The organism is Bacillus sp. LSHTCR4 (genome assembly GCF_057197025.1).
On the sequence record NZ_JBXUNO010000003.1, the window covers coordinates 1 to 230,686 of the forward strand.

A 230,686-nucleotide genomic window follows, 5' to 3' on the forward strand; every position below is an offset into this window, starting at 1 on the left:
GTTTCACGTTGTTTGTTTCGTTCAGTTTTCAAAGAACTACTTGGTCGCTCATTTGCGACTTCCTTATGTTAACATCTCCGTTTTTCGATGTCAACTAAGTTTCAAAATTTCTTTTTTGTCGTTTTCTGCGTTTCCGCATCAGCGACGGTTATTAATATATCATGCAGAAAAATGAAATGCAACACCTTTTATAAACTTTTTTTAAATTAACTACATTTCTTTTTTAATATCATATACTTAAACGAAATATCTCTTTCATTTCTAAGAGATTCCTACATATATTCTATATAAAGTCACTCTATCCAAAAACGTTTCTTTCTATAATAAACGTTTTATTTATATACGATACCATACAAGGAGGAATATATATGGACTATACCGATTTATTAATCAAACTAGGTCTCTCGGCTATTTTAGGGTTCGCCATCGGTTTAGAGCGCGAATTAAAACGGAAACCACTTGGTTTAAAAACATGTTTAGTTATTTCTATCATTAGTTGCCTCCTGACGATTGTTTCTATTAAAGCAGCTTACAATTTACCACATACTGATCATATGAATATGGATCCACTTCGACTTGCCGCTCAAATTGTATCAGGGATTGGTTTTTTAGGCGCCGGTGTTATTTTACGTAGAGGAAACGATAGTATTGCCGGATTAACAACTGCTGCTATGATTTGGGGTGCATCTGGTATTGGTATTGCTGTTGGAGCTGGATTCTATATCGAAGCGATTTTCGGAATGTGTTTCCTTATGATTAGCGTTGAACTTATACCGTTAACAATGAAATTTGTAGGACCTAGATCCTTTCGTCAACGTGATATCGCAGTAAAACTTGTTGTGCGAAATATGGACAATATCCCGGTTGTAATTGAAGAAATAAAAGAAATGGATATAAAAGTGAAGAATATGAAGCTTAAAACATTGGAGAATGGCTCGCACTATTTACATCTTAAATTATGTATCGATCAAAAAAGACATACTGCTGATGTTTACTATGCTCTCCAGCATCTTGAAAGTGTTCAACAAACTGAAGTGGAAAGTATGTAACGTAAAACAAACTCTCTTTTAAATTAGAGAGTTTTTCTTTTTTCTATAATGGTAACAATGAATGTAGTCCTGCAAAGTAAGGAGGAATAGGCAATTGAAATCCCGTCCGAATTTAGTAGATACATTTCGTGATTCCATTATTTTTCGTTTAATTTGTTTTATTGTTGTACTTACTGCTTTTTCTGGCTTTCTTATACATAGACTAGAACCATCGCACTTTACCACATGGTTTGATGGAATTTGGTGGTCAATCGTTACAATTTTTACTGTTGGCTATGGTGACTTTGCCCCTCATACACTAATAGGGAAACTTATCGGTATGGGTATTATTTTACTAGGAACCGGATTTTGTTCTTATTATATGGTGCTGCTTGCTACTGAAATGATTAATAAACAATATATGAAGATTAAAGGCGAAGAAGCTGCGACTTCTAACGGCCATATGATTATTGTCGGCTGGAATGAACGAGCAAAACATGTTGTAAAACAAATGCACGTATTACAACCAAACCTTGATATCGTTTTAATTGATGAAACACTTTCTTTACTGCCAAAACCATTTCATCATTTAGAATTTATAAAGGGGTGCCCCCATCACGATCAAACGTTATTAAAAGCTAATATTACAACGGCACACACCATTTTAATAACAGCTGATAAAGAAAAAAACGAAAGCTTAGCGGATACACAGTCCATTTTAAATATTTTAACTGCAAAAGGGCTCAACCCAAACATTCACTGCATCGCTGAACTTCTTACTTCTGAACAAATACAAAATGCAACGAGAGCTGGCGTGTCAGAAATTATAGAAGGAAATAAATTAACGAGCTATGTATTTACCGCTTCTCTTTTATTCCCTTCTATTTCAGGTGTACTATTTTCACTTTATGATGAAATCTCTGATAATAAATTACAACTGATGGAGCTTCCCATGTCCTGCACCGGACAAACTTTTGCAAATTGTAGCTATACTCTTTTAAAGCAAAACATTCTCTTACTAGGTATAAAGCGCGACGAACAATATATGATTAATCCAGTCCATTCCTTTGTTCTCATTGAAAGCGACATACTCATTGTTATTCACCATTAATAAAATGACGCTCTAGTTCTTGCATGAGCACTTTCCCAATATTGATATATTTTCTTTTCACATCTCCATCTGGATCTTTCGGCTCAGCAAATTGATCCATTCCACTCGTTCCAGCTGTTAAAGTATTAACATGATCATCTAGTTCGTCTTGATATACGTGCGAAAGAATATACGGCGTTCCAAGACGAACTATTACGCCTGGTACATCTAGTTCTCCATCAATGGCTGTAAATGGCACTCGTAAAAATTGATAGCCGTCTTCTTCATCGATTTTATAATCAAAGCATCCTTTATCATAATCCCAATTGCCACCAATACTATATCCGAGTGGCTTCATTATTTCTTCTAACTTATATAACGCATATGTACGTCCTTCTAAATCTGATTGAATTGGAATCAAGCCCATCCCTCCTAGACTTTTTCTTTAGCATACCCACTCTAGTTTGAATATACTGATGGAATTTTCGATGAAATAATAAAAAGCGGCCGGATTCCGGCCGCTTTTTATTATTTTAAACGCTCTTCTAATTCTGCTTTTAATTCTTCAAATCCTGGTTTACCAAGTAAAGCAAACATGTTTTTCTTGTATGCTTCTACTCCTGGTTGGTCAAATGGATTTACGCCTAATAAGTAGCCGCTCATCGCACATGCTTTTTCGAAGAAGTATACAAGGTAACCGAATGTGTACTCATTTAATTCAGGAATATTTACGATTAAATTTGGTACTCCGCCATCGCTATGTGCAAGTAATGTACCTTCGTATGCTTTCGTGTTTACGAAGTCTACAGTTTCACCAGCAAGGTAGTTTAATCCATCTAAATCGTTTTCTTCTGATTCGATTGTTAGTTCATGTGTAGATTTACCTACTTTTAGAACTGTTTCAAATAAATCACGACGACCTTCTTGAACGTATTGACCTAATGAGTGTAAGTCAGTTGAGAAGTTTGCTGAAGATGGGAAAATACCTTTTTGATCTTTTCCTTCACTTTCACCAAATAACTGTTTCCACCACTCAGCGAAGTATTGAAGTGCTGGCTCATAGTTAACAAGCATTTCAATTGTTTTTCCTTTATTGTATAAAGCGTTACGAACTACTGCATATTGGTAAGCTGGGTTTTCTTCTAGTTCTGATGTACCGAAGTCCTCACGACCAGCAGCTGCACCTTTCATCATCTCTTCAATATTTAAGCCACTCACTGCGATTGGTAATAAACCAACTGGCGTTAATACAGAGAAACGTCCTCCAACATCATCTGGAATAACGAATGTTTCGTAACCTTCATTATCAGCTAATGTTTTTAATGCACCACGCGCTTTATCTGTCGTTGCATAAATACGTTTGCGAGCTTCTTCTTTTCCATACTTTTCTTCTAATAACTTACGGAAAATACGGAATGCTAGTGCCGGCTCTGTTGTCGTACCTGATTTGGAAATAACGTTAATAGAGAAGTCTTTACCTTCTAATACATCCATTAAATCTTTCATGTAAGTGGAGCTAATGTTTTGTCCAACAAATAGCACTTGTGGAGTTTTACGTTGTTCTTTAGAAAGTGTGTTGTAGAAAGAATGGTTTAACATTTCAATTGCTGCACGTGCTCCTAGGTAAGAACCACCGATACCTACAACAAGTAAAATGTCAGAGTCATTTTTAATTTTTTCTGCGCATTTTTGAATGCGAGCAAATTCTTCTTTGTCATATTGAAGCGGAAGGTCTACCCACCCAAGGAAATCGTTCCCAGCTCCAGTTTTTTCGTGGATTGCGTGATGTGTTACTTTCACCGCATCACGTAAATAAGTGATTTCATGTTCACCGATGAAGGATAACGCTTTAGAATAGTCGAACGTTACATGTGTACTCATCTTTTTCCCTCCAATTATGGATATGTATTTCTGTATTCACTTTAGCGAAACTGAAGTTGTAAATCAAGCGATTCACCCCTTGTAAACGTAACCAATATATATTTTTTAGAAAAAGTTCATTTTTTGCATAAAAATTCGCATTTTTCGGTATAGATGTATATACATCCTGTTTCAAACATTTTTTATGTATAAAAACAACATAACTACCCCATTCTATAAAAGAGTTAATTAACTCATCGCTTGCTCATGCTTCACAATTAAGGGGGGCTTTTTTATGAGTACTTTGCAACGTATCGCATTAGTCTTTACTGTAATTGGCGCTGTGAACTGGGGATTAATCGGATTCTTCCAGTTTGACTTAGTGGCAGCCATTTTCGGTGGACAAAATTCAGCTCTTGCACGTATTATTTACGGCATCGTCGGTATTTCTGGGCTTATCAACCTTGGTTTACTCTTTAAACCATCCGAAAATCTTGGCACTCACCCAGAAACAAACGAAATTCGCTAGTCAGTATGTCCTTACTTCACCTCCGACATACGAATATGATTGCATGCAATCATATTTGCAAATATATATCATAAGAGAAAGTAAAAGAGGAACGCTCATATGCGTTCCTCTTTTACTTTGTTAACTCGGACTCTTCAATCCATTCTGTTAGCTTTTCTCGCAGCGTATTAAATCCGTTCTCAGATGGATTCGGTATAAGAATCCGTCCTTGTTTTCTTTTCGCCGCTTTTAACGATAAACTCATTTTTCTGTGTTCTTCATCAATTGAAAGTACTTTTACTTCTACTGTATCGCCGACTTTTAAAAAGTCATGAATATCCTTTACATATCCATTTGTAATTTCAGATATATGCACAAGTCCTTGTGTTTCTGCATCTAACGCTACAAATGCACCGTAATCTTGAATCCCAGTCACTTTCCCTGTTACAACCACTCCTGTTGTATATTGTTCTGACATATGAAACACTCCCATACGTTTACCATTTTCTCTACAATTGTAGATAGCAAAGCAGATGATTTATTGTTAAATATCCGATTAGTTAGTACGTACCGTAAGTAAAGCTACTCAGGATACGCACACCTTATATTAGTAAATTATACCACTATGACAGAACTCATTCAAAATTCATGAAAAAATTTCCTTAAGTAAGTATAATTCTCCAATATTAGGATAGAATACTAACACATGGCTTTCTAGTATTCCCCCCCTTTTATGGACAAAACGTATTGTGTTTTGTCCTTTTTTTATTCTCCACGAACCGTTCCATTCTCTTCATTGCTTCCATAAGTTGTTCAAGCGATGTTGCATATGAACAGCGAATAAATCCTTCACCACTTTCCCCAAATACACTTCCAGGTACAACAGCCACTTTTTCTTCTAATAATAGCTGTTCTGCAAATTCCGCCGAAGAGAGTCCAGTTGAAGAGATTGAAGGAAAGACATAAAATGCTCCGCCCGGTACATGACACGTTAATCCGATTTCATTGAAAGATGTCGTCATAAAATTACGGCGTTTCTTATAACTATCTCTCATCCGAATTACTTCATCATTCCCCGCACGTAACGCTTCAAGCGCTGCGAACTGAGACATCGTCGGTGCACACATCATGGAATATTGGTGAATTTTGAGCATCAATTCTGAAAAATGAACAGGAGCTGCAATCATACCAAGACGCCATCCTGTCATCGCAAAGCCTTTTGAAAATCCTGAAATTAAAATCGTATGCTCGCGCATATTTTTAATACTTGCGAAACTTGTATATGCTTCGTCGTATACAAGTTCTGCATAAATTTCATCAGATAATACGATTAAATTGTACTTCTCAACAATCACCGCTATTTCTTCAAGCTCGGACTTATTCAACATCGCACCTGTTGGGTTATTTGGTGAACAAAGTAAAATTGCCTTTGTTTTCGCTGTAATAGCTGCTTCAATTTGTTCTGGCTGCACTTTAAACTCATTTTCTAAAGTAGTCGCCACAGGAACTGGAACCCCTCCAGCTAAAGTTACGAGCGGTGCATAAGAAACAAAGCTTGGTTCAATGATAAGTACCTCATCATCAGGATTTATAATGGCGCGCATGGCTACATCTAACGCCTGACTCGCTCCAACTGTAACAATGATTTCATCGTTTGGATCATAAGATACTACAAATTGTTTTTTTAGATACTTTGCTATTTCTTGACGGAGCTCCAATAATCCTGCATTTGCTGTATATGACGTATATCCTTGTTCTAAAGAACGGATACATGCTTGCCTTACATTCCACGGCGTAACGAAGTCTGGTTCTCCTACTCCAAGAGAAATAACACCTTTCATATTTGCTGCTAAATCGAAAAACTTTCGAATACCTGATGGTTGTAACGATTCTGCCGCTCTAGATAGTTCAAATTGCTTCATGGTGTCACCACAATTCGCTTATCATCATCATTTTTTTCATAAATAATTCCCTCATGTTTATACTTCTTCAAAATGAAATGCGTTGTCGTAGAAACGACAGATTCAATTGTTGCTAATTTCTCGGAAACAAACATCGCTACTTCTCCCATTGTCTTCCCTTCTAATGTAATAGAAAGATCATATGTCCCTGACATTAAATACACAGATTTCACTTCTGAATAACGATAAATTTGCTCAGCAACTGCATCGAACCCAACACCGTGCTTTGGCGTAACTTTCACATCAATCATTGCTGTTAAACCTGTATGTTCTTTCACCTTCGTCCAATCAATATGTGTTACATAATCCACGATAATCTTTTCCGCTTCTAATTTTTCAACCATTCTCTTTACTTCTTCTACTTCTATATTTAACAGCTTCGCTAATGTATCTACAGATAATCGACTACTTTTTTCAAGACAAGCTAATAATTCTAATTCTTTTTCTGTCACCATATAAATCATCCTTCCTTTTCGTTTGTGTCTAAATTATACAAATACACTTTCCAGTTTGAAAAGAAGATTTTTTTAGTGAATTATGTCAAAATAAAGTGAAACTTTAATCAGTGGAATGCTTCACCCCGCTGATTATTAGTTAAACCAATCGGGCTTTTACAAGCAGTTGATCTCCCACCTCACTTCTTTGTCTCAACCGTCTTTTTAGGTGGGAGTCTTACTGCTCATTAAAGCGGGGTAAAGTGAAACTTTAATCAGCGGAAAAATGGGTGATAAAGCGAAAGGGGATGGAACCGTGAAACCAAAAGTGTATATTGCTGAACCAGTTCCAACATTTGTAGAAAACTATTTATCAGAACACTGTGATTATGAAAAATGGGAGCAAAATGAGAAGGTACCTCGTGATGTTCTACTAGAGAAAATACAAGATAAAAATGGTTTATTAAATTTTGGATCTGCTATTGATGACGAATTATTGGAGGCGGCTCCTAACTTAAAAGTAGTAAGCAACATTTCTGTCGGTTACGATAATTTTGATTTACAAGCGATGGAAAAGCACAATGTCATCGGAACAAATACACCATACGTACTAGATGATACAGTAGCTGATCTTGTTTTCGCTCTTATGTTATCTGTTGGTCGTCGTGTTTGTGAACTCGATTCCTACGTAAAAAATGGTGAATGGAATTCCGAAATTGGAAAAGAGCACTTTGGCCTAGATGTACACCATAGTACAATCGGCATTATCGGCATGGGCCGAATTGGAGAAGCCGTTGCAAAACGAGCGAAATTCGGATTTGATATGAATGTCCTTTATTATAACCGTCGCCGAAAAGAAGAAGCTGAACAAAAATTCGATGCTACCTATTGTGATTTACAAACGCTACTCAAACAGTCTGACTTTATCGTTCTTCTTACTCCATTAACAGATGAAACGTATCATCTTATCGGAGAAAAGGAATTTTCATTAATGAAAGAAACAGCTATCTTCATTAATGCTTCTCGCGGGAAAACAGTAAATGAAGAAGCATTAATCCATGCCTTAACAGAGAAGAAAATCTTTGCAGCAGGCATCGATACGTTTACACAAGAGCCAATTCAAAAAGATAATCCGCTCTTATCCTTACAAAATGTTGTGACTTTACCACACATCGGATCTGCAACATTAAAAACTAGGCAGCAAATGGCTATGACCGCCGCTGAAAATTTAGTTGCAGGGTTACAAGGAAAAACACCGCCTAATATTGTTCGCGGGTAATACTGAATATACGAAAGGCAAGATGACATCGTCATCTTGCCTTTTTTTGTTAACATATTTTTTTCTTCCTTGGAAATGATATGAACAAAAATCAATGGAGTGACAAAAAATGAATCACGAATATACTTGTCCTTATTTCACTTTTTCCACTCGCGGCACTACGATTCATTACGAATTGTATGAACATGATAATAAAACAAAACGTCCTACTTTCGTGCTCGTTCACGGTTTTTTATCTTCCTCATTCAGTTACCGCCGTCTTATTCCTTTATTATCGAAAGAAGGAACAGTCATTGCTCTTGATTTACCACCGTTCGGAAAGAGTGATAAGTCTCATCTATTTAAGTATTCTTATCATAATTTAGCAACGATTATAATCGATTTAATTGAACACTTATCCCTCTCAAACATTGTGTTAGTTGGACATTCTATGGGTGGACAAATTTCTCTTTATGTAAACCGTATACGTCCTGAATTAATTTCAAAGACAATTTTACTATGTAGCTCTAGCTATTTAGCACGCGCAACTTTACCTTTACTGTACTCTTCTTATTTACCTTTCTTTCATTTATACGTAAAGAACTGGATTATACGGCGCGGCATCGTTCATAACTTAATGAATGTCGTTCATGATCACTCATTAATTGACGATGAAATGAAGGAAGGTTACTCTGCTCCTTTTTATGACAACCGTATATTCCCCGCTTTAACTCGTATGATACGAGATCGTGAAGGTGACTTATCTTCAACTGAATTACAAAAAATCGAAACACCTACGCTACTCATTTGGGGTGAAAAAGATCGGGTCGTCCCTGTACATGTAGGTCATCGTCTGCACAAAGATTTACCGAATTCGAAATTTATTTCTTACGAAAACACAGGACATTTACTACCAGAAGAAAAACCGGAACATGTTTATGAAGAAATTATGGCGTTTTCTGCGCAGTAATATAAAAAGGCTGTCGGAAATTCCGACAGCCTACAATGAACAACTTCCGCCTTCTTTTATTACAAGTAATTCCACAGCTAACTTCTCACATTTTTCAAGCGCAGGTACTTCCTCAAAAGACATAAAGTATATATGTTGAATCTTCTTTGCGATGTATTTTGAATCATCAAACACACTTGCGACGTTCACAACATCGCTCGCTTCTGTTTCATAAAACTCCGGTCCCATTTGAAACGGATCCCAATTCTTCACAACCTCTATCATCTTTTCATATGTACCCATTCGCTTCCCGCCTTTTCACTTTTTAATGCTTTTCTTTATCCTATCACATCAGCTATTCTATAAGAAGAGAGAGAACTTTCATAACTTAACGGTTTTACAGAAGAAGGGGGCAAACTTATGCAACTATTTCATAAAACAGTCAATCGACGTGGAACCCATAGTATAAAATGGGATACATATAAAAACGAAGAACTTATCCATGCTTGGATTGCCGATATGGATTTTGAAGTACCACAACCAATTCAAGCTGCTTTAAAGAAACGTATCGAGCATCCTATTTTCGGCTATACACTTCCTCCCGAAAATATTGGCGATATTATTTGTAACTGGACAAAAAAACAGTACAACTGGGATATTCAAAAAGAGTGGATTGTCTTTAGCGCCGGAATCGTTCCAGCTCTTAGTACGAGCATACAGGCCTTCACAAAGGAAAACGAATCCGTTCTCGTACAACCACCTATTTATTCCCCATTTTTCGAAATGGTCACAACAAACAACAGACAATTATGCGTAAGTCCATTACAGAAACAAAATGATACATATGCGATAGACTTTGAGCATTTAGAAAAGCAATTTCAACAAGGCATCAAACTCATGCTTCTTTGCAGTCCTCACAATCCGATAGGGCGTGTTTGGACGAAAGAGGAACTAATAAAGCTTGGATCTTTATGTACCAAATATAATGTAATCGTTGTCGCAGATGAAATTCATTCTGATATTATTTACGCAGATCATACACATACACCGTTCGCTTCTTTATCCGAAGAATTAGCAGCACGCACGATTACTTGTATGGCTCCAAGTAAAACATTTAATATCGCTGGATTACAAGCATCGATTATTATCATTCCAAATGAAAAACTCCGTCAAGCCTTTACATCTATCCAATATAGGCAAGGCTTCCACGGATTAAATATATTTGCCTATACAGCGATGCAAAGTGCCTATACAGAATGTAACAATTGGCTAAATGAAATTCGATTATATATAGAAGATAACGCTAAGTTCGCTTGTGAATATATGAAAAATTATATACCTACTCTTTCCGTAACGAAGCCAGAAGGTAGCTTTTTATTATGGATTGATTGCTCTCGCCTAAACCTTTCTCAAGACGAGCGCACTAAATTACTTGAGGAAAAAGGAAAAATTATCGTTGAGCCTGGTGAGAAATACGGATTAGGCGGAGAAGAACATATTCGAATTAACATCGGCTGTCCAAGATCTGTTTTAGAAGAAATTTTAAATAGACTGCGCCATACGTTTTCATAATAGCAAAGGAGTCTGTCCCTAATCATTCTTGGACAGACTCCTTTGTCATATTTTGTCGGTAAGTCGATATATTCCAATAATCGCCGATATATTTTCAATTACGTTCCACCAAAAAAGCTACCGCGCACGGTAGCTTTTACTTTTTCTTCATATCCGACGCTTTTTTTACAATAACACCACAAGCAATTCGATCACCTGATTTACCTGTCGGTTGTGTCATGCCATCATCAGCGTTTTCCGTAATAATAATAGACGCTCCATCTTTTCTATGAATCGTCGTTTTTCCTTCTTCAAGCGTTATATGCGGCGCATCGATTTCTGCTTTAATTTTCCCAGAACCGTCTGCAATTACGTTCGGTAAATCACCGTTTTCTGCACCCTTCGGATTGAGTAGTCCATGCTTTTTATCATCTGGATTAAAATGATTTCCAGCTGATTCAAAACGCGGTGCTTTACACTCACCAATTTCGTGTACATGTATGCCGTGCGGGCCAGGTGCGAATCCTTCCCCTTTAATCGTAATTTTCACTCCGCTTGTTTGCTGCACTACTTTTGCAGTCCCCACTTCATCACCTGAAGCATTATGTAATTTCACGTCAATTTCTTTCGGCTTTCCTTGGTCACAACCTGCCATCAGAAATAGTAAACAACAACTGAAAAAAAGCCGTTTTTTCATTTTATTCCCTCCAAAATACATTCTGCCCTTAGATTGTCCGAGCATAGAGGGAAACATACAAAAATGAGTTACTGTTTCTTTTCAGCTAACAGCTTTTCTTCAACTTTCTGTAATCGCTCTGCTTCTCGTTTTGATACACGAACGAACATACGCCACGTAGCAATCGCACCGATGATAAATAGAACACAAACAATCCCTGGAATAATATATTCTGTTTTATCTTCCGGAAAATATAAAGGCATCATATAGAACACTCCTTATTATAGGATTTATAAAACATCAGAATTTTCTGTTATATCATTTTAAATTATAGTAGAACCGATTCATATTCTCAAGGGGCGTTCTGAAAACGAATGATTTCTTTGACTCCTTCTCCTACTTTCCTTACTATAAACTTGAGGTGAAAAATATGAGAGAAACATTTGAAATTGGCGAAATCGTTACTGGTATTTATAAAACAGGAAAATACATTGGCGAGGTTACAAATAGCCGCCCTGGCAGTTACGTCGTAAAAGTATTAGCTGTTTTAAAACATCCGGTGCAAGGTGACTTACATAACGTAAAACAAGCTGACGTACCATTTTTCCACGAAAGACGTGCTTTAGCTTTTCGTGAACAGACGAACATTCCAGAGCAAATGGTGAAGAAATATGAAGGAGAAATTCCAGATTATACAGATTCACTCAAATTAGCATTAGAAACTCAAATGAATTCATTTTCTGAAGATGATTCACCTTTTGCGGTTCGTAGTCTAGAAACATTAGAGCAATTAAAAAAAGACTACAAACTTTAAAAAAACAAAACGACCAAATTACATGCTGTGCAATTTGGTCGTTACTGTGTACTCACTTTCTTTAACACTTTTGAAAAATCAACGAGTTCCCCTAATGTTGGAGGTGCTGGTTTCACTAAATACTCTTTATCTTTTTCTACTAATTTAAAAATATTATACGTCGTCATCGCATCATCTAATGCACAATGATGCTTACCCGTCCCTACTTTTCCATACGCTTCAATCGCTTTCCATAATCCTGTTTGATTTCTCTCACCAAAAAACTTCTTATACTCAAGTGATAAATCACGACACTGCCCTAGGAACGGAAAATCTACTCCCGCTTTTTCACAATTATGCTTCAACACTTTCATATCCATATTTCCCCACGTAACAATGGTCGGTTTACATCTCTTTTCATATTCTGCAAGTTTTTCAACGAGTTCTAGAAACGAAATTCCTTTATCTACGACTTCTTGTTTAATCCCTAAAAATTTCTTACATCGATCCGTTAAAGAAGGAAAAGTCTTCGGCCTAACATGAGCTGAATACGTATCTTCTACCTTACAGCCAACAACCGAAACGAGTCCTACCTCAATAATCTCTGGGAAAAATCCTTTTGGTTTTTTTCTGTGCTGGGGCATCGTAAACTCAAAATCCAAAAATAAAAATCGTTGTTCATCCATACGATCCCTTCCTTATCATCTTTGTCATTCCTTTCTATTTGACACTCCTACACGAACAAGCTCGAATGCTAATTCCATTTTAAATATTCAGATTGGATGTATCTTATATATATGTCAAATGCCCGCAAATATTTTTAAAAATAAGAAAAAATGACCAATGCAGAAAATATGACAAAATACCCCCTCTCATTTACATCCTCCATTTTTCTACTTTATAATGACTTTATGTGTGTTTCTTCGAGAACATTTTTGACACACTAAGAAAAGTGAATGAAAGGAGATGAGAGTTTTGCACGAAACAACGCAAGAGCTCGCAAACTGGCAGTATTATTTTGCTATCGCAGTCTTTTTAATTACATATGCCATTATTATTTCTGAAAAAATTAATCGCGCTGTCATCGCACTTCTTGGCGCAGCACTCATGGTAATTATGGGGGTCGTTGATTTACACAACGCCTTTACGAAACATATTGAATGGGGGACGATTACACTACTCATCGGTATGATGATTTTGGTGAACATTACGAGTAAATCGGGTGTCTTCCAATACGTTGCCATTAAAGCAGCAAAAGGAGCGCAAGGAAATCCAATTAAAATTTTAATTTCCCTTTCCTTACTTACTGCGCTTGGTTCCGCATTTTTAGATAACGTTACAACTGTACTTCTTGTTGTTCCAGTTACTTTATCTATTACGCGCATACTGCAAGTAAATCCTGTTCCTTATTTACTTTCTGAAATTATTTTTTCAAACATTGGAGGAACAGCAACATTAATTGGTGATCCACCTAACATTATGATCGGTTCTGCAAATAAGCATTTAGATTTCAATGCGTTCTTATTCAACTTAGCACCTATCGTAATCATTATTATTGGTGTGACAGCAACAATACTTTACTTCATGTACCGCAAACAATTAATCGCTGATCCTGTACAAGTTAAAAAATTAATGAGTTTAGATGAAAAACAATACATTAAAGATTCATTATTAATGAAGAAGTCTTTAACAGTACTTGGACTTACAATTGTAGGTTTCATGACTCATTCGATCTTCCATGTTGATGCAGCTATCATCGCTTTAACTGGTGCTACTGTTCTTATGCTAATCGGTGTGAAAGAACATGAAATTGAAGAGGTATTCGCAAGTGTAGAATGGGTAACAATCTTCTTCTTCGCAGGACTATTCGTACTCGTTGGAGGACTTATCGATATCGGTCTTATCAAAATGCTAGCTCAAAAAGTAATTGGCATAACAGGCGGAGATATTTCTTACGCATCTATCCTTATTTTATGGGTATCTGGTATCGCCTCTGCAACAATCGATAACATTCCATTCGTTGCAACAATGATTCCACTTATTAACGATATGGCTGTTGGGCTAGGTTTATCACCTTCTGACGCACAAATCGACGTATTATGGTGGGCATTAGCATTAGGTGCTTGTCTAGGCGGAAACGGAACATTAATCGGAGCTTCAGCTAACGTAATTGTGGCAGGTATCGCAAGCCGCGAAGGACATAAGTTTAGCTACATGGACTTCTTAAAAGTCGGTTTCCCAATTATGATCGTTTCATTAATCATTTCTCATATTTATATTTATGTACGCTACCTTATGTAGTACAAAAAGCGCCCTACTTTCAGGGCGCTTTTTCTATCTCAAATATTACATATACTACTCGTTATACCTCACCGGCTCATTTCGAATGATAAACAAGTGAATCGGCAAGAATACCGAAAATGTAATTACATGAATAATCGTAAATAATATAGAATTCGTTCCATATCTGTCTAAAATAGCGTAGATGAGATAAATGGACAACACAATCGATACAGCTGTTGCTATTAAATATAGAATTGGTACGAAATTAAAAATGAAACATGCGACATATATACCGAATACTTTCCATCCCGCTTCTTCTTTCAAAAAATCTGGTAATTTATCTTTCGCTAAATCTCCCCATATCTTACTATTTAAAAAAGGAATAAAAGCGAGAACACCATCCGTTGCACCATCATTTTTCGCCATCGTATACAGTGCAAAAGCCGTTAACAAATACGCAATAATTGCCCAAATTATGATAACAAGAATAAACGCAAAACTAAGAGCAAAGAAACCTGCTAGTAACCCCTGATCTTCCATCTTATCCTCTCCTCTCTACTCTCAACATATTTCGTTACATTGCAAGTTATGTTTTAAAATTCAACCAAACTCTCTGTATAATAATAAGAGCAAGATAATTAGAGAGGAGAACGGATCTATGCACCCATTTGTAAAAGCATTACAAGAGCATTTCATAGCTCATAAAAATCCAGAAAAAGCAGAACCGATGGCACGTTACATGAAAAATCACTTCCCGTTTCTCGGTATTCAAACTCCCGAGAGAAGACAATTATTGAAAGATGTCATTCAAATACATACTCTCCCAGATCCAAAAGACTTTCAAATTATCGTACGTGAGCTTTGGGATTTACCAGAACGAGAATTTCAGGCAGCCGCACTCGATATAATGCAAAAATATAAAAAGCATATAAACGAAACGCATATCCCCTTCTTAGAAGAACTCATTGTCACAAAATCTTGGTGGGACACTGTCGATAGCATTGTCCCTACATTTTTAGGTACTATCTTTTTACAACATCCAGAATTGATTTCTGCCTATATTCCAAAATGGATTGCATCAGATAACATATGGTTACAACGCGCCGCTATTTTATTCCAGCTAAAATATAAACAAAAGATGGATGAAGAACTTCTTTTTTGGGTTATTGGACAACTACATTCTTCGAAAGAATTTTTCATTCAAAAAGCGATTGGATGGATCCTTCGTGAATATGCAAAAACAAACCCAGATGTAGTATGGGAATACGTGCAGAATAACGAGCTTGCCCCGCTCAGCAGGCGTGAAGCAATTAAGCACATTAAACAAAATTACGGAATAAATAACGAAAAAATAGGCGAGACTCTATCATAGATAGACGCGTTCCTCTATTGAGATTTAAAAAAGAACGTGTTAGAATATGTTCATTATTATTAATATAAGTAGCGATGACGGACTTATAAGTACTTGCACAAAAAGCGATTCAGGGATAGTGAAAGCCTGGAGCTGCAAGGAAACGGCAGTCTCGAGCAATACGTGATAAAGTGGATGCACCTTTTGTGTATCAACTAGGGTGGAACCGCGGGCAAACGCTCGTCCCTAGGCAATTAAGCCTTGGGATGAGCGTTTTTTTATGTTTTTCAAAACATATACTGCTCGTTTCACAAGTTACCTGAGCACGTCATCGCCAATACGTTAACTTTCAAAAGGAGGATTTTCTTATGTATTCAATGGAACAAGTAGTAAACTTAGCGAAACATCGCGGTTTCGTTTTCCCTGGTTCTGAAATTTACGGTGGTCTTGCAAACACTTGGGATTACGGCCCACTTGGAATCGAATTAAAAAATAACGTTAAAAAAGCTTGGTGGAAAAAATTCATTCAAGAATCTCCATACAACGTTGGTTTAGACGCAGCTATTTTAATGAACCCAAAAACTTGGATCGCTTCTGGTCACGTTGGTAACTTCAACGATCCAATGATCGACTGTAAAAAATGTAAAGCGCGTCACCGTGCTGACAAATTAATTGAAGATGCATTAGATGCAAAAGGCATCGAAATGGTTGTTGACGGTCTTACTTTCGACCAAATGGCTGACTTAATGAAAGAACATGAAGTAAAATGTCCTGATTGCGGTAGTGAAGAATTCACTGAAATCCGTCAGTTCAACTTAATGTTCAAAACATTCCAAGGTGTTACAGAGTCTAGCACAAACGAAATCTTCCTTCGTCCGGAAACAGCACAAGGTATTTTCGTAAACTTCAAAAACGTACAACGCTCTATGCGTAAAAAACTTCCATTTGGTATTGGCCAAATCGGTAAGAGCTTCCGTAACGAAATCACGCCTGGTAACTTCACATTCCGTACACGTGAATTCGAACAAATGGAACTTGAATTCTTCTGTAAACCTGGTGAAGATTTAGAGTGGTTCGCATTCTGGCGTGAAACTTGTAAGAACTGGTTACTTTCACTTGGTATGACTGAAGAAAGCATGCGTCTTCGTGACCACGGTGAAGAGGAGTTATCTCACTACAGTAACGCAACAACTGATATTGAATTCAAATTCCCATTCGGTTGGGGCGAACTATGGGGCGTTGCATCTCGTACAGACTTCGATTTAAAACGTCACATGGAACACTCTAACGAAGACTTTAACTATATCGATCCACAAACGAATGAGCGTTACGTACCGTACTGCATCGAGCCATCTTTAGGTGCTGACCGCGTAACATTAGCGTTCTTATGTGATGCATATGAAGAAGAGCAATTAGAAAACGATTCTCGTACAGTTCTTCGCTTCCACCCTGCTTTAGCACCATACAAAGCAGCTATCTTACCATTATCTAAAAAGCTATCTGAAGGTGCTACTGAAGTATTCGCAGAACTAGCTAAAGACTTCATGGTAGACTTTGACGAAACTGGTTCTATCGGTAAACGTTACCGTCGTCAAGACGAAATCGGTACACCATTCTGTATCACTTATGACTTCGACTCAGTTGAAGACAAAGCTGTTACAGTACGTGACCGTGACACAATGGAACAAGTTCGTATGCCAATTAGCGAACTAAAAGGTTTCTTAGAGAAGAAAATCCAGTTCTAATTATAAGAAAAAGAGGCTGCTCTAATGAGCAGCCTCTTTTTTACTTTTCACGTTTTTCTTTAATTGCTACTGTACATCTTGAAATGCATAGTAAATCATCATTTTCATCAATGATACGCACATCCCACACCATCGTTGAATGTCCTCTATGTATCGGTGTCCCGATCGCTGTTACAATTCCATCTTTCTTTGAACGAATATGATTTGCATTAATTTCTAAACCGAAACAGATGCATTTCTCTTGATCAATTAAATTGTATGAACCAACGCTTGCTACTGTTTCTGCTAATGCAAGGGATGCACCACCATGTAAAAATCCAAATGGCTGATGCGTACGCTCATCTACAGGCATCGTAGCAACCACCTTATCTTCTGTCATCTCTAACAACTCAATTCCAAGTGAATCCATTAAAGTTTTTGCCATATCGTTTCCCCCTTCTCTTACTTTAATAAAATGTATAATTTTACCTATTTATTTTCAAACTACTTATAACACTTATATAAGGAGGTTTCACCTAAATGAAACAGAAATTTTGTATATTACTGCTTATGTTCTCCTTGCTGACTATTGTACCAAATTGTGCACTAGCAGCCAAAGCATCCAACCTGACAATCGATGTTCAGACTGTCACGCAAAAAGGTAAGAAACCTTATATAGAATATCAAATTAACAGACCTTCTTTTCATAACTTTTCCGATTCTAAATTTCAAAATAAGCTCAATTTCTATTACAAAAAATCTACTGACAAATTTAAAACCAAATTAGAAAAAGACGCAAAAAAATATTATAAAGAAACAGAAGGATCTAGTACACCATTTCATCCATATGTGGCGAATGTTGATTATAAAGTCTCTTTAAATAAACCACCTTTTCTTAGCCTATATTTGAATTACTATCAATATACAGGCGGCGCACACGGTCTGTATACATGGAAGGCTAACACATTCGATTTAAACAAAAAAAAGCTACTACACTTAGACGATTTATTTCAACAAGAAGATACATATAAAGAAGTAATTCGTGCTGAGATTGTAAGACAAATTAAACAAAATGAAAGTATTTATTTCCCTGATGCAACCGAAAAGGTCATGAGCACAAAAAAGTTCCACTTCTTTTTAGAACCGGACAATCTCGTCATTTATTTCCCATTATATGAAATTGCGCCTTATTCAAGCGGCATTCCACAATTTCGTATTCCGTATACGTTGCTAAGAGAGTATTTGAAGCCTGCTTATCAAAATATTTTAATTGACAGCAAGTAAATATTTTCGCTACGATAATGTTAACCTAAAAACAACAGGAGGTTAACATTATGAGAAGATTTCATGTTTTAGATTTAGCATTAGCTGCCATGTTCGTTGCTCTTATGGCTATTGGTGCAAATATTGTATCTTGGGCACCTTTCTTACAAGTAGCGGGCATTCCATTATCTATGCAACCATTTTTCGCAATTTTAGCAGGGCTTCTTCTTGGAAGTAGACTTGGCGCATTATCCATGACGGTTTACATGCTTGTTGGATTAGCAGGTGCGCCAATCTTCGCTAACTTCAAAGCTGGATTTGGAGCACTGTTAGATCCTACTGGTGGTTTTATTATCGCATTTATTATCGTTGCTTACGTATCAGGAAAACTAGTAGAACAAAAGGAAAAACCAACATTTAGCACATTTGCAATTGCTTCGTTCACAGGAATCATTTTAACGTATATTATCGGTACTACTTACATGTACGGGGCAGTCAATTTCTTCATGGGTGGTAATATGAGCTATAAAGCGGCTTGGATGATTATGATGTGGTTCGCGGTAAAAGATATTGTATTTACAATTATCGGCGCTATTATCGCACCTCGTATATACTATGCTGTACGTCGTTCCGCTTATCAGCATTCTCATTCGACAATTTCATAAGAAAAAGGAGTTGTTCCTACTGGAACAACTCCTTTTTTATATTAAGACTCTTGATTCGTATGTTCTTCTAAAATTTTCTTCATCATTACAACCATGTCATCACGTAATTCTGGGTGTTGCAGGGCCATTTCGATTGTTGTTTGAACGAATCCTAACTTTTCACCTACATCGTAGCGCTTTCCTTCGAAATCGTAAGCGAATACACGTTGAATTTCGTTTAAGCTTTGAATCGCATCTGTTAACTGAATTTCACCACCAGCACCAACATGTTGCTGTTCTAAGAACATGAAGATTTCAGGTGTTAAAACGTAACGTCCCATAATTGCTAAGTTTGAAGGTGCTGTACCTGCTGCTGGTTTCTCAACGAAATTGCGAACTTGGTAACGACGTCCTTCCTGCTCTAATGGATCAATAATTCCGTAACGATGTGTTTCGTCTTCTGGAACCGTTTGTACACCAATAACAGAAGAAAGCGTTTTATCATATTCTTCAATTAATTGACGTAAACATGGTTTTTCAGCTTGAACGATATCATCACCTAATAAAACAGCGAATGGCTCGTCACCGATGAATTTACGCGCACACCAAACAGCGTGACCTAATCCTTTTGGTTCTTTTTGACGAATATAGTGAATGTCTACCATTTTTGAAGAAGCCTGTACTTTTTCAAGTAACTCATACTTTTTCTTTTCTAATAAGTTTTGCTCTAACTCAAATGCATTATCAAAATGATCTTCAATAGAACGCTTCGTTTTACCAGTAACGATAATAATATCTTCGATTCCTGATTTTACTGCTTCTTCTACAATGTATTGGATAGTTGGTTTATCAACAATCGGTAACATTTCTTTTGGCATTGCTTTTGTAGCTGGTAAAAAACGTGTTCCTAATCCAGCTGCTGGGATTATCGCTTTTCTTACTCTTTTCATCACAAAATACCCTCTCTTCTGTCAGAATCAATAACGATTATTTCCTTACATAGAATAAAAGGGAAGTTTCACTCCCTTTTATTCCCTACTACTTAAAATTACTTTATATTATAAACGATTCATAATATCTTCTTTAATAGTAAGTAACTTTTGTTCACTATTTTGTAAAGAATTATCTTGCACACCGAAGTAGAACTTAATCTTCGGTTCAGTTCCAGATGGACGTAGGCAGAACCATGAACCATCTTCTAATTGATATTTTAACACATTTGATTTCGGTAAGTGAATCTCTTCTTTATGTCCATCTTGTAAAGATGTAATGATGCTCGCTTTATAGTCTTCAACTGCTACAACTGTTAAGCCCGCTACTTCTTTCGGAGGATTTTCACGGAATGTTGCCATCATTTCTTGAATTTGTTCCGCTCCATCTTTTCCTTTTAGCGTTAACGATACAAGATCTTCACGGAAGAAACCGTACTTCTCAAATACTTCTAATAGACCATCGTATAACGTTTTACCTTGTGATTTGTAGTATGTAGCTACTTCACATGCAAATAGAACAGATTGTACTGCATCTTTATCACGGCAGAATGGACGGATTAAATAACCATAGCTTTCCTCATAACCGAATTGGAATTCGTATTGTCCGCTTTCCTCATACTGTTTAATTTTCTCACCGATAAATTTAAATCCAGTTAACGTATCCACTGTATCTAAACCGTATGCTTTTGCGATTGTACGGCCGATTTCAGACGTTACGATTGTTTTTAATACAACACCGTTCTCTGGAAGCGTTCCGTTTTCTTTCTTTTGAGATAATAAGTAATCAAGCATTAACGCACCTGTTTGGTTACCAGTTAACACTTGGAACTCACCATCGTGATTACGAACTGCTACACCAAGGCGGTCTGCGTCAGGATCTGTTGCGATTAACACATCTGCGCCTATCTTCTCACCGTCACGAATTGCATATTCAAATGCTGCGTGCTCTTCTGGGTTCGGTGATTTTACTGTAGAGAAGTTCGGATCTGGTAACTCTTGCTCTTTTACAACTGTTACATCTGTAAATCCAACTTCTTCTAAACCACGGCGTACAGAAATATTTGATGTTCCGTGTAGTGGTGTGAAGACGATTTTTAAGTCTTTCCCAACCTTTTGTACCATTTCTTTATTAATAATGACATTATTCAATTCTGCAGCATATGCATCATCTACTTCTTGTCCAATAATATGTAATAAACCGTCAGCTTTTAATTGCTCCACATCAGCAACCTCAACTGTTAATTCATCTTCTACTGCGTTTACGTAGCTAATTAATTCATCAGCTTCTTTCGGAGGCAACTGCCCACCATCTTCACCGTATACTTTATAACCATTATATTCAGGCGGATTATGGCTTGCCGTAAGAACGATTCCACTCACTGTATGTAAATGACGAACTGCGAAAGAAAGCACTGGCGTTGGGCGTAAGCTTTCAAACACATATGTTGTAATGCCGTGTGCACCTAGTGTAGCAGCAACTTCCATTGCGAATTCAGGTGATTTATGACGAGAATCATACGCTACAACAACACCACGCTTCTTCGCTTCTTCACCTAACTTTTCAATAAACTTTGCTAATCCTTGTGTCGCTTTACGAACTGTATATACATTCAAACGATTCGTACCAGCACCAAGTTCACCACGCATACCACCTGTACCGAATTCTAGATTTTTATAAAAACTGTCCTCGATTTTCTTCTCATCTTGCTTCATATTTTCTAACTGTTCTTTTAGTTCTGCGTCCAAATCTGCATATGAAAGCCAGCGACTAAATTCTTGTTTCCAGTTCATCCTTCTATCTCCTCTCGCTTGTCATACCTTTATTATATGAAAAAAACAACCTGTATCTCAATATTTTTTACAATCTAACAGGATTTTACTAGTAATATTTGTATACACTATGGTTAAATACTCCACTAAAGGGAATGAGGATTATGCAGGAATGGGGCTTGTCAGAAGAGCTCAAAATACAAACAAAGCAAATGATTGAAATTGCTGAAAAAGAATTATCAATTATGAGGCAAGCAATTGATAAAGAAGATGAATGTATTTTGTGCAAGATGGAAGATATTCATCATATGTTAGCAAATGTACAAACACTGGCAGCTACATACTATATTCAAGCGTATTTATCACCTTATACGGAAAGCTCACAGTTCATTACAACAGCTGTCCAACATTTAAGCGCCAGAAAACACGGTGCTCTTATTGTTGTGGAACGAAACGAGACACTTGAATCTTGTATTCAAACTGGAACAACATTAAATGCTCATTTAACCGCACCACTGCTCGAATCGATTTTTTATCCGGGTAACCCTCTCCATGACGGAGCCGTTCTCGTTAAAAATAATCATATTGTTTCAGCTGCTAATATTCTTCCATTAACAAGAAGCACAGAAGTTGACCCTGAACTAGGAACACGTCACAGAGCTGCAATTGGCTTATCAGAAAAAAGCGATGCACTTATTTTAGTTGTCTCTGAAGAAACGGGTCGCACTTCATTTGCTTTAAACGGTACTTTATATACGATTTCTTTATAAAGTGAAACTATTGTTTACGGGCAGTTCATGTGGGATAAGACGACCATAGTCATACCAATAAAAAAGGCTGTTCCAAAATATAGGAACAGCCTTCTCTTATGATCTTATTCTTCTCCGAAACGTTCAACAAGTGTTGCAAGTGTACGTACCATTGCACCTGTTGCTCCAGCTGGTCCTAAATCATGCGCTCCTGATGATTCAGAGGTTCCAGCGATGTCTAAGTGTACCCAAGGTGTATCTTCAGCAAATTCACCTAAGAATGTACCAGCCATAACCGCATGTCCTTCGCGTCCTGGTGAGTTATTTAAATCAGCAAACTTACTGTTTCTCACGCGCTCTTTATCACGATCAAAAATCGGTAATTGCCAAATTGATTCATCTGTTTCCATAGATGCCTCTAGCACTTGCTCAAACAACTCTTCATTGTTTGTCATTGCACCCGTCGTATGATTTCCAAGTGCAACAATTACACCACCTGTTAATGTCGCAACATCAATCAGATAGTTTGCACCTAATTTTTTCGCATACGTAATACCGTCAGCTAATGCTAAGCGACCTTCTGCATCTGTATTTAATACTTCGATTGTTTTTCCGCTCATAGATGTGATTACATCGTCTGGCTTAAATGCTGTACCACTTACAACGTTATCTGTTGATGGAATAACAGCGATCACATTTTGCTCTGGGCGAAGTTCACCGATAATTTCCATCGCACCTAATACAGCAGCTGCACCGCCCATATCACCTTTCATACCGACCATGCCTTCACGTGGTTTTAAAGAATAACCGCCTGTATCGTATGTGATTCCTTTTCCAACGAATCCAATTACATCTGTCCACTCTTCTTTTCCTTTATAAATAAGAGCGATCATTTTTGGTGGCTCTACACTACCTTGGTTTACTGCAAGTAACGCACCCATACCAAGCTCTTCCATCTCTTCTTTCTCAAGAACTTTATAATCCATATCATACTTCTCAGCTAACTCAACAGCATACTCAGCAAGCTTTGTCGCTGTTAATACGTTTGGGGGCATATTTACAAGTGTACGAGCTGAATTTGTTGCACGTCCATGTACGTAGCCAACTGTTAATGCGGCTTCAATTTCTTGTGTATCTTCCGCTGTAATAGCCGTGAACTTCTCTAACTCTACACGATCCTTTTTATCTGATTTATACGTTTGTAACTCATATGTACCAAGGCCTTGTACCTCTGCTGCAATATGAGCGACATCAATCGCGTCTAATTTCTCCGTTACGAAAGAATCAAGTAAGATTGCTGCATCTTGTACTTTTGCTACTTGCAGTGTTTTAAATGCCTTACCAAGAGCCGCACGTAATGTTTCTGTCGTATAAGATTCTTTCTTACCTAAACCAACAAAATAATAACGTTTCACATCTGTTTTTCCTAAACTATGTACTTTTGAAATAGCTTTCTTCTTCGTAGAAAGTTCTTTCTCTTCTAATAAAACTTGTAATTGTCCTTCAAACGCTTTGTCCAGCTCTTGTACAAAACTACTCGTTTTCTCTTCTTCAAATAAGGCAACAATCACCGCTTCATGGCTTGCTAATTCTTTTTGTACGTAAAACATGTTCAGACCCCCTAAATTTCTCTACTCTACCTTTATTATAACTTTATTTTCGATAAAATGCGACAATTCTAACTTCTGTTATTTCATACATAATCGCCTTCCTACTTTATAAAATAAAAAAAGTCTAGCGTAATTACCACTAGACTATCTTTGTTTTAAATATTGACCACGAAACACTTGCATCGTTTCATCTTGATTTAACATCGTTAATTCTTCTTCTGAAAACTTACCGTTTCCTAGCTTAACTACATACACATTTACTTTTTTCTTACCCCATTGGCTATAAACATCTTTCACCGTATCATAGTACAAATCAAGACGGTTTCCTTTTATTGCACCGCCCTTATCAGCTACTACACCATACCCATAACCTGGTACGAATAAAATTGTTCCAATTGGGAATACACGTAAGTCTGCTGCGATTGTGGAATATAAATCCCTTTTCGCCTTAACACCTGAATATGTAATACCATACTCCGGATGTCCCGGCCTCTTACCAGTTGACTCAATTCCCGACGTATAACCTGTTGCCGTCATTTCAATTGAACGATATTTAGACCAGTCGTTTGCCTGTTCTAAAGCATTTATCACTTCTTTACTCGGAGCAACATTTCTCTTAACTTCTGTTGCATGTACTTCTTTTGCACTCGTTCCCTCATACTTCTTTACAATCTCTAATAAAGAAACGCCTGTGAAAGCATTCCATGTTACGCATAATGCGGATACAAGTAAACAAGTCATCATAATGCGAATACAATATCGTTTTAACATTTTTATATTCCACACTCCTTCATCGTTAATCATTCCCTATACGATGAAGGAATATGCAAAAAAATAATCTCCAATTGCATTGGAGATTAAAACATTTGATATCCGCTTTTCCGAAGTTTCTTAATTACGATTCCTGCTAAAGCAGCACCAACCAATCCAGTAGATAAAATAAACACATCTGCTTGTCCTAAATGCGATACACTTGTCCCAAATGAAGAAAATGTTTCTTTTGGCTTTGAAAAATAATCCCACACACTTGCCTTATTAATAATAAGCATACAAACAATCGGATACACAATAACCATTACCCATGTCGCTCGCAATATCATGTTGAGTAAAAATCCAATTCCAAAAAACAAAATAAAAAATAACATCATTGAAATAAGTAGTACCGGTATACTCACTCTTTCTCCCTCTCCTTCGTATGCGCCGTAAATACGTGATAGGCTGTATAACCAAATTGCTCTCCTGGATTTAATGTTTTGTCCATTTCAAGATATAATTCTGATTGTCTTTCTAACAAATATGTAATAAGCACAGACGTATTTGGATCGTCCGCAATCGTATCTGGATGTAGAAATGCTACTTCAGACAATTCCTTCTCCTGTACAATAATATTTTCCCCTTCAGGTTCCAAAAGGAAAATAATCATATTATCACTAATCTCATTTCGAATTACGCCCGATCGAACACCAATGATTCCCTTCACATGAGCGACAATACCTGTTTCTTCTAACACTTCGCGTTTCACAGCTTCATCAACGGTCTCACCTTCATTTACAAAACCAGCCGGTAAAGACCATTTCCCCTTTAATCCACTATATTTTTTCTTAACGAATAGCCACCTGCCATCTTTTGTAGCTACTAGGCCACTGACAGCTAACCATACTTTTCCTCGCTTCTCCATGATGCAATACCCTCCTCTATTAGAACGGACAGAATATTCTTTCTTTTTTATATATTATACTATATTTTTTAAATGAAAAAAGCAGAAACAGCTCTTAGCCGTTTCTGCTTTTTCTACTATATATTAAAAGAACTTTAATTTACCTTTTTTAAGAACTAATAAAGGTCCACCTAATAAGAATAGGTAACGGTTATCAATAACTTTCTTCATGAAGGAAGCTTTCCAACCTGTTAACTTTTTGCCCATAACAACGCCCATTGCATCGTCATGACCTAAAGAACATACAGATCCTTTATTATCGAATGCGAATTTCTTCATTTCGCCTTTACCACGAACTAACACAGTTAAGTTGTGTGCAATGTTGTAACCTTGTTGAATTGCGATTTGTGCTGTTGGTGGGTATGGACGGTTAATTTCTTCGTTAATGATTAACGCTGCGTCACCAACCATGAATACATCTTCGTATCCTGGAGCGTGCATGTACTCATCAACTTTTACACGTCCACGCATTGCTTCAAAGCCAGACTCTTCCACAATACCGTTACCACGAACACCTGCAGCCCAAACTACTGTTTCAGACTTAATTAATTCAGTATCATCGCCATTTGCAACGATAATACCTTCTTCAGTTGCTTCTTTAATTGCTGTACCGATGCGGAATTCTACGCCTTTTTTCTCAAGTTGTTTTACAGCGTATTCTACTAATGCAGGATCGAAACCTGGAAGTGCTGTTGGAGCAGCTTCTACACAGATGATACGTGCTTTTTCACGTGGTACATTGTACTCTTTGCAAAGTTCAGGAACACGGTTCGCAAGCTCACCCACGTACTCGATACCAGTAAATCCAGCACCACCAACAACGATTGTTACTAGCTCATCGCGTTGTTCAGTTGCATATTTAGCGAAACTAGCTTCCATATGCTCACGAATTTCACGAGTTGCATTAATGTTAGCGATTGAGAATGCGTGCTCTTTTAATCCTGTAATTCCGAATGTTTCTGATTCGAAACCAAGACCGATTACTAAGTAGTCATACTCTAGCTCGCCGTCTTTTAAGATAATGCGTTTTTCAGCAGCTTTAATTTCTACTACTGTGTCTTGTACAAAGTTCACTTTATTTGTATCAATAACGTCTTGAATATCTAGACAGATTTTTTCATCTTGTAATGTACCAGCTGCGCTCTCATGTAACCAAGTCGCTTGGTAGTGATAGCTGTTGTTGTTTACTAACGTAATTTCAGCTTCATTTACAGATAATGCTTTTTGCAGACGAACAGTCGTAATCATCCCGCCATAACCTGCACCTAAAACTACGATTTTTGGAGTCTTCACCAAATCACAACCCTTTTCTTTATATAATAGTAATAAAAAATAATACCAAGTACTAAAAACTCTATTTGTCAAGAATGTGGAATTTATCACATTCTATATCATAACAAAACGCAGTCAAAAAATCGTACGAATTTTGTCATAGAAATTTAACATAATACTTCCCTATATTAGTCGGTTTTATTCCAGAATTCAAGCGTCTGGGGAATTATCAATATTTTAAAATAACATAGCGTTTTCAAGGGTTTTTCAGCCTTTTTTTCATGTATTTTCCTTTCTGTATATTTTATACAATGTAAAAAACATCTATGCGGAAACTTACACACAATTCAGTCGTTTTCAGAAGTATTCTGAACTCAAATATGCTATCATTTATTTGAAAGTATTATCATTTGCAGGATTTTCGTGTACATATGAACAATATATGAAATCAATATCAAAATTCCATCTATAGGGGGAATGAAAGTGGCAGAAAATCAAAAAGTTTACGACATAACAATTATTGGTGGTGGTCCAACAGGACTATTCACAGCATTTTATGGCGGTATGAGACAAGCAAGTGTAAAAATTATTGAAAGCTTACCTCAGCTTGGAGGACAATTATCCGCACTCTACCCTGAAAAATACATTTATGATGTAGCTGGATTCCCGAAAGTGCGCGCACAAGAATTAGTGGATAACTTAAAAGAGCAAATGAAGAAATTTGATCCAACCGTTTGTTTAGAAGAAGCTGTTGATACGCTTGAGAAACAAGCTGACGGTATATTTAAACTTGTTACGAATAAGCAGACTCACTATTCTAAATCAGTTATTATTACTGCTGGCAATGGTGCTTTCCAACCACGCCGCTTAGAATTAGAAGGGACCGCAAAGTACGAAAAGAAAAACTTACATTATTTCGTTGATGATATGAATAAATTTGCTGGTAAGCGCGTCGTAGTATTTGGCGGCGGCGATTCAGCGGTAGATTGGACAATGATGTTAGAGCCGATCGCCGACAAAGTTACAATCGTTCATCGCCGTGATAAATTCCGCGCACATGAACATAGCGTAGAAAGCTTAATGAACTCTCGTGCAGAAGTAAGCACACCGTATGTTCCAGTTGAACTCATTGGTGATGACAAAATTGAACAAGTCGTTCTTCAGCATGTAAAAACGGAAGAAAAAATTGTCATCGATGTTGATGATGTAATCGTAAACTACGGCTTCGTTTCTTCCCTTGGCCCAATTAAAAACTGGGGCTTAGATATACAAAAAAACAGCATTCTCGTGAACTCGAAAATGGAAACAAATATTCCTGGCATTTACGCTGCTGGTGACATTTGTACATATGAAGGAAAAGTAAAACTCATTGCTTGCGGCTTCGGTGAAGCACCAACAGCAGTAAACAATGCGAAAGCTTACTTCGATCCAAACGCAAAACTTCAACCGATGCACAGCTCAAGTATGTTTTAATATAGAAATGAAAAGAACTCCTTTTATGTGAAGGAGTTCTTTTTTTATCGTGCTACCATCCCCTTCCAAAATATGTTACAATAAATAAGAACAAATGTTCCATTCAATAAGGGGGATATTTTAAATGAAAGAACCTATCATCGTAAAAAAAGAAGCTTTCCAAGCAATCGGCATTTCGATTACGACGACCAACGAAAAAGAGGCATCTATAGAAGGAAAAATTCCCGGGCTTTGGAACCGCTACTTCCAAGAACAAATGATGCATCACATCCCAAATCAACAAACGAAAGAAACATTCGCTTTCTACTCAAACTACGAATCAGACGAAACTGGTACATATCAATTCACAATCGGTATGCCCGTTTCTTCATTAGAAGACGTTCCTGAAAATATGACAACTTTAACAATACCTGCCGCTACGTATGCGGTATTTACAACGAGAAAGGGACCGGTTGCTGAAGTCGTTTGCGAGGCTTGGGACTATATTTGGAAATGGTCAAAAGAAAACAAGCGTGCTTTTACAACAGACTTTGAGCTTTATGACGAAAGAGCGTTAGATCCAAACAACGTTCAATTGGATATTTATATTGCATTAGCCTAAACGACAAAAAAGAAGATACCATTTGGTATCTTCTTTTTGTCGTTAAATAGCCACTGTGCAAATGCAACATAATTGTCTACAATGAGAAAGTGCAGTATAGAAATATTAGAAACTGTATAAAGTGAAACTATACTCAGTGGTGGGGGGGTATTCATCCCCCACCACTGAGTATTAGTTGAACCAATCGGACGTTTACGGGTAGTTAGTCTCCCACCTAACTTCTTTGCTCGAGCCAAATTTTGAGGTGGGAGTTTTACTGCCCGTTAACGCGGGATAAAGGGATTGTTAACAAGTTTTTTAGTTTAAATTTGTCACATAGAAAGGAAGCAATATGGAGGAACTACAACAAAATAAATCTGCTTTAGAAGGAAGCGGAAAGCCGTTATTAAAAAATACGAATTTCCTTTTTCTTTGGGCAGCTACTCTTTTTTCAAGTTTCGCTTTAGCCTTTTTTACTTTTTCACAAACGTGGTACATAGCAAAAACATTAAACCTTGAGGCATCACTCGGTGTTGTTTTCGTAGCTCTTAGTGTTCCAAGGCTTATTTTTATGATTATCGGCGGCGCTGTAGCTGATAAATTCCCGAAAAAGAACATTATGTTTTATTCTAATATTATTCGTGCTATTCTTGTCGCAACTATCCTTACATGGTTCATCGTAGGTGATGTAACACTATATACATTTGCTTTATTCGCTTTATTCTTTGGACTTGCTGATGCTTTTTTCTGGTCAGCTGATGGATCTATCTTGCCTGAACTTGTCGAAAAAAGCCGTTTAACACAAGCAAACTCACTTACACAAATGACAAACCAAGCATCGGTCATCTTAGGCCCTGTACTTGGCGGCATTCTTATCAAATTTACGAACTATGAAACGATTTTCTCGATTACAATTTTATTACTCATTGTCGCAGCCATACTCGTTCAAAAAATACAATTTACGATGCCAGAGCAGCAAAATACAGACAAAGGCATGTTCACTTCTATTAAAGAAGGAATTTTATATGTAAAGGAATCGCCATTCCTTTCAACTTTCCTTATTTGTAGCGCCTTTCTAAACTTATTTTTAATCGGTCCGATGCAAGTCGGTTTCCCGCTTTTCGTTAAAAATGTTCTGCACGGTGATTCGCTTCAGTTTAGTTACTTAGAAGCGTCTGTCGGCGGCGGAATGGCAATAGGCGCTGTCATTGTCGGTTTAAAAAATATTAATCGTAGACGCGGTCTATTTTGCATTATCATGATGCTACTGTCTGGTGTATTCTTCTTATCCATCAACTTTAGCACTTTACTATGGCAAGCATTATTAGCTGGCATGTTTTACGGTATTACAATCGCAATGGCTATCGTTCCACTGATGGCGATGATTCAATCGACAGTAAAAGAAGAAATGATGGGGCGCGTAATGAGTTTACTTATGCTATCATCAATGGGCTTTATCCCGCTTTCTTATGCATTCACATCAATCGCGCTTGCAATAGGAATTCCAATCGTAACCGTTATGAAAAGTGGTGCAATCGCCGTTATCGTCTTCGTACTATTTGTAGCGATTCGTGTTCCTGTTGTAAGAAAGTTTGATTAACTACTTGGAGTCATGCGTTATACGCATGGCTCCTTTTTAAACGGATCAAATAACGGTATTCCCTTACTTCTTCTCATAGCTGCTCCCCATTCCAATCCAACCTCTAAAAATAAATCCCGCACTGTACTATATAAAAGTGCCTTCACATTTTTACGGATTTCTCCGTATTTATACGCTCTCACAACACTTTTCACGCGCCAAATGAAATTTCCATACACTTCTTCATCAGCTAATATTTGCTCCAGTAACACACCTTGCTCTAGTAACCCACTCTTTTTATATGCAAGTTCCACCTTACTCCAAAATATATTTATCTTCTTCGGATTACTCGTCATCGGCAGAAGTGCATATATAAAAGGCTTCGGTATATCGTGACGGCAATACGTCTCATCAAGCTCGTACGTTCCTTTTCTATTCTCTTTTATTTGTGGAATGTTTTTAGAAAGAATGGTTTCCCCCTCATATTTTTGCTCATTTTTACTACAGCCAGATGCACAATCCTCACTTTCACATGCGGACATTTTCATACGGTCATCCATGCGGTCAATTGCAGATATAAGAAATACATATAAGTTCGCACTATATCCGCCGCGCCTATGTCTTTCTTTTGTCGCAACACGCTTTATAATTCCTAGTTCCTCTAACTTTGCAATGGAGCGGCGTACTGTACGAATACTCTTTCCAACATTTGTAGCAATTGTCTCCATTAACGGACAAGCAACTCCTACTGTTTTCTGTTTCTCATTCACTGCATACTTTCCTAAAAAATGAATAATGGTAGCATCCGTTTTATTTAATTGAAATCGATAATATTTCAAAACTTGTTTTTGATATGTATTAAACTCTTCTTTACTTCGAAATTCACTATATGGTTTCATTAAGTTATATAAGCTTCCCATTTTTATCACCTCATTTATAAGTAAGAGGCAGGAAGGGAATTTGGCGTACTATTTAATATTTTTTTAGTGGAGATGAAAATATGATTGTAATTAGCGCTTGTTTAGGTGGTATTGCTTGTCGGTATGATGGAAATGACAATCTCGTTTCAAAAATAGAGGAGCTACTGCAACAAGAAGATACAGTCCTCATTTGTCCTGAAGTATTAGGAGGATTGCCAACGCCTCGTCCTTCAGCTGAGATTATTGGCGGGAATGGCGATGACGTTTTAGATGGAAAAGCGAAAGTGATGACAAAAGACGGTGAAGATGTCACGGAATCTTTCGTGAGTGGTGCTTATAAAGCGCTAGAACAAATTAAAAATTTACACCCAGAATATATTATTTTGAAAGAACGTAGTCCATCTTGTGGTAGTTCTACCATTTACACTGGAGAATTTAACGGGAATAAACAAACTGGTTACGGGGTAACAACTGCTTTATTCAAAAGACATGGATTTACAGTCATTTCAGAAGAAGATTTTGAGAATATAAAAAGGAATTGACCCTGTTCGTCAATTCCTTTTTTCTTTCTTATTTTGCACCTAATTTTTCTTTCACTTTTGCAGGAAGCTCGTCTTTCTTTACTTCTTCCCAAGCCGATACACCTTTTTTATCTGAATGGTATACACGTAAGAATGCATCTTTACGAAGATTTTTTTGTGCATTAAATTCTAATTCTTTTTCTTTTCCGTCTTTATCAAACCCTTTTAATTTATACTCAAAATGTTTGTATGGCTCTCCGTTATCAGACTTACCATTATACTCTTTTCCGTCTACTGTAATTTGAACGTAATACTCATCTTTACCCATACGGTTAATATCACAACCTACTAACAGGCTTGCGAATACAACTAAAATACTAAACAGTGCAATATATCTTTTCATTTCCTTCACCTCATATGTTTTTTCTTATAGTCTTATCTTAAAGCCCAGAGCTTAAAGAAGAAATTCAAAAACATGACATGAACATTACACTTTTGTAAGATAATAATTATTTCTTTATTCTAGGATCTGTCATCCCGTCACCAATTGAAATGAGTACAGATTCTAAATTCGGATGAGTTGCTACTACTTCATTATAAAAAGCCTTAAGGGAAATGAATGAAGCATCTCCCTTAAGGCTTTTTATCCTCTATCTCTTTACTGCCAATTTTTTATGTACCTATTACCGCCAATAACGTCTTTCACGCCAGTTTCGCCACTTATCACGTAATTTCCTTATACCGTTTATTACACCTTCTATTATGCATTCTATTATAATATCTATCACAAGGTATCTTATAAATCTAAAAATGGGACCTATAACATACTTCAATATAAATTCAAAAATATTTTCCAGCATATATCCCCTCTTTCTACCCTTCCATTATAACTGGAAAAAAGAGAACTCTAAAAGAAGCTCAAATAAATAATAATGCACGATTTGAACAACTTAAAGCTACTTCAACAGCTATCTTTTGTACCAATTAGCAGTTTCGTTTTCAATATATGAAAAGGGATTTCTAAATGATGAAGTGAATATATATTTATTGTTTTCTAGCTTTTGAGTGAAAGTTTTTTACATAAGTTTCATTCTGTCCTAATTTAAAGGTTTCGAGAGGAGAAATAATATGAATCCCATTTTGTTAGATGTTCCGTTACAAATAGAAACAGACAGACTCATTCTTAGAGCACCACTTCAAGCTGGTGAAGGGAATGTAGTACAGGAAGCTATTCAAGATTCAATTCGTGAATTAAAGCAGTGGTTGTCTTTATTCCAATCAATTCCTACTGTTGAAGAAACTGAAATTCTTCTGAGAAATGCGCATATAGATTTTTTGAAAAGAGAAAGCTTCCGCTATCTTATCTATCAAAAGGAGACGAATGATTTTGTTGGGACGGCTAGCCTTCACCGAATTAATTGGAATGTTTCTAAATGTGAAATTGGATACTGGGTTAACAAGCAATTTAGTGGCAGTGGCTATATGACAGAAACAGTAAACGCGTTAACAAACCTTGGATTTCAGTTATTCAAATTTAGAAGGATTGAAATACGATGTGACTCTAATAACACGAAAAGTCGTGCGATTCCTGAAAAACTAGGCTTTGAACTTGAAGGGGTATTACGTAATGAAGATTTTTCAGCTGACGGCAAACAACTAACTGATACTTGTATCTATGCAAAGATAAAGTAAAACTTTAATGAGCTCTTACCAATTGGACTTTTACGCCAAAAGAAAAGACCTCCTTAACGATTTTGTTTCATCGCTAAAAAGGTCTTTCTCTATTTCTGCTAAAAACTTAGCACTCTTCTGGCTTACCAGCATTCGATGCTGTACGGAAAGATGATCCACATCCGCATGATGCGATTGCGTTTGGATTATCGATTGTGAATCCGCCGCCAAGCATAGATTGTTTATAATCAATTTTTACTCCTTTAACAATGGGCGCACTTTCTTTATCGATAACAAATTCGACACCGAAAAACTCAAGAACTGTGTCGTCTTCTTTTGGTTCTACTTCAAATCCTAAGCCGTAAGAAAGACCACTACATCCGCCGCCGTGTACAGCAAGGCGCACGTACTTCTCTCCATCTTCAGCATCTTTTAACATATCTTTAATTTGAAAAGCTGCTTGTTCTGTTACTTCAATCATGAAATACACCATCCTTTCTGTTCTTCTTCTATTATACATCTTTACGCTTCTATCTTGTACTCATACACTCCGCGGCAAATTACTTCTGCTGGTCCTTTCATTAACACGTTGCCTTCTTCTGTCCATGCAATCATTAAATCGCCACCAGCTAAATGAACTGTAATTTCCTTACCACGTTCCATCTTTCCATTTAAAATAGAGGCTACAACTGCAGCACACGCCCCTGTTCCGCAAGCTTGTGTTACACCAGATCCACGTTCCCAAACGCGGAAATTCATCTCTTCCTCATTCAAAATCTCGATAAATTCAACATTTACTCGTTCCGGGAACATTTCATGTGTCTCAAGAACTGGTCCAAGTGTTGTAAGAGGTGCTTGTTCTACATCGTCAACGAAAATAACTGCATGCGGGTTCCCCATTGAAACAGCTGTAAATGCATAACGATGATTATTGTATAAGAAGTTTTCACGAATAAATGGTGTTTCCCCTTCACCAAGCATCGGTATTTCCGCACGTGTTAAACGAGGTGCTCCCATATCGATTTTCGCTAATGTAACTTTCCCTTCTTCTACCGTTACTTCCGCTGTTACGATGCCAGCTAACGTTTCAATTGTGAAAACTGTATCTTCTACTAGTTTATGCTCATACGCATATTTCGCTACGCAGCGTAAACCGTTACCACAGCTCTTTCCTTCTGATCCATCATTATTAAACATGCGCATTTTCACCGGTGCTACATCAGATGGACAAATTAAAATCATTCCATCTGCTCCAATACCAGTATTAATATTTGAAACCTTTTCCGCCACAAGAGCTAAATCTTCTTCAGGAATTTGTTCTTCAAACATATTTACATATATATAACTATTGCCAAGACCATGCATTTTTGTAAAAGAAAATTGGCTCATTTATATTCACTCCAAAAATAATTTGTTATGTTAAGTATAAAATGCACGCTTTTAGAACACAATATGAATGTCCCCCGTTTCTCATATTTGACAACATTTGGCGATGAGCCATTCTTGCACAAATGGTGTAAGAAAAAAGCCCTTCTAAAAAGGGCCTTTTTTTATTTATATACAATATTATCCTCCCCAGCGAAAGAAGATTTTATCTAATAGAAAAAGAAAAAGGTGCTGCCGATTGCAACACCTTAAAACATTGGATTTTCATCCAAATACTCATATACATTATTAACAAGTTCTTCTACCGTAGCACCTTGTACAACTTCACCATTTACAAGTGCAAACGGTCCTTCAAAACAAATACCACAGTATCCTAAACAACCATACTCCATTACATCTAAATTCGGATCTTTTTCTAATTTCTCTAAAGCTGCTTGTGAACCACTCGCAAGGTTACCTACACAAAATTCAATTAATGGTTTAATCAAAATTCTCCCCCCTGTACTACAAAACAAATTACCTTCTGACTTCATCTATAAGAAGAAAACTAAGCTGTCTCTTGTTGTTTTCGTTATACATCCTAAACTATTTAGTTACTTCACTATTTCACTTCAAAGTAGATGGTTTTATTTTATATAACATGCTACTTGCGATGAAATGGTAACTAAATAAGAAAAACAGTTTACTCTACTTTTCTTCTTATTGTACAACAGAGTATTCATTCATGCATTGTTATTTGTTCACAAATTCGATATAATTTGATTGAGTAAAGTCAAAATATTTTATTAATATAAAATTTTATGATTAGGGGATATTTCAACAGAAAAGGGGTAATCCATCATGAAACACCTCGTAATATTAGGTGGCGGCTACGGTGGAATGAGAATTCTGCAGCGGCTACTTCCAAGCAACCAACTTCCAGATGATGTACAAGTGACATTAATCGACAAAGTACCATATCATTGCTTCAAAACTGAATATTATGCATTAGTTGCGGGTACTATTTCAGAAACGCATATTCGTATACCGTTTCCTGAACACCCACGCCTCAATATTCAATACGGCACAGTAACAAATATTGATCTCGAAGAAAAAGCTGTTCATCTCGATGGCGGCGAAGCGATCCAATATGATGATTTAATTATTGGACTTGGCTGTGAGGATAAATACCATAACGTTCCTGGGGCGAAGGAATATACACATAGCCTACAATCGATTGAACAAACACGTAAGACATATGAACAATTAAATAGTCTAGAACCAAATGCAACAGTAGCTGTCGTTGGTGCTGGATTAAGTGGCGTTGAAGTTGCAAGTGAACTTCGCGAAAGCCGTTCTGATTTAAAAATCTACTTATTTGATCGAAAAGATAGAATTCTATTCCCATATCCAGAGAAATTAAGTAGATATGTAGAAGAATGGTTCGTAAAACATAAAGTTACTATCATACGAAACTCTAACATTACAAAAGTAGAGCCAAATATTGTGTACAACCACGATGAACCACTTGAATGTGATGCAATCGTCTGGACAGCTGGTATTCAAGCAAATGAAGTTGTTCGAAACCTTCCAGTTGAACAAGATGGTAGCGGACGGGTTGTTTTAACAAAATATCACAATATTCCAAATAACGAGCACGTGTATGTTGTAGGAGATTGCGCAGCACTTCCACATGCACCATCTGCACAACTTGCTGAGGGACAAGGAGAACAAATTGTCCAAATATTATTAAAACGTTGGAATAATGAACCACTTCCTGACGAACTACCTGTAATTAAATTAAAAGGTGTTCTCGGCTCTCTTGGTAAGAAGCATGGCTTTGGTTTACTAGCAAACCAACCATTAATGGGACGTGTACCGAGGTTATTAAAGTCCGGTATCCTCTGGATGTACAAATATCATAACGGTTAATACTTTACAGGCTGTCTACTATGTAGGCAGCCTCTTTGCATCAGTTTTTTAAAATTATCAGACACATCTTTCTCAATATTTATAATGATTTATTTTTCATTTTTATATTAAAAACTATTGATGAACAGTGTATGCTATTTATAAGTTGTTTTATTTCCTTTAAGACCGAAGTCATTCGGTCTTATTTTTTTGTGTTGTAAATACTTTTACAGGAGGTATTCCATTTCACTTATGAACGTAACAAAACTAAACGATCGAATAGAAGTAAAGAAGAAGGAATTGATCTATCTCGTTGAAAAGTACGGATTCACTCATGATAAAGTGATTTCTTTCAGTCAAGAATTAGATCGTTTACTTAACTTATTAATAAAAATCAAGACGAAGAAAAAACGTTGTTCTTTATAACCGTTCTCCTCTCTTTTTTGATACGATATAACTAGAATCAGAAAGGAGCCATCTATGTTTATATTAAAAGACGTTACATATAAAGATATACTGCACATTCCTTATTTACAGATTCAAAAAGAAAAAATTACATGTATTATCGGTGAGAGTGGGAGCGGAAAAAGCACATTGCTCCGTATGTTAAATGATCTACAATCTCCAACATCTGGCACAATTGAATATAACGGAAAACTAATTTCTGATTATCCCCCTATTCAATTACGACGTGACGTAGTCATGCTTGGGCAAACGCCACCTATTTTCGATGGAACCATTAAAGACAATCTATTAATGGGACTTCGTCTTTCTGAAAAGCCATTTCCAAATGATGATATTTTGCAAAGCGCATTAAAGGTTGTTAGCTTAGAAAAAAATTTAGAAGATAACGCTGATTCCTTATCAGGCGGAGAAAAACAGCGCCTTGCTTTTGCACGTATCGTACTCATGGATCCACCTGTTTATTTATTAGATGAACCAACTTCGGCGCTAGATAGCGATACAGAACGACGCGTTATGAAACAATTTACTACGCTAGCAAGAGAAAAGAAAAAAACAGTTATCTTCATCACACACTCACAACAGCTTCCAGAAGAAATTGCAGACGATATTATTGAGATTAGTAAAGCAAACGGTGCAACTAGAAAGGACGTGCTCTCAGTTGAAGGGCGTGATTGAACTCCAAATTTGGCAACTTGCCGCTGCATATATTTTCATTCTTATTTTAATCGGGCTCGTGAAATTAAAAGGGATACCTCGCGAAAAGCAAATCGCGCTCGCAACATTCCGTATGACGATTCAGCTCGTACTCGTTGCATATGTCCTTACATACGTATTTGAAAATAGTAATCCATTTTATACAATTGCTCTCATTACTTCTATTACTACCTTTGCAATTTTTAATATTTATAAACGAGTTAATATCCCAATGTCTAAAGAATTAAAACGAGTAGCCGCCCTTTCCATGGTCGCCGGATCAATTGGGCCACTTCTACTATTTATCTTTGTTATTATCGGACATGATCCGTGGTATGCACCGCAATATATCGTTCCTATTACCGGAATGTTAGTTGGGAATGCCATGACGGGTGTTTCTCTCGGTGCAAATACGTTCTTAAACAATATGAAATCGCAAAGAGGCCAAATCGAAGGAGCACTTATGCTCGGTGCAACACCGAAAGAAGCCGCTGCTCCGCTCATACGCGATGCTTTTGACTCGGCTATTTTACCAACGATCAATTCTATGGTCGGAATGGGGATTATAAGCTTACCGGGCATGATGACCGGTCAAATCTTATCTGGTGTATCACCATTTACAGCCATTCAATATCAAATCGCAATTATACTCGGTATTTCAGGAAGTACCGCTTTTGCTGTTATTATCTTCTTGCAACTTGGATATAAAACGTTCTTTAATAAACGGTGTCAGTTGAAGGATATTGACTATGGCGGACGGTAATCTAGCTTTTTGCTCGGTAAATGATGCACCTTTCTCGGTGAGTGAAATTATATCGGCGATTTTTCGAATATATCTATCATAACTCAAAATATATCAACGATTTTTGAAATATATCGACGATTCGACAAGGAATATCGATTTACCGACAAAAAATGACATAATAAAAAGAGGAGGCCAATACGCCTCCTCTTTTTATTTACTTACGCCTTCTTCACGAATTGTGATTTTAACTTCATAGCTCCGAAACCGTCGATTTTGCAATCAATATCGTGATCGCCATCAACTAGACGGATACTCTTTACTTTCGTACCGATCTTCACAACTGAAGAAGTTCCTTTTACTTTTAAATCTTTAATGACAGTAACAGCATCGCCGTCTTGAAGAACGTTTCCGTTCGCATCTTTTACAACTTTTGCACCATCATTATTTTCAGCTTCTGCTTCTTGGCCCCACTCATGAGCACATTCTGGACATACGAAAAGAACGCCATCCTCATACGTATATTCTGAATTACATTTTGGACAATTTGGTAAAGTAGCCATAAATTCATTTCCTCCGTTCATTATTTATACGTAAAAATCAAAATTGATGTTTACATCTCGATAAATAAAATTTGTACAGCATTTCTTTATAGTGCCATAGTCTCACGTTATTGACAAGCCTACCTGGAATTCTCATTTTTTATTGTATTTTACAAAATTTCAATTCGTATAGTGTTTCCAAGTAAAAAAGAAGAACCTTCACAAGATTCTCCTTTTCAAAATGAATGAGTTCTAACTAGAATATCCAACCATTTTCCTCAATGTGAAATTGATACTCTTCTAGCTCATCTTCACTTAATTTCTTATTATTCTCATATACTTCTTGCCATTCAAAATAGTCTTCACTAAAATAAACAGCAAATTTAATTTTCACGTTTTTCTTCTCTGTATAATCATAACCAGTAAATTCTACTACATCATAATCTTGCTCTTTCTTCACAAACTTCCAAGTTGGATTATCCGTCATAATCTCTAAAGTAACACCTTCACTACTTGAACGAACGACATTTTTAATATTCGGCTCAGTTGGTAAAAGGGAAAATCCAAACATAGCTCCACCAAATACTATCATCACTATAACCTGTAAACCAATCATACCAGCAAAACTAGCGCTGCCTTTTGATTGTAAGTAATATGCTTTCTCATGATCAGGCGTACCTTCTCCCTTATGTAGAACACGAACAGCGTGCTTATAATATAAACGATTTCCTTGCCATCCAGTAAATATCATCGTTCCTAACTGAAGAACTACACTACATGTTAAATAAATCCCATCTGGAATATCTATAAAAGGAGTTACAACGATACTAGGTACCGCCAATAACGTAAGTATAATAAACAACTTATACATTTTACGATAAGCTAACCAAAACGTTGGGAAGAAAAAGGCCACCCAATTCCATGTATTCCCTTGCGCTGGATTTTCTACTTTGCCCCACTTAAAGTCATAATACGCCGTATTCTTTTGAACGACTGTATGTAACTGTTGCGGAGAAATTGTTTCTTGTAAAACAGTGTCCTTCACGTACATCATCCTTTTCTTATTTCTATATACATTTATTGTATATGGGCGAAATGAAGGAATCTAACAAAAAGTACACATATTTCATAAAATTAAACAGAAATCGAATATATTCCGACAATTATTCGTTTCTTATTTCATTTTACTTTTAAATATATTAGAATACTTATGAATGATACGTTTAATACACTAAGTTAAGCATTTTGTATATTTGATAATGAAAAATGTTTCACATGAAACTATTTATATTTTGTATTACCTTGCCTCTACACAATGCGCGTAAAGCCCTTTCTACCTACTACAAAATAGAAAAGACGCCATTTTCAAAAGGACGTCTTTTACAATTGAAAATTTACTAATAAATAAAAGGAATTATTTAATACATGAATCCCCCATGGGACGAGTAAATTGTTTGTTTTCTTATAGGTGTAAGCTAAACATATACCGCCACCCCAAATATATAATACACTACCTAAAGTAAGTGGATGTCCTAAAGTAAATATAAAAGCACTTATAACAATGCTACTGAGCGTAGAAAAACGCTGAGATAATTTCGTGAAAAACATCCCCCGGAATAGAAGTTCTTCCCAAACCGGTGCAAAAACTGTGAGCACCACTACGTATATAAGGATTTCACTTTTGGTAGGCGCGATTACTCTATTAGGTTCATCCACACTAACTCCCGTTGGTAAAACTAAATTTAATACTGCGAGATATATAAGCAGTACGATCATCGTCATTACTATCGTTACATAATGTTTGAAATTATTGAACTGTATTGATTTTACTAACTGTAAACAGTAATTTCTTGCTGGTGAATATATTAAAATGATAGTGAGAAATGTTAAAGGCGGAATAAGATGATTTACGTACCACGGATATAATGAAGAGTCATATAAAAGGTTCAAAAAACCAATTCCATACATTACCCCAAAAATAATTACGATCATACTGATTACTTCTAGCATACTCATTTGTACATTCTTTTCTTTATATGTAACTAATTCCGTTTCCATCCTATCCCCTCCAGTATAATTAAACCTTTTTAACCATTATATACCAAATTAAACATAAAAAAAGACAATACATCCAACTGTATTGTCCATTTTCTTCCCTACCATTTCTCTCTACACGTCTCAATTAAGTGCAGCAAATACCTCTTCGTCATATCCGCTCTTCTCCACCTTGAGAGCATTCGCTTTTCTTTTGGATTCTCCCGTATTCTTGCTACTTCTTTTAATAAAAGCTCCCATTCTTCCGATGAATGTTCGAACAAATATTGCAATCCTCTATCTTTTGAAACGATTGTTTTATGATCTAGTGTATATAAAATACGTCCCATCGTAACGACCGCTGATTGTACCCACTCTTCTATAAAAAATAAATATGGCTTCTTCGCCTTTTCACTCCAGTACTGTTCTACGTTATATTTCATCGTATTTACTACATCATTCCATTGTATTTGCAGCGGAAGATCTTCTGCTTCTTTCCCGATCACTGTAATACCTTGATTTTTCAATGTCCACCATGTGACTGCATTAATATCCCAATGCCCTATATTCGCCTTACCATCTGCACAATACACGTACTCATTCATTTCATCATTGTATTTTCCTAAATCAGCAAGCGGAATATACATACCATCCATTCTTTTACCTAACGTACTACCGCCAAGTTTCTTATGAAGTTCTACCAGTTTCTGTTTTTCAGCTTCATTCACAGAATCACTTATTACCGTAATAAAATCAACATCGCTCGTTTCTGCATGAAATGCACCGAGTGCGATGGAGCCGTAAATATATACCCCGACTATTTTTTCATCTAAAAAAATTTCTTTTAGCCCTACTATGTATTGCTCCATCAACTGCTCTACTTCTTTCGGTAACGCATGCTTTACTACATTCTCCACATCTATCCCTCCAATAAAAAAAGCCTTTGCAAATTCGCAAAGACTTCCTGCTTTATAAATATTTCTCGATTTCTTCGTAAACATCCTTCAAACGAGGATTTCCTTCTCCAACAATTTCTCCATTTACAAGAACGACCGGATAAAATAAATCTTCCTCCACTACACGCTCTGCGAATGCTTTTTTGTCTTCATCTTCTTGTTCTTCTTGAAAATCAATATACTCGAAATTAAATTTATTTTCTTGTCCTTCATATTTACGACCAATTGCTGCTTGTAACCACTCAAACGTTTCTGTTGAAGATGGCATTCCAACGCAGCTTGCACAAATTACTTTCGTCCCATACACTTGCACATTAACCATTTCTTCTCCCCCACTTCTTGTTCTAACAGTATATTCAGATGCCTTATTACATAAGCACATCATTTTACAAACTTATTCCATACCCTTATACTGAAAAAACACGATACAATATTTCGACAATAAAACAAGAAGAGAAAAAATAGATTTTCCCCTCTATCTTGATTATAATAAAACTGATGAAAGGAGTCGATAAAAATGGAAAACCCACATATGCAAGAACAAGTACTAGAAGTACTAGATAAATTACGTCCATTCTTACTTCGCGATGGCGGAGACGTTGAGTTAGTAGACATTGAAGAAGGTATCGTAAAATTACGCCTTATGGGTGCATGCGGAAGCTGCCCAAGTTCTACAATCACACTAAAAGCTGGTATCGAACGCGCGTTACTTGAAGAAGTACCAGGCGTTATTGAAGTAGAACAAGTATTTTAATCTAAAAGCGGCAGCGGCTCGCTCAAAATGTGAGGGGGATGGAGCTTCTGACATAGAGGCGCTTTTTGCCTCGGCGGAAGAAGCGAAGCCACCAATCATTTTAGCCGCTGGAGCTGGATATTAATTAAAAGCGGAAACAGCATCGCTTTCTAGAAAGAGACCCATTTGGGTCTCTTTTTTTATTCAAATCACATTTTTCCGTTAACATCATAAAACAAAATTGGAAATCCTTCTCAAAAAATGCGATAATTGATACTATATAGTGAATCGTTCACACATATAAAGTAAAAAACATAGGGGGACGACACATGCCAAAAATGGGGAACACTTTTTTAACAATGCAAGAACTAGAAAAGAAAAAAGAGTATTTATTAGACCTTTCATCCGTTATACCGACATGGAATGCGAGCTATCAATTTTTATTTAAAGAAATCCAGCAAGAATTATTGAGTAAAGTAAATGAAAAAATCGAAAAACATCAATTCATTTTAAATATATGTGCAGATCAACAGGTAGGGGCATAATGTATTACATACAATTGTGGTATATAAAAAAGAGACCTCACTCGGTCTCTTTTTTATATTTTTAAGATAACCAATCTAATTTTCTAATCCCAAGTTTATCAACTGGTAAACGGAGTGAGCCATAAAAATGCTTCATAAATTGCTCAGAGCGGTTCACATCGTGTAAAATGGCTTCTAAGCGATCTCTATATATGCTTTTTTGTTCTTCGTTTCCTGTTTGGTAATACCGCTCAACTGTTTCAAAATAGTGAAGCGGGAACAAGAGCCTTGCAAATAATAGGCGCCAACCAAATGAGGATAGCGAATAATTCCGTTCATAATCTGTAACAAATTGAACGATTGTTTGCTCCCAGTCTTTCTTTTTTTCTATCATCATATAGCGGATCCATTCTGCTATATCTCGAGTTGGGTGATCATACACCCAGTCAAAAGGAAGTTTGAGACGCTTCGTTTGATGCCATAATAAAGGTGTGAATCGTTCTTGGCAAATTGTTGCTGCATCAGTTAGTTGCGGTGTGTCATCCATTTCTGTATCAACAACATATTGAATGGCATTTTCTGCAACTCCTAAGTAATAAGGGAAGGATTCAATAAACAATTGATCGAATACGTCTGTAGGGTGGTTCATTACTTGGGATTGCCAAAACTTTTCTAACTGATCGAGCCTTTTTTCCCATAACGCTTTCCATTCACCAATGCGGCTTAATTGCTCAATTTCTTCTGGAAAGAATGCACCTCGTTTATGGAATATAGAAAGCTCACTTCCTAATGACATAGCATGTCGTTCTAACGCGCGCATACCTTTTAATAAGCAGTAATTTTGTTCTTCTATCTCACTTACATAGTAGCCGTGTATAGTCGGAACGAAAGTCGCTACAGTTATATCCCCTTGCTGGTTCATATAATCACTGAGCTTTTTCATCTCTACAAGTACTTCTTCCTCCATTTCTCCAATTGGAACAAGTACATAAATTTTGTTGCGAATCCAAAAGCTTTTATAGGGGCCAAGGGGGATTAATTCTTTAACATGCATGTGATAATGCTCATAAATATGATGAATCATCGCAGTCGCCACCTATGGTTTTTCTTTATATATATGAGCTTGTGCTCGCCTTTCATTCCTATGCACATGATAAAGCAACGAAACGTATACAAATACTAAAAAGAAAAAAAGGTGATAAACATGAAAGAATCAAATCAACTACAAGAAAGAGCATTACAACTATTACAAGAACGCGGTGTAACAATTGACGATATTGCCGAACTTGTTCATTTTCTTCAAAAAAAATATCATCCAAATTTAGAGATGTCAGAATGCCGTTATAACGTTGAGCGTGTATTATCAAAACGTGAAGTACAAAACGCACTGATTACAGGTATCGAACTCGATGTTCTCGCTGAAAAAGGAATGTTAAGTGAGCCGTTACAAGATATCGTAAAACGTGATGAAGGCTTATACGGAATTGATGAAGTGATCGCACTTTCTATCGTTAATGTGTACGGCTCTATCGGTTTCACAAACTTTGGATATATCGATAAATTAAAACCTGGTATTTTAGAATACTTAAATGATAAATCAACTGGAAAGGTGCATACATTCCTTGATGATATCGTTGGCGGAATCGCTGCCGCTGCTTCAAGCCGTTTAGCACACAGAGCTGAGCATTCGGAATAATAAAATATGAAAGACCGTCAGTTTCATACTGACGGTCTTTCATATTCCATGAGCATAAATTCTCTTCCGCGGCTCAAAAAAATAGGACCTTGCTGAAAACCTATGTTTTTATATAGCGTAATCGCTCTTGTATTAAATGTCGCTACGCTAAGTCGAAACGTTTTCGACTTACATTCTTTAACAGCAAAGTCTATCCCAGCTTGAAAAAACATTTTCCCCAGCCCCTTCCCTGTTAACGCTGGCTTCATGCCAAGTCCGATATCAATTACATCTTCTCCACCATATAAATGAGCATCTCTTCCCCCTGGCACTTGTGCATTTTCTCCAAAACAAAAATAGCCGATAAACTCCCCATTATCGTCGCAACAGCCGTAATACGTCCCATCTAATAATTCTTCTATTGCTTCCTCCTCACCTAAAAAACTATACAAATGATAAGGTTCTTCGTACGTCCACGTATTTATCTCATTTGCTTCTTCTACCATTAACTTATGTATATCCATCCTTCTCTCCCCTTATCAAATATTCTATATATACTCATTCATTTTTCGCGCCTCATTTCCCTTCAATTGAAATATGCACAATTGCATACGCACGCTCGTGGAACAAATGGTACAATTTATTTGAATCGCTGTTGCTACACTTCTTGATCAAAGAAAAGGCGTTAAAACGGATATTAGCGCCTTATCAAACTCAAGCAATTGGCACATTTTGTCATCTTGAAAGACACTCGAAAGAGTGTCTTTTTTTCTATACCTCACAAGGACTTACTCATTTCAAAGCATAAACACATAAAATACTATAACTCTTTACATGCACGAATCCTTTTCTAAAAGTTGTGAAATGGACTCAAAATAAAAAAGCACTCTTGACTAGAGTGCTTTTTACTTTCAAACAAGGAGGTTACATAATATGGATAGTACTCTCGTATTTAACTTCGGCATTGGTATTGTCATCATTTTATTTGTTTTCTTTGTTCTTTGTATGAGCGGGGTGTAGAAAGACGATTTGAGGCGTCTTTTTATACATATGTATTACTTGACTTTCGCAAAAGAAGTAACAATAATGGTTACAGAGAAACCATTCACATATCCACAAATAGGAGGAAGAACAATGAAACATGTAATCGTTTATGCACACCCGAATACAGAAAGCTTCAACCACGCGATTTTAGAAACGGTAAAAAGTGAATTAGAAGAAAAAGGTCATGAAGTACGCGTTCGCGATCTATACGAATTAAACTTCAACCCAGTATTAGGCGCTTCCGATTTCATCTCATTTTCTCAAGGAAACACACCAGAAGATATTAAAGAAGAGCAAGAGCATATCTCTTGGGCTGATAGCATTACATTCATTTACCCAGTTTGGTGGGCGGGACTTCCTGCTATTTTAAAAGGATACGTTGACCGTGTATTTAGCCACGGCTTTGCTTATGCTTACGGTGAAAATGGTATTGAAAAGTTATTAAGCGGTAAAAAAGGCTTATTATTATCTACAATGGGCAATACGAAAGAAGCATACACAGCAGGCGGTATGTTTGACGCAATGAAGAAAACAGCGGATGTTGGTATATTTGAATTTACAGGCATTGAAACAATTGAGCATACATTCTATACAAGTGTTCCTTCTGTGGATGATAATGTGCGTAAACAATATCTTGAAGAAGTTAAAGATGTTGTGAATCGTGCGTTTTAAATGCAGTTATATCAGCGATTTTTTTAAATATATCAGCGCAACTTAGATTATATCGGCGATTTTTTTAATATATCGACTTACCGACAAAAATCGACACTAGTTACAACTGATTATTAGCCCACATCAATCGGGCTGCTTGCAAATAGCAGGAATAAAAAAAAAGCTGCTCCAAAGTTTGGAACAGCTTTTTTTCATTACATCTTCTCAATCCACTCCGTCAAGTTATGCACAACTTGCGTTGGTTGTACTTCATATTCTGTTAACTTCTCCACAGTTGTTACTCCAGTGTGCACAAGAAGCGTATGCATGCCAGCATTTATTCCTGCTAAAATGTCTGTATCGTAGTTATCCCCAACCATTAAGGCTTCATTCTTTTCTATGCCAAGCACTTTTAAAGCTTGTTCCATAATGATTGATTCTGGTTTCCCGATAAAGATTGGATCCACACCTGTTGATACTGCTACAACTGATGTTAATGAACCGTTACCTGGTAGTAACCCGCGCTCAGTCGGAATGGCAATGTCTCCATTTGTAGAAATAAACGTTGCGCCGTTACGTACAGCAAGACAAGCTTTTGCTAATTTTTCATATGTGATGTCACGATCTAAACCAACAACAACGAAATCAGGATTTTCATCCACAAGTTCAAATCCTTTTTCCACAAGCGCATCATGTAAGCCTTCTTCACCAATCATATATACAGTTGCGTCTTGTTTACGTTCATAAATAAAGTTTGCTGTTGCCATACTCGTTGTGAATACTTGCTCTGCTTTCGCTGGAATATCGAAACGAACAAGTTTTTCTGCTACCTGCTCTGGTTTACGTGTTGAATTATTCGTAACGAATAAATATGGAATGCCGCGCTCCCCTAATGCTTTTACGAAGTCGCTCGCTTCTTCAATTTGTTCTTCTCCGCGATACATTGTACCGTCTAAGTCAATTAAGTAACCTTTATACATCGATTATGTCTCTCCTTCTATGCTAACGTTCTCACCTTATCATACCACTCTTATATTACCCGCTTTCCCAAAAGAAAAAAACGCTTTACCTTAAAGCGCCCCATAACGTTCATTTTTTCTCTTTTATTTGGTAAGAACAACTACAATCGCCTTCGCACATGTTTGCTAGCGTTTTCACATCTGCGTTCGCAAATAAACGATTATACATCTCTTTTTCATCTTCACATACTTGCGGGAATCTCTCAGCGATTTCCTTTAATGGACAGTTTTGTTTTTCAATTACGAAAGAGTTCTCTCCGTCTCTCTTAATTTGAACCATATAACCATTTTTCTCTTGCATAGCTGCTATTTCTTGCACTTTATATGCTAAATTCTTTTGATTACTCACTCTCTTTTGCAACTGTTCTTCCATTCGCTTCGTTCTCTCTTTTAAAACGTAACGCAGTATTTTTTCATCGCCCATTCGAGCTAAATCTTCTAGCATATCAATCGCAAATTGTTTATACTCTTTCGGGAATGTATCTTCTCCCTTTTCGCTTAATCCATACAAATAAGTTGGTCTTCCGACATGTTGCCTTACCATCTTGGAATAGATGAAACCATCTTTCTCAAGATTACTTAAATGTCTTCGAATTGCCATTTCTGTAATCTCTAAAATTTCAGCTAGTTCCGCTACTGTGTGCTCTCCCTTTACTTTCAACAACTGTACAATTTCATCTTTCGTCGTACGTGCTTCCCCCATGCTTCACCCTTCTCCCTCACATACAATATAAGACCCCCAAAAGGCATTCTCTGGGGATCTTATAAGCATAATTATTCTGGTACAAATGCAGATACAGGTCCTAATTCCTTCTCTAAATAACTGCGAATATTTGCTGGGTATTTTTCTACCACTGCAATATGTTTTTGAATCGTCTTATATAATTCATCATGATTCATTTGAATATAATCTTGAGTAAGCATTTTTCGAAGAAGGATAATTTCTTTCATTCCTTGTCCATCTTCTGCACTTATCACTCGCTCGTCCATTAAAATATCAATAATATCTTCATAGCTTCCTGGGTCGCGCATAATAAATCCATCAATCATCGCATTCCCTACATCTAATACAGAATCAATAATAAGATGGGCTATGCGCTCTAATGCGTAAAATTCAAACTCGGTTTCATATATCTTTTTCTCTTGAAATGTACTTGTTGCTCGTTCTAAACATACTAGCATTTGTTCTATTTTCTTTCTGTCTACAAAATACATGAATGTCACCTACCTGGAAATTAAAGCATTTACATTTTAATTGTAACGCTTTCTTCTGAAAAAATCGACAATTTTTCGAATTCACCTTTTCTCCGTTATTTGTTATAGTTATATTTGTATGATTTTTGAAATTGGAGGAATGGAATCTTGGAACGTGAACTCGCACTAGAAATTGTCCGTGTAACAGAAGCAGCAGCATTAGCATCCGCACAGTGGATGGGCCGCGGAAAGAAAAACGAAGCAGATGATGCAGCAACTACAGCAATGCGTGATATGTTCGATTCAGTAAACATGGCAGGTACAGTTGTAATTGGTGAAGGAGAACTTGATGAAGCACCGATGTTATATATTGGTGAAGAACTAGGAACAGGTAACGGTCCAGAAGTAGATATCGCCGTTGACCCATTAGAAGGTACAAACATCGTTGCAAAAGGTCTTGCAAATGCAATGGCAGTTATCGCAATCGCAGATAAAGGAAACCTTCTTCATGCTCCTGATATGTACATGGAAAAAATCGCGGTTGGTCCAAAAGCAGCTGGTAAAATTAGCTTAGATGATCCAATTGAAAAAACAATTGAAATTGTAGCGGAAGCTAACAATAAAAAGATTCGCGATCTAACAGTTATCGTTCAAGAACGTGAACGTCATCAAGATATTATTGATCGTGTTCGTGCAAAAGGTGCACGCGTAAAATTATTTGGTGACGGTGATGTTGGTGCGTCAATCGCAACAGCACTACCTGGAACTGGTATTGATTTATTCGTAGGTATTGGCGGAGCTCCAGAAGGCGTTATTTCTGCAGCAGCATTAAAATGCCTTGAAGGTGAAATGCAAGCTCGCTTAGTTCCAATGAACGAAGAAGAAGAAGCTCGTTGTCGTGAAATGGGATTAGAAGATCCTCGTCAACTTCTTATGTTAGACGATTTAGTATCTGGTGATGATGCAATCTTCTCAGCAACAGGTGTATCTGCTGGTGAGTTATTAGACGGCGTGAAATTCCTAGGCGGCGATTTAGCTGAAACATACTCTATCGTAATGCGTTACAAAACAAGAACAGTACGATTCATTAAAACGCATCACCATTTAGATCATAAGCCACACTTAAACTTAGATATTTAATAAAAGGAGCCATGTGTATGGAAGAACGTTTCTTTCTGTACGACGACACTGTCGCTACAAAAACTCGTTTCGTTAGCTTTATGGGAGAAAATGAGCGTCATGATTTAGCGCTATTATACTCCGATCGTCATTACGGTAAAACAATTGTCCTTGATATGCAGCGCAATAAATTTGCAATCATCGGCACTGACGATTTAAACGAACCAGGCTACTTAGAGCACGCATTTTCTATGACTGAAGAAATTGCAGAAGAACTACGCTCATTTTTATTTGAACTTATATAATTCATCTCAAACACCAGCTATTTAGCTGGTGTTTTTTCATCACAAGAGTTTTGAATTTTCAATCTTCTATGTTATAATGAAGAATAAATCTATTTGGATAGAAAGGACGTTATCTACGTATGCCAACAACTACTTTGTAATGGACCAGCAATTGGATAGCATTACTCTCAAAAAAGCACCGTGCTTTTTCAAGGGAGTAGTCTGCCCATTCCCATTACAAAGGAACGTAACGCATCTGTAGTATGATGTTTACGGAGGTTCCTAAGGGAACCTCCTTTTATTTTTGTCTTTTTCCCATGTCTTCATACTACAAGACATCCAAATAGCTGTATTACGTTTCTTTGCCACTACTATAAGAGGTGAAGAAAAATGCAGAAAGTACAACTTTCTTGGAGTTTATATGAAAATCAGCAAAACACAATCGAAAAATATTGTAAAAATTGCAGACGCACTACCCTATTTACTGACACGAATATTCGTAGGCATAACGCCAACGGAAAAAACATATACCGCTTTGCTATTTATAAATGCCCGAAAGATCATACGTGGAACCAAAAACTTCGTATTTATAAAGCATTTACTGATCATGTTGAAACGGTCGACATGACCCAGCAAGATCAAATAGAAACAACTACTACCATTTCCATTACACAACATAAAGAAAACGGCATAGCCGAAATCACGATCGTACTAGATATCGTTTTCGGTTCACACCGAATCGATAAAGCCTTATCCACATATATTTCCGACTGGAGCCGTACACGCATTGTGGATAAAATTAAAAATGGGGATATTCAATTGAACGGACAACAAATGAAACCAAACGCAATACTTTCTGAAGGCGATTCTATTTCAATTTGTTTGTGAGCAAGTAAAAAAATCCTCTTACAATTGTAAGAGGATTTTTTTATTTCTTCACTTTTCGTAATACGAAGTGTGCACAACCGAAGTTACAGTACTCGTATAAATACTCCGTTAACGTACTAATTTTCGTATCATATGTCGCACGCTGGTTACTATCATCAAAGAATCCGCGCAATCTAAGTTGCTCATAACCCCAGTCCCCAACGATGTAATCATATTTATTTAAAATTTCTGCATAGCGCTCTTTAAATGCTTCTTCACTAAAACCGTCACGAAAGTTTTTAATTACTTCGTACTGAACATTATTAATGCTCACCGTAGCATGAATCTCTTGCTTTTGCTCCATCATTAACTTCCTCTCTAAGCATTCTTCTTTTTATCGTATCACAAAGCATACCAACCAACAATTTCAAATACAAAAAATTGAAAATTAGTGCATGCTATGGAGAAGGAGGTGATACATCGTGAAAAAACAAATTATACTCTCTCTCCTCACTCTTTCCTTATTTGCAGGCTGTCAATCAACGAACAAAGCCGAAATGGAACGTGAAGAAGGAAGTCGTGTTCTTGTTTCCAACAAAAACGACATGTATCATACGGAAAATACAAATACACGATTAACGAGAGTCGGCTATTCATCTAAACAAAAGCATGAAGTATCTAACAAACAAGTAGGAGCCATTAACCGTGAGAAAGTCGCTGAAATGATTACAAGTATGACAGTGAAACTTCCTGACGTTACAAACGCCGCTACGCTCGTTACCGATGATGAAGTATTTGTTGTATACCGTGCAAACACAACGGATCCGAAACTCGTAGCGGATCAAGTATATAGAGCTGCTTTGTCCATCGTCCCTCGCTATTATAAAGCATATGTATCAACAGACCAAAAGTTGATTTCTCAAATTCAAGGGCTTCAATCTGGCGCATTAAATGATACAGAATATACGCAAAGCCTCGATATGCTAAAGCGTGAAATGAGTAAAAATCCTCATTTGAACAATACAGAGAATCAAACCTTGAATAATATGATTAAAAAGTAAAACAGGTGGAGAAAAACTCCACCTGTTTTACTTTTTCACTATTTCTTACGATCCGCATAAACTTCCATCGCATCACACATAAACTGCGCTAACCCTTCACCAAACTTATCGATATTTTTCGTGAAGCGCTCATCAGCGACGTACATTTGGCCAAGTCCTTTAAAAGCATCTAATGAATATTCACCGAAGTTTTGCAAGTAATCGTACCATACTCCAATTGCTTCTTGTGCCTCTTTAGAATCTGGTGCACCGTGTCTAAGCGCCGCTAAATTTCTGTAAATCGTATTAAACTCTTCTTGATTATCCTTTGACATACCTTTCGCATATTCATTCGCTTTATCTACAGCTGTGTCTCCCCATCTTTCACGCGCTTCTTCTTCGTACGGATTATGGCTAAAATCGAATCCTTCAAATTTCTCTTTATTCGTCATTTCAATCTCTCCTTTTGTATGCTGAATTGTTTTATCAATCGTCGCAATCACTTTATCTAACCTAGCCCGCTTTTCAAGAAGCATCTTCTTATGAAGCTGTAGTGCTTCTTCGCGGTCAAATGACGGACTCATGATAATTTCTTTAATTTTCTTCAAAGGGAAGCCCAATTCTTTAAAAAATAAAATTTGCTGCAACGTCTCTAAATTTTCATTGGAATACAGACGATATCCAGACTCTGTCGTCTCATCTGGGGTTAACAACCCAATTTCATCGTAATGATGCAGTGTGCGCACACTAATTCCAACTAAATTAGCCACTTCTTTTACCTTCATTGTCACGTGTATCTCCCCCTTAATACATACGATAAAGTATGACGCAACGTTAGAGTCAATAAGTAAATTCATTTTCTTTATAAAATATTTCATGCATAATAGATATGTACATATATTAGAAAGCGGTGAAAATATGGTTTCAAATACTGTAATTGCCAGCATCATCTTTCAACTCATTGTCTCGATTCTGGTCCCAATTATTGTACTCGTTTATTTCCGTAAAAAATATAATATAAATTGGAAAGTAGTCGGCGTTGGTGTTCTTATCTTTATCGGATTTACCCAAATTCTCGAAACACCATTCCACCTATTTATGCGCGGTAATCCAGCAATCGCTCCAATTTTAGAAAATCCATTTGTCTTCGCACTTTACGGCGGACTGACTGCTGGTATTTTTGAAGAATTAGGACGCTTCGTTGCTTTCTTCTTCCTACTAAAAAAATACCAAGAATATAAAGATGGCTTCGCTTACGGAATTGGTCACGGCGGCATTGAATCCATTTTAGTTGGCGGATTCTCTGCATTCCAAGCACTTATATTTGCGAACTCAATTAACAACGGTAGCTTCGCTCAAATGGTCGAAAAAATGCCAGAACTAAGCCGCCTACAAGACATGTTAATCCAGCAACCTGCCTACTTATACTTCCTTGGTAGCTTAGAAAGAATTATGGCACTCGTGCTGCAAATTGCCTTTACAATGCTTGTTTTATACGCAGTAAAACAGAAGAAGTATATCTTCCTTGTATACGCTATACTATTCCACGCACTTGTAGACTTCTTCGCGGCACTTTATCAAACGAAAACAATTAACATCTTTGTTGCAGAAGGAATTACCCTTCTCTTCACAATCGGTGCTATCATTCTTATTCGTAAAATGAAAGAGAAATTAATGAGTGTGCCGGAATAAAAAATAACCCACCAATTGGTGGGTTATTTTTTATATGGATTATCATAGTGATGATAACTTTTGCCGCTTTGCAGCTCCTTCTTTGTTTCTGCATCTATAACGATGTACTTATGAAACTCTTCTACCTCATTTTGAGTAAAAGAAGCAAAAAAGTACACTTGACGATCAGGGTGAATAAAAGACTCTTGAAGCACTACTTCACTCCGACAACCCGCGGCTGTTTTTTGTAAAAAAGAAAATTCTTCGTCAGGCACTTCTTTAAATAAAATCTTTTTCCGAACACTATACGCTGCATTATTGTATTCTTTATAGATTTTCTTCTCTAACTGTGTATAAAAAACATCCTCACTCACAAATGACTTATTCCGATTACTTGGATAATCTAACTTTTGATTGGATTCTGCATATGTTGTGGACAAGTGTATAAAAAAACAAAGACTGAATATAATACATATCATTTTTTTCATCATTGCACCTCAATTTTCATTATCCACATTACTTTTCCACATATATAAATCAATATGCCGTTTCCAATAAAGTGAAACTTTAATCAGTGGGGGTTTTCTTCATCCCCCACTGATTATTAGTTGAACCAATCGGACTTTTATGGGCAGTTGATCCCCCACCTAACTTCTTTGCTTGCGCTGAATTTTGAGATGGGGATCTTACTGCCCATTAAAGCGGGATAAAAAGGAATTTTTTTCGCATTTGTCGAAGTATATATCGTCAACTTGAAAGATGGGGATGAATTATGAAGAAAATTATTGTCATACGACATTGTTCAGCAACTGGCCAAGAACGTGATGCCAAATTAACGACCGATGGAAAAGAACAAGCAAACACCCTTGCTACATTCCTCTTAGAAAACCAACTACAAATAGATCATATTATTTCAAGCCCATTTGTACGAGCTATCGATTCTATTCGGCCCTATGCACGCCAAGCTAACTTGTCTATCCAAGAAGATGAACGACTAACTGAACGCATATTAAGCAACGTTCCAATGGACGATTGGATGCAAAAACTAGAATCGACTTTTATAAATATAGATATTGCCTTTTCAGGCGGAGAGTCAACAAAACAAGCAACAGACCGTGCTATATCGCTTATCGAAGACGTTTTAAAATTAAGCCATACTACAATATTACTCGTTACACATGGGAACTTACTGACACTCATTTTAAAGCACTTTGATCATACAATCGGCTTTCATGAATGGAAAGCTTTAACGAATCCTGATATGTACGAAATTACAATCGATGAACAATGTAGCCTAAAACGATTATGGAAAGCACCGTCCAAGTAATATCTCTTTCCAACACATTCAGTTGACGCCACGAGAAGAAACTGTACTAATAATAGAAAGGGGTATCACTCCATATGTACGAAGATGTACTTGCTTTACTACATAAAACAAATGTTTCTTATGAAAAGTTTGAACACGAACCTGTACTCGATTATGAGACAGATCGGATCGTGCGTGAAAGGCTTGGCTTACAAGGCACTCCAAGTAAAAGCTTACTTTTAAAATCAAAGTCTGGGGATTATTACGTATTTTTTACGTTAGAAGGAACTCGGTTAAACCGGGAAGAAATGAAAGAAATAACGGGAGAACGCTTATCTCTCTGTTCACCTGATGAACTAAGGGAAGAGACTGGTTGTACACCGGGATGTGTAGCTCCTTTCGGTTATTCACAACATGTAACAATTATTGTGGATAGCGCTATTTATACGTATGATAAAATTTTAATTACACCTGGTGTACCTGAATTTACAATTGAATTATCCACAGAAGAATTAAAAAAGATTTTATTAACATGTTCAAATACTGTTTTAGAGTATAAACAAAAAGAGAGCTAATCATTAGCTCTCTTTTTTCATTATTTTGCTTCTGCTGTGTTTTCTTTTGCAGAACGAACTTGCTCGTCCGCATGGTAAGAAGAACGCACAAGTGGGCCAGCTTCACAGTGGCTAAATCCTTTGCTAAGTGCAATTTCTTTCAGCTCTGCAAATTCTGCTGGTGGGTAATATTTAAGAACTGGTAAATGCTTCTTAGATGGTTGTAGGTATTGTCCAAGAGTTAAAATATCCACATTGTTTGCACGTAAGTCATCCATTGCTTCAATTAAATCTTCTCTCGTTTCACCTAAGCCCACCATAATGCTCGATTTAGTTGGAATATCTGGCTGCATTTCTTTCGCTCGACGTAAAAACTCTAATGAACGTTCATATTTTGCTCTAGCGCGAACTCGGTCAGATAATCGACGTACTGTTTCAATGTTATGGTTTAAAATATCTGGTTTTGCATCCATTAACATTTTTAAGTTTTCTTCTACTCCACCCATATCAGATGGTAATACTTCAATTGACGTAAATGGATTTTTGCGACGAACAGCGCGTACTGTTTCAGCAAAAACAGCTGCTCCCCCGTCTTTTAAATCATCACGTGCAACCGCTGTTATAACAACGTGCTTTAAGCCCATTTGTACTACAGAATCTGCTACGCGTTCTGGCTCTTGTAAATCAAGCTCTGTTGGTAAGCCTGTTTTAACCGCACAGAAACGACAAGCACGTGTACATACTGCACCTAAAATCATGAATGTTGCTGTTTTTCTTACAGCCCAGCATTCATGAATATTCGGACATTTTGCTTCTTCACAAACTGTATGAAGATTCTTAGAACGCATCATTTTCTTTAAGCCTGTATAGTTTTCATTCGTGTTTAACTTAATTTTCAACCATTCGGGCTTGCGCTTATATTCTGTTTGTTTTGTCATGGTTATCAACTCCGCACAATATGAAATAGTTTACCGTGTTCGCTTCTTTCAATGTAACATATCTATTCTAACGTATGAAAGCGATTTGCTCAAATGAAGATTCTAAGATTTTTTCCAATCGTTCCCTATAATGAAATACTCCGTATATCCCACACTAAAAAGAGTGATGATGTGAAAGGAGTCTATTTCATGCTTCGAAAAATTTCTCTTTTGCTTTCGATTTGCTTTCTTCTCCACCAAAACATCGCTTACGGTGAAGATAATCAGCAAAGCATATACGAAAAGCGCATGGCACTATATAAAGAAACCGAGCAATCTTCAGGCATTCCGTGGTATTACTTAGCTGCAATGGATCAATACGAAAGAAATATACGGAGCGTAAGAAAAGATATTCCGAAAAAACCAGATGCCATCATTTCCCTTTATTTCAAACCAGAAATATGGGCTGGACCTGTTAATGTTAACGACACGCTCCCCCACACAATTGCTCTATTTGGCGGGTTAGGTTTAGATGGTGACAAAGATGGGTTTGCAAATGCAAATAACGACCGTGATCTTTTGCATACAGCAGCAACGATTTTAAAGAAACAAGGACCGTCAGAAGAACGTATTAAAATCATGCTCTGGGAATATTATAGACGTGCAAAAACAGTTGATTTAATTACCGAATACGCCCAAATTTATAAACATTATGGACGTATTAATTTAGAAGGAAATGCTTTTCCCCTACCTATTCGCAGTGACCATAGCTACCGTAGTACTTTCGGTGCTGGAAGAAGTTTTGGGGGAAGAAGGGTTCATGAAGGAACCGATATATTCGCAGGCTATGGCGTACCAGTAAGATCCACTTGCTATGGCATCATTGAAACAAAAGGCTGGAACCGCCTTGGTGGATGGCGCATCGGTATTCGTGACCTTCATAATAATTATCATTATTACGCTCACTTAGGCGGGTTCTCAAAAGAAATACAACTTGGACAAATTGTCGAGCCTGGAAAAGTAATCGGATTTGTTGGTAGCACCGGTTACGGCCCTCCCGGCACAGCAGGAAAATTCCCGCCTCACTTACATTTCGGTATGTATAAAGACAATGGTTATACAGAATGGGCTTTCGATCCATACATGCATTTAAGTCTTTGGGAGCGAAAAGAACGAGCGAATACAAAACGATAACCGTAGCACATTGCTACGGTTATTTTTTGTATACATCTAACTATCCGTTTTCTTTTTATCAGGTACAACAACACTTCCGCTTCCGTAATAAGTAGGCACTTCCCCTTGAACAATGCGCGTCGCAATCGGAACATCTTGTTTTACTTTTATTTCTTTCGTATGAAATGGAATAACCACTTGCAACGTGACTTCCATTTCCATAATAATTTGAATCGCTGTCGTATTGATCCCGTGCGGTTCAATTTTTTGTTTAATATCCGTATTCACATGACCAATCGTCGTGAAATCAATTGGAATATCTGGTCCTATATTTCCAAGAAGCGCATTATTTGTTACACGACCAAAAGGAACTGCCATCGTTGCCCCATTTTTTTCAGAAATACCTATTCCCTTTAAATTCCCTTGTTCTACTTGCTGTAAATATTTTTCTATGTATGTGGTCGTTGACGTTACGATTTCATTTACTTGCTTCGTATTTAAATTAATTGTGGATACTTTCCCGTTTTTATCATTTTGTACTTTCATTAATGAATCGACATCGAATCCTTCATCGATTCTATCTTTTAGCGCCTTCGTCATAACCGCTGTCGCCATTTTATGTGTCTCTACTTCTCCATATTTCATTAATGTCGGCTGAATGCTGCTATTCACAATCCATAATCCTTGCACGAGTAATATGACAAAAAGAATAAATGACATAAGCAGTATGTGCCGAAAGGAAATAGGCCCCCTTCGAAACCGCGAATTTTTCGAACGAAATATACTCATAAAAAACCCTCCTTCTTATATCATTTCTATGCAAGAAGGAGGGACGATATATGCTTATCTCATTTTTAATAATGCTTCTTTTCCGATTGTACCAGCCGTAATACCTAAAGCTTCAGCTTCAATCGTTACTGATTCTAGCGGTGCTTCAAGAAGTTGTTCAATCGTTCTTACACCAACCGCACGGCCAGCAATAATACCTCGATCCCCTAACTTCTCATTTAAAAGACCTACATCTAATGCACCGCACATAATATATCCTTTATCGCTCATTACAGCTAGCAAATTTGTCTTTGGAAGTTTGACGCTAACCGCAATAAACGTATAATTATCGATTATAATTGGCTCCACATTAACCATAGTTCACACTCCTCTCTTTCTTATCTGTATGACAAGAGAAAAATGAGTGTTACAAGTTAACTAGCCTATAGTTTGACGGAAGATGTATGAGTTATTAACATGTCTGTTAACACATCTCTAAGTAGTTCTGGCATATAATATTGTTTGTCAGGAAGTGTGGATAGCTCTGGGTATAAGTAGCCAAATGTAAACATATCAATCGTTCCTACCGTATATATACGTTCTAATTCCAGCGATTCCCCGTTAATTAATACATCTTCGAGTAAAATTTTATTCCCGGGAATCGTATCTGGAATGACTTCTACACCAGCATACATCATTTTCCCCATCACTTTCCCACGGAATCCGAATCCTTTTACCTCAAGGTTCTCCATATTCGGGCGACGTGCTTTCAAGATCACTTCTCTTAACATTTTCCCCGGCACTTTTAATAGGCATGGATTAATTGGATGTGGACAAATTCTGTGAATATCTCCGCGCGTCACAACGCCTTCTTCTAATCCTTCAAGAAGTACACCAGCGTTCACCATGCCAATCTCTGCACCGCACCACGTTTTCAACGCATTTGCTAACATGTGCGAAAATGCTGTCTCATGAAACCAATCAACCGGTAATGATTCCTTTAAATGAACGACAGGCTCTTCCATAATATGTTCACTTTCTTCCTGCAGCGCTTCAATTGTGGATAACGGTTTGCTATAAGCACCTAAACGTTCTGTCTTAATCGCTCTACCGTCTTTTTTCAATAACTTCTTCGTCTCTTTATCCACAGTAAGCTGAACATGCCCAACGTAACGTCCCCACTTTTCACAACAACAAAGTAACGTATGATTCATAAGAACACCACGCTCAAATAAATGATGCGTATGTGCCCCTAAAATAACATCTATATCATAATGTTCCGCCATATACTCATCCATACTTTTTCCAAGGTGAGAAAGGACAACCGTTATATGAGCCTCATCTCTCACTTCTTCTAAAATAGACTCTAAATGCTCGATTGGATCTTCAATATGCCAATCTAACATTTGATAAAACTCTGGATACGCAACCGTTAATCCGATAAAAGCAATCGTAATCCCATCTGTCGTTGTATGTAATTTATAAGGCTTTGCCCACTCCGGACGTACACCTTCTTTTTCAAATAAATTCGCGACGAGCACCTCAAATCCAGCATCATTATATAGACGATTCAAATGCTCCTTTGCTAACGTAATTCCTTCATTATTTCCAATCGTTACATAATCATATAAAGCCTCATTTAAAAGCTTCGTATTGCCAAGCCCATTCGTCGCTTCCGAAATACTATGAAAACGATCCACATGATCGCCGATATCTACAGTCAAAACGGTCTCTCCCGCTTCCTGTCTTCGCTTTTTCTCTCCTTGTACAAACCGAGAAATTTGCGGCCAATTTTCAAAGTGACTATGTATATCGTTTGTATGATAAAGGTGGATGATTGTTTCTTTATTTATATTCAGAGAAAAAACCTCCTCTCAGTTCCTTACTGCCATTTACGCTACACGTACGCAATAATCCTGTAAATACTTTTCGTCTTTTCTTGCTATTTTACATTGTACTCGCATTGTGAGAAAAAGCAAAAGATTGTCCTTTTTATATGAGAAACTTTATTTTTCTAGTTTGTGGATGAGTTGATAAAGCGGGGCTTTGTCAGAAAGTTTGTTGAGTGGTTTTACGAGTATTTTGGTGGATTTCCTTGTGGGTTTGTCAGTTTCTTAGCCTTAACTACTTCCATTCGGCCACCTTATGGATATCATCTAAATATTGAGGGGTATATGCCCCGCTCTGCTATGCCGTAATTTGTTGATAAGTCGATATCCCTTGTCGTAATCGCCGATATATTCCGAGTTGTGATCGATATATTTGAAAAATCGCTCATATATTTCAATTTATACTAGCTGGGGTATAACCCTAAAAACATACCTTGTAACACGACATATGTCGTGTTACAATTTCATCATAAGGCGGCGAACCATAAAATGGATAAAGAGATATTAAAAGGAAGTATTGATATTTTACTTCTCTCCATCATTAAACAGCACGATACGTACGGATATGAAATTATTCAAAAACTAAAAGAAAACAGCAATGATTTATACACAATGAGCCAAGGTACACTCTATCCCGCACTCAAACGTCTGGAACAAAAGGATTTAATCAATTCCTACTGGGGTGAATCTGAAACTGGTATGAAACGAAAGTTTTATCGCATTACTACGAGCGGAAAGAAAATTTTAGAAGAAAAACTAACAGCGTGGGACTCAGTTTCGGCTCTTATTAAAACTTGTCAGAAATGAGCTTTAAATTAATGACGATTGAAGAATACATAAAGAGTATCGTTCAAAAAACAAACCTAGCGCAATCTGGTAGAGACGAACTATACTTCGAAATTTACGATCATCTTACAAGCTTAAAACAAGAATTTCTCAATCAAGGAAAATCTGAAGAAGAAGCTACTACATTAGCCCTTCAAAACTTCGGAGAAGCCTCTACTTTAGGAACTGAAATTGACAAAGCAATGCAATCTTCTACGCAAAAATATGTACAGTGGATTGGCTGGGGATTATTTTTACCGTATTCGTTTGTTTTATTATTTAAACTGCTGCTCGGGAGGCCAGCCGTTTACTTTTATGATTTGAAGTATTTATTTGAAACGGGAGACTGGCGCTTTATACATGGTGGATTAATAAACTTAATTCCTCTCAGAAGTACAATCAGCTATCTAAGTGGTTTCGATCCTACCCATTTACTAGACCTTTATAATATAGACATCGTACTTATGAATACATTAGGAAACGTCATCATATTCATCCCATTCGGATTCCTTCTACCTTTATTATTTAAACAAATAAACAATGTAAAAATGGCATCCAAAATTTTTATTAAGTTTATTTTATTAATTGAATCGTTACAACTCCTTACTTTTACTGGTGTTTTCGATATTGATGACATCATATTAAATATGTTAGGTGCTTTAATTGGGTATGGTTCTTTTGTTGGGATGAAGTATATTTGGGACCGTGTTAAATCTGTGGATAAAGTGGATACGATTTAGGAGTGGGGTATATAACTCTCTCTGCCATGTCGTAATTTGTTGATAAGTCGATATCCCTTGTCGAATCGTCGATATATTGAAATAATCGCTGATATATTCCGAGTTATGTTCGATATATTTGAAAAACCGCTGATATATTTAGCTGAACACCCACCCGGGTATCATAACTCCACCCAATTTCAGATAAACAAAACAAAAAAGCGCCCTGCACAGCAGGGCGCTTTTTTGATACATATATTAACCGATAGAACCTTCCATCTCAAACTTGATTAGGCGGTTCATTTCAACTGCGTATTCCATTGGAAGTTCGCGAGTGAATGGCTCGATGAAGCCCATTACGATCATTTCTGTAGCTTCTTGCTCAGAAATACCGCGGCTCATTAGATAGAATAATTGTTCTTCTGATACTTTCGATACTTTCGCTTCGTGCTCAAGTGAAACGTAATCGTTTTTGATTTCGTTATAAGGAATTGTATCAGATGTAGATTGGTTATCCATGATTAACGTGTCACACTCGATGTTAGAGCGAGAGTTTTTCGCTTTTGGTCCGAAGTGTACGATACCACGGTAAGTTACTTTACCACCATGCTTCGCAATCGATTTAGAAACGATTGTTGAAGACGTGTTTGGTGCTAAGTGAATCATTTTCGCACCAGCATCTTGGTGTTGGCCTTTACCAGCAATCGCGATAGATAATGTTAAACCACGAGCGCCTTCGCCTTTTAAGATAACTGCTGGGTATTTCATCGTTAATTTAGATCCGATGTTACCGTCAATCCATTCCATCGTTGCGTTTTCTTCACAAACCGCACGTTTTGTAACTAGGTTGTATACGTTGTTCGCCCAGTTTTGGATTGTTGTATAACGGCAATATGCATCTTTCTTAATGATGATTTCTACTACCGCACTGTGAAGTGAGTTAGTCGTGTAAACAGGTGCTGTACAACCTTCTACGTAGTGTACGTGTGCGCCTTCGTCTACGATGATAAGCGTACGCTCGAATTGTCCCATATTTTCAGAGTTAATACGGAAATACGCTTGAAGTGGTGTATCAACTTTAACACCTTTTGGAACGTAGATGAATGATCCACCAGACCAAACTGCAGAGTTTAATGCAGAGAATTTGTTGTCTGTTGGTGGGATTACTTTTCCGAAATGCTCACGGAAAATATCTTCGTTCTCTTTTAATGCGCTATCTGTATCTTTGAAGACGATTCCTAGAGCTTCTAGGTCTTCTTTCATGTTGTGGTATACAACTTCAGATTCGTACTGTGCAGATACACCAGCTAAATATTTTTGCTCAGCTTCTGGAATACCTAATTTATCAAATGTTGCTTTAATTTCATCAGGTACTTCATCCCAAGACTTCTCAGATTTCTCAGATGGTTTTACGTAGTACGTAATTTCATCGAAATCTAAGTCGTTTAAGTCGCCGCCCCATTGTGGCATTGGCATTTCATAGAACTTATCCAGTGATTTTAAACGGAAGTCTAACATCCACTGTGGTTCTTCTTTCATACGTGAAATCTCTTCAACGATCTCTTTTGTTAAACCGCGTCCAGCACGGAAAATCGAAACGTCTTTGTCTTTGAAACCATATTTATAATCGCCGATATCTGGCAGTTGCTTCGCCATGTTGGTGTGTCCCTCCTTAGATAACCTCGTTTTTAGGAACCTTTAACATTACTTATCTTCGTTTAAGCCCTTTTCTAACGCTTTCCACGCTAATGTTGCACATTTAATACGTGCCGGGAACTTGCATACGCCTTGTAATGCTTCAATATCTCCTAAATCGATGCTGTCATCGTACTCTTTTCCTAGCATCATGTCAGAGAAAATTTTAGAAAGCTGAAGCGCCTCTTCAATTTTCTTACCTTTTACTGCTTGTGTCATCATTGAAGCTGAAGACATTGAGATAGAACATCCTTCTCCTTCAAACTTCGCTTCTTGCACAATACCTTCTTCTACTTTCATCGTAAGTTGAATACGATCACCACAAGTTGGATTGTTCAAGTTCACTGTAACACTATCTTCTAACACGCCATGGTTACGAGGATTTTTGTAATGATCCATAATAACTTGACGATATAACGTATCTAAATTATTAAATGACATTTGTGAAATACTCCTTTGTCTTGATTAGCGATTCAACAAATGTATCAATTTCTTCTTTTGTATTATATAAATAGAAGCTCGCACGTGCTGTTGAAGAAGCTTTCAGCCACTTCATAAGCGGTTGTGCACAGTGGTGTCCTGCGCGAACTGCAATACCTTCTACATCTAATACTGTCGCTACATCGTGAGGATGTACGTCTTCAATATTAAATGTAACAAGACCAGCGCGATGCTTTGGACCATAAATTGTAACGCCATCTACTTCTGATAGTCTTTCTAAAGCGTATTGCGCTAATTCATGCTCATGCTTTTCAATATTATGAAGACCGATTTCTTCTAAGAAATCAATTGCCGCACCAAGTCCGATTGCATTACCGATAATCGGCGTACCTGCTTCGAACTTCCACGGAAGCTCTTTCCAAGTAGATTCTTGTAAATCTACGAAATCAATCATTTCACCGCCAAATTCAATTGGCTCCATATTGTTTAGCAATTCTTTTTTACCATATAATACGCCGATACCTGTAGGTCCACACATCTTATGAGCAGATAGTGCGTAGAAATCACAATTTAAATCTTGTACATCCACTTTCATGTGAGGTGTACTTTGTGCACCGTCAACGACCATAATTGCGCCATTTTCGTGTGCAATTGCTCCGATTTCTTTTACAGGGTTAATCGTTCCAAGTACGTTTGATACTTGCATAATAGAAACGATTTTTGTATTCGGTGTAACTGTTTGACGAACATCTTCTAAAGAAATTGTACCGTCTGGTTGAAGCGGAAGGTATTTTAAAGTTGCGCCAGTTTTCTTCGCAACTTGCTGCCACGGAATGATGTTACTATGGTGCTCCATGTAAGAAATAACGATTTCATCGCCTTCTTTTACATTTTCAAGACCATAGCTAGCCGCTACTGTATTTAATGCAGTTGTCGTTCCGCGCGTGAAAATAATCTCTTCCATTGATTTCGCATTAATAAACTTGCGAACTTTCTCGCGTGCACCTTCATACGCGTCGGTAGCTTTCGTACCGAGCGTATGAACACCGCGATGCACGTTAGAGTTATATTCTTTATAGTAACGTTCTAACGTTTCAATGACTTGAATTGGTTTTTGAGAAGTTGCTGCACTATCGAAATAAACAAGTTGTTTGCCGTTCACTTTTTGATCAAGAATTGGAAACTGTTTGCGTATTTCATGAATATTCATTAGCGAACTTTCCTTTCAATTACCTCAACAAGCTGTGCTTTTACTCCTTCGATTGGAAGCTCATTAACTACAGGTGCTAAGAATCCATGGATGACTAAACGTTCTGCTTCGCGTTTTGGAATACCACGGCTCATCAAGTAGTATAGTTGGACTGGATCTACGCGACCTACTGAAGCTGCGTGACCTGCCATTACATCATCTTCGTCGATTAAAAGAATTGGGTTTGCATCACCGCGAGCTTTTTCATCTAACATAAGAACGCGAGAAGATTGTTGTGCATTTGATTTAGATGCACCGTGTTCAATCTTACCAATTCCGTTAAAGATAGATGTTGCGCTATCTTTTTGTACACCGTGTTTTAAAATCCAACCTTCAGAGTGTTTACCGAAGTGAACAACTTTAGTTGTAAAGTTTTGTGTTTGGTTACCACGGCCAATTGTTACTGTTTTCGTATCAGCATATGAACCGTCGCCCATTAAGTTTGTAACGTTCTCTGAAATTGTGTTTCCGTCATTCATAAGGCCTAGAGCCCAATCAATGCGGCCGTCGCGTCCTACAACGCCGCGGCGGTTAACGTAAGTTGTTACGTCTTTTGCTAATAGATCAACCGCACCGAATTTCACTTGTGCGCCTTGTTCCACGATTACTTCTGCTACGATATTTGCAATACCTTTAGCATTTTCATTTGCAACGTAGTTTTCTACATAAGTTGCAGTACTGTTCGCATCAGCTACGAATAATACGTGGTTATATACGTTAGCTTCTTCGCCGTCTACTAAGAATACAGCTTGAAGTGGAGTTTCAAGAACAACGTTTTTCGGAACATATACGAATGCACCGCCGTTGATTAATGCAGCATGAAGTGCAGTTAGACGATGCTCGTCTACCTTCACGCCGTCTTTCATTAAGTACTTTTGTACTAGTTCAGCATGCTCAGTTGCAGCTGTTACGATATCTGTAAAAATAACACCTTTTTCTTTTGCTTCGTCTGCTAAAGAAACGAATGCAGTTGTACCAGTACGTTGCACTAATACGCTGTTATTTTCATCGATTAAGTTTTTCACTGCTTCTGGAAGCTCTATTAAAGAACTTACAGGCTCTTGCTTAGCAGCGTCGCCTTTTCCGATAAAGTCCCATTTTTCAATTTTCGTTTTATCAGGCGTTGGCATTGGAAGTTCAGTTGCTTGTGCAAGAGCTTGTAAGCGGAACTCAGTCAACCAAGCTGCTTCGTTTACTTCGCTTGCGCGTTGACGGATTGTTTCTTGATCGAAAGGTAATGTACCGATTGTCATGTTTATGCTCCTCTCTTACGCTTCTTGCTCTGTTGTTTCGTCTTCAATACCTAATTCTTTTTTAATCCAGTCGTAACCTTCAGCTTCTAGACGTTGTGCAAGCTCAGGGCCACCAGATTTAACGATACGACCGTTCATCATAACGTGAACGAAGTCTGGAGTGATGTAGTTTAATAAACGTTGGTAATGCGTAATCATTAGGCAACCGAACTCTTCGCCGCGCATTTCGTTAATACCTTTAGATACAACTTTTAATGCATCGATATCAAGACCTGAGTCGATTTCGTCTAAGATTGCGATTTTTGGCTCAATCATCATTAATTGAAGAATTTCATTACGTTTTTTCTCTCCACCAGAGAAACCTTCGTTTAAGTAACGTTGTGCCATTTCTGGATCCATTTCTAGGAATTCCATGTTTTTATCTAATGTACGGATAAATTTCATAAGAGAAATTTCATCGCCTTCTTCACGACGTGCGTTAATTGCAGAACGTAAGAAGTCAGCGTTTGTTACTCCGCTAATTTCACTTGGATATTGCATTGCTAGGAATAGACCTGCTTGCGCGCGCTCGTCTACTTCCATTTCTAATACATCTTCACCGTCGATGATGATGCTACCTTCTGTTACTTCATATTTTGGGTGACCCATAATTGCAGAAGATAAAGTTGATTTACCTGTTCCGTTAGGTCCCATAATTGCGTGGATTTCTCCACCTTTTACTTCAAGGTTTACACCTTTTAAAATTTCTTTGCCATCAATTGATACGTGTAAGTCTTTAACCGTTAATGTAGAACCAGCCATCTCAATACCTCCATTAATCCTATATATACATTTTAAAAATTCCTAAAACGTTCATATTCTCATTTTATTCTCATTCTAATTTTATATCAAATAAAATGATATCGCAAACGACGAAAAAAAGTAACAATTTTTTCACAAATGTATATAAGTATTTCCTTCACATCTTTCTATGATACACCTTTCTTCTTATTTATATAAAGAAAAAAGGACTGGTAATTTTCCAGCCCTTTCCTTATATTTATTCACTTACCGGAAGTACAGCACCTTTATATTCTTTATTAATAAAATCTTGAATTTCTTTTGAATGCAGTACTTCTACTAGCTCTTTAATTTCTTTTTTCTTCTCGTCACCTTTACGAACTGCAATAATATTTGCATACGGAGAGTCTGATCCTTCAATGGCAATAGCATCCTTTGTTGGATTTAATTTCGCATCAATTGCATAGTTTGAATTAATAAACAAAGCATCACCTTCATTATTTTCATATAGCTTCGGTGAAAGTCCAGGCTCAACATCTGTTTTAAACTTTAAGTTTTTCGGATTTTCTACAACATCTTTTACTGTTGCTTTCACAACATCTACTCCATCTTTTAATTTAATAACGCCGCCTTTTTGTAATAATGCTAGCATACGGCCACGCTCCGCTACGTTATTACTCATAATCACTGTCCCGCCATCTGGTAAGTCTTTTAAGCTTTTATATTTCTTAGAATAAATACCCATTGGCTCTAAATGGATTTTTCCTGCGTTTACAATTTTATATCCTTTTTCTTGGATTTCTTTATCTAAGTAAGGAATGTGTTGGAAATAGTTCGCATCAATTTCCTTATCCGCTAATGCTTTATTTGGCAATACATAATCTTGGAATTTTTTAATTTCTAATTTAATACCCTTTTTCTCTAATATCGGCTGTGCCTTTTCTAAAATAACAGCGTGAGGCACGTTAGAAGCTCCCACAACAAGCTTATTCTCCTCTTTCCCTCCGCAAGCAGCTAACGTAAATACAGACAGCGCTGTAACAACTGACAATAGAATCTTTTTCATATGATATCCCCTTCTCCCGTATAGTTATGTAGTTATAAAAAGGGCCGGCATACACCAACCCTTCCGCAGCAATTATTCTTTTACAGGAACAACTGCCCCTTTATATTCTTTATTAATGAAGTCTTCAATTTCTTTAGAATGTAATACTTCTACAAGAGCTTTAATTTCTTTTTTATCTTTATCACCTTTACGAACAGCTACTACGTTTGCGTATGGTGAATCATTATTTTCGATTGCAATTGCATCTTTTTCTGGATTTAACTTCGCATCAATTGCATAGTTCGAGTTAATTAGAACCGCGTCGCCTTCTTTATTGTTATACACCTGTGGCAATAAACCAGGCTCAATATCTGTTTTGAACTTTAAGTGTTTCGGGTTATCCGTGATATCTTTTGGAGTTGCTTTCACTGGATCTACCCCATCTTTAATTTTTAAAATGCCTTCTTTTTGTAAAATTGCTAAACCACGTCCATGGTCAGCAACTGAATTACTCATAATAATTGTCGCTCCGTCTGGAAGTTCTTTTAAGCTCTTATATTTTTGTGAATATACACCAATCGGTTCTAAATGAATTTTTCCTGCTACTTCAAAATCATATTTTTTATCTTTCATTTCTTTTTCTAAATACGGAATGTGCTGGAAGTAGTTAGCGTCTAGATCCTTATCTGCTAACGATTTATTTGGCAACACGTAATCTTGGAATTTTTTCACTTCTAATTCAATTCCTTTTTTCTCAAGTAACGGTTTTGCCTTTTCTAAAATTTCAGCGTGCGGTACGTTAGAAGCACCAACAACAAGTTTCTTTTCATCTTTATCTTTCCCGCCACAAGCAGCTAACCCAAAAATTGAAGTTGAAATCAGTGCTGTAAGTAATAATTTTTTCATTTGAAACATCCTCCCGTTTTTTATTATCGTTTATCTATTCGAGTCGTTACACGATCACCAATCCACTGAATGAAAAATACAACTAGTAATACACAAATTGTCGCAACGATTGTTACATCGTTATTTCCTCGTTGGAATCCTTCTAAATAAGCAAGTGTTCCAAGGCCACCAGCACCAACAACTCCCGCCATTGCTGTATAGCCTACTAAAGCAATTGTCGTAACCGTAATACCAGATACTAATGCTGGTAACGATTCTGGAATTAACACTTTCAAAATAATTGTGCTTGTTTTTGCTCCCATTGCTTTTGAAGCTTCAATTACCCCTTTATCAATTTCACGAAGTGCAATTTCAACCATTCTGGCGTAGAATGGTGCCGCTCCAATAATTAAAGCTGGAAGTGCAGCACTCGCTCCAAGAATTGTTCCAAGCAGAATCTTTGTGAATGGGATTAATAAAATGATTAAAATAATGAACGGTATCGAGCGGAAAATGTTTACGAACGCTCCAATCGCTGTATTAACCGCTTTGTTTTCCCATAAATTATCTTTCGCTGTCATAAAGAGTAACAATCCTAAAATAAGTCCTAAAACAAATGTCGCAAGAGCTGCGATTGCCGTCATATATAACGTTTCACCAGTTGCTTCTAACATTTGATTCCAATCAACATTTGTGAGTAATTTATCCATGTGCAATCACCTCCAGCTCTACTTGATCTTGATGTATTCCCTCTATTGCTTGCTGAATCGCTGTTTCCTCACCATTTAAATGAACAACTAAACTACCGTAAGAGCCATTATTCGTTTGTGCGATATTTCCTTGTAAAATGCTCACTTCTATATCACTGCGCTGCATTAATCTTTGAAGCACTGGTCTTTCTACAGCCTCACCGATAAACTGCAAGCGAATTACTTTTCCATCTGGATATTTTTCAATTAAACTTTCAATCGTTTCATTTGTATCTTCAGAATCCGTTAACTGCTGTACAAATCGTTTCGTAATGTCTTTCTGCGGATTACGGAATACATCAAGTACTGGACCCGTTTCCACAATCTTTCCTTTCTCCATTACCGCCACTCGATTACAAATCTTTCGAATTACGTGCATCTCATGTGTAATAAGTACAATTGTTAAACCGAGACGCTTATTAATATCTAATAATAAATCTAAAATTTGATCTGTCGTTTCTGGATCAAGAGCTGACGTCGCTTCATCACATAAAAGTACTTGTGGGTTATTAGCTAATGCTCTTGCAATACCAACGCGTTGCTTTTGTCCTCCGCTCAGCTGAGATGGATACGCGTCTCCTCTTCCTTCTAATCCAACAAGATGAATTAGCTCATCAACACGTTTTCTTCTCTTCGCCTTATCAACACCTGCAATTTCAAGTGGGAACTCGATATTTTCACGTACAGTTCGTGACCAAAGTAAGTTGAAGTGCTGAAAAATCATTCCGATTTCTTGCCTTGCCTTACGAAGTTCGCTTCCTGTAATTGCTGAAATGACACGATTTGCAATTGTAATTTGGCCAGAAGTTGGTTTCTCCAACTGATTGAACAATCTAATTAAAGAACTTTTTCCAGCGCCACTATATCCGATAACACCAAATATTTCACCTTTATCTATTTTTAAATTGGCATTATCTACAGCAGTGACATCACCGCTTTTTGCTTTATATATTTTCTTTACGTTTTCTAATAAAATCATGATGTTCACCCCTTTTTGTTTGGACATACTCCGCAATTTTTTATTTTTGATGCGTGTAGTCCACCGTTCTCATTACTTTTATTATTTGAATGTCCTCCACATTCAAACAACAAAAAAACCTTTCCGCTTTAGAGAAGCAGAAAGGTTTATATGCGTATATAACAACATTATCCCTCTCTCTCATCTCTCAAAGCATTTGCTTTGCAGGAATTGGCACCATTTCAACATAAGTTGACGGTTGCCGGGCTTCACAGGGCACAGTCCCTCCACCTCTCTTGATAAGAGAAATCAGATTACATTTTCGTCTGATTTGTAATTTATGAAATTGTCTATATTTTATGAATTGAATTGTATCAATATCCACACACCATGTCAACAGAAATTTTCGCAAAAAATGAAACTTCAGAATTTTAAGCACCTACTGACATCGGTTTACATATATGAAACATCGATTCAACTAAGAGCATCGTTCGATACGTTCCCGAATATTGTACACGTCCATCGTTCATTAACGTTTGCAATCGTACATTGCCATTCACCAATTGTTTTACATCTTCTTCATCAACACAAACGATTTGCTCCGTTCCTCTTTCCTCATGTAGCAGCTCGATATAATCTCTTGAAATTTGTAACGAACAACTTTCATCTCCAAAGCGGAAATTAACAGTTTTTTCTCCTTGTCTTAAAAGTGGCTCTAAATGATATTGACCATTAGCATAATTTACAAATGATTGCAGCAAAGAATATAATTTCACTCTAAATCACATCCTTCATATCACTTTCTATTACACATACCATTCCCTCTCACTAAAGAGCAATCCTGTTACTTTCGCTCGACAAATACTGTAACCACCCTGCATCTCGACATATTTCCCAAGAAATATGTCGAGGCGGCAAAAACTTTGCCGCCTACTTTAATTCCGTATATAAATATTCAACCGAATGAAATGCATATATCTTCTTCATGAGTGTCCCATTTTCAAAAACAAGTAAACACGGTACACTTTCGATTCCATACTCTTTCGCGAAATGCGGAGCATAATTTAAATTTAACATTCCAATTTTGAGGCCTTCAATTGTCATCTCAACGACTGTTAACATCTTTTTTGCTAATTGGCATGTTCCACACATTGGAGTATATACATATAACACTGTTTTTTCTTCATTCTCTATTAGGGCTGTAGCTTCGGCTCCTGTCCAGTCAATCACTTCTATCATTCCTTACCGTAAATATTCTGTATAAACGTCAATGTCAGCTCCCCATAATACATTTGCTAAGTGTGAAGATGGCGCTGTTGCCACTTCCCGGTACGAGCGATCAATATAAATATGCTCTGCTTGCGGAAATTCTTTTCGAAATTGTTTCCTTAACTTTTCTCCAGCATCATCAGCATCCACTAGCACATACACTTCCTTATCAAAAAACTGATCAACGAGCTCATCCATTTTCGACAAACCAATTGTACCATTTGTACAAACAATTTCCACCGGTTCCCGAATAATAGATTCAATCTTTCTTCTATCTGATGTACCTTCTACAATAATGACTTTTTCTACATAAATCATATGTCATCACCCGATCACCATATACTATACAACCTTTAACTTAGTATATAGTATATTCGTTATTTTCATGTTGTTTCCTGTTTATTTTTGCAAAAGAAAAGCGCAAGCGGCTCGTTCAGAACAGGAGGGCACCCGAACTCCTGAACTAGAGGCGCCTTTTGCCTTAAGTGAAGGAATGAAATGACCGACTGTTCTAGCCGCTGGAGATGGACAATGAAAAACGAAAACAAAAAAGTTTTTTCAAAAAACGTTCTCCCACACGATAATTAGTATATGATTCTACGTTCATTATTTTACACAAAATAAAAAAGGACAGCACAAAGGCTGTCCTTCAGTCGACTATAATTAGTCTTGGTTTGTCATTTCTGCATATTTTTCAGCAGTTAATAACTTTTCAACTTGGCTTGCATCAGAAAGTTCAACTTTAACCATCCATGCACCCTCGTATGGAGATTCGTTAACAAGTTCTGGTTGGTCACTTAATTCTTCGTTTACTGCTACAACTTTACCGCTTACAGGTGCGTATAACTCAGAAACTGTTTTAACAGATTCTACGCTTCCGAATGGCTCGTCAGCTTCGATTGTTGCACCTACTTCAGGAAGTTCAACGAATACGATATCGCCTAGCTCACCTTGTGCAAAGTGAGTAATACCGATAACAACTTCATTACCTTCAGTTTTTACCCATTCGTGTTCTTCAGAGTAACGTAAATTATTTGGAATGCTCATGACTGTACCTCCAGTGAATGTATTAATTATGTAAAAATACCTTATTGGTACTTTTTCCACACACTTTCAAACTGCTCTTCGTTAAAACCAAGTGTTACCTTCGTTCCATCTGTTACAATTGGACGTTTAATCAACATGCCATCAGATGCTAAAAGCTCATACATTTCGTCTTCACTTGCATCTTTTAACTTATCTTTCAGACCAAGTTCACGGTAACGCATTCCACTTGTATTAAAGAATTTTTTTAATGGTAATTCACTTTTTTCATGTAAATTACGTAAATCTTCTTTTGATGGTGGATTTTCAACAATATGAATCATCTCATATGCTACATCGTTTGCCTCAAACCATTTCTTTGCTTTTTGACATGTGCCACACTTTGGATATGAATAAAATGTTACTGTCATAAATTCACCTACTTTTTTACTAACCTTTACCTTTATCATATAGAAAACGTTTTATTATTTCAAACGATTATTCGCTAAACTTTTACTTATTTCGTGATAATTTTTAATAATCCTGCAAATTTTTCTTATTTTTCCGCCATTTGTTAAGAAAAAATAAATATATAAATTTTTTAGATTCCTTCCCCATCCCTTGCCGAACATCTATCTTAAACAAACGTTTGATTAACTCCCTATTTTTCTTTGTTCACCCTTGAGCTGCAACACTTTCTCCCTACCGAACATATCCCTTAAACAAACGTTTGATTAACTCCCTATTTTTCTTTGTTCACCCCCTGAGCTGCATCGGTTTCTTCCTACCGAACATACATCTTAAACAAACGTTTATTTAACCATTTCATCCTATAGTCACAAAACGTGGAAACACTTTACATGACAAAGGCTTACAGATAAAAGGAACTAACGATTTTGACCGTAGTAGTGAGCCCATAAAAAAGTTATTAAGCGTATCATCAATAAAGCAAAAGTAACTACTCCTGAGAATATGAAATTCAAATTACTGACTGAAATATAAAAAGAAGTGCCCTTGCTTAGAGACAGGGCACTTCTTTTTTATCATCAATCTAAAGGTAAACGTATCCTTCATTAAAGTAAAAATGTATAGTTCTCTACTTTTTCGTAATTTATTCAAAATCTTTGCGGAACCGCCACTAGCTCATTTACATCATTATCGTTAGCTGAGGTAATTATATTTTTCTACGTACTACATAAAAAGCTAAGAAACCCATAATAATAGGTACAACTAAACTAGAAGCATATGCACTAGTAATAGTAAAAAGAGAGAGTATAAATATATAGATAAGAGCTAGTCCAATAAATACAGGAATTCCAACTCGAAACTTCCTACATTGTTTTATGTTCCTGTATAACACTTCTCCAATTAGGCAAGCTATAAGATCTAATACACTACCAAATATGATGAGAATTACAATAAATCCAACTATGTTAGGTAAACCATTCTCGTTAGAATAACTAGGATCAGAAATATACGGTATTAAGAACCATATGATAGTAAAAGTAAGCAGACTTGCAGCATAACTAATTAAAAATTCCCTCAACGTAATCATCCCCATAAATTTCTAATATTATCTTCATTGTATGGCATAATGCTCTATTATTGATAGCAAGACTACCATCCACGAAATTGCTAATTGCATGAAATAAAAAAGACGCATTTAAATTGATGCGTCTTTTGGCGATGTTTCTTTTGTGAAATCATATAAAGCAATTGCGCCTAAAATAACCAGTATACTTTCAGGGACATCTAACAAAATAGTTCTCCAAGTTTCTGATATTACCCATTTAATCCCTGCCGCTGATTCAAGATATGTTTGAAAATAACTGATTGTAAAATCAATTACAAATAAACATACAAGTAATGTTAGACCAAATCGAATTAATTTCTTGTTTGTAAACATGTAACACCTCTCAAAATTCATTGGATATTTCTGTTTTCAGTTCTCTATATACAAAAATCCCTATATTTAATTTTAACATACAAAATATCCAAATAAATACAATATGCATATTTGCATATTTCGTGAACATTAAGGAAGTACTGTTAATAAAAAAGCCCTACAATTGTAGGACAAAATCGCTTTACAAGTAATCGTATAAATAACGGCATCATTTGAACCACTATATAACCGATTTCTGGATGCGCTTCATTAAAACTTTATAATTAAATCCGCAATAGCTGATAAAAAATTATAAATTGGTATCATTACTCTTGCATACGTTGTAAAGCTTTCGTGAGCTTCTCAATCATATTGTTATATTTGCTTCTGCATAAAAAATAAGAAGCCTAATTTACAGGCTCCCTCATCATCTATTCAAATAATCTGCGATGGTTTGAAATACGACGATGTACATATTATGAATACTTTCTTCTGTATTTCCGCCATTCGATAAACCAACTGCCCATTGTTGTCCTTCACCACTTCCGATATTTGCAAACCCTTGCGTATACATGGCATTTACATCTTTTCGGGCACTGTTATACTCTATCCCTTTTGTAATAAAAATCGAATATGATTTATCTTGTAAACCGATAAAAAACACTGGTTTCTTTAGCGATGAAAATACATTTTTATACTGATCTGTTGAGGCTTCTTGAAAGTGATCTTTCATTATTAGAAAACCATCTACTTCCTTAGATTTCTTCTCCAGTTCCTCTAAATTCATTTCCTCAAACTTTATATTCCTAAACGTATCTTTCGGTTTTTCTCCAACAACTCCAATTACGAGTGCTCTTCCGTTATATTCTAATTTCTCTCCTTCTTTATCCTTTGCACACCCAGCACTCGCTAGGCATATCAATATAAAAACTAAAAAATACGATAAACGCTTCATTTAGCACCCTCCCCTTCTTTTCAGTCAAGTGACAAAAACGTAAGGTGAATTCAAGAAAATGTAAGCAAAATCGATAGCCCAAATTGCGTTTCTATATTATAATCAATTGAATTTACTTACATTACTAAACATAGGAGATTATCATGAAGAAATTTAAACTTTCATCTTTTCTTCCGTTAAGTTATATACTTCTACTCGTACTCGTAAGTCCCCTTTACGATGTATTAAATAAATCGGCTGTACACGCAGTAGATGTCACAACTGTAGTAGATGATTGGATTCCATTTGTGAAAGCATTTATTATTCCTTATTTACTTTGGTTTCCTTACTTATACGGCGCACTTATTTATTACTGCTTTGCAGATCGAAAGCAATATTATGTCACTTTAAGTAGTGTCATTCTTGGAAAACTTGCTTGTTTTTCTATTTATTATTTTTGGCAGACAACTGTACCACGTCCAAACGTTGTTGGATCAGACGTGTTTTCCGAACTAGTCCGCTATATTTATAGTATCGATCAACCGGTGAACTGTTTCCCTAGCATTCACGTTCTTACTACATTTGTTATTATGTTAGCTGCCTTTAGACGTAGAGAACAACATGCTTTTGAATATTACATTCTTACCTTCTTCGGTACACTTATTATTTTATCAACGCTATTTACGAAGCAACATGCATTTGTAGACGCCATTTCCGGAATGACGCTTGCAAGCATACTTTACTTCGGCGTGCAGCTATTATTAGCAAAAGAAACGGTACGTGTTCCAGTAAAACAAAATCAAAAAATGTAAAAAGCAGACTGTGGCTTCTCAGTCTGCTTTTCTCTATATAAAAGAAGATTTTCAATTTAAGATTGCGGTACAGTCATATCACCAGAGTGAATACGACCTGCTTTTTTTAGAGCAATGTAAAGTATATAAGAAACAGCTACTGGAATGATGATATAAGTGATTACCATCGCTGGGACAACTTCCCACCCTTCGCTGGAAATTAAATTAATTGGTGCGATAAGAGAGCTTAATCCAAGACCTGCAATTTCTTTTCCTGCTTCCAGTTGGAAAATTAATGCGGATACAGGACCAACTATAGCACTGGCGACGACAGTTGGGACGAGAATCATTGGATTTTTAGTGATATTTGGCAACTGTACTTTTGGAGTACACAGAGCTTGAGCTAATATACCACCTAAATTATTTTCTTTCGCTGAGATGACAGAGAATCCGATAAACTGAGCAACACAGCCTGCAAGAGCAGCACCACCTGCAACACCGTCTAAGCTAAGTGCGATCGCTAACGCAGCTGATGAAGCTGGCGAGATAAGTAATAGTCCCCAAACGACTGCAATGACGATAGAAGCGATAAACGGGCTACCAGCTGAACTATCTTTAATGAATGCTCCAACTGCATTTAAAACAGGAGTAATATTATGAGATAACCAAATGCCGACTAAACCAGAACCTAATATTGCCGCAAATGGAACGAGCATCATATCTAACGCAGTTTTTCCACTTAAACGTTTACCAATATATACAGCTAAAGTCGCTGTTAATAATGCACCGATTGGCTCACCTGTTTTAATAATTAGACCTGCTTCAGTAATTGAAATGGATCCGGCACCAATCGCTCCAGCTACCATAGCTGAGAAGATTACAAGTCCATTTGCACCGAGCATAAAAGCAATTCCGGCACCAATGGCTGGTGCCATAAGTGATTTTGCAACAACTCCGATTGTAATAAGCAACGGAATATCAACAATTCTTCCTATATTTTCGATTAGTAAACCAATTCCAAGGGATACGAAAATACCTTGTGCGATTCCAGCTGATGCTTTAAATACACGAGACATTATATATTCCTTCATTTGTTTCACCTTCTCCTATAAGTTAGTAGCCAATTGTTTTCATATAATCACGTAAAATGTCGTTTGATTTTGCGAATCGAGATTCTTCATCCTCTGTTAAATTTAGTTCTACAATTTCTCTTATACCATCTCTAGTAATAATAGCTGGCACTCCTGTACAAATATCATATTCACCATACTCACCATCTAAAATAGCTGATACAGCAATGACACGATGATCATCGTTAAAGATTGAGTTTGCAATATATGCTAGAGAGTTTCCGATTCCGTAATAAGTAGTACCTTTTCGTTTATAAATTTCCCATCCGGCTTTTGCAGTCTTCTCAACGATTTCATCTAAATCTATTTCACCAAATCGTTCTTTTTGTTCTTCTAAAATTTGCAGAATTGGTTTTCCACCAACAGTTACGTGTGACCAAGCAACCATTTGAGAATCACCATGTTCCCCTAATGAATACCCGTGAATACTGCGAGGATCTACATGTAACATTTCAGATAAAATTGTTCTTAAGCGAGAAGAATCTAGTGATGTACCAGTACCGATTACACGATTTCTAGGTAATCCAGATAATTTCCACACTTCATATGTAATAATATCAACTGGGTTCGATGCAAGTAAGAAAATACCATCAAATCCACTTTCCATTACGCCGCTAACAACACTTTCCATAATCTTTGCGCTTGCTCCTAAAGTATCTAAGCGACTTTGCCCTGGTTTTGGCGCTGGTCCTGCTGTAATAATAACAATGTCCATATCTTTGCAGTCTTCATAACTTCCTGCATATACTTTTGTTCTTGTATTTGTAAAGTTAATGCAGTGTGATAAATCCATTGCTTCCCCAACTGCACGTTCATGATTTATATCAATTAATAATAGCTCTTCGCAAATGCCTTGATTCACAATGGAATATGCACAACTTGATCCAACTAATCCAGTACCGATAATTGCAATTTTTCTTGTATGTCTTTTCATAGCAATCTCTCCTAATTGATCATATAATCTATTTCTTTTGTTCTTTACACTCCTAATTATAGAGATTCCCACGATAGAAACCATGGATACTTTGTGAAATGTTGAACAAAGTTTTTGTCCTTTTTGTGAATTGTCATATTCCATTTTCGTCATATTTGTTACAACTGGAAAAATATTTATTATGTATTTATTGACATATACAAAAAGAAAACGAGCGAATAGATTCGCTCGTTTTCTTTTTCCTGTTATTCCGCACTTAATTGGCTTTTTAATTGTTGTACAATCATCGGATTTGCAGGTGCTGCCGGTTTGTAATAACTCTTTTGCTTTGCATACTCATACATATTACGTTGGCGCATTTCATCTTGATTACGAATTTGAATTAACGTTTGGTGTAACTGTTCATTATCAGACTGAGCAATATAATTTGCATAACTTGTTAAACTTGCATTTAATCCTGCTAAATAATCATTTACCATATCTTTTTCATTCATTTTCCGCTTCCTCCTATCCTAGGAAAGTCATTAATTGCTGTTTCGTATTTCGTGCATCTTGCGCATCTTTTTGTAGCATTTGTTTCAGTTGTGGATCTGTACACGTCTGTGCATACTGCTCCAACTTGTTAATAATTGTTGCGTGTCCACCAATTAAATGACGTAAGTTTTCTACTTCAAGCTCTGTTAAATTTTGCATGGAATACTCCTACCTTTCTTCTTTCATTCTTCTTTAGTATTCTGCTCTTTTTAAATCGTATTCATGAAAAAGCTTTCTTACATTTCAAATCAATCACATCTATTTATAAATACAAAAAAATGTTATAATTACAGAAAAATACAAATATTCAAAAGCTAACCTTATAATAACAGTATAATCCTCAAACAAACCATGGTAGGTGTGCTCATGCAAAAATATGTTAAAGTTACCTTCTTTATCATTTACGCAATCCTCTATGTAAAATTGTTGATTGATATATTAACTTTAAAGCCATTACTCACTTCTATACCGTTACATATGTTATTTCTCATTTGCTTTTTATTTATAACACTTAACAATTATAAAAATCGTAACACTACGTTTTTCTTAGTATTTATTAGTGCAACTCTATTAGTAAGTATTAGTTTCATTAAACGTATTCTTATATAAAGGAGCAATAAATATGAAAACACATGACTTCCTTACAGAAATCCAGAAGGGCTCTGAGCCTAGTCCCTATCAAGATCCTATCGTATTCAGTTTCGTTTGCTTTTTCTTAGCCATATACACATTTTTCAAACCTGCAAAATAATATCATTTAATTCGAAAAAGCCTATCGTCCTTTTCGAATTATATGCACTAAAAAACCTTAGAATCACTTCTAAGGTTTTTAGTTGTCTCGCTTCTTATTCACGCTTTCATTCCATGTAATCCCTTAATAAACGTTTCCAATAATACATGTAAACTCATATCCAGATCTAACGGCAAACCAAATCCACCTTGCTGTTCAATCGACGCAAATCCGTGACAAATACTTCTGAATCCACGTGTCGCATGAAGTGCATTCTCTCCTTCTAAGCCGTACTGTTGTAAAACTTTCAGACAAAGCTTTACAATTCCGTCACCTGCTTTCCTTACTTCTTCATCTCGTAAAAAAGTTGCTTCATACAGTCCAGGATGTTTGCGTACGAATGCTACATATACTTCTCCTAATGCATGAATTGCTTCATCCGTACGTTTATCCTCGGCTACTTCTTCTAGCTTGTTATGCAGCTGTTGTATTCCGTAAATACCAAGATGTTTCCGTACATCTTGTAACCCTTTTACATGATTATATAGTGAGGGAGAACGTATCCCTAACCTTTGCGCTAATGAAGCTAACGTTACTTCTTGTATTCCATTTGCATCTGCTATTTCTGCTGCTGTTTCTACAATTTTTTGTAATGTAAGTCCGATTCTCGGTGACATCAATTAACCCTCTTTCCTACTTTCTATATTCCGCTTCGCTTCTTTAATAGCAAGCTCTATGAAAGCCACTGGATCGTTTATCATTTTTCCATGTCCTGCCGCAAGCAAGGAAGGCTCATATTCTCTTAACTTCTCTGCACTTTGTAATGATATGTCTTTGCTCCACGTTGCCATCGCCGGAAACGGAAACCAAAATTTCATTTGTCCTGAAACAGCCATACCTCCTCTTGTTTGGAATGCATCCCCGACAATCAGAGCTTTATTTCTTACATCAAGAAACGACATGGAGCCTGGCGTATGTCCCGGTGTCATAATCGCAAGAAGCGATCCAACTCGGTCGCCATCTTCTAATAAAATATCAGGTACCGTTTTTATCTTTTTAGGTACACCGCCTTTTATTGGCGTATTTGGTTCATCCTTTTGTAACGTCGTATCTCCTTCTAACAGCTTTGCGTCCCGCTTAGAAATATAGACTGGAACATGAGGAAGTACTTCCTTTAATGCGTCTAATGCACCGATGTGATCATCATGCGCATGTGTTAATACAATCTTAGTAATTGGTTTTCCTATTCTCTCAGCCGCCTGCAAAATACCTTTTGCGCTATATGGCAAAGCCGTATCAATTAAAGTTAAACCATCTTCTTCCTCCACAAAGTAACAATTCACAGGAAACACTCTTGGCAAAAATGACAATTGATATACCGTTTTTTCATGCATCATTCTCATATTCCCATCTCCCTTTTCACGAAAACTAATACTATTAGTTTTATTATACTAATGGCATTAGTTTTATGTCACTAAAAATTTCTTTTTTTCAAAAAAAAGAACAGTAGTCGTATAAACGACTACTGTTCTTTAAAGATATTAAACTGTGTAACGCTCATCTTCTAAAATTTTCGCAGCGATTTCACGCTTCTTCGGAATTACGTTAAGTGGTGTGTGACGAGTTAATTTACGTAATGATGATAACATCATGCGTAGCATGTCGCCATTTTCAACTGCGATAAGTGTTTCTTTCGCATGTGCTTCGATTTCGTTGAATGCTTCTTGGCAGAATACTTCAGTGTATAACACTTTTTGTTTATTCTTTTCAAGACCAGTCGTTTTAATTGCTTTTTCTGTACGAAGAACAGCTGACTCCATTGCGTATAGGTTACTTACGATGTCAGCGATATTCACAAGAATTTCTTGCTCTTTATCTAATGCTTTACCGTATTTTTGAGCAGCTAATCCAGCTACCATTAAGCCAATTTTCTTCGCATTAGTTACTAAATACTTTTGAAGTGCTAATGGCTCATCGCCTACTTCTTCTGGCATCATCATCATTAACTCTTCTTGTAATTTTTGTGCTTTTTGAAGAAGTGGTAATTCACCTTTCATCGCTTTACGTAAGAACGTACCTGGTACGATTAGACGGTTAATTTCGTTCGTTCCTTCGAAAATACGGTTAATACGAGAATCGCGGTACATTCTTTCAATCTCGTACTCTGCCATAAATCCGTAACCACCGTGAATTTGAACACCTTCATCTACTGTATAGTCTAGTACTTCAGAACCGAATACTTTATTTAAAGAGCACTCGATTGCATATTCAGCGATAGAAGCTGCTACTGCTTTACCATCTTTTACTTCTTCTTCAGATAATGTGCTCATGCGGCTTTCGAATAAGCCTACTGTACGATATACAGAGCTTTCAGCTGCATATGTTTTTGCTGCCATATTCGCAAGTTTCTCTTGAATTAATGGGAAGCGAGCGATTGGTTGTTTGAACTGTTGACGTTGGTTTGCATATTGTGCTGAAATTTCTACTGCACGTTTCGCAGATCCAACTGTACCAACACCTAATTTATAACGACCGATATTTAAAATGTTGAATGCGATAATATGACCTTTACCGATTTCACCAAGTAAGTTTTCTTTCGGTACTAACGCATCTTCCAAAATTAACGTACGAGTTGAAGAACATTTAATACCCATTTTCTTTTCTTCTGGGCTTGTAGATACACCAGCATAGTCTTTCTCTACGATAAATGCTGAGAAATGCTCTCCATCAATTTTTGCATATACAACAAATACGTCAGCGAATGCAGAGTTTGTAATCCACTGTTTTTCACCGTTTAATACGTAATGTGTACCTTCTGCGTTTAAACGTGCCGTTGTTTTTGCACCTAATGCGTCAGATCCTGAACCTGGCTCTGTTAATGCGTATGCAGCTAATTTTTCACCAGTTGCAAGTAATGGTAAATACTTTTTCTTTTGCTCTTCGTTACCGAATAATACGATTGGTAAAGATCCGATACCTACGTGAGCACCGTGAGTAATTGCAAAGCCACCAGCGCGAGAGAATTTCTCTGCGATTAACGCTGAGCTTACTTTATCAAGACCAATTCCGCCGTACTCTTCTGGTACATCAGCGCCTAATAAACCAAGTTCCCCAGCTTCTTTTAAAAGACGAACAGAACGATCAAACTCATGTTGCTCTAAATATTCAAGCTCTGGAAGAACTTCATTTACGATAAAGTCCTCTGTCGTTTTTGCAATCATTTTATGCTCAGATGAAAAATCTTCTGGCGTAAACACTTGATCAATCGTAATCTCATCTACTAAAAAGCTACCGCCTTTAACCGCATTTCCTACTGTTTTTTCCATGAAAATTTCCTCCTTCATATTTTCATAAGCCGCTTCTCTCATTTTGAAAGAAGCTGGCTCTCCCGTTTATTTTTTATAAACCTTTGTTGCTTCCATTCTTTGCATTGGCAGCGTCTCGTTGTGAGCAAGCCGCTTCCACTTTTTTTATAGTAATTCAAACACTCCCGCTGCTCCCATTCCGCCGCCGATACACATTGTTACAATACCGAATTGTTCGTTGCGGCGTTTCATTTCGTGAATAAGAGATAGCGTTAGTTTTGCTCCTGTACAGCCAAGTGGATGTCCAAGTGCGATTGCACCGCCGTTTACGTTTACTTTTTCTTCATCTAAACCAAGTTCACGAATAACTTGGATTGATTGCGAAGCGAATGCTTCATTTAGTTCGAATAAGCCAATATCAGATAGCTCTAAGCCAGCTAGTTTTAACGCTTTTGGAATTGCAGCGATTGGGCCGATTCCCATTACTTCTGGTGGTACGCCAGCTACTGCAAATGAACGGAATTTCGCAAGTGGCTTCATGCCGTCGCTCACTGCTTTTTCACGATCCATTAATAGTACAGATGCTGCACCGTCACTCATTTGTGAAGAGTTACCAGCTGTTACAGAACCGCGAACGTTAAATGCTGGACGTAATTTACCTAAAATGTCTAGCGTCGTTTCTGCTCTTACACCTTCGTCTTGTGCGAAAATGATTGTTTCTTCTTGCAGTTTGTTATTTGATCCAACAGTACGTAACGTCACATCTACAGATACTGTTTCATCAGCGAAGTTACCTGCAGCTAATGCTTTCGCAGCGCGTTGATGACTTCTTACTGCAAATGCATCTTGCTCTTCACGAGAAATTCCATATTTCACAGCAACTTGCTCTGCTGTATGTCCCATACCCATATAATATTCTGGAGCCGCTTCTACAAGGCGACTATTTGGACGAACAACGTGTCCCATCATTGGAACTAAACTCATTGATTCCGCTCCGCCTGATAATACCGCTTCCGAATGACCAAGCATAATGCGCTCTGCTCCGTAAGCGATACTTTGTAAACCTGAAGAACAGTAACGGTTAATTGTAATAGCTGGAACATCGTAAGAAAGTCCTGCTAATCCGCCGATATTACGAGCCATATTTAAACCTTGCTCTGCTTCTGGCATCGCACAACCGAAAATTAAATCATCGATTGGTCCTTCATAATTCGCACGCTTTAACGTTTCCTTTACTACTAACGCCCCTAGATCGTCAGGACGAACTGTTTTTAATGAACCCCTCTTTGCTTTTCCAATTGGTGTTCTTGCTCCCGCAACAATGACAGCTTCTCTCATGAACGATATCTCCCCTCGTTATTAGTTACGTAATGGCTTTCCTTTTACAAGCATGTGCTGCATTCTTGCTTGTGATTTCATCTCACTTACTAAGCTAATAAATGCTTCACGTTCTACATCTAATAAATACTGCTCATCAACTTCTGTTCCATACGGTACTTTTCCGCCCGCAATGACATATGCAAGTTTCTTCGCAATGTGAAGATCGTACTCTGAAATGTAACCAGATAAGTGCATTGCTTCTGCACCAAGTGCAAGAGTTGCATATCCTGTTTCACCAACAACCGGAATCTTTTTACGAATCGGTGCTTTATAACCAGCTTCATATAGAGCAAGTGCTTTCTGTTTCGCATCGTATAGTAAGTGATCACCATTCACACTAATACCATCTTTATCACCTAAGAAGTTATGAGAAACTGCTTCTTGTCCTGAAGTTGAAACTTTCGCCATTGCGACTGTTTCAAACACTTTATTTGCAACTTTTTGCAGGTCAAACTCTACGCCGTTTGCCATTTTATTTAAGTGTTTAATGTATAGCTCTTTATTACCGCCTCCGCCAGGGATTAAGCCAACACCAACTTCTACTAAGCCCATATACGTTTCACTAGAAGCTTGAATGCTCGCTGCTGGTAAGCAAACTTCTGTACCTCCGCCAAGCGTCATACCATATGGCGCTGCTACAACTGGCTTAGAAGAGTACTTAATTTTCGTCATTGCATCTTGGAAGTTTTTCACAACCCACTCAATTTCAAAGTAGTTGTCGTCTTGTGCTTCCATTAAGATCATTGCTAAGTTTGCACCAACGCAGAAGTTCTTCGATTGGTTACCGATAACAAGACCTTTATAATTCTTTTCTACTTCATCAACAGCGTAGTTAATCATTTGCGTAATATCCATACCGATTGCATTGCTCTTCGAATGGAATTCTAAGCAAAGGATACCGTCACCTAAATCGATTAAGCTCGCTCCGCTATTTTTCTTTAATACACCATTTTTCGCTTTTAATTGTTTAAGAGAAATTGCCTTTTTATTACGTTCAATTAGCTTATATTCGCCATTATCGTAATAGTAGCTATCTCCGTTATCATGTTTGTAGAAAGTAGTGAAACCTTTCTCTAACATTTCTTTCACCCAAGTCGGAACAACTGCGCCGTTTTCTTCCATCTTTTGAACGGACTTTTCAACGCCGATTGCATCCCAAACCTCAAACGGTCCTTGCTCCCAGCCGAAGCCCCACTTCATCGCTTGGTCAATTGCAACGATATCGTCAGCAATTTCTTTATGAAGTTTTGCAGAGTATAAAAGAGTTGGTGTGATGATATTCCATAACAACTCTCCTGCGCGGTCTTTCGCGTATACAAGCGCTTTCAATTTATTCGATAAACCTTTTTCTTGTTTACTTAACTCCACCGATGCAGCTTTTAATTTTTTACGAGCTTCGTACTCCATCGTTTCTGGATTTAATTCTAAAATTTCTTTTCCTTGTTTTAAGAAGAAGCCTTGACCTGTTTTGCTTCCAAGCCATTTTTTATCAAGCATGTCATGCATGAAAGCTGGTACTTTAAATACATCGCGCTCTTCTTCTTGTACGTTTTCATATACGTTATTTGCAACGTGTACAAATGTATCTAAACCGACAACATCTAATGTACGGAACGTTGCGCTCTTCGGACGACCAATAAGTGGGCCTGTTACTGAATCAACTTCCCCAATACTATAGCCGCGTTTTACCATCTCTTGAAGAGTTACTAATAAACCGTACGTACCAATGCGGTTTCCAATAAAGTTTGGTGTGTCTTTTGCGATAACAACGCCTTTTCCAAGAACGTCTTCGCCAAATAGTTTCATGAAGCTTAATACTTGTGGATCAGTTTCTTTCGTCGGTATTACCTCTAGAAGTTTTAAATATCGTGGTGGGTTAAAAAAGTGTGTGCCTAAGAAGTGTTTCTGGAAGTCGTCTGAACGACCTTCTGCCATTTTTTCAACTGAAATGCCTGACGTATTCGAGCTTACGATAGAACCCGGTTTACGAACAGCATCTACTTTTTCAAATAGTTTCTTTTTAATATCTAAGTTTTCAACTACTACTTCAATAATCCAATCTACATCAGCTAGACGCTCAAGGTCATCTTCTAAGTTACCTGCTTCAATCAGTGCTAAATTTCCTTTCACTGTCAGAGGAGCTGGTTTTTGCTTTAATAGTTTTTGTAGTGCCGTATTACTAAAACGATTTCTCACACTTTTATGTTCTAATGTAAGTCCCTTCGCTTCTTCTTCTTTCGTAAGCGCAGGTGGTACAATATCAAGCAATAATGTCGGAATACCAATATTAGCTAAGTGTGCCGCAATTCCTGAACCCATTACGCCTGACCCTAGAACAGCAGCCTTTTTAATTTGGAACATCCAATTCTCCCCCTATTCTTGAATGAATGCTCATTCAATTTTTCGACATAAGTCGCAATCAATGAGTGAGCCTCTACTAATAAATATATGATACTGTTTAAATTTTCGCAATATATTTATTGATAAAATTTTCTGAAATAAATATTTTTCTTTTATTTGCCCATGCTATATATGTATTTTCTTCACTAAAATACACTTTCCCTTTTTATAATCTGACGAAACTGGAGGAATATATATGGCAAAAATTAAGAAGAACCCTTCAAAGGCTGGAATTAGCGCAGCAAGTGTGACAGGAAACGCTGGCCCAACTGATCGAGGCGTAGAAAAAGGACGTCAAGGTAATAACCAACAATATAAGAAGCATAATATGGGCGAAAAATAACGCTATATTTTTGGGCAGAGAACGTGGCATAATGGGTAATGGCTGCTTTTTCTGCCCAATTTATTTGTAACAAATGAGGGAATTATAATGAAACGAACAATAGTTATGATTGTAATGATTGCCACACTATTTACAGGGATGATTTTCTTCTCTTACGCACAAAGACAACAAGCTGTAAGAGCCGATCAACCTAGCATCACTGGGCAATACGCAATCACAATCGATGCAGACACAGGTGAAATTTTGTATGGAAAACGAGAAGACGAACGCTCTTATCCGGCTAGTATAGCCAAAATGATGACAACCCTTCTTTTACTAGAGAATGTAAAAGAGGATGAGGAAATTACAGTTACAGAAAACGCAATTAAAACAGAAAGTCAAAGTAAGAAAATTAAACTTCGTGCTGGGGAAAAGTTAAAACGTGATGAAGCATTAAAACTGATGCTTATCATTAGTGCAGATCCAATAGCTGAATCCATCGCAGAACATATCGCAGGATCAAAAAATGAATTTGTAAAAATGATGAATGCTAGAGCGAAGGAACTTGGTACAAAGCATGCGACTTTCAAAAACGCAAGTGGTGCTGATGCACTAGGAAACAAAGTATCACCATATGACATTGCTATGATTACGAAAGAAGCATTAAAGTACCCAGTTGTTTTAGAATATATGAATTCAACGCGTACAACTCTACATACTTCAGAACGCTCTCCACAAATCGCAAACTATGGACGAGAAGAACTATATGACGATCCATATGCAATTGGAAGTAAAAGCGGCCTATCAGCACTCGGAAAATATACAGTCGTAACAGTGGATGAGAAAGACGGTAAACGCGTCATTAATGTTGTATTATCTTCTACTCGCAAGCAACTGTATCCTGATACAAAGAAAATGGCACATTACGCATTTCAGCAATTAAAATAACCAAGGAGTATTTTCTCCTTGGTTATTTTTTAACCATACCTTTTAATACGAACGCAACGTTTGCTGGACGCTCTGCTAGACGACGCATGAAGTAGCCATACCAGTCGTTTCCGTAAGGTACGTAAACACGCATTTTGTAACCTTCTTTTACTAGCTCGAGTTGACGCTCATTACGAATACCATATAACATCTGGAATTCAAATTGATCCCTTGGAATGTTGTGTTCTTCGGCAAGTTTTTTCGTATATTCAATAATCGCTTCGTCATGTGAAGCAATTGCAGTATAATTTCCATTTAACAAGTGCATTTTAATAATTTTTTTATAATTGTCATCTACATCTTTCTTGTCCGGGAACGCCACTTCTTCAGGTTCTTTATAAGCTCCTTTTACAAGACGTAAATTAGGATTATAAGCATTTAAGTCCTCAATATCTTTTTCTGTACGATATAGGTAAGCTTGAATAACAGTACCAATATTATCGTACTCAGATTTTAACTGTTTAAAGATATCAATTGTCTTTCCGCAGCGTGTATAATCTTCCATATCAATTGTAACGAACACACCATTTTCTTTTGCAGCTTCTAAAATGCGGCGCATATTGTTCATTACGATTTCATCAGAGATATCTAATCCCATAGAAGTCATCTTTAAAGAAAGTTGCGAATCAAGACCTTCTCTTCCAATTGCACGGATTGCTTCAATCGATTGGTTAGCCATTTCATTTGCTTCCGCTTCATTATCAACGAATTCCCCTAAATAATCGATTGTTACACAAAGTCCTTGCTTGTTCAATGCCTGAATAGCTGCTGTCGCTAATTCAATTGTCTCCCCTGCGACAAAGCGACCTGCACCAAAGCGTAAACCGTACTTTTTAGCCAGTTTTGTTAGCGCTTTATTTTTAGATAAGAAAAGAAACGAATTTCGCATTAATTGTTCCATGTAATTCACCCCTATGACTTGATTTATCTGTTTTTTACCCCTCTTCAAAATTATATCATTGTTTAAAATTATTGGATACAAATAATTATTTAGATAATTTATAAAATACTATAAAAACATTTAAAACCCTATATTCTCGCTTATAAATATGCCTGAAATATTTTTCGACATTTAGAAAAATGGAGTTTACTAGGCACAAAATAGGCATGTCGAAAATATTCGACATGCCTATAAAACCCTTTATATTCCATGTAAATTATATGAGGATATTAATACAGAAAACTTGAGATTATATTTACCCCAAGTTTTTTTATTGCTCATTTCTCTTTTCTTCATTCAGCCTTTTAATATCTGTAATTAACTGTACCATCTCTTCTTTCGCATCGGGATACGTCTCATTCCAATGCTTCACTAAAGCCGGCATCGTCTTCGCTATGTAAGAATACAGTGCCCACTTCTGTACCTGTTCTTTTCTCTCTTCATTGCTCTCTCCAAGTAATAGTTCCGTGTATTTCTCTAACAACCCGTCAAATTGTTCGTTAAATTTTTCACTCATCTTATCTACCTCCTATATGAAAAAAGCAGCGAAGATCGCTGCTTTTCCTTATAATTTTGATCGAACAGAGTTTAATTTCTTCTCCATTGTGCTTACTTTATCACGACGATCATCGATACGAATTGTTGTTGCAACGCGCTGTGCACCTTTCGTATATGGAACTTCATGCATTTGTTGAATTACTTCTAGAATGACAGGAAGATCTCCTTCAATAACTGTATTCATTGGTGTTAATTGATACTTCACGCGATCTGCATTTTTCTCTAGCACCTTTTGTACTTCTGCTACATATTCACTAACACTTGGATTACCTGTTCCTACTGGAATAATCGATACGTCAACAATTGCCATAGTAGTCTTCCTCCTATAATTGCTTCTTATATATCCATTGTCTATTTTACCGAAATACTCATCATTTTACTAATTTGTTATTCCTCTATTTTAAACTGCTCAACCAATCTTTCCAAGTCTCTCATATGCTCCGTCAAGCTTTCCATCGTATGAGCCACCTTTTCTAGATGATTCACTTGTGATTCAGTTGCAGCATTTACTTCTTCCGAAACAGCTGCACTTTCTTGACTCGTACCAGCAATTGTATGCATGACCGCTGTAATTTCTCCTTGCTCGTGACCGATGTTATGTACCTCTTCTACAATTTGTTCCACTGAAGTACTAATTGTATTTACAACTGACATAATGGTACGGAATTCCGCCTCTGCCTCTGTCGTAACATTATTTTGTATATCCGCAATGTCTTTCAATTTACTTACAACTTCTACAACTCGTCTTACCTCTACTTGTACATCACCAATCATCGTCGCAATTTCTACTGTTGCTTCTTTTGATTGTTCCGCTAATTTTCGAACCTCTTCAGCAACAACAGCAAAGCCTTTACCCTGTTCACCCGCACGTGCTGCCTCGATTGAAGCATTTAAAGCAAGTAAATTTGTTTGATCCGAAATACCTTTTATAAGCTCTACAACATTTTGAATCGATCCAACTCTTTGCTCTAACTTTCCGGATGCTTCCTCTGTATGAACGACAATTGAAGATGATTGTTCTCTTGTACGAACTAAATTTCGCATCGTATTCAATCCTTGCTTAGATGCCTCTTCTGCTTTACCAGCTACTCCTTTTATTTCACCAACGGAGCTATTCATTTGTTCCACTGACTGTATCATATTCTCAAGCTGCTCTGAAACTTCATCTACACTATTAGCAAGCGTAGAAGCTCCTCCGCTCACATCATCCATTGCCCCTGACACTTCTCTACTAGCTGCTACAGTTTCATTCGTTAAATAATGTAGATTATTCGTTGATTGTTGCACGGTTGATACACTATTTTTAATTTTGCTTACCATTTCATTCATTTGCTCAACCATATGATTAAAATGGTTCGTCAGTTCTCCAACTTCATCCTTACTTGTCACTTTCATTTGCAACGTTAAATCACCTTCTGCTACTTTTTGAACGTGATTCGTTAATAGTTGCAGTGGTCTTGCTAATCTTCTTGAGAACAAGTATGAAGCTATGATCGCAACGAATAGGCTAATACATGCCATTATAATGACTGTATTTCTCATACTATTTAATAGCCCATCAATCGTTTCTTTCGGATAAAAAATTCCTATCTTCCATTTCATCAAATCAAATGACTGACTATATGCAACTACATCTTCACCTTTTAATGTAGTGACAGCATATTTTGTTACATCTTTATTTAAACTCTTCACAAGTGGCTCTTTCGAAACATCTTTCCCGATTTTCTCTGGGTAAACAAGAGCCATATTTTTATCATTTATAATAAACATTTCCCCGCCGTTATTGTATTGAATATTATGAAGTAATTTCTGAATTGTTCCGAGCGATACATCCATCGCCACAACACCTAATACAGATCCATCTTGAGCTGTAATTGCTTTAGAAACTCCCACACTTAGCTTACCTGTTGCAATTTCATACATAGGTTGTCCCCAGTGAACCTTTTTCACATCAGCTTCTGAGTCTTTATACCAAGGTCTTGTCGTTGGGTCATATCCTTCTGGCACTTGTCCACCTTCAGCAAGATTGGCACTTAATGTTTTTTTATCTTTCGTACCAATATATAAGTCTAAAATGCCAGGATGATTCTTTTTATACTCCGAAAACTCTTTCGTCAAAAATGCTTCCTCTTCTGGAGTAACTCCGTCTTGAAGCATATTACGAATCATCTCACTGTTCGCATAATACCCCATATCTTCATCCGTTCTTTGAACAAATGTCGTAAGTTGCTCTGTCACAAGATCCATCGTATTTTGAGAATACTGGTCTAAGGAGCGCACTTCCTTTTCTTTCTGTAATTGATACATAGCTGTACCTAATATTACGAACATCATAGAAATAAGCACCGAAAATACTACCGCAATTTTTAAACGTAAACTTCTCAACATCTTCCCCCAAGCATCCCCTTCGTATTGAATTCAAATCTTATTAATCATTATATTAAGTATAATGGATAAAATTAAAAAATTGAAATTAATTCTCACCTTAATACAATTAGAAAACTGACTACCACTTGTGCAAAAACAAATAGTTCATTATCCTTAAAATATAATCTCATTCGTTCGGAGGTAACTATGTTACAAAAATTCGGTTTCTCACAATATGAAAGCCAAGCCTACGAAGTTGTCGTATCAAGCAACGAGCCATTAGATGCTACAACGATTGTAAAGCATTCTGGCGTTCCAAAAGCAAAAATATATGAAGTGCTAGCACGCCTGATCGATAAAGGAATGGTAATGGATTCTGTTTCAGAGAAGAAAAAGATGTATACAGCATTACCACTCAAGCTAGCAATTGAAAAATTAACGACAGAATTCCAATCCAATATTAAAGAATTAGAGACAACTATATCGAAAAAATCATTTACAGATGACCGTGTGTGGAGCTTAAAAATGCAATCTTCTATTCGCGTTCAAAGTAAAGAACTTATCGAAAGTGCAAAAGAATCGATTCGCATTTCAGCTTGGAACGATACTCTTTTAGAATATCTTCCGTTATTAGAAGAAAAAGCAAAACAAGGCGTCAAAACTGAGTCCCTTATCGTTGGAAAAGTAGAAACAGAATTAGAAAACATGCATTTTCTAATTCCAGCCGAAGAGCCTAACGCGTTAGAGCGATACTTACTGCTCATCGTTGACGACCGCGAAATTTTATTTGCTGGTGTAGAGCAAGAGTCATGGCAAGCAATGAAAACAATGTCACAACCTTTCGTGAAGTTCTTTACAGAATTTTTCTATCATGACGTTGCACTTGCAAAGATTACCCAGAAGCACCATGACCTCTTTATGGAAGATGAGGAAATTAAGAGTTTGTTGATGAAGTTGAGATACTAAAAAAACGCCTCTATTACAAGGCGTTTTTTTCTACATTTCTTTTCTATTTTTCATCCTTAACACATAAGCACCAGCAATAATAAAACCAATTCCTAAAACGAATAAAGCCGCAAATTCATTGCCGACGCCGCCAGTAGCTGGCAAACGCACTTCATTATGAGTATTAGGTTGTTGCATCAGCTTCACATCAGCGGAAGGTTTCACTTCTCCATTCGATGTTGGCTTATTTGGCTTAGAAGAAAGCGATGCCTTTTCTTCTTTCTTATTTTTCACAATATGTTTAATAATTTCTCCATCCTCTTTTATTTCAAATGGGAATGTCTCTTCATTTATTACATATCCATTTGGTGCTATTGTTTCTTTATACGTGTACTTTCCGTATGGTAGTTTAAATTTCGCTACACCTTGCTCATTTGTTTTTCCTTTTACTACTTCTTTCCCTTGTTCATTGTAGATTGTAAACTCTGCGTTCGGCAGTTTCGTATTTCCATCCGCTATATCTACTTTCGTTATTTCTAATTCACCTTCTACTTTCTTATCTTGAACGATATGTTTAATAATTTCTCCATTCTCTTTTATTTCAAATGCGAACGTCTCTTCATTTATTACATATCCATTTGGCGCTATCGTTTCTTTATACGTGTATTTTCCGTATGGTAATTTGAATTTCGCTATACCTTTTTCATCCGTTTTCCCTTTTACTACTTCTTTCCCTTGTTCATTGTAGATTGTAAACTCTGCGTTCGGCAGTTTCGTATGTCCATCCACTATATCTACTTTCGTTATTTCTAACTTGCCTTCTACTTTTTTATCTTGAACGATATGTTTAATAATTTCTCCATTCTCTTTTATTTCAAATGGGAATGTCTCTTCATTTATTACATATCCATTCGGTGCTATTGTTTCTTTATACGTGTATTTTCCGTATGGTAATTTGAATTTCGCTACACCTTTTTCATCCGTTCTCCCTTTTGCTACTTCTTTTCCTTGTTCGTTGTAGATTGTAAACTCTGCATTTGGTAATTTCGTATTCCCATCCGCTACATCTACTTTCGTTATTTCTAATTCACCTTTTACATTTTCATTTTTCAGCTCTAATACTGCAGTTTCACCAGTTTTCACTTCAATTTTTTTAACACTTCCGTCTAACACATATCCAGCTGGCGCTTGAATTTCTTTGACGCTATATATACCGATTGGAAGATTACCTAACTCCGCAATCCCCTTATCATTAGTCGTAACATTTTGTTTAAAGTTTGCATTAGAAACTTCAAACACCGCCCCTTTTAATACTTCCTTTTTTTCTCCTAATTTCATAATCTTTAAAGAGCCTACTGATTCCCAATTTACAACTAAATCTGTACTGATTTTCTCACTATTTCTTTGTAACAATACCGTTGTATTTTGAACTTTTTCTGATCCTTTAAAAGCTATTGCTTGTAAATTTGTTAAAGTAGACTTCACTTTCATTTTAAAGTTACCACTACTCGTATCTTTCGGGATTAAGATTTTGAATTTTTCGTTAATTGATAACGTGCTTTTCTCTTCTCCATTTTCATTTACAATTCGAAGCCCTTTAGGAGTATTTTCAGGAAGAATTGTATAAGATCCAGAAACCGCATTTGTTTGCACTGCATAAAACCCTGTTTCTAAATAATCACCTTTTTGTGTAGCAGTTTGTGAATCTACAGGATTAACTTTAAAGAATACATCTTGTGATCCAGATTCTTTTTTTGAAGTCTCTACTAAACGCTTCATAAGATTATGTACACGTTCATTTTTCGCAACTAAATCTTCTTCCGTTAATTCATTTGCTGCAATCCATACTGCTAATTGTGTGGCATAATGCGCTTCTTCCGTTGTCGCTACACCTAATTCAGATGGGCTTTTTTGAGGATATCCATTTAATAAAATACGATATACGGCATCAGATGTTTTCCCCATCTCTGGCAAATCATCCCCATTGGGTGAACGTAAATCAGGCGTTAAACAATACGCAATACTACCCGAAGCTGTTTTAATTATTTCTGTCTTTATTTCACGCTGTTTCGAATTACTATAGCTCCAATCCATCTTATATGTTTCTCTGTTCATTACTTCTGCCTTTACTTGTGGCATTGCAATTCCTAATAAAATAATAAGAGCACTTAAAAAACTAAACCATTTTCCTACCATCTTTCGTTTCATTCTCTCCACCACCATATATAAATTTCTACATGAATCAATCTTACTGTTTCATTGTACTTATAGTGAAAAAAAGAGAATAGGTGGTTTTTTTGTAGTATCTTGTCGAATTGTTGAGAAAGTTTCATAGTAATAAGCAACTTTAAAACAGTTTGTTGTCATGCTGCTATTGACAAATAAATATTACATGTTTCCAATTTTCAAACATAATAAAAAAGACACTTTATAAGTGCCTTAACTTACGGGAAACAAATTTCAAACAAATACATATTACTTATCTTTTTCCTTTATCTCCGTCAACAGCTCAATCATTTTCTCATTTTGCTTAACTTGTTTCTCTAAATTTTGATAGATGAAACGAACCCATCTAAGTGCAAGAATAATAAGGAACAACGGAAGCATTGAAATTAAAAAACCAATAATTGAAAAATTCGTATACATATACATCACCTCGCTACATACAAATTCTCCACCTTTCTACTAAAACCTGCATTTTTTTACAAATAAAAGAAGAATCTATCAAACGATAGATTCTTCTTTTGCGAACTCATTAGAACGTCCTCTCGTAATCGAGAAAATCGCACAAAGCAACGCTAATATAATAAAGCCGCCGCCTACCCAAGCATTATATATAACAGATGATTTCTCAATAACAACTCCGCCTACTGTTGAACCGAGCGCAATCCCTAAGTGAAGGGCAGAGTTATTTAAACTTTGCTGAATACCAGCTGATTCTGGTGCAATTTCAATTAAATAATTTTGTTGTGCTGGCGAAATAGCCCAGCTCAGCATACTCCAAATTCCCATCATAATAATGAACAGCGGGAATGAGAATGTCATCACCGGCAATAGGAAAATCGCACACGAAAATACGATAATAATTGAGATAATACTTTTCTTCGATCCCCATTTATCAGCAAGCCAGCCTCCGAAGCCGCCCCCAATTACTGCTGCGATTCCGAAGATGAAGTAAAATACACTAATCCAATTCGCTTCCACATGCATAACATCTTTTAAAAATGGTGTTAAATATGCATATAGTGTTAAATGACCCGTTAAAAATAAGAATGACGTTAACTGTGCACTGACGATTTTTTTATCTTTTAACGTAGCAATTTGTTCTTTTATTGATAATACCGATGTCGGTGGTACTTTCGTTAAGAATAATGAAATACAAGCGATTGCCATAACTGTTAAGATTGAAATGAGTACAAATGGTGCACGCCATCCATATGCATTTCCGAGTACAAGGCCAAGCGGTACTCCAAGTACAAGTGACCCACTAATCCCCATGAAAATGATTCCAATTGCACGTGCACGAAAATGCGGTTCTACAACGCTAGAAGCAAGTGTTACTGACAGTGCAATAATAAGCGAACCACTCGCCGCACAAATCACCCTTGAGAACATTAACATCCCATAATTCACACTAAATGCTGAAATAATATTTCCGATTAAGAAAATTGATAATGCCCCAACATACAATGTTTTTCTTTCAAATTTCCCTGTTAATGCTAATAAAACAGGACCTGATAAAGCAAATACTACTGAAAATATTGTGATAAGCTGACCAGCTGCACTAATAGATACTCCTAAATCATTGGCAACTAAATCAAGCGTTCCTCCTATAATTAGCTCAACCGTTCCGACTACGAAAGCCGCGATAGCTAAAATATACACACGAAAATTCAAGTCTTTCCCCACGCTTTCTATTTTGGTTACTACGACTATAGTAACCAAAATAGAAGTTGAACACAAGTACAATTTTTTTACAGTAAAAAAGGTAGGCGTATGATACGCCTACCCTTCACTCATGATACTTCATTTTTATTCTTCTTATTTAAATACCAATATACCGGCAGCCCCGTAAAGACAATTCCAATTGATAAGAAACAACTTATCGGATCGTTGATAATTGCACTACCAATTACAAAGAACGAACCTAAAATTGCAACAATTGGTACGATTGGGAATAACGGTACACTGTATGCACGCTCTTTATTCTTATTACGTTTTCTTAAAATGAAGACACCAATAAACGTCATTACATAGAAAATATAAATAATGAATACGGAAATCTCAGATAGCTTATTCGGATCACTAATAATCATTAAAATAATTCCTAAAATGATTTCAACAGTAATCGCATTTGCTGGTGTTTTAAATCTTGGACTTTCCTTTGCAATAAACTTAGCAAATGGAAGTTGTCCACGTTCTGCCATCGACATCGGGATACGTGGGAACGTTAAAATCTTTCCATTTAAACAACCGAAAATAGAAACGATAATACCGATACTAATAATTTTTCCGCCATATTCTCCAAGTAGCATTCCTGCAGCTGTCGCTGTTGCATTTTCTCCAAGGTCTACAATTTGCGTTGCTGGTAATACATTCAATAACGCCAAATTAATTAATACATAAGCAGCTGTTACAATTAAAATCCCAACTGTCATTGCTTTCGGTAATAACTTTGTTGGATTCTTCATTTCTCCGCCAATCGAAGCAAGTAAAATCCAGCCGTCATAAGCAAATAACGTTGCTAAAATCGCCATCCCGATACTTTGATTTTCTGATATCGGTACAACTACGTTAAAAATATCGCTATTCCCTTTCCAGAAACCTAACACAACAATTAATACGATTGGAATCATCTTTCCGATTGTCGTAATTGTTTGGACGATACCTCCGTATTTTGTTCCCATACTATTTACAACGCCAAGGAACACAACTGTTCCAATTGCGATTGGTAAATTCCATACTTTATCTAAATAGAAAAAATTAATCATTAAAGAACTAAAGTATAACCCTAATGTTCCAATAATAGCTGGCCCATAAACAATCGTTTGCATCCAGCCTGATAAATATCCCCAAAAACTTCCGTAAATCTCCTCTAAATACGTATACAACCCACCATTTTTCGGGATTTGCGCTCCAATTTCAGCTACTGTCAAACCACTTGCTAACGTCAACAGACCACCAATTATCCAAGCAAGAATCGCCATATTAGAACTCCCCGAGTAATCTAATACGCTGCCTGGTTTCATAAACACACCAGACCCAATAATCGTTCCTACTACGATAGAAAGTGCTACCGTTAAACCAATTTTGTTCTTCTCATCATGATGCATGCTGCGTATCCTCCTTCCAATCCTAGTGTGATGCAAAAATGAAATAAAAAAACACTCCTCCCTAAAAAAGGGACGAGTGTTATATTCGTGGTTCCACCCTTGTTTCAATTCGCAAAGTAACACACTTCACCAATTTCTCAAGTCTAAATAACGGTTTTTGCCGGCAAGCAATTACTAGATGTTCGTTCACTGCTGCAGTTCAGAGGTGGTAATCTATTTTTTCGTATTAGGAAGCTCACAGCCAAAGGCTTCCCTCTCTGAGAATCGTAAAAAATTAATCGTGTCCTCATCATCACTTCTTGATGTCGAATTTTGTAGTTATTGTTCATTATATTGAATTGTTAGAAAAAATCAATATATTTTTTTATATAACATACGAAATATTCCTCTTCTTATATTATAACAGAAGCTGTAATATTTCTCTAATTCCCCCGTATCTTTGGAGCAGTGTAGCTGTAAAATTTATATCAGCGATTTGTCAAATATATCGACCACAACTCAAATTATATCGGCGATTTTCAAAATATATCGATTTAGCAACAAAAAACGCCAACAGTAAAAGGAGGTCTTTCAAAAGAAAGCCCCCTCATGCCTGTACCTTCCGGTTGCCCACACGAAAGATACGACTTCATTCAATTATTTCTCATCTTTTTTCATAAAAAACTTATGGTGCGGTAAATCAACATTCAATGCCTCTAATTGTTTCTTTTCATTGTCTAAAATTGCTTTTGCTTTTGTTTTTGTTGCCTCATCTAATCCTGCAAAGATGTCTTCATGTTTCTCTTTCTCTGGAAGTTTTACGCCTAGTTTTGTTAACTCTTCTTTTGCTTGCTCATGCGTTAATTTTCCGGATTTTTCTTGTTCAAAAATTGACTTCACTTTTTCTTTCGCCTGTTCATCTAAATTAGCAAGCATATCTTTACGCTTACCTTTCTTTGGGAATTTCACACCTAGTTTCGTTAATTCCTCTTGCGCTTGTTCACGTGTTAATTTACCGGATTTCTCTTGCTCTAAAATGGATTTCGCTTTTTCTTTTGTTTGTTCATCTAATCCCGCAAACATTTCTTTGTGTTTACCCTTTTCCGACAACTTCACTCCTAGTTTTGTTAATTCTTCTTTTGTTTGTTCTCGTGTTAATTTTCCAGACTTTTCTTGCTCTAAAATCGACTTCGCTTTTTCTTTCGCCTGTTCATCTAATCCCGCAAACATTTCTTTACGTTTTTCTTTCTCTGGAAGCTTTACACCTAGCTCCTCTAACTGTTTCTTTGTATCGTTCATAATCGTTTTTACTTTTTGTTTTGTAGCGTCATCTAAATCTTTTTTCGCCGTTTTTGTAGATTGCTCAGCTGCCGGAGTATTCGTTGCCGCGAATGCCGGAATACCGACTCCTCCAATGATTCCGAATGATAAAGCACCTGCAATCGCTACATACCCAACTGTTTTCTTCTTCATAGGAAATTTCCTCCTTCATATTTCTAAAGCATGTACACTTCTGTATACAATACCTATAATAATGTCGGTTTCTTAACATTTCCTTAACGACTTAACAAAAAAACACCGCTCTTAATGAGCGGTGTGATTCTAAGCTTTTTGTAATTGTAATTCTTCACGTTCCATTATTTTTCTTAATACGATTGTTTGTGTCATTGTAAATAAGTTACCTGTTATCCAGTACAACACAAGTCCTGATGGCGCCGCAAATCCCATAAATAAAATCATTGCGGGCATCATAATTTGCTGAATCTTTAGCATCTGTACTTGTTCTCCAGGTGTAATATTCGATTGGAAAACTTTCATCTGAATAAATGTCGTTAATGCTGCAATAATCGGTAATATATGATAAGGATCTGCATGTCCTAAGTTCACCCATAAAAACGAAGATGTGCGAATCTCTTCTGTTCGGCTAATCGCATAATACAAAGCAGAAAAAATCGGCATTTGTATTAATAGAGGCCAGCAACCAGCAAGTGGATTCCAACCGCCTGATTTCATTAGTTCTGACATTTCTTTTTGATACTGTTTTTGTTTTTCAAGATCTTTACTTACATCACCGTATTTCTTCTTTAGCTTCTGCAATTCAGGTTGCATTTTCTTCATTTTCGCTTGGCTACGATATTGCGAAACAGCTAATGGAATCATCGCTGAACGAATAACGAGCGTCATAATAATGATAGCAATCCCGAAGCTAGCTCCCGGTATATGATGAGCAACAAATTGAATCATAAACGAGATTGGATATACAAAATAATGATCCCAAATTCCCGTACTATGTGCATCAATTGGGGCTGCATTACTGCAACCAGATAAAACAAAAACAAGTAATAATGATAAACTAACGAGCACAGCTCGGTATGATTTTAACATGTTCATTCCTCCAATGTTTCGTAATTATTTAGCGAAACATTGGTGTATACGGACCGACCTCGTCATTCTCTTCACTTGATTCTTGTCTGCGTACAGAACGAATCATTCCATATTTATAAAAAATAGAAAATAGCGGTACATTCCCCGCACTATCTTCACATGTATCAACTAACGCAAATGCTCTTTGTCTACCGCTCGATGCTTGCTGACGCACAAAGCGAGAAACGTTAGCAAGGAAGAAAACTTCTAATAAACAAAGTGCTGTCGTTACAAACGATATATATAGAATTGCATCCTGCAATAAAAATTCCATCGCTTCACATCCTTAATAAGGTCATTTTAGCACATTCGGCAAACATTCTCTATTTCCTTTTATCGTCAAAAAAAGTATTTTGCATATTTTCTCAAGAAAATAATAATTGAGAAACATTGTATTCGCTTTCTTTAGTATATTCACACACATCAATGAATAGGCTTGATTTATTAGAAATTTATAAAATTTTTGCATTATAATAAAACTATTGCCAGTTTTTGAAAAAACCTTTATTCTCTTCTTGTAATCAAAAATGAATATGGAGATGAAACATACTATGGGTCAACTAGGAGACGCCGATTACGTTCCCGACACCGCCTTTTTATCCTTCCCAGCAGCTAAAACATTTCACTTAGAATTTATCATACAGTTGGTTGTTATTTTCGTAGCTTCTATTTTGTATGCAATTTCTATGAATATGTTCTTTATCCCGCATAACATGATTAGCGGTGGATTCGCTGGAGTAGGGATGATTATCGGTTATTTAATGCACTACAATATCGGTGCACTTATCTTTTTACTAAACATTCCTCTTCTTATTTTAAGTCACTTTTACTTAGGCAAGAAGACAACCTTTTTAACAGCGTACTTTGTAGCTGTATCATCGTTAGCGATGAACATTATCCCTGTACACCAAGTTTCAGACGATATTTTACTATCTTCTGTATTCGGCGGTGTAATCTGCGGAGCAGCCTCAGGAATCATATTCCGATTTGCTTCTTCAACAGGTGGATTTGATGTTGTTGGATTGATTGTAGCGAAATATCGCGATGTCTCAATTGGAGCAATCATCTTCGGATTCAACTTAATCTTACTTGTTGTAGCAGGATTTATTTTCGGATGGGATATTACACTTTATACGTTAATCAGTCGATTTGTAGTCAGCAAAGTGATCGATGCTGTGCATACGAAACATATTAAATTAACGATAATGACAATTACAGAAAAAGGCGAGGAAATAAAAAGCGCCCTACTACATCACGGCATACGTGGCGTGACAATGGTAGATGCTGTCGGCGGCTATACAAACCATAAGAAAAAAATGATTTACACTGTCGTGACTCGCTATGAGTTAGGCGAAATGAAACGTATTATCCGTCAAGTGGATAACAAAGCATTTATGAACATTACTGAAACAGTTGAAATTGTCGGCCGTTTCAAACGTATATAAAAAAGGTCAATACATGAAAGGGCATAACATATTAGTCATATATAATATGTTATGCCCTTTGTTATTCAACTAACGCACCCTTTAGCATAATACAATTACTACGTTTATTTTATTACTACAAATCGGAGGATAGCATTCCATATACAATACTATCTGTCCACTCACCTTTATTCCAAAAATCTTGTATGAAATGGGCTTCCTTTCTCATGCCTATTCGTTCACACAATTTTTGTGAAGCTGTATTACGTGCATCAAGATTAGCTTGTATACGATGTACATTACATTCATTAAATAATTTAAATACCAAACTACTTACTGCTTCTGTTGCCAACCCTCTCCCAGCTACTTCATTTGAAAAACTATAACCAATCTCAACAGTGTCTTTCATATTTGTGTACCATACAGATAAATCACCAACTACTTTCGTTTTGTATATAACTGCCAAACTTAATATTGAGTCTTTAGTAAGCACATTATTTGCTAGCTTTTTATTAAATCTTTTCTGCATGTCTTCATGAGTCCACTTATTATGTAATAGGAACTTACATGTATCATCACTATTATAAATAGCAAATACATCCTGTAAATCAGTACTTTCAAAAGGTCTAATTATCAATCTTTCTGTTGTGATCTCCAAGTTAGCTCTCCTCCCTTACATTCATGCCATAAAACATTTTTTATAGTATTAAGCCTCCTTCTTAGATCTCACCTTGATTACATATTTCATCAAAATACATTAAAATCCTTCTTCCACTAAACCGCACCGTTAATGGTATTTCCTTGCGTTTTTTATTTTTTACACTTATTACAAAATCAGATAATTCTATTATTATGTCTCTAAATGTGTTATAATGAAAACAGACTCACAAAAAAAGAGTATATAGATTGGAAGTTTCTCATATTTTACAAGCAAAAAGAAACGAGCAGTCGGGTATATTTCAGACACCATACACGTAACGGTTTAAACAACCGATCATCTTAGTTACTCTTCAATGATCTTTTTATAAAAAGATACGTACAACTAAAATTCACTTCAATATACTATACCTACCTTTTTGACTTCCAAATCATCTTATTACATAGGGAGATGAACATATGAATCAATATATACGATATACAATAGCTGTCCTGTTTGCTATTATCGGCGGAACAATCTGCTTCTGGACAAACACTCAGCTTGGAGAGAATATCATTTTTAATGGAATCGAAACACTTGTAAGCGCTTCAATTTTAGGCGGATACATTTTCTTCCTCTTTAATCCAGAGGAAAATGCGCAAAAAACAATGTTATTAACAATGATCGGAATCGTTGGTGGATGTATTTCCTACTCAATGACTAACTATACATTACCACTTCAATTAAGCTCAGCTTTCTTCCACGGTCTATGGACTTGGTTCATTGCATTCTGTCTAGCAGATGTATTCAACCTATTACAAGACAATGAAGAAGAAAACGGTCGCCAAATTGAAAGTAACTCGTAAGCTGGAAGATATTCTTCCAGCTTTTTTATGTTGTTTTGCATACCACAGCATCATAATAAAAAGAAGTTACCCTCACGGCAACTTCTTTTCCACATACCCCACTTCGTATTCACTAAAATATATCAACGATGTTTCAAATATATCGATCGTTTCTCCACTTATATCAACGATTTTTTCATTATATCGGCGATTCAACACAAGATATCGATTTAACGACAACCTTCGACACTCGAAACGCACAACATACCCTATCCCCCAAGCAATTTACTGCCGAACTCTACGATTAAAAAGATAACTAATAGAATCGCGAGTATCTTTAATGCTACATATGCTACTTTAAAAACAGCATAAATGAGCAAGACGATTAAAATAATCGTTAAAATTTCCATCTAGAATTCCTCCAAGCTTTACTTTGCTCTTCACATCTTATTTTACTCGTCCCACACTTTTTACGGAACGGCATAAGACGACATAGAAAAAAGAGGATACCTCACCCATCGTAAGATACCCTCTTCTTTAGCTGCTCAAACCATTCTCTCTCTAATTGTAAATATCCCATTTCACTCTTCTCGGCGCTCTTTAATTCTTTATCAGCTTTCCTCATATAAGTACGGGATGCTTCCATATCGCCCTCTAAATGTTTAATAATTCCTTGTGTACGATAATATCCGTTTAGGTCCATTTTTGTAATAGTCCTTGCATGTTCCTTTGCTTCTTGCAAAGAAAGACTATCCATCTCATAAAGGGCTTTATATAAAAGGTACCAACTATGAAAACTACTAACGAAAAACTTATTTTCTTTCGTTACAGGTTGTCGAACAATTGGTTCTATATACGGTATCGCTCTTTCCATTCCCTCTTGATCCGCACGAGCCAAAAAGACGAGCATAAGTCTGCTCATTATATCTCTTATCCCTTTATTCTCTTTTATTTTTTCCTCACTCAGTTCTACTAATCTTTCATCCCAATCTCTCGGTCTTTTATAACTAAATAACTCACTCGATATTTGAATCTCATATAAATGATTTCTAGCTCTTTCATCATCTTTAATTAAAATAAGAAATTGCATACCATCACTCATAAGAGTTCCTTTTATCGGCACAATTGTAACCGCAAAGATTGCAAAATGGAAAAAGGAAAAATATAAAAGATATTGATAATAACTCACCATATATATGTAACCGAAAGTAATACCAAATAGTAAACTCGTAATCGGTCCACCTAAAGTGAGCCACGCCCATTTTTTCGAAAGATTCGGTGTCTCTATAGAAGGTGGTACTAGTGTTGCAACGCCTCCAAAGTACGCCCATAGTTTATTTTCTCGAATGCGTAATTTTCCCTTTTCTGTTTGAATAGTAATGGGTCCTACTGTCATAAATTTAAATGTCAAACCACCTATTACACCAAATACTACATGTCCTAGCTCATGAATGGCTAACACTAACAATGAAATTCCAACTATTGCCCATAGGTTCAAAATTACTTCTAATTTCCCAGTTCGGATTACTCCGTATAAAATGGACAAAACTAACGCCGCCGTCATAGAACCAGCTGGCCTTCTTAAAATATCCACCTTTTTCTCCCCTTAATAAATCATTTTTCTCTGCATTTCGTACATAAATTTTCCGATATGTAATATCCAAATAAACGAGATTAAACCAAGCAACACGAAATTGATATCACTAACTGCTGTATATATAACGGCAGCCCACCATACATATGCCAATACTTTATTCGTAAATTCATACGCTTTATATCCAGCTTCATGCACAATATGTTTTAATCCTTCATCTGCATTTTTCTTCCACATCTCCATAGATTCTATATATGTTACACCTTGTTCAGGGTAAAGCTTGTTATAACGATTCCTTGCCATGATCCCAATAATCACTATAATAATCGTAAAAACAGTAGCAGCTACCATGTTCCAAATTGCGAAGGAAACATTTGCATCATGTATGAATGCACGTCTACATGTAATAACTGCATATACAAACCATGCCTGCGTAACTATATCACCTATACGTAAATACATAATTACAATCCCTAATTTTCTACCTTGTACACTCTCTTCTTCATCACGTGCCTCCGCTAACATACGTGTATTCTTCCAAGTGTAATACATCATTATCATTCCAAAAAGAGTACATACACCTATTAATATATTGGGTGATAATTTTCTCGGTTCATCCGAGAGTAAGTCTAAAGCTATATAAGATGCAAAAAAGCCACCTACCATACTTAATATGAGTTTGCAAAAGCTAATAAATTGTTCTCCCAGTTTACCCTTCACCATCATCTTCCCCCTCCACTAACGTGAATATTTCCTCCACCGGTACATTGAAAATTTGTGCAATTTTTAACGACAATACGATAGATGGTGCATAATCCCCACGCTCAATTAAACTAATCGTTTGCCGCGATGATCCAATCGCTTTCCCTAAATCACCTTGTGATAAACGATGCTTTGCTCGCAATTCCCTCACTCGATTTTGAAGCTTCATGTCTTCCCTCTTTTTCATTTATTTAATTGAAATTGTAAATAATACCCTTATTTTTGTCAATTATATTTGTCATTTTGACGTTAATAATTGACAAAAATAAGGATGTATTATGATGGAAATAACCTATATAATGAATGTGAAATATTAAACAAAGGAAGTGACCTATGAATAAAACATCTACTTTTTCCTATATTCTTACTAAGCTTACAGCAGCTTTCTCCTTATTATTGGCTATTAGTATGCTCCCCTTAATAACTGAGCAACAAACACTCTATAATTTCTTAACTGGATTACGGGAGCTACTATATTTTCCCTTCACTCCTCTTCTTTTGTTATATGCTATTTGTTGTTCTATTTGCATCGATAAATTGAACTTAAAAACGCATACAAGACTGAAGACATTTTGCCTTTATATTTTTTGCGGCTATTTATTCTTTATTCCCTTCCTAATATTTAAAGAAGCTAGTCTCATACAGTTCTTGTTCCTCGGATCAATTGGTGCAGTATGCTCTCTTTTTTTCTATTTATGTACAGTCATAGCAACAAAATTTAAGTGGATACAATATTTCGTGCCATGCATTATGCTTATTATATTTATCACAATCAACTTAATAGATTTAGAAAAGGCTGAAACCTCAAAAGAACAATGGGTCGAAACAAAAACAGAAAACTCTTTCGAAGCATCTTTTCAACATTTTACCGGTGAACATAAAGTCCCAATTGAACTAAAACGAGGTGACATATTAGAATTCACCATTGAATCACGAATTGAAAATCCGAATGGCTACATAGACGAAGTAAAAATGGCTAGTGAATTTCAAGAGGAAGAAAATTATTTAGCTCCAACTGGTCCGAATACATATCATTTCGCAGCAATTAAAACCGGCACTTATTACATTATAGTTAGCGGAAATCAATTAAAAGGAAATTTGAAAATAGATTGGAACATCAAATAAAAAAGGCAGTGCTTTTGCACTGCCTTCCTAAATTCTGACATAGAATGGATTCCATATTAACTTGCGTTTTGTAATAATGCTCGTTTTAACTGTTTACGGAAACGAACTCCTAGCGTAATTGCTACAATCACAATCACTCCAAAAATGATTTTACCGATATGACCTTCTAGCGCTCCAAAAATATCATGTAAATTGCCACCTAACCAGTAACCACCGATTAAGAAGAATGATATCCAAAATAGAGCACCTGAGTAAATTGTAATTGCAAAGCGGCGGAATGGTAAGTTAATAATTCCTGCAAAGTATCCTGTAAAGTGACGTACACCAGGAATAAAGAAACCGATAAAGATTAGGAAATATCCATACTTATCAAACCACATTCTTGTTAAGTCGATTTTTCTTTGCGTTAAAAATACGTATTTCCCATACTTTTGAATAAAGGGCATACCTAATTTATTTCCTAAAAAGTATTGAATCGTCATTCCTACACTTGTCCCAATAAAGGATAGAATGATTAAAATCGGTAAGCTTAAATCACCCTTATGTGCTAAAAATCCCGCATATGCTAACGTTGGCTCTCCCGGAAACGGAAGTGCAATATATTCTAACAGCAAACCAACAAGTACAACATAGTACCCGTATTGCTGAAATAATTCATGAATCCATTCCATGTCATCTCTCCTTTCAATCACGTGCAACTTCTTACTAATATTGTATAAAAAAATTGTCGAAATAACTATCACAATAGCTTACATTTTTATTACATTTTTGTAAGGCTCTCACTAAACTTTTACGTTCTTTATTTACTTTCGTTTTCAGACAATTTAACAAGTATATACTGTGAGAAAACAGATCCTTAATATGCATTTTTTATCCATTTTTTAACACTTGAAAATCGTTATATTTTGTTCTTAATAAAAAACCACTACAAACTCATACGAACTTCATATTAGCTTCATATACGTATTGTAAGATTATATCGGAATTTGTTGAAAAATTTAACCAATAAATGACTAAGCATTAATTTGAATAAATATGAATAGCTTTTCGAAATTGAAAAAAGGGTGAATAAGAAATGGAAGCTTATAAAATGCACGATTTTATTAATACAAATGTTGAATCTCATCAAAATGAAACCGTTTTTAATTTACACATATGTGAAACAAGTGAATTTGACGTAAGTTTAACAAAATCTACTACACTATCTTTTATCGTTTCAAAAAAGAACATTAAAATTGTCACGAAAAAATGGATTAATTCAAATCAAGAAAGCATGATTGGCAAAAGCTATATCATTCCAACGAAAGCTTTTCACTACTTCTTACCAATTATTGCTGAAACTGAAGATGAATTAAATATTCAAGTTCAAAGCTTTGGACTACATGGGGAACTTTTATTAAATGAAAGATTACTTATTGATAAAAACAACAAATACAATGCCAAAATTACTACTTTCTTTGAAACATTAGATGAAAATGTAAATAAAGTATTACGAGGATTGCAAATTCATTGTATGTAAGACTACTACAATAGTAAAAAGGAGAATATAATGAAAAAACTATTATTAAGCGCACTATTATCATTAGGATTTTTAACTATTCCATTCACAAATGCTGAGGCAGCTACAACAAATGATCAGCTTATCGTAAATACACAGTTAAATAAAATGGATTATTATCAAAACGGAAAATTCATAAAGAGTTTTACTGTCGCTACTGGAAAAGCAGCTACTCCTACACCTAAAGGTACTTTTCAAATCGTAAATAAAATTAAAAATCGTCCTTATTATACAGGCAAAATTAAAGGCGGCGATCCACGTAATCCACTTGGTGACCGTTGGCTCGGACTAAACATGGCAGGAACTTACGGAACAACTTATGCGATTCATGGTACGAACAATAATCAGGCAATTGGTAAGTGGACAACACTAGGTTGTATTCGTATGTATAACAATGATATACACTGGTTATTTGAGCGTATTCCCCAGCAAGCTACTGTCACTGTAAAATAACCTCAAAGCGCGATTTACATGTAGCCAAGAATTTTATGTCTTGGCTTATTTTATTTCTTCATTTACAGTAGCAAAACAACTGTATTTACATATATAATAGGAATAGATTGTGTTAAATAAAATCCAAACATTGATAAACATGGATATTAAAATTATACAGTTATAATATTTTATAAATTTTACAATACATACTATAATAGAATTACTGTAATTCTTAAATATTCAGTTTCACTAAACAACTCCCCTTGCTACTTTCATGATTATTTTATGGCGGGGGCTTATTATATGTATAAACAATCTGAGTCATCGGAAAAATGATGAATTCGAATATTGCAGTTAAAAGCGTTATTTAGGAGGTGTTACTATGACGCATATACTGGTGATTGAAGACAACCCAGATATACAAGAACTGATTCGTGAATTTCTAATGGCACAAAACTTTACCGTTGATGTTGTTGGCGCTGGAACAGAAGGTATACTTCTTTTCCAAAAAAATTCATACGATCTTGTCCTCCTTGATGTGATGTTACCAGATATAGATGGCTATAGTATTTGTAAAATTATGCGAGGACAATCTGATGTACCAATCATTATGTTAACAGGCTTACATAATGAAGAAAGTGAAATTAAAGGATTTGAGTTAGGTATTGATGACTATATTACGAAACCGTTCCATTACACCGTATTTATTAAACGTGTAGAAGCCGTATTAAGAAGGGCAGCAACGAAGGAAGCCGAAGCTGCAACTATACTACAATTCCATGAATTGATGTTAAATTCTACAGCATATGCCGCTTATGTTCATGGTAATCAAATTGAATTGACAACAAAAGAATTTGAAATTATTTATACTTTACTGCAAAATCGTGGGAAAGTATTATCAAGAAGTGATTTGTTGAATAAGGTATGGGGCTATGAACATTATGGTGATGTAAGAGTTATAGATACACATATTAAAAACTTACGAAAAAAATTAGGGATTCCTTATATTAAAACGGTGAAAGGCATTGGCTACAAAATCGAATCGTAGCCAAGGCAACATCACCAAAAATATTTTCATCAAAACCTTATTATTTTGTATTCTTTTATCACTTTGTCTTTATCAAATTATTTACTTCTTAGCTTCAAACTACGATAAAGAACGTTTTGCGAAAGAAAATGGAACGCATACTACAGAACAAGCGAATTCAGATACACAAAACGATCAAAGTAAAACGAATCAAAATAAAGCTGTATCACAGGGAGACATGTTTAATTTTCAATCTTCTATTATAGATTATAACTCTCTCTCTACAGCTATCAATCATCTTTTGCAGCCTAGCCAAACTGCAAAAGCAAAAGAACATACTCAAAATATTTCGGGGGAAAATAATGCTTCTGCTCCATCTACAGAAATGGAAAAGCAAGTCGCTACTAATGATGCCTTACATAAACAAAATGCAGCAAGTAAAGCAAATGATGCACAAGATAATCCAAAATTAACAGATGTACTGCAGCAATTAGCTCCACATATTGGCGCGACAATGCTTGCATTATCTCTGCTCGGATCTTTAATTTATGCAAAAATAATTGCCAAACCCTTCCAGTATATGAGTGATGCTTTAAAGGATATTATGAATCTTGATTTCTCAGATAAAAAGCTACTTCACAAAAATACTGATCAAACAGATTTTAATTTGCAAGTAGCTGCTTCACAAGTACCAAATATAGTGAAGAATTTACATGCAAGCAATCAAGATTTAAGAAATGAACTCAAAAAGGAACAACAATTAGAACAATCTCGTAAAGAATTTATGTCTATGGTTTCCCATGAATTAAAAACACCAATCGCAGCCGTTATGGGACAACTAGATGGCATGATTCACGGAATTGGAGCTTATAAAGATAGAGATAAATATTTAAAACGTTCCTATGAAATGATGCAAGACATTAACATATTAACGGAAAAAATGTCGGAATTATCCAAAATACAAAACCCTCAATTTAAACCTGATTTAAAAGTTATCTCATTAACTAATATTATTGAGGATGTTATGAAGAAAGTAGATTATTTCGTATCTGTAAAGCAGTTAAATGTTCAATCTAACATTAAACAAGATGTACAAGTTTTAGCTGATCCTAAATTTATTCAAACTGCCATTTTTAACATTATTTCAAATGCAATTCATTATACAATTGACCATCAGCATGTATACATAAAGCTTTATGAAAAACCAAACGGTTACGCATTAGAAGTATTAAATACAGGTTCACAAATAGATGAGGATAAACTTGCCCATTTATTTGAGCCATTCTATCGCGCAAACCCTGACAAACATGGCTTAGTACAAGGTAGTGGTCTTGGGTTATACATTGTAAAACAAATACTAGATAAACATCAGTTTCCTTATGGGATACAAAACACGCCTCAAGGTGTAAAATGTTCTATTGTATTCCCAAAAGCAATGTAAAAACCTACTACAATTTCATACCCCAAATTCATACTTCGTATGAGTGGCGGAATTTTGTAGAGTATATGACTCTGTTTCGTTCGCCCGTTATCCTTATTTGGATAGCGGGCGTTTTTTATTATTTAAAAGGAGGATTTTCATGGAGAAATTTAAGTATTCATTACTCGTTTTATTCGGAGCTTGTAGCTACGGCGTACTTTCAACTATTTTCAAACTCGGATTTATTGATGGATTTTCAGCACATCAACTATTAGGAGGACAATATGTCTTCGGATGGATTGGTCTTCTTCTGCTCGTTCTTTTCGTTTCACGTCATAAAGTAACAAAAAAACAATTCTTTTCCTTACTAACAGTTGGTACAACGATGAGTATGACCGGTATCTTCTACGCTATTTCTGTAGAAGAACTACCAGCATCTATCGCTGTCGTCCTACTTTTCCAATTCACATGGATTGGTGTAGTCATTGAAGCAATTGCAAATCGAACATTTCCAAGCCGTGAAAAGGTTATATCTATCCTTATTTTATTTGCTGGTACATTGTTTGCTGGCGGTATCTTTGAAGGTCTCGGACAAAGTTTTTCTACAAAAGGGATTATTTTCGGACTATTAGCTGCTGTCTCTTTTTCATTCTATGTTTTTGCAAGTGGACGTGTCGCTACAGAAGTTCCGCCCTATACGAAAAGTTTTCTTATGACAACAAGCGCTACTCTGATCGTATGCCTATTCTTCCCGCCAACCTTTTTAACAGATGGTGCTTTGCAAGCTGGCCTATGGAAATATGCTTTCTTCCTCGGTTTGTTCGGTGTTGTCGTACCTGTCATTTGTTTTTCAATTGGCGTACCGAAAGTAGGAACAGGACTTGGTACAATACTAGGAGCAGCTGAATTACCAACAGCCATTATCGCTTCTATTACACTTGTACATGAAGTCGTAACGTTTATGCAGTGGATTGGGATCATCTTTATACTACTTGGGATTTTTATCCCTCAGCTACTTACCGCTAGGAAAGAAAAGAAACATAGTAGCGTGCATACTGCATAACAAAAGACCTTTCATGTATTTGAAAGGTCTTTTTCTCTATCTCACTTTACCGCTCCATATAACTTCTCTATCTCACACTCAATTTGTTTTACATCAATCCGTTCAAATAGTGGCTGCACGCTATCAATTCTACTTGGCAACGTATGTTGAGGCTCCCAATTCCGGTTCACAATCGATAATGTGTTTCTAACTCTTTCACTTGAAAATGGTAAAAATGGTTCAAGGAGATTTGCAAAATTAGCGATAAGATACACACAGTTATAAATCGTTTTTTCGCATGAAACTGGATCATCTTCTCTTTCTTTCCATGGCTGCCTCTCATCAAAGTATTTATTTGCAAAACGTACTGCATCAAATATTGATTCTAGCGCTACCTTAAATTTAGTTTGCTCAATTGCCTCTCCTACATGTTTATATAGTCCTTCTACTTTATCTTTCAGCTCTACATCAATACTTCCTTTCGGCACGATACCACCATAATATTTTTCAATAAACTTTAATGTTCGGTTCACAAAGTTCCCATATGCACCTAATAATTCACTATTATGACTGTAAATAAATTCACGCCATGAAAAATCAGTATCGCGATTTTCTGGTGCATTTACTGTTAAAAAGTAACGAATAGAATCTGGATCATAGCGTTCTAATATATCAGGTACCCATACTGCCCATTTTTTACTTGTAGATAATTTTCTTTTTTCAACTGTTAAATATTCATTCGAAACAATATGACGAGGAATTGCTCCTTCCCCTATTCCAAGTAATACCGCTGGCCAAATGATAGAATGAAACGGAATATTATCCTTTCCATGCACATAATATGTTTTCGCTTCGCTATCCCAAAACTCTTGATCATCTTTCCCTGTTTCTTCAGCCCAATGTTTACTTGCTGAATAATACCCAGTCACCGCTTCAATCCATACGTAAATTTTCTTATCTTCATACCCTTCTACTGGAATTGGTACCCCAATTGGTAAATCACGTGATACGGCCCTATCTAGTAATCCTTCTTTTACATATCTCTCTGTTAGCTGAATCGCATTGTCGCGCCATGTCCCTGTTTGTTTGGCGATTTCTACAGCCGTTTTGATTTGCTCCTGAAATGTATGCAATGCAAAATAGAAATGCTCTGTTTCCTGTACAGACGGCGTACTACCACATAACTTACATTTCTTTTCTAACAAATCGAGTGGATCTAAAATAGCTGAACACGCATCGCATTGATCTCCTCTTGCTGCTTCATGGCAATGCGGACATATTCCTTCTACATAACGATCAGGTAAAAACTGCGTACACGTTTCACAATATGCTTGTTCCACTGTTTTTTTATAAATATGTTCCTCTTCTAATAAACGTAAAAAAACTTTCTGAACCGTTTCATGATGGTGCTCACTATCTGTACGTGTATAGCAATCATACGTAAAACCAAGGCTACGAAAACATCGCTCAAACTCTTCATGATACTTATTAGCAATTTCCTTCGCCGTCACCCCTTCTTGTTTTGCCCGAATTGCAATTGGTGTTCCATTACAATCACTTCCCGAAACATACAACACATTCTCACCTTTTGCCCGGTAATAACGTGCTAAAATATCTCCAGGTAACAAACTCGCAATATGTCCAAGATGTAACGAACCATTTGCATACGGCCAAGCGCCCCCAATAAAAATACTCATCTTACATTCCTCCTTTAAAATATAAAAAGCCCCGCCCTTATCTTAAAAAAGATAAGGGCGGGGCTGTATAAACAGTCGCGGTACCACCTTATTTCGCCAATTACTCACATAATTAGCCTTATCAAGTACGGAGCTATGAGCTCTTATACTGTGGTTTTGATAACGAGTACCAACTCTCGTCGCCGCCTACTATTATCATTTGATAAGTTCAGGACGAAGCTCAAAGGCCATTGTTCAAATGAATATTCTTGCTTCTTCTCAGCTACCGAAGCTCTCTGGAAAGAATGTGTTCATCCTACTTTTCCTTTTCAACGCTTTTACGTATAACACATATTGTACGACTTAATAACAGAAAAATCAAACTTTAATTCAAGAAAAACAGGAAATCTCACCTTCCCGCCGAATACCTATACGTTCACAAAAGGAGTGATATGATTGAATCAAGAACAACTAAGCACACGTAATGAAAAAAGCTGGAATGCAGCTGCTTATGAAGCTTGGACGAATCGCCACGGGGCACCAGCTGATTATGCGAAAAAAATCATGGAAGACCCTATGCGCGAGGTAGATCACTATTTACCTTACATACAATCTCCGAAAGGAAAACGTATTATTAATTTACTCGGGTCAAAAGGAAATAAAGCTGTTGCTCTCGCTCTTTTAGGAGCTGACGTAACAGTTGTTGATATTTCAGCAAGTAATGCAAAATATGCAAATGAACTTGCGGACGCAGCAGGTGTCTCTATTCAGTATGTCGTTTCTGATGTATTACATGTGCAGCTCTCCGAATCATTTGATATCGTATTGCTGGAACTTGGTGTACTCCACTACTTTCTAGATTTAAAACCACTCTTTCAAAAAATTGCTACTTTACTTAAGGGAGATGGATTGCTTATCCTTCGTGACTATCATCCTGTTTACACGAAATTATTAGGAGTCGACCACCCATCATTTCGAGCAAGTGGAAATTATTTTGATGAAGAATTGATTGAAGATGATGTTGCTTATAGCATCCTTCTTACAGAAGCACAAAAAGAATCGTTACCTAAAACAACTATCCGTCGCTGGACGCTAGGAGAAATCATTACAACACTTGCCGAAGAACATTTTAAAATTGAAAAACTAGTTGAAGAACATGGGCCTCATCAAAGATGGGTCTTCTCTTCTACTGCAGCGGAAGGAATGGAAGAACGTGTGCCAGGTCTATATACATTAATTGCAACAGCATGCAAAAAAGGATCCCTTCACGGATAGGATCCTTTTTGCATGCTCACGCATATAAGTTGAGGTTGGAGATTACCATAATTCTGTAGAATAGGACACAAGATATTTCAACATTTCGTCTCTGACTTACGTCGTCAAAAAGGGGTATGACCAACATAACGAAGAGTAATGTTCTCAGTTGATACTGATAATCGTTATCAACTAATTAGAAGTATACATGATGTTATTTCAAATTACAATAGCATTTCTAATTTTTATTTATGAATTTTTTGATATACAAATGTATACATTTTAAGAACATTTACTCCTATCAATCTTCCATATTCCATTATCTGCTATAATTTTTATTGAACAGATTAATAACTTCATAATAATGTTTTTATTAATTTTGTTCTTAACATTTATAAATTATAATAAATAGTTTTTAAAAGGTAGGGGTAACGATGAAATATGTTAGTATTCGAAAAAAACTACTGTTCACACTCTTAAGCATTTCTTCTTTATTTAGCATTGCTCTTATTGTTATTCTTTCATTCGCTATGAGCCAAGCGAGCGAAATTAAAACGTTAAAAAATGATGTATCCAAAAGAGCAACGATTTTAAAAGAACGCGGTGATTGGTTCCAAGCACAAGTGGCTGGTTTACAAGAATATTTACTGTCACATGATCAAAAAGGATTGGATAAATTCAACCGAGAAGGAAAAAAACTAGCTGATACTAGAGAAAAAGTAACAAGTGATAAAAAACTTTCAGAAGGAATGAAAGAAGCCATTTTAATGGGAGGAAAATGGCGAAGCATCATAGATAATGAAGTCCTCCCTCTCGCTCGCGAAGGAAAATGGGACGAAGCATCCAAAATCGCTTTAGCTCAAACCGATTACGTAAATGACCTTTTAAGTCGTTTTACGAAATATGCAAACGAAGAAAATGATAAGCGTGACGCATTAATTGCCGACGTGGAGTCTTCTTCATCGCTTATTCAATATATTATTTTCTTCTCACTTATTACATGTACAGTAACGTCTATTTTATTAGCATGGTGGTTCTCTGGTAAACTCGTTAGACCGATACGACAAATTGATGAGAAATTAAGAGAATTAGCTTCTCAAGATGGTGATTTAACTGCTAGATTGCACGTAGCAAGTAAAGATGAAATTGGTGATATCGCCAATTCCTTTAATCAAATGCTCGCTAATTTACAACGTATAATAAAACAAGTGCAACAAACATCCACAAGTGTAAAAGAAGCATCTGAAAATGTGTTTATCGAAACAACTGTCTCTATGGAAAATATCGCAAAAACCGAAGAGACTATGAATGCTCTTGAGCATAATATTCGTTCACAAGTCTCTAGCATCGAAGAAAGTTCAACTGCAATGGACGATATGGCAACGAGTGTTCAACGTATTGCAGAATCCGCCTCTTCTGTTGCTAGCCTAGCTGTTACAACTTCAGAAAAAGCTGATAGTGGGAATAAAGTCATTGAGAAATCTATTACACAAATGCATACCATTAATGAAGCTGTTAACGCTACATCACAAGTAGTAGAACGACTTATTACACATACAAATCATATTGATACTGCACTTCAATCCATTTCTAATATCGCTGAACAAACGAATTTACTCGCTTTAAATGCTTCCATTGAAGCAGCCCGCGCTGGTGAACATGGAAAAGGCTTCGCTGTTGTTGCCGATGAAGTACGAAAACTTGCTGAACAATCTCAGCTAGCAGCAACTGATATTAACCATTTACTTCATCAAATTCAAGAAGATACAAAAATAGCAAATGAAATGATGACGCAAGGTCAGTCAGAGACTTCTGAAGGCATTACAGTCATTCGTACCGCTGGATCTTCATTCTCAGAAATTGTTAACCATATTAACAAAGTCTCTACACAAATGCAAGAAATGTCTGCAACTGCTGAAGAAATGGCCGCAAGTTCTGAAGAAATGAATGCAGCTTTAAATAACATCGCTTCTATTTCAAATGAGGTTGCCGCCGAAACATCACAAACAGCAACTTCAGCTGGTGACCAAGTAAACAAAATGAGTGTCGTTGCTAAAAAAGCGTCTGAAATGAAGACGACCGTACAAGAACTTGAAGTTCTCGTTTCCCATTTCAAGACAAACGTTTAAAGCAAAATTTTCTTTTATACTTCTATAAGTTCCAAATTATTAAAAAGAGAGATTTACAGTCTCTCTTTTTTCACCTTAAAATATCTCTTTCTATCTCTCATTACGTCTGCTATAATTCCTAAAGGAAAGAAGAAAGCTTTATTCCAAATGGAGTAAAGCTTTCTTTCAATTTTTCACATTAATTAATTCTAATACTATGATTTCACAAAGGAGGCTTTTATCATATGAGTTTTATTAGCATTCGAAAAAAACTAATGTTCATGATGGGAACGATTTGCGCTTTATTTGGCATCGCCTTAGCTTTTATTTTATTTTTTGCTATTGATCAATCTCGTCAAGCTGAAGCATTACAAAAAGAAATTTCTCCCCTTGCAACACAATTAAAAGAACGCGGGGATGCTTATCAAGTACAGCTCTCTGCTTTAAGAGGGTATTTATTACAACATGATCAAGTTGAATTTGATAAGTTTAATTCGATGAGTAAAGAGCTTGAGAATACAAAAGATAAGCTTCTTTCTAATCCAAATGTTTCTGAGTCCATGAAAAATACAATGGAATCAGGATCCACTTGGAGAAAATTTATTGAAGAAAAAGTTTTCCCTCTTGCAAAAGAACAAAAGTGGGAAGAGGCTTTACAAGTAGCTTATGCAGAAAATGGTACCGTTTATAAAGTAATTGGTGACTTCACAAATTATAGTAATGAACAAGCTAAATTACGTGATCAATCTATCAAAAAAATTGATCAATCTTCACTTCAAATTGAATATGTTGTCTTCTTATCACTTGTTATTTGTATTCTTGTAGCTATGATTCTTGCATGGTGGTTCTCTGGTAAACTTGTAAAACCAATTCAACAAATTGATAGTAAACTAAAAGAATTATCATCTCAAGAAGGTGATTTAACAGCCCGCCTACAAGTAAATAGTAATGATGAAATTGGTACGATCGCAACATCATTTAATAAAATGTTAGAAAACCTACAACATATCATTAATCGTGTTCAAAAAACATCTGTAGAAGTACAAAGCGCTTCTGAAAATATGCTAGAAAAGACGAATATATCACGCGAGGCAACAATAAAAGTTCAAAGCTCGATGTCCAACTTAAATGAAAGTATTCAATCGCAAGCCTCCAGCATGGAAGAAAGCTCAACTGCAATGGACGATATGGCAGTAAGTGTTCAGCGAATTGCTGAATCTGCTTCATCTGTAACTGAACTTGCTGTAGCTACATCTGAACAAGCTAACGACGGAAGTTCGGTTATTCAAAAATCCGTTTCACAAATGACAACGATACATGACGCTGTAAATGCTACATCAGAAGTGGTCGAACGTCTAATCACTCATACGAAATATATTGATACAGCTGTACAATCTATTTCTAATATCGCGGAACAAACAAACTTACTTGCTTTAAATGCATCTATCGAAGCAGCTCGTGCTGGCGAACAAGGAAAAGGTTTCGCTGTTGTAGCCGATGAAGTTCGAAAACTTGCTGAACAATCTAAAACTGCTGCAACAGATATTAACCAATTACTACATCAAATTCAACAAGACACTGAAACTGCGAGCTCTATGATGTCACAAGGTCGTTCGGAAGCATTTGAAGGCATTCATGTTATTCGTGAAGCTGGTAATTCTTTCACAACGATTGTGGAGCAAGTAAATAAAGTATCTACTCAAATGCAAGACATCTCAGCAACTGCTGAAGAAATGGCTGCAAGTGCTGAAGAAATGAACGCTTCCCTGAATAACATCGCTTCTATTTCGACTGAAGTATCTAGTGAAACAGCGGCAACAGCACAATCTGCTGAGCAAAAGGTCATTACGATGAATGAGATGACACAAACAGCTAAACAAATGAAACAAACAGTTGAAGAATTAGATCAACTCGTATCTCATTTTAAAACTGAATAGACATTCCAAAAATATTCCTCTTCCAAGAGGGATATTTTTTTGAGCTCATTTCCTGCACTTTATACATATATCCGTTATAATGAGAATCGATATCATTAATATGTAGGGGGTGCTACACATGTCACAACAAGCATTTGAAGAAACGTTATATGCAAACTTAGAAGCTGTTATTGACCCTGAACTCGGTGTTGATATTATCAATCTTGGATTAGTTTATGACGTTACGGCAGATGAAAATAATAATGCTGTCATTACGATGACAATGACTTCTATCGGTTGTCCAATGGCTGGGCAAATTGTATCAGATGTAAAAAAAGTATTATCAACGAACGTACCTGAAGTCAATGAAATAGAAGTAAATGTCGTTTGGAATCCACCATGGTCTAAAGAACGCATGTCACGTATGGCGAAAATCGCATTAGGTATTCGCGACTAAATAAAGTGAAACTTTAATCAGTGGGGGGGGTTCTTCATCCCCCACTGATTATCAGCCCTCACCAATCGGGCTTTTATGGGCAGTTGATCCCCATCTAAATTCTTTGCTTTCGCTGAATTTTGAGGTGGGGGTCTTACTGCCCATTAAAGCGGGATAAAGAAAGACCTGACATTCTAGTCAGGTCTTTTTCTCTTATTATTTTACGCCTACTGCATCGTAAGCTTTCGTTACAGCTTGTACAGCTTTAGAGTTTTTACCATATAAATCTTCAGCTGACTGAAGTGCAGCTTGACGCATCATTTTGAAGTCAGAGTTTGCAGTTAAATATTTTGTAAGAGCACGGTAGTAAATTTTTTCTGTCGCTTCACGGCCTACTCCTGTTACTTTCACGCCGTAATGATCTCCACCTTCAGATACTAAGTATGCAGCTTTATTGTTAATACTGCTGTTAATATGAACGCCGCCATTATCAGCTGTTCCAGTGTAGCGCTTATTGTAGTGATCTGGGTAACCTTCACCTGGTTTTAATGGATTTGGAATAGATGCTGGATCTTTCAGAGAACGAAGTGCATCACCAGGTTTTCCAGGTGTATAAATGTCAGCACCTAAATCCCAGCTTTTCTTCTCAACCATGACACCCATAATATCAGATAACGATTCATTTAACGCACCTGACTCATTTTTATAAACAAGATTTGCTGTATGCTCAGTTACAGCATGCGTTAATTCGTGACCGATAACATCTAGTCCAGCAGATAATGGAATGAATGTTTTTCCATCGCCATCACCATACATCATTTGTACACCATTCCAAGCTGCGTTATTCCAAGCTGTACCTACGTGAACAGTCGAAATAAGCTTCGCGCCTTTATCATCGAAAGAGTTACGATTAAACGTCTTTTTGTAGTAATCGTATACTTTCCCTGCATTTACATGCGCATCAACTGCCGCTTTATCTTCGAAGAACTTAGATTTACTTTCAACTTCTTCTCCTGTATATCCAAGCCATTGTGAGAATAAATTAAACCAGTTCTCGTCCATATTTTCTGCATCAAATGTATGGATACCTTGTCCTCGTTTACCATCAAACAAGTTGAATTGTCCTGTTTTCGTATCTTGCGCAATTTCAAATGATTGTCTAGCACCTAATACGCCGTAACCAAATCCAGTAATGTTATCTACAGCGTTATATTTCTCAATAACATTTCCATTCGTTGCATCAACAAAATAATGCCAATACCCTGGAGCTGGTTTTGAAATCGATGCTTTCACTAAATATGCAAGATAGTAATTTCCATCTTTTTCATACACAAATAAATCTTTTTTCACACCGTCATAACTTTTTACTTTACCAACTTCTTTTTCAATATCTGCCTTTGCAATTGTTTCTGCTTGTTCCGCACTAATGCTTGCAGCTGCAGGAATATTTTTATCCTCTAAATTCGGAATAACTTGTCCGAAGAATGCTTTTACATTATTTTCTTTATCTAGTGTAACAGTTTGATCTGAACCATACACAGGAATGTTATTATGTTTTTCAACTAACTTCACGTGTGTTGTGCCAGATTCAGCATCTTTTTCTTCCCCAACGACATTGAAATGTTTATCAATATTCCCTGCTAATTTGAACATATCTTTCTTACTCTCTAAATATTGAAAGACCGTCTCTTTTTTATCTAATCCTTCCGGTGCTTTCCATTCTTCACCTATGTATGCAGGCGTTTTAAATTCTTGATGGTATTGAATTTTTTGTTCTTCCGCTTTCGTTGTCGTTGCTCCAAATGTTCCAAATCCCCCGGCGATAACAGTTAACGCTAATGCTGATGAAATGACTTTCTTTTTCACTATAACATTCCCCATTCCCATAAAGATTTTTGACACTTTTATACAATTCTTGTTTTTCAAGTGGATACCTTTACCTAAAATTTGAGAAAGTTTTTTCTGACAATTTCACTCAAAAAAAGAGGACATCTATCGGATGTCCTCTTTTCTATAAACGTTTTATTACTTTTTCAATTCAATTGCTAAATAGTGTGATTGCTGTTTCGCTGCAATATGAATATCTTCTTCTATCGCTTCTGCCGCATCACGCATAACAAGTGTCTCACCATTTATTACACTACTGCCTTCAATTTGTACAAGATACAATTGACGACCTTCTTTCACCGGAAAATGAATTTCTTTTCCAGCATCTAACGATAAAGAATATAAATTCGCATCTTGGTGAATTTGAATTGGTGCCCCGCCTTCTATTGGCGATACCATATGAAACCATTCATTTTCACGCTTGCTCCAATCAAATGTAAACTCACCATAGTTTGGTTTATGATCCGCACGATCTGGTAAAATCCAAATTTGTAATAAACGTAGTGTTTCATTTCCTAAATTATGCTCACTATGAAATACACCTGTGCCAGCACTCATATATTGAACATGTCCTCGCTCAATTGTTCCGCGGTTCCCCATGCTATCTTCATGTGTTAAAGCACCATCTACAACGTACGAAATGATTTCCATATCTCGGTGGGGATGCATATCAAAACCAGTTTGCGGTGCTACTAGGTCATCATTAATTACACGTAATGCACCGAAGTTCATGTTATTAGGATTATAATAATTCGCAAATGAAAAATGAAAATGTGTATTTAGCCAACCGTGATTTGCTCTTCCCATATTTTTATGATCAACTTTTCTAAACATATCCTTCACCCCATATTATCTCGAATTCAAGATTTATTTTAAATTTTTTCTCACTGTAACTTTTTTAGTAATTGTAATAATTGATGTTGTTCTTCTACATTTAAATTTTGAAACTGCTCCGCTTGGAATGTTTCTTGAGGCGGGACGATTTCTTCATATAAGGCTCTTCCCTTTTCTGTTAACGAAATATATTTTGTAGTACCTTCTTGTTCACGACGAATCCACTCGAGCTGCTCCATTTTATTTAAAAGCTGCGTGATATTTCCCTTCGTAACAAATAGCTTATTTCCAAGCTCTTGTTGCGTTAAACGATCATGCCCTCCAACTTGAGCTAGTACATCAAACTGAGCGGCAGATACATTCCATTCTTTCAAATGCTGATTCGTCTCACGAATACTTTTATTGTAAAAACGTGATAAACGAAACCATAGTAGTAAACCTAGTCTATCTTCTGTTTTCATTTCATCACCTCGCTCGTTTCATACCATTAGTTTAGAACTAAACTTCATGAAAGTCAATTACTTATTTTTAGTAAGAAACAAAGAAAGCACAGCGCTATTTCTCCACTATGCTTTACATTAACTTTCTATTTTTATATTCATCTAACTTCCTCTCCGCGAACTTTCTCGCATCTTTCTCAATCCATCTATCTTCATACAATTCACTTCCAACATACAACACTTCCCTCTTATGCTGCATCGCATGACGAAATTCATGCAGTAGTGTTTTGAGCACTTGCTCATACTCTTCCCACATACAAACAAAAATTAATTGTTTTTCTTTATGATAAAAACCACCTACTGGGAATAAGAATTCCTCTTCTTCTTCTCCTAATGATAAAAGCACATGATTCGCATCACACGTATCACAAAAAATAACCGGCGTTTTACATACTTCAATCAGTGAAAACAAATCGTCTCTAAGCCTTTTGACATCCCAAGGAAGCTCCGAATCCAACACATACCAATTCTCCACCTGTTGATATACATTTTGAAACTGGAGTTCCATTTCTCTTTATTCCCCTTTCCAAGCACCCTTTTTCTATATGTATGCCACAATATGGTAAATATTAAACGTATTCTTTCATCCTTAAAAAAATGCCAATAAAAAAGGAATCTATGTCGACATAGATTCCTTTTCCGTAATCACTTTTTTTTCATCATTTTTTTTAATACAAAGTAACCAATTGCACCAACAATAGCAGCAAGTACAAAATATTTCACATATGGTCCAGCTACTTTATTAATACTTTCCCACTCTGTTCCTAATTTAAAGCCTAAATATACAAATACAATAGACCATGGGATAACAGCTAATGTAGTTAGCGTAATAAACTTAGCATGTGACATTTTTGCAATTCCCGCTGGTATCGAAATAGCATGACGCACAACAGGAATAAAACGAGCTGTAAAAATAACGCCAGTTCCGTAACGATTAAACCACGCTTCAGCATAATCAATATGTTTCTTCTGAATCAAAATATATTTTCCATATCGCTCAAGAACAGGTCTTCCTCCGTATCGGCCAATCCAATAAATGAATAGTTGTGCGATTACACCACCAATTGTACCGAACGCGACGGCCCCCCAAAATGTAATGCTTCCTGTTGATACTAAATATCCTGCATAAGATAATACGATTTCACTTGGGATAACCTCTAACATTAATCCAAGCATAATTCCCCAATAACCAAGTCCTTCTAAAAAAACTAAAACGGAATGAATCAACTCTCCTAACATCATGTACCTCTCTTTACTGTTTTCATTGCAAAAATAAAAGTACAAGCAGGAAATATCTTGTACTTTTATTTTTTTAATTTAGTTAGTCTTCGTATCCCACTTAAAGATTTTATTTAAAAATTTATATACATTCTTTGACTCTTTCGTCAAAAGTGGACCTAAGATAGATAGTATAAGCACATATAGTGCTGAGAATGGTTTCAAGACTGACATTAAACCACCGGCGATACCGATATTGGCCATAATGATGGAAAATTCTCCTCTTGAAACAATTGTTAATCCAATATTTGTTGACGCTTTATGAGATAATCCAGCTTGTCGTCCTGCAATCATCCCCGCTACAAAGTTTCCGATGATTGTAAGAAGAACAGCACCTAACGTTAACCATATCGCCCCGCCCAATGAGAACGGATCAATACTTAATCCGAAACTGAAGAAGAAAATAGCTCCGAAAAAGTCTCTAAATGGAACAACGAGATGTTCAATTCTGTCACTATGCTCTGTCTCAGAGAAAACTAAGCCTAAAAGAAGTGCTCCAATTGCTTCGGCTACGTGAATTGTTTCCGAGAAACCTGCAATAAAGAATAATGAAGCAAATACTACAATAATAAAAATTTCATCTGAACTAATATTAAGCAATTTATTTAATAACGGCGTCGCCTTTCTAGCGACAATAAAGAATAGAAGCATGTATCCTAAAGCAATTCCAATTGAAGTAAGGGCACCTAAGAATGAAGCATGATCCCCTAGAACTAAGCCTGAAACGACTGATAAATATACAGCAAGGAATATATCTTCAAACATGATGATTCCTAAAATTAATTCGGTCTCATTATTACCAGTTCTTCTTAAATCCACTAACACCTTTGCAACGATAGCGCTAGAAGAAATCGTAATAATACCCGCAATAATTAAGATTTCTAGTAAAGGGAAGCCCATTATAAATCCGTATAATAATCCAAGTGAAAAGTTAATTAAAATATAGATCGTTCCGCCAATTGCAATAGAACGTCCAGATTTAATTAGTTTTTTCATTGAAAATTCTAGTCCTAGATAGAACAGAAGGAATAGAACCCCAATCCGTCCAAGGAAGGAAATGACACTTGCACTTTCAATAAACTTGAAATCGATCACACCTATTGTCGGCGCATGTGGTCCTACTAACATCCCAAGAACAATTAGAAACGGAATTACTGAGAATTTAAACTTTCCAGCAATTACTGCCGCAATTGCAACTAATACTAACGCTGTACCAACTTCAAAAATTAACGTATCCATCTAGTCAGTCCCCCTATTCGAAAGTAACTCATTAATAATTTTTTTAATTTCTTCTCTCTCGCCTGAAACTACAAGCATATCGCCTTCCTCAATTACTGTTTCTGGTCCTGGATTAAATAGCTTTTTCATATTCTTTTTCATAACTGCAATGATTGTTACGCTATAGTTTTTTCTTATTTCAAGATCACCAATTGTTTTCCCGATTGCTGGAGCTTCCTTCTCCACTTTAAACCACTCAATCGCTAACCCTTCAAAAACCATTTCAACATTTTCTAATGCTCTAGGCTTATATACCATTCCACCTAATATTGCTGCAATTTGTCTTGCCTCTGAGTCACGTAATGAAATACTTGAGATACTTTCTTCATGGTCTGAATCAAAATGATACATTTCTCTACGCCCATCATCATGAATAACAATCACCATCTTCTCGTTACCTTTCGTAACGATTTGAAACTTATAACCAATACCTGGAAGTTCACTTTCTCTAATATTCATATTTAGCTCCTCCACAACAATTTTTATTTGAATTTTCTGTTTTTCTGTCTTTTATTCAACCAATTAACTTTAGAAATTCTAACCATTCAGGATACCTATGACTTGGAAATCTTTTATTGTAATAATAAGTGGCTCCTAAAAAGATACTTAAAGATGTAACGATAAAAAATATATTACTTCTCATTTTCAAACTCTTAAGGCTTACTTTCCATAAAGTTTCTTCTTTCAAATTATCCCCTCTTTCTCGCTTTACATTTAGTTTTTTAAAATGTAAATAATTCTAAAAATATTATGATGTAACATAATCATAACATAAAATAAGTTTAAGTAACATAATTTTTTAGAAAAATTGATTCTCGTATATTTTTTGCATATAATTTTCTTATTACGGAAAAAAGGAAGTGTATTATATGGTTGATATCTTTAGCAGATTCCTTGAGGTAACGAATAATATTTTATGGTCATATATCCTTATTGCAATGCTAATCGGCTTCGGTCTTTATTTCTCTTTTAAATTAAAATTTGTCCAAATTACTCATTTCAGTGAGATGGTCGGTTTAATTAGTAAAGGATTTAATCGAAAAGAAAAAAAGAAAGATAGCATCTCCCCGTTCCAAGCATTTTGCTTAAGTGCAGCAGCACGTATCGGCATCGGGAACTTAGCTGGTGTGGCACTAGCCATTTCAATGGGTGGACCTGGCGCAGTATTTTGGATGTGGTTTATCGCTATCCTTGGAGCAGCTACTAGTTTCGTAGAATGTACGCTCGCACAAATTTATAAAGTAAAAGATGGAAGCAGATTCCGTGGTGGTCCAGCATATTACATGGAAAAAGGATTAAATAAACGCTGGATGGGTGTTTGGTTCTCACTTCTTATTACAGTTGCATACGGATTAATTTTCAATTCTGTACAAGCAAACACGGTAACAATAGCATTTGAAAATGCTTTTGGACTAGAGCGAACGATCGTAGGAGCTCTATTAGCTTTATTAGTTGCAGTTATTATTTTTGGTGGTATTAAGAGCATTTCACGTATTACAGAAATGATTGTTCCGCCAATGGCAATCATTTATATTGGTGTGGCTATTTTTGTCGTGATTAACAACTTCACTATGCTACCAAGCATTTTTACAGAAATATTTAACAGCGCATTCGGTTTAGACCAAGCCGTCGCTGGTGGTATTGGAGCAGCAATCAAGTTCGGAATTCAGCGTGGTTTATTCGCGACAGAAGCAGGTATGGGTAGCTCTCCTAACGCAGCAGCAACATCAGATGTATCTCACCCTGTAAAACAAGGACTTGTTCAAGCATTAGGTGTTTTCGTAGATACATTCTTAGTATGTACATCAACAGCATTTATCGTATTATGTTCTGGACTTTACAAAGGAACAAATTTAGAAGGTATTGAATTAACACAACAAGCATTAAGTTCACAAATCGGACCGTGGGCAAGCACTTTCTTAGCGATTATTATTTTCCTATTCGCTTTCAGTTCTTTACTAGGAAACTACTATTATGGTGAAACAAACATCGCATTCATTAAAGAAAGTAAAACATGGTTAATGATTTATCGCGTGGCAGTTGTCGGAATGGTATTCTTCGGATCAATCGCTGCCCTTAAAACAGTTTGGAGCTTAGCTGATTTATTCATGGGACTAATGGTATTCACAAACTTAATTGCCATCTCATTCCTAAGCAAGTTCGCCTATGCAGCATTAGTAGACTATATGAAGCAAAAGAAACAAGGAAAAGATCCTGTTTTCGTTGCAAGTTCTATCCCTGGCTTACAGAATACAGAGTGCTGGGATGGACAGGATGTAGAAGAAAAACAGAAGGCTGTGTAACAAATAAAAGCGGAGGTGACTTGCTCAGAACAGGAGGGCATTGGAGCTCCTGACGAAGAGGCGTTCTTTGCCTCACAGGAAGGCGCGAAATGACCGACTGGTCTAGTCACCGGAGCTGGATATCATTAAAAGCGGAAGCGGCTCGTTTAGAACAAGAGCTATATATCAAACAAAATCCCTATTACTTCAACGTAATAGGGATTTTTATTTACAACAGTTCATAATTTGTTCAAATTAATTCCAGCAAAAGGGTTGATTTATACGAATTACTAGATTATAATAATTATAAATTAGTAATTGATATCACATAACAACTCAAAAGGAGATTGATCATAATGAACAAACAAGTAATCGAAGTATTAAACAAACAAGTAGCAGACTGGAGCGTTTTATTCACAAAATTACACAACTTCCATTGGTACGTAAAAGGGCCTCAATTCTTCACATTACATGAGAAATTCGAAGAGCTTTACACAGAATCAGCTACTCACATCGACGAAATTGCAGAACGTATTTTAGCAATTGGTGGCAAACCAGTAGCAACAATGAAAGAATACCTAGAAATATCTACTATTCAAGAAGCAGCATACGGAGAAACTGCAGAAGGGATGGTCGAAGCAATCATGAAAGACTACGAAATGATGCTAGTCGAACTGAAAAAAGGCATGGAAATCGCTCAAAACTCTGATGACGAAATGACATCTGACCTACTACTAGGCATCTACACAGAACTAGAAAAACACGCTTGGATGCTACGTGCGTTCTTAAATCAATAATATACTTAAAAGCGGAGGTGACTTGCTCAGAACAGGAGGGCATTGGAGCTCCTGACGAAGAGGCGTTTTTTGCCTCACAGGAAGGCGCGAAATGACCGACTGTTCTAGTCACCGGAGCTGGATATCATTTAAAGCGGAAGCGACTCATCCAGAGTCGCTTTTTTCTATGAAATGGTCGCTTTTGTTGGTACATGAAATTTATATCAGCGATTTTCTAATTATATCGGTGATTCCATTCAATATATCAGCGATTTTTCAATTATATCGGCGATTTCGGCAAATTTATCAACGATTTTCCCAATATATCGACTTACCGACAAATCACGACAGTATCAGCGCCCCTCTCCACACTTTTATCAATATATTACAATCTCTTTTATGTTAAAATATAGGAAACACCCTTTAGTAAAATAGATCCAAAAAAGCTTTTCCATATTCATCATTTACTATTTAAATGGCGGGAGTGGTTCAGTTGAAAGACTACTTAATTAGAGCATTTTTTGCGTTAATAACAGTTGGGATTGTCTTACTTATAGCTAATATTTTCAATATACGTATCGAGGTTAAAGACTATGCTTTCCTCGTTGTAGTAGCAATTGGTGGTGGCTGGGGTGGCTGGTACCTATATAAAAAACAAAGTAATCAAAATGATAAAGGCATTCCAAAGTAATATGGAATGCCTTCCTTATTGTTTCCGTCTATAGTAAATAATGAAATTCAAACCGCTAATACAACCAATCGCAATACACATATTAAAACTCTGCACATCTCCGGCCAGATTATACTCATCAACGATAAACCCAATCATAAACAACGTGATCGCTGAAACACCGATACACAATATCGAAATAAACCAAAGCGAAAATTCATTAATTAGCTCTTTCTTCTGTGTTGAAACAATTAACATAACAAGAATAGCTGCTGCTAAAATACATTTAAAAACCGGCCTCAAAAATACGAATTCCTCCATCTATTTCTCCTTTTCAAAAACATTATATCTCAATATTAACATATTTAACCAAATTAAAAACACATGCCTTTTGAAGATAAAATGACATGTGTTTCCAAAAATCTCTATACAATTGTATTAAGATAACTGCTTCCACTTCGTTCCTAAAACAGGACGCTCGTAATTTTGTATTTCATGAATTAATTTATCGGCCGTCTCAGCTGAAACGATTAACTCTTTATTTGACGGATTCATAAATCCTTCTTCCGCTGCACGTTCAACCATTTGCAGAATTGGTCCGTAAAAGTCTTTTATGTTCAATAAACCAACTGGCTTATTATGTATACCAATTTGTGACCAGCATACTACTTCAAATAGCTCTTCAAACGTTCCATATCCGCCTGGCAGTGCAATGAAAGCATCCGCAAGCTCTGCCATTTTCGCCTTGCGCTCATGCATTGTTTCTACTTCAATTAGTTCTGTTAACCCTGTATGAACAATTTCTCCTCGGAATAGACCGCGCGGCATAACACCTGTTACACGCCCGCCTAAACGAAGAACTTCATTTGCTACTTCTCCCATTAATCCAACACAAGAACCACCGTACACAAGCTCATACTCGTTCTCAACAAACATTTTCCCTAACGCTATTGCCTGCTCTTTAAACTCTGGTCTCTCCCCTAAGTTGGAACCTGCAAACACACAAATCTTTCTCATCCTTACACCCCGAAACTATATATTGTTATGATACAATGAACATTGTACAACATATTGAGGGGATGAGAAAGAAATGGATATCGTTGCATTTCAAAGATGGGTTGAGGAATTTTACGAAAAACGAAGCTGGTCACAGTATAATGCTTTTATTCGCTTAAATTTCTTAACAGAGGAAGTTGGGGAAGTTTCACGCGTTGTTCGCGCAATCGAAATCGGTCGTGATCGTCCTGATGAAGACGCGAAAACAGAAGAAGAGCTAAAACAAGAACTAAAAGAAGAACTTGGTGATGTACTATCTAATCTTATTATTCTTTCACAAAAATATGATTTAGATTTGCAAGACATTATGGACGCACACGTCACAAAGCTTTCGAAAAGGTTTGAAACATCTAAATGAGAATATTATCAATTATGATATAATATTCTTGTCACAATACTAAGGGGGATTTTATGTTATCTAAAAAATTGCACGACGCACTAAACGATCAAATGAACTTTGAGTTTTACTCTGCCCACGCTTATATGGCAATGGCTGCTTACTGTACAGCCGAAAGCTATGATGGATTCGCTAACTTTTTCCTTGTACAAGCTGAAGAAGAACGTTTCCACGCAATGAAGCTTTACAACTACATTAATGACCGCGGTGAGCGCGCTATAATTACTGGATTTGATAATCCGAATAACGAATATGAATCTGTACTGAACGCTTTTGAAGTAGCACTTGAACACGAGCGTGAAGTAACGAAGCGTATTTACAACTTATCTGACATCGCTTGGGATGAGCGTGAGCACGCAACGATTACATTCTTAAAGTGGTTCGTCGATGAGCAAGTAGAAGAAGAAGCTTCATTCGATAGCATCATCCAAAAATTAAAACGTATTACAAGCGATTCAAACGCATTATTTATGCTAGATGCTGAATTAGAGAAACGTACATTTACGCCTCCAGCTGAGTAATATTTCAATCACCTTAATGAATGGATTAAGGTGATTTTTTTATTTGTTCTTTTCTAAGCTCAATAACCTTAGCCATATCCTTCTTATAAAGCCCTGCAACCTTTTCAACAAAATTACTCTCAGTAAACGTCCCATCCCCCACCCCTACTATACTTAAATATCCATGTATAAATTTCAAAAACGCCCTAGCATCTTCTCCAGTTAAACGATTAATGTTATCTATAACCTCATCAAGTTCCTTTAAACTATCCTGTTCTTTCAACCTAATTCCCCCTCTCTGTATTATTTATCATACCAAAATAAAAAAGCCGTTCATCCCTCTAGGCGAGAGATAAACGACTTCTTTACTATTTATTAAAGCATAACCCCAACGATAATCGCTGATAATATACTTACTAACGTTGCACCGTATACAAGTTTTAGTCCGAATGATGATACAACGTTCGCTTGTTTGCCATCGATACTCTTCGTTGCACCTGCGATAATTCCGATAGATGAGAAGTTCGCAAATGATACAAGGAAGATAGATAAAATACCTACTGTACGAGCTGATAAATCGCCAGCTACTTTTCCAAGGTCAAGCATTGCAACGAATTCATTTGTTACTAATTTCGTTGCCATAATTTGTCCTGCTGTTAACATCTCTGATGTTGGAATACCCATTACAAATGCTAATGGTGAGAATACATATCCTAAAATGCTTTGGAATGTGATTCCGAAAATTGAATCGAATACACCGTTAATTGCTGTAATTAATGCTACGAAACCGATTAACATCGCCGCTACTGTTACAGCGATAGAGAAACCAAGCATAATATATTCGCCTAACATTTCAAAGAATGTTTGTTTCTTATCTTCTTGCAACTCTAAAATATCGTCTTCTTCTTTTACTTCATATGGATTAATGATATGAACGATAATGAATCCACTGAATAAGTTTAGTACAAGTGCTGTTACTACATATTTTGGATCAATCATTTTCATGTAAGAACCGACGATTGACATCGATACTGTTGACATAGAAGATGCACAAAGTGTGTATAAACGATTTTTCGGTAATTTGCTTAATTGATCTTTTACTGTAATGAATACTTCACCTTGACCAACAATTGCAGCTGCTACCGCATTATATGATTCTAGTTTTCCTAAGCCGTTAATTTTACTTAATAGGAAGCCGACTGCACGAATGATAATCGGTAAAACTTTAATATGTTGTAAGATCCCGATTAATACTGCTAAGAAAATAATTGGTAATAATACTGTTAAGAAGAATGGTGCTTGTCCATCATTTGCTAAACCACCAAATACGAAATTAACCCCTGCTTCCGCAAATTTTAAAATAGCGCCAAACCCATCTGCAATCCCTTTTACTAATACAAATCCGACCTTTGTATTTAGTAAGAAATATGCAAGCACCAATTGAATGACAAGCATAAGTGCAATTGGTTTATATTTAATTTTCTTACGATCTGAACTGATAAGGAAACCTAGTACAAATACTACAAGTAAACCGACTAGAAACATTACTATTTTCATATGTGAATCCTCCACTTCTCCCACGAGTTATTGGTCGTATAACGTATAACGAATGACGTCTGACCATTGATGTTAAAAAAATTTAAAACCCCTAAATACTATTCAACTGTTATCTAAAATCAGTAAGCGTTTACATAAATTGCAATTTATTAAAGGTAGTCTCTTCTCTCCTACCATACTTGAAAGTCTGAAATTGATACCACCTACAAATCAAATTGTAAGCGTTATCTAGGTGAAATGCAATATAAATTTTAAAAGATTTTCATATGTTAATATATTCCTAATTAATTGGTTTTTTCATGAAAATTTACCATAAAAAATAGCCCTAGCTATGAGCTAGGGCCATCTTTTTCTATAACATAACACCAACGATAATCGCTGATAGAATACTTACTAATGTCGCACCGTACACAAGGCGTAGACCGAATGATGATACTACATTTGATTGATTTTCATCGATACCTTTCGTTGCACCTGCGATAATTCCGATTGATGAGAAGTTCGCAAATGATACAAGGAATACAGAAAGAATACCAACTGTACGAGCTGATAAATCACCAGCTACTTTTCCAAGATCAAGCATCGCAACAAATTCGTTCGATACTAATTTCGTTGCCATAATTTGTCCCGCTGTTACCATCTCTGCTTGCGGGATACCCATTACGAATGCTAAGGGTGAGAAAATATATCCTAAAATAGCTTGGAATGTAATACCGAACATTGAATCAAATAAGCTATTAATTGCTGTAATTAATGCTACGAAACCAAGTAACATCGCTGCTACTGTAATCGCGATTGTGAAACCAAGCATAATATATTCACTTAACATTTCAAAGAATGACTGTTTTTTCTTATTTTCTAATTTCAGTGTATCTTCTTCTTCTGTAATATCGTACGGGTTAATAATATGAATAATAATGAAACCACTAAATAAATTTAATACAAGTGCTGTTACTACATATTTTGGTTCGATCATTTTCATGTAAGAACCGACGATTGACATTGATACTGTCGACATGGAAGATGCACATAATGTATATAAACGATGTTTTGGGATTTTACTTAATTGATCTTTTACTGTAATAAATACTTCCGCTTGCCCAACAATGGCAGCTGCTACTGCATTATATGATTCTAATTTTCCTAGACCATTTACTTTACTTAACAAAGTACCAATAGCACGAATAAATATAGGTAAAATTTTAAAGTGTTGCAGAATTCCGATTAAAACGGCAAAGAATACGATTGGTAATAACGCTGTTAAGAAGAATGAAACCTCTCCTTTATTAACAAGGCCACCAAATACGAAAACGATTCCAGCTTCCGCATATCCAAGAAGCGCGCCAAATCCATCTGAAATTCCTTTTACTAAAATATAACCAACTTGTGTATTTAATAAGAAATAAGATAACGCTAGCTGAATAACAAGCATAATTGCGATTGGTTTGTACTTAATCTTCTTTCGATCGGCACTTATAAGAAAACCGAGTACAAATACAACGAGTAATCCTACAAGAAACATAACAAACTTCATTAATAAAATCCTCCATTTAACTCTTCATTAACGTTGAACGTCTGACCACTCAAAACAAGAAATAATCCGAACTTTCCATTCCTCCTCCAAAATCTTCAATCGGATAGGAAAAATCATAAAACCTCTTGTTTCAAAGGCATTTTCCATTCTAACACAAATCACAACTCATATCCGCACTTTTCTTAAAAAAATTACATTTTATTATAAAACATCTATTAATGTTCGTCTTTTACCATTTGCAAATAGCTGAATAAAACAAAAAAAGAGCATCAAGTTTCACTTGATGCTCATCTCATTATACCGCTTTTTCTTTATCTGCTACTTGCTCATCCCAGCACTCTGTGTTTTTCAGACCAGGAATAGAATTTGCATAGAAGACTGGATCTTTTCCTTGTTTCTTCTGCTTAATATAATCTGATAACGCTGCGAAAGCGTACTTAGAAAGGAATACGATTGCCACTAAGTTAATAACAGCCATAATTCCCATAAATAGATCTGCTAAATCCCAAACGATTTGAATTGTTGCTACAGACCCTAACATAACCATACCAAGTACAGCAATGCGGTATGCATTTAATAGCACTTTACTTCCATTTAAGAATTCAATATTTGTTTCCCCATAGTAGTAGTTACCTACTAATGAACTGAATGCAAACAAGAAGATTGCTACTGCTACAAATATAGAAGCCCACGGGCCGATATGCTGACTTAACGCTTGTTGTGTTAATTGTATACCATTTAAATCAGCTGCATTATGCACATCTGATAAAAGAATAATAAATGCTGTACAACTACAAATTAATAATGTATCTGTAAATACCCCTAAAGTTTGAATGAAACCTTGTTTAACTGGATGCGTTACGTTTGCAGTCGCAGCCGCGTTCGGCGCACTACCCATACCTGCTTCATTTGAGAATAATCCGCGTTTTACCCCTAATAAAATCGCAGCTCCTAATCCTCCACCTACTACTTCTTTAATTCCGAAAGCATGTAAGAAAATTTCTTTAAATACATACGGAATTGCCGTAATGTTTGTTACAACAACGAATAATGCCACTGCTACATAAATAATTGCCATTACTGGAACAATCATTTCAACCGCGCGTGCAATTCGTTTTACTCCGCCGAAGATAATAACTGCTAGTAAACCAGCCATTACAAGACCTACTAATCTACTGTCTGTTTTGAATGCCCCATCAAAAGCAGCCGCTACAGTATTAGACTGTACAGCATTAAAAATTAATCCGAAACTTACTGTTATTAAAACAGAGAAAATAGCTCCAAGCCAGCGCTTATTTAAACCCTTTTCCATATAATAAGCTGGGCCACCACGGAACGCATTTCCATCTTTTACTTTATAAATTTGCGCTAATGTGCTCTCTACAAATGCAGAAGCACCCCCAATTACCGCGATTAACCACATCCAAAATACTGCTCCTGGTCCACCTGCTGAGATTGCGATAGCTACACCAGCTAAGTTACCAGTACCTACACGAGAAGCTGTACTCATACAAAATGCTTGGAATGACGATACACCGCTCTTCTCTTTTTGCGCCTTCCTCGTTTTCGAGCTTGCCCCATCCCCAAGCAATCGAATCATTTCACCGAAGTAACGAACTTGGACAAATTTCACACGAAATGAAAAATAGAGTCCTAACCCAATTAACATCGCAATAATGATATATGACCAAAGGACATTATTCACATCCCCAATTACCTTAGCTAAAAAATCCATAATTGCATTGCCCCCTCTTCCTAACAATAAGAAAATTATATTCTAAAAACTCTTAGTAATCAAGAGCTTTATGTCAGGTTTTCTAACATGATAGAGTTAACTTATTTAACATACGTGTTTTTTTACGTAAAATTATAACCAGTACGCGCATTTATCCAAGACTAAATTACTCACCCTATGCGACCAGTCATACCTTTAAGACAGTACGTTCTCTACAAATAGCATGAGAAATGAACAAATAAAAATTATATTAATCATTACCTCTCACTCTTTTCATCATTTACTACAACAAAAAAACGAGCACCGAATTCATCTCGATGCTCGCCTTTTTATTATACTGCTTTTTCTTTATCCGTTACTGCTGACTTATCCCAACACTCTGTGTTCGTTAAACCCGGAATAGAATCTGCACGGAAGACTGGATCTTTCCCTTGTTTCTTTTGCCTTACATAGTCTGCCAATGTAGCATATGCAAATCGTCCAAGAAGTGTAATCGCAATTAAGTTGGTAATTACCATTAGACCCATAAATAAATCTGCCATATTCCATACAACTTGAAGCGTTGCTACAGAACCGAATAATACCATTCCAACTACCGCAATACGGTAAATTGTTAACCACGTTTTGCTTTGTTTAATGAATTCAATATTCGTTTCACCATAATAGTAGTTTCCTAAAAGCGAACTAAATGCAAATAAGAAAATAATAATCGCTAAGAAACTGCTTGCCCATGGACCGATTTGTGAACTTAACGCATTTTGTGTTAATTCAATACCTTCTAAATTTGTTGCTTTATATGCACCAGAACATAGTACGATAAATGCTGTTGATGTACATACTAAGAATGTATCTACTAAAACGCCGATTGTTTGAATAAAACCTTGTTTCGCTGGATGCGTTACATCCGCTGTGGCTGCCGCGTTCGGCGCACTCCCCATACCTGCTTCGTTCGCAAATAATCCGCGCTGAATACCATATTTCATCGCCGCACCGATACCGCCACCTACAGCTGAATCTAAACCGAATGCACCTTTAAAGATTTCCGTAAACACATCTGGTATTAAATAGAAGTTTTTAATGACAACAAAAATAGCTACAGCAATATAAATAAGCGCCATTGGCGGAACAATCATTTCTGACATACGTGCAATACTTTTTACACCACCAAAAATAATAACCGCAACTAATGCAGCTAATACAATACCAACAATATAACGCTCTAAACCAAATGCATTTTCAAACGCTAATGTTACTGTATTCGCTTGTACTGAGTTAAAAATTAAACCGTAACTAACTGTAATAAGGATAGAAAACCAAATTCCCATCCAACGCTTATTTAAACCTTTTTCCATATAATAAGCAGGACCACCACGGAAGCCACTGCCATCTTTTACTTTATAAATTTGCGCAAGCGTACTTTCTACGAAACTTGAAGAAGCCCCAATAATCGCAATAACCCACATCCAAAATACAGCTCCAGGTCCTCCCATAGATATAGCTAATGCTACACCAGCTAAGTTACCGATACCAATACGAGCTGCTGAACTCATACAAAACGCTTGGAAAGAAGATACACTACCTTTTTTACGCGTCTTTCCAGTTAATCCATCACTCATTAGTCGAACCATTTCCCCTAAATGAGTAAGTTGTACGAATTTCAATTTAATAGAAAAATAAAGACCTAAACCAATTAACATCGCAATAAGAATATATGACCAAAGAATTGTATTTGTTGATGAAATAAATTGCTCTAAAATATTCATACAATTAACCCCTCCTTTTCTCCATAAAACGAATTATATTTAAAAAACATTCAAAAATCAACATTTTTCGACAATTTGCAATTTCCAAATATTAGCCAGGCTCACAGTAACAATATCTTTATGACTACCCTCCCTCTAACTGTGCATACTAAAACCAAAAATAAATTCACAAACAACCCTATTGACAAAAACACTAACCTGTAACTATAATCATTACAACGGGTTGTAACAAATCTGATTACAACAAATTCATTTACTTTCAGATATACACTTTAACAAAACACTTTGGAGGGATTTATTATGAAAATCGGAATTATCGGAGCAACTGGTAAAGCAGGAAGTCGTATTTTAAAAGAAGCATTGGATCGCGGACATGAAGTAACTGCAATCGTAAGAAACGCTGCAAAAATTACAGAAGACAATGTAAAAGTTTTAGAGAAAGATGTATTCTCTCTTACATCTAACGACTTACAAGCATTCGATGTAGTTGTAAATGCATTCGGTGCTCCAGCAGGCGAAGAACACCTTCACGTAGATGCAGGAAACGTACTTATTGAAGCTATGAAAGGTGCACCAAATACAAAATTACTTGTAGTTGGGGGCGCTGGAAGCTTATTTGTAGACGAAGAGAAAACAACACGTGTATTTGAGACACCAGGTTTCCCGAAAGAATACCTTGCAACTGCTCAAAACCAAGGTAAAAACTTAGAAATTCTGCAACAAACAAATGACATCACTTGGACATTCATCAGCCCCTCTGCACTATTCGCATTAGGAAAACGTACTGGTTCTTACAAAGCTGGTAAAGACAATCTTCTTGTGAACGCAAAAGGTGATAGCTACGTAAGTTACGAAGACTTCGCAGTAGCAGCACTTGATGAAATCGAAAATCCAAAACATGTAAACGAACGCTTCACAGTAGTTTCTGAAGCTGAATAATAAAAAAAGCTCGTAAAACATTATGTTTTACGAGCTTTTTATTATTTTACTTGTTCTAAGCCATTCAGAGTAATCTTGAAGGAAGTCTCTTTAAATTTCTTCGCGTCTCCTTTTCCAAGTAACTCACCAGTTTTATACCAACTTAAACGATCAGATTCTGCATGATACACTTTTATCGTATCCCCATACTGGAATGGCGTACCGTTTACTTGTTCTGCAAAATTCTTTGAAGTTTCTTGCCCTTCCGCAGTTACATGCTTTTTCTCTTTTCCGTTTTTATCATATAACGTAATTCCCATGTATAATTCATTGTTAAAGTAACTATGAATTTGTTCATTTGTAGACGTTACATGTAGTTTCTTATCATCATGATTTAACGTTACAATAGAACGAACAACATTACTAAGCCCTTGATATACAATACTATCTCCATATGTTACTTCTACTGGCACTTCCGTTACTTTCTTATTGCCAAAACGGTCTTTCGTTTCTACTTTTACTGTTTGTTTACCGATTTTTGATGTATCTAGTTTTCCTACAAAACCAATTACTTCTCCATCTTTTACTTCAACAAAGTTTTTTGCATCTAACGTTTCACTGTTTGTTCCGATTACTACTTTTTGCGGTATAGCTGTTACTTCTTGTTACGCTTCCATTCTCTCGAAACCTTGCTCTGTCACTTTAAAGGATACTTCATGAACACCATACTGCGCATTCATTAGTTCATTCTTTTTATACACTTTAAATCTATCAAACTCTCTTTGGTATACCTTTGCTACATCACCGTATTCAAAAGTCATTCCATTAAATTGTTCTGCAAATACTTTCGTATTCTCCGATGCTTTTACTGATAAAGCTTTCTTCTCTTTTCCATCTTTATCATATACAGTCATCCCCATATACTTCTCATCTGCAAATGAAGTATGCATCGGACCTTCTGAATCTGTTATGCTAAATTTCTTTTCTTCATGATTTAATGTAACAATCGATTTAATATTCGTTCCGCCGTACCATGTACCGAAGAACATAATGCTATCTCCGTAAATTACTTCTACAGGAACTTCTGTCACTTTTTTATTACCAAAGCGATCTTTCGTTTCTACTTTTACTTTTTGTTCACCGATTTTTGTTGTATTCAGTTTTTCTACAAAACCTACTACTTCTCCATCTTTCACTTGAACAAAGTCTTTTGCATTCAACTTTTCAGCATTTGTTCCGATTACTACTTTTTGCGGTACTGTTATTACTTCTTGCAACATATCCATTTTCTCAAAGCCTTTTTCTGTCACTTTGAAGAATAGTTCTTTTGCCCCTTTTTTCTCACCTTGACCAGTAAGATTGTTATTTTGATACCATTTCAAACGATCTGGTTCCGCATGAAATACTTTCACTACATCTCCATACTCGAACTGCATACCATTCACTTGCTTCGCAAAGTTCTTTGAAGTTTCTTGCCCTTCTGCCGTTACATGTTTTTTCTCTTTTCCTGCTCCATCATATAACGTGATTCCCATGTATAGCTCTTCATCAAAATATTTATGTATTTGACTATCCATATCAGTCGCATGGAATTTCTTATCATCATGCTTTAACGTTACGATTGAAGCAATATCATTGTCATATCCCACATATGCAATACTATCTCCATACGTCACTTCTAATGGTACTTCTGTCACTTTCTTATTTCCAAAACGATTCTTCGTCTCTACTTTTACTTTTTGTTCACCGATTTTTGTTGTAATTGGTTTCTCTACAAAACCAATTACTTCTCCATCTTTCACTTCAACAAAAGCTTTTGGATCTAACTTTTCAACATCTGTTCCGACTACTACTTGTTGAGGTTTCGCTGTTACTTCTTGCAACATATCCATTCTCTCAAAGCCTTTTTCTGTCACTTTGAAGAATAGTTCTTTTGCCCCTTTTTTCTCACCTTGACCAGTAAGGTTATTATTTTGATACCATTTCAAGCGATTCGGTTCTGCGTGGAATACTTTCACTACATCTCCATACTCGAACTGCATACCATTCACTTGCTTCGCAAAGTTCTCTGATGTTTCTTGTCCCTCTGCTGTTACATGTTTTTTCTCTTTTCCTTCTCCATCGTATAACGTGATCCCCATGTATAGCTCTTTATTAAAATACTCATGAATTTCGCTATCCATATCAGTTGCATGAAATCTCTTCTCTTCGTGCTTTAAAGTTACGATTGAAGCAATATCATCGCCATATCCTGCATATGCAATACTATCTCCATAAACCACTTCTACTGGAACTTCTGTTACTTGCTTATTTCCAAAACGATCTTTCGTTTCTACTTTTGCTGTTTGTTTTCCGATTTTCGTTGTAGTTGGTTTTTCTACAAAGCCAATTACCTCTCCGTCTTTCACTTCAACAAAGTTTTTCGCTTCTAGCTTTTCTACTTCTGTTCCGACTACTACTGTTTGTGGCTTTGCTGTTACTTCTTGCAATGATTTTACTCTTTCAAATCCATTTTCAGTAATTTTGAAGAATAATTCTTTTATTTCTTTATTTTTCCCTTCTCCCACATATAAACCTTTTTGATACCAATGTAAACGTGAAGACTCTGCATGATATACTTTCACCACATCACCATATTCAAATGCTAACCCATTTAATTCCTTGGCAAAAGCTTCTGTATTCTCCAAGCCTTTTACCGCTACATTTTTCTTCTCTCTTCCTTCTTTATCGTACAGCGTGAACTCAAAATACTTTTCATCTTTAAAGTAATCGTGAATTAAATTTTTTGTATCTGTTGCACTAAATGTTTTCGTACCATGATGTAGAGTTACGGTTGACTTCAAGTCTCCCCCCCAGGTATAGTTCAATCCATATACAAGTAGGCTATCCCCATATCCAACATTCACTACAACTGGAATGAAATTCTTATTTCCTTTTCCATCTACAATTTCTACTTTTACAGTTTTTTCTCCAACTTCAGGCTTATCTTGCATAATCACACCTGTTGTCTTTACACCTTCTCCTAAATTCTGTACAAGTTCCTTTGCTTTTTCCTCATCATATGTAGTACCGATTACTATATTTTGTATTTTTTCATTATTTGGCTCGCCATATGGAGCTTCGTATAACTCAATTTGTTTTTCACGAATTGGATTACTATCTGTAGATAACCAAATTTCTTTTTCTAATTTTGGTAAATTTAATTTTTCAATTTTTTCTCTTGTAGCATCATTTGCACTTAATCCCCATTTATCAAAGAAAGGAATTAAATTTTGTCCTGCCACTTTTGACGTCATATAAATAAACATCTGCTTTTTCTCTTCATCCGATTTAGGCAGTTCTGTATCATGTAACAAACGATACATTTGATGTAAATTCGGATAGAATTGATCCCCATAGGCTAAATGCAACTGCCAAAACATAACTAATTTCTCAAATTCATTCATCTTTTCTTGTGCATCCGGTTTACCTAAATAAGCAAATGCAGCTTCATAGCGCCCCTCTTGCTCTAACCTTGTTTTATGACCGAATGTAGTTTGAACTGCCAAAGAATAAATATTAACGGTTACTTCTCCAAGTCCATCCCATAACCAAGTGTCTTGTTGATGTTGATGTCCAACTTCATGCCAAGGCCCCCATCCATCATTAGTTAACTCTTCTAGATTTAGTACTGACTCTAAATTGCCTTTACTATAAGCTGTTCGATAATAAGTCGCATACATATAATCGTCTGTATACCAGTCTTCAACAAAATGAATGGAATGTTTACCTTGATTCGCAACACCCGCACCATCTTTTGATAAACCTGATATCTTATGTTCTATATTAATTATTTCATCGTGCTTCTTTAATAGCGCAGCTGGATCTTCTTGCTTCAAATGTTCCGCCACAGTTTCAGGATGCATAGTTAATAAACTATTTTCTCCCTTCATTTCTATTGCATATGGATCAGGGTTTTCTGCCAACATACGCTTCCAATCTTTTGTCGTATGCTTTCCTAAAATAAATAAAGGATTTGGTGTACCACCTTTTTTCACTTTAGCGACTACTTCTCCTGTGTTGTGATAATTGTAAAAGTATAATAGTCCCCCATTTGAAGAAGAAATTTTATTCTCCCCAGGATGTAAATTGAATTGTTTAGGTTCTTCCTTTTCATAAGAATGTGTACCAATATAAGCTTTAATCTGTTGAGTCCCTTCTACTTGAATAACTACTTCTTCATCTGGCTTTACATAAATGCCCGTTGGTTCATAAGGAGAAAAACTCATTCCACGCTGATGCAACTCACGCATCCCTTCTACATCACCTTTTGGCAGCAATTGGTACACTCGCTCTTCTTGCTGTTTCTCCTTGTCTTCAACTGCCATCTCTGCATACACCCTAGGTAATTCAAGTCCATATAGCGTTAACAACGTAGCTAAACAAACACCAGCTACCAATACCCTACTCTTTTTCTTCTTCGACATAATCTGTGTCCCCTGTTCCTTTATTTAGAGAAACTATCCTATAAATCCATTTAATAAAAAATCCTATTATTTTTATAAAAACATTTAATGAATAGACGAACACCTCGCGCACCTGTATCTATTACTACCGCATTTCCCTCCATGTATTCGCTTTCTTACATTGTAAAATTTTTATGTAATATGCCCTCCTCACTTCTCTCTATTTGTGATGAGTTCTTCTCTTTGTACATAAAAAGAGAATAGTAAAAGATACACTTTAGTATTGTCATCTATACATCTAAAAATAAAAACAGCAATAGAATCTTACATTTTCTTCATATATGACCATCTATAGGTAGTTTTTCCAACTGAATTTTACACGCTATAGACTTTGTTTGATAGACTTTTCAATTAGAATGATGTTACAATTTTGTGAATTTAATCTATTAATCGTAACGTTCAGATTTTATTATGTTTTGTTATTTTTAAATAGTTTTTCTACTATTAAAACAGTGCTTTATATAGTAAATAATTATTTCCATATAATTTAAAATTTCATATATAAAAAGCATTGGTTAAAACCAATGCTTTCATCTTTACCTTTTATATTGATTCGGTTTATGCGGTTCGTTTGGAGTATGTGGTTTATTATTATCATGACCATTTCCTTTTTTCCAGCTCACTGATAACTCCGGACTTGTTTCTTCTTCACTGCGCTCAAGTAATACGACTGCATTTTGAATTGTTGGTGTACCTTTATGTGCAATCCCTTGTAGCTTCGTTAATTTCCCGATTACTTTAAAGCTAAATCCACCAGCTGGTGTTTGTTTCGGAATTAAAATGCGGAACTTTTCCCCTACATTAAATTCTGTTTTTGATTCGCCCTTTTCATTTACAAATTTCGCTCCCGCTGGTGCACCTGTTGCTTGCACTTTATACGTTCCGCTTTTTGCATTTGTTTCTACTGTATATAAGCCTGTTTCAAAGAAATCATTTTTCAATACTGCTTCTTGTTCTTCTGTAGGAGTTACACTCATCGTAATTTCTTGTAACTCTTCACTAGCATTTGCTTTTGCAACGATATCTTTCGTTACCTTTTCTACATTTTTATTACGGAAATCTAAATCATTAATATCGATTTGTTTTAACGCATTCCATACCGCAAGCTGCGTTGCATAATGCGCTTCTCTCCAATCGGAAACACCTAATTCTTGTGGACTCTTTTGTGGATATCCATTCAATAATACACGGTATACGTTAATATCCACTTTCCCCATTTCCGGTAAATCTTGACCGCTTGGAGATTTCAAATCTACATTTAAGCAAAAGGCAATTTTGCCATCTGCCGTTTTAATAAGTTCTGTTCGAATTGGTTTCTTCTTGGACTTACTATAACTCCAATCCATTTGATACTTTGTATGGTCCATAACTTCTGCGAATGCTTTTTGAAGTGGGAATAACACAAATAAAACACTTAAAAACATAGCTAAAAGTTTGAACGATTGCTTTATATTCATGTCTACAGCCCCTTAATAACAAACTTAATACTAAGTAGTATTTATTTAGAAACTATTTTTATGCACAAAAAAAAGAGTGCATAAAAGCACTCTTTTTTTCTTACTGTAATCTTAGAAATCGAAGTTATCAGGGTCTGGACCAACGCGGTGATTTTGATTTAACGCATCGATTTTTTCCATATCTTCTTTCGTTAATTCAAAGTTAAACACATCAGCATTTGCAATGATGCGGTGTTCTTTCGTTGATTTTGGAATTGTGATTACTCCATTTTGAAGATCCCAACGTAAAATAACTTGCGCTGTTGTTTTACCGTGTTTCTCAGCAATCTCTTGTAATGTTTCGTTATCTAATAATTGACCTTGCATTAATGGTGACCATGCCTCCATTTGAATACCTTGTTCTTTACAGAAAGCTTGTAGTTCTTTTTGTGTTAAACGAGGGTGGTATTCTACTTGGTTAATCATTGGCTTGATTTCTGCATCTTTCATTACATCTTGTAAGTGATGGATTTGGAAGTTACTTACACCAATTGCACGTACGCGCTCTTCTTTATAAAGTGTTTCTAGCGCTCTCCATGTATCTTTATATTTTCCTTCTGAAGGCCAGTGAACAAGATATAAATCTAAATAATCTAGTCCTAATTTTTTTAGACTCTCTTCGTATGCAGCGATTGTTGTTTCATATCCTTGATCTGCGTTCCATACTTTTGAAGTAATAAATAATTCTTCTCTTGCAATGCCAGTCGCTTCCATACCTGCACGGATTCCTTCACCTACAGCTGTTTCATTTCCATAAATTGCTGCGGTATCGATGCTGCGGTATCCTGCTTTAATTGCTGATTTTACAGCTTCTACAAGTTCTGGTCCTTCTTCTACTTTAAATACACCTAAACCGAACCAAGGCATTTCTACACCGTTATGCAATGTTGTTGTACTTTGTAAGTTTTTCATTTTATTTTCTCTCCTTTTATTTTGCTTGATCTCGTTTTTCTAATGACATACTCCACGCTGTTAAAATAACAGCGGCTACTACCATAAGGCCACCTACCCAAGCAGTATGGATTAATCCTAAAGAATTCGTTACAAGGCCACCTATATAAGAACCTAAAGCGATTCCTCCGTTAAATGCGGCAATATTAATTGCTGAAGCAACATCAACCGCACTCGGAACAAAGCGCTCTGCCAATATAACTACATATACTTGTAGCCCCGGAACATTCATGAATGCGAATAGTCCCATGAAAATAATTGTGATTAATCCAGCTACTTTAAATGGCGCTGTAAATGTTAAGACAAATAATATAATCGCTTGAATCAAGAACATGTAAAATAGCGCTCGAATCGGATTATGATTCGATAATTTTCCGCCGACCATATTCCCTATCGCAATGGCAATTCCATACACTAATAAAATGATCGTAACCGTACTTGCTTCAAAGCCTGTTACCTCTTGTAATAACGGTGATAAATACGTAAATGTTACGAATGTACCGCCATATCCTAGTGCAGTAATAATGAAGACAAGTAACAGTCTTCCATTTTTAATTAGTTTGAATTGATCACGAAACGATACAGGTACACCATTTTTTAAATTAGATGGGACTAGTATGCTGTTTGCGATAAAAGCAATAATTCCAATTATAACGATTGCCATAAACGACGCTCTCCAGCCAAATTGTTGACCGATAAACGTTCCAATTGGTACACCTGTAATAGTGGCAACTGTTAATCCAGTAAACATAATCGCAATGGCGCTAGCACGTTTATTCTCTGGTACGATTGCTGCCGCGATTGTAGATCCTATCGACATAAACACACCATGCGCAAACGCAGCTACAATCCTTGCGATAATTAATACAGTGAAGCTTGTTGCTACTGCCGCAATACCATTACCAATAATGAAAATAACCATAATCCACATTAATAATGTCTTTCTCGACATACTAGCCGTTAACGCTGTTAAAACAGGAGCTCCTACCGCCGCCCCTAACGCATATAGGGAAACAGTTAAACCAGCTGTTGTAACAGAAACATTTAAATCTTTTGAAATGGATGGTAATAAACCGACACTAATAAACTCGGTCGTACCAATCCCAAACGCACTAATTGCTAGTGCTAATAAAGCAAACATACTTCTTCGGTTCGTCTGAACTTCTGAAGATGGTACTGTATATGAACTCAATTGAATTCCTCCTTATTACAAGAAATCCAATCATAATAGTGCGATAAAAAGGCCCTTTTATCTTCTAAAAAATATATTTAATCTCTACAAATGCTATTATGAATGGTTTCATTCTTTTTTTGAAGAACGCACTTTAAAGTACTATAGGCACCAAAAAGTAACATAGTCACTTTTCAGTACCGTACTACTCATTTGCCTCTTACATGTGCTATTATGAAACATATTTAACATGATAAAAAGTACGTACTTTAAAGTGCTATAGGTACTAAAAAGTAACATTTGTATGATTTAACTTATTTTACTCACAAAGGGAGGGTTTCATATGAAGAAATACAACATTCCTGTAGAGGCGACTTTAGAAGTTATCGGCGGCAAATGGAAGGTTGTTATTCTTTGTCACTTAACGAAAGGTACAAAGAGAACGAGTGAACTAAAACGCTCAATGCCTGGTATTACACAAAAAATGTTAACGCAGCAATTACGTGAATTAGAAGACGACGGTGTTATTCAAAGAAAAGTATACAATCAAGTCCCACCAAAAGTAGAGTATTCTCTTACTGATTACGGTTGGTCTTTAGAATCCATTCTTGATTCTCTTTGTTCTTGGGGCGAATGCCATCTTGAAAAAGAAGGTAACACATCGATGCTAATTGCAGAAGGTGAATAATAGGAAAAAGGAAAAAACGAACATGAATTTGTTCATTTTTTCCTTTTTTTCTTTATATATATGTACATTTCTAACTGGAACAAAATATTTTATACGCTTTCATACCTTGTCAGTACTACGTTATACGCTCAATATCAAATAATTAGGAATCATTTTTATGTTAACATAGGTGTATATAGTATATAATATAGGATATATATTATATACACTTTCCGGTAACGGAGCTTTTCCATTATACGGACAAGCCATGTATCGGACAGTTCATAAATAATAGGTAAGACGTTATGGTTTTAGATTTATGTTTACAGCTTAGTTGCTGTCATAAATTTAAAGGCATTTTATTGTGTTTTGTGAAACTTTGTATAAAGTTTCGTAACCGTTTACTATCTTACTTATCAAAAATAAGAGTATTGCTATCGTAAAGGAGAATTGGAGATGCCAGAAACTATGACTCAAACAAAGCCAGAACAAGAAACTGTACAAATTTCTGCTAGCCAAGGACAACTTGATGTACTTGATCAGTTGTTAAAACCTGAGGTACAAGAATCATTAACAACACTAGTAGAACAGCTTCCAAAATTAACTGAGCTTGTTAACATTTTAACTAAGTCTTATGACTTCGCTCAAACTGTTGCTACTGATGAAGTATTAAAAAGCGACACTGTTGGTGCAATCACAGAGCTTGTAGAACCTGTAAAAGATACAGTGAAAAGCATGGCTGCTACTGCAATCGAAGCGAAAGATCGTGCTGACGAAAGCAACGAAGTTATCGGCCTGTTCGGTCTATTAAAATTATTAAAAGACCCACAAGCACAAAAAATGTTCCGCTTTGTGAACGCATATCTTCAAATTAGTGCAGAACGTAACAATAAATAAGTTAACTTATAACAACAATTAGTAAAGACGGGGGATATCATACTATGTCAAAACAAATTGTCATCTTAGGCGCTGGTTATGGCGGTCTTCTTGCCGCTTTAAACGTACGTAAATATTACAGCAAATCAGAAGCACAAGTTACAGTGATTAACCAATACCCAACACACCAAATCATCACTGAACTACACCGCCTTGCAGCTGGTAACGTGTCTGAGCAAGCAATTGCAATGCCACTTACAAAGCTTTTCAAAGGTAAAGATATCGATCTTAAAATCGCAACAGTTGAGTCATTCTCAGTTGATAGCAAAGAAATCAAACTAGCTGGCGGCACTACGTTATCTTACGATGCACTTGTAGTTGCTTTAGGAAGTAAAACTGCTTACTTCGGTATTCCAGGACTAGAAGAAAACAGCATGGTATTAAAATCTGCTGCTGATGCAAACAAAATCTACAAACACGTTGAAGACCGTATTCGTGAATACGCGAAAACGAAAAACGAAGCTGATGCTACAATCGTAATCGGTGGTGGCGGATTAACTGGCGTTGAGCTAGTTGGTGAGCTTGCTGACATTATGCCTAAACTTGCAAAAAGCCACGGTGTAAATCCAAAAGAAGTGAAACTTCTTCTTGTTGAAGCAGGTCCAAAAATCCTTCCAGTATTACCAGACCACCTAATCGAACGTGCAACTACTAGCCTAGAAGCACGCGGCGTTACATTCTTAACTGGTCTTCCTGTAACAAACGTTGCTGGCAATGAAATCGACTTAAAAGACGGTCAAAAACTTGTTGCTAACACATTCGTTTGGACGGGCGGCGTACAAGGTAACCCACTAATCGGTGAATCAGGTCTTGAAGTTAACCGTGGTCGTGCAACAGTTGATGCATACCTACAATCTACTTCTCACAAAGACGTATTCGTTGCTGGAGACAGCGCTGTTGTCTTCGCTCCAGACGGACGTCCATACCCACCAACTGCACAAATCGCTTGGCAAATGGGTGAGTTAATTGGATACAACTTATACGCAGCACTAGAAGGCAAAGCATTCGAAGAGTTCGCACCTGTAAACTCTGGAACACTTGCTAGTCTAGGACGTAAAGATGCGGTTGCTACAATTGGAGCAAGCAATACTCCACTTAAAGGCTTACCAGCATCATTAATGAAAGAAGCAAGTAACGTTCGTTACTTATCACACATTAAAGGTCTATTCAGCTTAGCTTACTAATCTGAATATAAGCCCGAATCATGCCCTGCATGGTTCGGGCTATTTTTATCCGTAATTTTCTCTAACTTATTTATTCGGCAGAAGAATCGTATAACCCTTTTAATTATCTAAATTTACTGATTATTTTATGTCCAAATTGTGTATACGAAAAGATGGAAGTATTCTTCCTACTCCCATCCTTTCACACAAACTATTCTCCTAACTTTACAAGGCTGTAGTTCTTCTTCCCTTTACGAATAATAATAAATCGTCCATCAAATGAATTTTCTACCGTAACATCTGTAGCCACATCTGTTACCTTTTCGCCGTTCATAGAAATAGCTCCATTATTAATATCTTCACGCGCTTGTCGTCTAGATGGTTCAATTCCTAAATCAACTAGCCATTCTACGATATTTTTCGTCTCTTTTGAAGACTGGAATGTTGGCATTTCTTTAAAGCCTTGTTCAATTTCATCGGCTGTTAACGATTTAATATCTCCGCTAAATAACGCTGCTGTAATTTTCACGGCTTGCAGGAATGCTTCTTCTCCATGAACGAATTTCGTCATTTCTTCCGCTAATACTTTTTGTGCTTCACGTTTATGAGGCTCTGTTTCTACCTTCACTGCCAATTCATCGATGCGTTCTTTCGTTAAGAACGTAAAGTATTTCAAGTATTTAACGACATCGCGGTCATCTGTATTCACCCAGAACTGGTAAAACTCAAATGGTGTTGTTTTTTCTGGATCCAGCCAAACTGCACCACCTGCTGATTTACCAAACTTCGTACCATCTGATTTCAATAGTAACGGAATCGTTAATCCAAATACTTTTGCTTCGTGCCCTTCTAACTTACGAATTAAATCTAAACCACTCGTAATATTTCCCCATTGGTCACTACCGCCAATTTGCAGTTGAACATCTTCTTTCGTGTATAAATGATGGAAGTCCATCGCTTGCAAGATTTGGTACGTAAACTCTGTGAAAGAAATTCCTGTATCTAAACGACTTGCTACGATGTCCTTTGCTAACATGCTATTAATGCTAAAGTTTTTCCCGTAATCACGTAAAAACTCAATAATATTTATTTCATGTGTCCAGTCGTAGTTATTTACCATCTTCACTTCACTATTTCCGCCAAAATCAAATAGCTTTTTCATTTGCGCTGTTAACGCATCGACATTATGCTGCACTACTTCTAACGTTTGCAGTTGGCGTTCTGATTGACGTCCACTCGGATCACCAATTGTTCCTGTTGCTCCCCCAATTAAAATTACTGGATGATGGCCGGCTAACTGGAATCTTTTCATCATCATAAACGGAATCAAATGTCCGATATGCATACTATCACCAGTCGGATCAACTCCGCAGTATAGCGAAATCTTTTTCTCTTCTACTAGCTTACGTAAACCTTCTTCGTCAGTCTGTTGATTAACGGCACCGCGCCATTCTAATTCATCAATGATATTCATCTTTTGTCATCCCCTTTATTTTTTAAAAACAAAAAATCCCTATGTCTATGACATAGGGACGATTATTCACCGTGTTACCACCCAGTTTGTATAAATAGCATAGCTACTCATACCACTCTTAGCAATAATATCGATTGCCAATCCGCTTAGCATTACCTAAGATACTCCAGAGTGTAATTCGCAAGTTTGTTTGTGCTAGGTTCCAGCATCCCCTAGCTCTCTCGTTAACAGTGACAAACTGCTACTGGGCTCTTTCAACGTATGTTATTTGTTAAATTATTAGCCATTATATTGAATTGCAAACAAATTGTCAACAATACCCAAATATTATTTTAAAATAATTCGCAGTTTCATACGTATATTTTATTCTTTATCTTCTCCAATAATCCTTACTTCACGCTCTAACTTCACACCAAATTTCTCTTCAACTGTTTTTTGTACAAAGTGAATTAAATCGATGTAATCTTGTGCTGTTCCGTTATCAACATTCACCATAAATCCAGCGTGTTTTAGAGAAACTTCCACTCCACCAATTCGCTTACCTTGTAGTCCTGATTCTTGAATCAATTTACCAGCAAAGTTATTTGGTGGGCGTTTAAATACGCTACCACATGAAGGATATTCTAGAGGCTGTTTTGACTCACGTTTAAACGTTAAATCATCCATTTTTGCTTTAATTTCTTCATGTACACCTTCTTCAAGTTCAAATCTCGCTTCAAGAATAATGTAATGGTTGTTCGCAAATACACTCTTACGATATCCAAATTCAAATGCTTCTTTCGTCAAAGTACGTAGCTCTCCATCACCTGTCATTACGACAGCTTCTGTTAATACAAACGAAATTTCACCGCCGTATGCACCTGCATTCATATATAATGCTCCGCCAACTGAACCTGGAATACCACAAGCAAACTCAAGACCCGTTAAGTTATGGTCTAATGCAATACGTGATACATCAATAATTGCTGCACCGCACTGTGCTACAATTGTCGTTCCTGTTACAGTAACACCTGTAATATGAATTAAACTTACTGTAATCCCGCGAATTCCACCATCTTTAATAATGACATTCGATCCATTTCCTAAAAACGTAACTGGAATATTATATTCATTAGCATATTTAATAACTTCTTGAATTTCATCATAATTTGTCGGCGCAACGAACACATCTGCTTTTCCGCCAACTTTAATATGCGTATGATTCTTTAACATTTCATCTTGTTTCACATGACCTTCAGGCAATACCGTACTTAAATATTCATAAACCTCTTGCATATTCATTTTACGATTCCTCTATTTCTATATTCTTTTTATCCCGTTATACGGGCCCATAATATCCCCACATACATGAAATGAACCTAAAGTGGTGGATACAGTGTACCCAAAATCAATTCGAGACACCTATTAACCTCTTAATTTATAAGAGGTGCCACTCATATTAAAATATATATTGCATAATAAAGCAACCCAAATGGGCTACTAAACTTGACATGTCATCAGAAAGACAACAATTTGTAAAATATATTACTTTTTCAAAACACTACCCTTCAGTATCTTACTATACCACACGAAAATAAAGTGGTATTTTTTTGTAATCTTTACTTTATTTTCATCAACAAAAAAAGATGCTTTTACCTATGTAAAAGCACCTTTTTCATTACTTATTTTAAATTACTTTTCGTTCTCTTCTTTTTCTTTATCAAACCATAGCAGTTCATCGTTATCCACTTCACCATTATAATTGATTAAGATTTCTTCTCCTGCTTTTATATCCTTATAAGCATAGAAGTTAAATGTATGATTCTCAAAGACAATATCATACGTCGCATTCGGTGTATATGAATGATTGAATAACATGCCGTATCCTAAAAGGATTGCCGTATGATTAATCCCATACTCAAATGCGTAGTCAGCAAGTAATGTTTTCTCAATGTGTTCATGCTGTTCATTCGGATAAGAGATAACTGGCGCTGCGTGTATCAACTCACCTTTTTTAATATCACGAGTTGCAAATACACCTCTATTAAATTCTCCATCACTAAGTTCAGAAGTCTTAACTTCGATCATATGCGTCACCTATTTAATTCTTTCTTTGAAGTATTTTAATTCCGCTATTAGCTGAATTTTATCTCCTTAAGCTTGGCAGAAAACGAGCAGAAAAGCAATTAAAATCCGAGCAAGTCTTCGTTTAAATGAAAAAAGAGCACAAACTTGTGCTCTTTTTAAGTGATATTACTTTTCTAAAATATCTTCTAACAATTTCACTTGCTCGCTAACAGTATGTAATGTCTTCACAGATGTATCATTTCGATGTTTTTCTTCTTCCACACTTGCTAACACTTCTTCTGTAGCCGCTGAAGTTTGCTGGATTACATTGGAAGCATGTGTAACATCCTTTACGATATTCGTCGTTTTAACTTGGAAATTTTCTTGATGACCAACAATTTCTCTCATTACATCATTAATTTCATCAATAAACTTCCCTAAATCCGTTACATTTGTTAAAACACTTACTAGCATTTCATTACATTCTTCTTGTACTCTTTCTGATTTCTCTACCTGCACTTCTACCTTACTTGCTTGATTACGAAACTCTTTCAAAATCCCTTGAATTCTGCCCGCAGAACGATTCGATTCCTCAGCAAGCTTTAATACTTCATTCGCCACAATAGCAAATCCTTTTCCATGCTCACCTGCTCTTGCAGCTTCAATATTTGCATTTAAAGCTAGCAAACTCGTCTGACTTGAAATATTTGTTATTACATCTACAATTTCATTAATTTGTTTCGATTGCATCATTAAATCTCTAAATATAATTCCTGATTGTGAAACAACATCATTTAAACTTCTCATATTCGCTTCAAAACTTCGTAGAGTATGTACACTACCCTTTGAAATTTCTAAGCTTTCATCAACACGAATCGATGCATTTCTTACTTGAGAAATGATTTGTTCAATATTCCCCTCCATATCATTCAATACTTCTACCGAACGATACATCATCTCTGATTGTGATTGAGTGCCAACTGCTACCTCTTCAAAAGCGAAATTAATTTCACTCATCGACTCCATCGATGTATTCATATTTTGTCTTAAATAATTAAAATTACTATCTAGTTTCACAACCGTTTCCTCAATAAGCCTTTGCGTTTCTTCTAGCTCCTGAGCTTTTCTCATTACTTCTTGCTTCTCATCGCTTAAACGAGCCAGCAAGTTAGAACCAATCTTCGTGACGCCCCACATTGCAATCGTAACGATCGCTAACAAGCTTGCGAAGTTTGCAGCTTCAGATGCTGCTGTATAAGCAAAAAATTGCTCCGGCCAATAACTGCAAAGGATGAATGTAATAACAACTGCCACTCCGCCGAGAATTACAACGAGACGTTCACTTAAATAAATAAGTGAAACGGCTAGTGTAAAATAGACCATTTGAAATACAGCTGGGCTTTCATTAAAAGCTTGTACCATAATGAAAGACATCATAAGTAACATAAATGTCATGATATATTTATACATCGCTTCCATGCCCTCTATAAAAGTAAGAAGCGTTCCAAATACAACGACAGAAATACCACAAACCCAAAACGCGATTGCTCTCGCCGTAAAAATATATCCGTAATACCCAATCGCGATGATTCCAAGGAAGAAACTACAAATCGTAATAAACAGTAATAAATGATTTTTCTGTGATTCTTTCTCAAGGTTAGAAAAACAAGTCCTCTTTAACCACTCCATATGAAGCCCCACCTTCTACTTATACATATATCAATTACTTCAGTTTAAATACCGCACTCACTGGGTTATGATCACTATTTTCAAACTTTAAATCTTTCCCTTGTACATTTACAATCTCTACATTCGGTGAAACGATAAAACCATCAATAATCGTGACGAAATTTTCACCTTCTACATATTTCTTTACATCATCTCTCACAGTCATAACAGACGGATCTACCGCCCACTTAAAGCCACCATCCGTAAAGTCCTTCGGTAACTCTACTAACCACTCAGGACGCTCCTTCACAAACTTTGGATCACTTAATTGAACATCAGAAACTAATTGATTCCAATCTCCGCCCATTATTACGTAATCACCATTTTTATAATGCTTGTTCATATATTCTTTTAAATACTCTACTTGCTGTTTTCTAATTTTCCCGCCTTCATCATAAGCAGACAAATGTAAATTTACGAGTCTAACATGTTTCCCATTATTAACAGGAATTTTATATTCCACAATTGCTCTATCTAAATCAAACAAACGCTTTGGCCAAGGCTCCATTCCAGGAAGCTGGAACCTCTTCGCTTCTTGAACAGTGTATTTAGAAAACGTACTTAATCCAGCCTCCGCATATCCCATTGGATTTGTTATTGGCACTGGAACCCATTTCGTATCGTAGTTCTTGCCAAATGACGAAACATAATCAGGTAATCCTTTTTTCAAAAATTCATGTCCATTTACATCAAATGAACGAAGTGACTTTATATCAACTTCTTGTAATAGCGCAAAATCACTATTCTCATTTTGTAAAAACGAAAGCATATTCTTTAAATTCGTTTCCGTTTGCTCTTTACTACTTGAACCAGATCCCTTTCCCCCGTCCATAAAGAAGTCTTGATCCTTATCTAATCCACCATATCCAATATTAAATGTTGTAACTTTAAATTCATTTCCTGTCGCTAATACGCGCTCTTTATTATTTTCTACCTTCAAACTTACAACATCAGCAGGCTGTTCTTTAGTAAGTGTCATATACCCTAAGAAACCACCTACAACCCCCACTCCTACCAAAATACATATAAGTACTATTTTTAATAATTTCTTCAAATAAACGCCCCTTTTCTAAAACACACAACTTAATTTTCTTTATTTTCAGTTAACTAAAACTGAATGACAGACATAAGAAATATTTTATCACACCAAAAACCTTATATCACTATATTTAGTTTATAAACAGCTTTTCTTTCTCTTACATTATCAAAAATACAAAATGCCCCAACTCCTTCACTGGAAATTAAGCGCAATGTTTAGTACACTATATGTAATAATCATAGGCGATGGAGTTCGCCATAAACGCTGCTTAGCTAATGACTCCTACCAGTATAACTACTGGTAGGAGTCTATTTTTTTGAGCAAGCTTTTTAAAGAGGTGAGAAAATTGATTTATATTATCGTTGGCATTGCCGGTATATTAGGGGCCCTTTCTCGTTATTATGTAGGTCTTACTATTCATGGATTTTGGTATCATACATTTCCACTAGCTACATTACTCATTAACTTAGTCGGCTGCTTCTTATTAGCATGGCTGACTACGTATATCGCTAAGCTCAACATCTTACCTTCAGATGTAATCACAGGCATCGGGACTGGATTCATCGGTTCCTTTACGACATTTTCAACATTCAGTGTAGAAACTGTGCAATTACTTAATCATTCTGAATGGAATACGGCTTTCTTATATGTATCATGCAGCATACTTGGTGGCCTCATTATGTCTGGACTTGGCTATACACTAGGTGATTTCTTAATTAAGAAACATCTTACGGAAGGTGATCACTTATGATGGAGGCTTTATTAGTCGCAACAGGAGGATTTTTCGGTGCGATTACACGATTTGCAATTAGCAATTGGTTTAAAAAAAGAAATAAAACTTCCTTTCCAATTGCTACATTTCTCATTAATATAACAGGAGCGTTTTTACTCGGATATATAATTGGCAACGGAGTTACTACAGGTTGGCAATTATTATTAGGTACTGGATTTATGGGTGCCTTCACGACATTTTCAACATTTAAGCTAGAGTCCATTCAGCTCTTCAATCGTAAAAACCTTGGCATACTATTTCTATATTTAAGTGCTACTTATATCATTGGTATCCTCTTCGCATTCCTTGGAATGCATCTAGGCGGAATATAAAAAAAAGCGACTCTTATCAGTCGCTTTTTTTATAAAAAGTAAGTCCCGCCATATGGAATGGAAAGTAAACTAGCTGGATACACATCATAATGTATACTTTGCATTGGAATTTGTGAGTATTGCATATGCTGTCCTTGCATCATTTGTGCAAAATATGCTTGCTGCTGCATTTGAATCACTTGATTCACAGCATGAATGGTTCCCTGTGCCCCGGCAAGCGTAATAGCTGCTCCCACTTGTCTATCATTATAAAAATAATGATTCATCATTATTCAACTCACTTATGATTTTTCTTCCATATCGTATGTTTCTATTACAGAATGAGTGTGTTATTCCGATTAATGGATCCCTCACTAATTAAATCTCATTTTATCTATTACTTTTTTTCAGCTTTGAAGTAATAAATCCAAATAATAATACACCAATACCACTAAGGAACAATACATAACTTATCGGTACTAAGAAAAAGAAAGGTTCTTCAAGGAACCCATTCGCTCCTACTTTACTGTTTGAAGCATGTATCGTTAAAGAAATAATCGCTAAAATCATGAAAGAAATAGCTACTACATATTTGTTTTTCATCCTATACTCTCCTTTAATTCTCACTGATTTTATTACCATCATAATAAGTCCAACAGCATCAAAAATCAACAATTATTTATTGTTAAACAATAAATAATTGTTTTTCATATCACAAAAAAGCTATAGATAATATTTTATCTATAGCTCTTCCAATCGGTTATTTTGTGCCAAAGTATGCCTTTTGGAACATACACATTCTTATCGCATTATGATAGTTACCATCAACGAAAAACTCATCTAACAGTTCACCTTCCACCATAAATCCAACCTTTTTATAAACATGTACCGCTTTTTCATTTTCCTTATCCACCACTAAATAAATCTTATGCATATTTAATACAGAAAAGGCGTAATCCATCGCTAAACGCGTCGCTTCCGCTGCATAACCGTATCCTTGATAATTCGGATCAATAATAATTTGAAATTCCGTTCTACGGTGAATATAATCGATTTCCACTAACTCGACCAACCCAACCATCTCATTATCTTTCTCAACGATAAATCGGCGTTCACTTTGATCATGTATATGTTTATCGTATAAGTCTTGCAGTTCCACAAATGCTTCATACGGCTCTTCAAACCAATATGACATAATATGTGCATTATTATTAAGTTCGTGTACAAACTTTAAATCTTCTCGTTCTAATGGACGTAACTTCAATTCCTGATTCATTCCTATAACCTCCAAGTAAAAGAAACCTCTTCACTTAATTTCTCAATTTTTTTCAATTTCAAACGCCCTATTTACATTGTAAACTTTCAAGTAACTTTAAGGTCAAGATATAAAAAAGTAGTGCAAACTTATGTCTGCACTACTACTCTTTTCTCAAATCTCTCATATTTGATATGTATAAAGCAATGACTAAAACAAGAATTGCTCCCGCGTATAATAACGTCTCCATCGGTTCCTCATGAGATACGATAATTAAACGAATTAACGCCGTAATTCCGATATAAATAAAATAACGTAACGGAAAATGATAGTTCGATTTAAAATACTTAATAATTAATGCAATGAACTCGAAATATAAGAAATAGACGATGATACTTTCAACTAATTTATATGACGTATACTTCTTCGCTGAAAATATGTATTGAATAAAAGTAATCGTCTCGTTAATTAAAAAGATAGATAAAACAATGGATAATATGATTAACGCTATGTTTAATATCCACTGTAAAACACTCGCGATAAAATGATCAATATTAAATTTCATTTTCTCTTTAAACTCCCCTTCGTATAAGTACGTATTCATTATAGCAAAATTATACTTACAGAAGTGTTAAATCAAATATGATCGTCCTCTTTCACGATCACCTCGCCATTAGGATATTTATGCTCAATATAACCGCTGCCCCAATCGCAAAGTACTTTTAAACCTTGTTTTAATGATTGTCCTTGTTCTGTAAGCGAGTATTCAACTTTCGGCGGTACTTGATTGTATACCTTTCTAGTTACGAGCCCATCCTTTTCAAGCTCTTTCAATTGCTCAGTAAGCATCTTTTGTGTAATACCAGTTACCAATCTTTTTAACTCACCCGTTCTTGTCGGTCCGCTTGTTAAATGATATAAAATGTGGGATTTCCACTTTCCTCCGATCACATCCAAAACGACTTCAACTCTATTGTTATACTCTTTTTTCATACTGAACTCCTTCTGTATTTTAATAGGCACTTTCTCGTGCCTATGTCACGAGTTGGTGTCTATATCACGGAAAAGTGCGTACTTTTCATAGTACCTGTACTATACCATAATGATGCATGTAAGCAACTTAGTGGAGGTATTTAAAAATGAAAAATGAAAATCGTACTGCAAATTTTTATGATGTGATCCATGAGCGTCGTTCCGTTCGTTCCTATGACCCATCCGTTACAATCTCTGACGAAGAAATTAAAGAACTTTTAGAAGAAGCAATGTTAGCACCAAGTAGTTCTAACTTAAACCCATGGCGTTTCATGGTAATTACAAATCAAGATTTAAAAGAAAGGCTTCATCCAATCGCTTTAAATCAACCACACGTGTTAGAAGCATCTGCTATGATCGTAATTTTAAGCGAAAATAATGCTCATGAATTCGAACATATCAATAAGGTGAATGAACGTGCAGTAGCTGCTGGATTCATGACAGAAGAAGTTAAAAACAGACTGAACAACAGCATTCGTGAATTTTATGCACCTGTCAGTGACCAAGGAAAACGAGAATGGCAAATGCTTGACGGTGGTTTGTTAGCTATGCAATTGATGCTTGCTGCAAAAGCGAGAGGATATGATACAGTTCCAATGCTTGGCTATAACGTTGAAGAATTCCGCAAAGTATTTAACATTCCAGAAAACTTAACTGACGTTTTAATGATTGCATTAGGTAAAGCGAAAGATCCAGGATTCCCAACAGTTCGATTAACTGTAGATGAAGTAACTTCTTGGAATGGCGATTTTTAATCACCGGTTTCATCGTACTTTTGAAATGAAAGTACGATGAAATCTATTAGTTAAACTATGATCGACTACTTGTACAAAAGAAAGGCGGAGAAAACAATGCTTGAAGTTTTAAATCGAATTAATGAACTAGCTAACAAACAAAAAGAAGCAGGTTTAACACAATCAGAATTAGATGAGCGTATAGAATTACGCGAGAAATACCTTCAAATGATTCGCGGCCAAATCCACACCACTGTTACAGGATTAAAAATATTAGATCCTTTAGGAAATGACGTGACACCTGATAAATTAAAGGAACGACAAAAGCTAGCACTAAAAACTGATAATAACGCATGAAATTACCAAAATCCTTTGTTACTTAATGATTCGTCTAGGTAAACATATTATTAGATGGATCATTAAGTTAACCTCTACTTCTCTATCCACTTATCCTTCTAATTACTATTTCTAACATAAAAAATCCCAATTCTACTTAATATCGAATAGTACCTTACCAATTTTTTATATCTTTCACCTTTCGCAAACTTTTCTCCACTTACATTTTTATGTAAATAATGTATAATTATACTATAGGGGGCATGGTATAAATGTTAAAAACAGTAGGAAAAACACTTATTACAATTTCTTTATCTGCTAGTTTATTAGTTGCATGCAGCAGTCAAAAAGAAACAGCGACACAACCGCAACAACAAGATCCGTCTAAACCTGTGGAAAAATCAGAGCCACAAAAAACAGAAAATGTTACTGGCAAAGAAGAAACCACGAAATCGAAAGAACAAGATCAATCTAAACCTACTCAAAAATCTGAACCACAAGAAACAAGCAGCATTACTACCAAAGAAGAAACAACGCAATCACAAAAACAAGATCAACCTAAACCTACTCAAAAATCTGAACCACAAGAAACAGGCAGTATTACTGGCAAAGAAGAAACAACGCAATCACAAAAGCAAGATCAACCTAAACCTACTCAAAAATCTGAACCACAAGAAACAGGCAGTATTACTGCCAAAGAAGAAACAACGCAATCACAAAAGCAAGATCAATCTAAACCTGCTCAAAAATCTGAACCATCAGAAACAGGCAGTATTACTACCAAAGAAGAAACAAATATCATTTCAGACACAGACGCTAGAAAATTAATAGCTAAATTCCTTGGTATGAATCCAGCTGAAGCAATTAATATAAAAAATTATGGGAAAACGAAAGATGAAAAAGAGGGATATACTGCAAGAAATAACCCTGAATTCGTCGGTCACACCGGTGGTACAATGTTAATTGGATGGTTTGCAATAGATCCAAAAACAAAGGAAGTAACAGAAATTGAGCCAACAGATATGAAATAATAATTATTTTGTTATTAAAAATATACCAATTGAGAAAAAATCAAAAACCATAACCTCGCCATCCGGCAAGTTATGGTTTTTATCCTACAATTTAACTCTACCTAGAAAGTTATCCACGCCTTCATTGGAAACCAAATGTGCTTTTAGTCAATAATAGCCTTCACTGCCTATAAGATGTACTTCAGAGATTCATAAACCCTTGGTGATTAGCAGTTGTACAGCCACTACAACTCTCCCATTACCTTCGTTAGCTTTTGAAGTGCTGATAAAAGGTTTGTTAATTCTTCAGGTGATAAACTTGCATAATACTTTTCAGAAACTTGCTCCATATATGCATCCATTTCTTGTTTGTATAACAAGCCTTTCTCCCCTAATTCAACTGAAAATGCACGTTTATCTTCTGCATGTTGCCTTCTGAAAATGTATCCATCCTTTTCAAGTTTGACTAACTGTTGGCTAATGGCACTCTTCGTTACATTCATTTTTTCTGCTAGCTCTTTAGGAGTGGATGATGGGTACCGAATAATTAATGTTAATAACGTGTATTGCTGATTATTTAAATTGAAATTCGTATAAGATCTTTCTTTCGCTTCAAGTAATATCCATAATTCTTCAAGCGTTAGATTGATTTCCTCAGCTATATTTTTATTTTTCATACTTGTCTCTCTCACCTTTTCTTCTCCAATTTTTCGGATTTAAATACTTTTTATATTTTGTCACCACTTCTTTGCCAACAAAGACAGCACCTATTAAAAATAGAATTTCTCCTATTACTATACACCCTGGAATAACAATGGCCTTTATCTGAGTCGAAAGCGAAGTAAATTGTATGATTAAAGCACTCGCCCAAAGTAAAACATATATGATTAGAAGCCCTATTCCAACTTTAAAAAGCAATGGCTTTTTTTGTTTATTTTCGTTTGAAACTATTTCTTTTTCCATTTCAAAACCTCCTGAATATAATTTAGTTTAGTTAACTAAACTAAATTATATATCAAGATTGATTTGATTGCAATGTTTAAAAAAAGCTGCTGTCTATAAAATATAGACAGCAGCTTCAACTAGAGTGGCTTGTATAATCTATGCAAGCTACAGTATTTTTTACATTTTATAACTAATAAACAGCGATCGGCCCATAAGGACCATTAATAATCTCTATTTTTGTTTCAAAAATATCTGTCAAAAGTGTTGGGTCCATAACTTCTTCTACTGTTCCAAAAGCAGCAATTTGTCCATCTTTCATAGCACAAATTTTATCAGAGTATTTGGCTGCAAAATTTATGTCATGCATAACAGTCAAAATTGTTCTTCCAAATTCATTAGCCGCACGTCTCAAATGCTCCATCATTTGAACAGAACGAGCAACATCAAGATTATTCAGCGGCTCGTCCAAAAGTACATATTCAGTCTCTTGGCACAATACCATCGCTACATATGCCCTTTGTCTTTGACCACCAGAAAGCTCATCTAAATATCTATTCTCTAAATTAGTTAAATCTAGAAAGTCGATATATTTAGAAATAATAACTTCATCCTCTTTCGTTAATCTTCCCTTTGAATAAGGAAAGCGCCCAAATCCAACTAATTGTCTAACAGTAAGCCTAGTTACAAAATGATTTTCTTGTCGCAATATAGTCAAAACTTTTGCTAAGTCTTTTGATTTGGATTCAGAAACATCCATATTTGCTACCTGGATTTGACCTTCATCCATATCTAAAAGTCTACCAATCATCAAAAGTGTCGTTGACTTTCCAGCACCATTTGGTCCAATTAAAGAAGTAAAGCCTGCTTTTGGTATTTCAATATCCAAAGGTCCTATTTTTACCTTATCCGTATAGAACTTTTTAACATTATCAATTTTTATCATAAAGCCCTCTTCCTTAAAACTATAGTTAAGAATATAATTCCACCAAATAATTCAATAATAACTGAAACTACACCTTGAGCATGGAATACATGATACATTAAAAAGTATGCACTCGTCATTATTAAAAATCCTATTGCAAAAGCCATCGGGAAAATATATCTATGATCATACGTTGATGCCGCCTGATAACTCAAAGTCGCTACTAAAAATCCGTAGAAAGTAAGTGGCCCAATTAAAGCTGTTGAAATAGACATTAAAATAGCTACTAATACAAGCGTATAAATGACACTAGGTTGATATTTAACTCCAAAGGAAGTAGCAACATCCTTTCCTAGTGACAAAACATTCAAATTCTTAGAATGAGCAAAAATTAATACTGCTATAATTATGACCATAGGAATTACAACCGGAAAATAAGCAGGATCTGCATGATTAACAGAACCAAATAATCTTGCTTGTAAAATATCAAATTCTGAAGGCGCAAGTAGTTTTCTCATGAAAGTTGACACAGAATTTAGCCCGGTACCAATAATAATTCCAACTAAAAGCATAAGTTGTAAATTCCCGTATTTACCGGAAAGTAGCCATCCATAAAGTATCAAACTCATGAAGACCATAACAACGACTTGAAATAAAAATGATCCAATTCCATTAAAATTGATCAATGCACTAGCACCAAAAAAGAATACTGTACTCGTTTGAATTGCTGAATAAAGTGATTCGAAACCTAAAAGTGAAGGGGTAATAATCTTATTATTCGTAATGGATTGGAAAGCAACTGTCGACAAGCTATGGCAAACAGCTGCAATAATCATTGCAACAATAGCTACTATCCTTCTCTTAACAACTGGGATAAAAGAAGGTGAATCTATCGGAACTGGATTGTTATACACTAAAAGTCCATATGAAGAAAGGAGGCCTAAAGCAATCAATGTTATGAGTAAAATCCAATAACGTCTTGCTTCCTTCTTAGAACGAAAAGCGCTAGCTGATCTACTTTCATTATGAAGGCTAGAACCGACTTCAACATTTTCTTTATTTCTATAATCTAATGTGATCATCGTAGCCTCCTTGGTTTTCTTTTTCTCAATAAAATAGTAATAAACACGACCGCTCCCACTGATGCAAGTATTAAAGAAACAGGTAGTTCAAACGGCTTTATAATTGTTCGAGAAATGATGTCACAGGCAGTTATTGTCCCCATTCCAATCACACAAACCCAAGGCAAATTACTCCTAAGATCGTCACCTCTAAACATGGAAACAATATTTGGGACAATTAACCCCAAGAACGGTAAGTTTCCAATAACAGCTGCAACAATTCCAACTGCAACAGAGATAAGAGCAGTCCCAAAAAGAACAATTCTATTGTAATTAACTCCAAGGCTTGTTGCGACATCTTCTCCTAGTCCAGCTAAAGTCAATCTATTCGCATACATAAAAATAAGCAAAGTAACGATAACAATTAGCCATAAATATTCATATCTTCCCACCTGAATGTTAGCAAATGAACCTACAAACCAAGTTTCAATACTTTGCGTCATTTGAAAAAGGAGTCCCATAAAAGTAGACACTGCAGAAATAACTGCTCCAAGCATCAATCCAATAATCGGGACAATTAAAGACGAACGAAGCTTAACTCTTCTTAAAAATAAAAAGAAAATCATAGTTCCTATAAAAGAAAAAATGATTGCACCAGTCATTCTTTGAACTAAAGTCGGAGCAGGAAATAGTAAATACACAAAAAGCAGGCCTAAGCCTGACCATTCAATCGTCCCCGTTGTAGTAGGTTCAACAAAACGATTTTGTGTAATGAGTTGCATGACGAGCCCTGCCATTGCCATCGCAGCTCCAGTAAGCATTAATGCAACTGTTCTCGGAACACGAGTGATGAAAAACATCTCCATTCCGTCCTCTTGTCCACGTATATCATAAACGCCAGTAAACAGTGATATAATCCCTAAAATTATAACAACTATAACTGCTATTATAAAAGGTTTTGTCCATATTTTATTGTGATTATAAAACTGGGGTTGAGAAGCATTCTCAACCCTAGAAATCATATTTTTTGACACTGTTTCGTACCCCTTTACACTACTTAGCTAAAGTTTTTGCAAGATCTCCAAATAACTCTATATAAGTCTGAATTGATTCATTTGTGTAAGTATCTGCTGGTGCATAAATAACTTGTTTTTTAGAAACAGCAGTTGTGTTTTGAAGAGCTGGTGATTTAGAAATAACATCCTGAGCAGGAGCTGACTTAGCTGCATCAGATGTTGCAGCATCACGATCTAATACGAAAAGCCAATCAGGATTTGTTTGTGCGATAGCTTCAACAGAAACGTCATCACCTTTATGACCTGCAGTAGAATTCGAAACTTCTAATGCTGGAGTCCAACCGAAAATTTCATACATAGGTCCCCAAACGCGACCAGAGTGCGGCGCAGCAAAGCCAATATTTCCACCAGTAACGATAACACTCATAACTTTATCTTTTCCGTTATAAGCAGATTTTGCTTTTTCAATAGATTTATCGAAATCAGCTACTAATTGTTTAGCTTCTTTATCTTTATCAAAGATTTTTCCTAGAGTAGTTGTAGAATTTTTAAGTCCATCTACTAAATTTTTTCCAGGCGTAGTAGATTTCTCAGAAACATCAAAATTAAGATCAATAACAGCTGCATTTGGTACTAATTTTTTGATTTCTTCGTAATGATCAGCAAATCTTTGACCAACGATTACAAGGTCAGGGTTTGCCGCTGCAATAATTTCAAGATTTGGCTCACGGTGATTCCCAATATTTTGAACTTTTTCATCCTTTTTATATGCTGAATCAGCAGGCATGATATCCTTTGGAGCAGCCGCTAATTTAATTCCCCAATCAGCTAAAGTTTCAAACGTTCTATTATCTAAAGCAACTACATTCTTTGGATTTACAGGAACTGTAACCTTTCCATGTGCATCAGTGATTTCAACCGTTTTTGGCTTATCACTACCATTACCTTTAGTAGCCTTCGAAGTTTCTTTACCTGAATCTGAGCAAGCCACTAACATTAAAGTGAAAACTGCTAGAATACTTACTAATTTTAAAAGCATAGTTTTTTTCATACGTATACTCCTTATTATGTAATTTAGTTCGAAAATGATAAAGTTCATAGATTAAATTAGATAGTAACTTTTATGCATCTAAATTGCTATTGATAATCATTTTCATTTGAACATCCTGATAATAAGTATAGTCATTAATTCTGTGAAAATCTTGTGAATGGTGTGAGTTAATAAAATTAAAAATAAATTTGATACGGTCTCAACTAATGCGCATCAGATCCATCCCCCACACCTTATAAACCATGATTTCTACTGCAAAAAATGACCATTTCCTGATAGCAATCTTCTTTTTATAGTTTCTGTCTTTTCATATTTCACAGAAACTATTTTATTATCTTATTTGTATCATTCAACCATTGAATAGCCTCTGCCATGTATCGTTTGAATATATCTATTTTTCTTCTCACACTTTAACTTTTTTCTTACATACCCAATATATAAGTCTACTACATTTGGATTTACGACTACGTTATGTCCCCAAACTTGGTTCAAAAGCATTTCACGGCTCAATATTGTATTTTTATTCTTGATTAAAAATACAAGCAAATCGTACTCACGCTTCGTAAGCGAGAGATTTTTACCACCTTTTTTCACAATATTGCTAGATGCATCAACAAAGAGATCTTTAAACTGATAAAAGGTTATCTCATTTTGCTGGTTACAGTCGCTTCTCCTTAAAATCGCTTGAACCCTTGCTACTAATTCTTCTTTCGCAAATGGTTTTCTTATATAATCATCTGCTCCTGCTTGTAACCCTGCTACGCAATCCTTACTAGAAATATTGTCGGTCACAATAATGATCGGTGTCATTTTAACAAGTCGTATTTGTCTGCAAATTTCTGGTCCGGATATGCTTAATGAATCCCAATCTAATATGATGATATCCCAATCTTGTTCATATATTATATTTAAACCTTCGTTTTCATTGTGAAGTTGTAAAATGAAATGGCCTTCTTCCGTTAAACCGCTTACGATTTTCTTTGCTAAAGACCGTTCATTTTTAATTACTAACACCTGTCTCACCGATGGTTCACCTCTACTTCAATATAACTTAGTTAGATAAAAATTATCCCCCAAAAATAATTTAAGATTTATAAGTATTAAACTCCTAAAAAAAGTCATTATAACAGCTTATTAGGAGAACTCTATATAATCTTACAATAGATATGAATAGAAACACAAAGGATATGAAGATTTGAATAAATTAAAATTAACATATCCACTTACCAATCGGACATTTACAAGCAGCAGAGCTTCCACCTAACCTCTTTACTTCAGCCAAATTTTGAGATGGGAGTTTTACTGCCCGACAAATAGCGGGATAAATATTATTTAATCATTACGGGGTTGCTATAGTATCTACCTACTTATCGTCAATAACTATTTCTTCGATTTCTATTTCAAGGGTACCACCCATCCCCACCAATTTAAGCATATTATAAAAGCTCCAAAACAAAAAACTGCATTCTTCTTATTTTAAGATTAAATTTAATAGAGTTTAAGATCAATGTCCTATAATGCAATTGTAACAAGTTAACTAACAATGAAAAAACAAAAGAAACACTGAGTGTAAAATAAATTTTCAAAAGGATCATCACTGTATTAATAATCCTTTTCCATTGCTCACTGATACATTGTTAAATCATACTTCCTCCCTTTATTCTCACCGACATACGGGATTTTCAGTAATTGAAGGATGCGTTTCATAATTGAACTTGATTGGATATTTAGAAATTCTTTCAACTTACTATTAGTAGCCACGGTTTCGATAAGAAGTGCATAATCTTCTAAAGCACACTTATGTGCATCCTTAGATACAGTATTACATTTCGAGCAATACCACCCTTTTTTCACTTTAACCATTGGTATAGAGGTACATTCCTCACACAGTACCCCCTTTAACAATTCTTCTTTTTTCATTTGATATTTTTCAAGAACATTTTGTTGCAATGGGGAATGCTCCATCATCATTCGCTGAATAAGCTCATTTATATTATATATAGTTTTTTTCTTATATTTAATTTCTAGCCACTTTATTTTATGAGGTAAATTAGCACTATGAATGATTTTATTAGAGAGGTTATCATCTGAAGATTTAACAACGGTACGCGGCGTACTAATAACAACGAAGGATTCAATTGGGAATTTAGAAAACCCGTATAACCTTAACCATTTCTGAAGCTGTAATTCCTGTCTTTTCATTTGCAAAATTGGATCTGGAAATCCTTCTGACTTTTCTTCGGATATGCGAACGAGCTGATTAAATGTTGAGTCAAAAAGTAGTGTACCTACTATATTCTTTATTTCTAGAAATAGAAGAAAACGCGGGGAAATGATGATAGTATCAATTTGAAAGTAATGATTTTGATCAAATAAACGAATGTCATGTAAAATGCTATAATCTTGCTCAGGGAGAAAACTTAATGAATAATCAACAGCTCGTTCCCCTTTATAACCTGCCTTATATTTCGCTATATTTTCAGCGATTTTATTCCGTTTTGGATGATGAACAGGCAATCTTCTGAGTAGCGCTTCTAATTGACGTAAATAAATCGGCATTCTCCGTTCTTTCACAATCATTTTATCACTCCTCTAGAAATATATCGGCGATTTTTTCATTATATCGACCACAACTTCAATTATATCGGCGATTTTTCCAATATATCGACCGCAACTTCAATTATATCGGCGATTCGACATAGAATATCGACCGCTCGACAAAACACGACATCACTCCACCTCCCAAAACAGCATACCACCCGAAACCCACTACTAGCAAAACATGAAAATCCTATTTTCCTGCAAACAAAAAGAACCATAACCCCACCAATCTGGCAAAGTTATGGTTCATATCATACAAAATAAAAAACCACCAAATATGTATTGGTGGAGACGGTGGGAGTCGAACCCACGTCCAAAAATATCGGCACTTAAGCTTCTACGAGTGTAGTCGATATATTAGCATTTCGCGAACTCTTCGGCCTATCGACAGGCTTCCAAGTTGCTAGTCTGGTTGTTCTCTTCCTTTGTCCTCAGACGGCGAACTCCGGCGTAGTCCACTTAGTTTGAGTCCCTTACCCTACCACATGGACGATGGAGGGAGGAACCTTTAGTGCAATTAAGCAGCTAAAGAAAGATTGTTTTGTTTGCCAATTATAGGCTTTGACGTTTTAACGAGGCCGATCCCCTCGACTCGCAACCTAAGCTCGAACTATCCCTGTCGAATCCGTAACGTCCCCATGATAAAAATGGAGCATACGAAGAAAATTTCGTGATAGCTACTAAGAGCTGTTTTTCAATGTGCAACAATCTTACATAAGTTATTATAACATACGCGCGCCGTTTTACAAATGTAAATATCTGTATTACATCTTTTGACGATCACGGAACGCGCGTGCAATTTCACGTTTAGCTTCTTTCTCTTTTAAATCGTGACGCTTATCATATTGTTTCTTACCTTTTGCTAAACCAAGTGCCATTTTCGCGAAGCCATTTTTTAAGTAAATTCTAACTGGAACTAGTGCATATCCCGTTTCTTTTGAAGCACCCGTTAACTTCTCAATTTCTTTTTTATGAAGAAGTAACTTTCTCGTGCGAAGCGGATCATGGTTGAAACGATTCCCTTGTTCGTACGTACTAATATGCATATTATGAACCCATACTTCACCATTATGTACACGAGCAAATGCATCTTTCAAGTTCACGCGTCCAGCGCGAATCGACTTAATTTCCGTTCCTTGAAGGACAAGCCCTGCTTCGTATGTTTCTTCGATGAAATAATCATGAAATGCTTTTTTATTTTGTGCAATAACCTTACCTGAACCTTTTGGCATATAACGTCCCTCCTCTATTTTTACTATTGTAACAAATGTTAATAAAAAGCGAAAGTGGCTCGCTCAGAATCTTTGGACATTGGAACTCCAGACAGAGAAGCGCTTTTTGCTTCGTCCGAGGGAGTGAAATGGCCAACAGATTTTAGCCACTGTAGCCAGATTCCATAAAAAGAAAAAGCCTCGCTTTTCATCAAAGCGAAGCCATCCTTTTCTTACTTACGCTTTTTCTTTTTCTTCTTGAATCCTGGTACGTTTTCGAAGAATGCTTTTTTCTTCTTGCCGTTACCCTCTTTTTTCCCTGGCTGGCTAGGGGACGCGGATGCGGATGCAGATCCTCTTCCTTTACCTTTGCCACCACGGTCAAATTTTCTTCCTGTGCCACGTTCTCCGCCGCGCTCATTACTGCGCTCGCTACGTCCACCGCGTTTCTTTCTACCTGTTCTTGGCTGTTCAATAACGACTGGGCGGTCTTTGAACTTACGACGAGGTGTACCTTTCATGCCAACGATTTCAAAGTCGATTGCACGCTCGTCTTTGTTTACGTTAATAACGCGAATTGTAATTTCGTCACCGATGCGGAATACGTTACCTGTACGTTCTCCAATCATTGCGAAATGCTGCTCATCGTAACGGTAGTAATCATCCGTTAAGTAGCTAACATGTACAAGACCTTCAATTGTATTTGGAAGCTCTACGAATAAACCGAAGTTTGTTACAGAGCTAATCATACCGTCATACTCTTCGCCGATCTTATCAACCATATACTCTGCTTTTTTCATTTCGTCTGTTTCACGCTCAGCTTCAACAGCACGACGTTCCATATTAGAAGAGTGCTCTGCAATCTCAGGTAATTTTTCACGCCATTTTGCTTGCGTTTCATTGTCGACTTTACCGTTAATAATGTATTCACGAATTAATCTATGAACAATTGTATCTGGGTAACGACGAATTGGTGATGTGAAATGCGTGTAGAACTCAGTTGATAAACCGAAATGTCCTAAGCTATCCGCATCGTAACGCGCTTGCTTCATAGAACGAAGCATTACTGTTGAAATAACTACTTCTTCAGGCTGCCCTTGAACCATTTCAAGAATTTGTTGCAGCGCACGAGGATGTACTTCATTCGCACGTCCTTTTACTGCATATCCGAAGTTCGTTACAAACTCGAAGAAACGCTCTAGCTTATCTTCTTTCGGATCTTCATGGACACGGTACATGAATGGTACGTTCATCCAGTGGAAGTGCTCTGCTACTGTTTCGTTCGCAACAAGCATAAATTCTTCAATTAACTTCTCTGATACTGAACGATCACGCATGACAACATCAGTCGGTTTTCCTTCTTCATCTACTAATACTTTCGCTTCTTTAAAGTCAAAGTCGATTGCACCGCGGCGCATACGTTTTTCACGTAAAATTTGTGCTAATTGCCCCATCTCTTTAAACATCGGTACTAACGGCTCATAGCGTTTAATTAATTCTTCGTCCTCATCCTCTAAAATGCTTCTTACGTCAGCATACGTCATACGCTCTGTCGTTTTAATTACACTTTGGAAAATCTCATGCTTTACAACGTCACCTAAATTGTTGATTTCCATTTCACAAGATAACGTCAGACGGTCTACTTTCGGATTTAATGAACAAATACCGTTAGATAGACGATGCGGAATCATCGGAATTACACGGTCAACAAGGTATATACTCGTCGCTCTCTCCGCTGCTTCTACATCAATTGGAGAACCTTCTTGAACGTAATGACTTACATCTGCAATATGAACGCCAAGCTTATAGTTACCGTTCTCGAGCTTCGTTACTGTAACAGCGTCATCTAAATCTTTCGCGTCTGCACCGTCAATTGTTACGATCATTTGGTCACGAAGATCACGGCGATCTTTTAAATCTTCTTCTGAAATCGTTTCTGGTACACTGTTTGCGTGCTCCATCACTTCTTCAGGGAATGCTAAAGGCAAATGATGTTTATGGATGACAGATAAAATATCTACTCCTGGGTCATTTTTATGACCTAGAATTTGAATAACTTCACCTTCTGCACTTAAACGATTCTCTGGATAGCTCGTAATTTTCACAACTACTTTATGACCTTCTACAGCGCCCATTGATGCACTTTTCAATACGAAAATGTCACTCGTCCAGCGCTTATTGTCAGGTATAACAAATCCAAAGTTTTTCGATTCTGTATATGTACCAACTAGTTCTTTCGTTCCGCGTTCTAAAATGCGTACAATGGAACCTTCTTGACGCGAACCACTCGATTGGGAACTAAGGCGTGCTAATACTGTATCGCCATGAAGCGCACCGTTTAATTCTGTAGGCGGGATGAAAAGATCGTCGTCTCCTGTTTTCTTCTCGTCTGGTACAACGAATGCAAAGCCACGTGCATGTCCAATTAACTTACCACGTACTAAATTCATTTTTTCAGGCAGACCGTAACGGTTGCTACGAGTACGAATAATAAGTCCCTTCTCTTCCATCATTACAAGTGCCTTTACAAAATCTTTAAAGCCCTCAGAACCTTCAATTCCAAATGCCTCTTCTAACTCTTGTATCGTTAGCGGTTTATACGCTTCTTCTCTCATAAATAATAACAACTTATCAATATGTTCTTGTATGATTTCTTCCAAGCAAAAATACCTCCTTTAAAACCTTATATTATTTAGTGTATCCGAAAGATAGGGGATGTATAAAGCGAAACTTCAATACTCCCCTTATGATTTTTACAGTTTTCACAAAAAATTCCTTATGAAAAAAAGAGGCAACTAGATCTTACCAATCTAGTTGCTCCAAGAAGTTATATACATCCTCATGTAGCTCGTCACGCTGCTTATCAAGTGTAATGACATGCGTAGAGTCTTCATACCATTTAATGTCTTTTAACGTTGATTCTACACCGTTATAAATAATGTTCGCACTATCTGTATTAATCATTTCATCATGACGCGCTTGTACAACAAATGTTGGTGCATAAATCATGTCCACATTGTTACGTACGTCAGCAATTAATTGTTGTAATGCTTTTAATGTATTCATCGGTGTCTTTTGGAATTCCAACATTTCTTGTTCGATTTGCTCTGGTGATTTTTGCTCACGCTTTTTATATTCGCGGGCATATGCCAATATACCTTGGTACATCGTTTCTTCACTCTTAATATACATTGGTGCACACATTGGTACTACACCTAAAACCGGTACTGTATAACCTAATTTTAGTGAAAATACTCCGCCAAGTGACAATCCAACGACAGCAATTTTCTCAAAACCTTTATCTTTTAAAAGCTGATATGCCTCCGTTACATCTTGCCACCAATCTTCAGGACCTGTATGAACAAGCTCTTCTGGTGGTACACCGTGCCCTTTATAAATTGGCGCATGACAAGTGTAGCCTTTCTTTTCTAAGAAACGCCCTAACATACGTACATCAGCTGAGTTTCCTGTGAATCCATGTAGTAATAAAACAGCGCGGTCTCCACCCTCAAATGTAAATGGTTTCGGAGATGCTAATTTCATCATGTACTTCTCCTCTTTCTCTTCTGTAATCTAGTCGTATTCTTTCTATATCTAGTGTACCATATTTATATTTCTATAATCTAATTAGAAACATCTTTCAAATGGCAAAATAAAAAAAGAAGAACCATTAGTACATCTTACTAACGCTTCTTCTTTCAATTCTATAAGTTTAAGTACGTAACACCAATTGTTAATGCGAAGAACAATACAGCTAAAACAATTGTAATACGGTTTAATACCGCTTCAATTCCACGTGCTTTTTGCTTACCAAATAATTGCTCTGCACCGCCTGAAATTGCACCTGAAAGGCCTGAGCTATTACTAGACTGCATAAGTACCATAACAATCATTAAAATCGATACAATAATAAGTAAAACGGATAATAACGTATGCACTTGGCGTACCTCCTACAAAGATTCAGTTATTGTAACTGTAGCATAAATTCTATAGAAAAGCGAGAGCAACCCTATAGCTCTCGCTTTTCTTCTATTACATGAACATCATTGCAAATAACGGTCCGAGCAAACATGTCAAAATCGCTGTTAATGTCATTGTTACCGATCCAATAACACCTTCATGTTCATTATTTTTCATCGCTCTCATCACACCCATAATATGAGAAGCACATCCAAATCCGATACCTTTACCAACTGAGTTTGTAACGCGGCTCCATTTTAATAAAAGTGGGCCCGTAATCGTTCCTGTAATACCTGCAATAACAACGAAAGCTGCTGTTAATGACGGCACACCACCAACTTGCTCTGAAACACTCATTGCAACTGGCATTGTCACTGACTTTGGTAAAGAAGATAAAATTAAGCTTTTATCTGTTCCCATAAGTGAGGCAATAGCAAAATCACTTGCGATGGCAACTGTTGTACCTACTAGTACCCCACCGGCAATTGGTACAACATATTTTTGCAGAACATGACGTTGTTTATATAGAGGAATTGCAAATGCTACAACACCGGGTCCAAGTAGCTTTGCAATCCAGCCACCACCACTTTCCATATAATGTTGATACGGTATATCAAGCACGATAAATAGGAAAGCCATTAATCCTGTTGCTACAAGCATTGGAATGGTGAATGGTGTTGGAAATAATTTATAGATTTTTTTAGATAATTGATATAATAGCACCGTAAAAAGAACCCAACCGATCCCGATTAATATTTGGCTCATCGCGACTCTCTTTCCTTTCTATTCGCAAGATATTGTCCTGTATGTCCTGCGACAATAATAATTAAAAATGTACTCGCTACAACTGTAATGAAAAGAGAAATTCCTTTACTCATAAAAAAAGCACCGTAATTCATTAGGCCAAGCGTTGGCGGAATTAATAAAAACGGCATAATAGCAACGAGTGTTTCTGCTCCTAAATCGAACCATTTCACTGGAAGAACTTTTAGGCTAAGTAAAACAAGTAAGAGGAACATTCCAATCAAACTTCCTGGGATCGGAATATTTAACATTTCTTGTACCCAAGTTCCAACCATATAAAAAACGTAAAGAGCAGCAATTTGGACAAGAATCTTTGTAAATTTCATGTTCATCATCCCTCTTGTTTATACGATCTTCTGTTAATATCTTTATCATAGTATAAATTGTAAAAAGCTGCAATTTATCAACTTGACAGCAAAAAACGTATATGTTATACGCTTACAACCTTGATATGACTACATTTCCACGAGGAAATTAAGTCAAAAACCTTGACCTAATATAAGAAGTTTTTATTTTCTGAATTTTAAAGGTTATTATTTTAATAAAATAATCTTTTTGCCTTTAAGCTTACATATATATAAACGAGATAGGTGGTGAACATATGCCCAAAAAAGTTCTCATTTTTTGTGATCCTGGGATTGATGATACGATGGCTCTCCTCTTAGCATTCTTTATCGATGAAATAGAAATCATCGGCATTGTTGCTGATTACGGCAATGTCCCAAAAGAGATGGCCGTACAAAATGCTCATTTTCTTACGAACGAAACAAGGAACAGAAATATTAAGATATTCGGTGGTTCAGAACGTCCTCTTACTGGTGCCCCTCCTGCTTTTTTTACAGATGTACACGGGACACAAGGGCTTGGTCCAATTATTCCAAAGGGGAATGTGACTAACGGAGAAATGGAGAATTTTTTCGAAGTTATTCCTCTTATTGAACAGTATAAAGATGAATTAATCATTGTAAGTTTAGGAAGACTTACCTCCTTAGCAATTTTGTTTATCATGTGCAAACAATTAATGAAGCAAATTAAATCTTACTACGTAATGGGCGGTGCCTTTTTACATCCTGGTAATGTTACTCCTATTTCGGAGGCAAACTTTTACGGAGACCCTACTGCCGCTAATATAGTCCTTCAATCCTCGCCTAACATGTACATCTATCCATTAAACGTCACCCAATATTCCATCATTACACCAGAAATGGCTGAATATATTGAAGCAAAAGGAAAAGCCCCACTCGTCAAACCGTTATTCGATCATTATTACTACGGCTATTATAAAAATGCTCTACCACATTTAAAGGGTAGCCCCTTCCATGACACAATGCCAATACTCGCTTTACTTGATAACTCTATGTTTACGTATCACAAATCCCCTATCGTTGTCATGACAGAATCCTCTGCACAAGGAGCAAGCATAGGGGAATTTCGTTCTTTAGTGAACCAAAAGCCATTTATTGATTGGCCGGGTCATCAAATTGCAATTGATTTTGATTATAACCGTTTCTTTAAACATTTCATGTCACTTATGACGGGAGAACAATTTTAGCATAAAAAAACAGACCGTGATTTCTCACGGTCTGTCGTTATTTTCTACAATTATCGTTTGATGTTATAGAAAGATTTGATACCATCGTAAACAGCGATTTCGCCTAGTTCGTCTTCGATGCGTAATAATTGGTTGTACTTAGCAATACGGTCAGTACGGCTCATAGAACCAGTTTTGATTTGGCCAGCGTTAGTTGCAACTGCGATGTCAGCGATTGTAGCATCTTCAGTTTCACCAGAACGGTGAGATACAACTGCTGTGTAACCAGCACGTTTAGCCATTTCGATAGCTTCGAAAGTCTCAGTTAAAGTACCGATTTGGTTAACTTTAATTAAGATTGAGTTAGAGATACCTTTTTCGATACCTTCAGCAAGTTTTTGAGTGTTAGTTACGAATAAGTCGTCACCAACTAATTGTACTTTATCACCGATACGCTCAGTTAATAATTTGTGACCATCCCAGTCGTTTTCGTCTAAACCATCTTCGATAGAGATGATTGGGAAGTCTTTGCAAAGCTCTTCGTAGAAATCAACCATTTCTGCAGAAGTTAAGCCAGTACGGCCTTCGCCTGCAAGGTCATATTTACCAGTTTCTTTGTTGTAGAACTCAGAAGAAGCAACGTCCATTCCTAAGAATACGTTCTCGCCAGCTTTGTAACCAGCTTTTTCGATAGCTTCGATGATTACTTCTAATGCTTCACGGTTAGAACCAAGGTTTGGAGCGAATCCACCTTCGTCACCTACTGCAGTGTTAAGACCTTTGTCATGTAATACAGCTTTAAGGGCATGGAATACTTCAGCACCCATACGGATTGATTCTTTGAATGTTGGAGCACCAACTGGTAAGATCATGAACTCTTGGAAGTCAACGTTGTTATCAGCGTGAGAACCACCGTTGATGATGTTCATCATTGGAGTTGGTAATTGTTTTGCATTGAATCCACCAAGGTAACGGTATAATGGAAGACCTACGAAGTCAGCTGCTGCGTGAGCTACTGCCATAGATACACCAAGGATAGCGTTAGCGCCTAGTTTACCTTTGTTTGGAGTGCCATCTAATTCGATCATAGCACGGTCGATACCAGCTTGGTCAGTTACGTCGAAACCAACGATTTCTGGAGCGATTGCTTCGTTAACGTTGTTTACTGCGTTCATAACACCTTTACCTAGGTAACGAGATTTGTCACCATCACGTAATTCTACTGCTTCGTGCTCACCAGTAGATGCACCACTTGGTACGATAGCGCGTCCGAAAGCGCCGCTTTCTGTGTAAACTTCTACTTCTACAGTTGGGTTACCACGAGAGTCAAGGACTTCGCGAGCATAAACATCAATAATTGTTGACATAATAAATTCTCTCCTTTTTATATAAGCAAATTATTTAATAATTGTTTTACCTGTCATTTCTTTCGGTTGCTCAACACCAAGAAGTGTAAGCATAGTTGGAGCGATATCACCTAAGATACCATCTTCACGTAATTCTACGTCGTTCTTAGTAACAATGAAAGGAACCGGGTTAGTTGTATGAGCTGTCATTGGCTCTCCTTCAGAAGTTAATTCTTCATCCGCATTACCATGGTCAGCAGTAATAAGTGCTACACCATCTTTTGCAAGAATCGCTTCTACAACTTTTCCTAAACATTCGTCAGTTGCTTCTACTGCTTTAATTGTTGGTTCCATCATCCCAGAATGGCCAACCATATCACAGTTCGCAAAGTTAAGAATGATAACATCATGTTTATCATTTTCGATTTCATTTACTAAAGCGTCCGTTACTTCGTAAATGCTCATTTCAGGTTTCAAGTCATACGTTGCAACCTTCGGTGAGTTAATTAAGATACGCTCTTCTCCTGGGAATTCAGCCTCACGACCACCGCTAAAGAAGAATGTAACGTGCGGATACTTTTCAGTTTCCGCGATGCGAAGTTGCTTTAATCCCGCTTGCGCAACAACTTCACCTAAAGTGTTATCAAGGTTCATTGGCTTGAATGCCACGTAACCATCTACTGTTTCACTAAAGTGTGTCATACATACGAATTCTGGAATGTGAGGTACTTTTTCACCACGATCGAACTCACGGAAGTCTTCGTTTGTAAATACACGAGCAATTTGAATTGCACGGTCTGGACGGAAGTTATAGAAGATAACTGCATCATCATCATTGATTGTTGCAACTGGCGTGTTATCTTCGTTAACAATTACAGACGGCAATACGAATTCATCGTAGATACCATTTGCATAAGAGTCTTCTACACACTCTTCTGCTGATTTATAAGTAGGGCCTTCACCATTCACCATAGCACGGTAACATTTTTCTACGCGATCCCAACGCTTGTCACGGTCCATGGAGTAATAACGACCAGAGATAGTCGCGAATTGTCCTACTCCTGTTTCTTTAATTACTTCATTTGTTGCATCGATATAGCTTTGTGCTGTTTTTGGTCCAACATCGCGGCCATCTAAGAATGCATGAATGTATACTTTCTCAACGCCTTCTTTAGCTGCTAAGCGAAGAAGAGCAAACATGTGGTTCATGTGACTGTGCACACCACCGTCAGAAAGTAAACCGAATAAATGAAGTGCAGTACCTTTTTCTTTTACGCTTTTAATTGCACTTTGGAACGTTTCGTTCTTATCGAACTCACCTTCACGAATTGCAACGTTTACGCGTGTTAAGCTTTGATATACAATGCGGCCAGCACCGATATTTAAGTGACCAACCTCAGAGTTACCCATTTGACCTTCTGGAAGACCTACTGCCTCGCCACAAGCTGTAAGCGTTGTGTGAGGGAATTTGTTCCAGTAACCATCAAAATTAGGTTTCTTAGCTTGTGCTACAGCATTCCCGTAAGTTTCTTCACGAAGTCCGAAACCGTCAAGAATGATTAAAGCTGTTGGCTTTCTCATTTTACCGCCCCCAGAAGACCTAAGAACGAAGCAGGCTCTAAGCTAGCACCGCCAACTAAAGCGCCGTCGATGTCAGATTGTGCCATGTACTCTTTAATGTTTTCTGGTTTTACGCTACCGCCGTATTGGATACGAACAGCTTCTGCAGCTTCTGGAGAAACAGCTTCTGCAACAACTTTACGGATGTGCGCACATACTTCGTTTGCATCTGCAGAAGAAGAAGATTTACCTGTACCGATAGCCCAGATTGGCTCATAAGCGATAACAGTTGCTTTAACTTGCTCTTCTGTTAAACCTGCAAGTGCTTTTGTTACTTGACCTGCTACTAGATCAAATGTTTTTCCGCTTTCGCGCTCTTCTAAAGTCTCACCACAACATACGATTGGTGTTAAACCATGTTCAAATGCTGCGATAGTCTTTTTGTTTACTGACTCATCTGTTTCAGCAAACATTTCACGACGCTCAGAGTGGCCAAGTACTACGTAGCCTACTTTTAAGTCGCTAAGTGCTACTGGGCTAATTTCGCCAGTGAATGCACCATTTTTTTCGAAGTGCATGTTTTGTGCACCTACTTGTAAATCAGTTCCTTCAGTCGCTGCTACAAGGCGCTCTAAGAATAGAGCTGGAGAGCAAACTACTGCATCAACAGCTGAAGCTGCTGGGATTTGACCTTTAACTTCCTCTACGAAGCTAACTGCTTCAGATAGAGTTTTATTCATTTTCCAGTTACCTGCGATAATTGGTTTACGCATGCTTTGCACCGTCCTTTTTCTTTGGCTGCTACTTATTTGTCGTTAAGACAAACTACACCTGGAAGCTCTTTACCTTCCATGAATTCTAATGACGCACCGCCGCCAGTAGAAATGTGGCTCATTTTATCAGCCATACCGAATTTTTCAACAGCTGCTGCAGAGTCACCACCGCCGATAACAGAGTATGTACCTTCTGCATCTGCTAATGCTTGTCCTACTGCTTTTGTACCTTCTGCGAATGGAGTCATTTCGAATACACCCATTGGTCCATTCCATACAACAAGCTTAGAGTTTTTAATTACATCTGCATAAATTTCACGTGTTTTAGGACCGATGTCCACGCCTTCCCAGTTAGAAGGGATAGAGTCGATACCAACGATTTTAGTTGTTGCAGTTTCAGAGAATTCCTCAGTGATTACAACATCAACTGGCATGTAGAAGTTTACGCCTTTTTCTTTTGCAAGTTGCATAAATTCTTTAGCTAGTTCAATCTTGTCGTCTTCACATAGAGATAGACCAATTTCATGACCTAAAGCTTTAACGAATGTGTAAGCAAGTCCGCCACCGATGATTAAGTTATCTACTTTGTCTAATAGATGACGAATTACACCGATTTTATCTTTTACTTTCGCACCACCGATGATAGCTGTGAATGGACGTTCTGGGTTAGAAAGTGCTTTACCTAATACTTCTAACTCTTTTTCCATTAATAGACCAGATACTGCTGGTAGGTAGTCTGCGATTCCTGCTGTAGAAGCATGAGCACGGTGAGCTGCACCGAATGCATCGTTTACGAAGATGTCAGCAAGAGCTGCAAATTCTTTCGCAAGTTCTGCATCGTTCTTTTCTTCGCCCGCATAGAAACGTACGTTTTCAAGAACTAATACGTCGCCTTCGTTCATTGCTGCAACCATTTCTTGTGCAACTGGTCCGAATGCTTCGTCTGCTTTTTTAACGTCTTTACCAAGAAGCTCGCCTAAACGTGCTGCTACTGGAGTTAAACGCATTTCTTCTACTACTTGACCTTTTGGACGGCCTAAGTGGCTTGCTAAAATAACTTTCGCACCTTGCTCTACTAAATATTGAATTGTAGGAAGAGCTGCACGGATACGAGTTTCATCTGTAATTTTGCCTTCTTTCATAGGTACGTTGAAATCAACGCGGCAAAATACACGCTTACCTTTTAAATCTACGTCACGAATTGATTTTTTGTTCATTGGATTTCCCTCCGACTACTAGTTAGGATTGACAAAACCCACTCAAAAGCTTAACACATTTGCTTTTAAAACGAAAGAAGAGAGAGAGGGAACAAACCCTCTCCCTCGTTTTGTCATTGATAACTTATATAATTAAGAATTAAAGACCTTTTGAAGTCATGTAAGCTGCTAGGTCTACTACGCGGTTAGAGTAACCAGTTTCGTTATCGTACCAAGAAAGTACTTTAACCATGTTACCTTCCATTACCATTGTAGATAATGCATCGATTGTAGAAGAAGCTGTACATCCGTTATAGTCGATAGATACTAATGGCTCTTCGCTGTATCCAAGGATACCTTTTAATTCGCCTTCAGCTGCTGCTTTGAATGCTGCATTTACTTCTTCAACTGTTACTTCTTTATCAAGTTCAACAACTAGGTCAACTAGAGAAACGTTAGCAGTTGGAACACGTACAGCGCCACCGTTTAATTTACCTTTAAGTTCTGGTAATACTAATGCTACAGCTTTAGCTGCACCAGTAGATGTTGGGATCATGTTTTCAGCTGCTGCACGAGCACGACGTAAATCTTTGTGTGGTAAGTCTAAGATTTGTTGGTCGTTAGTGTAAGAGTGAATTGTTGTCATCATTCCGCGTTTTACGCCGAATTTTTCGTTTAATACTTTAGCGAATGGAGCTAGACAGTTTGTAGTACAAGAAGCGTTAGATACTACGTTGTGGTTAGCTGCATCGTATTGTTCGTGGTTAACACCCATAACTACAGTGATATCTTCGTCAGAAGCTGGAGCTGAGATGATAACTTTCTTAACTGATCCACCTAAGTGTTTTTCAGCGTCTGATTTTTTAGTGAAACGGCCAGTAGATTCTACTACTACTTCTACTCCGTAGTCGCTCCATGGTAATTGAGCTGGGTCACGCTCAGCGATAACTTTAATTTCTTTACCGTTAACAACGATGCTGTTTTCGTTAGCAGATACTTCTGCATTTAAAGTTCCGTGAACTGTGTCATATTTTAAAAGGTGAGCTAATGTTTTAGCATCTGTTAAGTCGTTGATTGCTACTACTTCTACCTCAGAGTTGTTAAGAGCTGCGCGGAATACGTTACGTCCGATACGTCCAAATCCATTAATACCAATTTTAGTCATTTGAATTTCCTCCTTGGGGGATTATATTAAAGGGTAATACCCTTTGTTAACTGTTTTGCTGCACCTTCATCTGTAATTAGAATTGAAGTGTGCCCTTGTTTAATTACAGCCTGTATTGCCTTTGCCTTTGAAGAACCTCCAGCGACTGCAACAACGTGAGATACATTTTGTAAATCCTCTAGTTGCATACCAACTGTTCTTACTTTATGAACAACATTTCCTTGTTCATTAAAGTAGTAACCGAAAGCTTCGCCAACTGCTTCGCTTGCCTGAATCTTTAACCAATCTGCTTCCGAAGTATTTCTGCGACGTGCCATTGTTAACGCATCACCTATTCCATGAATGACGATATTGGAAGATCGAATCAACTCAAGAACTTCTTTCACGGAAGGCTCTGTCACAATAGACGCATATGCTTCGCTGCTAACATGATCTGGAACATACAATAAGCGATAATTACTCATCGTATTTTGCGCCATTTTGGCACAAATGGTATTGGCTTCTAACTCGACGCCTTCTCCAATTCCACCACGTGCTGGGACAAATAGCATATGTAAATCTTTGCAATCAAGCTGCATCATGTCCGCAACAGCAGCTAGCGTAGTTCCTCCAGCCACAGCAACGATATTATTCGCTGTCAGACGGTCTTTTATACAAGTCACACAAGCACGGCCCATCTCCAGTTTGACCCAAGGTGATTCATCACTATCACCAGGGACAACGAAAACTTCATCCAAGTCTAATGTTTCCTTAAGTTGCTTTTCTAAAACCTTTAACCCGGAAATTTCTTTCATAAAGTCTTCCAAAGCAAGAACTAAAGCTGTTCCTTCTTCTGTCAATGTCATTCCAGAAGAAGCGACGTGAACTAAGTTTTGTTCTTTCAAAACTTGAACTTCACTTCGCAATACTCGTTCTGTCATACCGAGACTTGCTGATAAGTTTCTTCTTCCAATTGGCTGCATGAGCCTAATGTATTGAAGAATTTGCATTCTCGTTTGCATAACAGGTAGCAGATCAGGTAATAATTTTTTTGTGTTCTGAATCCATGAGCGCATATCTTTTCTCCTCACTACATCGGTTCATTTTCCCTCGTGGTCACTTTACGTCCCGTAGTGACATTTTGTGTCCCACATAGGTTAAAAAAATAATCCCTGCTACGTGTATTATTGTAACAGGAGATAGAAACTTATTCAACTCTTAACTGCATTCTTTATATAGTTTATTATGACACCTTTGTGAATGTTACCATATTCTACTTGTTTTCCGTCTATTTCTACAACCGGAATCATTAGATGATATTTTTCTAAAAGGTCATTATCTTCATATATATCTATTTCCTCAATTTGAAAAGAATATTCACATTGTACTTCCTGTAAAACTTGTTTCGCCTTCACGCAAAGGCCACAATCTTTTTTTGTATACAGTACAACTTTCATCTTCTTCACCTATCCGATTGTTTTTCGTAATGACGACGCTGGAATGTGCATTTGCTCTCTATACTTCGCCACTGTTCTTCGAGAAATAACGATTTCATGCTCTTCTTCTAATAATTTTGAAATCTTTTGATCTGAAAGTGGCTTTTTCTTATTCTCTGCCTCAACAAGCGTTTGAATAAATTGTTTTACACGCTTTGTAGAAACTGCTTCATCTTCAGTAGTCGAAACGGCATTACTAAAGAACGATTTCATCTCAAATAAACCGTGTGGTGTTTGCACATATTTATTTCGCGTTGCACGACTAATTGTCGATTCATGCACGCTTAACTCTTCTGCTACTTCTTTTAAAGCAAGTGGCTTTAAATACTCCGGACCTTTCCAGAAGAAATCACGTTGTTTTTCCATAATAATGGTCATCACTTGCAGAAGGGTTTGTTTTCTCTGTTTTAAACTACGCATAATCCACTGCACATGCTGATACTTTTCTGATACGTAAGATGCCACTTCACTTTCACTATTATTAAGAAGCGCACTATATTCAGAATGAATTTCAATTCTTGGCATATTTCTCTCGTTCATTTGCAAAACGAGACGATCACCATCTTTTTTCACCGCCATATCAGGCACAATATAAAGCGGTTTATCAGAAGAAAACGCAAGACCTGGTTTTGGTTGTAATGACGTTATACAATTTACAGCACTCTGTAATTCCTCATTACTACACTTCAACACTTGAACGAGCTTTCGCCAATCTTTCTTTACGAAATAAGCGAAGTGATCCTCTATAACCTCTTCCGCTAATCCATTCCGCCTTTGTAAGCGCTTCAATTGCAAGGTTAGACATTCCTGAATATTACGCGCCCCTACCCCTGCTGGCTCGAGTGATTGGACAAGCTCTACAGAGCGGTCGACTACATGAAGCGGTGCGGAAAGAAGATTTGCTAACTCTTCGTTCGTCTCTTGTAAATACCCATTTCCATCCATGTTCATAATAATGAAAGAAGCTACTTTTCGCTCTTCTTCCTCTATTTTATAATACTGTATTTGATTTAATAAATGTTGCTGAATCGTTGTAGAATCCACACTGTAGATTTCCATCTGATTCTCGACTTGTTTGCTGGTACTTTTACTTGTGTTAGAGCTCTTTTTCTTCTCCCTCTCAAAACCACCTAACTCAATAAGGGGATTCTCTAACGATTGCTCATACAAAAACTCCGATAATTCTTGTACATTATACTGGAGCATTGTAATCGCTTGCCTTAACTCTTGTGTCATTGCCAAACGTAAGCTTTGTTCTTGTAAAAGACTTGCCTTCAAACTAATCTCCCCCTTGTTTCTATTGTACAATAAGTTTGGTAAAAGGAGAATGCTATCACAGACACCCATTCCAAAATATTATTAATTTATATGTATTAATGAGATTTACAACTTAAAACCGAAATTTGAATAATATTGAAAGAAAATAATAAAGTTAAAAATTATTATCAAGTACTAATAGTAAATCTTATTACTAGATATAACAAGAGGGAAATAAAAAAAGTCCTAACCTACAAAACGTAAGTTAGGACTTTTTGACGCGCCCAGAGGGATTCGAACCCCCGGCAGACGTGGTACCGGAAACCACCGCTCTATCCGACTGAGCTATGGGCGCATGATAATAGAAAACACTTCATTTTCTTCTCATAATAATAGCAATAAAATCCATCTAAATCAATAAAAATATCCCCGTAATCCTTTATGCCACTTAGTTATGAGTATATTAACAAAGCACTCACCCCTAAATTTTCCAATCATAAATTCACCCCAACTCACAAATTATAATCTTTGAATTGATATTCCAAAGGGGGCTTCATTCAATGACTGTAATTACAAAATTAAAACAAACTGTTTCTGGATTAAAAAGTGCACAAGCTAGCTTAGAGGGATTCGCTCTTGATACGGATAACCAACAAGCTAAGCAACTTTTCCAAACAGCTGCGCAGCAAACACAAACGATTATCGATTCTTTAAACCCACGCGTTGAAGAAGTCCAACAAGAAGAACCACAATACTCACAGCAATAACGAATCAGTCTTGCTGTGAAATAGAAAAAGGATGATATGCAGTCATCCTTTTTCTATCACATTACATATTGCAATAGAAATGGAATGATAATCATGCGAAAACTCGGCCTCATAACCGCATTATTTGCCCTTCTATTTAGCTCTTTTACCGGATGTGATAATAGTCCTTTAGATAAAAAAGTGAAAGAAGAAGCAAAACGAACGGAGAAAGAAAAAGGTCCAAAGTTAACAAAGACGAGTACGGAATCCTTTAATCAATCTATATCACAAGGAGCGAAGAAAAGAGCTCTCGCTATGGATGAAATTATAAAAAGCACAGCAGTGAATTCAAACTTAGATCTCTACATAGCAGTTACACCTGAGCATCACGAAAGGTTTGGATTAAAATCGCTGCGTAAGAAGCTTCAAAAGCAGCTAAGTGATGAGCATCCTACTTTCGACGTTCGTGTCAGTACAGATAAAAAAATCTTTATGTTACTCGAAAAACTTGAGAACAAAATTAAGAAAAAAGAAGTATCTAAAGATGAAATTAATAAACAATTAAAATTCATTGGTAAAAAAATGGAGTCTAACACTTAACGCTTTTTTTTAAGAAAAGGAAGGATTGCAATGTCTAGTAAAGATAAAAACTTAACCCCTGTGCAACAGGAATATAAAAAATTCGAGCAAGAACGTGAACCGAAGCGTCCTGTCTTGAAAAATTGTATAAAAGCCTTTTTCGTCGGTGGTTTTATTTGCTTCATCGGACAACTCATTTCTACTTTTTACATCACATATTTTGATTTCACTGAACGTTCAGCAGGAAATCCAACAGTCGCAACTCTCATCTTCATTTCCATGTTACTAACTGGTTTCGGTATATACGATCGGTTTGGACAGTTTGCTGGGGCGGGTACAGCTGTACCTGTCACGGGATTTGGTAACTCTGTGATTGCCGCATGTATCGAACACCGAACGGAAGGGTTTGTCCTTGGTGTTGGCGGTAACATGTTCAAATTAGCTGGTTCTGTTATTTTGTTTGGTGTATTTTCCGCTTTCGTCATCGCACTTATTAAAACGATTCTCGTTCAATGGGGAGGGCTATAAATGTTACAAGGACACCGAACGTGGGTATTTGAAAACAAACCAGTTATCATTTCAACTGGAGTCGTTGGCGGACCGTTTGAAGCAAAGGGGAACATTCCAGAAGACTTCGATATCCTTCATGAAGACCTATGGCTTGGACAAGATTCCTATGAAAAAGCACATAAAATTTTATTCGAAGAAGCTTGTAGCCGCGCTACTGAAAAAGCAGAACTTCGTAAAGACGATATTCAATTCGTACTCGCAGGAGATTTAATTAATCAAATTACCCCTACAAGCTTTGCTTGCCGTACACTGGGCACTCCTTATCTCGGATTATTCGGGGCTTGTTCTACTTCTATGGAAGGTTTAGCACTTGGGGCAAGTATCGTAAATGCAAAAGGCGCAAAATATTTATTAACCGGTGCATCGAGCCATAACACCGCTGTAGAAAAACAGTTCCGCTATCCTACCGAATATGGTGGACAAAAGCCACCTACTGCACAGTGGACAGTAACTGGAGCAGGAGCTGCTATTTTAAGCGATACTGGACACGGCCCTAGGGTAACCTCTGCAACAATCGGACGAGTGGTTGATATGGGATTAACAGATCCGTTTAATATGGGAGGCGCAATGGCTCCAGCTGCCGTCGATACAATTGAAGCCCACTTACGTGAACGTCAAATCGATGCCTCTTACTACGATTTAATCGTAACAGGCGATCTCGGACATGTAGGACGCGAAATTGCTTATGACTTACTACATAAACATGGAACAAAAGTAACGAGCGAACAGTTTCAAGATTGTGGGCTACTCATTTATAGAGAAGGGCAACCTGTCATAGCTGGTGCTAGTGGACCAGGATGTTCCGCAACAGTCGTGTACGGTCATTTATTAAACCGAATGAAAAGAGGAGAGTTCAAAAAAATACTTGTCGTTGCGACAGGCGCTTTACTATCTCCACTTACATTCCAACAAGAAGAAACGATTCCGTGTATCGCTCACGCCGTTTCGATTGAATTTGGAGGTGCAACGCAATGATTTTTTTCTGGGCTTTCGTCATTGGCGGACTCATATGTGTAATCGGCCAACTTATGTTTGATGTTGGCAAACTAACACCCGCTCATACAATGGCAACACTCGTTGTTGCTGGAGCTATATTAGATGGATTTAATTTGTATGAGCCATTAATTGATTTCGCTGGAGCTGGGGCGACCGTACCTATTACAAGCTTCGGTAATGCTCTCGTTCACGGCGCAATGGAAGAAGCTGCAAAACATGGCATCGTTGGCGTTATTACCGGCATGTTTAAAGTAACGAGCGCCGGTGTATCCGCAGCTATTATTTTCGGCTTCATTGGAGCTTTGCTATTCAAACCGAAAGGATAAGGTGTTTGTATGACAGTTATTGCTAGTGTTAAAACCTGCCTTGCTAGTGTAAGAGGGGCTCAAGCAAGTTTAAGCTCCCTTTCTTTAAATTCACAAGACGAAGAATCAAAACGTGTATTTCATGAATGTATGTTAGAAATGGACAGCGTCATCGCTGATTTACAGAATAGGATTTCAGTATTAGAACGTGAAGAACCTCAATATAAAGGGTTTTAAGTAGACTGGAGGAACTGACTATGTCTCACCTGCCGGAATGGACACTTGTCATTCTTCGCTCTGTATTCATATTAATTATTTTATTCGCTATTACGAAATGGTTAGGGAAAAGACAAATCTCTCAGCTCTCCTTCTTTGAATACATAGCCGGAATGACAATCGGTGACATCGCTGCCCAAGTATCTACAGGGCTCGATTCAAAATTTTTTCACGGCGTCTTTGCGATACTCATTTTCGCTGTGGTACCTTTTTTAACAGGAATCCTCTCTTTAAAGAACAAAACAGCTCGGGACTTCTTTGAAGGGAAATCTACCGTATTAATAAAAGACGGAAAGATACTCGAAGACAACTTAAAGAAAGAAAAATATACAAGTGACGAATTACTGGAACTTCTCCGTGGAAAAAGTGCGTTCAGCATAGCTGAAGTCGAATTTGCTGTCTTAGAACCGAGCGGAGAATTAAATGTATTATTAAAGAAAGATTCTCAGCCACTTACAGCAAAAGACATCGGTTTAAAGGTACCGAATGAAAAAGAACCACAAACTGTTATTATGGATGGAAATGTACTAGATGAACCTCTATCCTCTAGCGGGCATAACCGCGCTTGGTTACATGCTGAACTAGAAAAACTCGGTGTTGTTATTGAAAATGTCTTTCTCGGTCAGGTGGATTCATACGGACAATTGACTATAGACATTTACAATGACAAACTCCAAATGCCCTCTCCTCAAAACAAACCTTTATTATTAGCATCTTTAAAAAAATGTCATGCTGATCTTGAACTATTTTCCTTAGAAACAAAGTCGAAATCAGCGAGTGAAATGTATAGTAAAAACGCGAAACAAATCGAAAAGATTTTAAATAAAGTAACCTATCTTTTAAAAGAATAACTCTAGAAAGAACGCTTCAGTCAAAAGGCGTTCTTTTCTTTTTTTTCTACAGTTTTTATAACGTTTAAATTTATGTAATTCGGTTATGATGTTGAAGATACATAAGCAGGGAATTTCAAAAACATAGCGAATATTTCATGGTACAACTACATATTTTTTTGATTTAAAGTGGTTTCGTTTGACCTTTATTGACCATAATTGTATTATAAGACTAAGAAAGCTTTAGAAGGAGGAAATAACAGATGAATTTAATTCCTACAGTAATTGAACAAACAAACCGTGGAGAACGCGCTTACGATATTTACTCTCGACTATTAAAAGACCGCATCATTATGCTTGGTAGTGCAATTGATGACAACGTAGCTAACTCAATCGTTTCCCAGCTTTTATTCTTGGAATCTCAAGATCCAGAAAAAGATATTCACATCTACATTAACAGCCCTGGTGGTTCTATCACAGCAGGTATGGCAATTTACGATACAATGCAGTTTATTAAACCGCAAGTATCAACAATCTGTATCGGTATGGCTGCATCTATGGGTGCATTCTTACTTGCAGCAGGTGAAAAAGGAAAACGTTATGCACTTCCAAACAGTGAAGTAATGATTCACCAACCACTTGGTGGTGCACAAGGTCAAGCGACTGAAATCGAAATCGCTGCTAAACGTATCCTATTCTTACGTGAGAAACTAAACCAAATTCTTGCTGACCGTACAGGTCAACCACTTGAAGTACTACAACGCGACACAGACCGCGACAACTTCATGACAGCAGAAAAAGCTTTAGAATACGGTTTAATCGATAAGATCTTTACAAATCGTTAATAGATATTTAAAGCGGAAGCGGCTCGTTCAGAATCACAGGGCGATGGAGCTAGATACAACTAAAAGCGGAAGCGGCTCGTTCAGCTCTGACTGGCTAAGGTTCTTTCGCATAAAAGGCGCTTTTTGCCTTCTTATGCGGAAGGTTCTTAGACACGAAGAGCTAGCCGCTGGAGCTAGATATAACTATAAAAAAAGCGCCCTCTCACAGGGCGCTTTTTTTATAGTTACGCCTCCGCACGAATATACCCCACCCAGTATACATTTGAATATATCAGCGATTTTTCAAATATATCGACTGTAACTCCAATTATATTGGCGATTATTTTCATATATCGACGTTTCGACACAACTTATCGACTTACCGACAATTCTCGACAAGCATACACACCCTACATACCTCGCCCCCACCAACAAATAACAAAAACAAAAAAGCTATCGCACATATGCGATAGCAGTTTTATTGTACATATGCAGCTAATGCCTCTAAAGCTTCTTCTGCATCTGAACCTTCTGTTGTAATTGTTATCATGCTACCAGTTCCAATTGCTAAGCTCATAATCCCCATTATGCTCTTTGCATTTACTGTCTTTCCATCTTTCTCGATGAAAATATCTGCATGAAAGCGATTGGCCTCTTGTACAAACAACGCAGCCGGACGTGCTTGTAAACCGTTTTTTAATGAAACCTGAACTCTTTTTTGAACCACAGCTCCATTTCCCCTTTAACCTCTTATTTTTTTGCTACCGTTTCCCCCGCGCGTAATTTCTCTGCAATCTCATCGATTTTACGCAAACGATGATTAATACCCGATTTACTAATTTTCCCCCCGGATACCATCTCACCTAACTCTTTCAATGTTACATCTTGATAATCTCTTCGTAATTGCGCAATTTCTCGCAATTTATCTGGCAATATATCGAGACCAACCGTCTCATCAATATAGCGGATATTTTCAATCTGCCTTAGCGCTGCACCAATTGTTTTATTTAAATTAGCTGTTTCGCAGTTCACTAAACGATTCACAGAATTACGCATATCACGCACAATTCGAATATCTTCAAATCTTAAAAGTGCATTATGAGCACCTATAATATTTAAAAACTCTGTAATCTTTTCTGCTTCTTTCAAATACGTAATGTACCCTTTTCTTCTTTCCAACGTCTTACTATTTAAATCAAATCCGTTCATCAGTTCACATATAGCATCATTATGTTCCTTATATAACGAAAAGATCTCTAAATGATAAGATGATGTTTCTGGGTTATTTACTGAACCACCTGCTAAAAATGCACCGCGTAAATACGATCGTTTACAACATTTCTTCTCAATTAATTCTTGCGATATATTTCGAATAAATGAAAAGTCGTCTCGAACGATATGAAGATCAGCTAATATTTCGCGAGACTTCTCAACAAGCCTTACGATATATACATTATTTTTCTTCAATCGCATTTTTTTACGAACAAGTAATTCTACCGTCACGTCATATCCTTTTTTCAAAAGCGTATAAATCCTTCTTGCAATTGCCGCATTTTCTGTTTGAATATCGATTGATAGACGACGATTTGAAAAAGAAAGCGATCCGTTCATGCGAAGTAACGCTGATAATTCTGCTTTCTCACAGCATTCCTTCATCTCCAGATTCGTCAACTCTTTCTTTGTTTCTGATGCAAATGACACAGTCAACACCTCCTTATACGATTATTGTGGAACAAAAATCTTGTCCTATATGAAATGAGGAGCGTTACCTCAAACGAGGCAACGCACATCTACAAAAGTGAATATAAAATAGAAGCTAGTTTTAATGTATCGTGTCTTACAACACGGTCATCATACTTCGCTAATTGATCTTGAATAACATTAATATTGTTTTCAGTAAAACGCTCTTCATCTACTACAACTGGCGCCGACATTTCTTCTTCATATAACTGACGTAATTCACAAGGAATATCACGGTTATTTACAATTGCAGTATCGATAAATGGTTCACCTAAATGATCATGTAACGCCTGCACATGGTCAAACGCTGTATATCCCATCGTTTCACCAGCTTGCGTCATAACATTACACACATATACCTTCTTCGCTTTTGCAGCAAGAACAGCGTCCCCGATTTTGTTAACAACTAAATTCGGTAATATACTCGTATACAAACTTCCTGGACCGAAAACAAGTAAATCAGCTCGTTTAATCTCAGTCAACGTTTCATGTAACGGCTCTACATCTTCTGGAGTTAAAAAGACACGGTTAATCTTCTTTCCGAAATAAGGAATCTTTGATTCACCTGTTACAATTTCTCCATCTTCTAGCTCCGCATGCAGTACTGCACTTTGATTCGCCGCCGGTAATACACGTCCTCTAACATTTAAAACTTTACTCGTTTCTGTAATAGCATGGAAGAAATCTCCTGTAATCGAGGTCATACCTGCCAATAATAAATTTCCTAACGCATGACCTTTCAGCCCATCTCCCGTTGTGAAACGATGCTGAAATAACGCTTCCACCAGTGGCTCTACATCTGATAACGCCACAAGTACGTTACGAATGTCACCTGGGGGTGGAATTTCTAGCTCATCACGTAATCTACCTGAACTGCCACCATCATCAGCGATTGTAACAACTGCTGTAATATCAACCGGATATTGTTTTAATCCGCGTAATAAAACAGAAAGTCCAGTTCCGCCTCCCATGATGACAATTTTAGGTTTTCTCTCTTTTTTCATCCCTTAATGGCCCTTTCTCTTCTCCACATCACGATGAGATACATGAACACTATACTCTGGTTTCAAATGTTTCCCAAGGTATTCTGTAAGCGTAACAGAACGATGCTGTCCACCTGTACATCCAATTGCAATTACAAGTTGACTCTTGCCTTCTCTTTTATAATGAGGCAGCATGAAAGTGATAAGATCAGTCAATTTCTCTAAAAACTTATGCGTCTCATTAAATTTCAGCACATACGATGAAACTTCCTCATCTAGTCCTGTTAATGGCTTCATATGTGGAATGTAATATGGATTTGGTAAAAAACGAACATCAAATACTAAATCGGCATCAATTGGAATACCGTACTTAAATCCAAATGACATAACATTTACACGAAATGCTTGCTCCGTTTCAGTTGAAAACAGATGAACAATTTTTTCACGTAATTCTTTCGGTTTTAAATCAGATGTATCAAGCACAATATTAGCCCGTGCCTTCATATCAGTTAATAAGCTACGCTCCGCTTCGATTCCTTTTAACGGCAAACCAGTTGGTGCAAGTGGATGCGAACGTCTCGTTTCTTTATAACGAGTTACAAGCGTGCTATCTTTCGCATCTAAGAATAAAATATGAGGAATAATCCATGTACGTTCTGATAAATCATCAAGTGCTCCCCATAAATGTTCGAAAAACTCTCGGCCACGTAAATCAATACCAAGTGCTACTTTATTCATTTTTCCTTTTGAATCCGCCATAAGCTCAATAAACTTCGGCAATAACATCGGCGGTAAATTATCTACACAGAAATATCCTAAATCTTCAAAACTTTGTAAAGCTACTGTCTTTCCAGCTCCAGACATTCCTGTAATAATTACCATTTTTATATCATTATTCTCTGTCATCGTATCCTCTCCTTGACGGTTTAACTCGGATCTAATCGATATGAAAGCAACTCAAAATCTGGGGTATATACAAATGTACCGTAGATTATGCCATTTCCTTTAATTAAATAATCAATAATGTGATAATCTCCTGGTGCCATTGCTAAATCATCAATTTTATCAAATGTATGCCAGCCAATGATGCCTTCTTCGCTCTCTAGTTTGTTTTCTCCTGCAAAATCTGTCGCTAAAAAGGAGAACATCATCCATTCAGAAACAACTTTATCACCTTCTTGGATGACAAAGGTGAAGACCCCCTTTAACGCTGGGTTCTTTAAATAAATACCTGTTTCTTCACGATACTCGCGAACAACGGAATCTCTTACAGTCTCACCACGCTCCATCTTCCCGCCTGGTGCAACCCACCAATTCCGGCGAGGTTTTTGGAGTAAGAGTACTTCATTATCTCTAATTAACACACAGTTTGTCACTCTTTGCATGTTTCTTCACCTCAGCTACTTGCAGCAAATTTCTCACTGCATACTCATTTCATTATACTATCAAAAACAGTTTGCTACAACGAAGGAGCCAGTCCTCTTTCGCTAAGCATATGCTACTCAACAATTTTAAAAAAGCTTTCTATAACAAGCAATGTAAATGCCTGTACTTTCAATTCATAGCATGAAAAATCCCCTTAACGATTTTTATCGCCAAGGGGATTAAAGCCGTTATTTCTTACCGAAATAAGTAACAATCGCAAATCCTAAAATAAAGGTAATAATTGAACTTATAATTGAAAATCCTCCAGTTGGAATACCAGGGAACACAATTACAATCGAACCGATAACTAGTCCAATAATTGCCGCAAATGTCATACTTTTATAACGATCTAATAAGAAGCTAATTCCTTTACTACTTACAACAAACCCTACCATAACACCAGCACCAATAACTGCGATTAAAGGTAAGTTGAGTGTAGTTAAAGCATTAATTGCTGTCGGATACACACCAATAATTAATAAAATAAATGATCCGCTAATTCCAGGAAGTAACATAGCCATACTAGCCATCCATCCTGCGAAAAATAAACCAATTGCATTTAAAATTGTTAACGTCGTAATTGGATCTGCTGTCTTATCTGGTTTAAAGAAAGCTGTGATCGCAACAAGAATTGCTGCAACGATTAATAAAACAATATGCTTACCTTTAAACGACGACTTTGCATCAGCTTCTCTCATTAACATGGGTAATATACTAATAATTAAACCGAGGAAGAAAAATTGAGTCGGTTCATAATGATTTGCAAGTAAATATTTAATAACGTGACTTAACGTTAAAAACGCTGCTGCCACACCAGCTGCAAGTGGAATTAAAAACCCTAAATGTTTTTTCCATTCACGACTAAAGAATCCACTAATTGCCGCAAGCAATTGTTCATAAATCCCTAACACAACAGCGATTGTACCGCCGCTCACACCAGGAATTAAATCACTAACGCCCATACAAAATCCACGATATATATTACGCCATTCCATACTGAATAAATTCCTCATTTCTTATAGTGATTTTTTCCGTAAAGTCCAGTATATCAATAAGAAAGCTTATAATCCCAATATTTTTTGACAAAACTTTGACATTTTCACACACAAAAAAAGAAGAAAGCTCCTATCGGTAGCTTTCTTCTCAAAAGGTATGTTATCCCTTATTTTTCTGATACAGTTTTTAGTTCTTCTAATAATTCTTCTACGTAATGTTGTGCACTTTGTGCCGCAATACTACCGTCACCTGTTGCAGTTACAATTTGACGTAGCATTTTTTCACGAACATCACCAGCTGCGAAAATACCAGGAACTTTCGTTTCCATACGCTCGTTTGTTTCAAGGTAACCATTTTCATTTGTAATACCTAGTTCAACAAATGGTTTTGATAGTGGTAACATACCGATGTATACGAATACGCCGTCAGTTTTGACTTCTTTCTCTTCTCCACTATTTACGTCTACAAGTGTTACACTTCCTACTTTACCACTCGCTTCGTTAATTTCTTTTATCGTATGATTCCAAATGAAATCTACTTTTTCGTTTTGGAAAGCACGGTCTTGTAAAATTTTCTGTGCACGAAGCGTGTCACGACGGTGAACGATTGTTACTTTTGATGCGAAGCGTGTTAAGAATACACCCTCTTCAACAGCAGAATCCCCGCCACCAATAACTACAAGTTCTTTCCCTTTAAAGAATGCGCCATCACATACCGCGCAATATGATACACCGCGGCCGCCAAGTTCTGTTTCGCCTGGTACACCGATTTTTTTATACTCTGCACCACTTGCAACGATAATTGCACGTGCTTTATATTCTTTTTTACCAGCAATAATTGTTTTGTATTCTTTACCATCGATGACTTCTTTCACATCACCGTATGCATATTCAGCACCAAATTTCTTCGCATGCTCGAACATTTTATTTGATAAGTCTGGTCCTAAAATAGACTCATAACCTGGGTAGTTTTCTACATCTTCTGTATTTGCCATTTGTCCGCCTGGAATACCACGCTCAAGCATTAATGTGCTTAAATTCGCACGAGATGTATATACTGCAGCTGTCATACCAGCTGGTCCTGCACCAATAATAATGACATCATAAATTTTTTCTTCTGACACACCATTCACTCCTATTCATTCCTACACTATTAAGTTACCCTCATTATACTGTTCGCATCATTTTTTTCCCAATGATTTGCTTATCTATGTGTGCGTACGTTTAACAGCTTGCACATACTTTCGAACAGTCGCTACAGATACATTATATACATCTCCGAGCTCCGACTGTGTCATCTTATTTCCTTGTTCGCTACGTACGATATATTCAACCGCAGCTGACCAGCCGTATACATTTGTAAAAACTGCTCCAGATGTATATAAACGTATGAACGTACAAAACCAAAATTGTAAACACTCTTCGATTAATTCATCATCTTTTTTCGTATAATTGTATAAAGCATCCGCGATTCGTGCGCACTGTTCAAATTGCTGTAAATCGGCTGGAATACTCTTATGACTATTAAGTAAAAAGAAATACTTTGCAAGTTGTGATACAATTGGAACACCATTCTTCGCTTGCGTTACATCAAAGAAGAATCCAACCTTCTCCGGCGTTGATAATTCATTCATTAAATATAAAGCTAGCATTTGTTCCTCTAGCGTCGCACTTTGCTGGAATGATTTTCGTAATTCTTCAAATAACACATTTTGTCCTTCATCCGCTAAATTCAATGCATTCCACGGTTCTTTTCCCTTTTTATCAGGGTGCAATTCTACAACATGTTGCCACATTTTTTCAGCTACTTGCTGATCTTTCACCATATACGCAGAATATGCAAACCAATAATAAAAACTAACGTCTCCTTCGTATCCTTGACGCTTTAATAATTTGAACCATTTATATGCAGGCTCGAAATGACCAATTGTTGCAAGTGTCGTCCCAAGTTTCAAACGATGTTCAAACGAAATCGGATATACCGAAACTAACTGTCCTGCTAACGCCTCTACTTGTTTATGCTCTCCAATTGAATATAGAAAAATAAGCGTATTACAAAGCGCATGTATATTACCTGGATTTTTCTCTAAAATCATTTCCGTTAATTTCAGTGCCTTATCTACATTGCCAGATTGAAAATGCGCAATAGCTAAATTATTATGCCCCGACCAAAATTCCGGATAGTCTTTCGTAACAATTTCTAATGTAGCAATTGCTTCTTCCAATTGTCCGTTACGAATATAACGATTCGCTTCTTCCTGCATAACAATTAAATCATCTTCATCTTCAATCTCTTCCGCACCCATCGCTTCTTCTTCCATGATTTCAAGTAATTCTAATGTATCTTCTACGAATTCCTTCTCTTCTGCAACTTCTAAATAGCGATCCGCATACTTCTTCGCCTGCTGAAATAGACCCATATATGCATAATTATTTGCAATAAAATAATAACACTGTTCAAGTTCTGGATTAGATCTAACAAGCTTAAAGAAGGTTTGATTTGACTCTTGATATTCACCAGCCTCAGATAATACTGTTGCTAATTGGCATAAAATAAACGGCTCCTTCTCACTTTGTGCCGCTCTTCGAAAATATTTAATTGCATCTTGCAATTTTTGCCCTTTGTAAGCCCTCATCCCTTTTTTATAAAAGAAGTCCGCTAATTGATTAAAAGAGATAACTTGTCCGTTCTCCTTATATATTCTTTGATTTTTCCCCATATATCCTCCAGTTTTTTGTTTTCTTCGTTCACACATTCTTCTATCTATAAGTATAAACGATTCCGTAAAAAACAAAACAGTATATTATACTCAATTATTTCCTTTTTATTCATTAAAAAAGAAGAGAAATGTTACATTTTTAGTATGAACCTTCTCTAGCCTCCATTTGCTCTTTCGTATAAATAACACGCATTGGATTTCCACCTACGAAAGCACCACTCGGTACATCTTTATGAACAAGCGTGCCAGCTGAAACAATTGCGCCATCTCCAATTTTCACACCCGGTAATATCGTTGTATTCGCTCCAATCATCACTTCATTTCCTACGACGATCTCTCCAAGTCGATATTCACGAATTAAATATTCATGTGCTAAAAGCGTTGTATTATAGCCGATAATCGAATTTTCTCCCACAGTTATCTTTTCCGGGAACATAATGTCCGGCATTACCATAAGCGCAAACGATGTTTTCTTTCCTACTTTCATCCGTAAAAATGTGCGGTACAACCAATTCTTGACGGATAAAAAAGGTGTATATCGTGCAATTTGGATAATAATAAAGTTTTTCATTACCTTCCAAAAAGACACTGTTTTATACACATTCCATAATGAATTTTCTCCTGAAACAGGATAGCGCGTTGTCCGTCGCACTTAACTCGCTCCTCTACTTATCTTTATGAACGATTCATGTCGGACAAAATCGGCAATAAATCACTCATTTTATCTAGCATAAAGTCTGGCTTGTAAGCCTCTAAATACGCTCTACCTTTTAATGTCCATGAAACCGCAGCTGTTTTCGTACCCGCATTTTGTCCGCCAACAATATCATGATGGTTATCCCCAACCATCAATGCTTCTTCCGGTTTCGCATCTAATAACTGAAGCGCTTTTTGAAGTGGCTCTGGATGTGGTTTCACATGCTCGACATCATCAATTGTCACAACAACATCAAAAAACTCATCAAGCTTCGATAACTTTAATCCCATCTCAACGGTTTGTCTCGCTTTTGTTGTAACAATACCAACCTTATAGCCTTGTTTCTTCAACTCTTGAACTGTTTCATATACAGTTTCATATTCTTCTACTAATTCATCATGATGATCATGGTTAAATTGACGATAACTCGTAATTAACTCTTCAACCTTACTTTCATCAATCTTACTGAACGTATCATGCAAAGATGGACCGATAAATGGCAATACATCTTCACGCTTATATTGATCTGGATAATATGTATGTAAAGTATGTAAAAAAGAAGAAATAATAAGTTCGTTTGTATTAATTAACGTTCCATCTAAATCAAATAACACTGTATTTATTTTCATTGCCTTAGTCCTTTCCCTTTCCTGAATATGAAAGAAGCAGCATCTTATAATAAGATGCTACTTTTCTCTAATTTTCCGAATATCTTTTATCAGCTTGCCCCATTTTTCGTCTCACAATAATGAAAATAATAGAAATAACAACAAGTCCAATTGACATTACTTGTGCAATACGAAGTGGTCCTAGCATTAAACTATCTGTACGCAACCCTTCTACGAAGAAGCGTCCTACTGAATACCAAATTAAATATGTGAAGAATAATTCCCCGCGGCGTAAATTCACTTTTCGTAATGCAAGTAATAGAATGACCCCCGCAAAATTCCATAATGATTCATATAAAAACGTCGGATGGTAATACACACCATCAATGTACATTTGATTAATAATGAAATCCGGTAAATGAAGGCCTTCTAAAAACTGTCTCGTTACTTCATCACCATGCGCCTCTTGATTCATAAAGTTTCCCCATCGGCCAATTGCTTGTCCTAGTAAAATACTTGGCGCAGCAATATCCGCCAACTTCCAGAATGAAACCCCGCGGCGTTTCGCAAAAAGAATCCCTGTAATAACAGCTCCGATTAAACCACCATGAATCGCCAAGCCACCTTGACGAATATTAATAATTTGACTCGGATTTTGCGCGTAATATTCCCATTCAAAAATAACATAGTACATTCTCGCAAATAAAATAGCGATCGGTACTGCAATTAATACAAGGTCAACAAATGTATCTTTTGGAATACCTAGCCTTTCTCCTTCGCGAGTTGCTAGCCAAAGACCTAATAGCACACCTGTACCGATAATGATCCCGTACCAATAAACAGGAAACGGTCCAAGTTGGACAGCTACGCGGTCAAGCTGTGGTACAGAACCTAACAGCATATGTATGACCTCCCTCTCCAATGTTTACTCCTGATTCCCTAACTCAATCGCACTCATTAATCGTTCTGAGAACTGCTGTGCTGCATTGACTCCCATACGTTTTAAACGGAAGTTCATCGCTGCCACTTCAATAATAACAGCCAAGTTTCGACCAGGACGAACTGGAAGTGTAATCTTCGTAAGTTCTGTATCAATAATCTTCATCTTCTCTTCATCAAGACCTAAGCGATCATAATTTTTCTTTTGATCCCAAATTTCAAGATTAATAACAAGTGTAATACGCTTATAATTTCGCACTGCTCCTGCACCGAATAACGTCATAACGTTAATAATGCCTAGACCACGAATTTCTAATAAATGTTCAATTAAATCTGGTGAGCTTCCGACTAACATATCTTCATCTTCTTGGCGAATTTCTACACTATCATCCGCAACAAGGCGGTGACCACGTTTTACAAGCTCAAGAGCTGTCTCACTTTTACCGACACCACTTTGACCTGTAATTAAAACACCAACACCGTAAATATCTACTAACACACCATGTACAGCTGTTGTTGGTGCTAACTTACCTTCTAAATAGTTTGTTAAACGACTTGATAATCTTGTTGTCGTTTGAGAAGAACGTAATAAAGGCATGCCTGATTCACGCGATGCTTGCAGCAACTCATCTGGTACATCTTGATTACGAGTTACAATAATACATGGTGTCTCCTCAGTACAAAGCGCTTTCATTCTCTCTTGTTTTTGCTCTGACGTTAACGTGTCAAAGAACGTCAGCTCCGTCTTTCCAAGAAGCTGCACGCGATCAGCTGGATAATATGTAAAAAATCCTGCCATTTCAATTCCAGGTCGTGATAAATCACTTGTATCAATTGGACGATGAATTCCTTCTTCACCACTTATTAACTCCAATTGAAATTGTTCAATTAAATCTTTTGTCCTTACTTTCGGCATATGTATAAACCTCCACTCCGCTGCGGGTTCAGTCTCGTTTGATGTAAAATTCCATTCTACCGGATATTGTACCATTTTTTTCTGGAAACAAGAAATACGGTTTCTAATAAATAGAAAAAAACATTTCATACACATCATGAAATGTTTTTCTTTTTGTCATTTTCTCTTTTTTTCATATAAAGGTTCCACAATTGCCTTTTCAATAATCATATTAAAAATTGAAATACAAATTGCCGCAACAATCGCTACGCCGAAACCTGATATATTAAATGCATCTCCTAATAATGAATCTGCTATTTTTAACGTAATTGCATTAATAACAATTAAGAAGAACCCGAAAGTTACAACTGTAATTGGTAGCGTAATTAAAATTAAAAACGGTTTTACAAACACATTTAAAACAGCCAAAATAATACTCGCAATAATTGCAGTTTGTATATTTGCTACGTAAAACGCGTCTGGTGCAATCCCTTTTAAAAGTCCCGATACAGCGATTAACACAACGCTATTTACAAGAAGTGATACAATCCATCTCATTTTCTTACACATCCTTTTAAACATATATATTTCATCATACGCTAATAGACAATAAACGCAAGTATGATACGAACACTTATATCAACTTATTCTACTTTTCCTGCTTGTATACCTACCAACATCTCTTTGTGAAATAAGGACCACACCATCTATGCTCATGAGTTTTCACAAAAGTCCAAGTGAAATCTCTATCTACAATATAGATATCCCCTTTATACATATTATCCGTCTCACACAATATATCATCCATATGTAATAAACTCGCATGCTTCATTAACAGTACCTCATCACAGTGTTGATAGAAAATGTAGCAATCCTTTTTCACTTCATTATGAAACGCGTTTTCCGCTTCTTTACCCTCTAAACACTTCTTTTTCTCATAACTAAATATGTGCCATAGATAACCACATGCATACTTATCTCCATAAAGAAAAATATCTTCTTTTTCTTCATCACTTAAATGATTTGCAAAATGATCCTCCCAGCGCTTCCGAAAATATACACCCCAATTTTGAAACTCTCTTACCTTCATAGTTTTCTTTCGCAACACATCTAAAAACTCCATCTTCTCCCCCTATACAATAAAAACCGAGCGTCATTTCCACTCGGTTTTTATTACTAAACTTATTGCGATAACTCTACTTCTTTTATTTTCTCTTTCATTCTTGCTTTATCACGATTTAAAATCTCTTTTAAATACTTACCTGTATACGAGCGCTCTTCTTTCACTACTTGCTCTGGCGTTCCGGAAGCAACGATTTGTCCACCTTTGTCTCCGCCCTCTGGTCCAAGGTCAACGATATAATCCGCTGTTTTTATCACATCTAAATTATGTTCAATTACAAGAACCGTCTCACCGCTCTCCACAAGACGCTGCAACACTTCTAGAAGACGTGCAATATCATGCGCATGTAAACCAGTCGTTGGCTCATCTAAAATATATAGTGTACGTCCTGTAGAACGACGGTGTAATTCAGAAGCTAGCTTCACGCGCTGCGCTTCACCACCAGATAACGTCGTAGCTGGTTGTCCTAATTTCATATAACCAAGCCCTACATCTACAAGCGTTTGAAGTTTACGCTTAATTTTTGGGATATTAGCGAAGAACTCTACCCCGTCTTCAATCGTCATTCCTAATACTTCAGAAATGTTTTTATCTTTATATTTCACTTCTAACGTTTCACGGTTGTAACGTTTACCGTGACAAACTTCACACGGAACGTATACGTCTGGTAAGAAGTGCATTTCGATTTTAATAATTCCATCACCACGACACGCTTCACAACGTCCACCTTTTACATTAAAGCTGAAACGTCCTTTTTGATATCCGCGTACTTTCGCTTCATTCGTTTGGGCAAACACATCACGAATATCATCAAATACACCTGTATACGTTGCTGGATTTGAACGTGGTGTACGTCCGATTGGCGATTGATCAATATCGATTACTTTATCTAAATGCTCAAGACCTTTAATCTCTTTATGAGTACCTGGCTTCGCTTTCGCTTTATATAACTTTTGCGCTAACGATTTATATAATACTTCATTAATCATCGTACTTTTACCAGAACCAGATACACCCGTTACCGCTACAAACGTACCAAGCGGGAATGACATTTTCGCGTTCTTTAAATTATTCTCTTTTGCACCGACAATTTCCACTTTTCGTCCGTCACCTTTACGTCTTTCAAGTGGAACCGGAATAAACTCTTTACCGCTTAAATACTTACCGGTTAGCGAATTCTCGTCTTGCATCACTTCAGCTGGTGTACCTGCTGATACGACTTGTCCACCATGAATACCTGCGCCAGGCCCGATATCAAGTAAATAATCAGCTGCCATCATCGTATCTTCATCATGCTCAACAACAATTAACGTATTACCTAAATCACGCATTTCTTGCAATGTACGAATAAGACGATCGTTATCGCGCTGATGCAAACCGATAGAAGGCTCATCAAGAATGTAAAGTACGCCAGTAAGACGAGAACCAATTTGCGTTGCTAAACGAATACGTTGCGCCTCACCACCTGATAAAGTTCCTGCGGCACGACTTAACGTTAAATAATCTAAACCAACGTTCACTAAGAACCCAACGCGCTCCTGAATTTCTCTTAAAATTAAATGAGCAATTTTTTGTTGTTTCTCTGTTAGCTCCACACTTGAGAAGAATTCCTGTACTTCTTGAACAGAATACTTCGTTACATCAGCAATCGTTTTATCACCAACGAAAACAGCTAAACTCTCAGGTTTTAAACGTCCACCTTTACACTTCGGACAAGCTTGCTCTGCCATATACTTTTCCATTTGCTCACGAATGTAGTCCGAACTCGTTTCACGATAACGACGTTCAATATTTGGAATAACACCTTCAAATAAAATCTCATTTTCCTTTACTTGACCAAATTCATTTACATAGCGGAAATACACTTTCTCTTCACCGCTCCCGTACAACACTTTATCAAATAAATCTTTCGGTATATCTTTCACAGGCATATCCATATCAACGCCGTAATGATTACATACAGATTGTAAAAGTTGTGGGTAATATTGTGAACTTGTCGGTTCCCAAGGCGCAATCGCATGTTCATTTAATGATAAATCCCAATTCGGAATAACAAGTTCTAAATCTACCTCTAGCTTTGAGCCAAGTCCATCACAAGAAGGACATGCACCAAACGGACTATTGAATGAGAACATACGCGGTTCTAATTCTCCAATTGAAAAACCACAATGTGGACAAGCATGATGTTCACTAAATAACAGTTCCTCTTCTCCCATTACATCGATTAACACGCGGCCCCCGCCAAGCTTTAATGCACTTTCAAGTGAATCAGCAAGACGGCTTGCAATTCCTTCTTTTACAACAATACGGTCAATTACAACTTCAATAGAATGCTTCTTATTTTTATCTAGCGCAATATCTTCAGACACATCAAGCATTTCACCATCAACACGTACACGAACATATCCTTGCTTCTTAATATCTTCAAGCACTTTCACATGTGCACCTTTACGACCAGAAACGATAGGAGCTAGCACTTGTAATTTCGTACGTTCAGGATATTCAAGGACGCGGTCTACCATCTGCTCTACTGTTTGTGATGTAATTTCAATGCCATGATTCGGACAAATTGGCGTACCAATTCGCGCAAATAATAAACGTAAATAATCATAAATCTCCGTTACCGTTCCAACAGTTGAACGCGGATTACGACTCGTCGTTTTTTGATCAATTGAAATTGCTGGTGACAATCCTTCAATCGTATCTACATCCGGTTTATCCATTTGCCCTAAAAACTGGCGTGCATACGCAGATAACGATTCTACGTATCTGCGCTGCCCTTCTGCATAAATCGTATCAAATGCTAATGATGATTTCCCCGAACCAGACAATCCCGTTACAACGACAAGCTGATTTCTCGGAATGGTTACATCAATATTTTTTAAGTTATGTGCTCTAGCACCTTTTACAACGATAAAATCCTTGCTCTTACTCACTCTTTTCACCCTTCCGCTTTTAATTCTAATAGTAAATCTCTTAATTCAGCTGCACGCTCGAAGTCTAACGCTTTTGCTGCTTCTTTCATTTCTGCTTCCATCTTCGCAATTGTCTTTTCACGCTCTTTTTTCGTCATCTTCTTAGCTGGCGTTGCTTCATATGTTTCTGTCTCTTCAGCAGCTGTCGTTGCACGTATCACATCACGCACACCTTTTTGAATCGTTTTCGGCGTAATACCATGCTCTTTATTGTAAGCTTCTTGTATAGTGCGACGACGCTTCGTTTCTTCAATTGCAATTCCCATCGATCTCGTTATACGATCTGCGTACATAATAACGCGGCCGTTTTCATTACGTGCTGCACGGCCAATGGTTTGAATTAATGAACGTTCTGAACGTAAGAATCCTTCCTTATCCGCATCTAAAATCGCTACAAGCGATACTTCTGGAATATCTAATCCTTCTCGCAATAAGTTAATACCAACAAGAACATCAAACTTACCAAGACGAAGATCCCGAATAATTTCAATACGTTCTAATGTTTTCACCTCAGAATGCAGGTAATTCACCTTAATCCCTACATCTTTTAAGTAGTCTGTTAAATCCTCTGACATCTTCTTCGTTAAAGTTGTAATTAATACACGTTCATTTTTTGCAATGCGATCTTGAATCTCTCCTAATAAATCGTCAATCTGCCCTTCAATTGGTCGTATATCAATTGGCGGATCTAAAAGCCCTGTCGGACGAATAATTTGTTCTATTACTTCTGGCGACTGCTCTAATTCGTACGGTCCTGGTGTTGCTGAAACGTAAATAACTTGATTCGTTTTCTCTTCAAACTCATCAAATGTGAGCGGTCTATTATCTAGAGCTGATGGCAGACGGAATCCATGATCCACAAGCACTTGCTTACGCGCTTGGTCCCCGTTATACATCGCTCTTACTTGCGGCACTGATACGTGCGACTCATCCATAACGATTAAGAAATCTTTCGGGAAATAGTCTAATAACGTATACGGCGTTGCCCCCGCTGGACGGAGTGTTAAATGACGGGAATAGTTTTCAATACCTGAACAAAAGCCCATCTCGCGCATCATTTCTAAATCATAACGTGTACGCTGCTCTATACGCTGCGCTTCTAACAACTTGCCGTTATCATTTAATTCCTTTAAACGCTCTTCTAATTCTTTTTCGATATTTTCAATAGCGACCTTCATTTTTTCTTCACGTGTAACGAAGTGAGATGCTGGGAAGATTGCTACATGATCACGCTCTGCTAATACTTCCCCTGTTAACGCATTTACTTCGCGAATGCGGTCAATTTCATCACCAAAAAACTCAATTCGAATACAATGCTCGTCAAGTGATGCCGGGAAGATTTCAACTACATCTCCGCGCACGCGGAATGTACCACGCTTGAAATCAATGTCATTACGTCCATACTGCACATCAACAAGTTCACGAAGCAATTGATTGCGATCCTTTTCCATACCAACTCGAAGTGAAACAACTAACTCGCGGTATTCTTCTGGAGAACCTAAACCATATATACACGAAACACTCGCAACAATAATTACATCATCCCGTTCAAATAATGCAGACGTTGCCGAGTGACGCAATTTATCAATTTCATCATTAATCTGTGCGTCTTTTTCAATAAACGTATCTGTTTGCGGCACATACGCTTCTGGTTGATAATAATCGTAATAACTAACAAAATATTCAACTGCATTATTCGGGAAAAAGTCTTTCAACTCACTATATAACTGTCCTGCTAACGTTTTATTGTGAGCCATGACAAGTGTTGGCTTTTGCACTTCTTTAATGACATTTGAAATCGTAAATGTCTTACCCGTTCCTGTTGCTCCAAGCAACACTTGCTTTTTCTTTCCACTATTAATTCCCTCTACAAGCTTCTCTATAGCTACCGGCTGATCACCTTGCGGGGAATACGCTGAGACAATTTCAAATTGACGTTCCAAGAAAATCCGACCTCCTCATAAAAATCTGTATTATTATTTTACCACGAATGCCTATAAAAAACCTAAAAAAACGAACAGATATTCGGTAAAGTTTTCGACAATATACACATAGAAAAAGGAAGGAGTACATACTTCCTTCCTCTACTAACTCTATTTTTTAGATACATATAATAAGTCATGTCCATTGCGCCCATCTTCATTCGTACAATCTATTAGCCTATAAGTGATTCCTGATTCGCGCTGGTCTTTAACAATACTTTTACAACTATCTTTATATAACCCTTTATCCTTCCCAGCAAATTTGTCTTTTGTATTATCTGACACATAAAATATATCGTTCCCACTATACTCTAACGTTTGAAAAATCGGGTCCCCTTCAAGGGTATACTGTACAATTCTTATTTTATCAACTTCCCTTTTCTCGACATTCAAAACGAACTTTTCAAATTTATCTAGATTGAGAATTCCTGCTCCCTTTACAATGACATCATTCTTCTTATCAATTGTAGTGTTAGGTTGTGAGCATGCTACGAAACTAAAGAGAAATAGGCATATAAAACCAATTCTTTTTCTTATTGTCATCCTCTCCTATAAAAATTATTTGTATACCAGAAAAGCTACTTTCAACTATGAAAGTAGCTTTTCTTTTCCTTTCTCCTTCTTCGGAAAAATAACATATGAAAATGAAATTGCTGTATCAACTAAAAATATAATCGCCCAAACTTGGCTCACGCGACTTGCAGCTTTATTTAAAACGATTCCCGACTCTAACCAATTGCCCCATTGTTCAAATGGAACAAATCCATACGCGAAGAAAAAGAATATGTGCACACCGACGAATAAAACAAGGTGCAATACCCAATTTTTTATTTCCTGCTTCGCATAAGCCATACCTGTTAATTCTACCTGTTCTTCTATAATAGGCGCTGGCTCATTCCGCCATTTTGCAACTAATTTTTGCGCAAATATATCAAGCTTCTTCAAATCCTTTTTCCCGTAAAAGACCGCATACAATAAAATAATTACAGTAATGATTTGAAAGTTAGAAAACTTTCCTGTTTGATAATAGTCCACTACCCCTAAAGTTAAAATAAACACTTCATTTACGAGTAGCACAATTCCCATAATAAAACTCGCCTTTTTCAAACGAAATCCGTAACGGAGTAAAAAGAAACCAATAGCCGATAACCAAAATACAATCTCTGCCCCAATTAAAAAATACCAACGATATTCTGCGAGTATACTCATTTATCCCTCTCCTTTTCATCATAAATACGAAAAGCTTCATCCATATATAGTAAAAGTTCTTCTTCGATCGGATACATACTCATTTTCTGTGAAGCTTCCTTCGATTTTCGAACTTCCCATAACTTATCTAAAAACGCTTCATCACCATTAGCCATTTCTAAACACTTCTGCATTAATTGCTTCGTTGCCCGTTGTACCTCATCACTAGCGGCTTCTTTACCTTCTTTCATAAAAGTACGGAATTGCTTTAATAAATCTACCCATTCTAAAACATTTGGATCTTCTTCACTCATATTTGGCAAATTGTGAAGCAACTTTTGTTCTTCTTTTGAAAACACTTCATTTTGGAATATTTCACGGATACGAGGAGACTGTTTTGAAAGCTGAATCAATTCAAACATAACTTTCCAATCAAGCTCTCCCTCTACATCTACTGAATACACAACCGCTTGTAAAACACGCTCCATTCGATTAAATTTCTTTTGTTCTTCCTGTACAAATCGAAGTTGTCTTTCAAGCGAATCCTTTAAATCCAACTCACCTCTTACTAACATATTCGCAGTTTCTTTTAACGAAAATCCCATTTCCTTTAAAAACAAAATTTGTTGCAAACGAATAACGTCAGCTTCACTATATAACCGATGTCCACCCTCTGTTTTCCCGCTTGGCTTCAATAAATCTATTTGATCATAATAACGTAATGTACGTACTGTTATCCCTGTTTCTCTCGTCAATTGTTGTATTGAAATCACTACCATCACCTCTTCCCCTTCATTATAAAAGATGACGTTACGTCACTTTCAAGTGTTTTGTAAAAAAAATACAAAAAGCTGTTTATACTCTTTGTATAAACAGCTTTTATGGAAATAACCCCTTGTGTACAGCACGACCACAAAATAAAATAAGCGCTCCAACAACAACGCTCGTTGCGGTTTTATGATAATGAGCTAATAGTAGTAAATAATACGATAAACCTACAGTACCAATCATAATACAAACGCTTGGCACTGGATTACGAGAAAAATTTTGCATTCCCCAAAGAAGCGCAAATATGACTGTAGCGACACATAATACCGGTAATCCCATCCCAGTTCCCCTTTTTCTATCTATTCCTTGTTGCTAACACACTCGTCGATGCCATACTTATTAATAAACCAAAAATAGCAATATATAATAACTCATTTACATGTACTGCTTGCCTATCTAAATACTTATTTACACAAAGATACATAATGAACAAAAAAACGAAGCTTGTAATACAAATCGTAAAATACGACTTCATCTTATTCACAACACGCTCATCAATCGATGGTACTCCCTCTTCTTTCAAACGCTTCTGTTCTCTATATTCCGCAATTCCATATAGAATGACTAGTGCCACATTCGATATAAAAATAGTTCCCCACGAAATACTTAAAATCATTAGACTCACATTTAAAACAAACCCCGCTAAAAACAAACTTCCTATGAACCGTATAACCTCTTGCTTACTCATACATGATCAGCCTCTTTCTGATTTCTATACTTCCACTTCGGCCAATAGTTCACAAGAAAATATACCCACTGCCCTATTACAAATAAAACAAAAGGCGTACTAGCATTTCCATCAACAATTAAATTATATAAACTCCATATTGCTAAACTAATCGTAAAAAATAACCCTACATATTTAAACGCTTTATCTGACTGAAATCTCTCAAACTCATCCTGCATTTTTCATTCCTCCTATCGCTATGCTCGTTTCCCTACCATAACTCCTATGATGAGACTACCTGCAAATAAGGAACTACATATTATAAATATCTCTTGCACTGGTATAACAGCCCTGCCTATTGCTTTACTCGCAACAATATAAATAATAAGCAACAGAAATGCGAATACAAATGAGACGTTTACATGCTTTTTTATATTTGCATTTACTCGCTCATCTATATCGGGAAGTTCTTCTTTTCTGTACTTACGATTTTTGTAATTTGTATACAACACTAGAAATACAATCGCTAAAACGTTACTCACTACGAGCGGTAAAATTGGTATAGCCGGATTCATAATATGAACTATAACGTCTCCCAAAAACAATCCAAAAGTCGCACCGATCAATAGCTTTTTCGTATCGTTCATTTTTCCTCCCCTTACTCTAGCGTAAATATTTCCTCCACCTTCACTCCAAAATATTTGGCGATTTTTAAGGATAACTCTAGACTCGGGTTGTAATGATGGTTTTCAATCGCCACGATTGTCTGCCGCGTCACCTGCATCGCCTTTGCCATTTCAACTTGTGTTATATGATGTTGCTTTCTTAATTCTTTAATTTTATTTTTTACACCCATAGGCTCCACCTTCAAAAGTAAAGATATCTTTACTTAAATTATAAATATTTTCCAGTTATAAGCAAAGATATCTTTACAAATTTTAGAAAAACATTTCACTGAACATCCACTCTAACAAAGTACAAGAGTAATTCAATTTATATCAGCGATTTTTTAAATATATCAGCGCAACTTAAATTATATCGGCGATTTCCCAAATATATCAGCGCAACTCCATTTATATCGATGATTTTTCAAATATATCGACTTACCGACAAATATCGACATCCGTAGCGCTACTATAATCATAAGAAAAAGCTGTCCCCAAATACCTTCGGGAACAGCTCTCTCCTCTACTACATAAACCCTAACGCATATACAAGAACGTATCCAAGAACCGATAAGCAAACCGAACCAATCAGCCCCGCCACGAATGCTTTGCTTCCTAACTTACGGAACGTTTTAAACTCTACATTTAAACCAAGCCCCGCCATCGCCATTGCGATAAGCATATAAGCGATGACTACAATATAACCCGCAACAACTTCTGGAATAATCCCGAGCGAATGCACTGCACTCATCGCTAAAAATCCGAAGATGAACCACGGGATTGGAAGGTCGCGCCATGATTTTTTTTCCTCGCTACCTTCACTCTTACCAAACCATAACCCAATTAAAATTGCTACTGGTACGAGCATCGCTACGCGCGTTAGCTTCACGATAACTGCGATGTCTACAGCCGTACTTCCTCCTGGCGCCGCAGCCGCAATTACGTGAGCAATTTCATGCAGCGTCGCACCTGAGAATACACCGTAACCGTATGGAGATAGGCCAAGCACTGGATATAACAACGTATAAATAAGCGTAAATATTGTACCTAGAATTGCAATAATCGCTGCCCCAACTGCTGTTTCATCGTCCTTCGCTTTCACTTGCGGTGCAATTGCCACGACCGCAGCCGCGCCGCAAATTGCCGTCCCACACGCTGTTAAAATTCCAAGTTTTTTCTCTACTTTAAATACTTTCGTTAGTCCATATACAACGAAAATCGTAACTGTAATAACAACCGCAGCGATGACCAATACTTTCGGCCCAGCCTTCGCAATATCAACAAGATTTAACCGCATTCCAAGTAAGATGATCCCAAAGCGAAGCAACTTCTTACTCGCAAAGTTTGTCCCTGCAATTGCATCATGAGGAACTCCAATTGCCGCGCGCCAAATCATCCCAATTAGAATAGCAATTACTAATTGCCCCATAATATTTAAAAATGGAAGCTCTGCTAAATATTTTGCAGCGATTGCGATTAATAGTGTAATCCCAATCCCTTGCGAAAATCCAAAGCCCTTCTTCTTTTGTATAACAAGTGTTTGTTCCATTTTGAACCACTCCAATAATCGTATTGGAACATGCATGTTCTTTCTACTTACATTATAAGAGAGTTTCTATAATAAGTTTAATACCAATACCAAATCTCAATCATCAGAAATACTTATGATAAGATGATAGAAAAAGGAAGGAGCTGATTATATGAACGTAGACATTTTAAAAATTTTTGTTACGGTTGTTGAGCAGAAACATTTCTCCCGTGCAGCAGAATTATTAAACCTTTCACAGCCTGGCGTAAGTATGCATATACGCAACTTAGAAAATGAATTTGGAACTACACTCATTCAGCGCTCCCCAAAGCACGTTCAAGTGACCGAGGCTGGAAACATTTTATATATACATGCAAAGCAAATGCTCTCTCTTTACGAAGATGCTAAGCAAGAAATTAACGAGCTACATAACGTTGTAACAGGAACGCTTCGCATCGGTGCTAGTTTTACAATTGGCGAATACTTACTCCCGAAAATACTAGCTAACTATGCGAATGAAAATCCACGCGTCGAAGTCCATACCTTTATCTCAAATACAGAAGACGTTTTGCAAAGCCTTCGCTCTAATCAAATTGATATCGGCTTAGTAGAAGGTCAAGTTGTATACGCCGACGTTGACGTTGAAACGTTTATGCAAGATGAAATGAAACTCGTCGTCCCGCCAAACCATCCACTACTCCGCACAAATGAAATAAATGAAAGGACACTCCAAGATCAAGTGTGGGTATTAAGAGAAAGTGGTTCTGGAACACGTGCTTATAGCGATCGCTTTATTCATCAACACCATTTAAAAATGAAACGATTCTTTACATTTAGTAGTATCCAAAGTGTAAAGGAAGCCGTCGCAGCCGGGCTTGGCATTGCTATACTTTCTGATTGGACTGTACGGAAAGAGCTACTGGCAAAAGAACTATTCCACGTCGAAGTTCCAAATGAACAACTAATCCGTCCATTCTCCATCGTGCGCGGCAAATATTTTATTCCGTCTAAAGCTATTCAAGTGTTTTTAAATCATGTAAATTCTTTTGCGAAAAAACAGTATTGACCTTCACATTAGTGTGAAGGTTTACAATACATGTAAAAGGAGTGAAACACATTGCGAATCGGGGAGTTATCAAAAGAAACTGGCGTTAGCGAAAGGTCACTAAGACATTACGAAGAAAAGGGATTACTCCCTTCGAAGCGCCTCGCAAATGGCTATCGTGATTTTGATGAAAGTGCCATCGAAAAAGTGGAGCTTATTCAAATGTACTTACAAATTGGCTTAAATTTAGAAGAGACGGCAAGGATGCTGCGCTGCCTTGAAATTGAACCGCACTTGTACGACAATCCGTGCAGTAGCATCCTTACGCTTTACGAAGATAAACTTAATGAAGTAACAAAGCAAATCTCATTGCTTTCCAATATTCAAACGAATTTGCAAAAACACGTTTCACTCCTAAAAAAAGCAAAAGAAAAGGAATGATTACATGTTTGTTATACACGGCAGTTCAAGACAAAATGGAAATACGGAAGCTTTAACACATATGATGATTGATGGAATTGAAACAGAACAAATTTATTTACGTGATCACACAGTCTATCCTATTACAGATCAGCGTCATGATGCAGAAGGGTTCCAACCTGTAGATGATGACTACGAGCAGTTAACCAAGCGCATGTTAGAGCACGACACAATTATCTTTGCTACACCATTATATTGGTACGGGATGAGCGGTCATATGAAAAACTTCATCGATCGCTGGTCACAAAGCTTGCGTGATACATCCCTTCATTTCAAAGAAAAAATGAAAGGCAAAAAAATGTACGTTGTTATCGTTGGCGGCGATAATCCGAAACTAAAAGCATTACCGCTTATCTCCCAGTTCCAATACATCTTTGATTTTGTTGGTTCATCATTTGAAGGATATATCATTGGGTCTGCGAATGGATTAGACGAAATCAAAAACGATGCTGAGGCGCTGGCGAAGGCACAAATTTATAATAACGAATTCAAAAATCATAAATAGAAATAAGTTTGACAAAAACGATGACATCAAATCTCTCGAACAAGAATACGAAACATTATTAGTTCAAATCCGGAAATGTAAAGAAGCACTCTAATGTCTTCCCTATATATCGACGGGACCTGCCGCATTTCCCAAGAAATATTGAAACTTCGACATAGAATATAAAAAGCCGTGCACCAGCACGGCTTTTCACTTTATATACGAACAGCAGTCCCGCTCACCGCGACCATTAACATCCCTTCGCGAACGACTTCGTAATCCACGTCGATACCAACAATTGCATTCGCATTTTTTTGTCTTGCGAAAGTTTTCATTTCTTCCATTGCGATGTCGCGCGCTTCTTTTAATTTACTTTCATAAGCGCCAGCACGACCGCCGACAACGTCACGAACAGAGGCGAAAAGGTCACGAACGATATTCGCGCCCATAATCGCTTCTCCATTGACGATATCGATATACTCAATAATTTCTTTTCCTTGAATTGTAGACGTTGTTGTTACAATCATACTTTATTACCTCCCATATGAGATTTTTACCTACTTATGGTGCACTAATTCCGTACAAATTATATTTACGAACTAAACTGAGCTTCGTATAACCTACTGTATCCTCCGCCTTGCTCAATTAATTCATCATGTGAACCTTGTTCTGCAATACCATCTTTATTTACAACAACGATTCGATCTGCATTTTTAATCGTTGCCAGTCTATGAGCGATAACTAACGTTGTACGACCGACAGATAGTTCAGCAAGTGATTTTTGAATCGCAAGTTCCGTCTCTGTGTCTAATGCGGAAGTCGCTTCATCTAATATTAAAATTGGCGGGTTTTTCAAGAACATACGGGCAATTGCTAGACGTTGCTTCTGTCCGCCTGAAAGTTTTACGCCGCGCTCACCGATAACTGTATCTAAACCGTCTGGCTGCGAGTAAATTAAATCCTCTAACTGAGCTCTCTTTACGGCCTGCCAAATATCAGCTTCTGATGCCTTTAAATTTCCGTAAGCAATGTTTTCACGAATCGTTCCTGAGAATAAAAACACATCTTGCTGCACAATTCCAATTTGCTTACGAAGTGAAGATAACGTCATGTCTTTCGTATCAATACCATCAATTTGAATTGATCCAGATGATTGTTCATAAAAGCGTGGTAATAAGCTACATAACGTCGTTTTTCCAGCTCCAGATGGCCCAACGAACGCAACTGTTTCACCTGCATGTATTTTCAAACTAATATCATTTAAAATCGGTTCTTTGTTTTCATATCCGAATGTGATGTTGTTATATTGAATATCACCATGTACATGCTTCACTTCCATCATATCTTTAGAGTCTACAATATCTGGCTCTGTTTCAAGAAGCTCTACATACCTTTTAAAACCAGCAATTCCTTTCGGATAGCTTTCTATTACCGCATTAATTTTTTCAATTGGGCGGAAGAAAATATTCGTTAATAGAACAAATCCAATAAATCCACCGTACGTTAATTCACCTTGCAGAACAAACCATGTACCGCATATTAAGACGAAGAGCGTTACGAGACGCATAAGCATATAACTAATTGACGAATTTAGCGCCATAATTTTATACGCCATTAATTTCGTTGTACGGAAACGAGCGTTGTTCACAGCAAATTGCTCTTTCTCAAACTTTTCATTTCCGAATGCTTGTACAACGCGAATACCACCAACGTTGTTCTCAATACATGCATTGAAATCAGCAACATCTGAGAATAAACGTCTAAATGTACCTGTCATTTTTTTATTGAAGTACAGGGCTAACCATAATAAGAATGGAATAACGAAGAATGTTAATAGCGCTAACTTCCAGTTGATCATCATCATAAATGAGAATGCTCCAACTAAAGTCATTACGGCGATAAATAAATCTTCTGGTCCATGGTGAGCAATTTCCCCAATTTCCATTAAATCGTTTGTAAGACGCGAAATTAAATGACCTGTTTTATTATTGTCAAAAAATCTGAATGATAGCTTTTGAATATGATCAAATAATTTCTGTCTCATATCTGTTTCAATGTTAACACCAAGCATATGTCCCCAATATGTAACGACATATTGTAAGCCTGCATTTAACATATACACTGCAAGTAAACCGAAACAAGCCCATAAAATAAGCGTCCAGTTTTGCCCTGGCAATAACTTATCAATAAATTGATTGACGATAAGCGGGAAACCAAGTTCTAATAACCCTGCTACAACTGCGCAAGAAAAGTCGAGTATAAATAAACCTTTATACGGTTTATAGTAAGAAAAAAATTTACGTAGCATATCTTCCCTCCATTTTCCAAAATTAAAAAGACTCCCTAAATGATAACCATTATCAAATAATTATTCAAGTGATTCGACTACGAAACTAAAATAAGGTTTGCGCTAGTTGTCGTTTTTTGCCGGAAAGTCGATATACTTGAATAATCGCCGATATATTTTCAGCTGCGCTGATATATTCGGATAATCGTCGATATAATTCGAGTTGCGCTGATATATTCCAATAATCGCTGATATAAATTTCATATACTAACTACCGCCCCCAAATACAAAAAAAGAGCATCACCACAAGGTGACACCCTCACTTCTATTACATCGCTTCCGAATCCCACTCATGCTCCTGCTGAACAAACACAACACCTAATTCGTGATGTCCTCCGGCGTATAATGCCGTTTGAGCAAGACGTAGCTCTCCATTTGTATCTAATACTTCTAATTTACAAAACGCTCCTGTCGTCTTCGTTTGAAGTGCGTCATAAAATTCCTCGGCACTTCTTGGAACGACTCCATTCACTTTCGTAATCATTTCTCCAGGTAGCAAATTCAGCTCTGCCCCAATTGTATTGGGGATTGTATCTAACACAACGAGTCCATCATTACGTGCAGCGAAGTACGCTGGTCTTGTCTCATCCGCAATTTTCTCTTGCATGGAAATCGTGAACCGTCCAAGCATCGCAACTCCCATTGCGATAATTGCAAGTACATGCCACCAATAACTTGCAATTCCTAAAACAAGCACAAGTCCTGCTAATCCGTACACACGTCTTCCTGTAAATAATAAAGCTTCCGTCGGTTCATAACTTCTAATCTTTCTCATAAATCCAATTAAAAATGGCACGAGGAATAGAGAATATGTATCTGAACCGATTGAAACGACAGGCCACCATGAAATAAACTGCGTTACTGCGTCACCTGGTACAAGAATAAAAATAGGAACAATCCATAAACGCTTTGATTCGTGTAAACCAATCTTTAGCCCACGCTTACCCTTCCTAATCTTCGGCGTCGAATATCCTACTGCATTTTTAGAAATCAACAAGCCCTCTACAACGAGCATGACGCCTAGCAAAATAGCAAGGGACACAATTGTATTCTCTTCACCTTCTCCAAGCTGTAAGAAGGAAACTGGTAGCTTAGAAGATAATAGAACACATACAATCGCGATACTAAACGTATAAGCTGCTGATAAATATCGATACATAGCAGTTAATCCAAATAGTAACGTCCAAAATAAAATGGCCCATAAGCTCGCTTTAGAAACAACAAGTCCAAGCCCAATCGTAATGATAGATACGATTAATCCGTATTTAACTCCCGCAAATAAGGACGTTCGCAGTTCAAACCAAATATCATAAACTTTAAAAGAAAAATCTTTTCGTTCTCGTAACATACGTAAGTATCCAACGAAGATACTACTTATTAAAAATACATAGACAGCAGGGTGTAAGAAAAAACGTCCAACTGCCCGCATTATTTCAAAAATCCATGCCTCCACGAACCCATTCACCACCATTTATATCATTCTTTCTTTTTATATTATCATAACTGGACAAACGTTTGTTTAATACAAAAAAATACAGGCAGCAAACCGCCTGTATTTCACTTTATCCCACTTTAATGGGCAGTAAGATCCCCACCTCAAAATTCAGCGAAAACAAAGAATTTAGGTAGGGGATTAACTGCCCATAAAAGTCCGATTGGTTCAACTAATAATCAGTGGGGGATGAAGACCCCCCACTGATTAAAGTTTCACTTTATTTCGCTATTAATTTTAATGCTGACTGTAATTGTAAATCATTTTCTCCAGAACGGATTTTTTCAATAATTTTTGTTTGAATCGCCTCAGCTGTCTTTTTATCCAGCTGTCCTGTTGCTTCCATCTTATTCGCATTTTGGAATGCTTTCAGTGCTGATTCTGTCTCTTTACTAAAGTATCCATCTTCACGTCCTGGTACATATCCTAAACTCTTAAGCATTTCTTGTGCGTGTTTTACTTGTACATCATTTGAATTGTATGAAAGTGTCTTCTCAATTTGAATTGGTGTCGCATGATAATAATCTGGCTGCTTCACTTCTACTGTTGGCGCGATTCCTTTTTTATGAATCCAGTTTCCATCCGGTGTTAACCATTTAAACATCGTTAACTTGATGTTGCTGCCGTCTTTAAATGGAACAGCTTGCTGAACAGTACCTTTACCAAACGTTTTTTCACCAATTAAATCGTATCCTTCTCCCTCTTTTAGCGCACCCGCTAAAATCTCTGAAGCAGAAGCACTTCCGTTATCAATTAATACTGAAATTGGATATGGCTTTCTCTCTTTCAGTTCCGTAGAGAATTTCTTCTTCTCACCATTTCGTTGCTCTACTTGTAGCATCGGCTTTTTATCCGTCATAATTTCCCCTAGTATCTCTTCTACACTATTTAAGTAGCCACCAGGATTACCGCGCACGTCAATAACTAGGCCTTTTATGTTTTTCTTCTCTAACTCTTTTAACTGATCCTTAAATTCTTTCGCTGTATTTTCAGCAAAAGAAGTAATTTGCATATAACCGATATCTTTTCCGCTCTCTTGTTTCACAGAGCTAAACACTGTGAAGATTGGAATTTTTTCACGCTTAATTTTAAATACAATCGGATCAGCTACTCCTGCACGCTTAATTTCAATCGCAACAGTCGTTCCTTTTTTACCACGAATCTTTAATACTGCTTCTTCACGTGATAAATCTTTCACACTATTTCCATCTACAGATAAAATTTGGTCATTCGGTTTAATTCCAATCTTTTCTGCCGGTGAGCCTTTAATTGGAGATACGATAATAAGTTTACCGTCCGTTTTGTTCACCTCAGCCCCGATCCCTTCTAACTCAGGATCAAGCGATTCACTAAACTGTTTAGCCGTTTCTTTATCCATATACGTGGAATAAGGGTCCTTCAGCGTAGACAACATGCCTTGTATTGCACCTTCGACTAATTTTTCATCTTTCACGTCTTCCACATAACGTGAATCAATTAGTGCATACGCCTCATTAATTTTTGCCAAGTTCCCTTGCGCAGTGCTAGCGTTTCCACTCGAAATTGTTTGCGTTACTTCTGCTGGGTTAACCCCAAATAAAGACATACCTGCAAACATTCCGCCAGCACCAATTAAAAATGCAACAACCATTCCAATAATTGCAACTCTACGTTTCAATGCGGAATTCCCCTTTCCAAAACACACAGGTGGTGTAGCAAAAGGCATCACACAGTGTGTGATGCCTTTACCTATTTCTACTATATGATAAGCTTGTACGAATTATGTTTGCAACTTTTTATACTTTTAAGAAGCGACGAATTGACATTACACTTCCCCACATACCGATTAAAGCCCCGATTAACACTAGTAAACCAGCTAATTGGAATACGAAAGGACTGTATGGTAGAAGTTCGAAAATTGTTCCGCCAAGTTTTTCGTTAAACACACCTTGCAACGAATTATACGTAACTAGAATTAAGCCAATTGGAATAATTGATCCTAATACTCCTAGGAATAATCCTTCTAATAAGAACGGCCAACGAATAAACCAGTTTGTTGCACCTACAAGTTTCATAATTTCGATTTCTGTACTACGAGCATAAATTGTAATTTTAATTGTATTAGAGATTAAGAACATCGCTGTGAATAAAAGACCAGCAATTAACACAATCCCGATGTTACGACCAGTTTTTACAGTATCAAATAATCGTTCAACTTGCCCTTTTCCGTACTGAACATTACTTACAAACTGCATTTTTTCAATCTTTTTCGCAATTGTCGCTGTATCTGTTGGTTCTTTTGCTTTTACAACGAATACGTTTTTAAGTGGGTTATCTTGTTCAAATAACTCAAACGTTTTTCCGCTATCGCCTAAGCTTTTAATTAAACGTTTTAACTCTTCTTCTTTAGAAGAATATTTAATAGATTCTACTTTTGCAATCTTACTCATATCATCTTCTAATTTCTTTTGATCAGCTTCTTTTGCTGCTGGATCAATGTGTACACGAATCTCTACATCTTGCTCTACTTTCGTCGCAAAATGGTTCATATTCATAATCGCTGTTAAAAAGACACCTACAAGTAATAATGTAACTGTTACTGCACTAACAGAAGCAAACGTCATCCATCCGTTACGTGATAGATTCTTTACACCTTCTCGCAAATGTCGACTAAGGGTCTTAGCCTTCATATCCGTATCCTCCCTCAATCTCATCTCGAACAATTTTTCCGCCTTCAATCGCGATTACACGATGACGGATTGTATTTACGATATCTGCGTTATGTGTAGCCATAACAATCGTTGTACCACGCTCATTAATGCGCGTGAAAATCTTCATAATATCAAGAGCTGTTTCAATGTCTAGGTTACCTGTTGGCTCATCGGCAATTACAACCTTTGGTCTATTAACAATTGCTCTCGCAATCGCAACACGTTGCTGCTCCCCGCCTGAAAGTTCGCCTGGAAGTGCATCTGCACGATCTTCAAGACCTACAAGACCTAAAACTTCTGTTACACGCTCACGAATTGCATCTGGCTCTTCTTCAATTACTTCTAAGGCAAACGCAACATTCTCATATACCGTTAATTTAGGTAGTAATTTAAAGTCTTGGAAAATTACGCCTAATTGACGACGGAAATATGGAACGTCTCTTTCTGCTAACGACTCGATAGTAAGACCATTTACATTAATTGATCCTGTAGATGGCTTCTCTTCACGATACATCATTTTAATAAATGTAGATTTCCCGGCTCCACTCGGTCCAACTACGTATACAAACTCACCTTGTTTAATGTTAACTGTAAGACCAGCAATGGCTTTCATACCATTCGGGTACTCCTTATAAACATTCGTCATTTTTATCATTATTTATCACCCAATACTTAATGATTTTTTTCGAAATACTTTTCTGTACATTTGAAAATAAAAGATAAACTTTTATTCTCGTTTAAACCACTCTTGTTGAAGGTAGCCTACTTATACTCTTTTTCTAAGCACTACTACTCTATGTAATATATTTCAGCAAAATTCTACAAACCCCATTGTAACATCAAACGGTTTCCAGTTTGGATACATTTTTGTTACAGTTATGTTACATCCCAAAAAAAAGAGAAACGAGTTGACTATATGAATCAACTCGTCCATTTTACCCTTTTTATTTATGTTCAGCTAACCACTCAGCTACTTTTTTCGCGTCCTCGCCTTGAATGATTCCTGGTGACATAGAACCGCGACCTTTTTCAATAATCTTTTCAATGTCTGCCGCATCATATTTCTGTCCTACTTTTCGTAAATCCGGTCCAGTTGCTCCGGATAAATCTTTTGCATGACAGCCTATACAACTTTTTTGATAAATTTGCTCTGCGCTATCTGTGCTTGCAGATTGTTTCGAAGGCTTACTCTCTTCTTTATTTCCACACGCTCCTAAAGCAAAAACGACTGATGTTCCTAGCGCAATAGCCAACAATTTCTTTTTCACTTCTATCGCTCCCCACTGTTGATATTCTTTTCATTCCTAACACACTCATTTTCATTATAAGCATTATCTTTATATAGAAAAACTAAGGTATATTTCACATTCTTCAAAAATACAGTAAGAACCCTAATGATATAAAGCTTTTATAAGTTGTTTCAATTCTGTGAACAACTTATAAACTTCTATAAAGAATCCTTTTTGAAAGGGAATTTAGAAAAGTCCTGTATAAATCCTTACTCTATTGCCACTCTGTTTTACTATTTTCTACTTTTTACAAAACAATATACAACATTGTATGCTACATATAATCCCATCAAAAAGAGAAGTTGTCGTTTCCAACTTCTCTTCCTCTGTACTTCATCCATATAAATAAAATAACACTCTTTATGTCCTCTACATCCTCAACGTGCGCCAACAATTTTGTTGGCTTTTTTTCACTTAGCTTATTAGATGCGAGAACGTAAGTAAGCATCAATAAACGGATCAATTTCTCCATCCATAACTGCTTGCACGTTACCGACTTCTGTATTTGTACGGTGGTCTTTCACAAGAGAATATGGGTGGAATACGTAAGAACGGATTTGGCTACCCCATCCGATTTCTTTTTGTTCTCCGCGAATTTCATCTAACTCCGCTTGTTGTTCTTCTAATTTCTTTTGATATAATTTCGCTTTTAACATTTTCATCGCGTGCTCACGGTTTTTAATTTGAGAACGCTCTGACTGACACGTTACAACCGTATTTGTCGGTGTATGCGTAATACGAACTGCTGAATCTGTCGTATTGACGTGCTGTCCACCCGCTCCACTTGCACGATACGTATCAATTTTCAAGTCTTCTGTACGTATTTCAATTTCAACTTCATCATTGAATTCAGGTACAACTTCACAAGATACGAACGATGTATGACGACGGCCTGAAGAATCGAATGGTGAAATACGTACAAGACGATGTACACCTTTTTCAGCTTTTAAGTAACCGTAAGCGTTATGACCTTTAATTAATAAAGTAACGCTCTTAATACCAGCTTCATCACCTGGTAAGTAATCAACAGTTTCTACTTTAAACCCACGTTTTTCAGCCCAACGTGTGTACATACGTAATAACATAGAACCCCAGTCTTGTGACTCTGTTCCACCTGCACCTGGGTGTAATTCTAAAATGGCGTTATTTTTATCATAAGGATCACTTAATAGTAACTGAAGCTCATACTCATTCATTTCTTGAATTAAGCCTTTTACTTCTGATTCCAGCTCCTCATGTAAATCTTCATCATACTCTTCTTTTAAAAGTTCATGCGTTATTTCTAAATTTTCGAATGTCTCATCTAACTGACGGAAACTCCCAACCATATCTTTTAACGCATTTGCTTCGTTAATGACAGCTTGTGCGCCTTGTTGGTCATCCCAAAATCCTGCGCCCATCATTTTTTCTTCTAATTCTGCAATTTGTTTCTCCTTAGTAGGGAGGTCAAAGAGACCCCCTAAAAGCCGCTAATCTCTTAGCCATTTTCTCTAATTCCTGTCTAATTTCTACTAATTCCATTTCCTTCACCTCTATGTAATTGCTGTTACTTTCGTATGAAAACAAGGGAAACTCTCTCCACTTATGACGGAGAGAGTTTAATCCTTCTTAATTATACATTTTTGATGTAAAAGTTTGCAAAGCAGCCTGGGCTACAGTCCTATATTACTTCCCAATACCACAGCAGTTTTTATATTTTTTACCACTACCACATTTACATAAATCGTTGCGGCCCACTTGGTCACCTTTTACAACTGGTTTTTTCTTCGCCTCTTCACCATCGCTAGATGGGTGAACAGCTTCACCTTGAACAACTTCTTGACGCTCTAAGTTTTGTTCAATTTCAGCTTTCATAATGTAACGAGAAATTTCCTCTTCAATAGAAGCAATCATTGATTCGAACATTGCGAATCCTTCCATTTGATACTCACGAAGCGGATCAATTTGACCGTAAGCACGTAAATGAATACCTTCACGAAGGTGATCCATCGCATCGATATGCTCTGTCCATTTCGTATCTACAACACGGAATACAACAACTTTTTCGAACTCACGCATTTGCTCTTCTGGCATAAGCTTTTCTTTGTCATTGTAACGCTCTATTAATTTCGCGATAATTGGCTCGCTCATTTCCTCTGGAGCAAGGCGACGTAATTCTTCTTCTTTTACATCTCCTTCTTGCAGAAGGTTTGTATTTAAGTAGTCAACAAGACCTTTAATGTTCCAATCTTCTTCAATTTCCTCTTGTGTATGAAGTGCAACCGCACGCTCTACTGTAGATTTCATCATACCTTCAATAATACCGCGTAAGTTCTCAGACTCCATTACCTCTTGACGCTGTTTGTAAATAACTTCACGTTGCTGACGAAGTACATCATCATATTGTAGTAACTGCTTACGTGCATCATAGTTATTTCCTTCTACTCGTTTTTGCGCAGATTCTACTGCACGAGAAACCATTTTACTTTCGATTGGCTGAGAATCATCCATACCAAGGCGATCCATCATCGCTTTCATATTATCAGAACCGAAGCGGCGCATTAGTTCATCTTCCATTGATAAGTAGAACTGCGTAACACCTGGGTCCCCTTGACGACCAGCACGACCACGTAACTGATTATCAATACGACGACTTTCGTGACGCTCTGTACCGATAACTGCTAAACCAATGTTTTTAATATCGTCTCCAAGCTTAATATCCGTACCACGACCCGCCATGTTCGTCGCGATCGTTACAGCACCTTTCATACCAGCTTCTGCAATGATATCCGCTTCACGCGCATGGTTTTTCGCATTTAAGATGTTATGACGTACACCTTTACGCGTTAACATTTTTGAAATAAGCTCTGACGTTTCAATCGCAACTGTACCGACAAGAACAGGTTGCCCTTGTTTATGACGATTTACAATATCCTCAACAACAGCATTAAATTTACCTTCCATTGATTTGAAGATTAAATCTGCACGGTCATCACGAATAATCGGTTTGTTTGTTGGAATTACGATAACGTTCATATTGTAAATGTTACGGAATTCCTCTTCCTCTGTTTTCGCTGTACCAGTCATACCAGATAACTTTTCGTACATACGGAAGTAGTTCTGGAACGTAATTGTCGCAAGCGTCATACTTTCATTTTGAATTTCTACGCCTTCTTTTGCCTCGATCGCTTGGTGTAAACCTTCGCTATAACGACGACCTTTCATAAGACGACCAGTAAATTGGTCTACAATTACGATTTCGCCTTCTTGTACAACATAATCTGTATCACGATGCATAACAACGTGCGCACGAAGTGCCTGATTAATATGGTGAAGAAGCGCTACATGTTTTAAATCAAATAAGTTTTCAATATGGAAAGCTTTTTCCGCTTTCGTAATACCATCTTCTGTTAACATTACATTTTTCGTCTTCACATCAAATGAATAATCTTTTTCATTTTCTAACGTACGAACGAATGCATTTGCAAACATGTACAGCTCTGTTGATTTTTGAGCTTGTCCAGAAATAATAAGTGGCGTACGCGCTTCATCGACTAAGATAGAATCGACTTCATCGATAATAGCAAAGTGAAGTGGGCGTTGAACGCACTGCTCTTTATATAAAACCATGTTATCACGTAAGTAATCGAATCCAAGCTCATTATTTGTGCTATACGTAATATCAGCAGCATAAGCCTCTTGTTTCTCTTCGCGTGACATACTGTTTAAATTAATTCCTACTGTTAAGCCTAGGAACTCATGAAGTTGTCCCATTTCGCTCGCATCACGTTGTGCTAAGTATTCATTGACTGTAACGACGTGAACACCTTTTCCTGTTAAAGCATTTAAATATACAGGTAATGTAGATGTTAACGTTTTACCTTCACCCGTTTTCATCTCAGAGATATTCCCTTCATGTAAGGCAATACCACCCATTAACTGTACGCCATACGGACGCATTCCAAGAACACGAGTCGCAGCTTCACGAACAACCGCAAAAGCTTCAGGTAGTAGATCATCTACTGTTTCACCTTTTGTTAGACGTTCTTTAAATTCAAGCGTCTTCCCTTTTAATTGTTCATCAGTTAATGGCTTAATAGATGACTCTAATGCATCAATTTGCTCAACTGTCTTCTGCATACGTTTAATTTGGCGTTGATTTACATCAAACACCTTTTTTAAAATACCGATCATAGGAAATACGCTCCTCTTTTTTATTAAAATAAAACTTCCGATTGTTTTTCTTTTTCTCTATTACAATCAGTCGTTATAAAAATCCAATGTATGTTATGCCAATTTTTCTCCTAATTAAAAAAACTAAAATGTATATACCTAATGATAATTGTAACACTTGTCTTATAACTATGACAACAATCGGCCGAATGTCTCGTTCTAAATTAAGAAAACTTTTAAAAAAAATCTATTTTCAGCAAAAAAGCGCAGCCATTTCGGCTGCGCTTTTGAATTATTATTTAGTTTCGATTAAACCATATTTCCCATCTTTACGGCCATATACAACATTAGTTTCATTTGTATCAGCATTTGTGAAGACGAAGAAATTATGTCCTAGCATATCCATTTGTAAGATCGCTTCTTCAACGTCCATCGGTTTTAAATCGAATCGTTTTGTACGTACAAGTTCCAGTTGATCCTCTTCTACCTCATCTAGGACAGCTACTGCTTCTGGAAGGATAAAGTTCGTTTTCATAGAACCTTTCTCACGTAACTTACGATTTACTTTTGTTTTATGTTTACGAATTTGTCGCTCAAGTTTATCAACTACTAAATCGATAGCAGCGTACATATCGCTATTAGTTTCTTCTGCACGAAGTAATAAATCAGTAAACGGGATTGTTACCTCGACACGTTGCTTGTCAGAGTATACTTTTAAATTAACTTTAATCTCTGGGAATGTATCAAAATAACGCTCTAACTTACTTAGTTTTTTCTCTACATATTCCTTTAATGCTGGAGTTACTTCAATATTTTCACCACGAATGTTGAATTTCATAGATGAATTCCTCCTTTCAAGCCTATGTACTATAATTTCGACACTGGCTTAAAAACTCCTTCTAACTTTTTTAAAAAAATTAGTGGAATTGCGATTTTTTTATCGTTTTTTGTTGAAATGAAAAGATGCATCGTTTCTATCTTTATTTTATCCTATTAACATCGTGAATAACGAATATAACTGTGGACAATTCGTTACAGAAAAGAAACAACTTTTTGACAACTTATTTTATAACAAAAACCCCTTGCAAAAAAAACAAGAGGTTCTACTACATATATATAACGTTGCCACAAACGCAGCTCTCTCTTCCAAAAACAATATACCTACAGTTTTACAACATTAGCTGCTTGTGGTCCACGTGCTCCATCTACAATATCAAACTCAACTTGTTGCCCTTCTTCTAATGACTTATATCCATCTTGTTGAATAGCAGAAAAATGAACAAACACATCATCACCATCTTCACGCTCAATAAACCCAAATCCCTTTTCTGCATTGAACCATTTCACTCTTCCTTGCATGTTCATTCCATTCCCTTCACTCTAAAAATCAGGGCATTCGCCCCATAATTTGACTATAACGAATGACAACATACGAAGTCAAAGAAGACTTATCGCCTTTTTATTATCTCTTTCGACAGTTACAAATCAACTTCTACAGAGCGTCAAACTAGAAACTTCCTTTGCTCCTCTATCGTATAAAAGACTTCCAATTTGTCTCACTGTAATTCCTGTCGTATATACATCGTCAACAAGTAAAATATGTTGATCTTGAAACATCTCTTCTCTCTGAAAATAAAAAGGATTCCTTCCCGAAAGCCTTTCTTTACGCGACTTCTTACTTTGTTTTTCTGTTTCCATCCTTCTTAATGATGGATAAGAAATTTTGACAGGTAAACAAGCTGCTAATAACTCTGCCTGATTAAAACCACGTTCATATTCCCGTTCCCTACTAAGTGGAACAGCAATAACAGTTGAAACGTTCGTAAAATACTTTTGAAATAGCTCCCGAAAAGATCGATAAAAAATACGCACTAACTCCGCATCACCTCGAAACTTAAACTGTGCTAATACTTCTTTCATCTCATCATCGTACACATACAAAGAACGATTTTTTAAAGGTCGATTCTTCTCTTCGTCCATCCACCTTATACAATCCATACAAATATCATCCTTTTTAAATACAGTAGAAAGAAGTTCTAAAGGTCGCCCGCACTCCTTGCAAATCTCTCCTATAATATAGGAAAGTTTCCGCTCACATCTATCACATATATATTTTTTATGTGACTTTACAAAGAAGGTGTACCAACTAACTGTTTCCAAAATGTATTCATCACAAAGTAAACAATGCATTAATCGAGCAATCCTTGTTCTTTCGCACTTTTGTTCATACTTTGAATATGTTTTTTCGCACGTACCATCGCCTCTGTCTTACCGTAATGAAAATAAACAACCTCACCATAAGGTTCTTCAAAACTACGACCTGCTCGGCCTGCAATTTGTACGAGCGCACTTTCCGAAAATATTTCTTCTTCAGCTCCTAACACAGCCACTTGTAAGTTCTTCACAGTTACTCCTCTTTCTAAAATTGTCGTTGTAGCTAATAACGGAATGTCTCCCTTTCTGAAAGATGCTACTTTTTCTTTTCTCATCGGATCTTCTGCATGTACGCCATCGATTCTATTATCCAACCCTTTCAATAACAGGCTCATTTCTTCTATATATTGCACATGAGGAACAAATAAAAAAATAGGATACTTTTTGTTTAAGTTCATTTTTAACCATTGTAGTAACACACGAGGAATTTTTTTATGATGGAGGCTTTTCTTCCAATTTCCGCACCAACTAAATAGAGGAACTGGTAACGGATGACGATGGTATCGTCCCGAAACAATGATACCTTTTTGTTTCCCTCTTCTGAAATTGCGCT

At 36.7% G+C, this 230,686-nt stretch carries 250 protein-coding genes, 1 tRNA gene, 1 other RNA gene, 2 pseudogenes, 2 riboswitches and 3 other annotated features (1 of these 259 cut by a window edge); of the genes and pseudogenes, 80 read left to right on the plus strand and 174 right to left on the minus strand.

Annotation, left to right across the window (positions count from 1 at the left end):
* Positions 1-368: 368 nt before the first annotated feature.
* Both AC2CGR_RS19530 and AC2CGR_RS19535 read left to right on the plus strand, forming a co-directional pair.
* Positions 369-1,049, plus strand: coding sequence for an MgtC/SapB family protein (locus AC2CGR_RS19530; RefSeq protein WP_000386681.1), 681 nt, complete (start codon positions 369-371; stop codon positions 1,047-1,049).
* 94 nt (positions 1,050-1,143) lie between these two features.
* Positions 1,144-2,139 carry a potassium channel family protein gene (locus AC2CGR_RS19535; protein ID WP_087968546.1) on the plus strand — a complete coding sequence of 332 codons (996 nt, stop codon included), beginning with the start codon at positions 1,144-1,146 and terminating at the stop codon, positions 2,137-2,139.
* Here the strand turns inward: AC2CGR_RS19535 and AC2CGR_RS19540 are convergent.
* The gene (locus AC2CGR_RS19540) at positions 2,126-2,539 is read right to left on the minus strand and encodes a YugN-like family protein (RefSeq protein ID WP_131100960.1); all 414 of its coding nucleotides are present in this window, start codon (positions 2,537-2,539) and stop codon (positions 2,126-2,128) included. The two genes, AC2CGR_RS19535 and AC2CGR_RS19540, sit on opposite strands and share 14 nt — an antisense overlap.
* Positions 2,540-2,646: 107 nt before the next feature.
* Positions 2,647-3,999, minus strand: coding sequence for a glucose-6-phosphate isomerase (locus AC2CGR_RS19545; RefSeq protein WP_000103661.1), 1,353 nt, complete (start codon positions 3,997-3,999; stop codon positions 2,647-2,649).
* Between the two features lie 274 nt (positions 4,000-4,273).
* Here AC2CGR_RS19545 and AC2CGR_RS19550 point away from each other — a divergent pair, with 274 nt between their 5' ends.
* Entirely contained in the window at positions 4,274-4,507 is a 234-nt protein-coding gene (locus tag AC2CGR_RS19550) for a DUF378 domain-containing protein (RefSeq protein ID WP_000105788.1), read from the plus strand.
* Positions 4,508-4,619: 112 nt separating this feature from the next.
* On the opposite strand, the gene yugI is transcribed toward AC2CGR_RS19550, so the two are convergent.
* From yugI to AC2CGR_RS19565, 3 genes are all read right to left on the minus strand, one after another.
* Positions 4,620-4,964, minus strand: coding sequence for a S1 domain-containing post-transcriptional regulator GSP13 (gene yugI, locus AC2CGR_RS19555; RefSeq protein ID WP_000003765.1), 345 nt, complete (start codon positions 4,962-4,964; stop codon positions 4,620-4,622).
* A 253-nt stretch (positions 4,965-5,217) separates the two neighbouring features.
* Positions 5,218-6,408, minus strand: a complete 1,191-nt coding sequence (locus AC2CGR_RS19560; RefSeq protein WP_484481080.1) for an aminotransferase — start codon at positions 6,406-6,408, stop codon at positions 5,218-5,220.
* Positions 6,405-6,902 (minus strand): Lrp/AsnC family transcriptional regulator, encoded by a 498-nt coding sequence (locus tag AC2CGR_RS19565; protein WP_029440486.1) that lies wholly within the window; start codon positions 6,900-6,902, stop codon positions 6,405-6,407. The genes AC2CGR_RS19560 and AC2CGR_RS19565 overlap by 4 nt, the downstream gene beginning before the upstream one ends.
* A 265-nt stretch (positions 6,903-7,167) precedes the next feature.
* Here AC2CGR_RS19565 and AC2CGR_RS19570 point away from each other — a divergent pair, with 265 nt between their 5' ends.
* Both AC2CGR_RS19570 and AC2CGR_RS19575 read left to right on the plus strand, forming a co-directional pair.
* Positions 7,168-8,160, plus strand: coding sequence for a 2-hydroxyacid dehydrogenase (locus AC2CGR_RS19570; RefSeq protein WP_484481081.1), 993 nt, complete (start codon positions 7,168-7,170; stop codon positions 8,158-8,160).
* A 109-nt stretch (positions 8,161-8,269) separates the two neighbouring features.
* Entirely contained in the window at positions 8,270-9,109 is an 840-nt protein-coding gene (locus AC2CGR_RS19575; RefSeq protein WP_087968550.1) for an alpha/beta fold hydrolase, read from the plus strand.
* A gap of 30 nt (positions 9,110-9,139) precedes the next feature.
* On the opposite strand, the gene AC2CGR_RS19580 is transcribed toward AC2CGR_RS19575, so the two are convergent.
* Positions 9,140-9,391: a YugE family protein gene (locus tag AC2CGR_RS19580; RefSeq protein WP_000537636.1), complete on the minus strand. Its 252-nt coding sequence runs from the start codon at positions 9,389-9,391 to the stop codon at positions 9,140-9,142.
* A gap of 117 nt (positions 9,392-9,508) precedes the next feature.
* On the opposite strand from AC2CGR_RS19580, the gene AC2CGR_RS19585 reads away from it, so the two are divergent.
* Positions 9,509-10,660 (plus strand): MalY/PatB family protein, encoded by a 1,152-nt coding sequence (locus tag AC2CGR_RS19585; RefSeq protein WP_270184693.1) that lies wholly within the window; start codon positions 9,509-9,511, stop codon positions 10,658-10,660.
* A 136-nt stretch (positions 10,661-10,796) separates the two neighbouring features.
* Here the strand turns inward: AC2CGR_RS19585 and sodC are convergent, their stop codons facing one another.
* Positions 10,797-11,336: a superoxide dismutase [Cu-Zn] gene (sodC, locus tag AC2CGR_RS19590; RefSeq protein WP_087968552.1), complete on the minus strand. Its 540-nt coding sequence runs from the start codon at positions 11,334-11,336 to the stop codon at positions 10,797-10,799.
* 68 nt (positions 11,337-11,404) lie between these two features.
* Positions 11,405-11,581: a hypothetical protein gene (locus AC2CGR_RS19595; protein ID WP_000982760.1), complete on the minus strand. Its 177-nt coding sequence runs from the start codon at positions 11,579-11,581 to the stop codon at positions 11,405-11,407.
* 164 nt (positions 11,582-11,745) lie between these two features.
* On the opposite strand from AC2CGR_RS19595, the gene kapB reads away from it, so the two are divergent.
* Positions 11,746-12,129, plus strand: coding sequence for a kinase-associated lipoprotein KapB (gene kapB, locus AC2CGR_RS19600; protein WP_001209341.1), 384 nt, complete (start codon positions 11,746-11,748; stop codon positions 12,127-12,129).
* A 41-nt stretch (positions 12,130-12,170) separates the two neighbouring features.
* On the opposite strand, the gene kapD is transcribed toward kapB, so the two are convergent.
* Positions 12,171-12,794, minus strand: a complete 624-nt coding sequence (kapD, locus tag AC2CGR_RS19605) for a 3'-5' exonuclease KapD (RefSeq protein ID WP_029440491.1) — start codon at positions 12,792-12,794, stop codon at positions 12,171-12,173.
* Positions 12,795-13,083: 289 nt separating this feature from the next.
* On the opposite strand from kapD, the gene AC2CGR_RS19610 reads away from it, so the two are divergent.
* Complete coding sequence (locus tag AC2CGR_RS19610) at positions 13,084-14,409, plus strand: ArsB/NhaD family transporter (protein ID WP_131100962.1); 1,326 nt, start codon at positions 13,084-13,086, stop codon at positions 14,407-14,409.
* A 54-nt stretch (positions 14,410-14,463) separates the two neighbouring features.
* Here the strand turns inward: AC2CGR_RS19610 and AC2CGR_RS19615 are convergent, their stop codons facing one another.
* Positions 14,464-14,931, minus strand: coding sequence for a hypothetical protein (locus AC2CGR_RS19615; protein ID WP_029440493.1), 468 nt, complete (start codon positions 14,929-14,931; stop codon positions 14,464-14,466).
* Positions 14,932-15,049: 118 nt separating this feature from the next.
* On the opposite strand from AC2CGR_RS19615, the gene AC2CGR_RS19620 reads away from it, so the two are divergent.
* Together AC2CGR_RS19620 and AC2CGR_RS19625 are read left to right on the plus strand one after the other, a co-directional pair.
* Complete coding sequence (locus AC2CGR_RS19620) at positions 15,050-15,763, plus strand: DNA alkylation repair protein (protein WP_087968554.1); 714 nt, start codon at positions 15,050-15,052, stop codon at positions 15,761-15,763.
* Positions 15,764-16,110: 347 nt separating this feature from the next.
* The gene (locus AC2CGR_RS19625) at positions 16,111-17,487 is read left to right on the plus strand and encodes a glycine--tRNA ligase (RefSeq protein WP_000287154.1); all 1,377 of its coding nucleotides are present in this window, start codon (positions 16,111-16,113) and stop codon (positions 17,485-17,487) included.
* A 40-nt stretch (positions 17,488-17,527) separates the two neighbouring features.
* Here the strand turns inward: AC2CGR_RS19625 and AC2CGR_RS19630 are convergent, their stop codons facing one another.
* Positions 17,528-17,911, minus strand: a complete 384-nt coding sequence (locus AC2CGR_RS19630) for a hotdog fold thioesterase (protein WP_001140606.1) — start codon at positions 17,909-17,911, stop codon at positions 17,528-17,530.
* A gap of 95 nt (positions 17,912-18,006) precedes the next feature.
* On the opposite strand from AC2CGR_RS19630, the gene AC2CGR_RS19635 reads away from it, so the two are divergent.
* A complete protein-coding gene (locus AC2CGR_RS19635; RefSeq protein ID WP_087968555.1) occupies positions 18,007-18,750 on the plus strand; it encodes a DUF3298 and DUF4163 domain-containing protein in 744 nt (247 codons plus the stop codon).
* A 50-nt stretch (positions 18,751-18,800) separates the two neighbouring features.
* Entirely contained in the window at positions 18,801-19,394 is a 594-nt protein-coding gene (locus AC2CGR_RS19640; protein WP_087968556.1) for a biotin transporter BioY, read from the plus strand.
* 41 nt (positions 19,395-19,435) lie between these two features.
* Here the strand turns inward: AC2CGR_RS19640 and galU are convergent, their stop codons facing one another.
* Positions 19,436-20,323: a UTP--glucose-1-phosphate uridylyltransferase GalU gene (gene galU, locus AC2CGR_RS19645; protein ID WP_000832653.1), complete on the minus strand. Its 888-nt coding sequence runs from the start codon at positions 20,321-20,323 to the stop codon at positions 19,436-19,438.
* A gap of 108 nt (positions 20,324-20,431) precedes the next feature.
* Complete coding sequence (locus AC2CGR_RS19650; protein ID WP_484481082.1) at positions 20,432-22,156, minus strand: phospho-sugar mutase; 1,725 nt, start codon at positions 22,154-22,156, stop codon at positions 20,432-20,434.
* A 143-nt stretch (positions 22,157-22,299) separates the two neighbouring features.
* Between AC2CGR_RS19650 and cdaS the strand changes: the two genes are divergently transcribed.
* A complete protein-coding gene (gene cdaS / locus AC2CGR_RS19655) occupies positions 22,300-22,905 on the plus strand; it encodes a sporulation-specific diadenylate cyclase CdaS (RefSeq protein ID WP_001158742.1) in 606 nt (201 codons plus the stop codon).
* A 104-nt stretch (positions 22,906-23,009) separates the two neighbouring features.
* Here cdaS and pepA read toward each other — a convergent pair whose 3' ends face one another.
* The 5 genes from pepA to AC2CGR_RS19680 form a co-directional block, all read right to left on the minus strand.
* The gene (gene pepA, locus AC2CGR_RS19660; protein ID WP_087968558.1) at positions 23,010-24,494 is read right to left on the minus strand and encodes a cytosol aminopeptidase; all 1,485 of its coding nucleotides are present in this window, start codon (positions 24,492-24,494) and stop codon (positions 23,010-23,012) included.
* Positions 24,495-24,638: 144 nt separating this feature from the next.
* Positions 24,639-25,265, minus strand: coding sequence for a 3D domain-containing protein (locus AC2CGR_RS19665; RefSeq protein ID WP_484481083.1), 627 nt, complete (start codon positions 25,263-25,265; stop codon positions 24,639-24,641).
* 86 nt (positions 25,266-25,351) lie between these two features.
* Positions 25,352-25,669, minus strand: coding sequence for a YuiB family protein (locus AC2CGR_RS19670; RefSeq protein WP_000027019.1), 318 nt, complete (start codon positions 25,667-25,669; stop codon positions 25,352-25,354).
* Entirely contained in the window at positions 25,666-26,172 is a 507-nt protein-coding gene (locus tag AC2CGR_RS19675; RefSeq protein WP_087968560.1) for an NUDIX hydrolase, read from the minus strand. The genes AC2CGR_RS19670 and AC2CGR_RS19675 overlap by 4 nt, the downstream gene beginning before the upstream one ends.
* 123 nt (positions 26,173-26,295) lie before the next feature.
* The gene (locus AC2CGR_RS19680) at positions 26,296-27,504 is read right to left on the minus strand and encodes an NAD(P)/FAD-dependent oxidoreductase (protein WP_000856608.1); all 1,209 of its coding nucleotides are present in this window, start codon (positions 27,502-27,504) and stop codon (positions 26,296-26,298) included.
* A 462-nt stretch (positions 27,505-27,966) separates the two neighbouring features.
* Here AC2CGR_RS19680 and AC2CGR_RS19685 point away from each other — a divergent pair, with 462 nt between their 5' ends.
* The 3 genes from AC2CGR_RS19685 (at position 27,967) to AC2CGR_RS19695 (ending at position 31,136) form a co-directional block, all read left to right on the plus strand.
* Positions 27,967-28,956, plus strand: coding sequence for an NAD(P)/FAD-dependent oxidoreductase (locus AC2CGR_RS19685; protein ID WP_131100972.1), 990 nt, complete (start codon positions 27,967-27,969; stop codon positions 28,954-28,956).
* A 124-nt stretch (positions 28,957-29,080) separates the two neighbouring features.
* Positions 29,081-29,557 carry a GyrI-like domain-containing protein gene (locus AC2CGR_RS19690; RefSeq protein ID WP_087968562.1) on the plus strand — a complete coding sequence of 159 codons (477 nt, stop codon included), beginning with the start codon at positions 29,081-29,083 and terminating at the stop codon, positions 29,555-29,557.
* A 331-nt stretch (positions 29,558-29,888) separates the two neighbouring features.
* Complete coding sequence (locus AC2CGR_RS19695; RefSeq protein ID WP_270184692.1) at positions 29,889-31,136, plus strand: MFS transporter; 1,248 nt, start codon at positions 29,889-29,891, stop codon at positions 31,134-31,136.
* A gap of 17 nt (positions 31,137-31,153) precedes the next feature.
* Here AC2CGR_RS19695 and AC2CGR_RS19700 read toward each other — a convergent pair whose 3' ends face one another.
* Complete coding sequence (locus AC2CGR_RS19700; RefSeq protein ID WP_087968563.1) at positions 31,154-32,035, minus strand: helix-turn-helix domain-containing protein; 882 nt, start codon at positions 32,033-32,035, stop codon at positions 31,154-31,156.
* Positions 32,036-32,115: 80 nt separating this feature from the next.
* Between AC2CGR_RS19700 and AC2CGR_RS19705 the strand changes: the two genes are divergently transcribed.
* Positions 32,116-32,577 (plus strand): 2-thiouracil desulfurase family protein, encoded by a 462-nt coding sequence (locus AC2CGR_RS19705; protein ID WP_087968564.1) that lies wholly within the window; start codon positions 32,116-32,118, stop codon positions 32,575-32,577.
* 28 nt (positions 32,578-32,605) lie between these two features.
* Here AC2CGR_RS19705 and AC2CGR_RS19710 read toward each other — a convergent pair whose 3' ends face one another.
* Entirely contained in the window at positions 32,606-32,959 is a 354-nt protein-coding gene (locus tag AC2CGR_RS19710; RefSeq protein WP_087968565.1) for a YxeA family protein, read from the minus strand.
* Positions 32,960-33,684: 725 nt separating this feature from the next.
* On the opposite strand from AC2CGR_RS19710, the gene AC2CGR_RS19715 reads away from it, so the two are divergent.
* Entirely contained in the window at positions 33,685-34,248 is a 564-nt protein-coding gene (locus AC2CGR_RS19715) for a GNAT family N-acetyltransferase (RefSeq protein WP_270184691.1), read from the plus strand.
* 106 nt (positions 34,249-34,354) lie between these two features.
* Here the strand turns inward: AC2CGR_RS19715 and AC2CGR_RS19720 are convergent, their stop codons facing one another.
* The 3 genes from AC2CGR_RS19720 to AC2CGR_RS19730 all read right to left on the minus strand — a co-directional run bounded on the left by AC2CGR_RS19720 (position 34,355) and on the right by AC2CGR_RS19730 (position 36,101).
* Positions 34,355-34,708, minus strand: a complete 354-nt coding sequence (locus AC2CGR_RS19720) for a HesB/IscA family protein (protein ID WP_000573821.1) — start codon at positions 34,706-34,708, stop codon at positions 34,355-34,357.
* A 41-nt stretch (positions 34,709-34,749) separates the two neighbouring features.
* Complete coding sequence (dapF, locus tag AC2CGR_RS19725; RefSeq protein WP_000077386.1) at positions 34,750-35,616, minus strand: diaminopimelate epimerase; 867 nt, start codon at positions 35,614-35,616, stop codon at positions 34,750-34,752.
* Positions 35,617-35,861: 245 nt separating this feature from the next.
* Positions 35,862-36,101, minus strand: a complete 240-nt coding sequence (locus AC2CGR_RS19730) for a YuzB family protein (RefSeq protein WP_000595026.1) — start codon at positions 36,099-36,101, stop codon at positions 35,862-35,864.
* Between the two features lie 352 nt (positions 36,102-36,453).
* Here AC2CGR_RS19730 and AC2CGR_RS19735 point away from each other — a divergent pair, with 352 nt between their 5' ends.
* The 4 genes from AC2CGR_RS19735 to AC2CGR_RS19750 all read left to right on the plus strand — a co-directional run bounded on the left by AC2CGR_RS19735 (position 36,454) and on the right by AC2CGR_RS19750 (position 39,424).
* Positions 36,454-37,524, plus strand: coding sequence for an NAD(P)/FAD-dependent oxidoreductase (locus AC2CGR_RS19735; RefSeq protein WP_000682074.1), 1,071 nt, complete (start codon positions 36,454-36,456; stop codon positions 37,522-37,524).
* A 231-nt stretch (positions 37,525-37,755) separates the two neighbouring features.
* Positions 37,756-37,929, plus strand: a complete 174-nt coding sequence (locus tag AC2CGR_RS19740) for an aspartyl-phosphate phosphatase Spo0E family protein (RefSeq protein ID WP_087968567.1) — start codon at positions 37,756-37,758, stop codon at positions 37,927-37,929.
* A gap of 54 nt (positions 37,930-37,983) precedes the next feature.
* A complete protein-coding gene (locus AC2CGR_RS19745; protein WP_087968568.1) occupies positions 37,984-38,643 on the plus strand; it encodes an ABC transporter ATP-binding protein in 660 nt (219 codons plus the stop codon).
* On the plus strand, positions 38,627-39,424 hold the full coding sequence (locus AC2CGR_RS19750; protein ID WP_000679250.1) for an ABC transporter permease: 798 nt from the start codon (positions 38,627-38,629) through the stop codon (positions 39,422-39,424). Before AC2CGR_RS19745 ends, AC2CGR_RS19750 begins: the two co-directional genes overlap by 17 nt.
* A 200-nt stretch (positions 39,425-39,624) precedes the next feature.
* Here AC2CGR_RS19750 and phnA read toward each other — a convergent pair whose 3' ends face one another.
* The 5 genes from phnA to AC2CGR_RS19775 form a co-directional block, all read right to left on the minus strand.
* A complete protein-coding gene (phnA, locus tag AC2CGR_RS19755; protein ID WP_000212737.1) occupies positions 39,625-39,966 on the minus strand; it encodes an alkylphosphonate utilization operon protein PhnA in 342 nt (113 codons plus the stop codon).
* Positions 39,967-40,201: 235 nt separating this feature from the next.
* On the minus strand, positions 40,202-40,996 hold the full coding sequence (locus AC2CGR_RS19760) for a DUF2628 domain-containing protein (RefSeq protein ID WP_087968569.1): 795 nt from the start codon (positions 40,994-40,996) through the stop codon (positions 40,202-40,204).
* Positions 40,997-41,325: 329 nt separating this feature from the next.
* On the minus strand, positions 41,326-42,003 hold the full coding sequence (locus AC2CGR_RS19765) for a CPBP family intramembrane glutamic endopeptidase (RefSeq protein WP_484481084.1): 678 nt from the start codon (positions 42,001-42,003) through the stop codon (positions 41,326-41,328).
* Positions 42,004-42,101: 98 nt separating this feature from the next.
* Positions 42,102-42,896 (minus strand): nucleotidyltransferase domain-containing protein, encoded by a 795-nt coding sequence (locus AC2CGR_RS19770; protein WP_270184689.1) that lies wholly within the window; start codon positions 42,894-42,896, stop codon positions 42,102-42,104.
* 52 nt (positions 42,897-42,948) lie between these two features.
* Positions 42,949-43,257, minus strand: coding sequence for a YuzD family protein (locus AC2CGR_RS19775; protein ID WP_000248590.1), 309 nt, complete (start codon positions 43,255-43,257; stop codon positions 42,949-42,951).
* Between the two features lie 195 nt (positions 43,258-43,452).
* On the opposite strand from AC2CGR_RS19775, the gene AC2CGR_RS19780 reads away from it, so the two are divergent.
* Both AC2CGR_RS19780 and AC2CGR_RS19785 read left to right on the plus strand, forming a co-directional pair.
* Positions 43,453-43,689 carry a NifU family protein gene (locus AC2CGR_RS19780; protein WP_000431159.1) on the plus strand — a complete coding sequence of 79 codons (237 nt, stop codon included), beginning with the start codon at positions 43,453-43,455 and terminating at the stop codon, positions 43,687-43,689.
* 308 nt (positions 43,690-43,997) lie between these two features.
* Complete coding sequence (locus tag AC2CGR_RS19785; RefSeq protein ID WP_061685697.1) at positions 43,998-44,213, plus strand: hypothetical protein; 216 nt, start codon at positions 43,998-44,000, stop codon at positions 44,211-44,213.
* Positions 44,214-44,274: 61 nt separating this feature from the next.
* Here AC2CGR_RS19785 and yutH read toward each other — a convergent pair whose 3' ends face one another.
* Positions 44,275-45,276 (minus strand): spore coat putative kinase YutH, encoded by a 1,002-nt coding sequence (yutH, locus tag AC2CGR_RS19790; protein ID WP_016718817.1) that lies wholly within the window; start codon positions 45,274-45,276, stop codon positions 44,275-44,277.
* A 120-nt stretch (positions 45,277-45,396) separates the two neighbouring features.
* On the opposite strand from yutH, the gene AC2CGR_RS19795 reads away from it, so the two are divergent.
* Positions 45,397-45,888, plus strand: coding sequence for a phosphatidylglycerophosphatase A family protein (locus AC2CGR_RS19795; protein ID WP_000665103.1), 492 nt, complete (start codon positions 45,397-45,399; stop codon positions 45,886-45,888).
* A gap of 23 nt (positions 45,889-45,911) precedes the next feature.
* Here the strand turns inward: AC2CGR_RS19795 and AC2CGR_RS19800 are convergent, their stop codons facing one another.
* Positions 45,912-46,391, minus strand: a complete 480-nt coding sequence (locus AC2CGR_RS19800; RefSeq protein ID WP_484481085.1) for a GNAT family N-acetyltransferase — start codon at positions 46,389-46,391, stop codon at positions 45,912-45,914.
* 610 nt (positions 46,392-47,001) lie between these two features.
* Between AC2CGR_RS19800 and AC2CGR_RS19805 the strand changes: the two genes are divergently transcribed.
* A complete protein-coding gene (locus AC2CGR_RS19805) occupies positions 47,002-47,583 on the plus strand; it encodes an NAD(P)H-dependent oxidoreductase (protein WP_016135941.1) in 582 nt (193 codons plus the stop codon).
* Between the two features lie 194 nt (positions 47,584-47,777).
* Here the strand turns inward: AC2CGR_RS19805 and AC2CGR_RS19810 are convergent, their stop codons facing one another.
* The 3 genes from AC2CGR_RS19810 to AC2CGR_RS19820 form a co-directional block, all read right to left on the minus strand.
* Positions 47,778-48,542 carry a TIGR01457 family HAD-type hydrolase gene (locus AC2CGR_RS19810; RefSeq protein ID WP_000276467.1) on the minus strand — a complete coding sequence of 255 codons (765 nt, stop codon included), beginning with the start codon at positions 48,540-48,542 and terminating at the stop codon, positions 47,778-47,780.
* Between the two features lie 109 nt (positions 48,543-48,651).
* Positions 48,652-49,284, minus strand: coding sequence for a helix-turn-helix transcriptional regulator (locus AC2CGR_RS19815; protein WP_000503352.1), 633 nt, complete (start codon positions 49,282-49,284; stop codon positions 48,652-48,654).
* Between the two features lie 71 nt (positions 49,285-49,355).
* Positions 49,356-49,796: a DUF86 domain-containing protein gene (locus AC2CGR_RS19820; RefSeq protein WP_000274007.1), complete on the minus strand. Its 441-nt coding sequence runs from the start codon at positions 49,794-49,796 to the stop codon at positions 49,356-49,358.
* 147 nt (positions 49,797-49,943) lie between these two features.
* Here AC2CGR_RS19820 and glpX point away from each other — a divergent pair, with 147 nt between their 5' ends.
* The 3 genes from glpX to AC2CGR_RS19835 all read left to right on the plus strand — a co-directional run bounded on the left by glpX (position 49,944) and on the right by AC2CGR_RS19835 (position 52,066).
* Positions 49,944-50,915 (plus strand): class II fructose-bisphosphatase, encoded by a 972-nt coding sequence (gene glpX, locus AC2CGR_RS19825; protein ID WP_000439090.1) that lies wholly within the window; start codon positions 49,944-49,946, stop codon positions 50,913-50,915.
* Positions 50,916-50,932: 17 nt separating this feature from the next.
* Positions 50,933-51,199: a DUF3055 domain-containing protein gene (locus AC2CGR_RS19830; protein WP_000392610.1), complete on the plus strand. Its 267-nt coding sequence runs from the start codon at positions 50,933-50,935 to the stop codon at positions 51,197-51,199.
* A gap of 369 nt (positions 51,200-51,568) precedes the next feature.
* Positions 51,569-52,066: a cytoplasmic protein gene (locus AC2CGR_RS19835; protein ID WP_087968576.1), complete on the plus strand. Its 498-nt coding sequence runs from the start codon at positions 51,569-51,571 to the stop codon at positions 52,064-52,066.
* Positions 52,067-52,106: 40 nt separating this feature from the next.
* Here the strand turns inward: AC2CGR_RS19835 and AC2CGR_RS19840 are convergent, their stop codons facing one another.
* Positions 52,107-52,409, minus strand: coding sequence for a YutD family protein (locus AC2CGR_RS19840; RefSeq protein ID WP_000435943.1), 303 nt, complete (start codon positions 52,407-52,409; stop codon positions 52,107-52,109).
* Between the two features lie 118 nt (positions 52,410-52,527).
* Here AC2CGR_RS19840 and AC2CGR_RS19845 point away from each other — a divergent pair, with 118 nt between their 5' ends.
* Positions 52,528-53,106 (plus strand): YhcN/YlaJ family sporulation lipoprotein, encoded by a 579-nt coding sequence (locus tag AC2CGR_RS19845; protein WP_087968577.1) that lies wholly within the window; start codon positions 52,528-52,530, stop codon positions 53,104-53,106.
* A 38-nt stretch (positions 53,107-53,144) separates the two neighbouring features.
* Here AC2CGR_RS19845 and AC2CGR_RS19850 read toward each other — a convergent pair whose 3' ends face one another.
* Positions 53,145-53,876 carry a MerR family transcriptional regulator gene (locus tag AC2CGR_RS19850; protein WP_087968578.1) on the minus strand — a complete coding sequence of 244 codons (732 nt, stop codon included), beginning with the start codon at positions 53,874-53,876 and terminating at the stop codon, positions 53,145-53,147.
* Positions 53,877-53,961: 85 nt separating this feature from the next.
* On the opposite strand from AC2CGR_RS19850, the gene AC2CGR_RS19855 reads away from it, so the two are divergent.
* Positions 53,962-54,777: a YhfC family intramembrane metalloprotease gene (locus tag AC2CGR_RS19855; RefSeq protein WP_131100979.1), complete on the plus strand. Its 816-nt coding sequence runs from the start codon at positions 53,962-53,964 to the stop codon at positions 54,775-54,777.
* Between the two features lie 23 nt (positions 54,778-54,800).
* Here AC2CGR_RS19855 and AC2CGR_RS19860 read toward each other — a convergent pair whose 3' ends face one another.
* Positions 54,801-55,244 carry a hypothetical protein gene (locus AC2CGR_RS19860; protein ID WP_484481086.1) on the minus strand — a complete coding sequence of 148 codons (444 nt, stop codon included), beginning with the start codon at positions 55,242-55,244 and terminating at the stop codon, positions 54,801-54,803.
* Positions 55,245-55,528: 284 nt separating this feature from the next.
* On the opposite strand from AC2CGR_RS19860, the gene AC2CGR_RS19865 reads away from it, so the two are divergent.
* Complete coding sequence (locus tag AC2CGR_RS19865) at positions 55,529-56,083, plus strand: histidine phosphatase family protein (RefSeq protein WP_087968579.1); 555 nt, start codon at positions 55,529-55,531, stop codon at positions 56,081-56,083.
* Positions 56,084-56,157: 74 nt separating this feature from the next.
* Positions 56,158-56,637 carry a YbaK/EbsC family protein gene (locus AC2CGR_RS19870; protein ID WP_131100980.1) on the plus strand — a complete coding sequence of 160 codons (480 nt, stop codon included), beginning with the start codon at positions 56,158-56,160 and terminating at the stop codon, positions 56,635-56,637.
* 20 nt (positions 56,638-56,657) lie between these two features.
* Here the strand turns inward: AC2CGR_RS19870 and lipA are convergent, their stop codons facing one another.
* On the minus strand, positions 56,658-57,554 hold the full coding sequence (lipA, locus tag AC2CGR_RS19875; RefSeq protein WP_029440566.1) for a lipoyl synthase: 897 nt from the start codon (positions 57,552-57,554) through the stop codon (positions 56,658-56,660).
* A gap of 189 nt (positions 57,555-57,743) precedes the next feature.
* On the opposite strand from lipA, the gene AC2CGR_RS19880 reads away from it, so the two are divergent.
* Entirely contained in the window at positions 57,744-58,727 is a 984-nt protein-coding gene (locus AC2CGR_RS19880; RefSeq protein WP_087968581.1) for a M23 family metallopeptidase, read from the plus strand.
* Between the two features lie 36 nt (positions 58,728-58,763).
* Here AC2CGR_RS19880 and yunB read toward each other — a convergent pair whose 3' ends face one another.
* From yunB to AC2CGR_RS19895, 3 genes are all read right to left on the minus strand, one after another.
* Positions 58,764-59,495 carry a sporulation protein YunB gene (gene yunB / locus AC2CGR_RS19885; protein WP_098224954.1) on the minus strand — a complete coding sequence of 244 codons (732 nt, stop codon included), beginning with the start codon at positions 59,493-59,495 and terminating at the stop codon, positions 58,764-58,766.
* 54 nt (positions 59,496-59,549) lie between these two features.
* On the minus strand, positions 59,550-59,852 hold the full coding sequence (locus tag AC2CGR_RS19890) for a YunC family protein (RefSeq protein ID WP_000248463.1): 303 nt from the start codon (positions 59,850-59,852) through the stop codon (positions 59,550-59,552).
* 65 nt (positions 59,853-59,917) lie between these two features.
* Positions 59,918-61,333, minus strand: coding sequence for a bifunctional metallophosphatase/5'-nucleotidase (locus AC2CGR_RS19895; protein ID WP_346655053.1), 1,416 nt, complete (start codon positions 61,331-61,333; stop codon positions 59,918-59,920).
* Between the two features lie 519 nt (positions 61,334-61,852).
* Between AC2CGR_RS19895 and AC2CGR_RS19900 the strand changes: the two genes are divergently transcribed.
* Both AC2CGR_RS19900 and AC2CGR_RS19905 read left to right on the plus strand, forming a co-directional pair.
* Positions 61,853-62,170 (plus strand): PadR family transcriptional regulator, encoded by a 318-nt coding sequence (locus AC2CGR_RS19900; protein WP_131100984.1) that lies wholly within the window; start codon positions 61,853-61,855, stop codon positions 62,168-62,170.
* Between the two features lie 11 nt (positions 62,171-62,181).
* Positions 62,182-62,928 carry a VanZ family protein gene (locus tag AC2CGR_RS19905; protein ID WP_484481087.1) on the plus strand — a complete coding sequence of 249 codons (747 nt, stop codon included), beginning with the start codon at positions 62,182-62,184 and terminating at the stop codon, positions 62,926-62,928.
* A 237-nt stretch (positions 62,929-63,165) separates the two neighbouring features.
* On the opposite strand, the gene sufB is transcribed toward AC2CGR_RS19905, so the two are convergent.
* The 17 genes from sufB to AC2CGR_RS19990 all read right to left on the minus strand — a co-directional run bounded on the left by sufB (position 63,166) and on the right by AC2CGR_RS19990 (position 77,094).
* Positions 63,166-64,563 (minus strand): Fe-S cluster assembly protein SufB, encoded by a 1,398-nt coding sequence (gene sufB, locus AC2CGR_RS19910; RefSeq protein WP_001118827.1) that lies wholly within the window; start codon positions 64,561-64,563, stop codon positions 63,166-63,168.
* 48 nt (positions 64,564-64,611) lie between these two features.
* Positions 64,612-65,043, minus strand: a complete 432-nt coding sequence (gene sufU / locus AC2CGR_RS19915) for a Fe-S cluster assembly sulfur transfer protein SufU (RefSeq protein ID WP_000009523.1) — start codon at positions 65,041-65,043, stop codon at positions 64,612-64,614.
* The gene (gene sufS / locus AC2CGR_RS19920) at positions 65,033-66,253 is read right to left on the minus strand and encodes a cysteine desulfurase SufS (protein WP_001020769.1); all 1,221 of its coding nucleotides are present in this window, start codon (positions 66,251-66,253) and stop codon (positions 65,033-65,035) included. Before sufS ends, sufU begins: the two co-directional genes overlap by 11 nt.
* On the minus strand, positions 66,253-67,545 hold the full coding sequence (sufD, locus tag AC2CGR_RS19925; RefSeq protein WP_270708510.1) for a Fe-S cluster assembly protein SufD: 1,293 nt from the start codon (positions 67,543-67,545) through the stop codon (positions 66,253-66,255). The genes sufS and sufD overlap by 1 nt, the downstream gene beginning before the upstream one ends.
* Positions 67,546-67,560: 15 nt before the next feature.
* Positions 67,561-68,346 (minus strand): Fe-S cluster assembly ATPase SufC, encoded by a 786-nt coding sequence (gene sufC, locus AC2CGR_RS19930; protein ID WP_000929160.1) that lies wholly within the window; start codon positions 68,344-68,346, stop codon positions 67,561-67,563.
* Positions 68,347-68,584: 238 nt separating this feature from the next.
* Positions 68,585-69,391 (minus strand): methionine ABC transporter substrate-binding lipoprotein MetQ, encoded by an 807-nt coding sequence (gene metQ / locus AC2CGR_RS19935; RefSeq protein ID WP_000722401.1) that lies wholly within the window; start codon positions 69,389-69,391, stop codon positions 68,585-68,587.
* Positions 69,392-69,463: 72 nt separating this feature from the next.
* Positions 69,464-70,276: a methionine ABC transporter substrate-binding lipoprotein MetQ gene (metQ, locus tag AC2CGR_RS19940; protein ID WP_087968587.1), complete on the minus strand. Its 813-nt coding sequence runs from the start codon at positions 70,274-70,276 to the stop codon at positions 69,464-69,466.
* A 23-nt stretch (positions 70,277-70,299) separates the two neighbouring features.
* Positions 70,300-70,965, minus strand: coding sequence for a methionine ABC transporter permease (locus AC2CGR_RS19945; RefSeq protein WP_000359556.1), 666 nt, complete (start codon positions 70,963-70,965; stop codon positions 70,300-70,302).
* Positions 70,958-71,983 carry a methionine ABC transporter ATP-binding protein gene (locus AC2CGR_RS19950; protein ID WP_000601755.1) on the minus strand — a complete coding sequence of 342 codons (1,026 nt, stop codon included), beginning with the start codon at positions 71,981-71,983 and terminating at the stop codon, positions 70,958-70,960. The genes AC2CGR_RS19945 and AC2CGR_RS19950 overlap by 8 nt, the downstream gene beginning before the upstream one ends.
* A gap of 177 nt (positions 71,984-72,160) precedes the next feature.
* A riboswitch (SAM riboswitch) is annotated at positions 72,161-72,268 on the minus strand.
* 125 nt (positions 72,269-72,393) lie between these two features.
* Entirely contained in the window at positions 72,394-72,738 is a 345-nt protein-coding gene (locus AC2CGR_RS19955; protein ID WP_048542324.1) for a hypothetical protein, read from the minus strand.
* 154 nt (positions 72,739-72,892) lie between these two features.
* Positions 72,893-73,201, minus strand: a complete 309-nt coding sequence (locus tag AC2CGR_RS19960; RefSeq protein WP_087968588.1) for a thioredoxin family protein — start codon at positions 73,199-73,201, stop codon at positions 72,893-72,895.
* Between the two features lie 3 nt (positions 73,202-73,204).
* Entirely contained in the window at positions 73,205-73,549 is a 345-nt protein-coding gene (locus AC2CGR_RS19965) for a toprim domain-containing protein (protein ID WP_000640869.1), read from the minus strand.
* A 345-nt stretch (positions 73,550-73,894) separates the two neighbouring features.
* Complete coding sequence (gene gcvH, locus AC2CGR_RS19970) at positions 73,895-74,278, minus strand: glycine cleavage system protein GcvH (RefSeq protein ID WP_000026896.1); 384 nt, start codon at positions 74,276-74,278, stop codon at positions 73,895-73,897.
* Between the two features lie 41 nt (positions 74,279-74,319).
* Positions 74,320-74,685 carry an arsenate reductase family protein gene (locus tag AC2CGR_RS19975; protein ID WP_000218967.1) on the minus strand — a complete coding sequence of 122 codons (366 nt, stop codon included), beginning with the start codon at positions 74,683-74,685 and terminating at the stop codon, positions 74,320-74,322.
* Positions 74,686-75,428: 743 nt separating this feature from the next.
* Positions 75,429-75,800 (minus strand): hypothetical protein, encoded by a 372-nt coding sequence (locus AC2CGR_RS19980; RefSeq protein ID WP_484481088.1) that lies wholly within the window; start codon positions 75,798-75,800, stop codon positions 75,429-75,431.
* Between the two features lie 117 nt (positions 75,801-75,917).
* Entirely contained in the window at positions 75,918-76,181 is a 264-nt protein-coding gene (locus AC2CGR_RS19985; protein ID WP_087968590.1) for a DUF3937 family protein, read from the minus strand.
* 385 nt (positions 76,182-76,566) lie between these two features.
* Positions 76,567-77,094, minus strand: coding sequence for a hypothetical protein (locus AC2CGR_RS19990; protein WP_087968591.1), 528 nt, complete (start codon positions 77,092-77,094; stop codon positions 76,567-76,569).
* Positions 77,095-77,237: 143 nt separating this feature from the next.
* Between AC2CGR_RS19990 and AC2CGR_RS19995 the strand changes: the two genes are divergently transcribed.
* The gene (locus tag AC2CGR_RS19995; RefSeq protein ID WP_087968592.1) at positions 77,238-77,885 is read left to right on the plus strand and encodes a phosphatase PAP2 family protein; all 648 of its coding nucleotides are present in this window, start codon (positions 77,238-77,240) and stop codon (positions 77,883-77,885) included.
* Between the two features lie 56 nt (positions 77,886-77,941).
* Here the strand turns inward: AC2CGR_RS19995 and AC2CGR_RS20000 are convergent, their stop codons facing one another.
* From AC2CGR_RS20000 to AC2CGR_RS20040, 9 genes are all read right to left on the minus strand, one after another.
* Positions 77,942-78,955 carry a PTS sugar transporter subunit IIC gene (locus AC2CGR_RS20000; protein ID WP_000666169.1) on the minus strand — a complete coding sequence of 338 codons (1,014 nt, stop codon included), beginning with the start codon at positions 78,953-78,955 and terminating at the stop codon, positions 77,942-77,944.
* A gap of 22 nt (positions 78,956-78,977) precedes the next feature.
* Positions 78,978-79,928: an L-lactate dehydrogenase gene (locus AC2CGR_RS20005; protein WP_071722396.1), complete on the minus strand. Its 951-nt coding sequence runs from the start codon at positions 79,926-79,928 to the stop codon at positions 78,978-78,980.
* Positions 79,929-80,173: 245 nt separating this feature from the next.
* Complete coding sequence (locus AC2CGR_RS20010) at positions 80,174-80,422, minus strand: spore coat protein (RefSeq protein WP_001002987.1); 249 nt, start codon at positions 80,420-80,422, stop codon at positions 80,174-80,176.
* Between the two features lie 13 nt (positions 80,423-80,435).
* Complete coding sequence (locus tag AC2CGR_RS20015) at positions 80,436-80,621, minus strand: hypothetical protein (protein WP_001180555.1); 186 nt, start codon at positions 80,619-80,621, stop codon at positions 80,436-80,438.
* A gap of 690 nt (positions 80,622-81,311) precedes the next feature.
* A complete protein-coding gene (locus tag AC2CGR_RS20020; protein ID WP_087968594.1) occupies positions 81,312-81,869 on the minus strand; it encodes a TetR/AcrR family transcriptional regulator in 558 nt (185 codons plus the stop codon).
* Positions 81,870-81,872: 3 nt separating this feature from the next.
* Positions 81,873-82,595, minus strand: coding sequence for an MBL fold metallo-hydrolase (locus AC2CGR_RS20025; RefSeq protein WP_087968595.1), 723 nt, complete (start codon positions 82,593-82,595; stop codon positions 81,873-81,875).
* Between the two features lie 138 nt (positions 82,596-82,733).
* A complete protein-coding gene (locus AC2CGR_RS20030; protein ID WP_087968596.1) occupies positions 82,734-84,518 on the minus strand; it encodes an acyl-CoA dehydrogenase family protein in 1,785 nt (594 codons plus the stop codon).
* Positions 84,519-84,662: 144 nt separating this feature from the next.
* Complete coding sequence (locus AC2CGR_RS20035; RefSeq protein WP_001206342.1) at positions 84,663-85,835, minus strand: acetyl-CoA C-acetyltransferase; 1,173 nt, start codon at positions 85,833-85,835, stop codon at positions 84,663-84,665.
* A gap of 21 nt (positions 85,836-85,856) precedes the next feature.
* Positions 85,857-88,238: a 3-hydroxyacyl-CoA dehydrogenase/enoyl-CoA hydratase family protein gene (locus AC2CGR_RS20040; protein ID WP_098321003.1), complete on the minus strand. Its 2,382-nt coding sequence runs from the start codon at positions 88,236-88,238 to the stop codon at positions 85,857-85,859.
* A gap of 235 nt (positions 88,239-88,473) precedes the next feature.
* On the opposite strand from AC2CGR_RS20040, the gene AC2CGR_RS20045 reads away from it, so the two are divergent.
* Positions 88,474-88,620, plus strand: coding sequence for a YuzL family protein (locus tag AC2CGR_RS20045; RefSeq protein ID WP_087968598.1), 147 nt, complete (start codon positions 88,474-88,476; stop codon positions 88,618-88,620).
* Positions 88,621-88,707: 87 nt separating this feature from the next.
* Positions 88,708-89,547 (plus strand): D-alanyl-D-alanine carboxypeptidase family protein, encoded by an 840-nt coding sequence (locus tag AC2CGR_RS20050; RefSeq protein WP_087968599.1) that lies wholly within the window; start codon positions 88,708-88,710, stop codon positions 89,545-89,547.
* Between the two features lie 22 nt (positions 89,548-89,569).
* Here AC2CGR_RS20050 and AC2CGR_RS20055 read toward each other — a convergent pair whose 3' ends face one another.
* The 4 genes from AC2CGR_RS20055 to AC2CGR_RS20070 all read right to left on the minus strand — a co-directional run bounded on the left by AC2CGR_RS20055 (position 89,570) and on the right by AC2CGR_RS20070 (position 93,472).
* On the minus strand, positions 89,570-90,487 hold the full coding sequence (locus AC2CGR_RS20055; protein WP_000436780.1) for a proline dehydrogenase family protein: 918 nt from the start codon (positions 90,485-90,487) through the stop codon (positions 89,570-89,572).
* A gap of 310 nt (positions 90,488-90,797) precedes the next feature.
* Entirely contained in the window at positions 90,798-91,043 is a 246-nt protein-coding gene (locus tag AC2CGR_RS20060; protein ID WP_001290594.1) for a YusU family protein, read from the minus strand.
* Positions 91,044-91,091: 48 nt separating this feature from the next.
* Positions 91,092-91,394: an MTH1187 family thiamine-binding protein gene (locus AC2CGR_RS20065; protein ID WP_001018862.1), complete on the minus strand. Its 303-nt coding sequence runs from the start codon at positions 91,392-91,394 to the stop codon at positions 91,092-91,094.
* Between the two features lie 77 nt (positions 91,395-91,471).
* Positions 91,472-93,472, minus strand: coding sequence for a methyl-accepting chemotaxis protein (locus tag AC2CGR_RS20070; protein ID WP_131100992.1), 2,001 nt, complete (start codon positions 93,470-93,472; stop codon positions 91,472-91,474).
* Positions 93,473-93,658: 186 nt separating this feature from the next.
* Here AC2CGR_RS20070 and AC2CGR_RS20075 point away from each other — a divergent pair, with 186 nt between their 5' ends.
* Positions 93,659-94,417 carry a TrmB family transcriptional regulator gene (locus tag AC2CGR_RS20075; RefSeq protein ID WP_029440590.1) on the plus strand — a complete coding sequence of 253 codons (759 nt, stop codon included), beginning with the start codon at positions 93,659-93,661 and terminating at the stop codon, positions 94,415-94,417.
* A gap of 30 nt (positions 94,418-94,447) precedes the next feature.
* Here AC2CGR_RS20075 and AC2CGR_RS20080 read toward each other — a convergent pair whose 3' ends face one another.
* The 7 genes from AC2CGR_RS20080 to AC2CGR_RS20110 form a co-directional block, all read right to left on the minus strand.
* On the minus strand, positions 94,448-96,619 hold the full coding sequence (locus AC2CGR_RS20080) for an MSCRAMM family protein (protein WP_484481089.1): 2,172 nt from the start codon (positions 96,617-96,619) through the stop codon (positions 94,448-94,450).
* A 252-nt stretch (positions 96,620-96,871) separates the two neighbouring features.
* Positions 96,872-97,042, minus strand: a complete 171-nt coding sequence (locus AC2CGR_RS20085; RefSeq protein WP_484481090.1) for a hypothetical protein — start codon at positions 97,040-97,042, stop codon at positions 96,872-96,874.
* Positions 97,043-97,120: 78 nt separating this feature from the next.
* A complete protein-coding gene (locus AC2CGR_RS20090) occupies positions 97,121-98,305 on the minus strand; it encodes an MFS transporter (RefSeq protein WP_484481091.1) in 1,185 nt (394 codons plus the stop codon).
* A 107-nt stretch (positions 98,306-98,412) separates the two neighbouring features.
* The gene (locus AC2CGR_RS20095; RefSeq protein ID WP_000546300.1) at positions 98,413-99,729 is read right to left on the minus strand and encodes an APC family permease; all 1,317 of its coding nucleotides are present in this window, start codon (positions 99,727-99,729) and stop codon (positions 98,413-98,415) included.
* A 65-nt stretch (positions 99,730-99,794) separates the two neighbouring features.
* Positions 99,795-100,031 (minus strand) — a binding site (T-box leader).
* Positions 100,032-100,365: 334 nt separating this feature from the next.
* Positions 100,366-101,181 (minus strand): hypothetical protein, encoded by an 816-nt coding sequence (locus AC2CGR_RS20100; protein WP_087968602.1) that lies wholly within the window; start codon positions 101,179-101,181, stop codon positions 100,366-100,368.
* Between the two features lie 129 nt (positions 101,182-101,310).
* Entirely contained in the window at positions 101,311-102,093 is a 783-nt protein-coding gene (yidC, locus tag AC2CGR_RS20105) for a membrane protein insertase YidC (RefSeq protein WP_484481092.1), read from the minus strand.
* A 28-nt stretch (positions 102,094-102,121) separates the two neighbouring features.
* Positions 102,122-102,406 carry a hypothetical protein gene (locus tag AC2CGR_RS20110; RefSeq protein ID WP_000394930.1) on the minus strand — a complete coding sequence of 95 codons (285 nt, stop codon included), beginning with the start codon at positions 102,404-102,406 and terminating at the stop codon, positions 102,122-102,124.
* Positions 102,407-102,683: 277 nt separating this feature from the next.
* Between AC2CGR_RS20110 and AC2CGR_RS20115 the strand changes: the two genes are divergently transcribed.
* Positions 102,684-103,577, plus strand: coding sequence for a YitT family protein (locus tag AC2CGR_RS20115; protein WP_000530036.1), 894 nt, complete (start codon positions 102,684-102,686; stop codon positions 103,575-103,577).
* Positions 103,578-103,692: 115 nt separating this feature from the next.
* On the opposite strand, the gene AC2CGR_RS20120 is transcribed toward AC2CGR_RS20115, so the two are convergent.
* Positions 103,693-104,214, minus strand: a complete 522-nt coding sequence (locus AC2CGR_RS20120; RefSeq protein ID WP_087968603.1) for a GNAT family N-acetyltransferase — start codon at positions 104,212-104,214, stop codon at positions 103,693-103,695.
* A gap of 458 nt (positions 104,215-104,672) precedes the next feature.
* Here AC2CGR_RS20120 and AC2CGR_RS20125 point away from each other — a divergent pair, with 458 nt between their 5' ends.
* Complete coding sequence (locus tag AC2CGR_RS20125) at positions 104,673-105,059, plus strand: DUF3938 domain-containing protein (protein WP_001077770.1); 387 nt, start codon at positions 104,673-104,675, stop codon at positions 105,057-105,059.
* A gap of 248 nt (positions 105,060-105,307) precedes the next feature.
* On the opposite strand, the gene AC2CGR_RS20130 is transcribed toward AC2CGR_RS20125, so the two are convergent.
* The 4 genes from AC2CGR_RS20130 to AC2CGR_RS20145 form a co-directional block, all read right to left on the minus strand.
* Positions 105,308-105,448, minus strand: coding sequence for a DUF3985 family protein (locus AC2CGR_RS20130; protein WP_000404783.1), 141 nt, complete (start codon positions 105,446-105,448; stop codon positions 105,308-105,310).
* A 101-nt stretch (positions 105,449-105,549) separates the two neighbouring features.
* On the minus strand, positions 105,550-106,602 hold the full coding sequence (locus AC2CGR_RS20135; protein ID WP_131102665.1) for a zinc metalloprotease: 1,053 nt from the start codon (positions 106,600-106,602) through the stop codon (positions 105,550-105,552).
* A 42-nt stretch (positions 106,603-106,644) separates the two neighbouring features.
* Positions 106,645-107,355 (minus strand): DUF3169 family protein, encoded by a 711-nt coding sequence (locus AC2CGR_RS20140; RefSeq protein WP_087968606.1) that lies wholly within the window; start codon positions 107,353-107,355, stop codon positions 106,645-106,647.
* Positions 107,342-107,563: a helix-turn-helix transcriptional regulator gene (locus AC2CGR_RS20145; RefSeq protein ID WP_000776167.1), complete on the minus strand. Its 222-nt coding sequence runs from the start codon at positions 107,561-107,563 to the stop codon at positions 107,342-107,344. Before AC2CGR_RS20145 ends, AC2CGR_RS20140 begins: the two co-directional genes overlap by 14 nt.
* 164 nt (positions 107,564-107,727) lie before the next feature.
* Here AC2CGR_RS20145 and AC2CGR_RS20150 point away from each other — a divergent pair, with 164 nt between their 5' ends.
* Positions 107,728-108,519, plus strand: coding sequence for a hypothetical protein (locus AC2CGR_RS20150; protein ID WP_087968607.1), 792 nt, complete (start codon positions 107,728-107,730; stop codon positions 108,517-108,519).
* Positions 108,520-108,575: 56 nt separating this feature from the next.
* On the opposite strand, the gene AC2CGR_RS20155 is transcribed toward AC2CGR_RS20150, so the two are convergent.
* A complete protein-coding gene (locus AC2CGR_RS20155; protein WP_087968608.1) occupies positions 108,576-109,190 on the minus strand; it encodes a DedA family protein in 615 nt (204 codons plus the stop codon).
* 404 nt (positions 109,191-109,594) lie between these two features.
* Between AC2CGR_RS20155 and AC2CGR_RS20160 the strand changes: the two genes are divergently transcribed.
* From AC2CGR_RS20160 to AC2CGR_RS20180, 5 genes are all read left to right on the plus strand, one after another.
* Complete coding sequence (locus tag AC2CGR_RS20160) at positions 109,595-110,038, plus strand: DUF3978 domain-containing protein (protein WP_029440601.1); 444 nt, start codon at positions 109,595-109,597, stop codon at positions 110,036-110,038.
* A 30-nt stretch (positions 110,039-110,068) separates the two neighbouring features.
* Positions 110,069-110,530: a L,D-transpeptidase gene (locus tag AC2CGR_RS20165; protein WP_000735052.1), complete on the plus strand. Its 462-nt coding sequence runs from the start codon at positions 110,069-110,071 to the stop codon at positions 110,528-110,530.
* Positions 110,531-110,894: 364 nt separating this feature from the next.
* The gene (locus tag AC2CGR_RS20170; RefSeq protein WP_000148833.1) at positions 110,895-111,560 is read left to right on the plus strand and encodes a response regulator transcription factor; all 666 of its coding nucleotides are present in this window, start codon (positions 110,895-110,897) and stop codon (positions 111,558-111,560) included.
* Entirely contained in the window at positions 111,538-112,980 is a 1,443-nt protein-coding gene (locus AC2CGR_RS20175) for a sensor histidine kinase (protein WP_087968609.1), read from the plus strand. Before AC2CGR_RS20170 ends, AC2CGR_RS20175 begins: the two co-directional genes overlap by 23 nt.
* Before the next feature lie 139 nt (positions 112,981-113,119).
* Complete coding sequence (locus AC2CGR_RS20180) at positions 113,120-114,022, plus strand: EamA family transporter (RefSeq protein ID WP_131100996.1); 903 nt, start codon at positions 113,120-113,122, stop codon at positions 114,020-114,022.
* A gap of 41 nt (positions 114,023-114,063) precedes the next feature.
* Here the strand turns inward: AC2CGR_RS20180 and metG are convergent, their stop codons facing one another.
* Positions 114,064-115,698: a methionine--tRNA ligase gene (gene metG, locus AC2CGR_RS20185; protein WP_484481093.1), complete on the minus strand. Its 1,635-nt coding sequence runs from the start codon at positions 115,696-115,698 to the stop codon at positions 114,064-114,066.
* Between the two features lie 50 nt (positions 115,699-115,748).
* Positions 115,749-116,019 (minus strand) — a binding site (T-box leader).
* A gap of 114 nt (positions 116,020-116,133) precedes the next feature.
* Between metG and AC2CGR_RS20190 the strand changes: the two genes are divergently transcribed.
* The 4 genes from AC2CGR_RS20190 (at position 116,134) to AC2CGR_RS20205 (ending at position 121,412) form a co-directional block, all read left to right on the plus strand.
* Entirely contained in the window at positions 116,134-116,952 is an 819-nt protein-coding gene (locus AC2CGR_RS20190) for a class I SAM-dependent methyltransferase (protein ID WP_087968618.1), read from the plus strand.
* Positions 116,953-117,365: 413 nt separating this feature from the next.
* On the plus strand, positions 117,366-119,060 hold the full coding sequence (locus tag AC2CGR_RS20195) for a methyl-accepting chemotaxis protein (protein WP_131101000.1): 1,695 nt from the start codon (positions 117,366-117,368) through the stop codon (positions 119,058-119,060).
* 224 nt (positions 119,061-119,284) lie between these two features.
* Positions 119,285-120,976 carry a methyl-accepting chemotaxis protein gene (locus AC2CGR_RS20200; RefSeq protein WP_087968620.1) on the plus strand — a complete coding sequence of 564 codons (1,692 nt, stop codon included), beginning with the start codon at positions 119,285-119,287 and terminating at the stop codon, positions 120,974-120,976.
* A gap of 118 nt (positions 120,977-121,094) precedes the next feature.
* Entirely contained in the window at positions 121,095-121,412 is a 318-nt protein-coding gene (locus tag AC2CGR_RS20205; protein ID WP_484481094.1) for a metal-sulfur cluster assembly factor, read from the plus strand.
* Positions 121,413-121,607: 195 nt separating this feature from the next.
* On the opposite strand, the gene nprB is transcribed toward AC2CGR_RS20205, so the two are convergent.
* The 7 genes from nprB to AC2CGR_RS20240 form a co-directional block, all read right to left on the minus strand.
* On the minus strand, positions 121,608-123,257 hold the full coding sequence (gene nprB, locus AC2CGR_RS20210; RefSeq protein WP_131101002.1) for a neutral protease NprB: 1,650 nt from the start codon (positions 123,255-123,257) through the stop codon (positions 121,608-121,610).
* A gap of 159 nt (positions 123,258-123,416) precedes the next feature.
* Entirely contained in the window at positions 123,417-124,112 is a 696-nt protein-coding gene (locus AC2CGR_RS20215; RefSeq protein ID WP_087968621.1) for a pirin family protein, read from the minus strand.
* Positions 124,113-124,162: 50 nt separating this feature from the next.
* Positions 124,163-124,573 carry a MarR family winged helix-turn-helix transcriptional regulator gene (locus tag AC2CGR_RS20220; RefSeq protein WP_000845457.1) on the minus strand — a complete coding sequence of 137 codons (411 nt, stop codon included), beginning with the start codon at positions 124,571-124,573 and terminating at the stop codon, positions 124,163-124,165.
* A gap of 112 nt (positions 124,574-124,685) precedes the next feature.
* Positions 124,686-125,120, minus strand: a complete 435-nt coding sequence (locus AC2CGR_RS20225) for a DUF3920 family protein (protein WP_046960033.1) — start codon at positions 125,118-125,120, stop codon at positions 124,686-124,688.
* Positions 125,121-125,257: 137 nt separating this feature from the next.
* The gene (gene uptA, locus AC2CGR_RS20230) at positions 125,258-125,851 is read right to left on the minus strand and encodes an undecaprenyl phosphate transporter UptA (RefSeq protein WP_140349832.1); all 594 of its coding nucleotides are present in this window, start codon (positions 125,849-125,851) and stop codon (positions 125,258-125,260) included.
* A 78-nt stretch (positions 125,852-125,929) separates the two neighbouring features.
* Entirely contained in the window at positions 125,930-127,129 is a 1,200-nt protein-coding gene (locus tag AC2CGR_RS20235; RefSeq protein ID WP_000380218.1) for a cation:proton antiporter, read from the minus strand.
* Complete coding sequence (locus AC2CGR_RS20240) at positions 127,130-127,627, minus strand: cation:proton antiporter regulatory subunit (RefSeq protein ID WP_029440611.1); 498 nt, start codon at positions 127,625-127,627, stop codon at positions 127,130-127,132.
* A gap of 410 nt (positions 127,628-128,037) precedes the next feature.
* On the opposite strand from AC2CGR_RS20240, the gene AC2CGR_RS20245 reads away from it, so the two are divergent.
* From AC2CGR_RS20245 to AC2CGR_RS20260, 4 genes are all read left to right on the plus strand, one after another.
* Positions 128,038-129,471, plus strand: coding sequence for an alanine/glycine:cation symporter family protein (locus tag AC2CGR_RS20245; RefSeq protein ID WP_087968623.1), 1,434 nt, complete (start codon positions 128,038-128,040; stop codon positions 129,469-129,471).
* A gap of 89 nt (positions 129,472-129,560) precedes the next feature.
* On the plus strand, positions 129,561-129,695 hold the full coding sequence (locus tag AC2CGR_RS20250) for a hypothetical protein (protein WP_316252085.1): 135 nt from the start codon (positions 129,561-129,563) through the stop codon (positions 129,693-129,695).
* A gap of 111 nt (positions 129,696-129,806) precedes the next feature.
* Positions 129,807-130,247, plus strand: coding sequence for a Dps family protein (locus AC2CGR_RS20255; RefSeq protein WP_001041892.1), 441 nt, complete (start codon positions 129,807-129,809; stop codon positions 130,245-130,247).
* 472 nt (positions 130,248-130,719) lie between these two features.
* Positions 130,720-130,917 carry a hypothetical protein gene (locus AC2CGR_RS20260; RefSeq protein ID WP_000656322.1) on the plus strand — a complete coding sequence of 66 codons (198 nt, stop codon included), beginning with the start codon at positions 130,720-130,722 and terminating at the stop codon, positions 130,915-130,917.
* Positions 130,918-130,932: 15 nt separating this feature from the next.
* Here the strand turns inward: AC2CGR_RS20260 and AC2CGR_RS20265 are convergent, their stop codons facing one another.
* Together AC2CGR_RS20265 and AC2CGR_RS20270 are read right to left on the minus strand one after the other, a co-directional pair.
* Positions 130,933-131,217, minus strand: a complete 285-nt coding sequence (locus AC2CGR_RS20265) for a hypothetical protein (RefSeq protein ID WP_087968624.1) — start codon at positions 131,215-131,217, stop codon at positions 130,933-130,935.
* A 117-nt stretch (positions 131,218-131,334) separates the two neighbouring features.
* Positions 131,335-131,913 (minus strand): LOG family protein, encoded by a 579-nt coding sequence (locus AC2CGR_RS20270; RefSeq protein ID WP_463668865.1) that lies wholly within the window; start codon positions 131,911-131,913, stop codon positions 131,335-131,337.
* Between the two features lie 73 nt (positions 131,914-131,986).
* On the opposite strand from AC2CGR_RS20270, the gene AC2CGR_RS20275 reads away from it, so the two are divergent.
* Positions 131,987-132,310 (plus strand): MazG nucleotide pyrophosphohydrolase domain-containing protein, encoded by a 324-nt coding sequence (locus AC2CGR_RS20275; protein WP_000355748.1) that lies wholly within the window; start codon positions 131,987-131,989, stop codon positions 132,308-132,310.
* A gap of 53 nt (positions 132,311-132,363) precedes the next feature.
* Positions 132,364-132,870: a ferritin gene (locus tag AC2CGR_RS20280; RefSeq protein WP_000949392.1), complete on the plus strand. Its 507-nt coding sequence runs from the start codon at positions 132,364-132,366 to the stop codon at positions 132,868-132,870.
* 25 nt (positions 132,871-132,895) lie between these two features.
* Here AC2CGR_RS20280 and AC2CGR_RS20285 read toward each other — a convergent pair whose 3' ends face one another.
* The 5 genes from AC2CGR_RS20285 to AC2CGR_RS20305 form a co-directional block, all read right to left on the minus strand.
* Positions 132,896-133,132 (minus strand): hypothetical protein, encoded by a 237-nt coding sequence (locus AC2CGR_RS20285; RefSeq protein WP_087968625.1) that lies wholly within the window; start codon positions 133,130-133,132, stop codon positions 132,896-132,898.
* A gap of 92 nt (positions 133,133-133,224) precedes the next feature.
* On the minus strand, positions 133,225-134,406 hold the full coding sequence (locus tag AC2CGR_RS20290; protein WP_000706847.1) for a NupC/NupG family nucleoside CNT transporter: 1,182 nt from the start codon (positions 134,404-134,406) through the stop codon (positions 133,225-133,227).
* A 352-nt stretch (positions 134,407-134,758) separates the two neighbouring features.
* The gene (locus AC2CGR_RS20295; protein ID WP_000673852.1) at positions 134,759-135,940 is read right to left on the minus strand and encodes a NupC/NupG family nucleoside CNT transporter; all 1,182 of its coding nucleotides are present in this window, start codon (positions 135,938-135,940) and stop codon (positions 134,759-134,761) included.
* A 295-nt stretch (positions 135,941-136,235) separates the two neighbouring features.
* Positions 136,236-137,675, minus strand: a complete 1,440-nt coding sequence (locus AC2CGR_RS20300) for an alanine/glycine:cation symporter family protein (RefSeq protein ID WP_087968626.1) — start codon at positions 137,673-137,675, stop codon at positions 136,236-136,238.
* Positions 137,676-138,007: 332 nt separating this feature from the next.
* On the minus strand, positions 138,008-139,438 hold the full coding sequence (locus AC2CGR_RS20305; RefSeq protein ID WP_484481095.1) for an alanine/glycine:cation symporter family protein: 1,431 nt from the start codon (positions 139,436-139,438) through the stop codon (positions 138,008-138,010).
* A gap of 300 nt (positions 139,439-139,738) precedes the next feature.
* Here AC2CGR_RS20305 and AC2CGR_RS20310 point away from each other — a divergent pair, with 300 nt between their 5' ends.
* Complete coding sequence (locus AC2CGR_RS20310; RefSeq protein ID WP_000689881.1) at positions 139,739-140,377, plus strand: NAD(P)-dependent oxidoreductase; 639 nt, start codon at positions 139,739-139,741, stop codon at positions 140,375-140,377.
* 41 nt (positions 140,378-140,418) lie between these two features.
* Here AC2CGR_RS20310 and AC2CGR_RS20315 read toward each other — a convergent pair.
* From AC2CGR_RS20315 to AC2CGR_RS20330, 4 genes and pseudogenes are all read right to left on the minus strand, one after another.
* Positions 140,419-144,822, minus strand: a pseudogene (locus AC2CGR_RS20315) (putative mucin/carbohydrate-binding domain-containing protein).
* 575 nt (positions 144,823-145,397) lie between these two features.
* Positions 145,398-146,318, minus strand: a complete 921-nt coding sequence (locus AC2CGR_RS20320) for a thioester domain-containing protein (protein ID WP_484481096.1) — start codon at positions 146,316-146,318, stop codon at positions 145,398-145,400.
* Positions 146,319-146,429: 111 nt separating this feature from the next.
* Positions 146,430-147,269 carry an aldo/keto reductase gene (locus AC2CGR_RS20325; RefSeq protein ID WP_484481097.1) on the minus strand — a complete coding sequence of 280 codons (840 nt, stop codon included), beginning with the start codon at positions 147,267-147,269 and terminating at the stop codon, positions 146,430-146,432.
* Positions 147,270-147,285: 16 nt separating this feature from the next.
* Positions 147,286-148,449: an MFS transporter gene (locus AC2CGR_RS20330; RefSeq protein WP_484481154.1), complete on the minus strand. Its 1,164-nt coding sequence runs from the start codon at positions 148,447-148,449 to the stop codon at positions 147,286-147,288.
* A 373-nt stretch (positions 148,450-148,822) separates the two neighbouring features.
* On the opposite strand from AC2CGR_RS20330, the gene AC2CGR_RS20335 reads away from it, so the two are divergent.
* The 3 genes from AC2CGR_RS20335 (at position 148,823) to AC2CGR_RS20345 (ending at position 151,266) form a co-directional block, all read left to right on the plus strand.
* Positions 148,823-149,167 (plus strand): winged helix-turn-helix transcriptional regulator, encoded by a 345-nt coding sequence (locus tag AC2CGR_RS20335; RefSeq protein ID WP_000760481.1) that lies wholly within the window; start codon positions 148,823-148,825, stop codon positions 149,165-149,167.
* Between the two features lie 435 nt (positions 149,168-149,602).
* A complete protein-coding gene (locus AC2CGR_RS20340; protein WP_001115309.1) occupies positions 149,603-150,043 on the plus strand; it encodes a DUF1641 domain-containing protein in 441 nt (146 codons plus the stop codon).
* 44 nt (positions 150,044-150,087) lie between these two features.
* Positions 150,088-151,266: an NAD(P)/FAD-dependent oxidoreductase gene (locus AC2CGR_RS20345; protein ID WP_000043198.1), complete on the plus strand. Its 1,179-nt coding sequence runs from the start codon at positions 150,088-150,090 to the stop codon at positions 151,264-151,266.
* 190 nt (positions 151,267-151,456) lie between these two features.
* Here AC2CGR_RS20345 and tyrS read toward each other — a convergent pair whose 3' ends face one another.
* From tyrS to AC2CGR_RS20370, 5 genes are all read right to left on the minus strand, one after another.
* Positions 151,457-152,719, minus strand: coding sequence for a tyrosine--tRNA ligase (tyrS, locus tag AC2CGR_RS20350; RefSeq protein WP_131101018.1), 1,263 nt, complete (start codon positions 152,717-152,719; stop codon positions 151,457-151,459).
* A 51-nt stretch (positions 152,720-152,770) separates the two neighbouring features.
* Positions 152,771-152,986, minus strand: a binding site (T-box leader).
* A 96-nt stretch (positions 152,987-153,082) separates the two neighbouring features.
* The gene (gene murB / locus AC2CGR_RS20355; RefSeq protein WP_001057083.1) at positions 153,083-154,000 is read right to left on the minus strand and encodes a UDP-N-acetylmuramate dehydrogenase; all 918 of its coding nucleotides are present in this window, start codon (positions 153,998-154,000) and stop codon (positions 153,083-153,085) included.
* A gap of 390 nt (positions 154,001-154,390) precedes the next feature.
* Positions 154,391-154,786, minus strand: a complete 396-nt coding sequence (locus AC2CGR_RS20360; protein ID WP_000573649.1) for an SET domain-containing protein — start codon at positions 154,784-154,786, stop codon at positions 154,391-154,393.
* A gap of 165 nt (positions 154,787-154,951) precedes the next feature.
* On the minus strand, positions 154,952-156,454 hold the full coding sequence (locus tag AC2CGR_RS20365; protein WP_484481098.1) for a DUF4077 domain-containing protein: 1,503 nt from the start codon (positions 156,452-156,454) through the stop codon (positions 154,952-154,954).
* A gap of 34 nt (positions 156,455-156,488) precedes the next feature.
* Entirely contained in the window at positions 156,489-157,547 is a 1,059-nt protein-coding gene (locus tag AC2CGR_RS20370) for an endonuclease/exonuclease/phosphatase family protein (RefSeq protein ID WP_131101020.1), read from the minus strand.
* A gap of 217 nt (positions 157,548-157,764) precedes the next feature.
* Positions 157,765-157,824: riboswitch (Fluoride riboswitch) on the plus strand.
* 54 nt (positions 157,825-157,878) lie between these two features.
* Here AC2CGR_RS20370 and crcB (AC2CGR_RS20375) point away from each other — a divergent pair.
* Complete coding sequence (gene crcB, locus AC2CGR_RS20375; protein WP_131102666.1) at positions 157,879-158,283, plus strand: fluoride efflux transporter CrcB; 405 nt, start codon at positions 157,879-157,881, stop codon at positions 158,281-158,283.
* Positions 158,280-158,636, plus strand: coding sequence for a fluoride efflux transporter CrcB (gene crcB, locus AC2CGR_RS20380; RefSeq protein ID WP_087968635.1), 357 nt, complete (start codon positions 158,280-158,282; stop codon positions 158,634-158,636). Before crcB (AC2CGR_RS20375) ends, crcB (AC2CGR_RS20380) begins: the two co-directional genes overlap by 4 nt.
* Before the next feature lie 29 nt (positions 158,637-158,665).
* On the opposite strand, the gene AC2CGR_RS20385 is transcribed toward crcB (AC2CGR_RS20380), so the two are convergent.
* From AC2CGR_RS20385 to AC2CGR_RS20405, 5 genes are all read right to left on the minus strand, one after another.
* A complete protein-coding gene (locus tag AC2CGR_RS20385; protein ID WP_131101022.1) occupies positions 158,666-158,905 on the minus strand; it encodes a DUF3947 family protein in 240 nt (79 codons plus the stop codon).
* A gap of 100 nt (positions 158,906-159,005) precedes the next feature.
* On the minus strand, positions 159,006-159,257 hold the full coding sequence (locus tag AC2CGR_RS20390) for a DUF3955 domain-containing protein (protein WP_131102668.1): 252 nt from the start codon (positions 159,255-159,257) through the stop codon (positions 159,006-159,008).
* A gap of 118 nt (positions 159,258-159,375) precedes the next feature.
* Positions 159,376-159,891, minus strand: coding sequence for a spermidine N1-acetyltransferase (gene speG / locus AC2CGR_RS20395; RefSeq protein WP_001071086.1), 516 nt, complete (start codon positions 159,889-159,891; stop codon positions 159,376-159,378).
* A gap of 142 nt (positions 159,892-160,033) precedes the next feature.
* Positions 160,034-160,435, minus strand: coding sequence for a phosphate-starvation-inducible protein PsiE (psiE, locus tag AC2CGR_RS20400; RefSeq protein ID WP_000671174.1), 402 nt, complete (start codon positions 160,433-160,435; stop codon positions 160,034-160,036).
* A gap of 71 nt (positions 160,436-160,506) precedes the next feature.
* Positions 160,507-160,863: a winged helix-turn-helix transcriptional regulator gene (locus AC2CGR_RS20405; RefSeq protein ID WP_087968638.1), complete on the minus strand. Its 357-nt coding sequence runs from the start codon at positions 160,861-160,863 to the stop codon at positions 160,507-160,509.
* Between the two features lie 146 nt (positions 160,864-161,009).
* Here AC2CGR_RS20405 and AC2CGR_RS20410 point away from each other — a divergent pair, with 146 nt between their 5' ends.
* The 3 genes from AC2CGR_RS20410 (at position 161,010) to AC2CGR_RS20420 (ending at position 163,003) form a co-directional block, all read left to right on the plus strand.
* Complete coding sequence (locus tag AC2CGR_RS20410) at positions 161,010-161,657, plus strand: nitroreductase family protein (protein WP_270184673.1); 648 nt, start codon at positions 161,010-161,012, stop codon at positions 161,655-161,657.
* 96 nt (positions 161,658-161,753) lie between these two features.
* On the plus strand, positions 161,754-161,993 hold the full coding sequence (locus AC2CGR_RS20415) for a DUF896 domain-containing protein (protein ID WP_087968640.1): 240 nt from the start codon (positions 161,754-161,756) through the stop codon (positions 161,991-161,993).
* 251 nt (positions 161,994-162,244) lie between these two features.
* A complete protein-coding gene (locus AC2CGR_RS20420) occupies positions 162,245-163,003 on the plus strand; it encodes a hypothetical protein (protein WP_087968641.1) in 759 nt (252 codons plus the stop codon).
* 224 nt (positions 163,004-163,227) lie between these two features.
* Here AC2CGR_RS20420 and AC2CGR_RS20425 read toward each other — a convergent pair whose 3' ends face one another.
* From AC2CGR_RS20425 to AC2CGR_RS20495, 15 genes are all read right to left on the minus strand, one after another.
* Positions 163,228-163,659, minus strand: coding sequence for a MarR family winged helix-turn-helix transcriptional regulator (locus tag AC2CGR_RS20425; RefSeq protein ID WP_029440948.1), 432 nt, complete (start codon positions 163,657-163,659; stop codon positions 163,228-163,230).
* The gene (locus AC2CGR_RS20430; RefSeq protein WP_484481099.1) at positions 163,649-163,945 is read right to left on the minus strand and encodes a transporter suffix domain-containing protein; all 297 of its coding nucleotides are present in this window, start codon (positions 163,943-163,945) and stop codon (positions 163,649-163,651) included. Before AC2CGR_RS20430 ends, AC2CGR_RS20425 begins: the two co-directional genes overlap by 11 nt.
* 172 nt (positions 163,946-164,117) lie before the next feature.
* Positions 164,118-164,870: an iron ABC transporter ATP-binding protein gene (locus tag AC2CGR_RS20435; protein WP_087968642.1), complete on the minus strand. Its 753-nt coding sequence runs from the start codon at positions 164,868-164,870 to the stop codon at positions 164,118-164,120.
* Positions 164,867-165,931 (minus strand): iron chelate uptake ABC transporter family permease subunit, encoded by a 1,065-nt coding sequence (locus AC2CGR_RS20440; protein ID WP_270184672.1) that lies wholly within the window; start codon positions 165,929-165,931, stop codon positions 164,867-164,869. The genes AC2CGR_RS20435 and AC2CGR_RS20440 overlap by 4 nt, the downstream gene beginning before the upstream one ends.
* Positions 165,928-166,944, minus strand: a complete 1,017-nt coding sequence (locus AC2CGR_RS20445) for an ABC transporter permease (protein WP_087968644.1) — start codon at positions 166,942-166,944, stop codon at positions 165,928-165,930. The genes AC2CGR_RS20440 and AC2CGR_RS20445 overlap by 4 nt, the downstream gene beginning before the upstream one ends.
* Before the next feature lie 19 nt (positions 166,945-166,963).
* Positions 166,964-167,977 carry a siderophore ABC transporter substrate-binding protein gene (locus AC2CGR_RS20450; protein ID WP_087968645.1) on the minus strand — a complete coding sequence of 338 codons (1,014 nt, stop codon included), beginning with the start codon at positions 167,975-167,977 and terminating at the stop codon, positions 166,964-166,966.
* Positions 167,978-168,322: 345 nt separating this feature from the next.
* Positions 168,323-169,000 carry a response regulator transcription factor gene (locus AC2CGR_RS20455; protein ID WP_087968646.1) on the minus strand — a complete coding sequence of 226 codons (678 nt, stop codon included), beginning with the start codon at positions 168,998-169,000 and terminating at the stop codon, positions 168,323-168,325.
* Positions 169,001-169,600: 600 nt separating this feature from the next.
* On the minus strand, positions 169,601-170,557 hold the full coding sequence (locus AC2CGR_RS20460) for a nuclease-related domain-containing protein (RefSeq protein WP_270184671.1): 957 nt from the start codon (positions 170,555-170,557) through the stop codon (positions 169,601-169,603).
* Between the two features lie 304 nt (positions 170,558-170,861).
* Positions 170,862-171,216, minus strand: a transfer-messenger RNA (tmRNA) gene (gene ssrA / locus AC2CGR_RS20465).
* 126 nt (positions 171,217-171,342) lie between these two features.
* Positions 171,343-171,810 (minus strand): SsrA-binding protein, encoded by a 468-nt coding sequence (gene smpB, locus AC2CGR_RS20470; RefSeq protein WP_001123907.1) that lies wholly within the window; start codon positions 171,808-171,810, stop codon positions 171,343-171,345.
* Between the two features lie 212 nt (positions 171,811-172,022).
* Complete coding sequence (gene rnr, locus AC2CGR_RS20475) at positions 172,023-174,449, minus strand: ribonuclease R (RefSeq protein WP_131101034.1); 2,427 nt, start codon at positions 174,447-174,449, stop codon at positions 172,023-172,025.
* Between the two features lie 142 nt (positions 174,450-174,591).
* A complete protein-coding gene (estA, locus tag AC2CGR_RS20480; protein WP_000761976.1) occupies positions 174,592-175,332 on the minus strand; it encodes a carboxylesterase in 741 nt (246 codons plus the stop codon).
* Positions 175,333-175,493: 161 nt separating this feature from the next.
* Positions 175,494-175,727, minus strand: coding sequence for a preprotein translocase subunit SecG (gene secG / locus AC2CGR_RS20485; protein ID WP_000557262.1), 234 nt, complete (start codon positions 175,725-175,727; stop codon positions 175,494-175,496).
* Positions 175,728-175,821: 94 nt separating this feature from the next.
* Positions 175,822-176,514: an LrgB family protein gene (locus AC2CGR_RS20490; protein ID WP_000078304.1), complete on the minus strand. Its 693-nt coding sequence runs from the start codon at positions 176,512-176,514 to the stop codon at positions 175,822-175,824.
* Positions 176,511-176,879 carry a CidA/LrgA family holin-like protein gene (locus AC2CGR_RS20495; RefSeq protein ID WP_000673222.1) on the minus strand — a complete coding sequence of 123 codons (369 nt, stop codon included), beginning with the start codon at positions 176,877-176,879 and terminating at the stop codon, positions 176,511-176,513. The genes AC2CGR_RS20490 and AC2CGR_RS20495 overlap by 4 nt, the downstream gene beginning before the upstream one ends.
* A gap of 275 nt (positions 176,880-177,154) precedes the next feature.
* Between AC2CGR_RS20495 and AC2CGR_RS20500 the strand changes: the two genes are divergently transcribed.
* The gene (locus AC2CGR_RS20500) at positions 177,155-178,105 is read left to right on the plus strand and encodes a nucleoside hydrolase (protein WP_087968658.1); all 951 of its coding nucleotides are present in this window, start codon (positions 177,155-177,157) and stop codon (positions 178,103-178,105) included.
* A 50-nt stretch (positions 178,106-178,155) separates the two neighbouring features.
* Here the strand turns inward: AC2CGR_RS20500 and eno are convergent, their stop codons facing one another.
* From eno to AC2CGR_RS20545, 9 genes are all read right to left on the minus strand, one after another.
* A complete protein-coding gene (eno, locus tag AC2CGR_RS20505) occupies positions 178,156-179,451 on the minus strand; it encodes a phosphopyruvate hydratase (protein WP_000103949.1) in 1,296 nt (431 codons plus the stop codon).
* Between the two features lie 30 nt (positions 179,452-179,481).
* Positions 179,482-181,011 carry a 2,3-bisphosphoglycerate-independent phosphoglycerate mutase gene (gene gpmI, locus AC2CGR_RS20510; RefSeq protein ID WP_001231152.1) on the minus strand — a complete coding sequence of 510 codons (1,530 nt, stop codon included), beginning with the start codon at positions 181,009-181,011 and terminating at the stop codon, positions 179,482-179,484.
* Positions 181,008-181,763, minus strand: coding sequence for a triose-phosphate isomerase (gene tpiA, locus AC2CGR_RS20515; protein ID WP_001231038.1), 756 nt, complete (start codon positions 181,761-181,763; stop codon positions 181,008-181,010). The genes gpmI and tpiA overlap by 4 nt, the downstream gene beginning before the upstream one ends.
* A gap of 32 nt (positions 181,764-181,795) precedes the next feature.
* Positions 181,796-182,980 (minus strand): phosphoglycerate kinase, encoded by a 1,185-nt coding sequence (locus AC2CGR_RS20520; RefSeq protein ID WP_029440957.1) that lies wholly within the window; start codon positions 182,978-182,980, stop codon positions 181,796-181,798.
* Between the two features lie 139 nt (positions 182,981-183,119).
* The gene (gene gap, locus AC2CGR_RS20525) at positions 183,120-184,124 is read right to left on the minus strand and encodes a type I glyceraldehyde-3-phosphate dehydrogenase (protein WP_000161236.1); all 1,005 of its coding nucleotides are present in this window, start codon (positions 184,122-184,124) and stop codon (positions 183,120-183,122) included.
* 26 nt (positions 184,125-184,150) lie between these two features.
* Positions 184,151-185,179 (minus strand): gapA transcriptional regulator CggR, encoded by a 1,029-nt coding sequence (gene cggR, locus AC2CGR_RS20530; RefSeq protein WP_001258187.1) that lies wholly within the window; start codon positions 185,177-185,179, stop codon positions 184,151-184,153.
* A gap of 135 nt (positions 185,180-185,314) precedes the next feature.
* On the minus strand, positions 185,315-185,560 hold the full coding sequence (locus AC2CGR_RS20535) for a glutaredoxin family protein (RefSeq protein ID WP_000869729.1): 246 nt from the start codon (positions 185,558-185,560) through the stop codon (positions 185,315-185,317).
* Positions 185,561-185,569: 9 nt separating this feature from the next.
* The gene (gene rpoN / locus AC2CGR_RS20540) at positions 185,570-186,877 is read right to left on the minus strand and encodes an RNA polymerase factor sigma-54 (RefSeq protein ID WP_000647984.1); all 1,308 of its coding nucleotides are present in this window, start codon (positions 186,875-186,877) and stop codon (positions 185,570-185,572) included.
* 258 nt (positions 186,878-187,135) lie between these two features.
* Positions 187,136-187,211 (minus strand) — tRNA-Arg (locus AC2CGR_RS20545).
* 205 nt (positions 187,212-187,416) lie between these two features.
* Between AC2CGR_RS20545 and AC2CGR_RS20550 the strand changes: the two genes are divergently transcribed.
* The 8 genes from AC2CGR_RS20550 to clpP all read left to right on the plus strand — a co-directional run bounded on the left by AC2CGR_RS20550 (position 187,417) and on the right by clpP (position 192,003).
* Complete coding sequence (locus AC2CGR_RS20550) at positions 187,417-187,623, plus strand: DUF1657 domain-containing protein (protein ID WP_000216166.1); 207 nt, start codon at positions 187,417-187,419, stop codon at positions 187,621-187,623.
* Between the two features lie 93 nt (positions 187,624-187,716).
* A complete protein-coding gene (locus AC2CGR_RS20555; RefSeq protein WP_087968660.1) occupies positions 187,717-188,202 on the plus strand; it encodes a YhcN/YlaJ family sporulation lipoprotein in 486 nt (161 codons plus the stop codon).
* A gap of 30 nt (positions 188,203-188,232) precedes the next feature.
* Positions 188,233-188,709 carry a stage V sporulation protein AC gene (spoVAC, locus tag AC2CGR_RS20560; RefSeq protein ID WP_000095399.1) on the plus strand — a complete coding sequence of 159 codons (477 nt, stop codon included), beginning with the start codon at positions 188,233-188,235 and terminating at the stop codon, positions 188,707-188,709.
* Positions 188,710-189,726: a stage V sporulation protein AD gene (gene spoVAD / locus AC2CGR_RS20565; RefSeq protein WP_029440962.1), complete on the plus strand. Its 1,017-nt coding sequence runs from the start codon at positions 188,710-188,712 to the stop codon at positions 189,724-189,726.
* Positions 189,723-190,073 carry a stage V sporulation protein AE gene (gene spoVAE / locus AC2CGR_RS20570; RefSeq protein WP_000575919.1) on the plus strand — a complete coding sequence of 117 codons (351 nt, stop codon included), beginning with the start codon at positions 189,723-189,725 and terminating at the stop codon, positions 190,071-190,073. Before spoVAD ends, spoVAE begins: the two co-directional genes overlap by 4 nt.
* A gap of 9 nt (positions 190,074-190,082) precedes the next feature.
* Positions 190,083-190,289 (plus strand): DUF1657 domain-containing protein, encoded by a 207-nt coding sequence (locus AC2CGR_RS20575; RefSeq protein ID WP_029440963.1) that lies wholly within the window; start codon positions 190,083-190,085, stop codon positions 190,287-190,289.
* 20 nt (positions 190,290-190,309) lie between these two features.
* Positions 190,310-191,179, plus strand: coding sequence for a DUF421 domain-containing protein (locus tag AC2CGR_RS20580; RefSeq protein WP_029440964.1), 870 nt, complete (start codon positions 190,310-190,312; stop codon positions 191,177-191,179).
* Positions 191,180-191,421: 242 nt separating this feature from the next.
* A complete protein-coding gene (gene clpP, locus AC2CGR_RS20585) occupies positions 191,422-192,003 on the plus strand; it encodes an ATP-dependent Clp endopeptidase proteolytic subunit ClpP (protein ID WP_001049162.1) in 582 nt (193 codons plus the stop codon).
* Between the two features lie 457 nt (positions 192,004-192,460).
* Here clpP and AC2CGR_RS20590 read toward each other — a convergent pair whose 3' ends face one another.
* From AC2CGR_RS20590 to AC2CGR_RS20710, 25 genes are all read right to left on the minus strand, one after another.
* Positions 192,461-192,709 (minus strand): HPr family phosphocarrier protein, encoded by a 249-nt coding sequence (locus AC2CGR_RS20590; protein ID WP_000250307.1) that lies wholly within the window; start codon positions 192,707-192,709, stop codon positions 192,461-192,463.
* Positions 192,710-192,732: 23 nt separating this feature from the next.
* Positions 192,733-193,683, minus strand: coding sequence for a DNA-binding protein WhiA (whiA, locus tag AC2CGR_RS20595; protein ID WP_000006563.1), 951 nt, complete (start codon positions 193,681-193,683; stop codon positions 192,733-192,735).
* Positions 193,684-193,772: 89 nt separating this feature from the next.
* Positions 193,773-194,726, minus strand: coding sequence for a gluconeogenesis factor YvcK family protein (locus AC2CGR_RS20600; protein ID WP_000712175.1), 954 nt, complete (start codon positions 194,724-194,726; stop codon positions 193,773-193,775).
* A gap of 3 nt (positions 194,727-194,729) precedes the next feature.
* Positions 194,730-195,611: an RNase adapter RapZ gene (gene rapZ / locus AC2CGR_RS20605; protein ID WP_029440966.1), complete on the minus strand. Its 882-nt coding sequence runs from the start codon at positions 195,609-195,611 to the stop codon at positions 194,730-194,732.
* Positions 195,612-195,631: 20 nt separating this feature from the next.
* The gene (locus AC2CGR_RS20610; RefSeq protein ID WP_001190080.1) at positions 195,632-196,090 is read right to left on the minus strand and encodes an NUDIX hydrolase; all 459 of its coding nucleotides are present in this window, start codon (positions 196,088-196,090) and stop codon (positions 195,632-195,634) included.
* Positions 196,091-196,318: 228 nt separating this feature from the next.
* Positions 196,319-197,125: a DUF368 domain-containing protein gene (locus AC2CGR_RS20615; RefSeq protein ID WP_000455203.1), complete on the minus strand. Its 807-nt coding sequence runs from the start codon at positions 197,123-197,125 to the stop codon at positions 196,319-196,321.
* A 167-nt stretch (positions 197,126-197,292) separates the two neighbouring features.
* Positions 197,293-198,249 carry a thioredoxin-disulfide reductase gene (gene trxB, locus AC2CGR_RS20620; protein ID WP_131101036.1) on the minus strand — a complete coding sequence of 319 codons (957 nt, stop codon included), beginning with the start codon at positions 198,247-198,249 and terminating at the stop codon, positions 197,293-197,295.
* 84 nt (positions 198,250-198,333) lie between these two features.
* Entirely contained in the window at positions 198,334-199,845 is a 1,512-nt protein-coding gene (locus tag AC2CGR_RS20625; protein ID WP_000517735.1) for a tetratricopeptide repeat protein, read from the minus strand.
* A 139-nt stretch (positions 199,846-199,984) separates the two neighbouring features.
* On the minus strand, positions 199,985-200,497 hold the full coding sequence (locus AC2CGR_RS20630; RefSeq protein ID WP_087968662.1) for an acyltransferase: 513 nt from the start codon (positions 200,495-200,497) through the stop codon (positions 199,985-199,987).
* Between the two features lie 23 nt (positions 200,498-200,520).
* A complete protein-coding gene (gene ppaX / locus AC2CGR_RS20635) occupies positions 200,521-201,171 on the minus strand; it encodes a pyrophosphatase PpaX (RefSeq protein ID WP_097851030.1) in 651 nt (216 codons plus the stop codon).
* A 67-nt stretch (positions 201,172-201,238) separates the two neighbouring features.
* Positions 201,239-202,051 (minus strand): prolipoprotein diacylglyceryl transferase, encoded by an 813-nt coding sequence (gene lgt, locus AC2CGR_RS20640; protein WP_000924239.1) that lies wholly within the window; start codon positions 202,049-202,051, stop codon positions 201,239-201,241.
* Positions 202,052-202,075: 24 nt separating this feature from the next.
* A complete protein-coding gene (hprK, locus tag AC2CGR_RS20645) occupies positions 202,076-203,005 on the minus strand; it encodes an HPr(Ser) kinase/phosphatase (protein WP_001127250.1) in 930 nt (309 codons plus the stop codon).
* 156 nt (positions 203,006-203,161) lie between these two features.
* The gene (locus AC2CGR_RS20650) at positions 203,162-203,542 is read right to left on the minus strand and encodes a phage holin family protein (protein WP_001267308.1); all 381 of its coding nucleotides are present in this window, start codon (positions 203,540-203,542) and stop codon (positions 203,162-203,164) included.
* A gap of 112 nt (positions 203,543-203,654) precedes the next feature.
* Positions 203,655-204,107 (minus strand): DUF4275 family protein, encoded by a 453-nt coding sequence (locus AC2CGR_RS20655; protein ID WP_484481100.1) that lies wholly within the window; start codon positions 204,105-204,107, stop codon positions 203,655-203,657.
* 59 nt (positions 204,108-204,166) lie between these two features.
* A complete protein-coding gene (uvrA, locus tag AC2CGR_RS20660; protein ID WP_033692359.1) occupies positions 204,167-207,043 on the minus strand; it encodes an excinuclease ABC subunit UvrA in 2,877 nt (958 codons plus the stop codon).
* A 5-nt stretch (positions 207,044-207,048) separates the two neighbouring features.
* The gene (gene uvrB, locus AC2CGR_RS20665) at positions 207,049-209,025 is read right to left on the minus strand and encodes an excinuclease ABC subunit B (protein ID WP_484481101.1); all 1,977 of its coding nucleotides are present in this window, start codon (positions 209,023-209,025) and stop codon (positions 207,049-207,051) included.
* Positions 209,026-209,175: 150 nt separating this feature from the next.
* Entirely contained in the window at positions 209,176-209,607 is a 432-nt protein-coding gene (locus AC2CGR_RS20670; RefSeq protein WP_087968666.1) for a DUF4362 domain-containing protein, read from the minus strand.
* A gap of 45 nt (positions 209,608-209,652) precedes the next feature.
* Positions 209,653-210,273 carry a hypothetical protein gene (locus AC2CGR_RS20675; RefSeq protein ID WP_029440979.1) on the minus strand — a complete coding sequence of 207 codons (621 nt, stop codon included), beginning with the start codon at positions 210,271-210,273 and terminating at the stop codon, positions 209,653-209,655.
* Positions 210,270-211,031 carry a MerR family transcriptional regulator gene (locus AC2CGR_RS20680; RefSeq protein ID WP_131101040.1) on the minus strand — a complete coding sequence of 254 codons (762 nt, stop codon included), beginning with the start codon at positions 211,029-211,031 and terminating at the stop codon, positions 210,270-210,272. The genes AC2CGR_RS20675 and AC2CGR_RS20680 overlap by 4 nt, the downstream gene beginning before the upstream one ends.
* Positions 211,032-211,131: 100 nt before the next feature.
* Positions 211,132-211,359, minus strand: coding sequence for a hypothetical protein (locus AC2CGR_RS20685; RefSeq protein ID WP_087968668.1), 228 nt, complete (start codon positions 211,357-211,359; stop codon positions 211,132-211,134).
* A gap of 16 nt (positions 211,360-211,375) precedes the next feature.
* On the minus strand, positions 211,376-211,768 hold the full coding sequence (locus tag AC2CGR_RS20690) for an ATPase (protein ID WP_484481102.1): 393 nt from the start codon (positions 211,766-211,768) through the stop codon (positions 211,376-211,378).
* Entirely contained in the window at positions 211,765-211,986 is a 222-nt protein-coding gene (locus AC2CGR_RS20695) for a hypothetical protein (protein WP_484481103.1), read from the minus strand. Before AC2CGR_RS20695 ends, AC2CGR_RS20690 begins: the two co-directional genes overlap by 4 nt.
* 18 nt (positions 211,987-212,004) lie before the next feature.
* Positions 212,005-212,394, minus strand: coding sequence for a hypothetical protein (locus AC2CGR_RS20700; RefSeq protein ID WP_131101043.1), 390 nt, complete (start codon positions 212,392-212,394; stop codon positions 212,005-212,007).
* An 11-nt stretch (positions 212,395-212,405) separates the two neighbouring features.
* The gene (locus tag AC2CGR_RS20705; protein ID WP_000538359.1) at positions 212,406-212,603 is read right to left on the minus strand and encodes a helix-turn-helix transcriptional regulator; all 198 of its coding nucleotides are present in this window, start codon (positions 212,601-212,603) and stop codon (positions 212,406-212,408) included.
* Positions 212,604-212,938: 335 nt separating this feature from the next.
* Entirely contained in the window at positions 212,939-213,961 is a 1,023-nt protein-coding gene (locus AC2CGR_RS20710; protein ID WP_087968672.1) for a YeiH family protein, read from the minus strand.
* 151 nt (positions 213,962-214,112) lie between these two features.
* On the opposite strand from AC2CGR_RS20710, the gene AC2CGR_RS20715 reads away from it, so the two are divergent.
* The 4 genes and pseudogenes from AC2CGR_RS20715 to AC2CGR_RS20730 form a co-directional block, all read left to right on the plus strand.
* Entirely contained in the window at positions 214,113-215,006 is an 894-nt protein-coding gene (locus tag AC2CGR_RS20715; protein WP_087968673.1) for a LysR family transcriptional regulator, read from the plus strand.
* A gap of 51 nt (positions 215,007-215,057) precedes the next feature.
* Complete coding sequence (locus AC2CGR_RS20720) at positions 215,058-215,426, plus strand: MerR family transcriptional regulator (RefSeq protein ID WP_001219200.1); 369 nt, start codon at positions 215,058-215,060, stop codon at positions 215,424-215,426.
* 4 nt (positions 215,427-215,430) lie between these two features.
* The gene (locus AC2CGR_RS20725; RefSeq protein ID WP_087968675.1) at positions 215,431-215,970 is read left to right on the plus strand and encodes a flavodoxin family protein; all 540 of its coding nucleotides are present in this window, start codon (positions 215,431-215,433) and stop codon (positions 215,968-215,970) included.
* Between the two features lie 16 nt (positions 215,971-215,986).
* Positions 215,987-216,064: pseudogene (locus tag AC2CGR_RS20730) on the plus strand (macrolide transporter); the annotation flags it as partial.
* 100 nt (positions 216,065-216,164) lie between these two features.
* Here the strand turns inward: AC2CGR_RS20730 and AC2CGR_RS20735 are convergent.
* From AC2CGR_RS20735 to comFA, 13 genes are all read right to left on the minus strand, one after another.
* Positions 216,165-216,476 carry a heavy metal-binding domain-containing protein gene (locus AC2CGR_RS20735; RefSeq protein WP_000637523.1) on the minus strand — a complete coding sequence of 104 codons (312 nt, stop codon included), beginning with the start codon at positions 216,474-216,476 and terminating at the stop codon, positions 216,165-216,167.
* A gap of 65 nt (positions 216,477-216,541) precedes the next feature.
* Complete coding sequence (locus AC2CGR_RS20740) at positions 216,542-218,257, minus strand: ABC transporter ATP-binding protein (RefSeq protein WP_484481104.1); 1,716 nt, start codon at positions 218,255-218,257, stop codon at positions 216,542-216,544.
* A gap of 307 nt (positions 218,258-218,564) precedes the next feature.
* Positions 218,565-219,767, minus strand: a complete 1,203-nt coding sequence (locus AC2CGR_RS20745) for a PDZ domain-containing protein (RefSeq protein ID WP_131101049.1) — start codon at positions 219,765-219,767, stop codon at positions 218,565-218,567.
* 241 nt (positions 219,768-220,008) lie between these two features.
* Positions 220,009-221,445, minus strand: coding sequence for a S41 family peptidase (locus AC2CGR_RS20750; RefSeq protein ID WP_087968677.1), 1,437 nt, complete (start codon positions 221,443-221,445; stop codon positions 220,009-220,011).
* Between the two features lie 118 nt (positions 221,446-221,563).
* Positions 221,564-222,457, minus strand: a complete 894-nt coding sequence (ftsX, locus tag AC2CGR_RS20755; protein WP_000645022.1) for a permease-like cell division protein FtsX — start codon at positions 222,455-222,457, stop codon at positions 221,564-221,566.
* On the minus strand, positions 222,447-223,133 hold the full coding sequence (gene ftsE, locus AC2CGR_RS20760; protein WP_000594316.1) for a cell division ATP-binding protein FtsE: 687 nt from the start codon (positions 223,131-223,133) through the stop codon (positions 222,447-222,449). The genes ftsX and ftsE overlap by 11 nt, the downstream gene beginning before the upstream one ends.
* A 289-nt stretch (positions 223,134-223,422) precedes the next feature.
* A complete protein-coding gene (cccB, locus tag AC2CGR_RS20765; RefSeq protein ID WP_000727964.1) occupies positions 223,423-223,746 on the minus strand; it encodes a cytochrome c551 in 324 nt (107 codons plus the stop codon).
* Positions 223,747-224,189: 443 nt separating this feature from the next.
* Positions 224,190-225,288, minus strand: a protein-coding gene (gene prfB, locus AC2CGR_RS20770; RefSeq protein WP_096334510.1) for a peptide chain release factor 2 whose coding sequence is annotated in 2 segments (ribosomal slippage) — positions 224,190-225,215 and positions 225,217-225,288 — 1,098 coding nt in all. Because the reading frame shifts where the segments join, the coding sequence is not laid out codon by codon here.
* Between the two features lie 144 nt (positions 225,289-225,432).
* Positions 225,433-227,940: a preprotein translocase subunit SecA gene (gene secA / locus AC2CGR_RS20775; protein WP_000579383.1), complete on the minus strand. Its 2,508-nt coding sequence runs from the start codon at positions 227,938-227,940 to the stop codon at positions 225,433-225,435.
* A gap of 274 nt (positions 227,941-228,214) precedes the next feature.
* A complete protein-coding gene (gene hpf / locus AC2CGR_RS20780) occupies positions 228,215-228,757 on the minus strand; it encodes a ribosome hibernation-promoting factor, HPF/YfiA family (protein ID WP_000671191.1) in 543 nt (180 codons plus the stop codon).
* Between the two features lie 323 nt (positions 228,758-229,080).
* Entirely contained in the window at positions 229,081-229,278 is a 198-nt protein-coding gene (cspC, locus tag AC2CGR_RS20785) for a cold shock protein CspC (protein WP_001990088.1), read from the minus strand.
* A gap of 126 nt (positions 229,279-229,404) precedes the next feature.
* Entirely contained in the window at positions 229,405-230,109 is a 705-nt protein-coding gene (locus AC2CGR_RS20790; protein WP_131101053.1) for a ComFC family protein, read from the minus strand.
* Positions 230,109-230,686, minus strand: the end of a protein-coding gene (comFA, locus tag AC2CGR_RS20795; protein WP_484481105.1) for an ATP-dependent helicase ComFA. It continues 772 nt past the right edge of the window; only the last 578 of its 1,350 coding nucleotides appear in the window; its start codon lies off the right edge, out of view — the gene reads right to left on this strand; it ends in the stop codon at positions 230,109-230,111. The genes AC2CGR_RS20790 and comFA overlap by 1 nt, the downstream gene beginning before the upstream one ends.

Excerpts from the sequence above, each read along its gene's own strand:
- AC2CGR_RS19990 (WP_087968591.1), bottom strand. The coding sequence starts at position 77,094 with ATGAAGCGTTTATCGTATTTTTTAGTTTTTATATTGATATGCCTAGCG.
- AC2CGR_RS20145 (WP_000776167.1), bottom strand. The coding sequence starts at position 107,563 with ATGAAGCTTCAAAATCGAGTGAGGGAATTGCGAGCAAAGCATCGTTTA.
- AC2CGR_RS20625 (WP_000517735.1), bottom strand. The coding sequence starts at position 199,845 with ATGGGGAAAAATCAAAGAATATATAAGGAGAACGGACAAGTTATCTCT.
- AC2CGR_RS20070 (WP_131100992.1), bottom strand. The coding sequence starts at position 93,472 with ATGTTGAGAAGTTTACGTTTAAAAATTGCGGTAGTATTTTCGGTGCTT.
- AC2CGR_RS20290 (WP_000706847.1), bottom strand. The coding sequence starts at position 134,406 with ATGAAAATAGTAATGTTTCTAGTCGGTTTACTTGTAGTATTTGTACTA.
- AC2CGR_RS20280 (WP_000949392.1), top strand. The coding sequence starts at position 132,364 with ATGTTATCTAAAAAATTGCACGACGCACTAAACGATCAAATGAACTTT.
- sufS (WP_001020769.1), bottom strand. The coding sequence starts at position 66,253 with ATGAATATTCATGAAATACGCAAACAGTTTCCAATTCTTGATCAAAAA.
- AC2CGR_RS20140 (WP_087968606.1), bottom strand. The coding sequence starts at position 107,355 with ATGGTGAAGGGTAAACTGGGAGAACAATTTATTAGCTTTTGCAAACTC.
- AC2CGR_RS20535 (WP_000869729.1), bottom strand. The coding sequence starts at position 185,560 with ATGAAAGTTGTACTGTATACAAAAAAAGATTGTGGCCTTTGCGTGAAG.
- AC2CGR_RS20745 (WP_131101049.1), bottom strand. The coding sequence starts at position 219,767 with ATGGTGGTGAATGGGTTCGTGGAGGCATGGATTTTTGAAATAATGCGG.
- AC2CGR_RS20295 (WP_000673852.1), bottom strand. The coding sequence starts at position 135,940 with ATGAAGTTTGTTATGTTTCTTGTAGGATTACTCGTTGTATTTGTACTC.
- lgt (WP_000924239.1), bottom strand. The coding sequence starts at position 202,051 with ATGCTGTTAGGTTCTGTACCACAGCTTGACCGCGTAGCTGTCCAACTT.
- AC2CGR_RS20200 (WP_087968620.1), top strand. The coding sequence starts at position 119,285 with ATGAGTTTTATTAGCATTCGAAAAAAACTAATGTTCATGATGGGAACG.
- metQ (WP_087968587.1), bottom strand. The coding sequence starts at position 70,276 with ATGAAAAAATTATTACTTACAGCACTGATTTCAACTTCAATTTTTGGG.
- uptA (WP_140349832.1), bottom strand. The coding sequence starts at position 125,851 with ATGTTAGGAGAGTTGATTCATTCCGTTTTAGTTTTTTTAGAAGGACTT.
- gpmI (WP_001231152.1), bottom strand. The coding sequence starts at position 181,011 with ATGAGAAAGCCAACAGCTTTAATCATTCTTGACGGTTTCGGACTTCGT.
- cdaS (WP_001158742.1), top strand. The coding sequence starts at position 22,300 with ATGCAGGAATGGGGCTTGTCAGAAGAGCTCAAAATACAAACAAAGCAA.
- AC2CGR_RS20410 (WP_270184673.1), top strand. The coding sequence starts at position 161,010 with ATGAAAAATGAAAATCGTACTGCAAATTTTTATGATGTGATCCATGAG.
- psiE (WP_000671174.1), bottom strand. The coding sequence starts at position 160,435 with ATGAAATTTAATATTGATCATTTTATCGCGAGTGTTTTACAGTGGATA.
- speG (WP_001071086.1), bottom strand. The coding sequence starts at position 159,891 with ATGAATCAGGAATTGAAGTTACGTCCATTAGAACGAGAAGATTTAAAG.
- AC2CGR_RS20055 (WP_000436780.1), bottom strand. The coding sequence starts at position 90,487 with ATGGAACAATTAATGCGAAATTCGTTTCTTTTCTTATCTAAAAATAAA.
- AC2CGR_RS20360 (WP_000573649.1), bottom strand. The coding sequence starts at position 154,786 with ATGATCGAAGTTAAGACTTCTGAACTTAGTGATGGAGAATTTAATAGA.
- AC2CGR_RS20575 (WP_029440963.1), top strand. The coding sequence starts at position 190,083 with ATGACAGTTATTGCTAGTGTTAAAACCTGCCTTGCTAGTGTAAGAGGG.
- AC2CGR_RS19585 (WP_270184693.1), top strand. The coding sequence starts at position 9,509 with ATGCAACTATTTCATAAAACAGTCAATCGACGTGGAACCCATAGTATA.
- AC2CGR_RS20695 (WP_484481103.1), bottom strand. The coding sequence starts at position 211,986 with ATGCAGGATGAGTTTGAGAGATTTCAGTCAGATAAAGCGTTTAAATAT.
- AC2CGR_RS19805 (WP_016135941.1), top strand. The coding sequence starts at position 47,002 with ATGAAACATGTAATCGTTTATGCACACCCGAATACAGAAAGCTTCAAC.
- AC2CGR_RS20600 (WP_000712175.1), bottom strand. The coding sequence starts at position 194,726 with ATGAAAAAAGAGAGAAAACCTAAAATTGTCATCATGGGAGGCGGAACT.
- AC2CGR_RS20725 (WP_087968675.1), top strand. The coding sequence starts at position 215,431 with ATGTTTGTTATACACGGCAGTTCAAGACAAAATGGAAATACGGAAGCT.
- AC2CGR_RS20005 (WP_071722396.1), bottom strand. The coding sequence starts at position 79,928 with ATGAAAAGACATACAAGAAAAATTGCAATTATCGGTACTGGATTAGTT.
- AC2CGR_RS20710 (WP_087968672.1), bottom strand. The coding sequence starts at position 213,961 with ATGGAACAAACACTTGTTATACAAAAGAAGAAGGGCTTTGGATTTTCG.
- tpiA (WP_001231038.1), bottom strand. The coding sequence starts at position 181,763 with ATGCGTAAACCAATTATCGCAGGTAACTGGAAAATGAATAAAACTCTA.
- pepA (WP_087968558.1), bottom strand. The coding sequence starts at position 24,494 with ATGTTTTACGTACAAAAAGAATTAGCAAGCCATGAAGCGGTGATTGTT.
- AC2CGR_RS19615 (WP_029440493.1), bottom strand. The coding sequence starts at position 14,931 with ATGGAAGATCAGGGGTTACTAGCAGGTTTCTTTGCTCTTAGTTTTGCG.
- AC2CGR_RS20215 (WP_087968621.1), bottom strand. The coding sequence starts at position 124,112 with ATGTTTAGAAAAGTTGATCATAAAAATATGGGAAGAGCAAATCACGGT.
- AC2CGR_RS19695 (WP_270184692.1), top strand. The coding sequence starts at position 29,889 with ATGGAGGAACTACAACAAAATAAATCTGCTTTAGAAGGAAGCGGAAAG.
- yunB (WP_098224954.1), bottom strand. The coding sequence starts at position 59,495 with ATGAGTATATTTCGTTCGAAAAATTCGCGGTTTCGAAGGGGGCCTATT.
- rapZ (WP_029440966.1), bottom strand. The coding sequence starts at position 195,611 with ATGACAGAGAATAATGATATAAAAATGGTAATTATTACAGGAATGTCT.
- yutH (WP_016718817.1), bottom strand. The coding sequence starts at position 45,276 with ATGATTCATCATATTTATGAGCATTATCACATGCATGTTAAAGAATTA.
- cspC (WP_001990088.1), bottom strand. The coding sequence starts at position 229,278 with ATGCAAGGAAGAGTGAAATGGTTCAATGCAGAAAAGGGATTTGGGTTT.
- ftsE (WP_000594316.1), bottom strand. The coding sequence starts at position 223,133 with ATGATAAAAATGACGAATGTTTATAAGGAGTACCCGAATGGTATGAAA.
- sodC (WP_087968552.1), bottom strand. The coding sequence starts at position 11,336 with ATGAAAAAACGGCTTTTTTTCAGTTGTTGTTTACTATTTCTGATGGCA.
- AC2CGR_RS20490 (WP_000078304.1), bottom strand. The coding sequence starts at position 176,514 with ATGAGCCAAATATTAATCGGGATCGGTTGGGTTCTTTTTACGGTGCTA.
- AC2CGR_RS19710 (WP_087968565.1), bottom strand. The coding sequence starts at position 32,959 with ATGAAAAGATATATTGCACTGTTTAGTATTTTAGTTGTATTCGCAAGC.
- kapB (WP_001209341.1), top strand. The coding sequence starts at position 11,746 with ATGAGAGAAACATTTGAAATTGGCGAAATCGTTACTGGTATTTATAAA.
- AC2CGR_RS20680 (WP_131101040.1), bottom strand. The coding sequence starts at position 211,031 with ATGGTAGTGATTTCAATACAACAATTGACGAGAGAAACAGGGATAACA.
- kapD (WP_029440491.1), bottom strand. The coding sequence starts at position 12,794 with ATGGATGAACAACGATTTTTATTTTTGGATTTTGAGTTTACGATGCCC.
- AC2CGR_RS20035 (WP_001206342.1), bottom strand. The coding sequence starts at position 85,835 with ATGAGAGAAGCTGTCATTGTTGCGGGAGCAAGAACACCAATTGGAAAA.
- yugI (WP_000003765.1), bottom strand. The coding sequence starts at position 4,964 with ATGTCAGAACAATATACAACAGGAGTGGTTGTAACAGGGAAAGTGACT.
- AC2CGR_RS20025 (WP_087968595.1), bottom strand. The coding sequence starts at position 82,595 with ATGAGAATGATGCATGAAAAAACGGTATATCAATTGTCATTTTTGCCA.
- AC2CGR_RS20300 (WP_087968626.1), bottom strand. The coding sequence starts at position 137,675 with ATGGATTTTTTAGCTAAGGTAATTGGGGATGTGAATAATGTCCTTTGG.
- AC2CGR_RS20655 (WP_484481100.1), bottom strand. The coding sequence starts at position 204,107 with ATGGAGTTTTTAGATGTGTTGCGAAAGAAAACTATGAAGGTAAGAGAG.
- AC2CGR_RS20275 (WP_000355748.1), top strand. The coding sequence starts at position 131,987 with ATGGATATCGTTGCATTTCAAAGATGGGTTGAGGAATTTTACGAAAAA.
- phnA (WP_000212737.1), bottom strand. The coding sequence starts at position 39,966 with ATGGCTACTTTACCAAATTGTCCAAAATGTAATTCAGAATATACGTAT.
- AC2CGR_RS19570 (WP_484481081.1), top strand. The coding sequence starts at position 7,168 with ATGGGTGATAAAGCGAAAGGGGATGGAACCGTGAAACCAAAAGTGTAT.
- AC2CGR_RS19635 (WP_087968555.1), top strand. The coding sequence starts at position 18,007 with ATGAAACAGAAATTTTGTATATTACTGCTTATGTTCTCCTTGCTGACT.
- eno (WP_000103949.1), bottom strand. The coding sequence starts at position 179,451 with ATGTCAACAATTATTGATGTTTATGCTCGCGAAGTCCTTGACTCTCGT.
- AC2CGR_RS20220 (WP_000845457.1), bottom strand. The coding sequence starts at position 124,573 with ATGAAAACAGAAGATAGACTAGGTTTACTACTATGGTTTCGTTTATCA.
- AC2CGR_RS20685 (WP_087968668.1), bottom strand. The coding sequence starts at position 211,359 with ATGGGATTACCGGTATTATGTGTCGCTACAGTCATATTTGCGCTTCTT.
- AC2CGR_RS19745 (WP_087968568.1), top strand. The coding sequence starts at position 37,984 with ATGTTTATATTAAAAGACGTTACATATAAAGATATACTGCACATTCCT.
- AC2CGR_RS19690 (WP_087968562.1), top strand. The coding sequence starts at position 29,081 with ATGAAAGAACCTATCATCGTAAAAAAAGAAGCTTTCCAAGCAATCGGC.
- AC2CGR_RS20075 (WP_029440590.1), top strand. The coding sequence starts at position 93,659 with ATGTTACAAAAATTCGGTTTCTCACAATATGAAAGCCAAGCCTACGAA.
- AC2CGR_RS20435 (WP_087968642.1), bottom strand. The coding sequence starts at position 164,870 with ATGATAAAAATTGATAATGTTAAAAAGTTCTATACGGATAAGGTAAAA.
- AC2CGR_RS20615 (WP_000455203.1), bottom strand. The coding sequence starts at position 197,125 with ATGGAATGGCGTAATATATATCGTGGATTTTGTATGGGCGTTAGTGAT.
- spoVAC (WP_000095399.1), top strand. The coding sequence starts at position 188,233 with ATGTCTAGTAAAGATAAAAACTTAACCCCTGTGCAACAGGAATATAAA.
- AC2CGR_RS19995 (WP_087968592.1), top strand. The coding sequence starts at position 77,238 with ATGAAGAAATTTAAACTTTCATCTTTTCTTCCGTTAAGTTATATACTT.
- AC2CGR_RS19775 (WP_000248590.1), bottom strand. The coding sequence starts at position 43,257 with ATGGTTAATGTGCAAGTGTATGGGACGAAAGTAATTTGTGCAAGCTGC.
- AC2CGR_RS20790 (WP_131101053.1), bottom strand. The coding sequence starts at position 230,109 with ATGCATTGTTTACTTTGTGATGAATACATTTTGGAAACAGTTAGTTGG.
- cggR (WP_001258187.1), bottom strand. The coding sequence starts at position 185,179 with ATGCGCTCATGGATTCAGAACACAAAAAAATTATTACCTGATCTGCTA.
- AC2CGR_RS20460 (WP_270184671.1), bottom strand. The coding sequence starts at position 170,557 with ATGATTGTGAAAGAACGGAGAATGCCGATTTATTTACGTCAATTAGAA.
- AC2CGR_RS20020 (WP_087968594.1), bottom strand. The coding sequence starts at position 81,869 with ATGTCACCGAGAATCGGACTTACATTACAAAAAATTGTAGAAACAGCA.
- AC2CGR_RS19945 (WP_000359556.1), bottom strand. The coding sequence starts at position 70,965 with ATGGATAAATTACTCACAAATGTTGATTGGAATCAAATGTTAGAAGCA.
- AC2CGR_RS19620 (WP_087968554.1), top strand. The coding sequence starts at position 15,050 with ATGCACCCATTTGTAAAAGCATTACAAGAGCATTTCATAGCTCATAAA.
- clpP (WP_001049162.1), top strand. The coding sequence starts at position 191,422 with ATGAATTTAATTCCTACAGTAATTGAACAAACAAACCGTGGAGAACGC.
- AC2CGR_RS20580 (WP_029440964.1), top strand. The coding sequence starts at position 190,310 with ATGTCTCACCTGCCGGAATGGACACTTGTCATTCTTCGCTCTGTATTC.
- AC2CGR_RS19760 (WP_087968569.1), bottom strand. The coding sequence starts at position 40,996 with ATGTACGTGAAGGACACTGTTTTACAAGAAACAATTTCTCCGCAACAG.
- sufB (WP_001118827.1), bottom strand. The coding sequence starts at position 64,563 with ATGGCGAAGCAACTGCCAGATATCGGCGATTATAAATATGGTTTCAAA.
- AC2CGR_RS19625 (WP_000287154.1), top strand. The coding sequence starts at position 16,111 with ATGTATTCAATGGAACAAGTAGTAAACTTAGCGAAACATCGCGGTTTC.
- AC2CGR_RS20330 (WP_484481154.1), bottom strand. The coding sequence starts at position 148,449 with ATGTTTGCTTTATTAGCACTAGCAATTAGTGCGTTTGGGATTGGTACG.
- AC2CGR_RS19595 (WP_000982760.1), bottom strand. The coding sequence starts at position 11,581 with ATGATGCCTTTATATTTTCCGGAAGATAAAACAGAATATATTATTCCA.
- AC2CGR_RS20345 (WP_000043198.1), top strand. The coding sequence starts at position 150,088 with ATGTCAAAACAAATTGTCATCTTAGGCGCTGGTTATGGCGGTCTTCTT.
- AC2CGR_RS20610 (WP_001190080.1), bottom strand. The coding sequence starts at position 196,090 with ATGCAAAGAGTGACAAACTGTGTGTTAATTAGAGATAATGAAGTACTC.
- AC2CGR_RS19715 (WP_270184691.1), top strand. The coding sequence starts at position 33,685 with ATGAATCCCATTTTGTTAGATGTTCCGTTACAAATAGAAACAGACAGA.
- AC2CGR_RS19675 (WP_087968560.1), bottom strand. The coding sequence starts at position 26,172 with ATGGAGAAGCGAGGAAAAGTATGGTTAGCTGTCAGTGGCCTAGTAGCT.
- galU (WP_000832653.1), bottom strand. The coding sequence starts at position 20,323 with ATGAAAAGAGTAAGAAAAGCGATAATCCCAGCAGCTGGATTAGGAACA.
- AC2CGR_RS20415 (WP_087968640.1), top strand. The coding sequence starts at position 161,754 with ATGCTTGAAGTTTTAAATCGAATTAATGAACTAGCTAACAAACAAAAA.
- AC2CGR_RS19700 (WP_087968563.1), bottom strand. The coding sequence starts at position 32,035 with ATGGGAAGCTTATATAACTTAATGAAACCATATAGTGAATTTCGAAGT.
- AC2CGR_RS19950 (WP_000601755.1), bottom strand. The coding sequence starts at position 71,983 with ATGATTTTATTAGAAAACGTAAAGAAAATATATAAAGCAAAAAGCGGT.
- crcB (WP_087968635.1), top strand. The coding sequence starts at position 158,280 with ATGATGGAGGCTTTATTAGTCGCAACAGGAGGATTTTTCGGTGCGATT.
- AC2CGR_RS19985 (WP_087968590.1), bottom strand. The coding sequence starts at position 76,181 with ATGAATTTTGAGAGGTGTTACATGTTTACAAACAAGAAATTAATTCGA.
- AC2CGR_RS19905 (WP_484481087.1), top strand. The coding sequence starts at position 62,182 with ATGACGATTGAAGAATACATAAAGAGTATCGTTCAAAAAACAAACCTA.
- AC2CGR_RS20390 (WP_131102668.1), bottom strand. The coding sequence starts at position 159,257 with ATGGTAATAAAATCAGTGAGAATTAAAGGAGAGTATAGGATGAAAAAC.
- AC2CGR_RS19800 (WP_484481085.1), bottom strand. The coding sequence starts at position 46,391 with ATGGATATACATAAGTTAATGGTAGAAGAAGCAAATGAGATAAATACG.
- estA (WP_000761976.1), bottom strand. The coding sequence starts at position 175,332 with ATGAAATTAGCATCTCCGAAACCATTTACATTTGAGGGTGGAGACCGC.
- AC2CGR_RS19630 (WP_001140606.1), bottom strand. The coding sequence starts at position 17,911 with ATGGCAAAAACTTTAATGGATTCACTTGGAATTGAGTTGTTAGAGATG.
- AC2CGR_RS20155 (WP_087968608.1), bottom strand. The coding sequence starts at position 109,190 with ATGGAATGGATTCATGAATTATTTCAGCAATACGGGTACTATGTTGTA.
- AC2CGR_RS20500 (WP_087968658.1), top strand. The coding sequence starts at position 177,155 with ATGCCCAAAAAAGTTCTCATTTTTTGTGATCCTGGGATTGATGATACG.
- AC2CGR_RS20225 (WP_046960033.1), bottom strand. The coding sequence starts at position 125,120 with ATGGAACTCCAGTTTCAAAATGTATATCAACAGGTGGAGAATTGGTAT.
- AC2CGR_RS20065 (WP_001018862.1), bottom strand. The coding sequence starts at position 91,394 with ATGGCAATTGTTGACGTATCGATTATTCCAGTAGGAACAGGTAATCCA.
- AC2CGR_RS19960 (WP_087968588.1), bottom strand. The coding sequence starts at position 73,201 with ATGATAGAAGTGATTGACTGGACAGGAGCCGAAGCTACAGCCCTAATA.
- AC2CGR_RS20150 (WP_087968607.1), top strand. The coding sequence starts at position 107,728 with ATGAATAAAACATCTACTTTTTCCTATATTCTTACTAAGCTTACAGCA.
- AC2CGR_RS19840 (WP_000435943.1), bottom strand. The coding sequence starts at position 52,409 with ATGGAGCAAAAGCAAGAGATTCATGCTACGGTGAGCATTAATAATGTT.
- AC2CGR_RS20310 (WP_000689881.1), top strand. The coding sequence starts at position 139,739 with ATGAAAATCGGAATTATCGGAGCAACTGGTAAAGCAGGAAGTCGTATT.
- smpB (WP_001123907.1), bottom strand. The coding sequence starts at position 171,810 with ATGCCAAAAGGTTCAGGTAAGGTTATTGCACAAAATAAAAAAGCATTT.
- hprK (WP_001127250.1), bottom strand. The coding sequence starts at position 203,005 with ATGCCGAAAGTAAGGACAAAAGATTTAATTGAACAATTTCAATTGGAG.
- AC2CGR_RS20045 (WP_087968598.1), top strand. The coding sequence starts at position 88,474 with ATGGCAAAAATTAAGAAGAACCCTTCAAAGGCTGGAATTAGCGCAGCA.
- AC2CGR_RS20040 (WP_098321003.1), bottom strand. The coding sequence starts at position 88,238 with ATGTTCCAAATTAAAAAGGCTGCTGTTCTAGGGTCAGGCGTAATGGGT.
- AC2CGR_RS19565 (WP_029440486.1), bottom strand. The coding sequence starts at position 6,902 with ATGGTGACAGAAAAAGAATTAGAATTATTAGCTTGTCTTGAAAAAAGT.
- AC2CGR_RS20385 (WP_131101022.1), bottom strand. The coding sequence starts at position 158,905 with ATGATGAATCATTATTTTTATAATGATAGACAAGTGGGAGCAGCTATT.
- AC2CGR_RS20240 (WP_029440611.1), bottom strand. The coding sequence starts at position 127,627 with ATGAATATTAGAGAAAGTGAACTTCCAGGTATTGGTTATAAGTTTCAA.
- murB (WP_001057083.1), bottom strand. The coding sequence starts at position 154,000 with ATGAATATGCAAGAGGTTTATGAATATTTAAGTACGGTATTGCCTGAA.
- AC2CGR_RS20015 (WP_001180555.1), bottom strand. The coding sequence starts at position 80,621 with ATGCAAAATTTAACAGAGCTTGAAGTAGAAAACTTACGTCATTTAATT.
- AC2CGR_RS19665 (WP_484481083.1), bottom strand. The coding sequence starts at position 25,265 with ATGTTAAAACGATATTGTATTCGCATTATGATGACTTGTTTACTTGTA.
- AC2CGR_RS19830 (WP_000392610.1), top strand. The coding sequence starts at position 50,933 with ATGGAAGAACGTTTCTTTCTGTACGACGACACTGTCGCTACAAAAACT.
- AC2CGR_RS19550 (WP_000105788.1), top strand. The coding sequence starts at position 4,274 with ATGAGTACTTTGCAACGTATCGCATTAGTCTTTACTGTAATTGGCGCT.
- AC2CGR_RS20735 (WP_000637523.1), bottom strand. The coding sequence starts at position 216,476 with ATGATTGTAACAACAACGTCTACAATTCAAGGAAAAGAAATTATTGAG.
- AC2CGR_RS20000 (WP_000666169.1), bottom strand. The coding sequence starts at position 78,955 with ATGAAGGAATATATAATGTCTCGTGTATTTAAAGCATCAGCTGGAATC.
- AC2CGR_RS20235 (WP_000380218.1), bottom strand. The coding sequence starts at position 127,129 with ATGGATACGTTAATTTTTGAAGTTGGTACAGCGTTAGTATTAGTTGCA.
- AC2CGR_RS19820 (WP_000274007.1), bottom strand. The coding sequence starts at position 49,796 with ATGTATTTTGTAGACAGAAAGAAAATAGAACAAATGCTAGTATGTTTA.
- AC2CGR_RS20365 (WP_484481098.1), bottom strand. The coding sequence starts at position 156,454 with ATGGAGTGGTTAAAGAGGACTTGTTTTTCTAACCTTGAGAAAGAATCA.
- AC2CGR_RS20340 (WP_001115309.1), top strand. The coding sequence starts at position 149,603 with ATGCCAGAAACTATGACTCAAACAAAGCCAGAACAAGAAACTGTACAA.
- AC2CGR_RS19785 (WP_061685697.1), top strand. The coding sequence starts at position 43,998 with ATGCCAAAAATGGGGAACACTTTTTTAACAATGCAAGAACTAGAAAAG.
- AC2CGR_RS20050 (WP_087968599.1), top strand. The coding sequence starts at position 88,708 with ATGAAACGAACAATAGTTATGATTGTAATGATTGCCACACTATTTACA.
- AC2CGR_RS19580 (WP_000537636.1), bottom strand. The coding sequence starts at position 9,391 with ATGGGTACATATGAAAAGATGATAGAGGTTGTGAAGAATTGGGATCCG.
- AC2CGR_RS19740 (WP_087968567.1), top strand. The coding sequence starts at position 37,756 with ATGAACGTAACAAAACTAAACGATCGAATAGAAGTAAAGAAGAAGGAA.
- AC2CGR_RS20320 (WP_484481096.1), bottom strand. The coding sequence starts at position 146,318 with ATGAATATAAAGCAATCGTTCAAACTTTTAGCTATGTTTTTAAGTGTT.
- AC2CGR_RS20335 (WP_000760481.1), top strand. The coding sequence starts at position 148,823 with ATGAAGAAATACAACATTCCTGTAGAGGCGACTTTAGAAGTTATCGGC.
- AC2CGR_RS20675 (WP_029440979.1), bottom strand. The coding sequence starts at position 210,273 with ATGAGTATACTCGCAGAATATCGTTGGTATTTTTTAATTGGGGCAGAG.
- AC2CGR_RS20095 (WP_000546300.1), bottom strand. The coding sequence starts at position 99,729 with ATGCATCATGATGAGAAGAACAAAATTGGTTTAACGGTAGCACTTTCT.
- AC2CGR_RS19860 (WP_484481086.1), bottom strand. The coding sequence starts at position 55,244 with ATGAAAAAAATGATATGTATTATATTCAGTCTTTGTTTTTTTATACAC.
- AC2CGR_RS20250 (WP_316252085.1), top strand. The coding sequence starts at position 129,561 with ATGACCGACTGGTCTAGTCACCGGAGCTGGATATCATTAAAAGCGGAA.
- AC2CGR_RS20555 (WP_087968660.1), top strand. The coding sequence starts at position 187,717 with ATGCGAAAACTCGGCCTCATAACCGCATTATTTGCCCTTCTATTTAGC.
- AC2CGR_RS19965 (WP_000640869.1), bottom strand. The coding sequence starts at position 73,549 with ATGATTTATGTAGAAAAAGTCATTATTGTAGAAGGTACATCAGATAGA.
- AC2CGR_RS20450 (WP_087968645.1), bottom strand. The coding sequence starts at position 167,977 with ATGAAAAAAACTATGCTTTTAAAATTAGTAAGTATTCTAGCAGTTTTC.
- sufU (WP_000009523.1), bottom strand. The coding sequence starts at position 65,043 with ATGTCATTTAATAATTTAGATACGTTATATCGTCAAGTTATTATGGAT.
- AC2CGR_RS20085 (WP_484481090.1), bottom strand. The coding sequence starts at position 97,042 with ATGTATACGAATTTTTCAATTATTGGTTTTTTAATTTCAATGCTTCCG.
- AC2CGR_RS20205 (WP_484481094.1), top strand. The coding sequence starts at position 121,095 with ATGTCACAACAAGCATTTGAAGAAACGTTATATGCAAACTTAGAAGCT.
- AC2CGR_RS19890 (WP_000248463.1), bottom strand. The coding sequence starts at position 59,852 with ATGGTTAATGTGGAGCCAATTATAATCGATAATTATACGTTTATTGCG.
- ftsX (WP_000645022.1), bottom strand. The coding sequence starts at position 222,457 with ATGAAGGCTAAGACCCTTAGTCGACATTTGCGAGAAGGTGTAAAGAAT.
- AC2CGR_RS20425 (WP_029440948.1), bottom strand. The coding sequence starts at position 163,659 with ATGAAAAATAAAAATATAGCTGAGGAAATCAATCTAACGCTTGAAGAA.
- AC2CGR_RS20670 (WP_087968666.1), bottom strand. The coding sequence starts at position 209,607 with ATGACAATAAGAAAAAGAATTGGTTTTATATGCCTATTTCTCTTTAGT.
- AC2CGR_RS20440 (WP_270184672.1), bottom strand. The coding sequence starts at position 165,931 with ATGATCACATTAGATTATAGAAATAAAGAAAATGTTGAAGTCGGTTCT.
- AC2CGR_RS19900 (WP_131100984.1), top strand. The coding sequence starts at position 61,853 with ATGGATAAAGAGATATTAAAAGGAAGTATTGATATTTTACTTCTCTCC.
- AC2CGR_RS20495 (WP_000673222.1), bottom strand. The coding sequence starts at position 176,879 with ATGAAATTTACAAAGATTCTTGTCCAAATTGCTGCTCTTTACGTTTTT.
- AC2CGR_RS20135 (WP_131102665.1), bottom strand. The coding sequence starts at position 106,602 with ATGACGGCGGCGTTAGTTTTGTCCATTTTATACGGAGTAATCCGAACT.
- spoVAE (WP_000575919.1), top strand. The coding sequence starts at position 189,723 with ATGATTTTTTTCTGGGCTTTCGTCATTGGCGGACTCATATGTGTAATC.
- AC2CGR_RS19855 (WP_131100979.1), top strand. The coding sequence starts at position 53,962 with ATGCATAATAGATATGTACATATATTAGAAAGCGGTGAAAATATGGTT.
- AC2CGR_RS19835 (WP_087968576.1), top strand. The coding sequence starts at position 51,569 with ATGCAGAAAGTACAACTTTCTTGGAGTTTATATGAAAATCAGCAAAAC.
- AC2CGR_RS20265 (WP_087968624.1), bottom strand. The coding sequence starts at position 131,217 with ATGGAGGAATTCGTATTTTTGAGGCCGGTTTTTAAATGTATTTTAGCA.
- AC2CGR_RS20245 (WP_087968623.1), top strand. The coding sequence starts at position 128,038 with ATGGTTGATATCTTTAGCAGATTCCTTGAGGTAACGAATAATATTTTA.
- gap (WP_000161236.1), bottom strand. The coding sequence starts at position 184,124 with ATGACTAAAATTGGTATTAATGGATTTGGACGTATCGGACGTAACGTA.
- AC2CGR_RS20160 (WP_029440601.1), top strand. The coding sequence starts at position 109,595 with ATGGAAGCTTATAAAATGCACGATTTTATTAATACAAATGTTGAATCT.
- ppaX (WP_097851030.1), bottom strand. The coding sequence starts at position 201,171 with ATGAAAATAAATACAGTGTTATTTGATTTAGATGGAACGTTAATTAAT.
- AC2CGR_RS20170 (WP_000148833.1), top strand. The coding sequence starts at position 110,895 with ATGACGCATATACTGGTGATTGAAGACAACCCAGATATACAAGAACTG.
- AC2CGR_RS19735 (WP_000682074.1), top strand. The coding sequence starts at position 36,454 with ATGAAACACCTCGTAATATTAGGTGGCGGCTACGGTGGAATGAGAATT.
- AC2CGR_RS19640 (WP_087968556.1), top strand. The coding sequence starts at position 18,801 with ATGAGAAGATTTCATGTTTTAGATTTAGCATTAGCTGCCATGTTCGTT.
- lipA (WP_029440566.1), bottom strand. The coding sequence starts at position 57,554 with ATGACAAAACAAACAGAATATAAGCGCAAGCCCGAATGGTTGAAAATT.
- AC2CGR_RS19765 (WP_484481084.1), bottom strand. The coding sequence starts at position 42,003 with ATGGAAACGGAATTAGTTACATATAAAGAAAAGAATGTACAAATGAGT.
- AC2CGR_RS20125 (WP_001077770.1), top strand. The coding sequence starts at position 104,673 with ATGAATCAATATATACGATATACAATAGCTGTCCTGTTTGCTATTATC.
- AC2CGR_RS20115 (WP_000530036.1), top strand. The coding sequence starts at position 102,684 with ATGGGTCAACTAGGAGACGCCGATTACGTTCCCGACACCGCCTTTTTA.
- AC2CGR_RS20705 (WP_000538359.1), bottom strand. The coding sequence starts at position 212,603 with ATGGGTGTAAAAAATAAAATTAAAGAATTAAGAAAGCAACATCATATA.
- AC2CGR_RS20195 (WP_131101000.1), top strand. The coding sequence starts at position 117,366 with ATGAAATATGTTAGTATTCGAAAAAAACTACTGTTCACACTCTTAAGC.
- AC2CGR_RS19705 (WP_087968564.1), top strand. The coding sequence starts at position 32,116 with ATGATTGTAATTAGCGCTTGTTTAGGTGGTATTGCTTGTCGGTATGAT.
- AC2CGR_RS20060 (WP_001290594.1), bottom strand. The coding sequence starts at position 91,043 with ATGAGTGAAAAATTTAACGAACAATTTGACGGGTTGTTAGAGAAATAC.
- AC2CGR_RS20180 (WP_131100996.1), top strand. The coding sequence starts at position 113,120 with ATGGAGAAATTTAAGTATTCATTACTCGTTTTATTCGGAGCTTGTAGC.
- AC2CGR_RS20700 (WP_131101043.1), bottom strand. The coding sequence starts at position 212,394 with ATGAACGATACGAAAAAGCTATTGATCGGTGCGACTTTTGGATTGTTT.
- sufD (WP_270708510.1), bottom strand. The coding sequence starts at position 67,545 with ATGACAATCGGTACATTACCTTTCGATCAAGAAACAATCCGTCAACGC.
- AC2CGR_RS20100 (WP_087968602.1), bottom strand. The coding sequence starts at position 101,181 with ATGAAGAAGAAAACAGTTGGGTATGTAGCGATTGCAGGTGCTTTATCA.
- AC2CGR_RS20405 (WP_087968638.1), bottom strand. The coding sequence starts at position 160,863 with ATGAAAAAAGAGTATAACAATAGAGTTGAAGTCGTTTTGGATGTGATC.
- metG (WP_484481093.1), bottom strand. The coding sequence starts at position 115,698 with ATGAGTATTTTTATTGGGGGCGCTTGGCCGTATGCAAATGGTTCGTTA.
- AC2CGR_RS20165 (WP_000735052.1), top strand. The coding sequence starts at position 110,069 with ATGAAAAAACTATTATTAAGCGCACTATTATCATTAGGATTTTTAACT.
- AC2CGR_RS20420 (WP_087968641.1), top strand. The coding sequence starts at position 162,245 with ATGTTAAAAACAGTAGGAAAAACACTTATTACAATTTCTTTATCTGCT.
- dapF (WP_000077386.1), bottom strand. The coding sequence starts at position 35,616 with ATGAGCCAATTTTCTTTTACAAAAATGCATGGTCTTGGCAATAGTTAT.
- AC2CGR_RS20270 (WP_463668865.1), bottom strand. The coding sequence starts at position 131,913 with ATGAGAAAGATTTGTGTGTTTGCAGGTTCCAACTTAGGGGAGAGACCA.
- AC2CGR_RS19870 (WP_131100980.1), top strand. The coding sequence starts at position 56,158 with ATGTACGAAGATGTACTTGCTTTACTACATAAAACAAATGTTTCTTAT.
- hpf (WP_000671191.1), bottom strand. The coding sequence starts at position 228,757 with ATGAAATTCAACATTCGTGGTGAAAATATTGAAGTAACTCCAGCATTA.
- AC2CGR_RS20715 (WP_087968673.1), top strand. The coding sequence starts at position 214,113 with ATGAACGTAGACATTTTAAAAATTTTTGTTACGGTTGTTGAGCAGAAA.
- yidC (WP_484481092.1), bottom strand. The coding sequence starts at position 102,093 with ATGTTAAAATCATACCGAGCTGTGCTCGTTAGTTTATCATTATTACTT.
- spoVAD (WP_029440962.1), top strand. The coding sequence starts at position 188,710 with ATGTTACAAGGACACCGAACGTGGGTATTTGAAAACAAACCAGTTATC.
- AC2CGR_RS20080 (WP_484481089.1), bottom strand. The coding sequence starts at position 96,619 with ATGGTGGTGGAGAGAATGAAACGAAAGATGGTAGGAAAATGGTTTAGT.
- AC2CGR_RS20740 (WP_484481104.1), bottom strand. The coding sequence starts at position 218,257 with ATGCTACGTAAATTTTTTTCTTACTATAAACCGTATAAAGGTTTATTT.
- AC2CGR_RS19720 (WP_000573821.1), bottom strand. The coding sequence starts at position 34,708 with ATGATTGAAGTAACAGAACAAGCAGCTTTTCAAATTAAAGATATGTTA.
- AC2CGR_RS19530 (WP_000386681.1), top strand. The coding sequence starts at position 369 with ATGGACTATACCGATTTATTAATCAAACTAGGTCTCTCGGCTATTTTA.
- gcvH (WP_000026896.1), bottom strand. The coding sequence starts at position 74,278 with ATGAGCATTCCAAATAATTTACGTTACTCTGAAGAACACGAATGGGTA.
- AC2CGR_RS19560 (WP_484481080.1), bottom strand. The coding sequence starts at position 6,408 with ATGAAGCAATTTGAACTATCTAGAGCGGCAGAATCGTTACAACCATCA.
- AC2CGR_RS20325 (WP_484481097.1), bottom strand. The coding sequence starts at position 147,269 with ATGAAAAACTTACAAAGTACAACAACATTGCATAACGGTGTAGAAATG.
- AC2CGR_RS20690 (WP_484481102.1), bottom strand. The coding sequence starts at position 211,768 with ATGAGTAAGCAAGAGGTTATACGGTTCATAGGAAGTTTGTTTTTAGCG.
- sufC (WP_000929160.1), bottom strand. The coding sequence starts at position 68,346 with ATGGCTGGTTCTACATTAACGGTTAAAGACTTACACGTATCAATTGAT.
- AC2CGR_RS20110 (WP_000394930.1), bottom strand. The coding sequence starts at position 102,406 with ATGGAATTTTTATTGCAGGATGCAATTCTATATATATCGTTTGTAACG.
- AC2CGR_RS20255 (WP_001041892.1), top strand. The coding sequence starts at position 129,807 with ATGAACAAACAAGTAATCGAAGTATTAAACAAACAAGTAGCAGACTGG.
- AC2CGR_RS19975 (WP_000218967.1), bottom strand. The coding sequence starts at position 74,685 with ATGACAGTAACATTTTATTCATATCCAAAGTGTGGCACATGTCAAAAA.
- metQ (WP_000722401.1), bottom strand. The coding sequence starts at position 69,391 with ATGAAAAAGATTCTATTGTCAGTTGTTACAGCGCTGTCTGTATTTACG.
- AC2CGR_RS20650 (WP_001267308.1), bottom strand. The coding sequence starts at position 203,542 with ATGAGATGGATTGTATCACTTCTTGTAAATAGCGTTGTGTTAATCGCT.
- AC2CGR_RS20030 (WP_087968596.1), bottom strand. The coding sequence starts at position 84,518 with ATGGAAAAAACAGTAGGAAATGCGGTTAAAGGCGGTAGCTTTTTAGTA.
- AC2CGR_RS19575 (WP_087968550.1), top strand. The coding sequence starts at position 8,270 with ATGAATCACGAATATACTTGTCCTTATTTCACTTTTTCCACTCGCGGC.
- AC2CGR_RS20010 (WP_001002987.1), bottom strand. The coding sequence starts at position 80,422 with ATGAATGAAAAAGATATGGTAAATGATTATTTAGCAGGATTAAATGCA.
- AC2CGR_RS19545 (WP_000103661.1), bottom strand. The coding sequence starts at position 3,999 with ATGAGTACACATGTAACGTTCGACTATTCTAAAGCGTTATCCTTCATC.
- AC2CGR_RS19865 (WP_087968579.1), top strand. The coding sequence starts at position 55,529 with ATGAAGAAAATTATTGTCATACGACATTGTTCAGCAACTGGCCAAGAA.
- AC2CGR_RS19810 (WP_000276467.1), bottom strand. The coding sequence starts at position 48,542 with ATGTATAAAGGTTACTTAATTGACTTAGACGGTACAATGTATCGCGGA.
- AC2CGR_RS19795 (WP_000665103.1), top strand. The coding sequence starts at position 45,397 with ATGAAAGAATCAAATCAACTACAAGAAAGAGCATTACAACTATTACAA.
- tyrS (WP_131101018.1), bottom strand. The coding sequence starts at position 152,719 with ATGAATATCATTGATGAATTAGAATGGCGCGGTGCCGTTAATCAACAG.
- AC2CGR_RS20550 (WP_000216166.1), top strand. The coding sequence starts at position 187,417 with ATGACTGTAATTACAAAATTAAAACAAACTGTTTCTGGATTAAAAAGT.
- AC2CGR_RS19780 (WP_000431159.1), top strand. The coding sequence starts at position 43,453 with ATGGAAAACCCACATATGCAAGAACAAGTACTAGAAGTACTAGATAAA.
- AC2CGR_RS19880 (WP_087968581.1), top strand. The coding sequence starts at position 57,744 with ATGCTTCGAAAAATTTCTCTTTTGCTTTCGATTTGCTTTCTTCTCCAC.
- AC2CGR_RS20520 (WP_029440957.1), bottom strand. The coding sequence starts at position 182,980 with ATGAACAAAAAATCAATTCGTGACGTAGATTTAAAAGGTAAGCGTGTA.
- AC2CGR_RS20305 (WP_484481095.1), bottom strand. The coding sequence starts at position 139,438 with ATGAATATTTTAGAGCAATTTATTTCATCAACAAATACAATTCTTTGG.
- AC2CGR_RS19650 (WP_484481082.1), bottom strand. The coding sequence starts at position 22,156 with ATGAACTGGAAACAAGAATTTAGTCGCTGGCTTTCATATGCAGATTTG.
- AC2CGR_RS20430 (WP_484481099.1), bottom strand. The coding sequence starts at position 163,945 with ATGGAAAAAGAAATAGTTTCAAACGAAAATAAACAAAAAAAGCCATTG.
- AC2CGR_RS19815 (WP_000503352.1), bottom strand. The coding sequence starts at position 49,284 with ATGGGGGAAGCACGTACGACGAAAGATGAAATTGTACAGTTGTTGAAA.
- secA (WP_000579383.1), bottom strand. The coding sequence starts at position 227,940 with ATGATCGGTATTTTAAAAAAGGTGTTTGATGTAAATCAACGCCAAATT.
- AC2CGR_RS20130 (WP_000404783.1), bottom strand. The coding sequence starts at position 105,448 with ATGGAAATTTTAACGATTATTTTAATCGTCTTGCTCATTTATGCTGTT.